Annotated in this window: 169 protein-coding genes and 1 tRNA gene; 108 read left to right on the forward strand and 62 right to left on the reverse strand. The window is 72.5% G+C overall.

Annotated features, from left to right (window positions below):
* Positions 1–478 precede the first annotated feature (478 nt).
* Together AC4H2S_RS18485 and AC4H2S_RS18490 are read right to left on the reverse strand one after the other, a co-directional pair.
* Positions 479–1,189 carry an FAD-binding oxidoreductase gene (locus AC4H2S_RS18485; protein WP_491498446.1) on the reverse strand — a complete coding sequence of 237 codons (711 nt, stop codon included), beginning with the start codon at positions 1,187–1,189 and terminating at the stop codon, positions 479–481.
* Position 1,190: 1 nt separating this feature from the next.
* On the reverse strand, positions 1,191–1,799 hold the full coding sequence (locus AC4H2S_RS18490) for a sulfite oxidase-like oxidoreductase (RefSeq protein ID WP_491498447.1): 609 nt from the start codon (positions 1,797–1,799) through the stop codon (positions 1,191–1,193).
* A gap of 83 nt (positions 1,800–1,882) precedes the next feature.
* Between AC4H2S_RS18490 and AC4H2S_RS18495 the strand changes: the two genes are divergently transcribed.
* Positions 1,883–2,494, forward strand: a complete 612-nt coding sequence (locus tag AC4H2S_RS18495; protein WP_491498448.1) for a hypothetical protein — start codon at positions 1,883–1,885, stop codon at positions 2,492–2,494.
* A 74-nt stretch (positions 2,495–2,568) separates the two neighbouring features.
* Here the strand turns inward: AC4H2S_RS18495 and AC4H2S_RS18500 are convergent, their stop codons facing one another.
* Positions 2,569–2,796: a hypothetical protein gene (locus AC4H2S_RS18500; protein WP_491498449.1), complete on the reverse strand. Its 228-nt coding sequence runs from the start codon at positions 2,794–2,796 to the stop codon at positions 2,569–2,571.
* Positions 2,797–2,947: 151 nt separating this feature from the next.
* Entirely contained in the window at positions 2,948–4,528 is a 1,581-nt protein-coding gene (locus tag AC4H2S_RS18505; RefSeq protein WP_491498450.1) for a dolichyl-phosphate-mannose--protein mannosyltransferase, read from the reverse strand.
* A 190-nt stretch (positions 4,529–4,718) separates the two neighbouring features.
* Between AC4H2S_RS18505 and rsmI the strand changes: the two genes are divergently transcribed.
* The 8 genes from rsmI to AC4H2S_RS18545 all read left to right on the forward strand — a co-directional run bounded on the left by rsmI (position 4,719) and on the right by AC4H2S_RS18545 (position 13,907).
* Complete coding sequence (gene rsmI / locus AC4H2S_RS18510; RefSeq protein WP_491498451.1) at positions 4,719–5,549, forward strand: 16S rRNA (cytidine(1402)-2'-O)-methyltransferase; 831 nt, start codon at positions 4,719–4,721, stop codon at positions 5,547–5,549.
* On the forward strand, positions 5,536–6,447 hold the full coding sequence (locus tag AC4H2S_RS18515) for a TatD family hydrolase (protein WP_491498452.1): 912 nt from the start codon (positions 5,536–5,538) through the stop codon (positions 6,445–6,447). Before rsmI ends, AC4H2S_RS18515 begins: the two co-directional genes overlap by 14 nt.
* Positions 6,448–6,740: 293 nt before the next feature.
* Entirely contained in the window at positions 6,741–7,880 is a 1,140-nt protein-coding gene (locus AC4H2S_RS18520) for a resuscitation-promoting factor (RefSeq protein WP_491498453.1), read from the forward strand.
* Positions 7,881–7,909: 29 nt separating this feature from the next.
* A complete protein-coding gene (gene rsmA, locus AC4H2S_RS18525; protein ID WP_491498454.1) occupies positions 7,910–8,794 on the forward strand; it encodes a 16S rRNA (adenine(1518)-N(6)/adenine(1519)-N(6))-dimethyltransferase RsmA in 885 nt (294 codons plus the stop codon).
* A complete protein-coding gene (locus AC4H2S_RS18530; protein WP_491498455.1) occupies positions 8,791–9,702 on the forward strand; it encodes a 4-(cytidine 5'-diphospho)-2-C-methyl-D-erythritol kinase in 912 nt (303 codons plus the stop codon). The genes rsmA and AC4H2S_RS18530 overlap by 4 nt, the downstream gene beginning before the upstream one ends.
* A gap of 113 nt (positions 9,703–9,815) precedes the next feature.
* Positions 9,816–10,313: an NfeD C-terminal domain-containing protein gene (locus tag AC4H2S_RS18535; RefSeq protein WP_491498456.1), complete on the forward strand. Its 498-nt coding sequence runs from the start codon at positions 9,816–9,818 to the stop codon at positions 10,311–10,313.
* A 37-nt stretch (positions 10,314–10,350) separates the two neighbouring features.
* Positions 10,351–11,892 carry a flotillin family protein gene (locus AC4H2S_RS18540; protein WP_491498457.1) on the forward strand — a complete coding sequence of 514 codons (1,542 nt, stop codon included), beginning with the start codon at positions 10,351–10,353 and terminating at the stop codon, positions 11,890–11,892.
* A gap of 107 nt (positions 11,893–11,999) precedes the next feature.
* Positions 12,000–13,907: an ABC-F family ATP-binding cassette domain-containing protein gene (locus tag AC4H2S_RS18545; protein WP_491498458.1), complete on the forward strand. Its 1,908-nt coding sequence runs from the start codon at positions 12,000–12,002 to the stop codon at positions 13,905–13,907.
* A gap of 3 nt (positions 13,908–13,910) precedes the next feature.
* On the opposite strand, the gene AC4H2S_RS18550 is transcribed toward AC4H2S_RS18545, so the two are convergent.
* Positions 13,911–14,396: a MarR family winged helix-turn-helix transcriptional regulator gene (locus AC4H2S_RS18550; RefSeq protein ID WP_491498459.1), complete on the reverse strand. Its 486-nt coding sequence runs from the start codon at positions 14,394–14,396 to the stop codon at positions 13,911–13,913.
* 180 nt (positions 14,397–14,576) lie between these two features.
* On the opposite strand from AC4H2S_RS18550, the gene AC4H2S_RS18555 reads away from it, so the two are divergent.
* From AC4H2S_RS18555 to AC4H2S_RS18570, 4 genes are all read left to right on the forward strand, one after another.
* Positions 14,577–15,377 (forward strand): trans-aconitate 2-methyltransferase, encoded by an 801-nt coding sequence (locus AC4H2S_RS18555; RefSeq protein ID WP_491498460.1) that lies wholly within the window; start codon positions 14,577–14,579, stop codon positions 15,375–15,377.
* The gene (locus tag AC4H2S_RS18560) at positions 15,377–15,754 is read left to right on the forward strand and encodes a VOC family protein (RefSeq protein ID WP_491498461.1); all 378 of its coding nucleotides are present in this window, start codon (positions 15,377–15,379) and stop codon (positions 15,752–15,754) included. Before AC4H2S_RS18555 ends, AC4H2S_RS18560 begins: the two co-directional genes overlap by 1 nt.
* Positions 15,755–15,829: 75 nt before the next feature.
* Positions 15,830–16,678 (forward strand): SGNH/GDSL hydrolase family protein, encoded by an 849-nt coding sequence (locus tag AC4H2S_RS18565; RefSeq protein WP_491498462.1) that lies wholly within the window; start codon positions 15,830–15,832, stop codon positions 16,676–16,678.
* Complete coding sequence (locus tag AC4H2S_RS18570) at positions 16,675–17,631, forward strand: N5-glutamine methyltransferase family protein (RefSeq protein WP_491498463.1); 957 nt, start codon at positions 16,675–16,677, stop codon at positions 17,629–17,631. The genes AC4H2S_RS18565 and AC4H2S_RS18570 overlap by 4 nt, the downstream gene beginning before the upstream one ends.
* A 50-nt stretch (positions 17,632–17,681) precedes the next feature.
* On the opposite strand, the gene AC4H2S_RS18575 is transcribed toward AC4H2S_RS18570, so the two are convergent.
* The 6 genes from AC4H2S_RS18575 to AC4H2S_RS18600 all read right to left on the reverse strand — a co-directional run bounded on the left by AC4H2S_RS18575 (position 17,682) and on the right by AC4H2S_RS18600 (position 24,821).
* Positions 17,682–18,548 carry an amino acid ABC transporter permease gene (locus AC4H2S_RS18575; RefSeq protein ID WP_491498464.1) on the reverse strand — a complete coding sequence of 289 codons (867 nt, stop codon included), beginning with the start codon at positions 18,546–18,548 and terminating at the stop codon, positions 17,682–17,684.
* Position 18,549: 1 nt separating this feature from the next.
* Complete coding sequence (locus tag AC4H2S_RS18580) at positions 18,550–19,239, reverse strand: amino acid ABC transporter permease (RefSeq protein WP_491498465.1); 690 nt, start codon at positions 19,237–19,239, stop codon at positions 18,550–18,552.
* A gap of 104 nt (positions 19,240–19,343) precedes the next feature.
* Positions 19,344–20,228, reverse strand: a complete 885-nt coding sequence (locus tag AC4H2S_RS18585; protein WP_491498466.1) for a glutamate ABC transporter substrate-binding protein — start codon at positions 20,226–20,228, stop codon at positions 19,344–19,346.
* A gap of 79 nt (positions 20,229–20,307) precedes the next feature.
* Entirely contained in the window at positions 20,308–21,084 is a 777-nt protein-coding gene (locus tag AC4H2S_RS18590) for an amino acid ABC transporter ATP-binding protein (RefSeq protein WP_491498467.1), read from the reverse strand.
* Between the two features lie 59 nt (positions 21,085–21,143).
* Positions 21,144–21,641, reverse strand: coding sequence for a 2'-5' RNA ligase family protein (locus AC4H2S_RS18595; RefSeq protein WP_491498468.1), 498 nt, complete (start codon positions 21,639–21,641; stop codon positions 21,144–21,146).
* Positions 21,642–21,704: 63 nt separating this feature from the next.
* On the reverse strand, positions 21,705–24,821 hold the full coding sequence (locus AC4H2S_RS18600) for a calcium-binding protein (protein ID WP_491498469.1): 3,117 nt from the start codon (positions 24,819–24,821) through the stop codon (positions 21,705–21,707).
* A gap of 228 nt (positions 24,822–25,049) precedes the next feature.
* Between AC4H2S_RS18600 and miaB the strand changes: the two genes are divergently transcribed.
* Complete coding sequence (gene miaB, locus AC4H2S_RS18605) at positions 25,050–26,552, forward strand: tRNA (N6-isopentenyl adenosine(37)-C2)-methylthiotransferase MiaB (RefSeq protein WP_491498470.1); 1,503 nt, start codon at positions 25,050–25,052, stop codon at positions 26,550–26,552.
* 149 nt (positions 26,553–26,701) lie between these two features.
* Positions 26,702–27,679 carry a type IV toxin-antitoxin system AbiEi family antitoxin domain-containing protein gene (locus tag AC4H2S_RS18610; protein WP_491498471.1) on the forward strand — a complete coding sequence of 326 codons (978 nt, stop codon included), beginning with the start codon at positions 26,702–26,704 and terminating at the stop codon, positions 27,677–27,679.
* Positions 27,680–27,770: 91 nt separating this feature from the next.
* Here the strand turns inward: AC4H2S_RS18610 and AC4H2S_RS18615 are convergent, their stop codons facing one another.
* Together AC4H2S_RS18615 and AC4H2S_RS18620 are read right to left on the reverse strand one after the other, a co-directional pair.
* Positions 27,771–28,076 (reverse strand): hypothetical protein, encoded by a 306-nt coding sequence (locus AC4H2S_RS18615; RefSeq protein WP_491498472.1) that lies wholly within the window; start codon positions 28,074–28,076, stop codon positions 27,771–27,773.
* A gap of 70 nt (positions 28,077–28,146) precedes the next feature.
* Positions 28,147–30,003 (reverse strand): ATP-binding protein, encoded by a 1,857-nt coding sequence (locus tag AC4H2S_RS18620; protein WP_491498473.1) that lies wholly within the window; start codon positions 30,001–30,003, stop codon positions 28,147–28,149.
* Positions 30,004–30,091: 88 nt separating this feature from the next.
* Here AC4H2S_RS18620 and AC4H2S_RS18625 point away from each other — a divergent pair, with 88 nt between their 5' ends.
* Complete coding sequence (locus AC4H2S_RS18625; protein WP_491498474.1) at positions 30,092–31,630, forward strand: hypothetical protein; 1,539 nt, start codon at positions 30,092–30,094, stop codon at positions 31,628–31,630.
* 7 nt (positions 31,631–31,637) lie between these two features.
* On the forward strand, positions 31,638–32,111 hold the full coding sequence (locus AC4H2S_RS18630; protein ID WP_491498475.1) for a hypothetical protein: 474 nt from the start codon (positions 31,638–31,640) through the stop codon (positions 32,109–32,111).
* Here AC4H2S_RS18630 and AC4H2S_RS18635 read toward each other — a convergent pair.
* Positions 32,108–32,584, reverse strand: a complete 477-nt coding sequence (locus tag AC4H2S_RS18635; RefSeq protein WP_491498476.1) for an NUDIX hydrolase — start codon at positions 32,582–32,584, stop codon at positions 32,108–32,110. The two genes, AC4H2S_RS18630 and AC4H2S_RS18635, sit on opposite strands and share 4 nt — an antisense overlap.
* Positions 32,585–32,618: 34 nt before the next feature.
* Here AC4H2S_RS18635 and miaA point away from each other — a divergent pair, with 34 nt between their 5' ends.
* The 7 genes from miaA (at position 32,619) to hflX (ending at position 40,241) form a co-directional block, all read left to right on the forward strand.
* Positions 32,619–33,533: a tRNA (adenosine(37)-N6)-dimethylallyltransferase MiaA gene (gene miaA, locus AC4H2S_RS18640; RefSeq protein ID WP_491498477.1), complete on the forward strand. Its 915-nt coding sequence runs from the start codon at positions 32,619–32,621 to the stop codon at positions 33,531–33,533.
* 42 nt (positions 33,534–33,575) lie between these two features.
* Entirely contained in the window at positions 33,576–34,094 is a 519-nt protein-coding gene (locus AC4H2S_RS18645; RefSeq protein ID WP_491498478.1) for a dihydrofolate reductase family protein, read from the forward strand.
* A gap of 79 nt (positions 34,095–34,173) precedes the next feature.
* Positions 34,174–36,042 carry a gamma-glutamyltransferase gene (gene ggt, locus AC4H2S_RS18650; protein WP_491498479.1) on the forward strand — a complete coding sequence of 623 codons (1,869 nt, stop codon included), beginning with the start codon at positions 34,174–34,176 and terminating at the stop codon, positions 36,040–36,042.
* A gap of 28 nt (positions 36,043–36,070) precedes the next feature.
* Entirely contained in the window at positions 36,071–36,868 is a 798-nt protein-coding gene (gene dapF, locus AC4H2S_RS18655; protein ID WP_491498480.1) for a diaminopimelate epimerase, read from the forward strand.
* Positions 36,869–36,956: 88 nt separating this feature from the next.
* Positions 36,957–37,733 (forward strand): SDR family oxidoreductase, encoded by a 777-nt coding sequence (locus tag AC4H2S_RS18660; RefSeq protein ID WP_491498481.1) that lies wholly within the window; start codon positions 36,957–36,959, stop codon positions 37,731–37,733.
* A 144-nt stretch (positions 37,734–37,877) separates the two neighbouring features.
* Positions 37,878–38,564, forward strand: coding sequence for an NYN domain-containing protein (locus AC4H2S_RS18665; protein WP_491498482.1), 687 nt, complete (start codon positions 37,878–37,880; stop codon positions 38,562–38,564).
* A 135-nt stretch (positions 38,565–38,699) separates the two neighbouring features.
* Positions 38,700–40,241 (forward strand): GTPase HflX, encoded by a 1,542-nt coding sequence (hflX, locus tag AC4H2S_RS18670; RefSeq protein WP_491498483.1) that lies wholly within the window; start codon positions 38,700–38,702, stop codon positions 40,239–40,241.
* A 33-nt stretch (positions 40,242–40,274) separates the two neighbouring features.
* On the opposite strand, the gene AC4H2S_RS18675 is transcribed toward hflX, so the two are convergent.
* The gene (locus AC4H2S_RS18675; RefSeq protein WP_491498484.1) at positions 40,275–42,434 is read right to left on the reverse strand and encodes a M14 family zinc carboxypeptidase; all 2,160 of its coding nucleotides are present in this window, start codon (positions 42,432–42,434) and stop codon (positions 40,275–40,277) included.
* Positions 42,435–42,598: 164 nt separating this feature from the next.
* Between AC4H2S_RS18675 and secD the strand changes: the two genes are divergently transcribed.
* From secD to AC4H2S_RS18690, 3 genes are all read left to right on the forward strand, one after another.
* Complete coding sequence (gene secD, locus AC4H2S_RS18680; protein WP_491498485.1) at positions 42,599–44,884, forward strand: protein translocase subunit SecD; 2,286 nt, start codon at positions 42,599–42,601, stop codon at positions 44,882–44,884.
* A gap of 142 nt (positions 44,885–45,026) precedes the next feature.
* A complete protein-coding gene (locus tag AC4H2S_RS18685) occupies positions 45,027–45,158 on the forward strand; it encodes a hypothetical protein (protein WP_491498486.1) in 132 nt (43 codons plus the stop codon).
* Between the two features lie 56 nt (positions 45,159–45,214).
* Complete coding sequence (locus AC4H2S_RS18690) at positions 45,215–47,218, forward strand: ATP-dependent DNA helicase (protein WP_491498487.1); 2,004 nt, start codon at positions 45,215–45,217, stop codon at positions 47,216–47,218.
* A 151-nt stretch (positions 47,219–47,369) separates the two neighbouring features.
* On the opposite strand, the gene AC4H2S_RS18695 is transcribed toward AC4H2S_RS18690, so the two are convergent.
* The 4 genes from AC4H2S_RS18695 to AC4H2S_RS18710 are packed head-to-tail and all read right to left on the reverse strand — an operon-like array spanning position 47,370 to position 50,574.
* A complete protein-coding gene (locus tag AC4H2S_RS18695) occupies positions 47,370–48,110 on the reverse strand; it encodes a sulfotransferase family 2 domain-containing protein (protein WP_491498488.1) in 741 nt (246 codons plus the stop codon).
* Positions 48,111–48,136: 26 nt separating this feature from the next.
* On the reverse strand, positions 48,137–49,354 hold the full coding sequence (locus tag AC4H2S_RS18700; RefSeq protein WP_491498489.1) for an NAD(P)/FAD-dependent oxidoreductase: 1,218 nt from the start codon (positions 49,352–49,354) through the stop codon (positions 48,137–48,139).
* A gap of 45 nt (positions 49,355–49,399) precedes the next feature.
* Positions 49,400–49,759 (reverse strand): nuclear transport factor 2 family protein, encoded by a 360-nt coding sequence (locus AC4H2S_RS18705; RefSeq protein WP_491498490.1) that lies wholly within the window; start codon positions 49,757–49,759, stop codon positions 49,400–49,402.
* Entirely contained in the window at positions 49,756–50,574 is an 819-nt protein-coding gene (locus AC4H2S_RS18710; RefSeq protein WP_491498491.1) for an NAD(P)-dependent oxidoreductase, read from the reverse strand. The genes AC4H2S_RS18705 and AC4H2S_RS18710 overlap by 4 nt, the downstream gene beginning before the upstream one ends.
* A gap of 81 nt (positions 50,575–50,655) precedes the next feature.
* Here AC4H2S_RS18710 and AC4H2S_RS18715 point away from each other — a divergent pair, with 81 nt between their 5' ends.
* Positions 50,656–51,543 (forward strand): LysR family transcriptional regulator, encoded by an 888-nt coding sequence (locus tag AC4H2S_RS18715; RefSeq protein ID WP_491498492.1) that lies wholly within the window; start codon positions 50,656–50,658, stop codon positions 51,541–51,543.
* 4 nt (positions 51,544–51,547) lie between these two features.
* On the opposite strand, the gene lexA is transcribed toward AC4H2S_RS18715, so the two are convergent.
* Positions 51,548–52,270, reverse strand: a complete 723-nt coding sequence (gene lexA / locus AC4H2S_RS18720) for a transcriptional repressor LexA (protein ID WP_491498493.1) — start codon at positions 52,268–52,270, stop codon at positions 51,548–51,550.
* Positions 52,271–52,396: 126 nt separating this feature from the next.
* On the opposite strand from lexA, the gene AC4H2S_RS18725 reads away from it, so the two are divergent.
* The 4 genes from AC4H2S_RS18725 (at position 52,397) to AC4H2S_RS18740 (ending at position 55,227) form a co-directional block, all read left to right on the forward strand.
* A complete protein-coding gene (locus tag AC4H2S_RS18725; protein ID WP_491498494.1) occupies positions 52,397–53,203 on the forward strand; it encodes an SDR family oxidoreductase in 807 nt (268 codons plus the stop codon).
* Positions 53,204–53,392: 189 nt separating this feature from the next.
* Positions 53,393–53,746: a LysM peptidoglycan-binding domain-containing protein gene (locus tag AC4H2S_RS18730; RefSeq protein WP_491498495.1), complete on the forward strand. Its 354-nt coding sequence runs from the start codon at positions 53,393–53,395 to the stop codon at positions 53,744–53,746.
* Positions 53,747–53,914: 168 nt separating this feature from the next.
* Positions 53,915–54,460 (forward strand): hypothetical protein, encoded by a 546-nt coding sequence (locus AC4H2S_RS18735; protein WP_491498496.1) that lies wholly within the window; start codon positions 53,915–53,917, stop codon positions 54,458–54,460.
* A 221-nt stretch (positions 54,461–54,681) separates the two neighbouring features.
* Positions 54,682–55,227, forward strand: coding sequence for a PKD domain-containing protein (locus AC4H2S_RS18740; RefSeq protein WP_491498497.1), 546 nt, complete (start codon positions 54,682–54,684; stop codon positions 55,225–55,227).
* 202 nt (positions 55,228–55,429) lie between these two features.
* On the opposite strand, the gene AC4H2S_RS18745 is transcribed toward AC4H2S_RS18740, so the two are convergent.
* Positions 55,430–55,768 (reverse strand): hypothetical protein, encoded by a 339-nt coding sequence (locus AC4H2S_RS18745; RefSeq protein ID WP_491498498.1) that lies wholly within the window; start codon positions 55,766–55,768, stop codon positions 55,430–55,432.
* 353 nt (positions 55,769–56,121) lie between these two features.
* On the opposite strand from AC4H2S_RS18745, the gene nrdR reads away from it, so the two are divergent.
* Complete coding sequence (gene nrdR, locus AC4H2S_RS18750) at positions 56,122–56,598, forward strand: transcriptional regulator NrdR (RefSeq protein WP_489975150.1); 477 nt, start codon at positions 56,122–56,124, stop codon at positions 56,596–56,598.
* 123 nt (positions 56,599–56,721) lie between these two features.
* Positions 56,722–59,619 carry a vitamin B12-dependent ribonucleotide reductase gene (locus AC4H2S_RS18755; protein ID WP_491498499.1) on the forward strand — a complete coding sequence of 966 codons (2,898 nt, stop codon included), beginning with the start codon at positions 56,722–56,724 and terminating at the stop codon, positions 59,617–59,619.
* A 143-nt stretch (positions 59,620–59,762) separates the two neighbouring features.
* Here the strand turns inward: AC4H2S_RS18755 and AC4H2S_RS18760 are convergent, their stop codons facing one another.
* Both AC4H2S_RS18760 and AC4H2S_RS18765 read right to left on the reverse strand, forming a co-directional pair.
* A complete protein-coding gene (locus AC4H2S_RS18760; protein ID WP_491498500.1) occupies positions 59,763–60,530 on the reverse strand; it encodes a DUF3427 domain-containing protein in 768 nt (255 codons plus the stop codon).
* Between the two features lie 62 nt (positions 60,531–60,592).
* Positions 60,593–61,711 (reverse strand): glycerate kinase, encoded by a 1,119-nt coding sequence (locus AC4H2S_RS18765; protein WP_491498501.1) that lies wholly within the window; start codon positions 61,709–61,711, stop codon positions 60,593–60,595.
* Positions 61,712–61,808: 97 nt separating this feature from the next.
* On the opposite strand from AC4H2S_RS18765, the gene AC4H2S_RS18770 reads away from it, so the two are divergent.
* Positions 61,809–62,540 carry a helix-hairpin-helix domain-containing protein gene (locus tag AC4H2S_RS18770; RefSeq protein ID WP_491498502.1) on the forward strand — a complete coding sequence of 244 codons (732 nt, stop codon included), beginning with the start codon at positions 61,809–61,811 and terminating at the stop codon, positions 62,538–62,540.
* Between the two features lie 34 nt (positions 62,541–62,574).
* On the opposite strand, the gene AC4H2S_RS18775 is transcribed toward AC4H2S_RS18770, so the two are convergent.
* Together AC4H2S_RS18775 and AC4H2S_RS18780 are read right to left on the reverse strand one after the other, a co-directional pair.
* Entirely contained in the window at positions 62,575–63,378 is an 804-nt protein-coding gene (locus AC4H2S_RS18775; RefSeq protein ID WP_491498503.1) for an alpha/beta hydrolase, read from the reverse strand.
* 34 nt (positions 63,379–63,412) lie between these two features.
* Positions 63,413–63,799, reverse strand: coding sequence for a DUF2237 family protein (locus AC4H2S_RS18780; RefSeq protein WP_491498504.1), 387 nt, complete (start codon positions 63,797–63,799; stop codon positions 63,413–63,415).
* 64 nt (positions 63,800–63,863) lie between these two features.
* Here AC4H2S_RS18780 and AC4H2S_RS18785 point away from each other — a divergent pair, with 64 nt between their 5' ends.
* Complete coding sequence (locus AC4H2S_RS18785; RefSeq protein ID WP_491498505.1) at positions 63,864–64,883, forward strand: DUF2804 domain-containing protein; 1,020 nt, start codon at positions 63,864–63,866, stop codon at positions 64,881–64,883.
* Positions 64,884–64,896: 13 nt separating this feature from the next.
* On the opposite strand, the gene AC4H2S_RS18790 is transcribed toward AC4H2S_RS18785, so the two are convergent.
* Entirely contained in the window at positions 64,897–65,829 is a 933-nt protein-coding gene (locus tag AC4H2S_RS18790) for an acyl-ACP desaturase (protein WP_491498506.1), read from the reverse strand.
* Positions 65,830–65,958: 129 nt separating this feature from the next.
* On the opposite strand from AC4H2S_RS18790, the gene AC4H2S_RS18795 reads away from it, so the two are divergent.
* The 9 genes from AC4H2S_RS18795 to AC4H2S_RS18835 all read left to right on the forward strand — a co-directional run bounded on the left by AC4H2S_RS18795 (position 65,959) and on the right by AC4H2S_RS18835 (position 73,889).
* A complete protein-coding gene (locus AC4H2S_RS18795; protein WP_491498507.1) occupies positions 65,959–66,549 on the forward strand; it encodes a TetR/AcrR family transcriptional regulator in 591 nt (196 codons plus the stop codon).
* Positions 66,546–67,172 (forward strand): VC0807 family protein, encoded by a 627-nt coding sequence (locus AC4H2S_RS18800; RefSeq protein WP_491498508.1) that lies wholly within the window; start codon positions 66,546–66,548, stop codon positions 67,170–67,172. The genes AC4H2S_RS18795 and AC4H2S_RS18800 overlap by 4 nt, the downstream gene beginning before the upstream one ends.
* Positions 67,173–67,303: 131 nt before the next feature.
* The gene (locus tag AC4H2S_RS18805) at positions 67,304–67,720 is read left to right on the forward strand and encodes a VOC family protein (protein WP_491498509.1); all 417 of its coding nucleotides are present in this window, start codon (positions 67,304–67,306) and stop codon (positions 67,718–67,720) included.
* Positions 67,721–67,861: 141 nt separating this feature from the next.
* Complete coding sequence (locus AC4H2S_RS18810; RefSeq protein WP_491498510.1) at positions 67,862–69,352, forward strand: GntP family permease; 1,491 nt, start codon at positions 67,862–67,864, stop codon at positions 69,350–69,352.
* A 1-nt stretch (position 69,353) separates the two neighbouring features.
* Positions 69,354–70,673, forward strand: coding sequence for a four-carbon acid sugar kinase family protein (locus AC4H2S_RS18815; RefSeq protein WP_491498511.1), 1,320 nt, complete (start codon positions 69,354–69,356; stop codon positions 70,671–70,673).
* Between the two features lie 54 nt (positions 70,674–70,727).
* Positions 70,728–71,765 (forward strand): 4-hydroxythreonine-4-phosphate dehydrogenase PdxA, encoded by a 1,038-nt coding sequence (gene pdxA / locus AC4H2S_RS18820; RefSeq protein ID WP_491498512.1) that lies wholly within the window; start codon positions 70,728–70,730, stop codon positions 71,763–71,765.
* 24 nt (positions 71,766–71,789) lie between these two features.
* Complete coding sequence (locus tag AC4H2S_RS18825; protein WP_491498513.1) at positions 71,790–72,566, forward strand: DeoR/GlpR family DNA-binding transcription regulator; 777 nt, start codon at positions 71,790–71,792, stop codon at positions 72,564–72,566.
* Positions 72,567–72,655: 89 nt separating this feature from the next.
* On the forward strand, positions 72,656–73,636 hold the full coding sequence (locus AC4H2S_RS18830; protein ID WP_491498514.1) for an SPFH domain-containing protein: 981 nt from the start codon (positions 72,656–72,658) through the stop codon (positions 73,634–73,636).
* 13 nt (positions 73,637–73,649) lie between these two features.
* Positions 73,650–73,889, forward strand: coding sequence for a type II toxin-antitoxin system antitoxin (locus AC4H2S_RS18835; RefSeq protein WP_491498515.1), 240 nt, complete (start codon positions 73,650–73,652; stop codon positions 73,887–73,889).
* A gap of 33 nt (positions 73,890–73,922) precedes the next feature.
* On the opposite strand, the gene AC4H2S_RS18840 is transcribed toward AC4H2S_RS18835, so the two are convergent.
* The 3 genes from AC4H2S_RS18840 to AC4H2S_RS18850 all read right to left on the reverse strand — a co-directional run bounded on the left by AC4H2S_RS18840 (position 73,923) and on the right by AC4H2S_RS18850 (position 75,836).
* Entirely contained in the window at positions 73,923–74,603 is a 681-nt protein-coding gene (locus AC4H2S_RS18840) for a nucleoside/nucleotide kinase family protein (RefSeq protein WP_491498516.1), read from the reverse strand.
* A gap of 50 nt (positions 74,604–74,653) precedes the next feature.
* On the reverse strand, positions 74,654–75,247 hold the full coding sequence (locus AC4H2S_RS18845; protein WP_491498517.1) for a tetratricopeptide repeat protein: 594 nt from the start codon (positions 75,245–75,247) through the stop codon (positions 74,654–74,656).
* A 220-nt stretch (positions 75,248–75,467) separates the two neighbouring features.
* Entirely contained in the window at positions 75,468–75,836 is a 369-nt protein-coding gene (locus AC4H2S_RS18850) for a hypothetical protein (protein ID WP_491498518.1), read from the reverse strand.
* A gap of 67 nt (positions 75,837–75,903) precedes the next feature.
* Here AC4H2S_RS18850 and AC4H2S_RS18855 point away from each other — a divergent pair, with 67 nt between their 5' ends.
* From AC4H2S_RS18855 to AC4H2S_RS18900, 10 genes are all read left to right on the forward strand, one after another.
* Positions 75,904–77,043, forward strand: a complete 1,140-nt coding sequence (locus tag AC4H2S_RS18855; protein ID WP_491498519.1) for a serine hydrolase domain-containing protein — start codon at positions 75,904–75,906, stop codon at positions 77,041–77,043.
* A gap of 61 nt (positions 77,044–77,104) precedes the next feature.
* Positions 77,105–78,049 carry an ABC transporter ATP-binding protein gene (locus tag AC4H2S_RS18860; protein WP_491498520.1) on the forward strand — a complete coding sequence of 315 codons (945 nt, stop codon included), beginning with the start codon at positions 77,105–77,107 and terminating at the stop codon, positions 78,047–78,049.
* 8 nt (positions 78,050–78,057) lie between these two features.
* Complete coding sequence (locus AC4H2S_RS18865; protein WP_491498521.1) at positions 78,058–79,233, forward strand: ABC transporter permease; 1,176 nt, start codon at positions 78,058–78,060, stop codon at positions 79,231–79,233.
* Entirely contained in the window at positions 79,230–80,393 is a 1,164-nt protein-coding gene (locus AC4H2S_RS18870; protein WP_491498522.1) for an ABC transporter permease, read from the forward strand. Before AC4H2S_RS18865 ends, AC4H2S_RS18870 begins: the two co-directional genes overlap by 4 nt.
* A 60-nt stretch (positions 80,394–80,453) precedes the next feature.
* The gene (locus AC4H2S_RS18875) at positions 80,454–80,693 is read left to right on the forward strand and encodes a hypothetical protein (RefSeq protein WP_491498523.1); all 240 of its coding nucleotides are present in this window, start codon (positions 80,454–80,456) and stop codon (positions 80,691–80,693) included.
* Between the two features lie 4 nt (positions 80,694–80,697).
* Positions 80,698–81,207: a mycothiol transferase gene (locus tag AC4H2S_RS18880; RefSeq protein ID WP_491498524.1), complete on the forward strand. Its 510-nt coding sequence runs from the start codon at positions 80,698–80,700 to the stop codon at positions 81,205–81,207.
* Positions 81,208–81,286: 79 nt separating this feature from the next.
* Positions 81,287–82,585, forward strand: a complete 1,299-nt coding sequence (locus AC4H2S_RS18885; RefSeq protein ID WP_491498525.1) for an ABC transporter substrate-binding protein — start codon at positions 81,287–81,289, stop codon at positions 82,583–82,585.
* Positions 82,582–83,478 carry a carbohydrate ABC transporter permease gene (locus AC4H2S_RS18890; protein WP_491498526.1) on the forward strand — a complete coding sequence of 299 codons (897 nt, stop codon included), beginning with the start codon at positions 82,582–82,584 and terminating at the stop codon, positions 83,476–83,478. Before AC4H2S_RS18885 ends, AC4H2S_RS18890 begins: the two co-directional genes overlap by 4 nt.
* 7 nt (positions 83,479–83,485) lie before the next feature.
* A complete protein-coding gene (locus AC4H2S_RS18895) occupies positions 83,486–84,301 on the forward strand; it encodes a carbohydrate ABC transporter permease (protein WP_491498527.1) in 816 nt (271 codons plus the stop codon).
* Between the two features lie 61 nt (positions 84,302–84,362).
* Positions 84,363–84,581, forward strand: coding sequence for a hypothetical protein (locus AC4H2S_RS18900; protein ID WP_491498528.1), 219 nt, complete (start codon positions 84,363–84,365; stop codon positions 84,579–84,581).
* A gap of 48 nt (positions 84,582–84,629) precedes the next feature.
* On the opposite strand, the gene AC4H2S_RS18905 is transcribed toward AC4H2S_RS18900, so the two are convergent.
* From AC4H2S_RS18905 to AC4H2S_RS18915, 3 genes are read right to left on the reverse strand one after another with little or no spacing between them, the layout of a single operon-like run.
* Complete coding sequence (locus AC4H2S_RS18905; RefSeq protein ID WP_491498529.1) at positions 84,630–85,361, reverse strand: matrixin family metalloprotease; 732 nt, start codon at positions 85,359–85,361, stop codon at positions 84,630–84,632.
* Positions 85,362–85,405: 44 nt separating this feature from the next.
* Positions 85,406–85,738 (reverse strand): hypothetical protein, encoded by a 333-nt coding sequence (locus AC4H2S_RS18910; RefSeq protein ID WP_491498530.1) that lies wholly within the window; start codon positions 85,736–85,738, stop codon positions 85,406–85,408.
* Positions 85,735–87,033 carry a hypothetical protein gene (locus AC4H2S_RS18915; protein WP_491498531.1) on the reverse strand — a complete coding sequence of 433 codons (1,299 nt, stop codon included), beginning with the start codon at positions 87,031–87,033 and terminating at the stop codon, positions 85,735–85,737. The genes AC4H2S_RS18910 and AC4H2S_RS18915 overlap by 4 nt, the downstream gene beginning before the upstream one ends.
* A 258-nt stretch (positions 87,034–87,291) precedes the next feature.
* Here AC4H2S_RS18915 and AC4H2S_RS18920 point away from each other — a divergent pair, with 258 nt between their 5' ends.
* Positions 87,292–88,047 (forward strand): MOSC domain-containing protein, encoded by a 756-nt coding sequence (locus AC4H2S_RS18920; RefSeq protein ID WP_491498532.1) that lies wholly within the window; start codon positions 87,292–87,294, stop codon positions 88,045–88,047.
* Here the strand turns inward: AC4H2S_RS18920 and AC4H2S_RS18925 are convergent.
* The 3 genes from AC4H2S_RS18925 to AC4H2S_RS18935 all read right to left on the reverse strand — a co-directional run bounded on the left by AC4H2S_RS18925 (position 88,037) and on the right by AC4H2S_RS18935 (position 89,047).
* Positions 88,037–88,336 carry a WXG100 family type VII secretion target gene (locus tag AC4H2S_RS18925; RefSeq protein ID WP_491498533.1) on the reverse strand — a complete coding sequence of 100 codons (300 nt, stop codon included), beginning with the start codon at positions 88,334–88,336 and terminating at the stop codon, positions 88,037–88,039. The genes AC4H2S_RS18920 and AC4H2S_RS18925 overlap by 11 nt on opposite strands.
* The gene (locus AC4H2S_RS18930; RefSeq protein WP_491498534.1) at positions 88,333–88,662 is read right to left on the reverse strand and encodes a WXG100 family type VII secretion target; all 330 of its coding nucleotides are present in this window, start codon (positions 88,660–88,662) and stop codon (positions 88,333–88,335) included. The genes AC4H2S_RS18925 and AC4H2S_RS18930 overlap by 4 nt, the downstream gene beginning before the upstream one ends.
* A 64-nt stretch (positions 88,663–88,726) precedes the next feature.
* Positions 88,727–89,047: a hypothetical protein gene (locus AC4H2S_RS18935; RefSeq protein WP_491498535.1), complete on the reverse strand. Its 321-nt coding sequence runs from the start codon at positions 89,045–89,047 to the stop codon at positions 88,727–88,729.
* Between the two features lie 163 nt (positions 89,048–89,210).
* Here AC4H2S_RS18935 and AC4H2S_RS18940 point away from each other — a divergent pair, with 163 nt between their 5' ends.
* Positions 89,211–90,578, forward strand: a complete 1,368-nt coding sequence (locus tag AC4H2S_RS18940) for a GntP family permease (RefSeq protein WP_491498612.1) — start codon at positions 89,211–89,213, stop codon at positions 90,576–90,578.
* A complete protein-coding gene (locus AC4H2S_RS18945) occupies positions 90,575–91,093 on the forward strand; it encodes a gluconokinase (protein WP_491498536.1) in 519 nt (172 codons plus the stop codon). The genes AC4H2S_RS18940 and AC4H2S_RS18945 overlap by 4 nt, the downstream gene beginning before the upstream one ends.
* Positions 91,094–91,107: 14 nt before the next feature.
* Here AC4H2S_RS18945 and AC4H2S_RS18950 read toward each other — a convergent pair whose 3' ends face one another.
* The gene (locus AC4H2S_RS18950) at positions 91,108–92,676 is read right to left on the reverse strand and encodes an FAD-dependent oxidoreductase (RefSeq protein ID WP_491498537.1); all 1,569 of its coding nucleotides are present in this window, start codon (positions 92,674–92,676) and stop codon (positions 91,108–91,110) included.
* 65 nt (positions 92,677–92,741) lie between these two features.
* Here AC4H2S_RS18950 and AC4H2S_RS18955 point away from each other — a divergent pair, with 65 nt between their 5' ends.
* The 8 genes from AC4H2S_RS18955 (at position 92,742) to AC4H2S_RS18990 (ending at position 100,251) form a co-directional block, all read left to right on the forward strand.
* On the forward strand, positions 92,742–93,302 hold the full coding sequence (locus AC4H2S_RS18955) for a helix-turn-helix domain-containing protein (protein ID WP_491498538.1): 561 nt from the start codon (positions 92,742–92,744) through the stop codon (positions 93,300–93,302).
* Between the two features lie 41 nt (positions 93,303–93,343).
* On the forward strand, positions 93,344–93,556 hold the full coding sequence (locus AC4H2S_RS18960; RefSeq protein ID WP_491498539.1) for a hypervirulence associated TUDOR domain-containing protein: 213 nt from the start codon (positions 93,344–93,346) through the stop codon (positions 93,554–93,556).
* A gap of 83 nt (positions 93,557–93,639) precedes the next feature.
* A complete protein-coding gene (locus AC4H2S_RS18965) occupies positions 93,640–94,323 on the forward strand; it encodes an AIM24 family protein (RefSeq protein ID WP_491498540.1) in 684 nt (227 codons plus the stop codon).
* Between the two features lie 349 nt (positions 94,324–94,672).
* Complete coding sequence (locus AC4H2S_RS18970) at positions 94,673–98,038, forward strand: sensor histidine kinase (protein WP_491498541.1); 3,366 nt, start codon at positions 94,673–94,675, stop codon at positions 98,036–98,038.
* On the forward strand, positions 98,035–98,472 hold the full coding sequence (locus tag AC4H2S_RS18975; protein WP_491498542.1) for a roadblock/LC7 domain-containing protein: 438 nt from the start codon (positions 98,035–98,037) through the stop codon (positions 98,470–98,472). The genes AC4H2S_RS18970 and AC4H2S_RS18975 overlap by 4 nt, the downstream gene beginning before the upstream one ends.
* A 13-nt stretch (positions 98,473–98,485) precedes the next feature.
* Positions 98,486–98,854 carry a DUF742 domain-containing protein gene (locus AC4H2S_RS18980; protein WP_491498543.1) on the forward strand — a complete coding sequence of 123 codons (369 nt, stop codon included), beginning with the start codon at positions 98,486–98,488 and terminating at the stop codon, positions 98,852–98,854.
* Positions 98,835–99,431: a GTP-binding protein gene (locus AC4H2S_RS18985; protein WP_307820992.1), complete on the forward strand. Its 597-nt coding sequence runs from the start codon at positions 98,835–98,837 to the stop codon at positions 99,429–99,431. Before AC4H2S_RS18980 ends, AC4H2S_RS18985 begins: the two co-directional genes overlap by 20 nt.
* A 4-nt stretch (positions 99,432–99,435) precedes the next feature.
* Positions 99,436–100,251, forward strand: a complete 816-nt coding sequence (locus tag AC4H2S_RS18990; protein ID WP_491498544.1) for an ABC transporter substrate-binding protein — start codon at positions 99,436–99,438, stop codon at positions 100,249–100,251.
* A gap of 52 nt (positions 100,252–100,303) precedes the next feature.
* Here the strand turns inward: AC4H2S_RS18990 and AC4H2S_RS18995 are convergent, their stop codons facing one another.
* Positions 100,304–101,302: a GTP pyrophosphokinase gene (locus tag AC4H2S_RS18995; protein WP_491498545.1), complete on the reverse strand. Its 999-nt coding sequence runs from the start codon at positions 101,300–101,302 to the stop codon at positions 100,304–100,306.
* A gap of 119 nt (positions 101,303–101,421) precedes the next feature.
* On the opposite strand from AC4H2S_RS18995, the gene AC4H2S_RS19000 reads away from it, so the two are divergent.
* A complete protein-coding gene (locus AC4H2S_RS19000; protein WP_491498546.1) occupies positions 101,422–102,024 on the forward strand; it encodes a hypothetical protein in 603 nt (200 codons plus the stop codon).
* 24 nt (positions 102,025–102,048) lie between these two features.
* On the opposite strand, the gene AC4H2S_RS19005 is transcribed toward AC4H2S_RS19000, so the two are convergent.
* Positions 102,049–103,461 (reverse strand): phosphodiester glycosidase family protein, encoded by a 1,413-nt coding sequence (locus AC4H2S_RS19005; RefSeq protein WP_491498547.1) that lies wholly within the window; start codon positions 103,459–103,461, stop codon positions 102,049–102,051.
* 101 nt (positions 103,462–103,562) lie between these two features.
* Between AC4H2S_RS19005 and AC4H2S_RS19010 the strand changes: the two genes are divergently transcribed.
* Positions 103,563–104,765: a site-specific DNA-methyltransferase gene (locus AC4H2S_RS19010; protein WP_491498548.1), complete on the forward strand. Its 1,203-nt coding sequence runs from the start codon at positions 103,563–103,565 to the stop codon at positions 104,763–104,765.
* Here the strand turns inward: AC4H2S_RS19010 and AC4H2S_RS19015 are convergent, their stop codons facing one another.
* Positions 104,766–106,172, reverse strand: a complete 1,407-nt coding sequence (locus AC4H2S_RS19015) for a WS/DGAT/MGAT family O-acyltransferase (protein ID WP_491498549.1) — start codon at positions 106,170–106,172, stop codon at positions 104,766–104,768.
* 113 nt (positions 106,173–106,285) lie between these two features.
* Positions 106,286–107,419 carry a glutamate--cysteine ligase gene (locus AC4H2S_RS19020; RefSeq protein WP_491498550.1) on the reverse strand — a complete coding sequence of 378 codons (1,134 nt, stop codon included), beginning with the start codon at positions 107,417–107,419 and terminating at the stop codon, positions 106,286–106,288.
* A gap of 79 nt (positions 107,420–107,498) precedes the next feature.
* On the opposite strand from AC4H2S_RS19020, the gene AC4H2S_RS19025 reads away from it, so the two are divergent.
* Positions 107,499–108,905 carry a threonine/serine exporter family protein gene (locus tag AC4H2S_RS19025; RefSeq protein ID WP_491498551.1) on the forward strand — a complete coding sequence of 469 codons (1,407 nt, stop codon included), beginning with the start codon at positions 107,499–107,501 and terminating at the stop codon, positions 108,903–108,905.
* Here AC4H2S_RS19025 and AC4H2S_RS19030 read toward each other — a convergent pair.
* From AC4H2S_RS19030 to AC4H2S_RS19055, 6 genes are all read right to left on the reverse strand, one after another.
* A complete protein-coding gene (locus AC4H2S_RS19030; protein ID WP_491498552.1) occupies positions 108,883–109,452 on the reverse strand; it encodes a DUF402 domain-containing protein in 570 nt (189 codons plus the stop codon). The genes AC4H2S_RS19025 and AC4H2S_RS19030 overlap by 23 nt on opposite strands.
* Positions 109,453–109,721: 269 nt before the next feature.
* Complete coding sequence (locus AC4H2S_RS19035) at positions 109,722–110,549, reverse strand: SDR family NAD(P)-dependent oxidoreductase (protein ID WP_491498553.1); 828 nt, start codon at positions 110,547–110,549, stop codon at positions 109,722–109,724.
* A gap of 20 nt (positions 110,550–110,569) precedes the next feature.
* Positions 110,570–112,006 carry a sensor histidine kinase gene (locus AC4H2S_RS19040; protein ID WP_491498554.1) on the reverse strand — a complete coding sequence of 479 codons (1,437 nt, stop codon included), beginning with the start codon at positions 112,004–112,006 and terminating at the stop codon, positions 110,570–110,572.
* Positions 112,003–112,719, reverse strand: coding sequence for a response regulator transcription factor (locus AC4H2S_RS19045; protein ID WP_491498555.1), 717 nt, complete (start codon positions 112,717–112,719; stop codon positions 112,003–112,005). The genes AC4H2S_RS19040 and AC4H2S_RS19045 overlap by 4 nt, the downstream gene beginning before the upstream one ends.
* A 47-nt stretch (positions 112,720–112,766) precedes the next feature.
* Positions 112,767–113,921 carry an RNA polymerase sigma factor gene (locus AC4H2S_RS19050; protein WP_491498556.1) on the reverse strand — a complete coding sequence of 385 codons (1,155 nt, stop codon included), beginning with the start codon at positions 113,919–113,921 and terminating at the stop codon, positions 112,767–112,769.
* Between the two features lie 7 nt (positions 113,922–113,928).
* Entirely contained in the window at positions 113,929–114,336 is a 408-nt protein-coding gene (locus AC4H2S_RS19055; RefSeq protein ID WP_491498557.1) for a YciI family protein, read from the reverse strand.
* 186 nt (positions 114,337–114,522) lie between these two features.
* On the opposite strand from AC4H2S_RS19055, the gene AC4H2S_RS19060 reads away from it, so the two are divergent.
* The 5 genes from AC4H2S_RS19060 to AC4H2S_RS19080 all read left to right on the forward strand — a co-directional run bounded on the left by AC4H2S_RS19060 (position 114,523) and on the right by AC4H2S_RS19080 (position 121,913).
* Entirely contained in the window at positions 114,523–115,305 is a 783-nt protein-coding gene (locus AC4H2S_RS19060) for a hypothetical protein (protein WP_491498558.1), read from the forward strand.
* 54 nt (positions 115,306–115,359) lie between these two features.
* Positions 115,360–119,226: an ATP-dependent RNA helicase HrpA gene (gene hrpA / locus AC4H2S_RS19065; RefSeq protein ID WP_491498559.1), complete on the forward strand. Its 3,867-nt coding sequence runs from the start codon at positions 115,360–115,362 to the stop codon at positions 119,224–119,226.
* 29 nt (positions 119,227–119,255) lie between these two features.
* A complete protein-coding gene (locus tag AC4H2S_RS19070) occupies positions 119,256–119,852 on the forward strand; it encodes a hypothetical protein (protein WP_491498560.1) in 597 nt (198 codons plus the stop codon).
* A gap of 138 nt (positions 119,853–119,990) precedes the next feature.
* Entirely contained in the window at positions 119,991–120,476 is a 486-nt protein-coding gene (locus AC4H2S_RS19075) for a type II toxin-antitoxin system PemK/MazF family toxin (protein WP_491498561.1), read from the forward strand.
* A gap of 9 nt (positions 120,477–120,485) precedes the next feature.
* Positions 120,486–121,913, forward strand: a complete 1,428-nt coding sequence (locus AC4H2S_RS19080; protein WP_491498562.1) for an ABC transporter substrate-binding protein — start codon at positions 120,486–120,488, stop codon at positions 121,911–121,913.
* Between the two features lie 22 nt (positions 121,914–121,935).
* On the opposite strand, the gene AC4H2S_RS19085 is transcribed toward AC4H2S_RS19080, so the two are convergent.
* Both AC4H2S_RS19085 and AC4H2S_RS19090 read right to left on the reverse strand, forming a co-directional pair.
* Positions 121,936–123,279 (reverse strand): HRDC domain-containing protein, encoded by a 1,344-nt coding sequence (locus AC4H2S_RS19085; protein ID WP_491498563.1) that lies wholly within the window; start codon positions 123,277–123,279, stop codon positions 121,936–121,938.
* Positions 123,269–123,889, reverse strand: coding sequence for a DUF3000 domain-containing protein (locus AC4H2S_RS19090; RefSeq protein WP_491498564.1), 621 nt, complete (start codon positions 123,887–123,889; stop codon positions 123,269–123,271). The genes AC4H2S_RS19085 and AC4H2S_RS19090 overlap by 11 nt, the downstream gene beginning before the upstream one ends.
* Positions 123,890–123,960: 71 nt before the next feature.
* Between AC4H2S_RS19090 and hemE the strand changes: the two genes are divergently transcribed.
* Positions 123,961–125,007 (forward strand): uroporphyrinogen decarboxylase, encoded by a 1,047-nt coding sequence (hemE, locus tag AC4H2S_RS19095; protein ID WP_491498565.1) that lies wholly within the window; start codon positions 123,961–123,963, stop codon positions 125,005–125,007.
* Here hemE and AC4H2S_RS19100 read toward each other — a convergent pair.
* Positions 124,968–125,951 (reverse strand): LysR family transcriptional regulator, encoded by a 984-nt coding sequence (locus AC4H2S_RS19100; protein ID WP_491498566.1) that lies wholly within the window; start codon positions 125,949–125,951, stop codon positions 124,968–124,970. The two genes, hemE and AC4H2S_RS19100, sit on opposite strands and share 40 nt — an antisense overlap.
* Positions 125,952–126,232: 281 nt before the next feature.
* Between AC4H2S_RS19100 and AC4H2S_RS19105 the strand changes: the two genes are divergently transcribed.
* The 6 genes from AC4H2S_RS19105 (at position 126,233) to AC4H2S_RS19130 (ending at position 130,504) form a co-directional block, all read left to right on the forward strand.
* Positions 126,233–127,375: an LLM class flavin-dependent oxidoreductase gene (locus AC4H2S_RS19105; protein WP_491498567.1), complete on the forward strand. Its 1,143-nt coding sequence runs from the start codon at positions 126,233–126,235 to the stop codon at positions 127,373–127,375.
* Positions 127,372–127,893: an NADPH-dependent FMN reductase gene (locus tag AC4H2S_RS19110; RefSeq protein WP_491498568.1), complete on the forward strand. Its 522-nt coding sequence runs from the start codon at positions 127,372–127,374 to the stop codon at positions 127,891–127,893. Before AC4H2S_RS19105 ends, AC4H2S_RS19110 begins: the two co-directional genes overlap by 4 nt.
* Positions 127,890–128,513: a flavin reductase family protein gene (locus AC4H2S_RS19115; protein WP_491498569.1), complete on the forward strand. Its 624-nt coding sequence runs from the start codon at positions 127,890–127,892 to the stop codon at positions 128,511–128,513. Before AC4H2S_RS19110 ends, AC4H2S_RS19115 begins: the two co-directional genes overlap by 4 nt.
* A gap of 208 nt (positions 128,514–128,721) precedes the next feature.
* Complete coding sequence (locus tag AC4H2S_RS19120) at positions 128,722–129,723, forward strand: AI-2E family transporter (protein WP_491498570.1); 1,002 nt, start codon at positions 128,722–128,724, stop codon at positions 129,721–129,723.
* A gap of 50 nt (positions 129,724–129,773) precedes the next feature.
* On the forward strand, positions 129,774–130,133 hold the full coding sequence (locus tag AC4H2S_RS19125; RefSeq protein ID WP_491498571.1) for a YidH family protein: 360 nt from the start codon (positions 129,774–129,776) through the stop codon (positions 130,131–130,133).
* 26 nt (positions 130,134–130,159) lie between these two features.
* On the forward strand, positions 130,160–130,504 hold the full coding sequence (locus AC4H2S_RS19130; RefSeq protein ID WP_491498572.1) for a DUF202 domain-containing protein: 345 nt from the start codon (positions 130,160–130,162) through the stop codon (positions 130,502–130,504).
* A 22-nt stretch (positions 130,505–130,526) separates the two neighbouring features.
* Here AC4H2S_RS19130 and AC4H2S_RS19135 read toward each other — a convergent pair whose 3' ends face one another.
* Positions 130,527–131,540: an NYN domain-containing protein gene (locus tag AC4H2S_RS19135; RefSeq protein WP_491498573.1), complete on the reverse strand. Its 1,014-nt coding sequence runs from the start codon at positions 131,538–131,540 to the stop codon at positions 130,527–130,529.
* Positions 131,541–131,594: 54 nt separating this feature from the next.
* On the opposite strand from AC4H2S_RS19135, the gene hemG reads away from it, so the two are divergent.
* Genes hemG through AC4H2S_RS19150 form a run of 3 tightly spaced genes read left to right on the forward strand, consistent with a single transcriptional unit; the run spans position 131,595 to position 134,561 of the window.
* Entirely contained in the window at positions 131,595–132,947 is a 1,353-nt protein-coding gene (hemG, locus tag AC4H2S_RS19140) for a protoporphyrinogen oxidase (RefSeq protein ID WP_491498574.1), read from the forward strand.
* A 4-nt stretch (positions 132,948–132,951) separates the two neighbouring features.
* A complete protein-coding gene (gene hemQ / locus AC4H2S_RS19145) occupies positions 132,952–133,674 on the forward strand; it encodes a hydrogen peroxide-dependent heme synthase (protein ID WP_491498575.1) in 723 nt (240 codons plus the stop codon).
* 38 nt (positions 133,675–133,712) lie between these two features.
* Positions 133,713–134,561 carry a hypothetical protein gene (locus tag AC4H2S_RS19150; RefSeq protein WP_491498576.1) on the forward strand — a complete coding sequence of 283 codons (849 nt, stop codon included), beginning with the start codon at positions 133,713–133,715 and terminating at the stop codon, positions 134,559–134,561.
* A 2-nt stretch (positions 134,562–134,563) separates the two neighbouring features.
* On the opposite strand, the gene msrB is transcribed toward AC4H2S_RS19150, so the two are convergent.
* On the reverse strand, positions 134,564–134,962 hold the full coding sequence (msrB, locus tag AC4H2S_RS19155) for a peptide-methionine (R)-S-oxide reductase MsrB (protein WP_491498577.1): 399 nt from the start codon (positions 134,960–134,962) through the stop codon (positions 134,564–134,566).
* A gap of 51 nt (positions 134,963–135,013) precedes the next feature.
* Between msrB and AC4H2S_RS19160 the strand changes: the two genes are divergently transcribed.
* Entirely contained in the window at positions 135,014–136,096 is a 1,083-nt protein-coding gene (locus AC4H2S_RS19160) for a DNA polymerase domain-containing protein (protein WP_491498578.1), read from the forward strand.
* Positions 136,097–136,102: 6 nt separating this feature from the next.
* Here the strand turns inward: AC4H2S_RS19160 and AC4H2S_RS19165 are convergent, their stop codons facing one another.
* Together AC4H2S_RS19165 and AC4H2S_RS19170 are read right to left on the reverse strand one after the other, a co-directional pair.
* Positions 136,103–136,486 carry an aromatic ring-opening dioxygenase LigA gene (locus AC4H2S_RS19165; RefSeq protein ID WP_491498579.1) on the reverse strand — a complete coding sequence of 128 codons (384 nt, stop codon included), beginning with the start codon at positions 136,484–136,486 and terminating at the stop codon, positions 136,103–136,105.
* Positions 136,487–136,630: 144 nt separating this feature from the next.
* Positions 136,631–139,387, reverse strand: coding sequence for a stealth conserved region 3 domain-containing protein (locus tag AC4H2S_RS19170; protein WP_491498580.1), 2,757 nt, complete (start codon positions 139,385–139,387; stop codon positions 136,631–136,633).
* 108 nt (positions 139,388–139,495) lie between these two features.
* On the opposite strand from AC4H2S_RS19170, the gene AC4H2S_RS19175 reads away from it, so the two are divergent.
* The gene (locus AC4H2S_RS19175) at positions 139,496–140,605 is read left to right on the forward strand and encodes a hypothetical protein (RefSeq protein ID WP_491498581.1); all 1,110 of its coding nucleotides are present in this window, start codon (positions 139,496–139,498) and stop codon (positions 140,603–140,605) included.
* A 192-nt stretch (positions 140,606–140,797) separates the two neighbouring features.
* On the opposite strand, the gene AC4H2S_RS19180 is transcribed toward AC4H2S_RS19175, so the two are convergent.
* Genes AC4H2S_RS19180 through AC4H2S_RS19205 form a run of 6 tightly spaced genes read right to left on the reverse strand, consistent with a single transcriptional unit; the run spans position 140,798 to position 146,034 of the window.
* Positions 140,798–141,406, reverse strand: a complete 609-nt coding sequence (locus tag AC4H2S_RS19180; RefSeq protein ID WP_491498582.1) for a hypothetical protein — start codon at positions 141,404–141,406, stop codon at positions 140,798–140,800.
* Entirely contained in the window at positions 141,403–142,524 is a 1,122-nt protein-coding gene (locus AC4H2S_RS19185) for an ATP-dependent DNA ligase (protein ID WP_491498583.1), read from the reverse strand. The genes AC4H2S_RS19180 and AC4H2S_RS19185 overlap by 4 nt, the downstream gene beginning before the upstream one ends.
* 37 nt (positions 142,525–142,561) lie before the next feature.
* A complete protein-coding gene (locus AC4H2S_RS19190; protein WP_491498584.1) occupies positions 142,562–143,263 on the reverse strand; it encodes an ABC transporter permease in 702 nt (233 codons plus the stop codon).
* Positions 143,260–144,171, reverse strand: coding sequence for an ABC transporter ATP-binding protein (locus tag AC4H2S_RS19195; RefSeq protein WP_491498585.1), 912 nt, complete (start codon positions 144,169–144,171; stop codon positions 143,260–143,262). The genes AC4H2S_RS19190 and AC4H2S_RS19195 overlap by 4 nt, the downstream gene beginning before the upstream one ends.
* A complete protein-coding gene (locus AC4H2S_RS19200) occupies positions 144,168–145,082 on the reverse strand; it encodes an ABC transporter permease (RefSeq protein ID WP_491498586.1) in 915 nt (304 codons plus the stop codon). Before AC4H2S_RS19200 ends, AC4H2S_RS19195 begins: the two co-directional genes overlap by 4 nt.
* Positions 145,075–146,034 carry an ABC transporter ATP-binding protein gene (locus AC4H2S_RS19205; protein ID WP_491498587.1) on the reverse strand — a complete coding sequence of 320 codons (960 nt, stop codon included), beginning with the start codon at positions 146,032–146,034 and terminating at the stop codon, positions 145,075–145,077. Before AC4H2S_RS19205 ends, AC4H2S_RS19200 begins: the two co-directional genes overlap by 8 nt.
* A gap of 202 nt (positions 146,035–146,236) precedes the next feature.
* On the opposite strand from AC4H2S_RS19205, the gene AC4H2S_RS19210 reads away from it, so the two are divergent.
* Both AC4H2S_RS19210 and AC4H2S_RS19215 read left to right on the forward strand, forming a co-directional pair.
* Positions 146,237–146,315: transfer RNA gene (locus AC4H2S_RS19210), tRNA-Gln, on the forward strand.
* Positions 146,316–146,361: 46 nt separating this feature from the next.
* Entirely contained in the window at positions 146,362–146,970 is a 609-nt protein-coding gene (locus AC4H2S_RS19215) for a uridine kinase family protein (protein ID WP_491498588.1), read from the forward strand.
* On the opposite strand, the gene AC4H2S_RS19220 is transcribed toward AC4H2S_RS19215, so the two are convergent.
* Positions 146,967–148,406 (reverse strand): DUF4389 domain-containing protein, encoded by a 1,440-nt coding sequence (locus tag AC4H2S_RS19220; protein WP_491498589.1) that lies wholly within the window; start codon positions 148,404–148,406, stop codon positions 146,967–146,969. The two genes, AC4H2S_RS19215 and AC4H2S_RS19220, sit on opposite strands and share 4 nt — an antisense overlap.
* A gap of 197 nt (positions 148,407–148,603) precedes the next feature.
* On the opposite strand from AC4H2S_RS19220, the gene AC4H2S_RS19225 reads away from it, so the two are divergent.
* The 4 genes from AC4H2S_RS19225 to AC4H2S_RS19240 all read left to right on the forward strand — a co-directional run bounded on the left by AC4H2S_RS19225 (position 148,604) and on the right by AC4H2S_RS19240 (position 152,811).
* Positions 148,604–148,888 carry a hypothetical protein gene (locus tag AC4H2S_RS19225; RefSeq protein WP_491498590.1) on the forward strand — a complete coding sequence of 95 codons (285 nt, stop codon included), beginning with the start codon at positions 148,604–148,606 and terminating at the stop codon, positions 148,886–148,888.
* Positions 148,885–150,246 carry a glycosyltransferase gene (locus AC4H2S_RS19230; RefSeq protein ID WP_491498591.1) on the forward strand — a complete coding sequence of 454 codons (1,362 nt, stop codon included), beginning with the start codon at positions 148,885–148,887 and terminating at the stop codon, positions 150,244–150,246. The genes AC4H2S_RS19225 and AC4H2S_RS19230 overlap by 4 nt, the downstream gene beginning before the upstream one ends.
* Before the next feature lie 47 nt (positions 150,247–150,293).
* Positions 150,294–151,730 (forward strand): bifunctional UDP-N-acetylglucosamine diphosphorylase/glucosamine-1-phosphate N-acetyltransferase GlmU, encoded by a 1,437-nt coding sequence (gene glmU, locus AC4H2S_RS19235; RefSeq protein ID WP_491498592.1) that lies wholly within the window; start codon positions 150,294–150,296, stop codon positions 151,728–151,730.
* Between the two features lie 109 nt (positions 151,731–151,839).
* Positions 151,840–152,811 carry a ribose-phosphate diphosphokinase gene (locus AC4H2S_RS19240; RefSeq protein ID WP_491498593.1) on the forward strand — a complete coding sequence of 324 codons (972 nt, stop codon included), beginning with the start codon at positions 151,840–151,842 and terminating at the stop codon, positions 152,809–152,811.
* 136 nt (positions 152,812–152,947) lie between these two features.
* Here AC4H2S_RS19240 and pepN read toward each other — a convergent pair whose 3' ends face one another.
* The gene (pepN, locus tag AC4H2S_RS19245) at positions 152,948–155,368 is read right to left on the reverse strand and encodes an aminopeptidase N (protein ID WP_491498594.1); all 2,421 of its coding nucleotides are present in this window, start codon (positions 155,366–155,368) and stop codon (positions 152,948–152,950) included.
* 242 nt (positions 155,369–155,610) lie between these two features.
* Between pepN and AC4H2S_RS19250 the strand changes: the two genes are divergently transcribed.
* The 15 genes from AC4H2S_RS19250 (at position 155,611) to AC4H2S_RS19320 (ending at position 175,662) form a co-directional block, all read left to right on the forward strand.
* A complete protein-coding gene (locus tag AC4H2S_RS19250; RefSeq protein WP_491498595.1) occupies positions 155,611–156,279 on the forward strand; it encodes a 50S ribosomal protein L25/general stress protein Ctc in 669 nt (222 codons plus the stop codon).
* 146 nt (positions 156,280–156,425) lie between these two features.
* Positions 156,426–157,025: an aminoacyl-tRNA hydrolase gene (gene pth, locus AC4H2S_RS19255; protein ID WP_491498596.1), complete on the forward strand. Its 600-nt coding sequence runs from the start codon at positions 156,426–156,428 to the stop codon at positions 157,023–157,025.
* 76 nt (positions 157,026–157,101) lie between these two features.
* Positions 157,102–157,812, forward strand: a complete 711-nt coding sequence (locus tag AC4H2S_RS19260; RefSeq protein WP_491498597.1) for a hypothetical protein — start codon at positions 157,102–157,104, stop codon at positions 157,810–157,812.
* A gap of 111 nt (positions 157,813–157,923) precedes the next feature.
* On the forward strand, positions 157,924–158,766 hold the full coding sequence (locus AC4H2S_RS19265) for a glycosyltransferase family 2 protein (protein ID WP_491498598.1): 843 nt from the start codon (positions 157,924–157,926) through the stop codon (positions 158,764–158,766).
* Complete coding sequence (locus AC4H2S_RS19270; protein WP_491498599.1) at positions 158,763–159,392, forward strand: acyltransferase; 630 nt, start codon at positions 158,763–158,765, stop codon at positions 159,390–159,392. The genes AC4H2S_RS19265 and AC4H2S_RS19270 overlap by 4 nt, the downstream gene beginning before the upstream one ends.
* Positions 159,389–160,489, forward strand: coding sequence for a Gfo/Idh/MocA family protein (locus AC4H2S_RS19275; protein WP_491498600.1), 1,101 nt, complete (start codon positions 159,389–159,391; stop codon positions 160,487–160,489). Before AC4H2S_RS19270 ends, AC4H2S_RS19275 begins: the two co-directional genes overlap by 4 nt.
* Entirely contained in the window at positions 160,486–161,493 is a 1,008-nt protein-coding gene (locus AC4H2S_RS19280; RefSeq protein ID WP_491498601.1) for an NAD-dependent epimerase/dehydratase family protein, read from the forward strand. The genes AC4H2S_RS19275 and AC4H2S_RS19280 overlap by 4 nt, the downstream gene beginning before the upstream one ends.
* Positions 161,490–162,641, forward strand: a complete 1,152-nt coding sequence (locus AC4H2S_RS19285; RefSeq protein WP_491498602.1) for a DegT/DnrJ/EryC1/StrS family aminotransferase — start codon at positions 161,490–161,492, stop codon at positions 162,639–162,641. Before AC4H2S_RS19280 ends, AC4H2S_RS19285 begins: the two co-directional genes overlap by 4 nt.
* Positions 162,638–163,282: a NeuD/PglB/VioB family sugar acetyltransferase gene (locus tag AC4H2S_RS19290; RefSeq protein ID WP_491498603.1), complete on the forward strand. Its 645-nt coding sequence runs from the start codon at positions 162,638–162,640 to the stop codon at positions 163,280–163,282. Before AC4H2S_RS19285 ends, AC4H2S_RS19290 begins: the two co-directional genes overlap by 4 nt.
* Positions 163,279–164,397, forward strand: a complete 1,119-nt coding sequence (locus AC4H2S_RS19295) for a DegT/DnrJ/EryC1/StrS family aminotransferase (RefSeq protein ID WP_491498604.1) — start codon at positions 163,279–163,281, stop codon at positions 164,395–164,397. The genes AC4H2S_RS19290 and AC4H2S_RS19295 overlap by 4 nt, the downstream gene beginning before the upstream one ends.
* Positions 164,394–165,359 (forward strand): glycosyltransferase, encoded by a 966-nt coding sequence (locus AC4H2S_RS19300; protein ID WP_491498605.1) that lies wholly within the window; start codon positions 164,394–164,396, stop codon positions 165,357–165,359. The genes AC4H2S_RS19295 and AC4H2S_RS19300 overlap by 4 nt, the downstream gene beginning before the upstream one ends.
* A gap of 108 nt (positions 165,360–165,467) precedes the next feature.
* Positions 165,468–170,234 carry a DUF4082 domain-containing protein gene (locus AC4H2S_RS19305; RefSeq protein ID WP_491498606.1) on the forward strand — a complete coding sequence of 1,589 codons (4,767 nt, stop codon included), beginning with the start codon at positions 165,468–165,470 and terminating at the stop codon, positions 170,232–170,234.
* A gap of 55 nt (positions 170,235–170,289) precedes the next feature.
* Positions 170,290–171,795, forward strand: coding sequence for an oligosaccharide flippase family protein (locus tag AC4H2S_RS19310; protein ID WP_491498607.1), 1,506 nt, complete (start codon positions 170,290–170,292; stop codon positions 171,793–171,795).
* Positions 171,792–173,348 (forward strand): glycosyltransferase family protein, encoded by a 1,557-nt coding sequence (locus AC4H2S_RS19315; RefSeq protein WP_491498608.1) that lies wholly within the window; start codon positions 171,792–171,794, stop codon positions 173,346–173,348. Before AC4H2S_RS19310 ends, AC4H2S_RS19315 begins: the two co-directional genes overlap by 4 nt.
* Before the next feature lie 472 nt (positions 173,349–173,820).
* On the forward strand, positions 173,821–175,662 hold the full coding sequence (locus tag AC4H2S_RS19320) for a hypothetical protein (RefSeq protein ID WP_491498609.1): 1,842 nt from the start codon (positions 173,821–173,823) through the stop codon (positions 175,660–175,662).
* A gap of 427 nt (positions 175,663–176,089) precedes the next feature.
* Here AC4H2S_RS19320 and AC4H2S_RS19325 read toward each other — a convergent pair whose 3' ends face one another.
* Positions 176,090–177,670, reverse strand: a complete 1,581-nt coding sequence (locus tag AC4H2S_RS19325) for a restriction system modified-DNA reader domain-containing protein (protein WP_491498610.1) — start codon at positions 177,668–177,670, stop codon at positions 176,090–176,092.
* 98 nt (positions 177,671–177,768) lie between these two features.
* Between AC4H2S_RS19325 and AC4H2S_RS19330 the strand changes: the two genes are divergently transcribed.
* Positions 177,769–178,620 (forward strand): hypothetical protein, encoded by an 852-nt coding sequence (locus tag AC4H2S_RS19330; RefSeq protein WP_491498611.1) that lies wholly within the window; start codon positions 177,769–177,771, stop codon positions 178,618–178,620.
* Positions 178,621–178,767 lie beyond the last annotated feature (147 nt).

Here is a 178,767-nt window from a genome sequence, read left to right on the forward strand (position 1 = left end):
CGAGGCGCCCGCCCCACCATCAGTGGGACGGGCGCCTCAACCTGCCCTTGACAGCAGGTGCCTACATATCAGCTGTGATGTCCAGGCACGTTGGTCGAGATCGTGTGACGACACGATCAGCACGAGCGTGGAGGCGAAGGCCACTGGGGGTGGAGTGGAACCTGTCCAAGGCACCGCTCCCCACCCAGGCGGTCTCCGCCTCCCACGCTGACGTGCGCCGACCCGTGGGGCCGCGGCGGCTAGGACACCCTCGTCCCCGCTGGGACACCCAGATCCGGGTGGTTGAGCGGGCATGTGACCGCTCGAGTCGGGACGCGGACCCCCGGAGGCCGGCCTGGGACAACTAGGACACCCTCGTCCCCGCTGGGACACACGGATCCGGGTGGTTGAGCGGGCATGTGACCGCTCGAGTCGGGACGCGGACGCCCCAGGAGGCAGCCCCGGAGGCAGGGTCGGGGCGGGCGTCGCGTCCCCCGGCTCAGGACGGGTCGTCGCCCGTGGGCCCGAAGCGCTCCACCCGGATCGCGCCGGGGGCGAGGCCGCACGCGACGAGCAGCTCCTCGGCGTACGCCGCGAACCGGGCCGAGCCGCACACGAAGCCGAGCTCGACCCCCTCCAGCAGGGGGGTGAGCTCCTCGACCGTGAACGGTCCGGCGGGCCGGCCGTCGACGTCGGCGCGGGTCCAGGCCATCGTGGCGCCGTGCCGCTCGAGCTCGGCGGCGTAGGGGAGCTCCTCACGGCTGCGGCCCACCGCGGCGATGCGCAGCAGGTCGGTGCGGCCCAGCCGTCGTGCCGTGCGCGCCATCGCGACGGCTGGCACCACCCCGGTGCCGCCGACGAGGCACAGGATGGGGGTCTCGGTGTCCCAGACGAACCAGCGACCGATCGGCCCGCGGAGCTCCAGCACGTCGCCCACCTCGGCGACGTCGGCGAGGAACTCCGAGACCTCGCCCCCCGGCTGCCGCTCGATGAGCAGCTCGAGGAGCGGGTCGTCGGTGTCGGAGGCCAGCGAGTACGACCGCTGGGCGGTGTAGCCGTCGGGGGCACGCAGCCGCACCAGGTAGTGCTGCCCGGGCAGGTGGCGGGGCCGCCCGTCGACGTGCATCCGCAGCCGCACCGTGCTCGGCGTGGGCATGTCCTTGTCGATGATGCGGCCGTCGGTCCAGGCCGCCAGCGGTGCCGGGACCACGTCAGTCGCCCTGGTAGCGCTGCTCGAGCCACGGGTCGCCGCGGTCGTGGTAGCCGTTCTGCTCCCAGAAGCCCGGCCGGTCCTCGGCCATCAGCTCGAGGCGGGAGAGCCACTTGGCCGACTTCCAGAAGTAGAGGTGCGGCACCAGCAGCCGCAACGGCCCGCCGTGCTGCCGGGGGAGCGGCTCGCCGTCGAAGCTCCACACCACCCACGCCTTGCCGCCGGTGACGTCGGCCAGCGGCAGGTTGGTGGTGTAGCCGGTGACCGAGTGCGCCATGACGTAGCCGGCCGAGTCCTCCGGCCTCGCGACCCCGAGGAGGTCGTCGACGCTGACGCCGCTGAAGGTGGTGTCGAACTTCGACCAGGTGGTGACACAGTGGATGTCGCCGAAGAACGTCGACCCGGGGAAGGCGTGCAGCTCCGACCAGGTCCACGTGCGCGGCGACTCGACCAGGCCGTCGACGCTCAGCGTCCACGTCTCCGCCGGCTGGTGCGGCGTGGCCTCGGCGCTCAGCACCGGCCACGACGACCCGGTGTCGTACTGCCCCGGTGGCAGCCGGCCGCGCTCCGGCTCGGGACGGCGGCGGTGGAAACCTCGGGTGACGGGCATGGTCTGCTCCAGAGGGATCGGGGACTCGGGGACAGTCTGCCGCCGCGACGCCGATCGTGGAACGGGCGGACTACCGTCTGAGCGTGACCGACTACCAGCGGATCCTCGTGGTCAGCACGCAGGCCGACGCCGACGAGCTCGCGCGCGTGCGGTCCGGTCTCGGTTCCTCCGCCACCGTCGTCACCGCCCCGACGATCGAGGGCAAGCGCGTCGTCCAGGCGCTCGGTCGCGCCGCCCGTCCCGAGGTGCTGCTCGCACCGGTGCGCTTCCCCGACGTGGACCGCGGGCACCGCCTCGACGAGGTCGTACGACGCCACGCGGTCGCCGACCGCTTCCGCGACGTGGTCGTGGTGACCGACCCGGCGACGATCACCCTGCTGCTGCGGGTGCTGGCCCCCGACCAGCTGCCGGCGTCGGGTCATGTCACCGAGGTCGGCCTGCCGCGCGGACCGCGACCGGTGCCGCTGGTCTGGGCGGTCGCCGTCGGCGTGGGGCTGGCGGTGCTGGCCGGGCTGTTCTCGCCCGTCCTGTCGTTCTGGGTGCTGCCGGCCGTCGTCGGGGTCGCCGGCCTGGTGCTGGTGGCGGTGCCCGGTCGGCGGTGGATGGGGGAAGCGGCGCTGATCGCCGTCGCCGTCTCGCTGGTGGTCTCGCTGTTCGCGATCGCCGGGTCGGCGCGGTTCCCCGGCGCCTGGTGACGGCAGCCCTGTGACGGGCGCCTGGAGACGGCAGCCCGAGCGGCCCCCGGGGGAGTGGTGTGACCCTGCGGGCGTCAGCCCTTGCGCGGGCCGAAGAGCAGTCCGCGACGCACCGACCGGCGCGGCTGCGGGATCGCGGGTGCGGGCCACCACTGGACGCAGCTGTGTCCGGCGCGGTTGAAGCCCTCGCGGTAGACGAAGTTGTCACTGCACGAGCACACCCAGCGTGCGCCGATCTCGTGACCGTCGCCCGTCGGCGCTCCCTCGGTCTCCAGGCACACGTGGATCATCGTGGAGTCCATCGCAGCGCACCCTCCCTCGCGTCGACATCCCGACAGCTCGGGACGCCCCATCGTCATCCGGCGCGAGCAGAAAGGAAATGGGCGCACGCCGAAGTGCGGGTCATCTTGAGAGAACCTCGACACTTCGTGCCGGGTTGCGAGCCGGCGTGGGTCAGATCCAGCGCAGGAACCAGATGCGGGCGTCCCACTCCGACTTCGTCAGCAGGACGTCGGTCCAGATCGGCCAGAACCACGCGAACGCGATGAGGGCGAGCACGGTGTAGCTGCCCGCCACCACCACGCCGAAGGTGCGTCGCGGCGTCGGGACGTCGGAGGTGCCGATGAGGTGGCCCATCGCGAGCACGATCGAGAGCACCAGGAAGGGCAGCGCGGTGATCGCGTAGAAGAAGAAGATGGGCCTGTCGTCGAAGGCGAACCACGGCAGCCAGGTGCCCGCGAGGCCGGCGACGGCGACACCGTGGCGCCAGTCGCGCGCGCCGATCCACAGCAGAAGCGAGGCGACCATGGCCAGGCAGCCGCCCCACCAGATCACCGGGTTGCCGATCAGCAGGACCTGGCGGATGCAGCTCGAGCCGGACGGCGCCTCGCACCCCTGCGACCCCGGCTGGATGTCGGTCTGGGCGTCGACGCCGACCGGGCGGCCCATCACCAGCCAGGTCGACGGCTTGGAGGCGTAGACGTGGGTGGAGTCGTCGAGGAAGTGGCTGTGGAACGTGTAGACGTCCTGGTGGTAGGACCACAGCGAGCGCAGCGACTGGGCCACCTCGCCCAGCCCCTCGGCGTCGGGCTCGCTCGCCGTCGGCCACGGCTCGCCGCCGCCGTAGGCCGTGTACTGCGTGTTGCTGAACGCCTCCTCGTAGGCGTCGGCGTGGATCAGCCAGCCCGTCCACGACGCGACGTACGTCGCCAGCGCGACGCCGACGAGGGCGACGAACGCTGGGATGCCGTCGAGGACGACCGAGCGCAGCAGCGGCCGGCGCTGGCCGAACGCCCGGCGCGCGCCGGCGCTCCACAGCCAGGCGAGCAGGCCGAAGACGGCGAGGCTATAGACGGCAGACCACTTGGTGCCGCAGGCGAGCCCGAACGCGACGCCCCCGGCGACCAGCCACGGACGCCACCAGAAGAGCCCGCGACGGCCGGCGCCGGACGCCAGCCGGTCGCGCCGCCACTGGCGGTCCGCGACCACGCAGTGCACGCCGCAGAGGGTGAAGAACGCCAGGAAGATGTCGAGCAGCGCCAGCCGTGACAGCACCAGCTGCAGGCCGTCGATCGAGAGCAGCAGCCCGCCGACCAGGCCCAGCACGGTGGAGCCGGTGACGCGACGGACGAACCGGCACATCAGCAGCACCATGAGCGCGCCCACGACCGCCGACGCCGTGCGCCAGCCGGTGGGGTCCATCCCGAAGACCTTGATCCCCGCGGCGATCAGCCACTTGCCGACCTCGGGGTGCACGATCATCGACGGGCCGTCCTCGAACAGCCCGGTGAGGCTGCCGTTGAGGATCGTCTTGTCGGCGTCCTCGACGTAGTCGCGCACGTAGCCGTGGTTGAGCAGCGACCACGCGTCCTTGGCGTAGTAGGTCTCGTCGAAGGCGAACGAGTGCGGCGTGCCGAGGTGCCAGCGCCGCAGGAAGAAGGCGAGGGCAGCCAGGCAGAGCGCGCCGGCCCACCCGAGCACCGGGTCCTCCGAGCGCCAGCGCGGGCGATTCCGCTCGGCGGCTGTCGGAGTCACGCGAGGCACTCTAGCCAGAGCCGGGAGAGGCCCCCGGCGTACGCACGGCCGGGCGCAGCCGCGTCGTGGCCGGCCGCGCCGGAGCCGGGAGGGGCACCCCGGCGGCGAGCATCTACGGTGAACCCATGAGCACCCCCCGACGTTCTTCTCCTCCGCTTCGCTCCTCCGAACAACGCCGCGGGGACCCCGCTTGACTGGCGTCCTGGTCCTCGCGGGCACCCCGATCGGGCAGGCCGGCGACGCACCGCCCCGGCTGGCGGCGGAGCTGTCCGGGGCCGACGTGGTCGCCGCCGAGGACACCCGGCGGCTCAAGCGGCTCTGTGCCGACCTGGGCATCACGCCGGGCGGACGGGTGGTGTCCTACTTCGAGGGCAACGAGCAGGCACGGACCCCCGTCCTGCTGGAGGCGCTGCTCGCCGGCGAGCGGGTCGTGCTGGTCACCGACGCAGGGATGCCGAGCGTCTCCGACCCCGGCTACCGGCTGGTCGCGGCCGCGGTCGAGCACGACATACGCGTCACGGCGGTGCCCGGACCCAGCGCGGTGCTCACGGCCCTCGCCGTCAGCGGCCTGCCGGTCGACCGGTTCTGCTTCGAGGGCTTCCTGCCCCGCAAGGCCGGGGAGCGCGGGCGCCGCCTGGCCGCCCTGGCCGCCGAGGAGCGGACGATGGTCTTCTTCGAGGCGCCGCACCGCACCGAGGCCGCGCTGGTCGCGATGGCCGACGCGCTGGGCGACGAGCGCCCCGCCGCGGTGTGCCGCGAGCTCACCAAGACGCACGAGGAGGTGCGCCGGGGTCCGCTGGCCGAGCTGGCCGCCTGGGCCACCGACGGCGTGCGCGGCGAGGTGACGATCGTGGTGCAGGGCTCCAGCGGCGCCCCCGCCGTCGACACCGACCCCGGCTCGCTCCGCGCGGCCGTGGCGGGCCTGGAGGCCTCCGGCTCGACCCGCAAGGAGGCGATCGCCGAGGTCGCCCGTCGGGCCGGGCTGCCCAAGCGGGAGGTGTACGACGTTGTCCACCGGTGAGCACGGGACCGAGCAGGGACCGACCCGCAGCCGGGCGGCCACCGAGGAGCGGTCGGGAGCCCGACGCGACCGCGAGCGCCCGCCCGCGCCGGAGCCGCTGCCGCACCCGGTCGTCGACAACCACTGCCACCTCGACATCGCCGACGGCGACTGGCTCGACACCGCCGACGCCATCTCGGCGGCTGCGGCCGTGGGGGTGCCGCGGATCGTGCAGATCGGCTGCGACCTCCCGGGCGCCCGCTGGGCCGTGGCGGCGGCGGCCGAGCACGACGCCCTGGTCGCCGGTGTCGCGCTGCACCCCAACGAGGCGCCCCGCCTCGCCGAGGCCGGGCGGCTGGAGGAGGCGCTGGCCGAGATCGAGCGGCTCGCCCAGTCGCACGCCAAGGTGCGCGCCGTCGGCGAGACCGGGCTCGACACCTTCCGCACGGGTGACGAGGGCCGCGCCGCGCAGGAGGAGAGCTTCCGCCGCCACATCGACCTCGCCAAGCGGCTCGACAAGACGCTGGTCATCCACGACCGCGACGCCCACGACGACGTGCTCCGCGTCCTCGACGACGAGGGTGCACCCGATCGCTGGGTGATGCACTGCTTCTCCGGCGACGCCTCCTTCGCGCGCCGGTGCCTCGACCGCGGTGCGTACCTCAGCTATGCGGGCACGGTGACGTTCAAGAACGCCGCCCCGCTGCGCGAGGCGCTGGCGATCACGCCGCTCGACCGGGTGCTGGTGGAGACCGACGCGCCCTACCTGACCCCGACGCCGTGGCGCGGACGACCCAACGCGTCCTACCTGGTCCCGCACACCGTGCGGGCGATGGCCGAGGTGCTGCAGGCCGACCTGGCGGACCTCTGCCGGGCGATCGACGCCACCACCGAGGCGGCCTTCGGGGGGCCCTGGTAGCGGGCTCCGACGACCGGCGAGCGGCCCCTTCCCACGGGTGGACGTGTGCAGGGTCTCCCCGGAAATCTCCCCTCAGGAGTTTGCGTCATCGTCCGTCGTCGTTATCGTCTTGTGATTGTTGGCCGGGATCGGGAGCGATGTTCGGCAGCACGAGGACCGGATCGGGCCGGTTCTGCGAGACCCCCGCTCGCACGTCGCACGTCTCCCCACGGTCATTTCCTCGTGGATGCCGCGCACGCTCGGACCGGGGGGTGCTGCCCCCGAGGCCCGGACAGAACGACGTTCGGAGAATCGTGCGCTCTCGTCTCGCGCAGCTCAGCAGGTCCAAGACCGTCCTGGCGACCCTCGGGGCGCTCGTCGTGGCAGCCGTCGGAGGAACGACGGTCGGCTACGCAGCCCTCACCAAGGACGTGACCCTCACCCTCGACGGGGAGACCCGGCAGGTCACCGCCATCGGCGGCACCGTCGGCGACGTCCTGGAGGCCGAGGGTGTCGAGCTCACCGACAAGGACCTGGTCGCTCCAGCGGTCGACGAGCCCGTGAGCGACGGCTCGGCCATCGCCGTGCAGTTCGGGCGCCCGCTCGAGCTCTCGGTCGACGGCACCGAGCACACCTACTGGGTGAACTCGACCAACGTCGCCAGCGCCCTCGGTGAGATCGGGCGCCGGTTCGCCGGCGCCGACCTGTCGGCCAGCCGCAGCTCCTCGATCGGTCGCGGCGGACTCGCCCTCGAGGTGGTCACCCCCAAGGTGGTGCACCTCAAGCTGGGCGCCAAGCAGCTGAGGAAGCACAAGATGGCCGCGATGACGGTCGCCGACGTGCTCGACACCGCCGGCTTCGAGATCGACAAGCACGACAAGGTGCGTCCCTCGCTGAGGACCGAGATCGCCGACGGCGACAAGATTGTCGTCACCGACATCCGCGTGGTCACCAAGAAGGTCGCCCGCGAGGTGGTCGACGCCCCGGTCGTCGAGCGCGAGGACTCCTCGATGCTCGAGGGCGAGCAGGAGGTCGTGCGCGCCGGTCGCGACGGCGTCCGCAACGTCACCTACCGCCTGCGCTTCGTCAACGGCGAGCTCCGGGCCCGCACGGTCGTCAAGGCCGACGTGAAGGTGAAGGCCCTGCCGCGGATCGTCCGGGTCGGCACCAAGGAGGAGCCCGAGGAGCTGGTCGCCAACTTCGCCGGCGGCAGCACCGTGTGGGACTCGCTCGCGCAGTGCGAGTCGGGCGGCAACTGGGCCATCAACACGGGCAACGGCTACTACGGGGGCCTGCAGTTCAACCTCGGTACGTGGCGCGCCTACGGCGGCACCGGCTACCCGCACCAGGCCTCCCGCGAGACCCAGATCGCGGTGGCCACGCGCCTGCGCGACGCCACCGGCGGCTACGGCTCGTGGCCGGGCTGCTCGGCCAAGCTGGGCCTGCCGCGCTGACCGGGGACACCCCACTAGGCTTCGCGATCATGACCACGAACCCGGCCGGCCCGAGGCTCCTCGGGCCGGCCGAGGTGCGTCAGCTGGCCGCGGAGCTCGACCTGCGCCCCACCAAGCAGCGGGGCCAGAACTTCGTCATCGACGCCAACACGGTGCGCCGCATCGTCCGCGAGTCCGCCATCACCGACGACGACGTCGTCGTCGAGGTCGGCCCGGGCCTGGGCTCGCTCACCCTGGCGCTGCTCGCGGTCGCCCGCCGGGTGATCGCCATCGAGGTCGACCCGCTGCTCGCCGAGCGGCTGCCCGCCACCATCGCGGCGTACGCCCCCGGCCAGGCCGACCGCTTCGAGGTCGTGCTGGCCGACGCGATGCGGGTGGAGTCGGTGCCCGGGCCGCCGCCGACGGCCCTGGTGGCCAACCTGCCGTACAACGTCTCGGTGCCGGTCCTGCTCCACCTCCTCACCCTGCTGCCCTCGCTGGAGCGGGGCCTGGTGATGGTGCAGGCCGAGGTCGCCGACCGCCTCGCCGCGCCGCCGGGGTCGAAGACCTACGGCGTGCCGAGCGTGAAGGCCGCCTGGTTCGCCGACGTGCGCCGTGCCGGCACGATCGGCCGCAACGTCTTCTGGCCTGCTCCGAACGTCGACTCCGGGCTCGTCGCGTGGACCCGGCAGGACCCGCCGCGCACGACCGCCACCCGCGAGCAGGTCTTCGCCGTCGTCGACGCCGCCTTCGCCCAGCGCCGCAAGCAGGTGCGCGCCGCGCTGCGCGGACTGGCCGGCTCGGCCGAGGCGGCGACCGCCGCGCTCGAGGCGGCCGGTGTCGATCCCACCGCGCGCGGCGAGGTGCTCGACGTGGGCGACTTCGCCCGGATCGCCGAAGGGCTGGCGGCCACCCGGGACCGGGCGGCGGAGTGAGCATCACCGTCCGGGCGGCCGCGAAGATCAACCTCCACCTCGGCGTCGGCGCGCCGCGCGAGGACGGCTTCCACCCGCTCGACACCGTCTACCAGGCGATCTCGCTCTACGACGACGTCACGGTCTCCGAGGCCCCCGAGGACTCGCTGTCCGTCGTCGGCTCGTCCTACGTCGACGTGGCCGGGGTGCCGACCGACGCCACCAACATCGCGCTGCGGGCGCTGGGCGAGGCACCGTGCGGGGGAGCCCACCTCGTGGAGATCGCCAAGCAGATCCCCGTCGCCGGCGGCATGGCCGGCGGCTCCGCCGACGCGGCGGCCGCGCTGCTCGCGCACGACCGGCTGCACGACCTGCGCCAGCCCGACGACGTGCTCCTCGCCCAGGCCGCCCGGCTCGGCAGCGACGTCCCCTTCTCGCTGGTGGGGGGAACGGCGCGTGGCCGCGACCGGGGCCAGGTGGTCGAGCCGATCGTCGACCACGGCACCTGGTGGTGGGTCGTCGTCCCGGCCGCCGTCGGCCTCTCCACCCCGGAGGTCTACCGGCACTTCGACCGGCTCCACCCCGACGCGCCCGCGCAGCCCGCCGAGCCGGCCGAGCTGCTCGCCGCCCTGGCCAGCGGCGAGCCCGTCCGGCTGGCGCGCGCACTGCACAACGACCTCCAGGAGCCGGCCGTCGACCTGCGCCCCGAGCTCGGCGACCTGATCGACCGCGGCGAGGCCGAGGGCGCCCTGCGCGGCATGGTCAGCGGCTCCGGCCCCACCTGCGTCTTCCTCTGCGACTCCCAGGAGGGCTCCATGGAGGTGCTCGCCGCGCTGTCCGCGTCGTACGACGTCGTGCTGAGCGCCGTCGGCCCCGTCGCGGGCGCGCACGCCGTCAGCACGCACGACGTCGGGTGGGACCAGCGGTAGGTCCACGAATGGGGTCCTGACCGGGTGGCATGAACCGCTGCGGGCGGGGAAGCATGTCGCTATGTTGTGCGCGGCGTCGACGACGTCGCACTGATCGCCTGGGGGGAGGCATCGTGAGCGTGTTCCTGGTGGTGGGCGCGGTCGGTGTGCTGCTGCTGCTCGTGGCGCTCGTCCTCGGCGACGTCCTCGACGGCGCGCTCGAGGGCCTCAGCGCGGGCCTCTTCTCGACCGAGGCCCTCGCCGGCTTCCTCGGCGCCCTCGGCTTCGGCGGCGCGATCGCGCTCGAGACGACCGGGTCGACGTCGCTCGCGGTCGTCATCGGCCTCGTGCTCGGCGTCCTGCTCGGCTGGCTTGCCGCGCGGGCGTCGCACTTCCTCCACGGCGACGGCGAGGGTGACTCGGTGCGCACCTCCGACATGCTCGAGCGGATCGGCCAGGTGGTCAGCGCGATCCCCGAGGGCGGCTTCGGTGTCGTGTCGCTGAGCGTCGGCGGCCACATCACCCGCCTCAACGCCCGCTCGAGCGTCGCCGTGCCAGCCGGCACCCAGGTCAGCGTCACCCAGGTCATCTCGCCCACGGCCGTCCAGGTCGAGCCGCTCTTCCTTCCCTGAACCCGCCCACCCCACGCCCCTCTTAGGAGCACTGCCCATGTTCGGACTGTCCCCGGTCGTCGCCGCGGCGATCGGCCTCGTCGTCCTCCTCGTGCTGCTGGCGCTGCTCGTCACCACGCGCTACAAGGTGGCCGGGCCCAACGAGTCGTTCATCGTCACCGGACGCAAGGGCAAGGGGGAGGTGCGCAACCCCGAGACGGGTGAGATCTCCACCGACCTGTCCGGCCAGAAGGTCGTCATGGGCGGGGGCGTGTTCGTCATCCCGTTCGTGCAGCGTCTCGCGACCCTCGACCTGTCCTCGCGCCGGATCTCGGTGCAGATCCGTGGCGCGGTGTCCGGTCAGGGCATCAAGCTCAACCTCGACGGCGTCGCGCTGGTCAAGGTCGGCGGCAACGAGGACTCGATCCGCGCCGCGGGTCAGCGCTTCCTCAGCCAGCAGGGCGAGATCGAGACCTTCACCCAGGAGGTCCTCGCCGGTGCGCTGCGCTCGATCGTCGGCTCGATGTCGGTCGAGCAGATCATCCGCGACCGCGCCGCCTTCGCCCAGCGCGTCGCCGAGGAGTCGGAGTCCTCGCTGACCGGCCAGGGCCTGGTGCTCGACACCTTCCAGATCCAGGACATCACCGACGACGGCTCCTACCTCGCCGACCTCGGGCGTCCCGAGGCCGCCAAGCTCAACCAGCTCGCCTCCATCGCCGAGGCCAACGCCCGCCAGGCCGCCGAGCAGGCGCGCATCGCCGCCGAGCAGGAGATCGCGGTCACCCAGCGCGCCCTGGCCCTCAAGAACGCCGAGATCAAGGCCGAGACCGACGCCGCCAACGCCCAGGCCGCGGCCGCCGGTCCGCTCGCCCAGGCCGACCGCGACCAGGCCGTGCTGCTCGAACAGGAGAAGGTCGCGGTCCACCAGGCGGCGCTCAAGGAGCGCCAGCTCGACACCGAGGTCCGCAAGCCCGCCGACGCCGAGCGCTACCGCGTCGAGACCGAGGCACAGGGTCGTCGCGCCTCCGCCATCCTCGAGGCCGAGGCCCGCAAGGCCTCGTCGATCGCCAACGCCGAGGCCGAGGCCGAGAAGGCCCGCCTGACCGGTGAGGGCGAGAAGTCGCGTCGTTCGGCGCTCGCCGAGGCCGAGGCCATCGAGGGCGCCAAGCGCGGTGAGGCCGAGAAGGCCCGCCGTGTCGCCGAGGCGGACGCGCTCCGTGCCGAGGGCGAGGCCCAGGCCGCCACCATCCTGGCCGCCGGCCAAGCCGAGGCCGAGGCGATGGACAAGAAGGCCGCCGCCTTCGCCGGCTACAACGAGGCCGCCGTGCTCCAGATGCTCATCGAGGTGATGCCCAAGGTGGCCGCCGAGCTGGCCCGCCCGATGGGCAACATCGACAAGCTCACCGTCATCTCGGCCGACGGCGCCGGCGAGCTGCCCAAGCAGGTGACCAACAACCTCGTGCAGACCATGGAGATGCTCAAGGCCACCACCGGCCTCGACGTCGAGTCGCTGATCCAGAAGTACTCCGGCGCCAACGGCACGTCCGCGCCGACCCTGGCTGAGGGATCCTCCGCGGACGGCGGTCACTCCGACTCGTGACGCCGACGGGCCGTCCCCCTCACGCAGCGCTCCCTCAGGCAGCGCTCGTGAGGGGGACGTGCGCCGATCCGTGCCGAGTGGGGTGCACCTGAGAGGATCGCCCGGACATGGCGAACCTGATCAACCTCGAGCGCGTCTCGAAGTCCTACGGCGTACGGCCCCTGCTCGACAACGTCTCGCTCGGCATCTCGGTGGGCGAGCGCGTCGGCGTCGTCGGCCGCAACGGCGACGGCAAGACGACCCTGCTCGAGGTGATGACCGGCCTCGAGGAGCCCGACTCCGGACGCGTCTCGCGCACCCGGGGCATCGAGATCGGCTACCTCCACCAGGGCGACGAGCTCGTCGACACCCACACCGTCCGCGAGGCGGTGCTCGGCGGCCGCCAGGACCACGAGTGGGCGGCCGACTCCACCACCCGCGAGGTCGTCGAGGAGCTGCTCGCCGGCGTCACCCTCGACCGCGCCGTGGTCGGCCTGTCCGGCGGCGAGCGCCGCCGGTGCGCCCTGGCCGCCCTGCTGCTCTCGCGCCACGACCTGATCGTCCTCGACGAGCCGACCAACCACCTCGACGTCGAGGCCGTCGCCTGGCTGGCCGGGCACCTCGTCCAGCTGCCGTCCGCGCTGATCGTCGTGACCCACGACCGGTGGTTCCTCGACGCGGTGTGCCAGACCACGTGGGAGGTCCACGACGGCGCGGTCGACGCCTACGAGGGCGGCTACGCGGCCTACGTGCTGGCCAAGGCCGAGCGCCAGCGGCAGGCGGCCGCCACCGAGACGCGGCGGCTCAACCTCGCCCGCAAGGAGCTCGCCTGGCTGCGCCGCGGCGCCCCCGCGCGTACGTCGAAGCCGAAGTTCCGCATCGAGGCGGCCAACGCCCTCATCGACGACGTGCCCCCGCCGCGCGACCGCATCGAGCTGCAGCGCTTCGCCAGCCAGCGGCTCGGCAAGGACGTCATCGACATCGAGGACGTCGACCTCTCCCGCGGCGAGCGGCGGCTGCTCGAGCACGCCACGTGGCGCATCGGCCCCGGCGACCGGGTGGGCATCGTGGGCGTCAACGGCGCGGGCAAGACCTCGCTGCTCTCGCTCATCTCGGGCACCCTCGCCCCCGACGTGGGCCGGGTCAAGCACGGCCGCACGGTGCAGATGCAGCACCTCACCCAGGCGCTCGACGAGATCGACCCCGAGGCGAGGGTGCTGCCGACCGTCGAGTCGATCCGCCGCGTCACCAAGACCCTCGACGGTCAGGAGGTCACCGCCACCTCGCTGCTCGAGCGCTTCGGCTTCACCGGCGACCGGCTGACCGCGCGGCTCGGCGACCTGTCGGGTGGGGAGCGGCGACGCTTCCAGCTGCTCAAGCTGCTGCTGAGCGAGCCCAACGTGCTGCTCCTCGACGAGCCGACCAACGACCTCGACATCGACACCCTCAACGTCCTCGAGGACTTTCTCGACTCCTGGCCCGGCACGCTCGTCGTGGTCTCCCACGACCGCTACTTCCTCGAGCGCGTCACCGACTCGATCTGGGCGCTGCTCGGCGACGGGCAGGTCTCGATGCTGCCCCGCGGGGTCGAGGAGTACCTCGAGCGCCGCGCGGCCCTCCCGGCCGCCCCGTCGGTCGGGCCCTCCTCCGCCTCCTCGTACGCCTCCGGTCCCGCTGCTGCGCCCGGTCCCGGCGCTGCGTCATCCGGACCGGCACCCATGGGTACGCCTTCGCATGACGCACCGGCCTCGGGAGCCGGGGCGCCGGCGTCGGGATCGGCGGGCTCGGCAGGCGCCGACGCCACCAAGGCCAGGCCCGGCTCCGCCGAGGACCGCGCCGCCCGCAAGGTGCTGGCCCGGGTGGAGAAGCAGCTCGAGCGCATCGCCGCTCGGGAGGCCGAGCTGCACGCCGAGATGGAGGCCAACCTCTCCGACTACGACCTGCTCGCCCGCGTCGGCGGGCAGCTCAGCGAGCTCGCCGCCGAGAAGGAGGAGCTGGAGCTGGAGTGGCTCGAGGCCTCCGAGGTCGTGGAGTAGGGCTCAGCTGAAGGGCGCGAGCAGCGAGCGCAGCAGCGCGGCGAGCTCGGTGCGGTCGCGGTCGGACAGGTCCGACATCAGGTCGGCCTCGGCCGCGAGCAACGCCTCGAACGCGCCGTCGACCGCGGCCTTGCCGTCGGCGGTCAGCCGCACCAGCACGCCCCGCCGGTCGTGCGGGTCGGGGAGCCGCTCCACCAGGCCGCGGGCGGCCAGCCGGTCGACCCGGTTGGTCATCGTGCCGCTGGTCACGAGCGTCTCGCGCAGCAGCCTGCCGGGGGAGAGCTCGTACGGCTGGCCGGCGCGGCGCAGCGCGGCCAGCACGTCGAACTCCCACGACTCGATGCCGTGGGCGGTGAACGCGTCGCGGCGGGCCAGGTCGAGGTGGCGCGCCAGCCGGCTGATGCGCGAGAAGACCTCGACGGGTGCGAGGTCGAGGTCGCCGCGCTCGCGGCCCCACGCCTCGACCAGGTCGTCCACCTCGTCACGCATGGAGACATCGTGCCAGATCGGTCGAGAATCTTGACATCGAGACTGTTTCTGGCCACAGTGCACTTATCTCGACATCAAGATATGTTAGCCGGGTGGTCCGGCGGGTATGAGGTCAGCGCACGCGTGTGGGCGACCCGCTCGCCACCGGACCACTCGGTGTTCGCGCGAGGAGGAGACGACATGAGCCACACCTGGGACCCCGACCGCTACCTGGCGTACGCCGACGAGCGCGGCAGGCCGTTCGTCGACCTGCTCGCCCGGGTGCCCGCGGAGAACCCCCGCGTCGTCGTCGACCTCGGCTGCGGCCCGGGCAACCTCACCGCCCTGCTGGCCGACCGGTGGCCCACCGCCCGCGTCACCGGCGTCGACAGCAGCCCGGAGATGATCGCGGCCGCCCGCTCCGTCGAGGGCATCGAGTGGGAGATCGGCGACCTCCGCGACTGGGCCGAGCCCGACCCGCTGGCGCTGCGCGAGCCGATCGACGTGCTCGTCTCCAACGCCACGCTCCAGTGGATCCCCGACCACCTCGAGCTGCTGCCCGGCCTGCTCGACCGCGTGCAGCCGGGCGGGTGGCTCGCCTTCCAGGTGCCCGGCAACTTCGACGAGCCCAGCCACACGATGCGCGCCGACCTCGCCGCGCGGGCGCCCTACGCCGAGCACGTGCGCGGCGTCCGGGTGCCGGCCAGCCACGACCCCGACGACTACGCCCGCGTGCTGCTCGACCTCGGCTGCGAGGTCGACGCGTGGGAGACGACCTACCTCCACGTCCTCACCGGCCCCGACCCGGTCTTCGACTGGGTGTCGGGCACCGGCGCCCGGCCGACGCTGCTCGCGCTGCCCGACGACCTGCGCCCGCACTTCGAGGACGAGTTCAAGGCGCTGCTGCGCGCCGCCTACCCCGCCGACGCCTCCGGTCGCGTCATCCTGCCGTTCCGGCGCATCTTCGTGGTCGCGCGCAAGTCGCCGGGAGTGCTGGTCTGATGCGCCTGCACCACGTGCAGGTCGCGTGCCCGCCCGGTGGGGAGGAGTCGGCGCGCCGGTTCTACGGCGACGCGCTCGGCATGACCGAGGTCGACAAGCCGGCCGACCTCGTCGCCCGGGGCGGGTGCTGGTTCCGGGCGTACGACGACGCGGGCGAGGTGGCGGCCGAGCTGCACGTCGGCGTCGAGGCCCCCTTCGCGCCGGCGCGCAAGGCTCACCCGGCCTTCGTCGTCGACGACCTGGCCGAGGTCGCCGCGCGGCTGCGCCGGCTCGGCTTCGTGGTCGACGAGCGCGAGCGCGACTCCTTCCCGGGCCACGTCCGCCTCCACACCCACGACGGCCACGGCAACCGCGTCGAGGTGCTCCAGCGCGGCTGAGGCGGTGTCCCCAGAATCGGGGCACCTCGACGCCGTGCGCCTCCCGCGGGTGCGTGCCGTCCCTACCGTGGGCGGGTGCTGAGGGAGCGCAGGAGGAGCGGGGCACGCGCCGCCGGGCGGGTGCTGCTCGCGGCTGCGCTCGTCGTCGCCGTCGGTGCGGTCGTGCTGGTCCGCTTCTGGGGGCCGCGCGAGCCCGAGCCGACGCCCGACACCGCGGCACCCACGGTCGCGCCCGCGGAGCTCGCCGACGCCGCGGACCAGCGCGTGTTCATCGCCCACATGTCGATCGGCTGGAACCTGCTCGGCGGCCTCGACCGGCTCTACGCCGCCGCGGGCGTCCCGGGGCCCGACGTCGTCCAGGTCTCGGTCGGCGACCCCGCCCCCGACCTCCCGCAGGGCCGTGGCGCGGTGGTCCACGCCGAGATCGGCACCAACGGCGACCCGCTCGGCAAGCTCGCCAACTTCGACGACGCCATGCGCGCCGGCCTCGCTGACGAGGTCGACGTCGCGCTGGTCAAGCTCTGCTACACCGACGTGACCGCGGACACCGACGTCGAGCAGCTGTTCGCGGCCTACCGCGACACGCTCGACGCCCTCCAGCGCGACTACCCCGACGTCCGGCTCGTCCACGCGACCGTGCCCCTCACCGCCGCGCCGTCCGGCATCCGGCAGCGCCTCGCGGTGCTCGTGCGGGGCGACGACAACGCCGCCCGCGAGCGTTTCAACGCCCTCGTCCGCGACGCGTACGCCGGCGACGACCTCTTCGACATCGCCGCCGTCGAGAGCACCGACGCAGACGGCACCCGGCTCACCTCCCTGGCCCTCGGGTGGGCCGACGCCGACCGGCAGCACCTCAACGCGACCGGCTCCGCCGTGCTCGCCGCCCGATTCCTCGACCTCCTGACGCAAGGGGACGCCGCATGACCAGCACCGCAACCGGCACCGCAACCAGCACCGCAACCAGCACCGCAACCGAGCCCGCCACCGGCGCCGGCGAGCGACCGGCGCTCTACGACCACCACCTCGCCCGGCTCGAGGCCGACGCCGCGATCCTCCCGGACCATCCGGAGGAGACCCCCGAGTCGACGCTGCGGGCCCTGTGGGCCGTGGCCGCCGGGACGCCGCTGTCGGTGACCGCAGCCGTCCGGCGTCCCCTGGCCCGCCTGGGCGACGAGGGCGAGCGCCTCCTGGCCGCGCTGGTGGAGAGGCGGGTCGCCGGCTCGCCGCTGGGCCACCTGACCGGACGGCAGGGCTTCATGGGGCTCGAGCTGCTCGCCGGCCCGGAGGCTCTGGTGCCCCGGGTCGAGACCGAGATCCTCGGCCGCACCGCGCTCGACCTCGTCCGCGCCACCGACGGGTCGCTCGTCATCGACCTCTGCACCGGCGCGGGCAACCTCGCCGCCGTGGTCGCGGTGGCGGCGCCGGGGGCCACGCTGCACGCCGCCGACCTCTCGACGGCCGCCGTCGGCCTGGCGCGGGCCAACATGGTCTTCGCGGGCGTCGCCGACCGGGTGTCCGTGCACGAGGGTGACCTCTTCGACGCGCTCCCGTCCGGGCTGCGGGGCCGGGTCGACGTGCTGGTGTGCAACCCGCCCTACATCTCCTCGGCGCGCGTCGGCGAGATGGCCGCCGAGATCTCCGAGCACGAGCCGCGGATGGCCTTCGACGGCGGGAGCCTCGGGATGTCGATCGTGAGCCGGCTGGTGCAGGAGGCGCCCGACTGGCTGCGCCCGGGCGGCTGGCTCTGCTTCGAGATCGGGCTCGGCCAGGGGCCCTACTGGAGCAAGCGGATCCCCCGCCTGCCCGGCTGGGACGCCGTCGAGCCCGTCGCTGACGACGACGGCAACGTCCGCGTGATCACCGCGCGCCGCGCCTGAGCCGACGGACAGCGTGGCGCAGGCGTGGCGCCGACCGGAGGAACGGGCCCTCAGGCGGGTGGCCTGGCGTCGGCCGTCGACTCGCCCACCATGCTCACCTCGAGGACCTTCTTCTCGCCGACGAACTTGCGCTGGAGCCAGGTGGCCAGCCACGTCAGCAGCAGGTTGACGATCACGTAGATCGCCGTGATGACGATGATCGTCGGCACGTGGTTGGCGAAGCTCTGGTAGATCGGCTTGGCGATGCGGGTGAGGCCGAGGCCGGCCACGGCGTAGCCGAGGCTGGTGTCCTTGAGGGCCACCACCATCTGGCTGATGATCGCCGGGATCATGATCTTGACCGCCTGCGGCAGCAGCACGATCGTCATGACCTGCGTCTTGCGCATGCCGATGGCGTACGCCGCCTCCGCCTGGCCCTTGGGCACGGCGTTGATGCCGGCGCGGAAGACCTCGGCGAGCACGGCGCCGTTGTAGAGCGTGAGCGCGAGCACGACCGACCAGTAGGTGCGGCGGCTGAGCTCGTCCATGCCGCCGAAGATCGCGTAGAAGCAGAAGATCATCAGCATGATGACCGGCACCGCGCGGAAGAACTCCACGACGACCCAGCACGGCCAGCGCACCCAGCCGTGGTCGGACAGCTTGCCGACGCCGAAGAGCACGCCGAAGACGACGGCGCCGATGACGGCGCTGAAGGCCATCTGGAGCGTGATCAGCAGGCCGTCGACCAGGATCGCCTCGATGTAGCGAGGGGTGAGGAACGGCTCCCACTTGTCGTACTCGAGCTGGCCGGTGACCTGCAGCCGGTAGACCACGAAGGCGAGCGCAGCCACGAGCGCGACGGCGGACGCGACGCTGTAGGCACGGTGGCGCTTGCGGGTCGCGGGCCCGGGGGCGTCGAAGAGGACCTCGGCACTCATGTCAGGCCACCTTCCAACGGCGCTCGAGCATCGTGGAGATGGCGGAGATGATCTCGACGAGGATGATGTAGCCGATCGCGAAGGCGATGAAGATGCCCCAGCGCTGGTCGGCGTAGTCGTTGGTGAAGCCCTTCATCCGGCCCACCGCCTCGATCACGCCGAAGACGCCGGCGACCGAGGTGTTCTTGAGCAGGGCGATGAGGGTGCTGGCCAGGGGCGGCACCGAGGCGCGGATCGCCTGGGGCAGCACCACCTGGCTCATCACGCCTGTGAAGGGCAGGCCGATCGCGCGGGCGGCCTCGGCCTGCCCGAGGGGCACCGCGTTGACGCCGGAGCGGATGGCCTCGCACACGAAGGCCGCGGTGTAGAGGCTGAGGGCGGCGACCGCGGCGCTGAAGAACGAGGTGAAGTCGAAGGGGCCGATGTGGATGTCGACCCAGGTGAAGCGGAGGGCGTCGAAGATCTTGCCGGCGCCGAGCTGGAAGAACAGGAAGATCATGACCAGCGGGGTGTTGCGCACGAGGGTGACGTAGGCCGTGCCGAAGATGCGCAGCACCGAGACCGGGCCCACGCGCATGGCGGCGAGCAGCGTGCCGAGCGCGAGCGAGAGCACGGCGGAGACCAGGAAGAGGAAGACCGTGTAGCCGAAGGCCCTCAGCACCAGGTCGAAGTTGTCCAGGACGGCGTTCACGCCACTCCTCTCTCGGTCGGGCCCGGCCCCTGCGCGGGTCCGGGTGGGGGACACGGCCCCGGGCCCGCCGAGGACGGCGGGCCCGGGATCCGGTCAGGTGGGTACTACTCGCAGGAGTCCATCTCCGGCAGCTCGGGCACCTCGACGCCCGAGGGGCCGAGGGTGGCGTTGAACGCCTCCTCGTACTTGCCGTCGTCGTAGGCCTCGGTGATCGTGTCGACGATCCACTGGCACATCTCGGGGTAGTCCTGGGAGTAGCCGACGCCGATGCGCTCCTCGGAGAACTCGTCGCCGACGACCTTGAGCTCGCCCTCGTTCTGCGCGGCGTAGCCGGCGAGGATGGTGCCGTCGGTCGTCATGGCCTCGACGGTGCCGTCGAGGACCTTCTCCACGCACTCGGAGTAGGTGTCGAAGCCGACCGGCTTGGCGCCCTCGGCCTCGATGTTGTCGAGCGAGGTGGACCCGGTGACCGAGCACACCTCCTTGCCCTTGACGTCGGCGACGTCGTCGATGTCGCTGTCGGCCTTCACGAGCAGCTGCTGGCCGGTGACGAGGTAGGGGCCGGCCTGGCCCACGACCTGGCGGCGCTCGTCGGTGATGGAGTACGACGCCAGCACGAGGTCGACGGTGTTGTCCTCGAGGAAGGGCTCGCGGTTGTCGGAGATCGTCTCGACCCACTCGACGTCCGTCTCCGGGTCGATGCCCAGGCTCGCGGCGAGCACCTTCGCCATCTCCACGTCGAACCCGGTGGGCACGTCGGAGGCGGCGTCCTTGAAGCCGAGGCCGGGCTGGTCGTACTTGACGCCGATCTTGATCTTGCCGTCCTCGGCAAGCTCCTTCATCCGGGTGCCGTCGTCGAAGTTGTCGGCCGCGTTCTCGGTCACCTCGACCTCGGCGCCCTCGGTGTCATCGCCGGCGTCGCCGCAGGCTGCCAGCGACAGGGCGAGTCCCGCCGTGGCGATGACCGCCTTCGTCCTGATGAATCTCATGCGTTGTTCTCCTTCGGTTCGCGGCCCGAGGCCGTCGGTGGGTTCCGGGTGTGGAGCTGCGGGGGGATGGAAGTGGGCCTCAGTGCTTGAGGATCTTGCCCAGGAAGTCCTTCGCGCGGTCCGAGCTCGGGTTGGTGAAGAACTCCTCGGGGGTGTTCTCCTCCACGATCGCGCCGTCGGCCATGAACACGACGCGGTCGGCGGCCGTGCGGGCGAAGCCCATCTCGTGGGTGACGACGATCATCGTCATGCCCTGCTCGGCGAGGTCGACCATGACGTCGAGGACCTCCTTGATCATCTCCGGGTCGAGCGCGGAGGTGGGCTCGTCGAAGAGCATCACCTTCGGCTCCATGGCCAGGGCGCGGGCGATGGCCACGCGCTGCTGCTGGCCGCCGGAGAGCTGCGCGGGGTACTTGTTGGCCTGGTGCTCGACGCCGACGCGCTCGAGCAGCTCGCGGGCCTTCTGCTCGGCCGCGGCCTTGCCCATGCCGCGCACCTTGGTCGGACCGAGGGTCACGTTCTCGAGGATCGTCTTGTGCGCGAAGAGGTTGAAGCTCTGGAAGACCATGCCGACCTCGGCGCGCAGCGCCGCGAGCGCCTTGCCCTCCTGGGGCAGGTCCTGGCCGTCGAGGGTGATCGTGCCCTCGTCGATGGTCTCGAGCCGGTTGATCGTGCGGCACAGCGTGGACTTGCCGGATCCGGACGGGCCGATCACGACGACCACCTCACCGCGCTTGACGGTGAGGTCGATGTCGCGGAGTGCGTGGAGCTGTCCGAAGTGCTTCTGGACGCCCTTCAGCACGACGAGGGGCTCACCCCGGCCGGCGCTGACGGTGGCCGTTTGCTGCGCGGTCATAGGCGCAACCTATCGGCAGGTGGACCGTCCGGGCCATCAGGCATGGCCCGTTCGGACCATCACAGAGTGGTGACGATTCCGGCGTCGGGGTCCCAGCGGCGAAGCGACGACAGCGTCAGCACCACGTCCTCGTGGCCCAGGACGCCGACCGCGCGGCCCGCGTCCGCGCGCGCGATGCGCCGCGCCAGCGTGAGGTGGGGGAGCCACCCGACGTGCTGGACGTCACGCACCTCCGAGCGGAGGTCGAGCACGGTCCGCACCAGGGCGTCCGGCACGTCGAGGACCCGGACGAGCGAGACCCGGGTGCCGCCGAGCAGGGCGAGGCCAGAGGCCCGCACCTCCACCGGCAGCAACGGCCCGAGGAGGTCCGCGGCCCGCTGCTCGTCGTCCGGGTGGAGGGCGGGCGCGGCCAGGACCGTGACGTGCGGGCTGTTGGTCACCCCGCGGTGGTCGAGCTGGGAGGGCAGCCCGGCGTCGCGCAGCGCCTGCCAGTCACGGCGTACGACGTCGCGCCCCACCTCGTCGGGCAGCAGCTCGAGCGCGTGCATGCGGGGCATGCTGCGAGCCTAGGCGGCCCCGGGCGCCGCCCGGCTGGGTCGGCCCTCGCGCCACTCGTCGCGTCACCCAGCCAGGCGCGGGTCCGGTCGCGCGGCGGGGCGGGCTGCGGTGAGGGCTGCGGTGAGGTGGTCGCGGCCGTCGCGCAGCCGGTCGTCGCCGGCCCCGCCTCGCAGGGTGTCGCGGCCGGGGCCGCCGCGCAGCCGGTCGTCGCCGCGCCCACCTCGCAGGGCGTCGTCGCCGCCGCCTCCGCGCAGCCGGTCGTCGCCGCGCCCGCCCCGGAGGGTGTCGTCGCCGCTGTCGCCGTGGATGCGGTCATTGCCACGGCCGACGAGGAGGGTGTCGTCGCCGGTGCCCCCGTGGATGGTGTCGTCGCCGGCGCCGCCGTGGATGCGGTCGTTGCCGCCGAGGCCGTGGATGCGGTCGTTGCCACCGAGGCCGCAGATGACGTCGTCGCCCGAGGTGCCGTGGAGGACATCGTCGCCGGGGGTGCCGGTGATGGTGCAGCGGCTCGCGGCCGGGGTGGTGCTCGGCGGCTCCGGCGTGGGCTCGGTCGTTGGCGCCGTCGTGGGGGTCGGGGGCGTCGTGGACGTGGCGACGGTGACGGCCAGCCCGGCCGCGGCGAGGTTGCCGTTCCCGGCGGCGTCAGTGGCGACGCCCGCGGGCAGGTCGATGGTGACCGTGCCCTCGGCGGTGGGGGTGACAGTGAGGTGGTAGGTGTCACCGGTGCCGGTCAAGGTGCCGGCGGTGCCGTTGTCGACGTCGAAGGCACCCGCCTGCAGCCCGGTGACGCTCTCGGAGAACGTCGCGGTCACGGTGAACTCCCCGGTCACGGGCCCGGCCGGGGCGGTGAGGGTCACCGTCGGTGGGACCTGGTCGACCTGGAGCGGGGCCGAGGTGCGAGCGGTCTCGGTGTTGCCGGCATGGTCGACGGCGGAGTAGCTGATCCGTTCGCCGTGGCTGAGCGTGGGCTTGTCGGCCGGGTCGTAGAGGGTGGTGGGGGTGCCGGGGTCGGTGCCGACGGCGTAGCGGATCTCCTTGACCCCCGATCCGGCGTCGGTGGCGGTCAGGGTGACCCGGACCGTGGCGGTGGTGACCGGGCCGGCCGGGACGTCGTCGGTGGTGACCGGCGGCGTGGTGTCGTGGAGGGGGCTGAAGACGGTGACGTCGTTCGAGCTCCGGTTCGCGACGACGATGTCGGGGGCACCGTCGGAGTCGAGGTCGCTGATCGCCGCTGCATGCGGGTAGGAACCCGCGTCCCGCCTGTGCGTGCTGTAGGTGCCGTCCGGGCCGCGGGTGAGGATGCTCACCGTGCCACTGGCGAGGTAGTGGCCGACGACGAGGTCGAGGTCGCCATCCCGGTCGAGGTCACCGATCGCCACCGCGACCGGTGTGGTGTTCACGGGGACGCTCTGGGCGGTGTAGTCACCGTCCGCGCGGGTCAGGATGGTGACGCTGCCGCTCTGGTCGGTGGCGACGAGGTCGAGGTCGCCGTCGTTGTCGACGTCACCGATCACCGTCGATCGCACGTACCTGCCCGCGGGGATGTCGCGGCGGGTGTAGGTGCCGTCGTCGCCGCGGGCCAGGACGGTGACGCCGTCGCTGTTGTAGTCGTAGCTGGATGTGGCGAGGTCCAGGTCCCCGTCGCCGTCGAGGTCGCCGATCGCCACCGAGGTCGGGCCGGTGCCGGTGGCGTGGGTGCTGGGGGTGTAGGTGCCGTCCGCGCTGCGGGTGAGGATGGTGAGGTTGTTCGAGGTGTAGTTGGCGGTGGCGAGGTCGAGGTCGCCGTCGCCGTCGAGGTCGCCGATCGCCACCGCGGCCGGGCCGGTGTTGGTGCCGGTGCTGTGGGTGCTGGAGGCATAGCTGCCGTCGGCGCTGCGGGTGAGGATGGTGACGGTGCTCGAGCCGTTGTCAGCGGTGGCGAGGTCGAGGTCGCCGTCGTTGTCGAGGTCGCCGATCGCCACCGACTCCGGAGTGCCGCCGACGCGGTGGGCGGTGGAGGCGTAGTCGTACGGACGCCGGTGCACCGACTCGTTCGTCACCACGGTGACGCTGTTCGAGAACTGGTTGGCGGTGGCGAGGTCGAGGTCCCCGTCGTTGTCGAGGTCGCCGATGACCACCGAGGTCGGGCCGGCGGGTGAGCTGTCGACCCGCTGCTGGGTGGACGTGTAGCCGCCGTCGGTGCCGCGGGTGAGGACGGAGACGGTGTGCGAGCCCCGGTTGGCGGTGACGAGGTCGAGGTCGCCGTCGTTGTCGAGGTCGCCGATCGCCACCGAGCGCGGAGCGCCGACACCGGCGCCGAGGGCGTGGGTGGTGGGGGCGTAGGTGCCGCCCGTGCCGCGGGTCAGGACGGTGAGGTCGTTCGAGTACTGGTTGGCGGTGGCGAGGTCGAGGTCGCCGTCGCCGTCGAGGTCGCCGATCGCCACCGAGACCGGGTAGGACGCGTCGGGGCCCAGAGCGTGGGCGGTGGGGGTGTACGTGCCCCCCGTGCCGCGGGCCAGGACGGTGACGGTGTTCGACCCCCGGTTGGCGGTGGCGAGGTCGAGGTCGCCGTCGCGGTCGAGGTCGCCGATCACCACCGAGCGCGGCCCGGCGGAGCTGACGCCGAGGTCGTGGCTGGTGGGGGTGTAGCTGCCGCCCGTGCCACGGGTGAGGACGGTGACGCTGTCCGAGCCCTCGTTGGCGGTGACGAGGTCGAGGTCGCCGTCGCGATCCAGGTCGCCGATGGCCACCGACGTCGGGAAACGGGCGCCGGGGCCGAGGGCGTGGGTCGTGGGCGCGTAGGTGCCGCCGGTGCCGCGGGTGAGGACGGTGACGTTGTGCGAGCCCTCGTTGGCGGTGACCAGGTCGAGGTCGCCATCGCGGTCGACGTCGCCGATCGCCACCGCGGCCGGGCTGACGACACCCGCGCCGAGGGCCTGCGTGGTGGCGGCGTACGTCCCGTCCGCGCCGCGGGTCAGGATGGTGATCGTGCCCGCGATCTGGTCGACGGTGACCAGGTCGAGGTCGCCGTCGCGGTCGAGGTCGCCGCTCGCGACGACCAACGGGGCGGTGCCGGTGGGACCGGCGATGCTCGTGCTGAACGGCGGAGCGGCCGCCGCCCCCACGCCGGGTAGGGCGGCCAGGAGGGTCGCCCCCATCCCGGTCACGACCAGCAACGACACACGACGAACAGCCGACATCAAGATCCTCACTCGCGAACGACCGCGCCCAGGGCCGGACGGGCCGCCCGAGGCTAGTGAAGTGCTCCCCGGCCGAGGTCGGTTTCCCGACAAACTTCACCTTTGGGATGACAGGCGCGCCGTGGGCGAGCGCCCCGGCGGCATGCTCGCCCGTGCCGTGGGTGGCGGGCTCGCGATCCTCGTCGCGATTGCCCGCGCCCCCGCGGCCCGCCGTACCCTTGAGCGGTCATGAGCACCGTCGCAGAGACCCCCGCACGCACCTACGAGGTCAAGACCCACGGGTGCCAGATGAACGTCCACGACTCCGAGCGGCTCAGCGGCCTGCTCGAGGACGCGGGCTACGTCCGCGCCCCGGCGGACGAGCAGGCCGACGTCGTCGTCTTCAACACCTGCGCCGTGCGTGAGAACGCCGACAACAAGCTCTACGGCAACCTCGGCCAGCTCGCCCCGGTCAAGGCGGGCAAGCCGGGCATGCAGATCGCCGTGGGCGGCTGCCTGGCGCAGAAGGACCGCGACACGATCACCACGCGGGCGCCGTGGGTCGACGTCGTCTTCGGCACCCACAACATCGGCTCGTTGCCGGTGCTGCTGGAGCGGGCCCGGGTCGCCGAGGAGGCGCAGGTCGAGATCCTCGAGTCGCTGTCGGTCTTCCCCTCGACGCTGCCGACCAAGCGCGAGTCGGCGTACGCCGCGTGGGTCTCGATCTCGGTCGGGTGCAACAACACCTGCACGTTCTGCATCGTCCCCGCCCTGCGCGGCAAGGAGAAGGACCGCCGGCCCGGCGAGATCCTCGCCGAGGTCGAGGCGCTGGTCGCCGAGGGCGTCACCGAGATCACCCTGCTGGGGCAGAACGTGAACGCCTACGGCGTGGAGTTCGGCGACCGCCAGGCCTTCTCCAAGCTGCTGCGCGCCTGTGGCTCGATCGAGGGCCTCGAGCGCGTGCGCTTCACCTCGCCGCACCCGGCCGAGTTCACCGACGACGTCATCGAGGCGATGGCCGAGACGCCCAACGTGATGCCGTCGCTGCACATGCCGCTGCAGTCGGGCTCGGACAAGGTGCTGCGCGACATGCGCCGCTCCTACCGCCAGTCGAAGTACCTCGGCATCATCGAGCGCGTCCGCGCCGCGATCCCCCACGCCGCCATCACCACCGACATCATCGTGGGCTTCCCCGGCGAGACCGAGGAGGACTTCCAGGCCACCCTCGACGTCGTCCGCGCCGCCCGCTTCTCCGCCGCGTTCACCTTCCAGTACTCCAAGCGCCCCGGCACCCCGGCCGCCGTGCTCGAGGACCAGGTGCCGCCGGAGGTCGTCAAGGACCGCTACCAGCGCCTGGTCGAGGTCGTCGAGGAGGTCGCCTGGGCGGAGAGCAAGACGCTCGTGGGCCGCACCGTCGAGCTGATGGTCTCCGAGGGCGAGGGTCGCAAGGACGTCGCGACCAAGCGCCTGTCCGGCCGCGCCCCCGACAACCGGCTCGTCCACTTCGCCGCCGACTTCTCGGCCGTGCCCGACGACTCCGTGCGCCCCGGCGACATGGTGGAGGTCGAGATCACCTACGCGGCCCCCCACCACCTCGTCGCCGACGGCGCGATCCGGTCGGTGCGCCGCACCCGGGCCGGCGACGCCTGGGAGCGGCGTACGTCCGCCCCGGCGGCTCCCACCTCCGTCGGGCTCGGGATGCCCGCGGTCGGCGTTCCCGCCCCCCTGCCTCCCGCTCCCGCCTGCGGCTGATCGGTTGCGGATTCCCCGGCTAGCCGGGGAATCCGCACGGATCGTGGAAGATCCGAGCCACCTGGTGACTCGGATCCTCCACGATCCCGTCATCCACAGATCCTCGTCACGGGGTCCCGCCGACGAGCGGGGTCGTCGACCGTGGTCGGGTGATCGATCTCGACTCCCTGCTCGCCTCCCAGGACGGCGTCGTCTCGCGCACGCAGGCGCTGAGCGTCGGCCTGCTGCCGCAGGACCTGCGCCGGATGGTGCGCCGCCGCGAGCTGGCGCCTCTGCACCCGGGCGTGTACGTCGCCCACACCGGCGACCCCGCGTGGGTCCAGCGGGCCTGGGGTGCGGTGCTCGCCTGCGCGAGCCCGCGCGGGGTCGCGGGCGTCGAGCTGGGCGCGGCTCTCGCGGGCGCCTCCGCGATGCGGGCGGCGGACGGCCCCGGGCGTCCGGGCGACGACGCCGGCCCGATCCACGTCGTGGTCCCGCGGAGCCGTCGGGTGGTCGCGCCGGAGGGGGTCCGCGTCACCCGCACGTTCCTGCTCCGCGACCGCGTCGGGTGGAACCTCGGCCCGCCCCGGCTGCGCTACGAGGAGGCGGCGCTCGACGTCGCGCTGGGCACGACCGAGGACCTCGCCGCCGTCGGAGCGGTCGCCCGGGCGGTGCAGGGCCGTCACACCACGGCCGTACGCATGCAGCAGGCCCTCGCCCATCGCGCCCGGGCGCCGCGTCGCGACTTCCTCGCCGCGGTGCTGCACGACGTGGCCGACGGGACGTGCTCGGTCCTGGAGCACGCCTTCCTCACCCGCGTCGAGAGTCCCCACGGGCTGCCGCGCGCCGAGCGGCAGCAGCGCGCCGGCACCGCGACCGGCGTCGTCTATCGCGACGCGTCCTACGGCGTACGCCTGCTCGAGCTCGACGGACGCCTGTGGCACGACACGGCCGAGCAGCGCGACCGCGACTTCGAGCGCGACCTGGACGCGGCCGTCGAGGGACGCGAGACCGTACGCCTCACGTGGGGCCAGGTCGTCGGCCGCCCGTGCTCGACCGCGGCCAAGGTCTCGGCGCTGCTGGAACGGGACGGCTGGCCGCCGGCCAGGTCCTGCGGGAGCGGGTGCGCGCTCGAGCGGGCGGCGTGAGGGGGGTCGCGGTTTCCCCGGTTGACCGGGGAAACCGCGAGGATCGGGGAGGATCCGAGCCACCAGGTGACTCGGATCCTCCACGATGTCGTCAGGCAGGGGGCTCGGGCGACCCGTCCTCGGCCTGCTGGCCGGCGGTGGGCTCCCCGGACGCGTCCTCGCGGGGCGTGTCGGACTCCTTGTCCTCCGCCTCGCCCTCGGGAGCCTGCGGCTTCTCGTCGGGCTCGGCGATCTCGTCGGGCAGCACGTCGTCCACCGCCGGGTTCTCGTCCGGGTCCAGGTCGCGCACGAGGCCCGCGTCTGCCGGGTCCTCCTGCAGGGCGTCGACCCCGCCGGGGGCCAGCTGCGGCTCCTCGGAGTACGGCTCGGGCATCGGGCTCAGATCCTCGTTGCTCATGCCCCGATCGTGCCGCGCCCGCACCAGGGTGGCTACCCCCGGGGGGCGGTCCCCGGCGCGCGGTCGGGACCTACCCCTGCACGCTCGCGGCGACGTCGTGGTACTCCCCGAACTTGTCCTTCGACACCATCCGCCCGACCTTCTGCAGCTCCCGGGCGGCGCCCTGGACGAGGTGCGCCATGCTGATCTCGGTGCCTTCGCCGGCGGCCATGAAGGCGGCGTCGACGACGATGTTGCGGATGCTGGCGCCGGAGATGTCGAAGCGCCGTACGAGCCACTCGACGTCGACGTCGGCGGAGACGGGCGCGCCCGTGGCGAGGTTGCGGCGCCACAGCTGCTCGCGCTCGGCCTCACCGGGCAGGGGGAAGTCGACGCGCACGTGGACGCGCCGCAGGAAGGCCTCGTCGATGTTCTTCTCGTAGTTGGTGGCGAGCACGACGATCCCGTCGTAGCGCTCGAGCCGTTGCAGGAGGTAGCTCGTCTCGACATTGGCGTGGCGGTCGTGGGCGTCGCTGACCTCGGTGCGCTTGCCGAACAGCGAGTCGGCCTCGTCGAAGAACAGCACGGTGTTGCCCATGTCGGCGGCGTCGAAGAGCTCGTCGAGGTTCTTCTCGGTCTCGCCGATGTACTTGCTCACGACCGACGACAGGTCGAGCCGGTAGAGGTCGAGCCCCAGCTCGCCCGCGACCACCTCTGCGGCGAGCGTCTTGCCGGTGCCCGACGGGCCGGAGAACAGCGCGACCAGGCCGCGCGACGGCGCCGCGTTGAAGCCCCACTCGTCATACACGATGTGGGCGTTGCGGTAGCGCAGGACGAGGTCCTGCAGCCGCCGCTTGCGGCCGGGGGAGAGGACGAGGTCGTCCCAGCCGGCCCGCGGGACGGTGTGGGTGGCGAGCGCCTCCAGGCGCGCGTCGGTGAGCCGTCGGTACGCCGCCGCGGCGTCGCCGCCGGTGAGCGCCATGGCGCGACGCATGCGGTCGAGCTGGTCGGGGGTGAGGTGGTGCAGCTGCTCGACGTCGTCACCCACCGCGTGGGCCCACTCCTCCGCAGTGGGCTCGTGCCGCGAAGCGGCGTACTCCCGCCACGGGCGGCGGGGCAGGTCGTCGAGCGCCAGCGGGTGCTCGATCGAGACGGCCCAGTCGACGTGCAGCGAGCGCTCGATCGTGCGGCGGCCGTAGGGGTCGAGCGGTCCGGTCGTCTCCAGGACGACGGCGGCGCCGCCGAGGGTGGCCTCGCGCACGAGCGCGTCCCAGCCCTCCGGGCTGGCCGGAGGTGGGGTGACCAGCGAGATGGCCGACCCGAGGGCGTGCACGGCACGCTGGCGGCGTCGTACGACGTCCTTGCCGACGACCAGGGCGGACGAGACGCCGTCCGTGTCCGCGTCGACGGCCGCCACGACCACCTGCAGGTCCACCGGCAGGTCGTGCTCGGCGCTGGAGTCGCCCCACAGGGCCCACAGCACCCTCGGCGGCACGGTGAGGATCGTCCGACCGAACGCACCTGCCGGCACCAGCTCGACCAGGCAGGAGCGTGAGAGCGCCGACCCCGGGCCGACGACGGAGGCGTCGACCCCGAGCAGTCCGCGCAGCATCCACAGCTCGACGCGGTGCCGGGCGGGATCCTTGGTCAGGGCGACCAGGCGGCGCTGGAGCCCCTCGTCCTGCTCGAGCGCCAGCAGGAGCGCCAGCACCTCGGTCTCCGCGGTGGGCAGGCCGGCGCGCCGGGCCACGATGCCGAGCGGGAGGTCGGCCAGGGTCGCCTCGCGCAGCGCGAGCCGTGCGGCCTCGAGTGCCGCGGCCGCGCGGTCGGCAGCGTCCGCGGGGGCATCGGCGCCGATGCCGCTCACGAGGGCGTCGACGGCAGCGAGGGCCAGCGACCGCAACGGGTCCACGGCGGCCGAGGGCTCGGTGAGGGCACGCGACGGCATGGGCGCAATCCAAGCAGAGCGGTCCGGCCCGGCGGCTGGATCGGGGGTTCTGCCACGACGCGCCTCACGGACCGCTAGCGTGCGCCCCATGCCGACGACCCGCTCGGGCAACCGCGACATCTCGCAGGTCACCACGATCACCAACATGCCGGCCAAGAGGCCGCCGCCGGTGCCGGGGGCCCCGCCCACGGTCACGACCGGCTACGACGGCGCCCAGCATGCCCGTGCCAACGACTACGGCGACCTCGTCACCACCGGCGGCGGCGGGATGGGCGAGATCGTGGGCGCCAACGACTACATGGAGAGCATGTCCGAGGCCCGCAACGCCCGGGCCCACGGCTCCCAGGTCGGCTCCGACACCCACCGCGACAACATGTCGTACGCCGGGGGCGCCTTCGCGACGTTCAACCTGGCTTTCGACATCAGCAAGACCGTCCAGATGTTCATGGACGCCGACACCACCGGCCAGGAGCGGGCGGGTGCGCTGATCGGCAACGTCGGCGGCGTCGGGGCGACGGCGGCCGCGTTCTCCAAGATCGCCGAGACCGCGCAGGGTGGGGACGCCGCGCCGGACGTGACCAAGGCGGCCAACGCGGTCCTGGGCGAGATCGCCGGGATCCTCGGGGTGATCAAGAGCGGCTACGAGCTGGTCAGGCAGATCGTCGAGCTGATCAACGACGCCGACGACCTCGAGGGCGACGAGACCGGCGGTCGGGTCGTCGATATCGTCCGGTCCGCGCTGGAGGCCGGCAAGGGCACGATCGAGACGATCAACGCCTTCATGGACCACCTCGGCACGGTCACCGGTCCGATGCTGCAGGCCGCTCCCGGCATCGGCATCGCGATGGGCGTCCTCGACGTGATCTCCCAGGGCATCAAGATCGCCTACGCGGCGGTCGCGTGGGGCGACATGCGCGACGACAAGCGCGCCACCAAGGAGAAGCTGATCGGCAAGCCGCCGAAGAAGACGTGGTACCAGTTCGGCAACCCGTCGGCCCAGCCCGAGGCAGACAAGATCATCAGGGACCGGGCTGCCCTCAAGGCCGAGCGCGCCGCCCTGCTGGCAGCGGGTCCGGGCGCGAGCGCCAGGTCCGCCGCGACGCACGGGACCAAGCTCGCGGACATCGACGCCAGGCTCACCGCGGGCAAGGACAAGAACCGCCAGGCCAAGGAGTACCTCCTGGCCAAGGACCTTCAGCGGGTGGCCGCCAAGCGGATCCGCCGGGCCGCGCTCAACATCGGAACGGCCCTACCGGGCATCGCGGGCGACATCGCCGTGCTGTCCGGTGTCGGCGCCGGCGTCGGTGGTGGCCTCAAGGCGGCCGGCTCCGGGGTCAAGCTGGGGGCGGTGGGCTTCCGGATGCTCAAGCAGGCCTACCACGACCGCGGGGACGGCACGAAGTCCACCAAGAGCACCCAGGCCAAGGAGCATCGCTACGACGAGATGATCCAGCGGATGACCAAGAACATGCTCCGGGTCAACGCGGGCACCGACCCGCTCGAGAAGCAGCAGGCCCTCAACCGGGTGCTGGCCTCCGGCATGACACCGGCCACGATGAACGAGCACCGCACCAACGGCCCCAAGCTCTACAAGGCATGGGTGGCCGCGCTCAAGAAGAGGGACTGAGGACCAGATGGACAACACGCAGCTCGGCGAGGCACTCACCTCGCTGGGGTACGACGTCACGCCGTACGACGACTTCCTCGAGATCGGCTTCACCGGCGACGACCCCGACGAGACCCGTGCGACGGCCATCTCGTTCCGCGGCCCGACAGCCGGCATGCAGATGCTGATGGTCAGCACGTCGTACCCCTACGGCGCGACCGCGGACAACCTCGACGACGTACGGCTCGCCGCCCACGAGTGCACCCAGTACCTCGTGCTCGGCCACTTCGAGGTCGACGACGACCGCTCGCTCCACCTGCGCTTCTCGACGTTGCTGCCCGACACCGACGAGGTGCCGGTCGACCAGGTCGGGCAGATCCTCGCCCTGCTCGACACCCAGCAGCAGCACTTCGGCGACTACCTCGAGATGCTGTGCAAGGGCGAGACGGAGCTCTCGCGCTTCGCGGAGCTCGTGGCGGCCGGCGAGCAGATCGACCTCTAGCTGCCCGTGCCGGGAGGGTCCTCCCATCCGAAGGTGAGGTATCCGACGCCGGAGAACAGGTGCGCCAGCGCGTGCGCCTCGTGCGGCACCATCGGCTCGGGCAGGTCGTCGAGGCGGCACCACCGCAGCTCCGCGCACTTGTCCGGCTCGACGATCCTCGGCTCGCCGGCCCACGAGCGCGACGTGAAGAACCAGTCCACCCGCTCCTCAACGGCGGGTCCGAACCGGCTGCGCTGCATGGTCAGGACGAAGTCGAGGTCGAGATCAGTGATGCCCAGCTCCTCGAGCGCCTCGCGCCGCGCGGCGTCGTACGCCGTCTCGCCGGGCTCGACGTGGCCCGCGGCGCCCGCCGCCCAGTGGTCGGGCATGTAGGGCACCGGACCGCGCCGCTGGAGCAGCACCTCGGTGCCGTCGGGGGTCTCGCGGAGCAGGTAGACGTAGGACGCCGGGACGAGGGCGAAGTGGTCGCTCACCCGCCCACCGTAGGGCCGCTGCGACAATCGGCTCATGCCCCGTCCCGTCGTCGCCGTCGTCGGAGCCACGGCGTCGGGCAAGACCGGGCTCAGCCTCGACCTCGCCGAGCGGCTCGGGGGAGAGGTGGTCAACACCGACGCGATGCAGGTCTACCGCGGGATGGACGTCGGCACCGCCAAGCTGCCCGCGTCGCAGCGGCGCGGCATCCCGCACCACCTGCTCGACCTCTACGAGGTCACCGAGCCGGCGACGGTCGCGCTGTTCCAGGGCTGGGCGCGCGAGGCGATCGCCGAGATCCGCGGTCGCGACGCCACCCCGGTGCTGGTGGGCGGGTCGGCGCTCTACACCCGCGCGATCCTCGACCGCTTCGAGTTCCCCGGCACCGACGACTCGCTGCGCCGCGAGCTCGAGGCCGAGCTCGAGCGCGTCGGCAGCCACGCGCTGCACCAGCGGCTGGCCGGGGTCGACCCGGAGGCGGCTGCGCAGATCCTGCCCGACAACGGGCGCCGCGTCGTGCGCGCGCTCGAGGTCGTCGCGCTCACCGGCCGCCCGTTCAGCGCCAGCCTCCCGCGGCTGGAGTACGTCGACCCGCTGACGGTGCAGGTGGGCGTCGACATCGATCGGCCGACGCTCGACGAGCGGATCGCTCACCGCGTCGAGGACATGTTCGCCGGAGGGTTCGTCGAGGAGGTCGAGGCGCTGCTCGAGCGCGGCCTCGCCGAGGCCCGCACCGCCTCACGGGCCATCGGCTACCGGGAGGTGATGGGCTACCTCGCCGGCGACCGCAGCCTCGACCGGGCGATCGAGCAGACGATCGTCGCGACCCGGCGCTTCGCCCGCCGCCAGGACGCCTGGTTCCGCAAGGACCCGCGCATCGTGTGGGTCGCGTACGACGATCCCGACCGCGTCGAGAAGGCGGTCGGGGCGGTCGAGGCGCTGCTGGGCTGAGCTCACCCGGTCGGTGTCGGTGGGTGGTGCCATGGTGGCTCGATGGCGACCATCTACTACACCGGCTGCACGCTCGACGGCTTCATCGCGGCCGACGACCACTCGCTCGACTGGCTCACCTCGCGCGACATCGACGAGGACGGGCCGATGGCCTACCCCGGCTTCCGCGAGCGCCTCGGCGCGTGCGTGATGGGGGCGTCGACCTGGCAGTGGATCCTCGACCACGACGACGACCCGTGGGGGCCCTTGCCGACGTGGGTGCTGACCCACCGCACCTTCCCGGAGGCGCCGCCGAGCGTCCGCTTCGACCGCGACGACGTGCGCCGCGTGCACGCCGAGATGACCGAGGCCGCCGCCGGCAAGGACCTCTGGGTGGTGGGCGGCGGCGACCTGGTCGGTCAGTTCCACGACGCCGGGCTGCTCGACGAGGTGTGGCTGCAGTACGCCCCGGTGACCCTCGGCAGCGGCGCGCCCGTCCTGCCCCGCCACGTCGAGCTGCGGCTCGAGGAGGTCGCCCGCAACCGCGACTTCCTGTGCGGGCGCTACACCGTCGTGCGCTGAGACCGGTGCCCGCAGGGGTGTTGGACAACCCGTGAGGGCGCGGGCAGGGTGGGGGCCAACGACTCTCGGGAGGAACCCCATGCCCCACCTCGCCCGCCGCGTCACCGCCACTGTCTCGGCCGCCAGCGGACTGGCGGTCGCCGCATCGCTCGTCGCATCGCCGGTGCCCGCCCAGCCGGTGACCCAGGCGCCCTCCGCCGCACCGGCGCCGACCTCCGAGCGACCCACGGTCAAGGACCCCACGGCCGTCGGCAAGGGCGGCGCGATCAGCACGGTCGACCCCGAGGCGAGTGCGGCCGGGCTCAAGGTGCTCAAGGCGGGCGGCAACGCCGTCGACGCCGCGGTGGCGGCCGCCGCGACTCTGGGCGTGACCGAGCCCTACAGCGCCGGCATCGGCGGTGGCGGCTACTTCGTGCTCTACAACGCCAGGTCGGGCAAGGTCCGCACGCTCGACGGCCGTGAGACGGCTCCGCGCAAGATGCCGCAGGACGCCTTCATCGACCCCGCCACGGGCAAGCCCTACACCTTCACCCCCGACCTCGTCACGAGCGGCGCGAGCGTCGGCACGCCCGGCACCCTGGCGACGTGGGACAAGGCCCTCGCCAACTGGGGCACCCTCTCCCTGGCCGAGGCGCTCGCGCCCGCCACCAAGGTCGCGCGGCGCGGCTTCGAGGTCGACGAGACCTTCCGCCAGCAGACGCTCGACAACGAGGTGCGCTTCGCGGCGTTCCCCGACACCAAGAAGCTCTTCCTGCCCAGGGGCGACGCGCCCAAGGTCGGCTCGGTGTTCCGCAACCCCGAGCTCGCCGACACCTACGACCTCATCGCCCAGCGCGGCCCCAAGGCGTTCTACCGCGGCCGCCTGGCCCGGCTGATGTCGGACGTGGTCCGCAAGCCGCGCACCGCCAAGGGCACCGCGCTCCCCGTGCCGGCCGGCTGGCTGACCGCCCGCGACCTGCGCGACTACACGGTCCGCTCGCAGCGCGCGAGCCGCACGACCTACCGCGGCCACGAGGTCTACGGCATGGCGCCGTCGTCCTCCGGCGGCACCACGGTCGGCGAGGCGCTCAACATCCTCGAGCGCTACGACCTCTCCGCGATGACCGCCGAGCAGGCGCTCCACCACTACCTCGAGGCCAGCGCGCTGGCCTTCGCCGACCGCGGCAAGTACGTCGGCGACCCCGCCTACGTCGACGTCCCGGTCAAGCGGCTGCTCGACGACCGGTTCGCCGCCGAGCGCGCCTGCGCCCTCGACCCGGCCAAGGCCGCCACCAAGCCGGTCGCCGCCGGCGACGTGACCTCGTACGACGGCGTGTGCTCGCCGACGTCGGCCAAGGGCACCACCGACGCCGACACGGAGAACATCTCCACCACCAACCTCACCGTCGCCGACCGGTGGGGCAACGTCGTGGAGTACACCCTCACCATCGAGCAGACCGGCGGCTCGGGCATGGTCGTGCCCGGACACGGCTTCCTGCTCAACAACGAGCTCACCGACTTCTCGACCGTCTACGACGCCGCCGACCCCAACCGCATCCAGCCCGGCAAGCGGCCGCGGAGCTCGATGTCGCCCACGATCGTGCTGAAGGACGGCAAGCCGTTCCTGGCGCTCGGCTCGCCCGGCGGCTCGACGATCATCACGACCGTCCTGCAGATGCTGGTCAACCGGATCGACCTCGGCATGACCATCGAGGAGGCCATCGCGGCGCCGCGCGCCACGCAGCGCAACACCGCCAGCGTGACGGCAGAGCCGGAGTTCATCGCGGCCTACGGCCCGGCGCTGACGGCCCTCGGCCACACCCTGGCGCCCGCCGGTGACGCGTTCACCAGTGCGGCCGAGATCGGGGCGGCGACGGCGATCGAGCTCGGACCCCGCAAGCGGATGACCGCGGTCGCCGAGCCCAGCCGTCGCGGCAAGGGGTCGGCCAAGGTGGTCGACCCGCGCTGAGGCTCGCCCCGCCTGCCACACTGGCGGCGTGAGCTACCCCTTCCTCAAGGGACACGGCACCGAGAACGACTTCGTGGTGCTGCCCGACCCCGACGGCACGGTCCACGGCGAGGCCGACGGCGAGATGGACGCCGAGCGGGTGCGCGCGCTCTGCGACCGCCGCGCAGGCATCGGCGGCGACGGGGTGCTGCGGGCGGTGCGCCGCGACGGCGGGTGGTTCATGGACTATCGCAACGCCGACGGGTCGGTCAGCGAGATGTGCGGCAACGGCGTGCGCGTCTTCGCCCGCTACCTCCACGACCTCGAGGGCGAGCCGTTCCCGATGCGGATCCTCACCCGCGCCGGGGTCAAGGTCGTCGACCGGTCCGGCGACGAGCTCACCGTCGACATGGGCGCCCCCGAGGTGCTGGGGGAGACGAGCGTGTCGGTGATGGGCCGGACGTGGCCCGCGCGCCACGTCTCGATGGGCAACCCCCACGCGGTGGCGTACGTCGACAACCTCGCCGAGCCGGGACCGCTCGTCGAGCCTCCCGAGCACGACGACGCCGTCTTCCCCGAGGGCGTCAACGTCGAGTTCGTGGTGCGCCGCGGGGAGCGCCACGTCACGATGCGCGTCCACGAGCGCGGATCGGGGGAGACCCGCTCGTGCGGCACCGGCGCCTGCGCGGTGGCGGTCGCCACGGCGCTGGCCGACGACGCCCCGCGCGGCACCACCTACCGCGTCGACGTGGCCGGCGGCACGCTGCACGTCGTGTGGACCGAGGACGACCGCGTGCTGATGACCGGCCCCGCGGTGCTCGTCGCCCGCGGCGAGACCGACCTCTGACGACCCGCCCCGCAGCTCCGGCAGGTGCCGATCCGGCCCCTCGGGGCGGTGGCCGCGGCGCAACGACCGGGCGCCTAGGATCCGACGCATGGACATCACCGGATCCTCCGCCATCGTCACCGGCGGCGCGAGCGGCATCGGTGCCGCCGTCGCCCGGGCCCTCGCCGCGCGGGGTGCCGTGGTCGTCGTCGCCGACCTCAACGCCGAGAAGGGCGAGGCGCTCGCCGCTGAGATCGGGGGCGTCTTCGCCGCGGTCGACGTGACCAGGACCGACCAGGTCGCCGCCGCCGTCGAGGCCGCCGCCGAGATCGCGCCGCTGCGCGCGTGCGTCAACTCCGCCGGCATCGGCTGGGCGCAGCGCACCATCGGCCGCGACGGGCTCCTCGAGCAGGCCCACGACCTCGACGCGTTCCGCCGGGTCGTGGAGATCAACCTGATCGGCACCTTCGACATGACCCGCCAGGCCGCGACGGTGATGAGCCGCAACGAGCCCGACGCCGACGGCCAGCGCGGGGCGATCGTCAACCTCGCCTCGGTCGCCGCCTTCGACGGCCAGATCGGCCAGGCCTCCTACTCCGCCTCGAAGGGCGGCGTGGTCGGCATGACGCTCCCGGTCGCGCGCGACCTCTCCGCGGCCGGCATCCGGCTCAACACCGTGGCGCCCGGCCTGATCGACACCCCGATCTACGACTCGTTCCCCGAGCCCGAGGAGTTCAAGGCCAACCTCGGACGCAACGTGCTGTTCCCCAAGCGCCTGGGCCGGGCCGAGGAGCTCGCCAGCATGGTCGTGGAGTGCCTGACCAACTCCTACATGAACGGCGAGACGATCCGCGTCGACGGCGGCATCCGGATGCCTCCCAAGTGATGCCTGCCCCCTGCGGGACGGGCTGACGCCCGGGCTCCACTGGTCCAGACCGACGGCCCGGATTCGCCCGATCGCCGCCGCCGCGGCCCGCGATGGAGGATCGTGCTGGGGGGAACATCCAGGACAGCCTGTGGGGGGCTCACGATGACCAACCTGATGGAGCCGCGCCCGGCGACAGCCGGCGCGGACAGCGACGACAGCGAGCTCGCCTCGCTCGTACGACGATGGGTGGGCGCGCGCCGTGGGGGCGCACCGCATCCCGTCCCACCGCCGGCCCGGGCACCGGGACCGGCGTCGCCGCGTCCCAGCGTCGCGACCCCGCCCGCGACGCGAGCCCTTCCGCGCCGGCCGGCCGGGCCCGACCCGGTGCAGGCGCGCCGGCTGGCCGTGCTGATCGACGCGCGTCGCATCCCCGAGGAGGTCGCTGCCGGGCTGCTCGAGCGCCTCGACGGCCGCGGGTCGATCACGGTGTGCCGCGCCTACGCCGACTGGAGCCGCTCCGACCTCGGCTCGTGGGTCGAGCACCTGCGCCGCCAGGGGCTGCACTCGTTCCACCAGTTCGCCGACGACGACGACCAGGCCCGGGTGGCCCTGGCCATCGACGCCGTCGACGTCGCCCGTGAGGCCGCCGTCGACGAGGTGGTCGTCGCCGGCGACATGACCTCGATGCTCCCCCTGCTCCACCGCCTGCACGCCGCGGGCGTCAGGGTCGTGGTGGTCGGACCGACGCACACGCCCCCCGACGTACGCGCCGCCTGCGACGAGTTCGTCGACGTGGGCACGCTCACCGGGCCGGCCGCCCCCGCCCCGGCGGGCCGGCACCGCGCCTGACGCAGCGCGTTCGTACGACGCAGCGCCGGGCAGGACGCGTACGACCCGCGCTGGCGGGTACCGGCGGACGTCGCCGTCAGCCCTGCGCGAAACCGTTCGCGCAGGCGAGGCGGCGCGACCTAGGCTGGGCGGCATATGACGAACGCACCTGACTTCAACCTGCGCGACGCGCTCGACGCCACCCGCGGCTGGGACGACGAGACGATCGAGCTCGACGACGAGCTGCTCGCGGACGACATCGAGGACGACATCGAGTCCGGCTACGCCGACGACGCCTCGACCGATGCCTGGGACGAGCCCGATCCCGAGGAGCTCACCGTCGGCGCGCAGGAGCTCGCCGAGCGGCACGCCCTGCGCCGCGTGGCGAGCCTGCGCACCGAGCTCCAGGACATCACCGAGGTCGAGTACCGCCAACTGCGCCTGGAGAAGGTCGTGCTCGTCGGCGTGTGGACCGAGGGCAGCGTGACCGACGCCGAGAACTCGATGGCCGAGCTCGCGGCGCTCGCCGAGACGGCCGGCTCCGAGGTGCTCGAGGCTGTCTTCCAGCGCCGCCAGAAGCCCGACCCGGCCACCTACATCGGCCGCGGCAAGGTCGAGGCGATCCGCGAGATCGTCCAGGCCACCGGCGCCGACACCGTGATCTGCGACGGCGAGCTCGCCCCGAGCCAGCTGCGCAACCTCGAGGACAAGATCAAGGTCAAGGTGGTCGACCGCACCGCCCTGATCCTCGACATCTTCGCCCAGCACGCCAAGAGCAAGGAGGGCCAGGCGCAGGTCGAGCTGGCCCAGCTGCAGTACATGAAGCAGCGCCTGCGCGGCTGGGGCGGCAACCTGTCCCGCCAGGCCGGAGGCCGGGCTGCCGGCGGTGACGGCATCGGCGGCCGCGGCCCGGGCGAGACCAAGATCGAGACCGACCGGCGCCGCATCAACACCAAGATCGCCAAGCTGCGCCGCGAGCTCAAGGAGATGCGCGGCACCCGCGAGGTCAAGCGCCAGTCCCGCCGCCGCAACCACGTGCCCAGCGTCGCGATCGCGGGCTACACCAACGCCGGCAAGTCCTCCCTGCTCAACCGGCTGACCGACGCCGGCGTGCTGGTGGAGGACGCGCTGTTCGCGACCCTCGACCCCACCACCCGTCGTACGACGACCTCCGACGGGCGCATCTACACGATGTCCGACACCGTCGGCTTCGTCCGCCACCTGCCCCACGGCCTGGTCGAGGCGTTCCGCTCGACGCTGGAGGAGGTCGCCGACGCCGACCTGCTGCTCCACGTGGTCGACGGCTCGCACCCCGACCCCGAGGGCCAGATCGCGGCGGTGCGCGAGGTGCTGGCCGAGATCGGGGCCACCAAGGTCCCCGAGATCATCGTGATCAACAAGGCAGACGCGGCCGACCCGCTGGTGATCAGCCGGCTGCGGGCGCGCGAGCCGCACAGCGTCGTGGTGAGCGCCAAGACCGGCGAGGGCATCGAGGACGCGCTGCGCGCCATCGAGTCCGAGCTGCCCCGCCCCCAGGTCGAGTTCGACGTGCTGCTGCCCTACGACCGCGGCGACCTGGTCAACCGGATCCACCAGGAGGCCGAGATCGGCTCGATGGAGCACACCGGCGACGGCACGCTCGTCGTGGGCCGGGCCAACGCCGACCTCGCCGGCGAGCTGGCCGCGTACGCCCGCTGAGCTCGTCGGCGGGCGCACGCGGCGTGGCGGACCTCAGTCCTTGAGCCGGCCGCGTCGGCAGACGTCGCCGACGCCGACGATCTCGCCCCGGTCGACGACGACCTCACGCGTGCCCAGCACGCGGTCGCGACGATCGGTGCAGGAGACTACCCACGCCTCCTTGACCCCGGTGTCGATCGGCGGGTCGGGGCTCTCGAACGTCACCTGGCCGGTCCAGTCGTGGGCGGCGTCGCCGCCCGCGTAGTTGTCGGCCACCAGGGTGTAGGTGCCCGGCTGCGGGTCGGGGACCCGGATCACCTCGGGGTTGCTGAGCGTCGCGCCCGAGCCCACCGGCGTACCGTCGGGGCCGATGAGGGTGAAGTCCCAGTCGTAGGCCTCGGCGTCGTCGGAGGGCCATCCCACCGTCACCACCGCATAGCCGTTGTCGGCCGCGGGCAGGCCCTGCACCTCGAACGTCGTCGTCTCGCTGCTGCCCACCGCCGGGACGCCGGCGGGGTTGACGAGCGTGACCGGCGCCTGGGGCGGCGCCTCGGGGTAGCGGCCGTAGCGGCCGGCGACGAGCGGGCGCGTCGACGGGTTGACGTCGAGGACGAACCGGCCGCCGCGGTCGGTGGCGTACTCGGTCACGAGCGTGTCCTCGTAGAGGATGGGCTCACCGACCGTGCCGTCGGTCTGGATCACCGGCGACGTCGGTGAGACGACGTGCTTGGACACCGTGATCGTGCGCCCGGCCGGCGCGGTGCCGCGGATGCGGGAGTGCAGCCCGTCGTCGGCCGCCGCCTCAGCGGCGAGCCAGTAGGCCTCCTGGTTGCCGCCGAGCCCGGCGCTGTCCGCGGGGGCCTGGCCCAGGTACTCCCCGACGACGGCCTCCTCGTAGGCGGGGTGGAAGCCCTCGTCGCCGATCTCGATCGTGTAGCCGAGTCCGCCGGTGATCCAGTAGCTCCAGTCCTCGGTGGAGCCGGAGGTGTCGTAGAGCTGGTACGACGCCTGGCTGGTGTACGCGTTCTGCGCCGCCATCGCGTCGCCGAGCGCCTTGAGCTCCGGCTCGTCGGGTGCGAGGCCGGTGGCCGCGATGGCCGGCGGGCGGAGCACCAGGTTGCTGTAGGTGTGGTTGGAGATCATCACCGTCACGGAGCGCTTGGAGATCAGCTTGCGCACGGCGTCCGACTCCGGCTCGCTGCCGGGGCCGTCGCCGCGGTAGGTGTCGCTGGACCAGATCGGGCTCGCGCCGCCCCCGCCCCAGAAGCCGGGGTAGTTGCGGTTGAGGTCGGTGCCCCGGAGCCGGCCGGCGGGGTTGTCCTCGCACGTCCCGGTCCGGTACTGGGCCGGGGTGGCCGCCGAGATCGAGCAGTTCTTGCGCTTCATCTCGTAGTCGAAGGTGCTGAAGTCGCCGAGCGGCGCCGCGCCTCGCGAGATCTTGAACCCGTCGACGTTGACGACCGGCACCACGATCACGCGCGAGTCCTCGAGCACCCGGCGGGCGCGGTTGCGGACGGCGCGGTCGCGGGCGTAGTAGGACTCCAGCAGGTCGAAGGCGAACTCCATCGTGTGCTCGGCGCTGGGCCACTCGCGGGCGTGGTGCGCGCCCATGAGCAGGAAGACCGGCTTGCCGTCGCGCACGTCGGGCGCGTCGACGCTGATCTCGAGGCCGCGGATGCGCTCGCCGAGCACCGTCGGGTTCTCGAGGGTGAGCGGCTTGGTCAGCGTGGGGTAGAGCCGGGCGAGCCGGGTCATGTCGCGCTGGTAGTCGTCGTAGGTGCGGTAGGACGTCCGGCCGCTGGGCAGGGCGGAGGTCTCGACGCGGGCGTCGTAGGCCCGGTCGGCCTGGCGGTTGGCGCGCGTGAGTGCCTCGAGGTCGTCGACGGTGACCGTCCAGGTGAAGCCCGCGTCGCGCAGGGCCTCGGCGTCCTTGTCGTCGTGCAGGACGACCTCGATGCCGCGCTCGGTGGCGTGCTCGGTGACGTCGAGACCGAGCGCGATCACCTCGTTGCGGTCCTCGACCTCCGGTGCCCGGACCATCACGATCTTGGTGGTGTCGTCGGACGCGGTGCGGGCGACCTCGCGACGCCCGTCGTCGCGGTCGGGTGCTCCCGCCCCGCTCGCGACCCCGGCCCCTGCGGCCAACCCTGCTGCCACCAGTGCGCCGACGGCCGCCAGCCGTACGCCACTGGTCGTTCTCCTGCGTGTGGACATGTGCCCTCCCGAGAGCGCGGCCGTGGATCGGCCGCAGTCTCACCACACAACACCCGGGCGGCGACCCCTGTCGAGGGGGTCCGGAACCTTCGCTCGGGGCCGCGCGTTGAGCCCTCGGTGCCCTGATTGGGGCGTTCGAAGACTCGTGGTGGAGGATGTCGCGCATGTCACGTGGTGTCTGGGTCCGCTTCATCCTCGTGCTCGGCCTGCTGGCCGGGTGCGCGGCGCTCGCCCTCAACGTCAAGCCCAACCTCGGTCTCGACCTCCGGGGCGGCGCGCAGTTCGTCTTCGAGGCGGAGGGCACCGAGCAGACTCCGGCCAACGCCGAGAACGTCGACAAGACGCTGCAGGTCCTCCGCGGGCGCGTCGACGCCCTCGGGGTCGCCGAGTCCACCCTGGTCCGCCAGGGCGACAACCGCATCCTCGTCGAGCTGCCGGGCGTCACCAGCGACGAGGAGGCGCAGGAGGCCGAGGAGCGCATCGGCACCACGGCCAAGCTGACGATCCACGAGGTCATCGCGACCGCCCAGCCCGACGCCGAGCCGAGCAAGAAGAAGAACCTCGTCCTGCCCTCCGACCAGGGCGACAGCCTCGAGGTCGGGCCCACCGTCATCCAGGGCGAGGAGATCAGCGGCGCGAGCGCCGTGCAGCGCGACCAGAGCGTCGAGTGGGTCGTCGCGATCGACTTCAACGGTCCGGGCGGTCGCACCTGGGCCGACATCACGGGCAAGGCCGCCTGCAATCCGACGGGCGACCCCAAGCGCCGCATCGCGATCGTCCTCGACGGCGAGATCATCTCCTCGCCCGAGGTCAACGAGGGCGTCGGCTGCGACGTCGGCATCCGCGGCGGTTCCACCGACATCACGGGCAACTTCACCTCCACCGAGGCCAAGGACCTCGCCGCGCTGATCGAGGGCGGCGCGCTGCCGCTCGAGCTGAAGGCGATCTCCGACCGCCTCGTCGGCCCGTCCCTGGGCGCGGCCGCGATCGACGCCTCGGTCGAGGCCGGCATCATCGGCATCGCGCTGACCGGCCTGTTCATCATCTTCGTCTACCGGCTCGTCGGCTTCGCCGCGACGCTCGCGCTGGCGTCGTACGCCCTGCTCGCCTACGCCATGCTCGTCGGCCTCGGCTCCACGCTGACCCTGCCCGGCCTCGCTGGATTCGTGCTCGCCATCGGCATGGCGATCGACGCCAACGTGCTCGTCTTCGAGAGAGCCCGGGAGGAGTACCAGGCCTACCCATCCGCCGGGTTGAGGCGGGCGCTCCAGGTCGGCTTCAACAAGGCGTGGAGCGCGATCATCGACTCCAACATCACCACCCTCCTCGCCGCGGGCCTGCTGTTCTTCCTCGGCTCGGGCCCGATCAAGGGCTTCGGTGTCACGCTCTCCATCGGTGTCATCGCCTCGATGATCTCGGCGCTGATCATCGCCCGGGTGCTGTGTGACGTCGCCGTCTCCAACAAGGCCGTCGGGCGTCACCCGGCCGTCAGCGGGCTCGGCTCGGTCGGCAAGGTCCGCGAGTGGCTGGACCGCAAGGAGCCCCAGCTGATGAGCCGTCGTCGCACGTGGCTCGGCATCTCCGCCGCCGCGCTGATCGTGGCGATCGCCGGCATCGCGACCCAGGGACTGCAGCTCGGCGTCGAGTTCACCGGCGGCCGCCAGCTCGACTACTCGGTCAGCAAGGACATCTCGGTCGACCAGGCGCGTGAGGCCGTCGCCGCCGCGGGCTTCCCCGAGGCCGTCGTCCAGTCCGCCGACACGGCCGACTTCACCGTCCGCACCGGGGAGATCTCCAACGACGAGGAGCAGCGCATCGAGGACGAGCTCGCTGCCGTCGGCGGCGAGGTCGACAAGGTCGACGACCAGCAGATCGGCGCCTCGCTGGGTGAGCAGCTGCGCAACAACGCGCTCATCGCCTTCGGCGTCGCCTTCCTCGCCCAGCTGCTCTACCTCGCCATCCGCTTCAAGTGGACCTTCGGCGTCGCCGCGGTGCTCGCGATGGCGCACGACGTGATCCTCGTGGTCGGGCTCTTCGCGTGGCTGCAGAAGCCCATCGACGGCATCTTCCTCGCGGCGGCGATGACCATCGTCGGCCTGTCGGTCAACGACACCGTGGTCGTCTTCGACCGCATCCGCGAACGGTGGTGGGGGTCCAAGCCCGACGACAAGTTCATCGACATCTCCAACAAGGCCGCCGTCGAGACCATCCCGCGCACGGTCAACACCGGCCTCGGTTCGATGTTCATCCTGGCCGCTCTCGTCTTCCTCGGCGGCGACTCGCTGCAGGACTTCGCGATCGCGCTGCTCGTCGGCCTGGTGGTCGGCACGTTCTCCTCCGTCGTGGTCGCCACACCGCTGCTGACCTACTTCAACGAGAAGTGGCCGATGAGCCGGGTGAAGAAGGAGAAGGTCGAGCGGGCCCGGGAGGACTCCGGCGCGGTCGTCTGACCCCCTCGCTGCTGCGGCGCTCGCCGTGGCGTCGGTGGTTTCCCCGGTCAACCGGGGAAACCCGGACTTCTCGGGGCATGCATGCCCCCGGAAGTCCGCAACTCGCGGGAGAGGTCTTGCCGCACGGCGTACGCTCAGCCCCATGTTGTGGATCCTGCTGATCGTCGTCCTGGGCGTGATCGCCTATCGCTACCGGGTCAAGATCCTGGCCAAGGTGCTGGGCCAGCCCGAGCGCCGCATCGAGCGCCAGATCGGTCGCAAGAAGAACTACTGAGCGCCGCTGTGGACGGCGTACGACGGAGCGTCGGCGCCGCCACGTAGGGTGCTCTGGTGCCTGAGACCGCCACCGCCTCTCCCTCCGTCGGCACTCCCGTCGCCGAGGTGCTGAGCACGGCGGTCGCCGCCCTCGGCGGGCAGCAGCGCGACGGCCAGGTGCAGATGGCCACCGAGGTCGCCGAGGCGATGGAGGAGGGTCGCCACCTCCTCGTGCAGGCCGGCACCGGCACCGGCAAGTCGCTGGGCTACCTCGTGCCGGCGATGCTCCACGACAAGCGTGTCGTGGTCGCCACCGCCACCCTCGCCCTGCAGCACCAGCTCGTCGAGCGCGACCTGCCCCGGCTGGTCGAGGCGGTCAAGCACGTGCCCGGCCTCGACACGTCCTACGCCGTGCTCAAGGGGCGGTCCAACTACGCCTGCCTCCACCGGGTCCGCGCCGGCGTCCCCGACGACCAGGGCACGCTGGTCGACGTGCCGCTGGGCGCCATGGCCGAGAAGGTCCTCGAGCTGCGCGCGTGGGCCGAGCAGGAGTCGGAGCAGAAGGGCAGCGGCGAGCGCGACAACGCCCCGCGCCACACCGACCGGGAGTGGCGCCAGGTCTCGGTCAACCACCGCGAGTGCCTCGGCGCGAGCAAGTGCCCGTTCGGGGCGGAGTGCTTCGCCGAGCTGGCCCGCGAGAAGGCGCACCGCAGCCACCTGATCGTCACCAATCACTCCCTCCTCGCGATCGACGCGATCGAGGACGTGCCGATGATCCCCGACTACGACACCGTCGTCATCGACGAGGCCCACGAGCTCACCGCACGGGTCACCCAGGCGGCCACCGACGAGCTCGGGGTGCCCGACATCGAGCGTGCCGCCCGTCGCGCCAGCCGGTGGACCGACGGCGACGGCGACCCGGCCGGTGACCTCGAGGACGCCGCGCAGCAGCTGGCCGAGGCGTTCGAGGCGACGCCGCCCGGCCGCATCGACCAGGTGTCGACCCAGCTCTCCGACGCGCTCGTGCTCGTCCGCGACGCCGCCCGCGCGTGCCTGTCGGCGTTCCCGCGCGAGTCCGGTGGCGAGGGGGAGGGCGACGCCGGCCGCACCCAGGCCAAGGGCATGGTGCAGGAGATCTTCGTCAACGCCGAGCGGATGGCCGCCGGCTCGCAGGCCGACGTGCTGTGGCTCGGCGAGGCGCGAGACCGGTTCCCGGCGCGGCTCCACGTCGCCCCCCTCCAGGTGTGGGGCCCGATGCGCGACAAGCTGCTGAGCGACAAGACGGTCGTCTTCACCAGCGCCACGCTGATGCTGGGCGGCGAGTTCGGCGCCGTCGCCACCTCCCTCGGCCTCAAGCCCACCGAGCGCATCGACTCGCAGGTCCCCCCGGCCGACCCCGACACGGCGCTGCCGTGGAAGGGCATCGACGTCGGCTCGCCCTTCGACTACGGCCAGCAGTCGATCCTCTACGTCGCCCGCCACCTGCCGCAGCCCGGACGCGACGGGCTCGGCCCGGCGCAGCTCGACGAGATCTGCGAGCTCGTCGACGCCCTCGACGGCCGCACGCTCGGCCTCTTCTCGTCCCGTCGCGCGGCGGAGACCGCCGCGGAGGCCGTACGCGCGCGGCTGCCCCACCTCACGACGCTCGCCCAGGGAGACGCCCAGCTGCCCGAGCTCGCCAAGCAGTTCGTCGAGGACCCCCACACGATCCTGTTCGGCACGCTGTCGTTGTGGCAGGGCCTCGACGTCCCGGGCGACACCTGCCAGCTGGTGATCATCGACCGCATCCCCTTCCCGCGGCCCGACGACCCGCTCATGTCGGCGCGCCAGCGTGCCGCCGACCAGGCCGGCGGCAACGGCTTCATGCAGGTCGCTGCCACCCATGCCGCGCTGCTCCTCGCCCAGGGCGCCGGGCGGCTGATCCGCACCACCACCGACCGCGGGGTCGTCGCCGTGCTCGACCCGCGCCTGGAGACCGCCCGCTACGGCCGCTTCCTCAAGGCCTCCCTGCCGCCGATGTGGTCGACCACCGATCCCGCCCTCGTCCGGCAGGCGCTGAAGCGGCTGGGTCAGGCGTAGGCCCCTGGTCGCGCTTGCTGTGCGTGGCCGTCAGTGCTGTCGGTCGGCCCACCGGGGGGCATCATGTCGGCAGTTCGGCCAGGGACAGGCCACGGTCACGCGCGGCACCAGGGTGCCGACACGCGAACTGCCTTCCGGGTGCCCAGGAGGCTCAGCCCTGTGGCTCGTAGCCGAACACCTGGTAGTCGCGGGCGTACATCCGCGCCACCAGCTCGCCCAGCTCGGCCGACGCCCGCCGGTCGCGACCGCCGGGCGCCGTCTGGTTCCTCGGCGCGGTCGGCACCGCCGGGGCGCCGATGCGCTCGCACACCTCGGCGAAGTCGCGGTCGAACGTCTCCAGCCGCCCGACGAAGTCGACGCGGTTGAGGTCGATCATCCGGCTCTGCAGGGTGAGGTGCTGGTCGGTGCCCGGCACGGCCGCCAGGTCGTGGCCCGCGGTCCAGCGGGCGAACTCCTCGACCGTCTGCATCCGCTCGTGGGTGGCCGGGTCGAAGCCGTAGTAGTTGTGGTCGACGACCTTGTCCTGCCACGCCGAGACGAAGCGGTCGAGCGGGTCGCGCACGAAGGCGAAGGCGAAGTAGTCGGCAAAGCTGGCCAGCGGGTAGCGCACCCGCATCGCGTGGTCGACGTCCATGCTCACGCCGTGCGTCTCGCAGTGGTGGCGGATCGTGCGGGTGGCGACTTTGGCCACGCGGTACCAGACGAACCGGTGGCTGTGGCTGATCGTGAGGTTGTACGCCAGCGGGCTGAGCCACGCGGACGCCTCACCCGAGGCGGCGAGGCGGTCCACCTCGGCCTGCGCGTCCGGGGTCAGCCGGCGCCGGTTGCCCGGGCGGGTGCGGAAGACCAGCGGGTCGGGTGCTACAGGTGTCTGGGGGCCGGTGGGTGACATCGGCGCGAGGCTACACCGGCCCACCGTCACCCAAGGGGGATGCGGCCTCGCAGCGACTCCGGGTCGCCCACCGGCTGCCTCGCCGTCTCGGCGATGAGCTCGCGCGCCCGGTCGACGCTGTCCCACACGTTCCACAGCAGCACGCCGCGCACCTGCCCCGACCCGAGGTAGTAGACGACGCCGGTGCCGATCTGCCCGTCCTTCCAGTCCTCCACCAGGTCGAGGTCGCTCCGCGTCTCGCCGACCGCCTCGTAGCCGGCGTCGAGGATGTCGGACCAGAAGAACGGCGTGTAGCGGTAGGCGTCGTCGGCGCCCGCCATCGCCCTGCCGGCGTGCTCGCCGGACTTCGCGGCCTGGTCGACGTGCTCGACGCGGCGCCGCCCCAGCAGCGCGTCGGGGTAGGACGCGACGTCGCCGGCCGCGTACACGTCGGGGTCGCTGGTGCGCAGGTGCTCGTCGACCACCACGCCGTCGTCCACGTCGAGCCCCGCGGCCTCGGCCAGGCCCGTGCGCGGCAGGACCCCGACGCCGATGACCGCGGCGTCGGCCGCGACGTCGGTGCCGTCGGCGAGGCGGATCCGTACGCCGCCGTCGTCCTCGGTGCCGCGCTCGACCGAGCCGTGCACGACGGTGACGCCGCGGTCGGCGAAGGCCGTGGTGAGGCTGGCGGCGAGCGCGCGCGGGAACATCTGCTCCTGCACGTCCTCGCGGTCGAGCACGAGCGTGACCTGCACGCCGTTCTGCACCAGCGCGGAGGTGATCTCCGAGCCGATGTAGCCGCCACCGACGACGACGACGTGGCTGCCCTCGGTCGCGATCGCCCGCAGCCGCTGGTAGTCGGCGGCGGTGCGGTAGTAGATGACCCGCGGGCCGGGGTCGATGGGGAGCTGGCGGGGCTCGGCGCCGGTGGCCAGCAGCAGCTTGCCGTAGCCGACGGTGCTGCCGCCGGCGAGGCGTACGGCGTGGGTGCCGGGGTCGATCTCGGTCACGGTCGTGTCGGTGACCAGGTCGACGGCGGGGTCGTCGTCGAGGTGGCCGGCCAGCGACGCACCCTCGAGCGTCTCGTCGTCCTTGAGCCAGAGATCCTTGGAGAGCACGGGCCGGTAGACGGGCTTGTCCGGCTCGGACCCGATGACGGCGACGCGGCCGCCCTGGTCACGCGAGCGGATGCCCTTCACGGCACTCGCCGCGGCGACCCCCGCGCCGACGATGACGTAGTCATAGGACTTCTCGACGTTGCTCATGCCGCCATCGTGTCCTGCGGACCCTGAGAGCCGCCCGGCGTCGCGTCAGGGCTCGTGCCGGTGGTAGACCTTGTTGGCGATCCGCCAGGCGCCGTCGACCCGCACCAGGACGAACATGTCGGTGAAGACGGCCTCTCCGTGGCGCAGCGTCATGGTCGCGGTGGCGACGATTCCGGAGACGGACACGTGGTCGAGAGTCCTGCTGCGGTCTGCCTCGTCGGGCGCCGGTGCGCCGTCGAACAACGCGCAGTAGTCCTCCAACGGCCATGACGTGAACGTGCCGTCGCGCAGCCCCTCGACGTGCGCGGTGGGCAGGAACGCGACGCGGAACCACGACGGGTCACCGGTGGCGTGCCCGCGGGCATAGGCGTGCAGGGGCGCCAGCACGTCGTCGATGCCCGTCACGGCGTCGCGCTCCGGACGGGACCGGACAGCGCCACCGCGGAGACGTCGTCGTCCCCGGTCACCTGGCCGGTCGCCACGAGGGTGCGCAGCCGGTCGAGCGGGCCCGGCGGTCCTCCGGCAGCAGCGAGGAGCCCGAGGTCCTTCGCGAGCGCGTCGACGGCGAAGTGGGCCTCCCCGTCGGGCTGCTCGAGGCGGCCGCGGACCGACCCCACGGTGTCGGCGAGCCGTCCGAGAGCCAGCACGTCGAGAGCCGCGCCGAGCGGTAGTCCCAGCTCCACGGCTCCGGCCAGACAGTCGCGCACGGCAAGCAGGGCGCCGGCGAGCGACGAGTTGGCGACCAGCTTGGCGGCCGCGGCCTCGCGCGGGGTGTCGAAGCGGCGTACGTCGCCGGCCACCGGCGCCAGCGTGGCGACCGCGTCCTCGACGTCGGCGGCCCGACCGCCCGCGAGCACGCGCAGGGTGCCCGCGCGGACCGCCGGCACGGAGCCGAGGACGGGTGCGTGGACGTAACGGCCGCCGGCCGAGACCACGACCGACGCCAGCTCGTCGGCGTCGTCCACCCCGACGGTGCTCGTGACGACGACGAGCCGTCCGGACAGGTGCTCGGCGACCTGCTCGAGCACCGCGCGACAGGCCGCACCGTCGAAGAGGGCGAGCACGACCGGCCCCGGTCGTGCCACCGCCTCCACGGCCGTGCCCGCCGTCCCGCCGCCGCTCCGGCTCCACGACGCGACGCTCGCACCGCCGGACGCGAACCTCTCCACCATCGCCCGGCCCATCCGACCCAGCCCCAGCACCACCACGTCATCGCTCATGGCACCGACTTTGGGGCCCGCGGTGGTGTGCCACAAGCGCAGATCGGGCATCCAGTCATGCGATCGGCGCATACTTCACCCATGGCACTGACGGCATGGCGGACGTTCGTGACGGTCTGCGACGCGGGCTCCTTCACGGCCGCGGCCGGGGAGCTCGGCTACACCCAGTCGGCGATCTCGCGGCAGGTGGCGAGCCTGGAGCAGGACCTCGGCGAGGTCCTGCTCGAGCGCCTGCCGCGCGGCGTCCGCCCGACGGCCGCGGGGCAGGCACTGCTGCCGCACGCCCGCTTGGTGGTGGGTGAGGTCGCCCGGGCGAGAGGCGCCGTACGTCGTGCCCGGGCCGGCGACGCGGTCCTGCTCACCCTCGGCGCCGTGCCGTCCGCCTCCGTCGACCTCGTGCCCCGCACGCTGCGGTCGCTGCCGGCCGACGGGCCACGGGTGACGCTGCGCTCGGGCGGATCCGCCGGGCTGCACGAGCGGGTGCGCACCGGCGACGTCGACGTCGCGGTCGTCACCGACTACCCGCCGGGGCTGCCCAGCGACCCCGAGGTGCGGCACACGAGACTGCTCGAGGACGAGATGTGCGTGGTGGTGCCCGCGCGGCACGCCCTGGCCGCGGGTCGCCGCCGCGTGCGGCTCACGTCGTTCGCCGACGAGGTCTGGGCCGAGGACCACCGCGGCTCGGGCAGCCTGCTCCAGCAGGCCGCGGGCCGGTGCGGGTTCGAGCCCAGGGTCGAGCTGGTCGCGGGCGACCTCCTCGGCAAGGTGGCGCTGGTCGCGGCCGGGCTCGCGGTCGCCCTGGTGCCGGGCATGCTGGTGCCGGGCCTGCCGGCGGGCGTCGTCGTACGACGTCTGGTCGCGCCGCCGACCCGCACGGTCTACGCGCTGAGCCGGGTGCGGCGCCCGCAGCCCGGCGTCGAGGAGCTCACCGCAGCGCTGGTGGCCGCCGCCGCGTCCGGCCCTGCGTGAGGGGTCAGAGGCTGCGCAGCACCGCGGTGACGACGCCGAGGATGGTGGCGTTGTCACCGGGGATGGGGTCGTAGGCGTCGTTGTGGGGGAGCAGCCACACGTGGCCGTCCTTGCGCTGGAAGGTCTTGACGGTCGCCTCGCCCTCGATCAGCGCGGCGACGATCTGGCCGTTGGTGGCCGTCTGCTCCTGGCGGATCACGACGTAGTCGCCGTTGCAGATCGCCGCGTCGACCATCGAGTCGCCCGAGACCTCGAGCAGGAACAGGGTGCCGTCGCCGACCAGCTGCTTGGGCAGCGGGAACACGTCGGTGACCTGCTCCTCGGCCAGGATCGGGCCACCCGCGGCGATGCGGCCGACGACCGGGATGTTGACCGCCGCCGGCATCGCGTCGCCGATGCCGGTCTCGTCGACCGACGTCTCCTCGGCGCTCGACATCGAGCGGCGTGCGGCCATCACCTCGGGGAGGAACACCTCGAGGGCACGGGGACGGTTGGGGTCGCGCTTGAGGAAGCCCTTGCCCTCGAGCACGCGGAGCTGGTGGGCGACGCTGGACGACGACGTGAGGCCCACGGCCTGGCCGATCTCGCGCATCGAGGGCGGGTAGCCCTTGGCCTCGATGGAGTCCTTGATCGTGGCGAGCACCCGCTGCTGGCGCGGGGTCAGGCCGGTGGCGTCCGGGGGGCCGTCGGGCATCTCGATGACGTTCTTGTCGTCCTGCTTGGCCATGCGTCCTCCACTACGGTTGCCCCCTCCGTCCGCCGCTTCAGGGAGGAGCTGGTGGGCCCACCGTAGTCCTCTCCGCACGTCAGGATCAAACACCTGTTCGAAGCCGCGTGTCGCTAGGGTCCGACCATGTCCACCACCTCGCCGGCCACCGCGTCCACCTCGTGCGTCGTGACGGGTGGTGCGCGTGGGATCGGGCGGGGCATCGCGGAGCTGATGGTCGCCCGCGGGCACCGCGTCGTGATCGGTGACATCGACGGCTGGGCGGCCGCCGCCACGGCGGCCGAGATCGGTGCCGTGGCCGGCCTGGCCCAGGACGTACGCGATCCCGCCTCGCACCGGCTCGTGGCCGAGGAGGCGGCGCGGCACGGTGTCCTGGCGGCGTGGTTCAACAACGCCGGCGTCGGTGACGACGGTGCGCTCGCCTCGCTGACGGAGGAGCAGGTGCGCCGGCTGGTCGAGGTCAACCTGCTCGGCACGACATGGGGCACCCGCGCGGCGCTCGCCGCCTTCGGCGGGGCGGGTGGGGACGTGGTCAACGTCGCCTCCCTCGCCGGCCTCGGGCCGGTGCCGGGCTACAGCATGTACGCCGCCACCAAGGCCGCGGTCGTCTCGCTGTCGATGTCGGTGAACGCCGAGGCGCCCCGCGGTGTGCGCGTGCACGCGCTGTGCCCGGACGGGGTCGACACCGCGATGCTCGCCGCCCAGGACCCTGACGGCCTGGGCTCCCAGCTGACCTACTCGGGCGGCCCGATCCTGTCCGTCGCGGCCGTCGCCGCGGCAGCCGTCGACCTGCTGGGGTCCGCTCGTGTGGTGCGCGCGGTGCCGGGGTGGCGCGGGGGAGTCGTGCGTGGCTCGGCGCTCGCTCCCGGCCTGATGCAGCACGCGGCCGGGCTCTTCGCCGCGCAGGGGCGACGGGCCATGAAGCGTCGCTGACGCTCCTTCGGGACGCGCCGAACATTTGTTCGACGAGGTGCTTGCGCCGTTCGAACACGTGCTCTACCGTCGTACACATGTTCGATCGAACGTCTGATCGACACCCGGTGGCCCAGGCCACTGTCGGTGGGTCCGACTAGACATTCGCTCGACAGAGACGACCGGCTGATTCTTCCCCAGGAGGCCACCATGAGCACCCTCAGCCTTTCCCCCGCTTTCGCCCCGGCTGCTGCCCGCACCCGCTCCACCGTGCGGCTGACCCGCCGAGGTCGGCTCGTGGTCTTCCTGACTGCGCTGTTCCTCGCCCTCGCCGTGGCGTTCATGCTCGCCGGCGGCGCGGTCGGCACCGACGAGGCCGGCCAGCCGGCCCCGACCGAGATCGTCCAGGTCGCGCCCGGCGACACCCTGTGGGGGATCGCCAGCGACATCGCCACCGACGGCGACGTCCGCTCGGTGATGACCGAGATCGAGCGGCTCAACGCCCTCGAGTCCGCCGGCCTCGCGGCCGGCCAGAAGCTCCGCGTCCCAGTCGTCTCCGACTGACGCAGAGGCCTCCATCAGCCGCTTCGACCCCGGCTGGTGGACCAGGGGAAGGCGAGGGGCGGGCCCACGGGCCCGCCCCTCGGCGCATTTCCGCACGCCTCTCGGGTCGTCGTCCACAGCTTTCGTCGCGGGGGTGGTTGCGCGGGCTGTCGAATGGGTAGTTTCAGCGTGCTGACGAAGTTCTCGGGAAGGCACTTCATGCACCCACGCCGCGCACTCGCGCTCACCCTCGCGGTCCCGCTCCTCCTCGCCGGGTGCTCCGACGGCCCCGAGCCCGAGCCGAAGATCCCCGAGACCACGAGCTCCTCGCCCACCCCCACGCCGACCGAGACCGAGACGGCGGAGGCCGAGAGTCCGGAGGACTTCATCCGGCGGTGGGTCGAGGTGGGAGACAGGATGCAGGTCACGGGTGATGCGGAGGAGTTCAAGCGCTTGTCCCGCAACTGCCAAGCCTGCGCCGGTGTTGCCAAGCAAGTGGAGTCGATCTATGGGTCCGGCGGCTCGATTGAGTTCTCCGGAACGAAGATTGGGCTGCTAAGGCGGATCGCGTCTCGCCCGCCGACATTTCATCTGAATCTCAACACCCCTGAGACCATCATTCGGTCCGAATCCGGTTCAGTCGACCAGCGGCTTCCTGCCGGTGTTGGTAAGTATCTGGTCACGCTTAATGGAGAGCCCGGCGACTGGTACGTCGCGGCGTACGGGCGCCGATGAGCAGGGTTCTGTGGGCGGTGGTTGTCATCGCAGGATCGGTCGTCGTTTGCTCCCAAGCGCCAGCCCATGCTGACGGCTGCTCTATGCAGGTCGGAATCCTTGGCGCGAACTCGTCATGTGCATGGAGCTATGCCGAATACACCGACACGGCTGGTTCCGGTGATGGTCACACCTGGGTCGTCTCGATCCAGTGCGGCAATGGCGGCATCTGCTCCGAGCACGTGGAGTGCAACGAGGGCGGAGCGGCCGGGTTCGTGCACGACGTCTACATGGACGGCACCGACGTGGGCGATGTGTGCGTCCCGGAGGAGGCGGTCCAGGAGATCGACCTGGCGAAGCTCATCCTTCGCGAGTTCAAACGGATCCAGTGGCCGGCGTCCCAGCTCGTCGTGCAGCCGCGCGGCGGCCGCACCCTGGTCAACTTCCAGACAAACTTCTACACGCCCGACCACACCGGGATCGACCAGTCCGTGACCATCGCCGGCCAACCAGTGGTGATCCGGGCGGTGCCGGTGTCCTACACCTACTACTTCGGCGACGGCACCAGCACGACCACCGCCAGCCCGGGAAGCCCGCACCCCGACCTCGAGATCACGCACGAGTACGCGAGCACCGGCGAGGTCGCCGTACGGGTGGACACGACCTACGCGGGGGAGCACCGGATCGGGGACGGCGGCTGGACGGCGATCGACGAGACGCTCACCGTCGCAGGCGCCAGCCAGGGCCTCGAGATCGTCGAGGCCCTCCCGCAGCTCGTGCTGCGATGACCTCACGCGTGGTCGCCGAGCCCGGATCGTGGAAGTTCCGAGCCACTAGGTGACTCGGATCTTCCACGATCAGCGAGCGGCGGGCTTTCCGCCTGCGCGGCCGAGGCCTGGGAGGGGCAGGTCCGTGCTCCACGATCAGCGAGCGGCGGGCGTTCCGCCGACACGGCCGAGGCCTGGCAGGGGTAGGTCCGCGCTCCGACGATCAGCGCGCGGCGCGCTTCCCGCCGACGGGGCGCGGGGGAGCGTCGTCCGGGGGTGGCGTCTGGGTGATCCCCAGGGCGCGCATCAGCCGGGCGACCAGCATCAACCCAGCGAAGAGGCAGGCGATCGCACCCAGGCAGGCCAGCGCCATGAACAGCCAGGCCGAGCCGCCCGACGCCCCGCGCGCCGCCGTACCGAAGTCGATGGCGGCGTAGACGAGGTAGCCCCACGCCACCACGCACAGGGTGATCGCGGCGCCGAGCGCGAGGGCGGCCCGGTTGAGGGTCCGCGGCGACCGAGCGCCTCTCCGCGCACCTGCTCGCTTCCCAGCCGTCGACACGCAGTCATTGTGGCGGACGGGGCCTCATGGGGCAGGAGTTCGCCCAGTTTGGGACGACCCGACACGCCGCCGCGACCGGCTCCGCGAGGGGCAGTGCCGCGCACTGACCTGCGGTTTTGTCGAGCCGACGAAATACATCCGGCGAGGATCCGCGTTCGCTTGCCATCGTTGTGGTCGGGGCGTACGGTTACCACTACATCTAGTAGTTACACCGCTGTAGTTATCCACATCTGGTGCACAGGCCAGAGGGCGAAGCACACAGCCTGAGGCTAGTTGTCCACAGGAACATCCACAGTCGACACCCCGTTATGTGGGTGTATGACGCGCGCCCACCGCTCGAGAGGAGGACCGCCATGCATTGTCCCAACTGCAAGAACGAGGACACCAAGGTCCTCGACTCCCGGGTGGCCGACGACGGCGCCTCGATCCGCCGGCGTCGTACCTGCGCCGCGTGCGACCGCCGCTTCACCACGGTCGAGAAGATGCAGCTCACGGTGCTCAAGCGCTCCGGCGCGACCGAGCCGTTCAACCGCGACAAGGCGATCGCCGGCGTCCGGAAGGCCTGCAAGGGCCGCCCGGTCACCGATGCCCAGCTCGCCTGCCTCGGCCAGGAGGTCGAGGACGCCCTGCGCCTGAGCGGGCAGGCCGAGTTCGACGCCAACGACGTCGGCCTCGCGATCCTGGCCCCGCTGCGGGCGCTCGACGAGGTGGCCTACCTGCGCTTCGCGAGCGTCTACCGCGCGTTCGAGTCGGTCGACGACTTCGACGCCGAGATCAAGATGCTGCGGCTCGAGCGAGCCGCCGACGATCAGCCCGTGCAGACCGGCTGACCCCCAGACGGGCCCGGCAGGTAGTGGGGAAGCTGCCTGCCGGGCCTCACCAGACCCCCGCGAGTCGACTCGCGCATGCACCACCCATCCGCACCATTCCATCCACGAGGGACAGAGGAACTCATGACCGAGACGGTGAGCACCCGCGCCAAGGCGAGGGGCAAGGGCCTCAAGCTGGAGCGCATCTTCAGCACCGAGGGCACGCACCCCTACGACGCCATCACGTGGGAGCGTCGCGACGTCGTCCAGCAGAACTGGAAGACCGGCGAGACCGTCTTCGAGCAGCGCGGCGTGGAGTTCCCCGACTTCTGGTCGGTCAACGCCTCGACGATCGTCACCACCAAGTACTTCCGCGGCGCCGTCGGCACCGACGTGCGCGAGTGGAGCCTCAAGCAGCTCATCGACCGGGTCGTGAAGACCTACACCAAGGCCGGCATCGACAACGGCTACTTCGCCACCGACGCCGACGCCGAGATCTTCGAGCACGAGCTGACCTGGCTGCTGGTCAACCAGTACTTCTCCTTCAACTCCCCGGTGTGGTTCAACGTCGGCACCCCGTCGCCGCAGCAGGTCTCGGCCTGCTTCATCCTCTCGGTCGACGACTCGATGGACTCGATCCTCAACTGGTACAAGGAGGAGGGCTTCATCTTCAAGGGCGGCTCCGGTGCCGGCCTCAACCTCTCGCGCATCCGCTCCTCCAAGGAGCTGCTCTCCTCCGGCGGTACGGCGTCCGGCCCCGTCTCCTTCATGCGCGGCGCCGACGCGTCCGCGGGCACCATCAAGTCGGGTGGCGCGACGCGTCGTGCGGCCAAGATGGTCGTCCTCGACGTCGACCACCCCGACATCGAGGAGTTCGTGATGACGAAGGCGCGCGAGGAGGACAAGATCCGCGCGCTGCGCGACGCCGGCTTCGACATGGACCTCGGCGGCGCCGACATCACCTCCGTGCAGTACCAGAACGCCAACAACTCCGTGCGCGTCAGCGACGAGTTCATGCGTGCGGTCGAGGACGGCACCGAGTTCGGCCTGCGCTCGCGCGGCACCGGCGAGGTCATCGAGACCGTCGACGCCCGCGACCTGTTCCGCAAGATCAGCCAGGCCGCGTGGGAGTGCGCCGACCCGGGCCTGCAGTACGACGACACGATCAACGACTGGCACACCAACCCCGAGACCGGACGCATCACCGCGTCCAACCCGTGCTCGGAGTACATGTCGCTCGACAACTCCTCGTGCAACCTCGCCTCGCTCAACCTGCTGAAGTTCCTCAAGGACGACGACACCTTCGACGCGGCGCTGTTCGCCAAGGCCGTCGAGTTCATCATCACCGCGATGGACATCTCGATCTGCTTCGCCGACTTCCCGACCGAGGCGATCGGCAAGACGACCGTCGACTACCGCCAGCTCGGCATCGGCTACGCCAACCTCGGCGCGCTGCTGATGGCGATGGGCCTGGGCTACGACTCCGAGGGCGGCCGCTCGATGGCCGCCGCGATCACCTCGCTCATGACCGGCACGTCCTACAAGCGCAGCGCCGAGCTCGCCGGCATCGTCGGTCCCTACGCTGGCTACGCCCGCAACGCCGAGGCCCACAAGCGCGTGATGCGCAAGCACCAGGCGGCCAACGACGTCGTACGCGTGCTGCACACCGAGGACGGCCGGGTGCACAAGCTGGCCACCAAGGCGTGGGCCGACGTGATCAAGACCGGTGAGAAGAACGGCTTCCGCAACGCGCAGGCGTCCGTCCTCGCGCCCACCGGCACCATCGGCTTCATGATGGACTGCGACACCACCGGCATCGAGCCCGACTTCTCGCTGGTGAAGTTCAAGAAGCTCGTCGGCGGCGGCTCCATGCAGATCGTCAACCAGACGATCCCGCGGGCCCTGAAGAAGATGGGCTACCAGGAGGAGCAGATCGAGGCGATCGTCGCCTACATCGCCGAGCACGGCCACGTCGTCGACGCCCCGGGCCTCAAGACCGAGCACTACGAGATCTTCGACACCGCGATGGGAGCCCGCTCGCTCAAGCCGATGGGCCACGTGCGGATGATGGCGGCCTGCCAGCCGTTCCTGTCCGGCGCGATCTCCAAGACGGTCAACCTGCCGGAGTCGGCGACGGTCGAGGAGATCGAGGACGTCTACCTGCAGTCCTGGAAGCTCGGCCTCAAGGCGACGGCGATCTACCGCGACAACTGCAAGGTCGGCCAGCCGCTGTCCGACGGTGGCGGCAAGGCCAAGAAGGACGCCGCCGACGCCAAGGACGCTGCCGACGCCGCCGCGACCAAGGTCGTGGAGAAGGTCGTCTACGCCCCGGTCCGCAAGCGCCTGCCCAAGTCGCGCGTCTCCCGCACGACGTCGTTCACCGTCGGCGGTGCCGAGGGCTACATGACCTCCGGTGCCCACGACGACGGCCAGCTCGGCGAGGTCTTCCTCAAGCTCGGCAAGCAGGGCTCGACCCTCGCCGGCGTCATGGATGCCTTCTCGATCGCGGTGTCGATCGGCCTGCAGTACGGCGTCCCGCTGGAGACCTACGTCTCGAAGTTCACCAACCTGCGCTTCGAGCCCGCCGGCCTCACCGACGACCCCGACGTGCGGATGTCGCAGTCGATCATGGACTACATCTTCCGCCGCCTCGCCCTGGACTACCTGTCCTTCGAGGAGCGCTCGATGCTCGGCATCTACTCCGCCGAGGAGCGCCAGCGCCACCTCGAGACCGGCTCCTACGAGCCGCTCGTCGAGGAGACCGGCTCGGCGTCCGAGCTCACCTCGCCCGCGTCCTCCTCGGCGTCCGCGGACGTCGTCGAGGTCGAGGACCTCGAGACCAAGGACACCCACGGCTCCGAGGCCCGCGAGGTCCCGGCCCGGGTCACCACGGGCGAGGCGAAGACCACGGCCGAGCTCTTCGAGAAGCTCACCGGCACCGCCGTCGACTCCCCGCTCTGCATGACCTGCGGGACGAAGATGCGCCCGGCCGGCTCGTGCTACGTGTGCGAGGGCTGCGGGTCCACCAGCGGCTGCAGCTGACCTGAGCGGCTAGCGAGCGAGGCCCCGGCGACCGATACGTCGCCGGGGCCTCGCTGTGTCTGGCACGAGCCGGGCCAGGCGGGTCATGAGGCTCGTGGTGGCTGGCACGCCAAGGTGCCCCTAGAACGGCCCCGGCCGGTGCATCAACGCGCGAGAGCGGACGCGTGATTGAAGAAGTCCGTCGGCATCGATGCGTCGAGACGCCAGGTGATCGCGATCGGGCGGTCGCCCGTGTGACTGACGTACGTGGCCGGGCCGAGGAACAGGTACGGCGACGTCCCGAACTCGTCCTTCTGCTCCTGGCGCACGAACAGCAGCACCGTGCTTGATCCGTTGAGGTAGCGCTGTCCACTCTTGGACGTCACGGACGTCGTTGACTGCGATTCCCAGTGGAACAGGTCCCTGGAGATGGGGTAGTCGGCGTACATCGTCGTGGGAGAGTAGTCGGCCTCGGACTTCTTCAGGGTGACGAAGAAGGCGTCGACGTTGAGGTGCTCAAGGTAGAGCACCCCCTCGCGGAAGCTGTTGGGGTTTCGCGGGAAGTCGAGCGCCGGGAGGATTTCTTCACGCTGGTACCTCGCGTGAACCTTGAGCGGAATACCTGTCAGCCCTGGCGGCAGGTCGGACGGGACGTGCCGTGCGGCCTCGTAACTCAGGTCGACAACCGTCGATATCTCGGCGCGTGTCGCCGGCTCTCGGCGCAACACCTCCAAGCCCTCTTCGACGGAGCGGTAACCACCCCCGTCAGACCACAGGGAGAAGTAGAGCATTCGCGCCAGCCGCTGCTCGGCATGCGACATCTCCGAGAAGGGGGCTGCGCCGTCGTCCCAGAGCGCTTTGAGCTGACATACGTCGTGGCGCCCGATCTGGGCCGCCGCGCTCGCGGGGTGCGCGTCGAGGAGTGAGGCCATCGGCAGGCGGCTGGCGACCGCCACAGGCGACGCCGGGCGACGACATCTGCGAGTGGTGTGAGTCAGAGGTGGCGCGGCAGCTCGTCGGCCGCCAACTGCTCGAGGTGCGTCGCCGCGTCCTGGATCGCTGCCTCGGTGCTCGGCGCGCGATCGACGACGGCGTAGGCCGCGTCGATGCCGGCCGCCGCGAGGGCGGGTGGGGTCAGGTGGTTGACCCCGCAGACGGCGACCACTCGCGCACCGGCGGCCCGGGCGAGCCGTGCCACGCCGATCGGGGCCTTGCCGCGCAGCGACTGCTCGTCGAGCGCGCCTTCGCCGACGACGACGAGGTCGGCTCCCGCCAGAGTCTGCTCGAAGCCGACCATCTCGAGGACGAGGTCGATCCCCGGCCGGAGCGTGGCGCCGAGCACAGCCATCGCGGCGAACCCGACGCCGCCCGCTGCTCCGGCGCCGGGCGAGTCGCGGACGTCGCGACCCGTCGCGTGCGCCACCAGGTCGGCGAGGCCGCCCAGGTGCGCATCGAGCTCGGCCACCTGCGCGTCGCTCGCGCCCTTCTGGGGTCCGTACGTCGCCGCTGCGCCCTGCGGGCCGGTGAGCGGGTTGTCGACGTCGCACGCCACCACCACCTCGACCTCCCGCAGCCGCGGGTGGAGCCCGCCCAGGTCGACGGCGGCCAGCGCGGCGAGGGCCCCGCCGCCGTCGCCGATCTCGGCACCCGACTGGTCGAGGAGTCGCACGCCGAGCGCCTGGAGCAGGCCGGCCCCGCCGTCGGTGCACGCGCTGCCGCCGACGCCGAGCACGACGCGTCGCACGCCCGCGTCGAGTGCCGCCGCAATGAGCTCGCCGGTGCCGCGGCTGGTGGCGGTCATCGGCTCCAACCTCCCGGCGGGAAGTCGCACCAGCCCAGACACGTCGGCCATCTCCACGATCGCCGTGCCCGCGAGGTGTGCCCACGCGGTGTCGACCGGCTCGCCGGTCGGCCCGCTCGCGCGGACGCCGACCCTCTCGTAGCCAGCCGCGACGGCGGCGTCGAGCGTCCCGTCGCCGCCGTCGGCGACCGGCGAGACGGCCACCTCGACGTCAACGGCCACGCCCGAGAGTCCGCGCTGGAGCGCGGCGGCGACCTCGGTCGCGGTGAGCGAGCCCTTGAACTTGTCGGGCGCAAGGAGGACGCGGGTCATGGCGCCCAACCTAGGGCGTGCATCGGCGCCCCGCACGCGGACCCCGCACCCGCCGGTTCGGCGGCGACGGGCGCACCGACGACATACGATCGCGCGCATGCAGCCCAGCCCACCCGCAGGTCACGACCGCGGCAAGCAGATGCAGCCCGGCCTGCCAGCAGTCCCCGACAGCCGCAGGCCGCTGAGGTGGCTGTGGGTGTTCCCCGCCTTCTCGATGGGCCTGTTGTCGGTGGTGCCGCTGATCGCCATCGCGGCGAGGGCGAGGACGCGGCAGGCATGGACGTGGGCTGCCGGGCTCGGAGTGGCATGGTTCCTGGGCTTCGTGCTCGTCGGCACCAACGAACAAGATGATCCGTCCTCCGACCTCGGCCTCGCGCTCTACCTCGTCGGGTGGATCGGCTCCGTCGTCTACGCCCTCGTCATGGGATTGAAGGTCGCGTGGCCTCCTCGGGGGAGCCACGTGCCGGTGGGTCCGCCCCTTCCGTCGTACGACCCCAACGCGGCCGCGGTGGCCCACGTGCAGGCCGAGCGCCTCAAGCGCGAGGACGCGCGGGCCATCGCGAGGCGCGATCCCGCCATGGCCAGGGACCTGCGGATCGGTCGACCCGACCTGCCCCGGCAGTACGACGACGGAGGACTGGTCGACGTCAACAGTGCACCCGCCGAGGTCCTGCGACACTCGCTCGGGCTCACTCCCGCGCAGGCCACGAGCATCGTCGAGACGCGTCAGCAGCTGACCAGGTTCGAGCATCCCGAGGACCTGATGAACCTCGCCGGCCTCGAGCCCCCCACCTTCGACAGCGTGAAGGACCGCATCATCCTGCTGTGACGAGGTGAGCAGCTGACGGTGGGTGGACCCGCGCTCAGCCCACCTCGCGCGCGAGCCGCGCGACTGCCTCGGCCACCCGCCGACCGAACATGACCGCGTCGTTGTGGTCGGCCCCCTCGAACACGACGCGCTCGACGAGGGCGGGCGTGCCGTCGGCGACCCGCGCGCTGAGCTCGGTCGGCACCACGCTGTCGCGGTCGCCGTAGATCACGGTGACGGGGACGTCGCTGGCGGCCAGCGGCTCGAGCACGGGGAACCGGTCGCGGAGCAGTGTGCGCACGGGCAGCCACGGGTAGTGGTGGCGACCGACGTCCGCGAGCTCGGTGAACGGAGACCGCAGCACGATGCCGGCCGGACGGTGCCGCTGCTGGAGGCCTGCGACCACGCCGGTGCCCAGCGACTCACCGAAGAAGATCGTGCGGTCGAGCGGATGGCCGAGGTCGTCCAGGGCGCGCACCGCGGCGTCGGCGTCTGCGGCCAGTCCCTTCTCGCTCGGACTGCCGGGGTTGGCGCCGTAGCCGCGGTAGTCGACCAGGAGCACGCTGAATCCACGATCGCTCAGCTGCCGCGCGAGACCGGCGCGTCCGGCGCGGTTGCCACCGTTGCCCGGCGCCACCAGCACTGCCATCCCGGTGTCGCTCGCGGCAGCGGCCGCGACGTACCACGCACCCAGCTCGAGCCCGTCGGACGTCTGGAGGGTGACGTCGCGGGCGCCGGGGAGCACCTCGTCCGCAGGCGGCACGTCACTCGCGTCGGGGAAGTAGATCAGCTGCCGCTGCAGTCCCCAGACGGCCGCCAGGGCCAGCCCGGCGACGAGCAGCACGACCACGAGCGCCATGAGGATCCTCCTGCCGAGACGACGGGTCATCGGGTCAGAGCCCGCTGAGGTCCGGCGGCACGTCGACCGAGTGGGCCTGCAGGACCTCGAGCGGTACGACGTCGAGCGCGCGCTCGGACGTCGCCGACAGCACGACGGGCGCTGCCACCCCCGCGTCGTACGCCTGGAGCCAGCGCACCGCGACGACGCACCAGCGGTCGCCCGGGACGAGGCCGGGGAAGTGCCACTCGGGATGCGGGGTGGACAGGTCGTTGCCGACGGAGGCCTGGTGGGCCAGGAACTCCTCGGTCATCACCGCGCACAAGGCGTGCAGGCCGACGTCCTGCTGGCCCACCGTGCAGGTGCCGTCGCGGTGGAAGCCGGTGAGGGGGTCGGTGCCACAGGATTCCAGGTCGCCGCCGAGGACGTTGCGCTCCGTCATGGGGAGATCATCGCGCTCGTGACCTGACGAGCGCCCGAGGCGGGCGCGGTGGTTGGGTTGCGCCATGAGTGGTGAGCAGCTGCGCGAGCGGGAGATCACGGCCGCGACGTCCCTGACGAACGCCGACGGGCGCCTCAACCGCGAGGCGGTCGGCTGGATCCGGACGCCGCTGATCGCCACCGACGGGATCGGGCGCGGTCGGTTCGGGCGTGGCCGCAACAAGCGCTGGGAGTACTGGGGCGTCACCACCCCGACCCACGTGGTCGCGCTCGTCCTCTCCGACATCGACTACGCCGCGGTGCACAGCATCTGGGTGCTCGACCGCCGCACCGGCGAGGAGGTCAGCCACGACGCCATCGGCGTGCTCGGGCGCAGCGCGACCCTGCCCGGCACCCTCGGCGGCGGCCCGGCCCGCGCGCGCACCAGGAAGGTGAGCATCGACCTCGACGAGGTCGACGGCGGCACCCGGCTCCGCGCCTCGGGCGCGCGGGTGCGCGTCGACATCACCGCCGAGCGCCCGCCCGGCCACGAGAGCCTGGGCGTCGTCGTGCCGTGGTCGGACCGGCTCTTCCAGTACACCGTCAAGGACGTCGCGCGTCCTGCCGTCGGCACGGTGTGGGTCGACGGCGAGCAGTACGACGTCCCCGCGGGCGAGTCGTGGGCGGTGCTCGACCACGGGCGCGGACGCTGGCCGTACTCGATGCACTGGAACTGGGGCGCCGGCTCGGGCCGCACCGACGGGCGCGTGGTCGGCCTCCAGGTCGGGGCGAAGTGGACCGCCGGCACGGGCATGTGTGAGAACGCGCTGGTCGTCGACGGCCGCCTGAGCAAGATCAGCGAGGAGCTCGACTGGCGCTACGACACCGACGACTGGATGGCGCCGTGGCGGGTGGTCGGCGAGGCCGCCGACCTCACCTTCACGCCGTTCCACCTCAAGCGCTCAGTGACCGACCTCAAGGTCTTCTCCTCGCGCACCCACCAGTGCTTCGGCCACTGGTCGGGGGACGTGCGCGACGAGGCGGGGGAGCGGATCCGCCTGGCCGACGTGGTGGGCTGGGCCGAGGACGTCCGCAACCGCTGGTGAGCCGCACCGCGGCTCAGCCGCGTCGCGCCGCCACCTTCGCGGCAGCCTCGTCGCGGCGCTCGACGAAGCGGGCGGCCTCGTCGTCGAGGGCGGCGACGGCCGCGGCCAGCTCGTCGCGGGCCGCCTCGCCGTCGGCGTCCAGGTCGGTCAGGTCCCACACCCCCCACTGCCGCAGCAGCGGGGTGACGATGTCGTCGTGGTGGATGCGCAGGTCGTAGATGCCGGCCTTGGCCATCTGCACGGCCTTGCGGGAGAAGCCCGGGATGACGCTGCCCGGCATCTCGAAGCCGACGACCTCCTCGGTGATCGCGCGCATCGTCTGGCTGGGCGTGAGCTCGAGGGCGGCGGTGACGAGGTTGCGGTAGAAGATCATGTGGAGGTTCTCGTCCTTGGCCACGCGGGCGAGCAGCCGGTCGGCGATCGGCTCCTCGGTGTAGCGGCCCGTGTTGCGGTGCGAGACCCGGGTGGCGAGCTCCTGGAAGGACACGTAGGCGCACACGTTGAGCAGCGGCTTGTCCATCGCCTCGTAGCCGGTCTCCATCGTCTCCATCCGCGCGCGCTCGAGCTCGACGGGGTCGACGCCACGAGTGACGAGCAGGTAGTCGCGGATGCAGAACGCGTGGCGGCCCTCCTCGGCCGTCCACCGGTTGACCCACGTGCCCCACGCGCTGTCGCGGCCGAACGCGCGGTCGATCTCGCGGTGGTAGCTCGGCAGGTTGTCCTCGGTGAGCAGGTTGACCTCGAGAGCCGTGCGGGCGACCGGGGAGAGCTGCGACTGCGCCACCTCCCACGGGTCGCCGCCGAGGTCGGCGAAGTCGCGGCCCAGGCTCCACGGGACGTACTCGTGGGGCATCCACTCGTCGGCCATCGACAGGTGGCGGTTGAGGTTGTCCTCGACCACCGGCTCGAGCTCGGTCAGCAGCTGGGTGCTCTCGAGTGCGGCCATGCCATCTCCCTCGTCGTGCGGGCGCGAGGACGGGCGGCCTCACCCTCCCTGCCTACACCCGCCGGCGGTCGCTGGACAGGGGGAAGGAACAGGGTGGCGCGAATTACTTGCGCGAGTTAGTTTTTATCCATGCAGGTAACCCACCGGTCGGTCACGTCGGAGGCCCGTCGCGCGCAGGTGCTGGAGGCGACGATCGCCGTCGTCGCCGAGGAGGGCTTCGCCCGCGCGTCGTTCGCGCGGATCGCCGCGCGCGCCGGCCTCTCCAGCACCCGGCTGATCAGCTATCACTTCGCGGGCAAGGACGAGCTGGTCGCCGCGCTGGTCGAGCACGTGGTCGCCGGGCTCGGCGCGTACGTCGGCCCACTGGTCATGCGGCAGGACACGGCCCGCGGCCGTCTGCGGGCCTACATCGAGGGCGTCGTCGGCTACGCCGACACCCACCGCGCACCGATGGCCGCGCTGCTCCAGGTGGTCGTGTCCGGCGCCTGGGGGCAGGGCACCCCGGCGCCGAGCGACGTCAGCCACCTCGAGCGGATCCTGCGAGACGGCCAGGAGCGGGGGGAGATGCGCAGCTTCGACCCGCACGTCGTCGCGAGCACGGTCCAGCGCGCGGTCGAGGGCGTCCCGTTCCAGCTGCAGGCCGACCCCGACCTCGACTGCACCGCGTACGCCGCCGAGCTGGTCGAGCTCTTCGACCGCGCCACCAGGGCCGACCCGTGACGCTCCTCCGGCCGCTCCTCGGCATCATCGGCTCCACCGCGCTCTACTACCTGATGCGCCAGGCCGGCGTCGGCGTCTACGCCGCCCTCGTGGTCGGCGCGGTGCTGTCGCTCGTGCCGGCCTGCCTCGCGCTGCTGCGCGGCCACCGGCCCAGCGGGCTCGAGGCGTTCTTCACCGTCCTGCTCTTCGCGAGCCTCGCGATCTCGTTGGTGCCCGGCGACGAGCGGTTCCTGCTCGCCAAGGACGCCCTCGTCACCGGTGGCGTCGGCTTCTGGTTCCTCGCCAGCCTGTGGTGGGCCGAGCGCCCGCTCGCCTACCAGTTCGCCAGACCGATGGCCGAGGGCCGCTTCGGCTGGCCGCGCGACTGGGAGGGACTGTGGGAGCGCGAGGCGTGGTTCCGGCGGATGTGGCGCACCTCGAGCACGCTGTGGGCGGCCGGCACGCTCCTCGACGCGGTCGCCCGGGTGGTGATGGCCTACACGCTCCCGGCCGACGCCGTGCCCGGGCTCAACCTCGCGATGTACGTCGCCACGGCGGTGGTGCTCAACGTCGCCACGACCGTGGTCTACGTGCGCGCCGGCGCCGTGGGACGCCGCTATCGGCACCGGACGACGGCGGGTTAGGAGCCCACCGAGTCCGGCAGGCGTCGCCGCACACGTACCGATCTGTCCACCCGGAGCGGTAGGAGGGCGAGCACCCTGCCGGGAGCATCGGCGCTGTGACGCCCCGCCGGGGCCCGACCAGAGGAGTGCGCATGTTCCGAGGCTTCGCCACCATCAGCTTCTTCGCCGACGACCTGGGTGCGGCGAGCGCCTGGTACGCCGAGCTGCTCGGCGTGCAGCCCTACTACTCGTTCCCGCCGGCTCCGGCAGAGCCGGCCTACGTGGAGTTCCGGGTGGGCGACGACGAGGACGAGCTGGGGATCATCGACCGCAGGTACGCCCCGGGCTCTGCCGGGGACGGGCCGGGCGGCGCGGTGATGTTCTGGCACGTCGACGACCTCCCCGGCACCCTCGCCACCCTCCTGCGCATGGGCGCCGCCGAGCACGAGCCGCTCACCGAGCGCGAGGCCGGCTTCGCGACCGCCTCGGTGGTCGACCCGTTCGGCAACGTGCTGGGCGTGATGCACAACCCGCACTACCTCGAGGTGCTGGCGCGACGCGACCCGTGACGGACCCGGGCGGGGCATGGGGCCGAACGACGTGCGCAGTGTGCGCAACTCAGTTGCGCAGACCTCTTGATTGTGACGGCCGTCACAGTCGAGGATGAGCCGCAGCCCCGACCGTTGGACCCCGGCCCCTGGAGGCTCTCGATGGACCTGCAACTGCTCCTCGCCCTCGTGCTCGGCATCGCGACGATCATCTTCCTGGTCCTGCGCACCAGGATCGACGCCTTCGTCGCGCTGCTGATCGCCGCGCTGGTGACCGGATTCGTGGCCGGCTCGCCGGCCCTCGACACGATCACCTCGATGACCACGGGCTTCGGCAACACCCTGGCCTCGATCGGCATCGTGATCGGCCTAGGGGTCGCGATCGGCAAGATCCTCGAGGTGTCCGGAGCCGCTGACACGCTGGCCAGGACCTTCGTCAAGGCGCTGGGACGCGGCCGCGAGCACTGGGCCATGGCGGGCACCGGGGCGGTCGTCTCGATCCCGGTGTTCTGCGACTCGGGCTACGTCATCATGAACCCGCTCGCGCGCTCGATCGCGCGCCGGATCAACGGGCGCTACGTCACCCTGGCGCTGGCGCTCGGGTGCGGCATGACCCTGACGCACCACCTCGTGCCGCCGACGCCCGGACCGCTGGGCGTGGCCGGCATCCTCGGGGCCGACCTCGGCGGGCTGATCCTGGCCGGCCTCGTCTTCACGATCCTCCTGCTGCCGATCGTCATCCTCTATGCCGCGTGGATGGGGCCCAAGCTCGAGAGCGAGCTCAACGAGGGGGTCCGTGAGGCGGTCTACGGCCGGGTCCCGGCCCACGCCTCGCCGCGCTCCGGCGGCACCTCGACGACCACCGTGGACGGGCCGGGGGACGGTGCCGAGAGCCCGATGGTGGACGAGGCTCCCGTGCACCAGCTCGGTGAGCCGCCGGAGGGCGGGAAGCCGCACACCATCTCGTTCGGTCTGGCCGCCCTCCCGCTGCTCGTGCCCCTGCTGCTGATCGTGCTCAACACGGTGGCCGCCGCCGTCGACCGCAACAGCCAGGGGGCGCTCGGCCCCGACGACGAGTACACGCCCTCGCAGTGGGCCGAGGTGCTGGCGTTCATCGGCAACCCCGTCGTCGCGCTGATCATCGGCATCGTGCTCGCCGTCTACGTCCTGCTCCCGCGCTGGACCCCGCGCAAGCAGGTCCACAGCTGGATGGCGGAGGCTGCGGCGTCCGCCGGCCTGATCATCCTGATCACCGGCGCCGGCGGCGCCCTCGGCCAGGTGCTCCGCGACTCCGGCGTGGGTGACGCGCTGGCGGAGGCGATCGCCGACCTCAGCCTGCCCGGCGTGCTCGTGCCCTACCTCATCGCAAGCCTGGTCCGGGTCGCCCAGGGCTCCGGCACGGTCGCGATGATCACCGCGGCGTCGGTGAGTGCCCCGCTCGTGGTGGGCCTGGACCTGTCCCCGCTCGCCGCCGCGCTGGCGTGCTGCGCCGGGTCGATGGTGTTCAGCTACTTCAACGACTCCTACTTCTGGGTCGTCACCCGGTTCACCGGTCTCGAGGGCACCGCGGCCCTGCGCGGCTGGTCCGGCATCACGACCGCCGTCTGGCTCGGCTCGCTGCCGCTGGTGCTCGTCGCGGGCGCGGTCCTGTGAGATGGCAGGAGTGCTCGTCGTCGCCGACGACCTGACCGGGGCGAACGCCTGCGCGGCCGGGTTCGCCCGGGCCGGGTTCCGCGCCGCCACCGCGAGCGCCGGCGAGCACGCGGACGTCGTCGCCGAGATGGTGTCGCGCTTCGACGCCGTCGTGGCCACCACCGACAGCCGCCACCTCGACCCGGCCAGGGCGCGCGAGCGCGTCGGCCGGGTGGTCCGCGCCGGCTGGCCGGCCCGGTTGGTCTGCAACCGCATCGACACCACCCTGCGCGGCCACGTCGGTGCGACCACGCGCGAGGTGCTCGAGCGCGTCCGCGAGCTGACCGGCGCGCAGGTCGCGGTGCTCTGCGCACCGGCCCATCCCGAAGCGTCCCGGCAGACGATCGGCGCGATGCAGCTGCTCGACGGGCGGCGGCTCGAGGACACCGAGGTGGCGCGCGACGCCCGCAGCCCCGTGCGTACGTCGAGCGTCGTCGCGCTGCTCACCGACCAGGCCGACCTCCGCGTGGTCGCGGTGCACCTCGAGGACGTCACCGGCGATCTCGACGCGCTCGCCCGCACGATCCGCCGGCACCTCGACGAGGGGGCGGAGGTGATCGTCGCCGACGCCACGACGACCGACCACCTCGACCGGGTCGCCACGGCGGCGGTCGCTGCGACCGCCGGCACGGACACGGTGTGGACGACCACCGACCCGGGGCCGGCGTCCGTGGCGCTCGCCCGGGCGATGGGGCTGGCCGACGACGTCCCCGGCGCGCCGCTGCTCTGCCTCTCCGGGTCCGCCACCGAGCTGACCCGGCTCCAGCTGCGCCAGCTCGTCACCGAGCGCGGCGCCCGCGCCCTGCGTACGCCCGGGGCGCACGCCGTTCCCGACGTCGACGCGACCGCCGAGCTGCTCGCCGACGCGCTGGCCGGGGCCGGCGCCGACGGCATCGTCGTGCTCGCCACCGTCCTCGACGAGTCGGACCTTTGGTCGCCGACACCGGAGGAGGCGACGCAGATCCCGCTCGCCCTGGCCCGCGCGGCCCGCCGGGCGCTGGAGTCGCACCGCGTGGACGGCGTCTTCGCCACCGGGGGCGACGTGACCGCCGCCCTCCTCGCCGAGCTGGGGTCGCACGGCCTCGAGGTGGCCGACGAGGTGGAGCCGCTGGCGGTCTCCGGCTCGTTGGTCGGCGGGCCGTGGGACGGTATGCAGGTGGTGACCAAGGGCGGCCTCATCGGCGACGCCGGCACCACGGTCGCCTGCCTCGACCACCTCCGCACGCAGGTCGACGCCCACCGCCGGCAGGTCACCGCGGCCGAGTCGCGCGAGCGCCGCTGACGCCACAGCACCCCCCGATCCCGCACAGCAGGCCTGCAGAGAAGGAGAGCCACCATGACCCGACACGTACTCGCCCTGACCCTCGGCGACCCGGTGGGCATCGGCCCGGAGATCACCGCGAAGACCCTCGTCGACCAGGCCGGTGCGAGCGACCACCACGGTGTGGCCGTGGGCGACCCCGCCGCGCTCCGTCGCGGCGCGGAGGCGATGGGGCTCGACGTCGAGGTGCGGGTCGTCGACGCCTTCGACGTCGAGCCCGTCGAGGGCGTCATCGACTGCTACGACACCGGCGTGCTGGGCGACGACGTGCCCGAGTGGGGCGTCGTCGACAAGCGCGCCGGCCTCGCGGCCGTGACGTCGATCGAGGTCGCCACCCAGGCCGCGATGGACCGCAAGGTCGCCGGCATCGTCACCGGCCCGATCAACAAGGAGGCGATCTGGGCGGCGGGCTCGGAGCACCTCGGGCACACCGAGATGCTCGGCGCGCTGACCGGCGTGACAAAGCAGGACACCATGTTCGTGGTGCGCAACGACGCAGCCGGCGGGCACCACCTGCGGATCTTCTTCACGACCCGGCACGTGTCGCTGCGCAAGGCGCTCGACCAGATCACCCGTGAGTCGGTGGGGGAGTCGATCGTCAAGGCCCACACTGCGCTGAAGGTCTTCGGCGTCGAGGAGCCGCGCCTGGCGATCGCGGCGATCAATCCGCACGGCGGCGAGAACGGGGCCTTCGGCGACGAGGAGATCGTCCACCTGGCGCCGGCCGTCGAGGATGCGCGGGCCAACGGGATCGAGGTGTCCGGCCCCGTCCCCGCCGACTCGGTCTTCCACCAGGGTCTCGTCGGCAGGTACGACGGCGTCCTGTCGCACTTCCACGACCAGGGCCACATCCCCGCCAAGACCTTTGACTTCGACGGCACGATCTCGGTGACGGTGGGGCTGCCGATCCTGCGGACCTCGGTCGACCACGGCACCGCCTTCGACATCGCCGGCACCGGCAAGGCCGGGCACGGCACGATGCTCTCGGCCTACCTGGCAGCGGTCGACTACGCGCCCTACGTCGACAACATCCGATCGACCTACGGCTCCTGAGCACAGGCGCCCGGCAGGAGGACCGTGGCTCGCGACACCCGAGTGCGACGCGCGACGCAGGAGCGCCACGACGCGGTGGTCGCCCTCGTCCGCGAGGGCGTGGACAGCGTCGAGGTGCTGGCCGAGCGGCTCGGCGTCTCCGCCTCGACGGTCCGCCGCGACCTCGCGACCCTGCAGCGCGACGGACGGCTCGCCCGGACGTACGGCGGTGCGCTGGCGCGCGACGTGTTCCACGAGCGGTCCTTCCTCGAGAGCGAGCGCCTCAACCTCGCCGCCAAGTCGGCCATCGCCGCGACGGCGGTCGACCTGGTGCCGGCCGGGGGAACGGTGTTCGTCGACGCCGGGACCACCTGCCTGGCGCTCGCGCAGCTGCTGGAGGACCGCGGCCCGATGACGGTCGTCACGCGCGGCCTCGAGGCCGCGCTGCTGCTGTCGCGGGCCGAGGACGTCGACGTGGTGGTTGTCGGCGGACGCGTGCAGCCGCTCAGCCACGGCGTTCTCGGCCCGCTGTCGGCGTTGGCGCTGGACCGCTACCAGTTCGACGTGGCCTTCCTGGGCGCCGATGCCGTCGACCCGCTGCGGGGGCTGGGGGAGCCGACCGTCGACGAGACGTGGATCAAGGAGCGTGCCGCGGCGGTCGCCGACCAGGTCGTGCTGCTGGCCGATGCGTCCAAGCTCGGGCAGCCGGCGCCGACCTGGCTGCCGGTCGAGCCGTCGTGGACCGTGGTGATCGACGCCTCCGCGTCGGACGCCGCGATCGCCCAGCTCCGCGAGCGGGGGGTGCGGGTGCTGATCGCGTGAGGTCCCGCGCCACGAGTCCTTCGAAAAGGCAGCGCGACCTCGGTAAAATGTGATATCACTTTGCCATCACATTCTGACGGAGGGTGCACATGAGCGGTGAGCAGCAGGTCAAGGACGCCGGACACGTCGACGAGTCGGAGGGCGGGGCTCCCGCCGGCCGGCCGGTCGGGCACGAGGGCACGCGGGTGGACGTCACGGAGCGCGTGGCGTGGTCGATCGACGGCTTCGCGGGCCTCGCGGTCTCGCTGGTGCTGATCGGGCTCGGCACCTGGCTCTTCGTGCTCGGCGTCATCGACGCCGACGCCGGGCGCGGCGGCATCGGCCAGATCCTCGGCGGATCGACCGTGGTGCTCCTCGGGCTGGTGCTCTCCGCGTCGCTGACGATCGTGGCGCCGGGGCAGACGCGGGTCGTGCAGTTCTTCGGCCGCTACGTCGGCACGGTGCGCAAGCCCGGCCTGCGGATGCTCGTGCCCCTCACCACGCGCCGCAACGTCTCGGTGCGCGTGCACAACTTCGAGACCCACGAGCTCAAGGTCAACGACGCCGACGGCAACCCGATCAACATCGCCGCGATCGTCGTGTGGCAGGTCGCCGACACGGCCCGGGCCACCTTCGCGGTCGAGGACTACGAGGACTTCGTGGCGGTGCAGGCCGAGTCCGCGCTGCGCCACGTGGCGATGAGCCACCCCTACGACCACGCCGCCAACGAGGTGACCCTCCGCGGCGACACCGAGATCATCTCCGGCGAGCTGGCCGCCGAGGTCGCCGCCCGCATCGCGCTGGCCGGCCTCGAGGTCATCGAGGTGCGCATCTCCGCCCTCGCCTACGCCCCCGAGATCGCCCAGGCGATGCTCCAGCGCCAGCAGGCGTCGGCCGTCATCGCCGCGCGCGAGAAGATCGTCGAGGGCGCGGTCGGCATGGTCGAGAGCGCCCTCGAGCAGCTCGAGAGGAAGGACATCGTCGACCTCGACGCCGAGCGCAAGGCGGCCATGGTGTCCAACCTGCTGGTGGTGCTCTGCTCCGAGCGGGGCACGACGCCCGTGGTCAACGCCGGGTCGCTCTACACCTGACCGGGCCGCGGCCATGGGCGAGGAGACGGAGCCGGAGGCTCCCCGACGAGGTCCCGAGCGCAAGCCGGTGCTGGTGCGCCTGGACCCCGCTGTGCACGCCGCCCTCCAGCGCTGGGCGGCCGACGAGCTGCGCAGCGTCAACGCCCAGGTCGAGATGGTGATCCGGGACGCGCTCCGGGCCGCCGGCCGTGCTCCCCGCGACGCCGGCCCGGTGCCCCGGCGCGGCCGCCCGCCCAAGGGCTCGCAGGACTGAGGCTCGCCGTGGGGACGCGCGACGTCCCCGCGGTCAGAGGTCGTCCGGATCGACGACGAGGTCCGCAGCGGGTCGGGTCGCGGCGACCAGGTCGGCGTTCGGCTCGTCCACCCGCTCGACCCAGGCGCGGGCGGCGTCGGGGCTCTTGCCGAACTGCTCGTGGCGCCGGACCAGCCGCTCACGTCGTACGAGCGGGTCCACGTCGACGTACCACGCCTCAGCGAGCAGCGGGCGTACGCGCTCCCACCCGCCGTCGGGCAGCAGGAGGTAGTTGCCCTCGGTGACCACCAGTCGCGCCGACGGCTCGATCGCGATCGCCGCCGCGACCGGCTGCTCGAGGTCTCGCTCGAAGCCCGGCACGAAGAGGGTGCGGTCGGGCTCGTCGTACAGCCGGCGCAGGGCGGTGACATAGCCGTCGGCGTCGAAGGTGTCCGGCGCCCCCTTGCGGTCGCGCCGGCCCAGCCGGTCGAGCTGGACGTCGGCGAGGTGGAAGCCGTCCATCGGCAGGTGCGCGACGGCCTCCGGGCCGAGCTCCGCACGCAGTCGCCCCACCAGCGTCTCGGCGAGCGTCGTCTTGCCGGCACCGGGCGGCCCCGCGATGCCCAGCAGGGCGCGGCCGGGCCGGTCGAGGAGGTGCGCGGCGCGCTCGACGAGGGCGGACAGCGAGGGGGTCTGCGGCGGCGTACGCCGGTCGTGGTCCGCCGCGTGGTCCATGCCGTGGAGCGTAGTGGGCGCAGATCCCACCCACCGCCCGACCGAGATCGTCAGTCGTCCATCCGGGCGCGGCGTGCGGCCAGCGTCGTCCGCGCGAGGATGTCGTAGTGGTCCGGTGGCAGCTGGAGTGCCTGTCGCACCCGCCATCGCCCGAGCAGCGCGTATTGCTCGCCGGGCTCGGGCAGGTGCTGGTGGGGGTCGAGGTCACGAAGCCCGATGGTGAACCAGCGCATCGCCTCGCGCAGACGCCCGTCCTCCTCGAGGGCGTCGGCGACGCGCTCGATTGCCTCGGCGGGCAGGACGGCACCGCGCCGACGGAGCTCCTGGAGAAGTGGGCCGGCCTCGTCGCCGCGACCGCCCTCGATGAGGAAGGCGACCCGCATGGCCTGCACGACGTGGCCATCGTCGTCGGAGACGGGGCCTGCCTGGTCGAGCGTCGCGAGTGCTGCGTCGACGTCTCCTCGCATGGCCTGGTGGTCCGCGATCACCTGCAGCACGTCGAGCCGGCCGGGGTCTCCGACGGCCATCTCGGACAACAGCTCGGTCGCAGGTCCGAGGGTCTCGACCCGGGGATCGAACTCCCACGAGTCGATCAGGTCGTGCACTACGTCCAGGGAGAGAGGAGAGCGGCCAGTGTCGCGCATGTGTGCAGTCTGCCGGTGACAACCGTGCGTGCGCCCGCGCGGCTCGCGGACCACTACCGGAGACCGACGACGTCGGCGGGCATCGGACGGATCGCGCCACGGGTGGCGAGGTGCACGACCTCGCACGGGGCGTGTCCACAGATCCGGGCGGACGTCTTGTGGCGCCTGCCGACGCAGGCCCTGGCTCGGAGGCATGTCCCACGAGGTGACGCTCGAGCGGTCAGTCGCGCTCCCACGGCGCCTCGTCGCCCAGCTTGTCGTAGTACTTGGCGAGGTGGCTCTTGACGCGGTCGACGTCCTTGGTCGGCAGGTCGACCCCGCCGCGGCCGCCCGACATCACGTTGCCGGCCGCCATCACACCGCGTGGCACGGCGCGCAGCCGGCCGTCGACCACGTCGGCGATCAGCAGCTTGTAGGCGGTGAAGTTGTCCTTCTTGTCCGCGTCGTACCAGACGTGGGCGTCGCGATACTTCTCGTTGGGCTCGTCCTCGGCGCCCGCCCACTCGCGCACCCGCTTCTCGGCGGCGTCACCGTCCCACTCGCGGTCGCGGTCGGCCAGCGGCAGGTCCTGGAAGCTCGACACAGCCATGCCTCCCACGGTGCTCCGTCGCTGTCGGGAGCAGCCACACCCCGAGGGACGGGCGTACGGTCTGGCCATGGCAGACCTCGAGACGACGCTGCGCCCCTTCGTGGACTCCGGCGCCGTTCCCGGCCTCGTCGCCGTCCTCGCGCGCGGCGACGACGTGGAGGTGGTCACCCTCGGCGTCCAGGGCGGGAGCGGTGCACCGATGGCCCGCGACTCGATCTTCCGGGGCGCCTCCATCATCAAGCCGTTGACCGCCGCGCTCACGATGACGCTGGTCGAGGACGGACGCGTCGACCTCGACGCCCCGGTCGCCGACCTGCTCCCCGAGCTCGCCGAGCCGCGGGTGCTGCGCACGCTCGAGAGCCGACTGGACGACACGGTCACGTGCGAGCGGCCCGTCACTGCCCGGCACCTGCTCACCGGGACGGCGGGCCACGGCTTCTGCACCTGGGAGTCGGCGGTCACGCCGCTGCTGATGGAGCGGTTGCACCAGGCGGCGGACGACATCCACGAGGTGCCGGCGCCCGACGAGTGGATGCGACGGCTCGCCGAGATCCCGCTCATGCACCAGCCGGGTGAGGGCTGGACCTACAACGCCTCCTACGACGTGCTCGGCGTCCTCCTCGCCCGAACTGCCGGCCAGGACCTCGCCGAGCTGATGGCGGAGCGCCTGTTCGAGCCGCTCGGCATGGTCGACACCGGCTTCCACGTGCCGCCCGACACGGTGGACAGGCTCACGACGCTGTACGGCGCCGACGCTCGCGGTGCCCTGGAGGTCCGCGACGAGCCGGACGGGGTCTTCACGCGCCCGCCGGCCTTCCCCTCCGGCTCGGGCGGTCTCGTGACGACGGCCGACGACTGGCTGGCGTTCGGCCGGATGCTGCGGGCCGGGGGAGGGGACGTGCTCAGCGCCGACTCGGTGCGGCAGATGACCACCGACCACACCACGCCCGCGCACCGCGAGCTGGGCGGGTTCTTCCTCGACGGCCAGGGCTGGGGCTTCGGCGGCGGCGTCGACATCGGCCTCGTCGACCCGTGGAGCGTCGTCGGCCGCTACGGCTGGGTCGGCGGCACCGGCACGTCGGCGTACGTGCATCCCGACGGCGTGGTGGCGATCCTCCTCACGCAGGTGGTGCTCGGCTCTCCCGGTGTCGAGGAGCTGCTCCAGGCGTTCTGGACGGCGAGCGCCGATCGGCGCTCGCACGCGTGACGTTCGGCCCTCCCCCCGCTCGCGTGCGTTCCCTAGCGTGGGGGTGACGGGAGGGACCCAGATGAGTGACGACGTGCTGGTGGTGGACTCGCTCGTGCGCCGCTTCGGGGACCTGACGGCGGTCGATGACGTGTCGTTCCGCATCGCGGCGGGCGAGACCTACGGCCTGCTCGGGCCCAACGGGGCGGGCAAGACCACGACGATCTCGATGGCGGCGGGCCTCATCGCGGCCGACGAGGGCACCGTGACCGTCGCCGGCGAGCGGATGACCCCGCGCACCACCGGTCCCAAGCGGCACCTCGGGCTGGTGCCGCAGGAGCTCGCGATCTACCCCGACCTGACCGGTCGCGAGAACCTCATGCTCTTCGGCCGCTTGCAGGGCCTGCGCGGCGCGGCGCTGAAGGCGCGCGTCGAGGAGGTGCTCGAGCTCATCGGCCTGGCCGACCGCGCCAAGGACCGCAGCAAGCACTACAGCGGTGGGATGAAGCGCCGGCTCAACATCGGCGTGGGCCTGCTCAACCGGCCGACCCTGCTGATCCTCGACGAGCCCACCGTGGGCGTCGACCCGCAGTCGCGCAACGCGATCCTGGAGTCGGTGGAGGCGCTGTCGGGCGAGGGGATGGCCGTGCTCTACACGACGCACTACATGGAGGAGGCCGAGCGGCTCTGCGACCGCATCGGCATCATCGACGCCGGCCGGCTGGAGGCCGAGGGCACGCGCGACGAGCTGGTCCGGCTCACCGGTGGCGTCGACACGATCCGGCTCGGCGGCAGCAGCGGTGACCTGGCGGACGCCGCCGAGGAGCTGCGCCGCATCCCCGGTGTCGAGCGCGTCGAGGCGGACCGGCGCTCGGCGTCGCTGACCGTCAAGGACGCCTCGACGCTCGTGGCGCAGGTCGTCGGCACGGCGGCGGCGCACGGCGTCACGCTGGCCGACGTGGAGATCTCGCGACCCGACCTCGAGTCGGTCTTCCTCCACCTCACCGGCAAGGGCCTGCGGGACTAGGGACGACGATGCGCCAGCTCCTCGTGCTCACCGGTGCCGACCTGCTCCAGCGGCTGCGCGACCGGTCGGTCCTGATCTTCGCGCTGGTCGTGCCGCTGGCGCTGATGACGGTCTTCAACCTGGTCTTCGGTGCGGCCGAGGACGTCGACATCGCCCCGGTCACCGTCGCGGTGAGCGCTCCCGCGGCCGACGAGGTCGCGCAGGCGCTGGTCGGGGCGATCCGCTCGCTCGACGACGCCGACGAGCTCGACGTCACCGTCGTCGAGACCGACGACGCGGCCGCCCGGCGACAGGTCGAGGACGGCGACGCCGGGCTGGCGCTGCTCGTCCCCGAGGGCTTCGGGCAGGCGGCCCAGGACGGGAGGCCCGTCACCGTCGACGCCGTGCGGGGCGACGACGCCGGGATCGAGGCCGACGTCGTGCTGTCGGTCGTCGACGGGGTGCTGGACCAGATGGCCGGCGGCGCGGCCACCACCCGCGCGGCCCTGGCCGAGGGCGTGCCGGAGGACGAGGTGGGCGCGCTGGTGGAGGAGGCCACGGCCGACGCCCCGGCGTACGACATCGTGCGCGGCGAGGCGTCCGACGAGCAGCTCGGCGCGGGTGCGGCGTTGGTCGCGGGGCAGGCCGGGCTCTTCCTCCTCTTCACCGTGAGCTTCGGCGTCAGCGGGCTGCTGGTCGACCGGGAGGCCGGAACGCTCGCCCGGCTGCGCTCGATGCCGATCCCGCGGTGGGTGGTGATCGCGTCCAAGGCGCTGGTCAGCTTCGTGCTCGGCGTGGTGTCGACGAGCATCCTGCTGGCGCTGGGCGGCTACCTCTTCGACGCCCACTTCGGCTCGGTCCCGGCCGTCGCGCTGCTCGTGCTCTGCGCGGCCGCGGCCGGGACGTCCGTGATGTTCCTGGTCGTCCGGGTCGCCCGCACCACCGAGCAGGCGGGCATCGCGACCTCGATCGTCGCGCTCGTGCTGGGCATCGGTGGTGGTGCCTTCTTCCCGGTGACCGCGACCGGGCCGCTCTCGCGGGTGCTCGACCTCAACCCGGTCTCGGCGCTGCTGCGCGGGCTCGGCGCCACCTCCGGCGGCGGCGGCATCGCCGACGTCGGGGTGCCGGTGGCGATCATGCTGGGCTTCGCCGTGGCGATGGTGGTCGTCTCCCGTCTCGTCCCCGACCGGGGGGCGTTGTCATGAGGAACGCGCTGACCGTGGCCGGCGCCGAGCTCCGGCTCTTCCTGCGTGACCGCTCCAACCTGTTCTTCGTCTTCGTCTTCCCGCTGCTGCTGGTGCTGATGATCGGCCTGCAGTTCGGCGAGGACGCGACCGCGGGTCGCGTGGCGGTGAGCGGGTCGGAGTCGTCGTTGCGGTCCGCGCTGGTCGGTCAGCTCGAGACCGAGGACGTCGTGGTCAGCGACCCCGGCTGGGACGACGCGCTGGCCCTGCTCGCACGCGGCCGGCTCGACGTGGCCGTGCGCGTCGACGGCGACGCGGTGACGGCGTACGACGCGGGCGGGCCCGTCACGCTGGAGGTCGTGCGCTCGTCGTCGGGCTCTGCCCAGGTCGTCGAGCAGGAGGTGCGCACCGCCGTCGAGGCGCTGCGCTCGCAACGGGCGGAGCAGCTCGCGCTGGAGGCCGCCGGCGTGCCACCCGAGCGGGCCGCGGCGGCGCTCGCGGCCGCCGAGCGCGAGGTCGCCGCCCCGCGTCTGGAGGTGACGAGCGTCGACCGGTTCAGCCAGGAGTTCGACGGGATGGGACAGTTCGAGCTCGGCGCCGCCGGCCAGCTGCTGCTCTTCGTCTTCCTGGCCTGCCTCGGCGGGTCCGCCACCCTCATCCAGGCCCGTCGGCTCGGCGTCGTGTCGCGGATGCTGGCCGGGCCCGTGACGGCCGGCGAGCTGATCGCCGGACAGGTGCTCGGCCGCTGGGCGATCGGCCTGTTCCAGGGTGGCTACCTGATGCTCGCGACCAGCCTGCTCTTCGGCGTCAGCTGGGGCAGCCTCCCGGTCGCGCTGCTCGTGCTGGTGCTCTTCAGCCTCGTTGCCGCGGGTGCCGCGATCCTGCTCGGCACCCTGCTGGAGAACGAGGGGGCGGCCAACGGCGGCGGCATCGGGATCGGGCTGGTCCTCGCGGCGCTGGGCGGGTCGATGTTCCCGCTCGAGCTCTTCCCCGACACGATGCGCACCATCTCCCGCTTCACCCCGCACGCGTGGGCCTACGAGGCGCTCGCCGACGTCCAGCGCCGCGGAGCGGGTCTGGCCGACGTGCTGCCGGAGCTCGGCGTGCTGGCGGGGATGGGGATCCTGCTGGGGGCCCTCGCTGCCTGGTCGCTGCGACGCAGCCTGGCGCGCGCGATGTGAGGATCGCGGCCCGCCGGCACACCCCGAGGGACGGTTGACCGCCTCACTACCGTGGTTCGCATGACTGACGAGGTGAAGCAGGCAGCCATCGAGGCCGCGCAGCGCGTGGTCGACGAGGTCTCCTCCTGGCAGTACAGCGCCGAGGACAGCACCATCGCCGAGCAGCTCGACGAGGGCCTCGCCAAGGCCCAGGTCTCGCTCAGCGCCGACGAGCGCACGCGCATCCTCGCCGAGATCGACGCCATGAAGGACGAGCAGTCCTCGGCGCCACAGGTCCGGTCCGCGGCCGCGGTGGAGTGAGACCATGGACGCGCGAGGAGTGCTGACCGAGGGCTTCGGCCGGATCACCGAGATCTACGACTCGATCGCCGACGGCCTCGACGACGAGACGCTGCACCACCGCCCGGACGGCGTCGGCAACCCCATCGGCTGGCTGCTGTGGCACCTGGCCCGCGTCCAGGACGACCACATCGCCGACCTGGCCGGCGAGCGGCAGCTCTGGGAGCGGTTCCAGGACCGCTTCGGCCTGCCCAACGGCACCGACGACGTCGGGTACGGCCACACCAGCGAGCAGGTCGACGCCCTGCGCATCGAGGACCCGGCCCTGCTCGTGGACTACCACCACGAGGTCACGCTCGCGACCGCGCGCTACCTGCAGACCGTCGACGAGGCGGAGCTCGAGCGGGAGGTCGACCAGAGCTGGGACCCGCCGGTCACCGCCGGCGTACGACTGATCAGCATCCAGGCCGACTGCCTCCAGCACCTGGGGCAGGCGGCCTACGTGAAGGGACTTCTCGGGTCGCGCACCTCCTGACACCCAGGAGATGTCGAGGCCAGCTCCTAACCCGACTAAGGTGGTCGAGTTAGTCGTCAAAGGCCGAAAGGACATCGTCATGCCCTCCTCCCACCGACCGATCAGCATCGACCGCCGGGCCTTCATGGGGCTGGTGGGTGCCGCGGGCATCGCGTACGCCGCGAGCTCCTGCGCCGGGCCCGGCTCGACGTCCGGCGGTGGCGGCACGGCTCCCTCGGGCGGCGCGGCCACCGACACCATCTCGTTCGCCCACTGGCGCGCCGAGGACCAGCAGGTCTTCGACAAGATCATCACCGGCTTCGTGCAGTCCAACGCCGATGCCGGGGTCACGCAGGACATCTCGCCGTCGCAGGACTACCAGTCCAGCGCGATCCAGCGGCTGCGCGGCGGCGAGGTCGGCGACGCGCTCACCGCCTTCCGCGGCGCGCAGTTCGAGGACATGGTCTCCGCCGGCCTCTTCGCCGAGCTCACCGACCAGGACTTCGTCTCCCGCTACAGCGACCGGTTCACCCCTGTGGGCCAGAAGGACGGCACCCAGTACGGCCTGCCCTACCAGGTCGTGTTCCTCATGCCGATCTACAACGTCGACCTCTTCGAGAAGGCCGGCGTGTCCGAGCTCCCGAAGGACTGGGACGGCTTCCTCGCCCTGTGCGAGCAGCTGCGCTCGGCCGACGTCACCCCGATCGCCTGGCCCGGCGGCGACGCCGGCAACGCCGCGCAGCTGTTCAACGCGATGACCATGAACAACGCCCCCTCTGACGACTTCGGCACGAAGATCGAGTCCGGCGACTACAAGTGCACCGACGACTGGTTCCTCAAGACGCTCGGGCAGTACGCCGAGCTCGCGCCCTACATGCAGAAGAACGCGACGGGCAGCGCGCCCGAGCCGCTGCAGCAGCTCTTCACCGAGCAGAAGGTCGGCATGCTGGCCACCGGGAGCTACCACATCGCCGCCACCCGGGCGCTCGGCGCGGAGTTCGCGATGGACCTCATCGCCCCGATCACCACCTCGGCCGACGAGGCGCGCTTCGAGGGGGTGCACAACGCGACGTTCATCCTCGGCGTCAACGGCAGCTCGGACAAGCAGGAGACCGCCGTCGCCTGGCTCGAGCACCTCTCCGACCCCGAGGTCGCCGGCGAGTACGCCAACGGCACCGCCCAGCACGTGGCGGTCGAGGGCGTCGACTACACCAACCCCGACCTCAAGCGGATCGAGCCCTGGCTGTCGAGGAACACCGCCCTCGCCCCGCGCTACCAGTTCCTCGACCTCGACGTGGAGGCCGCGGTCGAGGCGGCGTGCGTCGCCGTGGTGGGCGGCCAGTCGCCGGAGCAGGCCGCCGAGGAGGCTCAGAAGATCGTCGACGAGCAGATCGGATGAGGAAGCCCGACGGGCCGGGTCGCCCACACCCGGCGCTCTACCTCTTCCCCCTGCCCGCGATCGCCCTCTACGTCGTCTTCTTCGTCATCCCGACGGTGCAGGCGGTGCAGTACGCGACCACCGACTGGGACGGCTTCAGCCCCGACTTCGAGCGCGTCGGCGCCGACAACCTGGTCAAGCTCGCGACGGGCGGCGACTCGCTCTTCACCACCGCGCTGACCAACAACCTGAAGTTCCTGCTGGTCGTGGTCGTGCTGCAGACGCTGCTGTCGCTGGGCCTGGCGCTGATGCTGCTGCGCACCACCAAGGCGTCGGTCTTCCTGCGCTCGGTCTACTTCCTGCCCACCATCTTGTCCTCGGTGTCGGTCGCCTTCATCTGGCGCTTCGTCTACGACCCCAACGTCGGGCCGGTCAACCAGGCCCTCGGCGCCATGGGCCTCGAGCAGCTCCAGTCGGGCTTCCTGGGCAACCCCGACCAGGCGATCTACTGGGTGGCGATGACCCAGGTGTGGGCCCACGCGGGGCAGCTGATGGTCATCTTCATCGCCGGCCTGCAGCAGATCCCCGAGGACCTCTACGAGGCCGCCCGCCTCGACGGCGCCGGTCGCTGGCGCCAGTTCCGCCACGTCACCTGGCCGCTCGTCGCGCCGACCACGGCGATCGTCGTCGCCTACACCACCATCCAGTCGTTCAAGGCCTTCGACCTCATCCTGGGCCTCGGCGGCAACCCGCCGCGACGCTCGCTCGACATCCTGTCGACCCGCATCTACACGACGTTCACCAACGGCGAGTTCGGCTATGCCGCGGCCGAGTCGCTGCTCTTCATGGCGATCATCCTCGCCGTCACGTTCCTGCAGCGGCGCGCGCTCAAGCTCACCCAGAGGGGAGCGTGAGCACCCCGTGACCGTCACCCTGGGCCGCCGGGCGCTGCTCGGCTTCTACGCCCTGCTCATCCTGCTGCCGCTGTCGCTCGTCCTCACCGGCAGCTTCAAGACCACGCCCGAGCTCTTCGCCTCGCCGTTCGGCCTGCCCGGCTCGCTGAGCCTCGACAACTTCCGCACCGTGCTGGGCGAGCAGGCGATGTCCACCGCGCTGCGCAACAGCGCGCTCGTCACCGCGGGCGGCGTGGGCCTCACGCTGCTGCTCGCGATCCTGGCGGCGTACGGCATCGCCCGCATCCCGGGGTGGCGCGGGTGGGCGATCCACGGCTTCCTGGTGCTGGGGATGGCCGTGCCGGCGCAGGCCAACATGATCCCGCAGTACGTCCTGTTCGACCAGCTCGGCCTGCTCAACAGCCTGGTCGGCCTGGTGCTGATCGAGACGGTCGTGTGCCTGCCCGTCGCGGTCTTCATCCTCGCCGGCTTCATGCGCACCCTGCCGCCGGAGCTCTACGAGGCATCCGCCCTCGACGGTGCCGGTCCGTGGCGCACCCTGACCTCCGTCGTGCTGCCGCTGTCGCTGCCCTCGATCGCGGCCACCGCGATCTTCCTGGTGGTGATCCAGTGGAACGACCTGCTCTACCCCCTGCTGTTCATCCAGACGCCGGAGAAGCGCACCCTGCCGCTCGCCCTGCTCGACTTCCAGGGCGAGTTCCTCACCAACTACCCGCTGCTCTTCACCGGCGTCCTGGTCGCCTCGGCGCCGCTGGTGATCGCCTACGTGTTCCTCCAGCGCTACTTCGTCGCGGGGCTGACCGCCGGCTCGGTGCGCGGGTGACGGCGAGCGGTTTCGGCGCGGATGCCCGGGTCCCTTGCCTCGAGGAGCATACTTAAGGGTGATGAGCACTTCCGGCCGACGGCCCAAGCACCTCCCCAGCAGCCCCTTCAAGCCCGCTGTCGATCCTGTGGTCGAGGTGTTCGCGGTCGGTGACCGCGTCACCCACGACCTCTACGGCCTCGGCCAGGTGACCCACCTCGACAGCCACGCGGTGACCGTCGACTTCGGGTCGAAGTCCGTGCGGATCGCGCACCCCTACCCCAAGCTGCACCACCTCTGAGGCGCCGCCCGGGGTCGGCGACCGACGCGCGCTGACCTCGTGGAGGCGTCAGCGGCACGGCAGTGAGCCCAGGCGGGCGAGACCCTCGCGGTCGCCGGGACCGAGCTCCACCTGACCTGTGTTGTCGGCGTACATCAGCTCCATCGGCTCGTCGACGTGGCCGAGGCCGACCACGTGGGCCAGCTCGTGGAGCACGATCGCCTCCATGACGCGCGGCTGCTCGGCGACCGCGGCGGGCGTGAAGGCCTCGACGTCCAGCACGACGCTGCCGCTGACGAAGGTCAGGTGTCCGGCCGGCCCGCGCTCGGCGACGGCCCCGCCGACGCCCGCGACCTGGCCGGCGAGGTCGGCGTACTCGGCGTCGTCACCCCATCCGATGACGACCGGGTCCGGTCGGCCGAAGAGCCTCACGCCGCCGGGGAACGGACGCTCCTCGGTCTCGCCCTCGTCGGCGAACGCGAGTCCCGTCGCCGCGCTCACCCGCCTGATCGCCTCGTCGACCAGCCGTCGTCCGCCGGGAGGCTCGCCGGCCGGGTTGATCCGATAGCGGATCTCCGCGCACGGGTCCCAGCCGACCGGGTCGCCGCTCCCTCGCTGCGTCATCGCCCACGTGAACGCACCACCCTGCCCGTCGACGCGGGGAGCGGGCAGCGGCCGCTCGGCCTCCAGCCCGATCGCCCGGCGCACGGTCTCCATCTGCTCGGCCGGATGCCACGCCACCACGGCCGCGAGCATCGCCGCGGTCAGGAGCATTGTCAGCCAGGTCGAGGAGCGGGACACCTGCCCAGTGTGGCCGGTGGGTGGCGACGCGACACGAGATCAGGTCAGCCAGTCACGTGGTCCGGATGCACGAGTGCCTGCAGCCACGTCGAGGGCGGCGCGTCGGGGTCGAGGTCGAGACTCACGGCGGAGTCGGCCGCCACAGGCTTCGCACGGGCAACGTCGATGGGCCACGGCAGCTCGACGAGGCGCGCCTCGGGATGTTGGTCGACGAACTCTCGGTAGGCGTCGCGGCACAGTTGGGCGAAGTCGGACTCCGACCGGTCGTGTCCGAGGCCGGCGAGCGACCAGGCGAACATGAAGAGCGGCAGGACTCCGTTGAAGGTGTACTCCTCCTCAAGCTCCTCAAGCAGGTGCCCGACAGTCGTCGACGTCATAGCAGTGGATTGCCCTCCAGCGGAATCTTGGTCTTCGTGCCATTCTGCGACACGACCACGTACGGACCGTGCGTGACGGGGTCGGGTCGGTTGCCTGGATATCCGTCCATGACACGAATCTGACGGCCCACGTTGTCGGGGTCAAGGAACTTGGTGCCGACCCCCGAACCCGCCGGCTGCGCCTGCCACGACGACAGCAGCGTCCTGACGTCCTCCACGGAGAGTCCGCGTAGGACCTCCGGATCGAATCTCCGGGGGTCTGTGAGGTGGCGGCTGGCTCGCGTGATCCGGTCGGGGAACCAGGCTCCCGGGTGCTTGAGCGTGCCGGCCTCGTCGCGCGCCGGGACCCGGGCGAGGTCGTCGAGCCGCGCCCGGACCGCCGACAGCTCGTCGCGCGCCCGCTCGAGCCTCGCCGCGACCGTCGCCACCCCCGCCCGCAGTGCCGTCAGCAGTGCGTGGAAGCGGGGAGCCAGCGCCCGCACCCGCGCCGCCGCTGCCGCCGCCGCTGCTCCGCCTACCGTCCCGCCGGAGAGGCCGGCGACGAGCACGGAGACCACGGCTCCCTCGACGACCATCTGGGCGACCTCGGCGAGCAGTGCGCGGGTCCGGTCGTGCGTCGCCTCCACCGCAACTGCGTAGTCCTCGCACGCCGTGCCCAGGCTCGCGAGCTGCCACGCGGTGTCGCCGACGACTGCCCCGAGGTCGGCGAGCACGTCGACGGCGAGCGGCACCTCGGGGGAGCGTTGGAGCTCGAGCATGGCGTTCGCGGCATCGACGTGGTCAGCGAGTCCCGCGGTGGATGCGGCGGCGCGTCGCCAGGCCGCCGCGGCCTCGCGCAGCGCCGCCGCGTCGGCGCCCGGCCAGACGAACCCCTCGACCTGGTCGAGGATCCAGGTCTCGACGCGGCCGAGGGACGGATCCTGGGCGCCCAGGCTGGAGGGTGTCGTCGGGGCGTCGATCCGTGCGAACACCTCGTCGTCGAGCCTGCCGCTGCCGTCGTAGGGCACCCCCGCGGCCGCGCTCTCCGCGCGCTCGTGGTGGCCGCGGGTGGCCGCGAGCAGCCGCCCGGCGCCGGCGAAGGCGTGGGTGAGGTCCGCCAACGCCGCCGCGGCCTCGGCGGCGCCGGCGTCGTAGGCCGTCGCGAAGTCGGCGCTCGTCGCGTCGTCGCCCGCCATGCCCGCCGTACTGGCCAGGCGAGCGCCGAGCGCCAAGGTGAGCACCGCAGCGACCTGGTTGGCCGCCAGGCACGCCTCTGCGGCCCGGGTGAACCCGCCGCACTCGACACTGATCCGCACGCCCTCCACCCTCGCCGAGCCGGGCAGGCGGGTGACAGCCCCGACTGCCGATCTGTGGATGACCGCCGCTCCCCGACGGTCTCCCCCGATCCCCACAGAGGTCGGCCCGTGCGTGTCGCCGCGAGCCGGGTCGGGCACGGGAGCACCCACATCCCGGCGGCTGCTGCCTGGAGTGGCACCCCGACGCGGAGGACGCGAGGTGGATGGGTGGTCGAGATGCGTCCACGCCGGGCGTGTGCGGCGTGCCACCATGGCCGCATGCCGGCCGAGCTCGTCGTACGCCAGGCCGGGTTCGCGCCGGTCAAGGGCATGCGCCACCTGTCCCTGCCGGCGATCGACGTGGACGCGCACGGAGCCCTCGGTGACCGCTCGCTGTGTCTCGTCGACGTGGCCGGCGCGCGGGTCCTCAAGACCGTGCAGCACCCGTCGCTGATCGGTGTCGTGGCGCGCGTCGACGGCTGCGTCCTCGACGTCACGCTCCCCACCGGGGAGTCGGTCTCTGCTCCCGTCGTCCCGAGCGGCCGCCGTGTCACCTGTGACTACTGGGGCCGGCAGGTCGTCCTCGAGCTCACCAGCGGTCCCCACGCGGAGGTGCTGTCCGACTGGCTCGGTCTCCAGGTGGCGCTCGCTGCTGCCCCGCGCGGAGGAGTGGTGTTCGGCGAGCCGCTCACCCTCGTGGGCACCGCATCGCTCCACGACCTCGCCCGCCGGACCGGGCACGACGGGCTCGTCGACGAGGCGGCACGCTTCCGGGCGACGCTCGTCGTCGAGACCGACGAGCCCTACGTCGAGGACTCGTGGGCCGGGCGGGAGCTGGTCGTCGGGGGAGCGGCCGTGCGGATCGGCGGCCCGGTCCCACGGTGTGCCGTCGTCGACCGTCACCCGGTGACGGGGGAGCGCGACGTGCGGCTGCTGAGGGCACTGGCCCGCGAGCGCCCGGTCAACCGCGCGGGCGAGCCGATGCTCGGCGTCTACGCGAGGTGCGTGCGCCCGGGCCGGGTCGTCACCGGCTGACCTGCCGCCACAGGGCGACGGCGCCGTCGACCGCCGACGAGTAGTGGTCGTCCGCAGCGGCGAGGGCTCCGCGCATCGCCGCCAGCGCCGTGACCATGTCGGCGCACCCTTCGCGCCAGGCCCCGTAGGTCGTGGCCTGCGCATCGCCCGCCCGGCCCTGCCAGCCAGACTGAAGTCGCTCCTGCGCGTGGTCGATGTCGACGGCCAGGCCGAGGAGGTCGCGCTGGCAGGCCGCGAGCCCGGCCACGGCGCACCGGAGCTCGGCGAGGTCGACGTCGTAGGCGGTCATGGCAGCCGCCCGCCCAGTCGGGCCCTCAGACCGTCACCCGTGACGCCGGACAGGTCGTCGGCCGTGACGACGTCGGCGCGGGCGGGGGTCAGCGCGTCGACGGTCGCGCCGAGCTGGTCGACCACCTCCGACGCCGTGCGTCGCCAGGTCTCCCAGTGGTCGTGGAAGGCCGCGGCCGCGTCGCCGTGCCAGCTGGCGAGCAGGCGTTCGACGACGGACTCCGCCGTGCGCCGCCGCGCATCGAGGTCGGCCAGACGGTCACCGAGCGAGGCGGTGGCCGCGGCGTGCCCGGCCGGGTCGAGGTGGAGGGTTCCCGAGATGATCATGCTCGGATGGTCGCCCGGCGCGGGGCCGCGGCGACACCCCGTCGGGGCGATCTGTGGAGAGCCGTCAGCGATCGACACGCCGGTCGGCCTGGCGTGGCACCACCGGGGTGCGGTCGATGTCGGCGAGCTCCTTGCGAGCGAGGTCGAGGGCGCCGAGCAGGGCCGCGAGGACGTCGATGGTGTCGTGCGCGGCGGCCTCCCACCGGTCCCAGTGCGAGCCCCGGTGGAGGGCCGCGCCTCCCTGCCAGGCCACGACGAGCGCGTCGATGCTGAGCTCTGCGTCGCGTCGTCGCGCATCGATCTCCGCGACGCGCGCGGCCAGGCGCGAGGAGTCGGTCGAGGGCTTGGGGCGATGGTGGTGGTGCAGGTGGCCCGAGATGATCATGCCCGGGCCGTTACCCACTCGCCCCGCGCGGCTACACGCGCTTGATGAGACCTAGACAGAACCGAGACGGACCCTTGCCCGTCATCGAGTCTGCCCACGGCGCGCCGGAGGTCCTACGCTGGGCCCACCCACCGCCCACCTCGGAAGGCCCTCCGTGGACACCATGACCCCTGCCTACGGCTCGGGCACGCTGCTGACGATCGCCGCGCTCGCCGTCGCCGTGCTCCTGGTCCTGATCATCGTGCTGCGCATGCACGCCTTCGTGGCGCTCGTGCTCGTCAGCCTCGGCACCGCGGTCGCCGCCGGCGTTCCCCTGGCGGACGTGCCGGCGATATCGATCGCCGCCTTCGGCAGCACGCTCGGCAGCGTGGCCCTCCTGGTCGGCCTGGGCGTGATGATCGGGCGGATCCTGGAGGTGACGGGCGGCGCCCAGGTGCTGGCCGACACCCTCGTGAGCCGCTTCGGGGAGAAGCGGGCGCCGCTCGCCCTCGGCGTCGCCGCACTGCTGTTCGGCCTGCCGATCTTCTTCGACGCCGGGCTCGTGGTGTTCCTCCCGATCATCTTCTCGGTCGCGAAGCGGTTCGGCGGCTCGGTGCTGATGTACGCCCTCCCGGCCGCTGGCGCGTTCGCCGCGATGCACGCGATCGTGCCGCCGCACCCGGGCCCGGTCACCGCCGCCACCGAGATCGACGCCAGCATCGGGCTGACCCTGCTCGTCGGTGTCGTGGTGGCGGTCGTCGCCTGGTTCGTCGGCGTGTACGTCGTGACCACCGCTTGGCTCGGCAAGGTGGACGTCCCGATCGACGACTCGGTGCTCACCGGCGGGCGCGAGGCGGACACCGACAACCCGCCCGGCTTCGCGCACGTGCTCGGCATCCTGCTGCTCCCGGTCCTCCTCATCGCCGCCAACACGATCCTCACCACGCTGCGCACCAACGGCTCGATCGCGGACGACGGTGCGTTCGTCGACGCGCTGATCTTCATCGGGCAGACCCCGGTGGCGCTGCTCATCGCGCTCCTCGTCGCCACCTACACCCTGGCCGTGCGCCGCTACTCGCGCGGCGAGACCGAGCACCTGCTCAACGAGTCGCTCGGCCCGATCTGCGCGATCATCCTCATCACCGGCGCGGGCGGGATGTTCGGCGGCGTGCTGCGCTACAGCGGCATCGGCGAGGCGCTGTCGGACTCGCTCGCCGACATCGGGCTGCCGCTGATCGTGTCGGCGTTCGTGATCGCCACCATCCTGCGTGTCGCCCAGGGCTCGGCCACGGTCGCCCTGACCACGACCGCGGGGCTGATCTCGGCCGGCGTCGCCGACGCCGACCCGTCGTCGCTGCAGCTCGTGGCACTCGTCCTGGCGATCGCCGCGGGCGCCACCGTCCTGTCCCACGTCAACGACTCGGGCTTCTGGCTGGTCGGCCGCTTCTTCGGGATGGACGTGAAGACCACGCTGAAGACGTGGACGGTGCTCGAGACCACGCTCGGCGTGAGCATCTTCGTGCTCGCCCTCGGCATCTGGGCCGTCGGATGACGGCCGCCGACCAGGCGCCCGTCCACCTCGTCTTCATGGGCGTCTCCGGGTCGGGGAAGTCGACGATCGGCCGGGCGGTGCAGGAGCGGCTGGGCTGGGAGTTCGCCGAGGGCGACGACTTCCACCCGCCGGAGAACGTCGCCAAGATGCGCGAGGGGATCGCGCTGGCCGACGCCGACCGCTGGGGATGGCTGGAGTCGCTGGCCGCGTGGACCGCCGAGCGCGACGCCCGCGGCGAGCCGACGATCATCGCCTGCAGCGCACTGCGCCGGGCCTACCGCGACGTGCTGCGGCGCGGCGGCGAGGGCACCTTCTTCGTGCACTGCACCGGCAACAAGCACATGCTGCTCGAGCGGATGAACGCCCGCGACCACTTCATGCCGCCGAGCCTGCTGGAGTCGCAGCTCGACACCCTCGAGCCGCTGCAGCCCGACGAGCACGGGATGGACGTCGACCCCGCGCTGCCGGTCGACCGGCTCGCCGCGATGGTGCTGGCGAGGCTCGACCTGCCCTGACCCGAGGGGGCCGGTCAGCCGATCCGTCGCGCGCGGAGCACGGAGTCGCGCACCGTCATCTGCTCGCCCGACTCGGGGTGCGCCTGGGTGCGGGTGCGGGTCTCGCACGTCTCGACCACGAAGCCGTCCGGAAGGCCCGGCAGCAGCGACTCGGGGGTGAAGAGGAACGAGCGGTGCCCGTGCCTCATGCCGGTGGCCAGGTCGCCGGGGTGGTGCCCGACGACCAGCAGCGTGCCGCCCGGCGCGACGGCGCCGGCGAGGCGTCGTACGAGGTCCGGCATCGCGCCGTCCGGCAGGTGCATGAACTGCGAGGACACCAGGTCCCACGTCTCGCCGGCCGGGTCGAAGGTGCGTACGTCGGCGCGGCGGGTGCCGATCCGCTCGCCGACGCCGGCCTGCCGGGCGTGCTCGGAGGTGCGGGCCAGTGCGGCGTCTGCGAAGTCGACCGCCGTGACGTCCCACCCCTGCTCGGCCAGCCAGACGGCGTCGCCGCCCTCGCCGCACCCGACGTCGAGCGCCCGGCCCGGCGTCAGCGATGCCGCCTCGGTCGCCAGCTGGGCGTTGACCCGGCCGCTCCACACGCGCTCGCCCGAGTAGCGGCCCTCCCACGCCGGCCGCTCGAACATCTCGGCCCGCTGCGCCTCGACGGCGCGAGCCGCGTCGGCGGCCGCGAGCTCGCCGTTGATCCAGGCGCCGACCCGGGTGCCGTGGGCCGCCGAGGCCATCAGCGTCATCGAGACATCGGTGGCGTTGCCGGCGGCGAAGACGCCGGGAACCGTGGTGGCGCCGGTGGGCTCCACGGCGATCACGGACCCGATGACGGCACCGCCCATCTCGACGGGCTGCGGCTCGATGCCGAGCGGGGCGAGGTGGTCGGCGCGCACGTGCGGGCGCGCCGCCACCACGATCGCCGCCCGCTCGAGCACCGAGCCGTCGGCCAGGCGCAGCCCGACGAGCCGCTCGCCGTCGGTGACGACCTCCTGCGGCGTGCCGTGCTCGACCCGCACGCCGATCGCGCCCAGCCGCTCGAGCTCGTCGTCGGGCAGCTCGACGCCGTCGTGCACGACCACGACGACGTCGTCGGAGAGCTGGCGGAACAGCAGGGCCTGGTGGCCGGCCATCGGCGAGGTCGCGAGGATCGCCAGCGGCCGGTCGCGCACCTCCCAGCCGTGGCAGTAGGGGCAGTGCAGCACGTCGCGGCCCCACCGCTGCGCCAGTCCGGGCACGTCGGGGAGCTCGTCGACCGTCCCTCCGGTGACCAGCACCCGGCGGGCGCCGTAGCGGCGTCCCCCCTCGGTCGTCACGAGGAAGGCGTCGGTCTCCCCGGACAGCCCCACCACGCGGTCGGTGAGCACCTCGACGCCGTAGGCCGCGACCTCGGCGCGGCCGTCCTCGAGCAGCTCCAGTGGCGCGACGCCCTCACGCCCCAGGTAGTTGTGGGCGTGGGCGGCGGTGGCGTTGCGCGGCTCGCCCGCGTCGACGACCAGGACGGACCGCCTCGAACGGCCCAGCGCCATCGCGCCGCTCAGGCCGGCGGCGCCGCCACCGATGACCACCACGTCGTACGTCTCGTTCTTGCTCATGCTGCGAGCATGCGCCTGCCGTGACGGATTGACAAACATCCTTGCCGAAGTGGCAAACTGGGGTCGTGGACGACGAGGAGGTGCTGCGCGGCGTGGGCACCCGGCTGCGCCAGCTGCGGCTCGAGCGCGAGGCGACCCTGAGCGACCTCGCGGAGGAGACCGGCATCTCGGTGAGCACGCTGTCGCGGCTCGAGTCGGGCCAGCGCAAGCCCACCCTCGAGCTGCTGCTGCCGCTCGCGCGCGCCCACCGCGTCGCGCTCGACGAGCTCGTCGACGCGCCCGAGACCGGTGACCCGCGCATCCGCTCGAAGCCGGTCGTGCGCCACGGACGCACGTTCATCTCGCTCACCCGCAGACCCGGCGGGCTGCAGTCGTTCAAGATGGTGTTGCCGGTCGAGCGCGACCCCCGCCCGACCCTGCAGACCCACGAGGGCTACGAGTGGCTCTACGTCCTCAGCGGCCGGGTGCGCCTGGTGCTCGGCACCCGCGACCTGCTGCTCGAGCCCGGCGAGGTGGTGGAGTTCGACACCCGTACGCCCCACTGGATCGGCAATCCCGGTCCGACGCCGGCCGAGGTGCTGGCGATCTTCGGGCCGCAGGGCGAGCGGATGCACGTCCGCTCCTGAGGGGTGGGGCGATGGCGCGCCCCCGGTGGCAGCGTGGGCCCATGGCGATCCGCAGCGGCACGCGCGTGAGGTGGAGGTGGGGCTCGTCGTGGGCCGAGGGCACCGTCAAGGAGGTGCACCACGAGGAGATCTCCCGGACGACCAAGGGCCAGGACGTCACCCGCAGGGGCAGCGACGACGACCCGGCCTACGTCATCGAGCAGGACGACGGCACGACCGTGCTCAAGCTGCAGAGCGAGGTCGACCGTGCCTGAGCGTCGCCGCGCCTGTCGCTAGGCTGCCCTGCGAGGCGACCCGGGGCGGTCGCCGACCACCACGTCGAGCGCCGGGGGGAACGATGCGCAGCGAGCTCTTCGACCAGACCAACCAGGAGAACGCGACCACCGAGCGCTTCAGCCTGCACCACCGCAAGACGCTGCGAGCGGTGCTGGGCGAGCCGGTGCTGGCCGCCAAGGGCTCGATGGTCGCCTACCAGGGGCAGGTGTCCTTCGAGCACAAGTCGGCCGGCTCGCTCGGCAAGATGATGCGCCGGTTGGTGACGTCGGAGGACACGCCGCTGATGACGGTGTCGGGGCAGGGCGAGGTGTTCTTCGCCGACAGCGCCAAGGACATCTTCCTGGTCCACCTCGAGGGCGACGGGCTCTCGGTCAACGGCACCGCGCTGCTCGCCATGGACGCGACGCTCGACTACGACGTCCACCGGGTCAAGGGAGCCGGGATGATGAGCGGCGGGATGTTCAACACGCTGATCCAGGGTGCCGGCACCGTCGCGCTCACCAGCGACGGACAGCCGCTGATCCTGGACTGCACACAGTCCCCGACCTACGTCGACGTCAACGCCGCCGTGTGCTGGTCGGCGAGCCTGGTCCCGCAGGTCGTCAGCTCGATGAACGTGCGCTCGCTGGTGCGCGGCGGCACGGGCGAGGCGTTCCAGTACGCCTTCCAGGGTCCGGGCTTCGTCGTCGTCCAGCCCTCCGAGGGGCCGGTCGTCCCGCCTCACAACCACGGCTCCGGCGGCTGACCCGCCCGAGGCTGCCGACGCGGGCGTCGGCCCCGGATCGGGGCGCCGCTCCGGGGCGGTCGACGAATGGGTTGCGGTTGTCCTGCCGCTGGGCGAGGATGCGGCGGGTCGTTGCGGCGCATCTCGGGCGCGTCGACCGGGTCGGTGACGCTCCAGGCAGGAGCGTCCCGAGGTCCCGATCCCGGTCGTCGGTGGAAGGTCCGTGCACCTCTCGGCTCCCATACACCCCGCGACCCGAGTTCTGCGAAAACACCACGCGATGTCGCCGAACTCCTTAGGTTGAGCCTGCGTCGGTCCCGCTGACGCGTTCTCGACTTCGACGTAGGCGCTCACGACAGGCGAGGCACACATGACTCAGGACGCAGCCCGGACCCGGAAGGGTGTGGGTCTCTCGGTCGCCGGCTGGCCGCTGGGCCGGAAGATGGCACTGGCCCTCGCGATCCCGCTGCTGCTCGCGGCCCTGCTCGGCGGCCTGCGGGTCTCCGGCGACTACGGCGACTCGCGTCAGGCTGCCCGCAGCGCGCAGCAGGTGACGGTCATCCAGCCCGCGATCGACTACCTCACCGCGTCCGAGACGGCGATGGTGGCAGCGCAGTCCGACAGCGCCGCGAGCCAGGGCGACCTGATCGATGCGATCAGCGACATCTCCGACAACGCCGAGACGCTGGTGCAGGCCCGCGACGAGGCCGAGCTCGACGACCTGCAGGTCGCCCACGTCAACGCCCTCCTCGACCTCAGCCAGGCCATGCGCGGCGAGGGTGCCGAGACGCTCGGCCCGGCCACGTGGATCGCGCTCGTGCGACAGCTCGAGTCCAGCGTCTCGCAGCTCATCACCAGCGTGAACGCCGCGCAGGAGACCCCCGAGCCGCGCCTCGAGCAGCTCTCGCAGACGATGAGCGGACGGCTCTCCCTCGCGCTGCAGCAGGGCCTGCTCGCGACCACCCTGTCCCAGTCCAGCTCGCAGGAGCTCTTCTCCGAGATCGGCGTCGAGGCCGCGGCCATCGACCGTCTCGCCGGGTCGGTGGAGGGTGTGGAGGACCAGACCGCCCTCCTCCGCACGCAGAACACCCGCCACGCCGGCCAGATCCGCGACGACGCCGCCACCGACCTCGACGGCCGCGACGCGTACACGCCCTACGACGAGATCACCGAGAGCCTCGTCAGCGGCGTGACCGCGACCCTCGACAGCGCGGCCGGTGCCGCGCAGCGCAACGCCCTGATCGGCGCCGTGCTCACCCTCCTGGCCCTCGGCGCGGCGATCGCGCTGGCGTTCTTCATCGCCCACAGCCTCCTCGACCCGATGAGCAGGGTCCGCGACGGCGCCCTCGCCGTGGCCCGCCACCGTCTTCCCGACGCGGTCGCCCGGATCCGCGCCGGCCAGGAGCCCGAGCCGATCCGGCCCATCGACGTCGACACCGACGAGGAGATCGGTCAGGTCGCCCGGGCGGTCGACGACCTCCACCGGCAGGCCATCCACCTCGCGTCCGGCGAGGCCCAGCTCCGCCAGACCGTCAACGCCATGTTCGTCACGCTCTCGCGCCGCTCGACCTCCCTGGTCAACCAGCAGCTCGCGCAGATCGAGCGCCTCGAGCACGACGAGGAGGACCCCAAGCGACTCGAGTCGCTGTTCCGCCTCGACCACCTCGCCTCGCGGATGCGCCGCACGGCCGACTCGCTGCTGATCCTGGCCGACGCTCCCAACCGTGCCGCCGGCCAGTTCAGCCTGACCGTCGGCGAGGCGCTGCAGGCCGCGACCTCCGGCGTGCAGGACTACCAGCGCGTGCAGATCCTCTCCAACCTCAGCACCCGCGTCGGCGACGAGGCTGCTGCGGACGTCGTCCACCTCCTCACCGAGCTGGTCGACAACGCCCTGAGCTTCTCGCCCCCGGCCGAGCCCGTCCGGTTGGCCGCCAAGCAGGGCCCCGACGGGGTGAGCATCACGATCACGGACTCGGGCCTGGGCGTGCCGCCCGCCGAGCTCGAGCAGCTCAACAGCGACCTGCAGCACGGCGCCGAGGCCACCCCCGACACCGCCCGCCGCATGGGCCTGTTCGTGGTGTCGCGCCTCGCGGAGCGCCACGACATCGAGACCCGCCTGGCCCGCAACCCCGGTGGCGGCATGACGGCCACCGTCCACCTCCCGCTGTCGGTCCTCCCCGACCTGGCAGGGGCGAGCGCCCCGGCCCCGGCGGCCGACACGAGCAGCGCCGCCGCCTCGTCGAGCGTCGGCTCCGACCTCGTCGGCGCCGCGGCCGGCGACACCCAGGTCCTGTCCAAGCGCGAGGCGCGCAACCGTGCCCGCGCCGAGAAGGCCGAGGCCAAGGCCGCCGAGCGCGCCGCCGCCGCCGAGGCGAAGGCCGGAGCCAGGGCCGCCAAGGCCGAGGCCGAGCTGGAGCCCGCCGCGACAGCGCCCGACGCTGGGACCACCTCCGCGACCACCCCGGCAACCACCCCGGCGACCGCGCCGACGGCCCCGGCCGCGTCCGCCTCGTCCGAGCCGACCCCCGACCGGCCGCCGCTCGACACGCTGCTCCCGCGCCGTGATCCGGGCGCCAACATGCCGCGCACCGGTGCGGACGCGTTCACGCCGCCCGAGACCTCGGGCGCCACCGGCCCGCTCTTCGGCAAGCGGCCCGAGCCCTCCGGCGTGAAGCCCGACACGGCCCCCGCCGAGCGGGCTCCCGCCGAGCGCGCCGAGCGCGTCGCGCGGGTCGTCCCGATCACCGCCCTCGCCTCGCGCCAGCGGGCGCAGGCCGAGCAGCAGGCCGCGCACCCCGAGACCCCGGTCAAGACCCCGGCCGAGACGCAGGCAGAGACCCCGGCTGAGACCGTCGCCCAGGCCGACGTCCAGCCCGACGTCCAGCCCGAGGCACCGCTCGACGCACCCGCTGCCGAGCAGCCGGTCGCGCAGCCCGCCCGGGCGCACGACCCGCTGTCCGACCCGTTGTCGGACCCGCTCTCCGACCCGCTCCCGGCCGGCGCGCTGGACGACCCGTTCGCAGCCGACCGGTTCGACGCCGAGCCCGCGCCCGCCGAGCCGTTCACGGCCGAGCCGGCACGGCCCGACCCGTTCGTCGCCGACCCGTACGTCGCCGAGCCGGCACCCGCCGCCCGCAGCGAGCACGACCGCGAGGTGGAGGTAGACGCCGACGACCCGCTGGGCCTGGGCGCTCCCGTCCGGCAGCAGCCGGTCGCCCAGTCCGAGCCCGAGCCCGAGCCGGCCGCGGAGGCCCGCCCGGAGCCCGAGCCCGAGCCGGTGGCGTCCTACGACGCCGCTGCCCCCCTCCCCGACGGGCACGCGGCCGACGGCCACACCGCCAACGGCTACGCGGCCGAGGGCAGCCTCGGCCTGCCGAGCCGTCGCGCCGAGCCGGCCCGATCCGGTGGCGAGTCGCCGATCTTCAAGTCGATGCGCTCGGGCTGGCTGGCCGGTGACGGCGAGGGCGAGTGGCACCAGACCGAGGTCGATCGCGGCTGGGAGCTCGCCGAGCAGGTCACCGAGCCGGCCCCGGTCGTGGAGTCGACGCCCGTCGGACTTCCGCGACGCGCACCCGGCGAGCGCCTCGTTCCCGGTAGCGTGACGCCGCCCACCGCAGCCAAGACGCGCGACCCCGAAGCGATCCGCCGGCGCCTCCAGGCACACACCGCGGGTGTCTCCCGCGGGCGACGAGCAGCCCAAAGTTCCACTCAGCACACGGAAGCAGGCCCTTCATGACTCACGACACCTCCGCTGCCCCCGCCGCCAGCACGGCTGGTGACGACCGAGATCTCGACTGGGTGATGTCGCGATTCGTCGACGACGTGCCCGACGCGGCGCACGCGATCCTCGTGTCCGCCGACGGCCTCCTGATGGCCTCCAGCACCAGCATCCCGGGCGAGCGCGCCGAGCAGGTCGCGGCCGTCTCGTCGGGACTCGCCAGCCTCGCGGTGGGCGCGGCCCGCCTCTTCGAGGGCGGCTCGGTGATGCAGACCATCGTCGAGATGGAGATGGGCTTCCTGATGCTGATGAGCGTCGGCGACGGGTCCAACCTCACCGTGCTGACGACCGAGGAGGCCGACATCGGCCAGGTGGGCTACGAGATGGCCCTGCTGGTGGACCGCGTGGGACGTACCGTCGAGGCCCAGGCCCGCGTCGGTACGGGCGTCTGAGCGGACTCGAGCCGTGACGCCTCCAGACGATCCGGACGACGAGGGCTACCGCCCCCGGTTGATCCGGTCCTACACCCTCACCGCAGGCAGGACGGCTGCCAAGGTCGAGCTGGCCATGGAGGCCACGCTGCGCCTGCAGGCAGGGGTGGAGGCCCCGGTGCTCTCCCCGTCCGCTGCGCAGGTTCTCGAGGTCTGCGACCGGCGTTCCGTGGCCGAGGTGTCCGCCCTGACCAAGATGCCGATCGGCGTGACCCGGGTGCTGCTGGGCGACCTGATCGAGCAGGGCCTGGTCCGCATCCAGGCCACCATCACCGACAGCACGTCGACAGATGAGCGGCTCGAGCTCATCGAAAGGACCCTCCGTGGACTTCGAAACTACTAAGGCACAGCGGGCGGCCGCGTCGACGAAGATCGTCATCGCCGGCGGCTTCGGCGTCGGCAAGTCGACGCTCGTCGGCGCCGTCTCGGAGATCGACCCGCTGCGCACCGAGGCGCTCGTCACCAACGAGTCCGAGGGCGTCGACGACCTCGCTGCGGTGCCCACCAAGGCCACCACGACCGTCGCGATGGACTTCGGCCGGCTGACGCTGGCCGAGGACCTCGTCCTCTACCTATTCGGCACGCCCGGTCAGCGCCGCTTCTGGTTCATGTGGGACGACCTGTGCCGCGGCGCGATCGGCGCGATCGTGCTGGTCGACGTGGCTCGCCTCGACGAGTCGTTCTCCCCGCTCGACTACTTCGAGTCCAAGGGCATCCCGTTCATCGTCGCTGTCAACGAGTTCGACGGCGTCCCGCGCTACCCCGCCGAGGAGATCGCCGCCGCGCTGGCCCTGCCCGCCGACGTGCCGATCATCAGCCTCGACGCCCGCGACCGCGAGCAGGCCAAGGGTGCGCTCGTGAAGATCACCGAATACGCCCTCACGCGACTGCGTGAGTCGCTCACCGTGAATGCGAACTGACGCCATGACCCGCACCCCCCGACGCGCCGGCCCCGCCCGCACCGCGCTCGCCGCCCTGTCGTCGGTCGCCCTGATCGCCACCCTGAGCGCCTGCGGCGGCAACGCCAACGCCGACGAGGCCGACGCGCTGAGCGACGTGTCGCTGGTCTTCAGCGGCGCGCTCACCGTCTGCAGCGACATTCCCTACGCGCCGTTCGAGTTCGAGAAGGACGGCAAGCCGACCGGCTTCGACATCGACCTGGTGCGCGAGGTCGCCGACGAGCTCGACGCCGAGCTGGACGTGATCGACGTGTCGTTCGACGACATCACCTCGGGCACCTCGCTCAACAACGACGTGTGCGACCTCGCCATCTCGGCGATGACGATCACCGGCGAGCGCGCGCGCGTGCTCGACTTCTCCAGCCCCTACTTCGACGCCAAGCAGGCCCTGATCACGCCACGTGGCTCCGGCCTCGACACGCTGCCCGAGCTCGCCGGCATGCGGGTCGGCGCGCAGAAGGAGACCACCGGCGAGACCTACCTGAAGGACTTCGCCCCGAAGACCACCCAGATCGTCACCTTCGACGACGCGGCCGGCCTGGAGGCCGCGCTCGCGGCCGGTTCGCTCGACGCCGCGATGCTCGACAACACCGTGTCCGGGCAGTTCGTCTCCTCCAACCGCAGGCTCAAGCTCGCCCGCGAGTTCGAGACCGGTGAGCAGTACGGCATGGCGGTGAAGAAGGACGGCAACATCCCGCTGCTGCGCACCATCAACAGCACGCTCGCCGAGCTCCGCGAGAACGGCACCTACGACGAGATCTTCGCCACCTACTTCGGCTGACCGCTCCGGCCCAGCTCACCACCCCCGATGGCCGACCGGGCGCAGCGCCCGGTCAGCCCTCGGGGGTGGTGAGCTTCTCCAGCCGGGCGCGCAGCAACGGCACGCGGTGGCTGTTGCCCTCGAGGGTGACGTACTGCTCGCCGAAGATCGCGAGCAGCGCGTCGTCGAGGCGGCGCACCGCCCCGGCGGGGTAGCGGTAGCCCATCCGGCGGATCACCGCGTCGGCGTCGACGGAGGTGAGCAGGTCGGCGAGGTCGTCGACGCTGTCGATGCCGAGCTCGGCGAGCAGCCCGGCGATCCAGTCGTAGTGGTCGGTGTGCGACCAGCCGGCGTCGCTGTAGTGCCCGGCGAGGAACGTCGCGAGCTCCTGCCCGACGATGTGGTCGGCGTCGGCCTCGGCGTGGCTGCCCGGGGCGGCCGCCTGGATCCGCTCGCGGATCGTGGCGAACTCACGGTCGGCCAGCTCGATCAGGCCGGCGGCGAGGGTGAAGCGGCGGTCGAGGTCGGCGGCGGCGTCCTCGGGCACGTTGCCCTTGTAGCGGATGTCGTGCTCGAACTCCGCCCACGCGTGCTGGAGCACCGTGCGGACCTGGACGCTGGCGCGCTCGCCGACGAGCTCGGGGTGCTCCTCGGCCGCGTCGGTGCGCACGAGGAGGTGCCGGCTCGCGTAGCCGAAGCGGCCCGCGCGCGCGGTCTCCTCGCCGAGGTCGCGGTCGTCGAGGATGGTGAGCTCGTCGTCCAGCAGCTCGGCGACGGCCGCCACGTCGTTGTGGACGTAGGTGATGACCCGGACGCCGATCTGGTCGGTCACCTGCTCCAGCGGGTCGGAGTAGACCAGCCGGCCGTCCTGGGCCCGGTTGGCCTTGGCCGCGAACGACGCGACGCTCTTGGTGCGCCCGGTGACGCTCAGGTAGTCGATGCCCGCGTCGTCGAGCAACGTGCGGATCAGCGTCACCCACCCGGCGGTCGCCGCGACGAGCTGCGGCTGTCGTGCGGCGTAGGCGCGCACGGCCGCACGAACCGGCTCGGCCTGGGTCTCGGGGCCACTCATGGCGCCCAGCCTGCCAGTGCGGGCCGCACGCGTCGACGCGACGTCCCGCACCCGGGGTGACGGCCGCGCGTGCGAGCCTGCCGGGGGAGCCGGGCCGGCGTCGATATCGTCGGACCACCATGACAACCTCACCGCGTCGCTCGGGCGCCCGCACCCGGTCCGCCTCCGCACTCCTCGCCGCCCTGGCCCTCTCGGCGACGCTCGCCGCGTGCGGGTCCGACGACGAGACGGCGACCGACCCGGCCGGCTCCTCGAGCACCCCGAGCCCGTCCGACCCCGCGACCTCGTCGGAGTCGCCCTCCTCGACGCCGTCCGAGTCGCCCTCTGAGTCGCCGTCGGTGCCGGCCGGCGCCGAGCCCATCGACGTCGCGGGGTCCGCCGGGGTCACCGAGGCGGTCGTCGTCGGCGCGACGGAGGGCGGGGGGTCGCCCTCGACGATGGCGTTCGCGCTCGACACCGAGCAGGCCGTGGCCGACTTCGTCGCCGACCTCAACGCCGGCCTCCCGGACGCGGTCGCCGCCGCCGCGGCAGACCTGGGCGACCGCTCGCCCGACGCGACGCCCTATGCGGCGGTCGTGTCGACCGGGTGCGAGCCCCCGCGCAGCGTCACCATCGACGCGGGCGAGGCCGGCTTCCAGGTCGTGCCGGCCCTGCCGAAGAGCACCGTCCAATGCCTGGCCCCGGTGACGTACGTCGTGGTGTTCGCCGCCCCCAACGCCTGACCGCCCGCCCGGGCCCGCCCACCCTCAGGAGACGGGCGGCGGGGTGGTCGGCGGCGTGGTGGGGGTCGGCGTGACGGTGGGGGGCGGCAGGATCGGCACGACCGGGGGCAGCTCGCCGTGGTAGACCACGCCGAACCCGTTGGGCACGAGCCGCTCGGCGCCGTCGGAGGGCTCGTTGACGATGCCGAAGTCGCCGGCACCGGTGCGGCTGTACATCGCCGAGGAGCCGCCGCCGTCGAGGTTGATGGCGTTCTCCGCGCCGAGCGCGGTCATGATGTCGGCCAGCTCGACCATCGTGTAGCCGCGGCTCGCCGCCGAGCGCCCGTCGACCACGAGGATGAGCAGCCTGCGGCCGTCGGCGTCGATGCCGACCGCCGTGCGGGGGTGGGCGATGGTGTTGTTGACGACCGTGCGGACGCCGTTGACGAGCAGGGGACGGTCACCGCTGATGGCGACCGTCGGCCGGCCGCCGACGATGCGCTGCGACAGCGTGATCTTCTTGCCGCGCTTGAGGTTCTTCAGCTTGCCCGCGGCGCTGCCGGTGCCGATCAGCACGCGCTCCTTGCCCTTGATCTTGCGACCGCTGGAGAGCTTGGGCCGGTTGGAGATGACGCGGTTCTTGTGCAGGATCACCTCGCGCGCCCGCTTCTTGCCCGAGGTCACCTTGTAGCCCGCGGTGCGGTTGAAGGCGGAGGTGAACACGCCGATCTGGCCCGGGGGGATGCTCGGGTGGTTGATGCCGCTGACCGTCCAGGCCCGGCGCTGCCGGATCGTGTACTCCAGGCTCAGCGGGCTGACGTGCGGCCCGGAGTCGTCGAACCACAGGGACGAGTTGACCCCGGGGATCCAGCCCTCGCGCGAGCCGGTGAGGACGCCCTCCTCGCGGTTGATCGAGACGCCGAGCGGCGCGTCGGTGTTGCCGATGTCGAAGAAGTCGCCGTTGACCGCGGCGAGCGCGTCGTTCCACCCGCCGAGCTGGCTGACCTTCTTGCGGCTGGTGACGAACGTGGGGGAGAGCTCCTCGAAGGAGAGGTTGGGCGAGTCGAGGTTGACGGTGATCAGGTTCATCCGCACCTGCCCGATCGGCTGGCGCCCGTCGACCTGGTCCCACTCGCGCAGCACCACGCCGGGCGCGATCTCGTAGCTGAGGTCGTTCTTCACCTGGACCGCGCGCCCGCGGGCGTTGACCGGCGGGCCGACCACGATGCCGGGCTTGCCGTCGGAGGTCTGGTTGCGCCCCCGGTAGCCGGTGGCGTCGCCGTGGGTCAGCGCCCGGCCGTGGGCGCCGTCGCGGTCGTCGGCCACGGACGGTCCGGCGCCGACGTTGAGCGCGAGCCCGGCGACGAGCACGCCGGCCGTGGCGAGCGTCAGCGCCCGGGCGCGGGTGGGCACGGAGCGGCGGGAGGACGGCCGGGAGCGGCGCGAGGAGGCAGGCACGCGTTCCAGAGTAGAGGACGTCGTGGGACTGGTGGGACAATTGTGTTGTCGGGTCCGGTCGCGCGCCGCGAGGGACCGGCGTACGCCCTAGGCTGGCGCGCGTGTCCGTCGAGCCCGCGCCACGTCCCGGCGCCGCGTGCAACACGCTCCACGTCGGCGACAACCTCGACGTGCTGCCCCGGCTCCCGGCGGGCTCGGTCGACCTCGTCTACACCGACCCGCCCTACAACACGGGCAACGACTTCGCCTACGCCGACCGCTTCCGCGACGACTCCCACGCCGACCCGTACGCGGGACGCCACGCCGCCTGGACGGCGATGATGCGCCCGCGCCTCGTGGCCGTGCGCGAGGTGCTCGCCCCCCACGGGGCGGTGTTCGTCAGCATCGACGACAACGAGGTCGCCCACCTGCGGTTGCTGATGGACGAGGTCTTCGGCGAGGCCAACTTCCTCGCCCAGGTGGTGGTCAACCTCAACCCCAAGGGTCGCCAGCTCGGCCGCGGGTTCGCGACCAGCCACGAGTACGTCCTCGCCTACGCCCGCCACCTGCCCGACTGCCTGGTCGACGGCACCAGCGCCGAGGCCGTGGACGCGGACGACTTCCCGCTCACCGCGCCCGATGGGCGCCGGTTCCGCTACCTCCCGCTGCGCAACACCAACAAGAAGTTCAACCCGGTGAGCACGCCGACCCTCCACTACCCGCTCCACGGCGACCCCGTGACCGGGCGGGTGTCGGTGGCGGAGTTCGACGGGAGCATGGTGCTGACGCCCGTCTTCGGAGACGGCCGGCCGGCGGTGTGGCGGTGGTCGAGGCCGCGGGTCGAGGAGCGTCCCGACGACCTGGAGTGCCGGGTGATCCGCGGCCGCGCCGGCGAGCGCGCCGACATCTTCCAGCGCGACTGGCTGCACCGCGACGGCGGACGCCGCAAGAAGCTGCGCACCATCTGGCTCGCCGAGGAGATCGGCTCGACCGACAGCGCGGTCGCGGAGCTCAAGGCACTGGTCGGCCACGTCTTCGAATCGCCCAAGCCCACCGGCCTCGTGCGCCGGATCCTCTCCACCCTGCCCGACGACGTCGTCGTGCTGGACCCGTTCGCCGGCAGCGGCACCACCGGTCACGCGGTCGCCCTGGCCAACGCCGCCGACGGGGGCACCCGTCGGTGCATCAGCATCAACTCCGCCGAGCCGACCCGGGAGGGCTCCAACGCGCGGCTCGCCGGCCTGCGCACGGTCGCCGACATCACCCGCGCGCGGCTGGCCGCCGTCGCCGAGCAGCTCGGCGACGGCCTCGACGTCGTCGGCTAGCTAGACGACGCCCGCCGTGCGCTCCAGTGCCAGCAGCTCGTCGTCGAGGTGCTGCAGCAGCACCTGCAGGCGGGGGACCGTCCGTCGGCACCCGGTGAGCCCGAAGCACATCTTCCCGTCGTAGGAGGTGCAGGTGATGTTGAGCGCCATCCCGTTGATCGGGATCGAGAGCGGGTAGGTGCCGGTGAGCCGCGCGCCGTTCCAGTAGTGGGTGGTGCGCGGGCCGGGGACGTTGCTGACGATGAGGTTGTAGGGCGGGCGGACGACACCTTGCATCCGGAAGATCGGCCCGAGGATGGCCGGGGCCTGTCCGATCGCGCTCATCGCGAGGATCTGGGTCGGCGTCATCGCCGACAGGCTGGCCTTGCCGTTGGTCATCGAGCGGTGGATCGCCGCGAGGCGGTCCGCCGGGTCGGGGAGGTGGGTGCCGAGCTGCACCATCACCGAGCCGACCGCGTTGCCGCCGTCGCCCGACGCGAGCTGCGGCTGCTTGGCGTTGAGCGCGACCGGGACCATCGAGATCAGCGTCGTGTCGGGAAGGGCGTCGAGCTCGAGCAGGTAGGTCCGCATCGCGCCGCTGACCATCGCCAGCACGACGTCGTTGATCGTCGTGCCGGTGGCCCGGCCGACGCCGCGCAGCCGCTCCACGGGCCAGTCCTGGGCGGCGAAGCGGCGCGAGCCGGTGATGCCCTGGTTGAGGATGGTGCGCGGGGCGTAGAGCGAGAGCGCCGAGGTCTCGTTGCGCACGCTCCTGTTGAGGGTGCGGAGCAGCGCTCCCGGCATCCCGGCGGCCTCGGCGGCGATCGCGAGCGTCGTACGCACCGTGGCCGCGGTGAGGTCCGACAGCGTCGCCTCGGCGGTGCTGTCGGGCTTCTCGCGCGGCGGGCGTGGACGCACCGCCCACGGCGCGGGCATGTCGCGCTCGTCGGGGTCGGTCGACAGCACGCTCGCCATCAGCCGCATCGCGGAGAGGCCGTCGACGAGGGCGTGGTGGGTCTTGGTGTACATCGCGACCCGGCCGTCGCGCAGGCCCTCGATGACGTGCGCCTCCCACAGCGGCCGCTCCCACGCCAGGCGGGTGCCGTGCAGCCGCGAGCAGAGGTCGAGCAGCTCGCGGACGCGTCCCGGTTTGGGCAGCGCGCTGTGGCGGACGTGGTGCTCGATGTCGAACTGCTCGTCGGGCACCCACACGAGCTGCCCCGCCGTACGCGCGGAGCGGTGCGGGTGCTTGAGGAACAGCGGCGCGACCTGCTCGACGTCGCGCATCTGCTCGTACATCTCGCGGACGTAGCCGCGGCCGGCCCCGGCGGGCTTCTCGAAGAGCTGGAGGCCGCCGACGTGCATCGGCATGGTGCGGTTCTCGGCGAGCAGGAAGCCGGTCGCCGTCGGGTCGATCGGGTCCACCACCGGCTGCTCCTCCGTCTCGGCCACCGCCCTCGCGGGGCGAGGGGGTCCGCGCATCCTCTCGCCCCCCGCCGGGTGCCACAAGGGCAGCAGGGCCGGAGCGGGCCGGAGCGGGCTCAGGCCTCCAGCGAGTGGGCCAGCTCGGCGACGAGGGCGTCGACGACCGCGACGAGGTCGCCCCCGGACTCGTGCGCCACCGCCCGCTGGCGCTGGTAGGACGCGCCGCGGACCGGGATGTCGGCGACGCTGCGCAGCTCGGCCTCGCAGTCGAGTCGCCTCGCGACCGGGGTGAGGCGTTCGAGCAGGTCGAAGAGGTCCTCGGTGACCAGCCGCTCGCGGTTGCGGTCGTCGACGATGACGATGGCCTCGAGGCCGTAGCGCGCGGCGCGCCACTTGTTCTCCTGCACCTGCCACGGCGGCAGGGTCGGCAGCTCCTCGCCGGCGGCGAGGCGGGAGTCGAGGTCGACGACGAGGCAGTGCACCAGCGCGGTGAGCGCGCCGAGCTCCTGCAGGTCGGACATGCCGTCACAGACCCGGTGCTCGAGCGTGCCGAGGTGCGGGGCGGGACGCAGGTCCCACCGCACGTCGGCCATCGAGTCGATGATCCCGGTCGTCGTCTGGTCGGCGATGCACTTCTCGAACTCGGCCCAGGTCTCGAACGCGAAGGGCAGCCCGGCGGTCGGGAGCTGCTGGAACATCAGCGCCCGGTTGGACGCGTAGCCGGTGTCCTGGCCGGCCCAGATCGGCGAGCTCGCCGAGAGCGCCAGGAGGTGGGGGTAGGTGGTGAGCATCGACTCCAGCACCGGCATCACCCGGTCGCGCTCGGGCATCCCGACGTGCACGTGCACGCCCCAGATCAGCATCTGGCGACCCCACCACTGCGTGCGGTTGATCAGCTCGGCGTAGCGGTGGCCCTCGGTGAGCTGCTGGTGCGACCAGTCGGCGAAGGGGTGCGAGCCGGCGCCGAGGAGGTCGACCCCGAGCTCGGCCGCGGCGGGAGCGACGACCGACAGCGTCTCGCGGAGGTCGGCGACGGCCTCGCTCGCGCTGTCGCAGACGCCGGTGACGATCTCGACGGTGTTGCGCAGCAGCTCCTTGTGGAGCCGCTCGGGCCGGTCGAGCCGGCCGCCGGCGAGGTCGTGGACCTCGGAGGCGACGCTGACGAGGTCGCGGCTGGCCCGGTCGACGAGCGCGAGCTCCCACTCCACCCCGAGCGTCGGCTCCGGCGACGCGTGGAAGTCGATGCGCATGCGGCGAGTCTAGGTAGCCGCTCCGCGGTGGGGCTCACCCCTGTGACCGGTCCGGGCGGGCGTTTGCCACCATGGCTGGATGGATCCCGAGGACGGACGATCGCACGCACCGGAGGGCTCCGACCACCACGCCGCGTCGGCGGAGCAGCGGACCATCGACAACCTGACGATCGACCTGTGCCTGCGGATCGGCGAGATGCTGCTGTCCTCGGGCGCGGGCGCGGCCGACGTGACGGCGACGATGCGGTCGGTGGCCGACCACCTGGGACTCCGCGCGGCCGAGATCGACGTGACGTTCACCGCCCTCTCGATGAGCCACCAGCGCTCGGCCGACGACGTACCGACGCTGATGTTGCGCCACGTGCAGCGCCGCGGCATCGACTACGAGCACCTCACCGCCGTCGACCACCTGGTGCGCGACATCCTCTCCGACCGGGCCGACGTCTACCTCGCCCGCTCGCGGATGGCCACGATCGTCTCGCTCGGCCACGCCTTCCCGCGCTGGGCGGTGACGGTGGCGTGGATGGTGATGGCGGCCGCCGTCGGCGTCTTCCTCGGCGGCGGACCGGTGGTGGCCGCGGTGGCCGCAGTGGCCGCCGCGCTGATCGACCGGGTGCAGATCGTGCTCGCCCGGCGCCGGCTGCCGTTCTTCTACCAGCAGGTCGCCGGCGGCGCGATCGCGACGATCCTCGCCGCCGCGGTGGCGGCGAGCCCGATCGAGGTCGACCCGTCGGTGGTCGTGACGGCCAACATCATCCTGCTGCTGGCCGGGATCGGTCTGATGGGCGCCGTGCAGGACGCGCTCACCGGCTTCTACCTCACCTCGAGCGCCCGGCTGATCGAGGCGATGATGTCGACCGCCGGCATCATCGCCGGCGTCGGGCTCGGCATCTCGCTCGCCGATGGCGTGGGCCTCGAGCTCGGCCAGCTGGTGCCGGGCAAGGTGGAGGTGTCCGACCTGCCCGCCGTGCTCGGCGGCGCCGCCGTGTCCGCGGCGGCGTTCAGCATCGCGTCGTACGCGCCGCGCCGCGCCGCGTTGCCGATCGCGCTCATCACCGCGGGCGCGGCCGCTGTCTCGCAGGGCGTCACCGCGGCCGGGTTCGGTCGGGCGGCGGCGGCCGGCGCGTGCGCGTTCTTCATCGGCCTGGTCGCCTACGCCGTTGCGGGGCGGGTGCGGATCCCGCCGCTGGTGGTCGCGGTGCCGGCGATCGTGCCGTTCCTGCCGGGCCTGTCGATCTACCGCGGCCTGACGTTCCTCGCCGAGGGCGGGCTCTACATCTCGCAGGGCATCCTGGCGCTGATGACGGCGCTCTCGGTCGCGATCGCGCTCGCCGCCGGCGTGATCCTGGGCGAGTACGTCGCCCAGCCGCTCAAGCGGGAGGCACGCCGGCTGGAGAGCCGGCTGTCCGGGCCGCGGCTCGTCGGGCCGTTCCGGGCGCTGAGCCGCTCCGAGCGGCGCGCGCTCAGGCGGAGGTCTGGCGGCTGAGCTCGTCGAGCCACCGCCGGTGCGCGCCGTCGTACGGCGGGAGGCCGGCGCGGACGGCGGCGACCAGCGCGTCGCAGGAGGCCTGCGCGCGGGCGACCACCTCGGCGGGGTAGCCGAGGGCCACCTGGTGCTCGGCGAACTCGTCCTCGTCGTCGACGAAGACCTCGCCCGGGCCGGCCGGGGCGACGTCCCACGGCGCGTCCGCTGCGGGCGGCAGGGGGTCGGGGAGGCGGATGACGTCGAGGTCGAGGTCGACCGTGCGGAGCACGGTGCCGTCCCACGCTGCGGGGGTGGTGACGTCGATGTAGAGGTCGCACCAGATGCCGGGTGCCTGGAACGTCGCGAGGTGCCAGCTGTCGGGCTGCACGAGCGTCACGGAGTCGACGGCCGCGTGGAACTCGTGGCCCGGACGGTGGTTGTGGGTGCCGGCCGGGTAGCCGAGCCACTCCCCGTGCTCGTCGGCTCCGAGGTAGGTGCCCACCAGCTGCCAGTGCGGCCGATCGCCCCACTTGGTCATCTCGCAGCGGATCTGGGTCCCGGGCTCCATACGACCATCCCTATCAGGCCAGGCATGTCGAGGCGGCGCATCCTCGCGCGCAGGCGGGGTCGAGTGGGCGCGTTCTGACGCGCAGGCGGGCTCGAGTCGGCGCGTCCTGCCGGACGGTCGGCGATGTTGCGCCGACTCGACGGTGAATGACGGTCAGGACCCGCCGACTCGACGGCGATCTGCGGTCAGGACGCGCCGACTCGACGGTGAATGACGGTCAGGACCCGCCGACTCGACGGCGATCTGCGGTCAGGACGCGCCGACTCGGCTCAGGGGCGGCGGGAGGTCAGGCGGGCGACGACGTCCTGGTAGCGGGCGCCGAGAAGCCTGGCGGCGTGGTGGACGAGGTGGGCGTCGAGGCCGACGAGCACCCGCGGCTTCCCCGCGAGCGCGCCGGCGAGGATGATCTCGGCGGCGCGCTCGGGCGACATCCGCGCGAGCCTGTCGTCGAACAGCGCGTCGATGCGGGCGCCGTCGAGGCCGGCGGCCTTGCGGCCGTGGCGGCTGATGCCGGTGCGGATGCCGCCGGGGTGGACGCAGGTCACGGTGACGGGGTGCCCGGCGACGAGCATCTCCTCGCGGATCGCCTCGGTCAGCCCGCGCACGGCGTACTTGGTGGCGTTGTAGGCCGACTGCCCGGGGGCGGAGATGAGGCCGAAGAGCGAGGAGATGTTGACCAGGGCGCCGTTGCCGCTCGCGATGAGGTGGGGGAGGAACTCCTTGGAGCCGTGGACCACCCCGTAGAAGTTGACCCCGACGATCCAGTCGAGGTCCTCGTAGGTCAGGTCGGTGAAGTCGCCGGTCGCGGTCACGCCTGCGTTGTTGACCACGAGGTCGACCCGCCCCAGCCGCTCGACGACCGCGGACGCCCACGCCGCGACCGCAGCACGGTCGGAGACGTCGACGAGGTCGTGGCACACCGTGGTCGCCCCGGCCTGCTCGACGAGGCCGACGGTCTCGGCGAGCCGCCCGGCGTCCCAGTCGGCGAGCGCGAGGTGGGCGCCGGCCCGCGCGCTGCGCAGCGCGAGCGCACGGCCGATCCCGGATCCGGCGCCGGTGATGACGACGACCTTGTCGGCGAGGGTGGTGAGGCTCACCCGGCCACCGTAACCGGCGTTTACGCCGGGACGGTCGGGAGCGCCACGGTGATCGTGGTGTCGCCCGGCCGGCTGGCGAGCGCCACCGAGCCGCCGTGGGCGCGGACGATCGCCTCGACGAGCGAGAGGCCGAGACCGGCCCCGCCGCGGCTGCGGGCCGCGTCGCCGCGGGTGAAGCGCTCGAACGCGTGGGGCGCGAGGTCCGGCGCGAAGCCCGGGCCGTCGTCGTGGACGGTGAAGCCGCTCGCGCTGCCGGCGACCGTCACCGTGGTGCCGGGCGGGGTGTAGCGGCTGGCGTTGGTCAGCAGGTTGGTGATGACCTGGTGCAGGCGGGCGGCGTCGCCCTCCACGACGAGGGGCGCGTCGGGCAGCGACAACCGCCAGTGGTGCTCGGGGTCGACCACACGCGCGTCGTCGACGGCCTCGAGCAGCAGCCGCGAGAGGTCCACCGGCTCGCGCTGGAGCGGACGCCCCGCGTCGAGCCGGGCGAGCAGGAGCAGGTCCTCGACGAGGGCGGTCATCCGCGCCGACTCGTTCTCGACCTTGGTCAGCGCCGCGGGCATCGTCTCCGGGCGCTGACGGGCGAGCTCGGTGTAGCCGGCGATGGTCGCGAGCGGGGTGCGCAGCTCGTGCGAGGCGTCGGCCACGAACTGCCGCACCTGCTGCTCGCTGCGGTAGCGCCGGTCGAGCGAGTCCTCGACGTGGTCGAGCATCGCGTTGAGCGCCGAGCCGACCTGTCCGACCTCGGTGCGCTCATCGGTGAGCCGCGCCGGCACCCGCTCGGCCATCTCGATCTCCCCGGACGCCAGCGGCAGCTCGGCGACCCGGCGGGCGGTGGCCGAGACCTCGCGCAACGACGCGAGCTGGCGGCGTACGACGACCGTCCCCACCGCCGCGGCGGCCACCACGCCGATGAGGGTGGCGAGCAGCTCGAGGCGGACGAGGTCGCCGACCGTGTCGTCGACGTCGGCGAGGGGGAGCCCGGCGACCACCCGGCCGCCCGAGACCTCCCTGACGCCGACGCGGTAGCGGCCCAGGTCCGGGACGTAGACGGTGCGGAGCTCGGGGCCGTCGCCGTCGGCACGGACGTCGGCGAGCACGTCGAGCTGGTCGTCGCTGAGCGCGGTCGCGGCGCCCCAGCTGTCCTCGTCCTGCTCGGACAGCACCAGGCCCGACGCGGTGCCGTCGTCGGAGACGACGGCCTGGATGGAGCCGAACTGCTGGCCCGGGCCGAAGCCGTCCTCGCCGCGGCCCGGCCCGCGGCCGGGACCGTCCGAGCCGCGGATGGTCCGCTCGAGGGCCACTCGGACGTCGCCGTCGAGCTGGCTGTCGAGGTTGCGCTGCATCGCCAGGGTGGTCACGGTGCCGATGACGGCCGCGGTCAGCGCGACGAGGAGCACCACCACCGCGACCAGCCGCGCGGTGAGCGTGACGGGCCGGTGGAGCGGGCGCCTCACGACGCCGGCTTCAGGACGTAGCCGGCTCCGCGCATCGTGTGGATCATCGGGGGGCGTCCGGCGTCGATCTTCTTGCGCAGGTAGGAGATGTAGAGCTCGACGACGTTGGCCTGGCCGCCGAAGTCGTAGTGCCACACCCGGTCGAGGATCTGCGCCTTGCTCAGCACGCGTCGCGGGTTGCGCATGAGGAAGCGCAGCAGCTCGAACTCGGTGGCGGTCAGGTGGATCTCCTCGCCGCCGCGGTGCACCTCGTGGCTGTCCTCGTCGAGGGTGAGGTCGCCGACCACCAGCACGTTGCCGGCGACGGCCTGCGCCGCGGTGCCGCCGCGGCGGATCAGTCCGCGCAGCCGAGCCACGACCTCCTCCAGCGAGAACGGCTTGGTGACGTAGTCGTCGCCGCCGGCGGTGAGGCCGGCGACGCGGTCCTCCACGGCGTCCTTGGCGGTGAGGAAGAGCACGGGTACGTCGTTGCCGTCCGCGCGCAGGCGGCGCAGCACCTCGAGGCCGTCGAAGTCGGGGAGCATGATGTCGAGCACCACGGCGTCCGGGTGGAACTCGCGCGCGGCCGCCACGGCCTCGCTGCCGGTGTGCGCCATCCGCAGGTCCCAGCCCTCGTAGCGCAGCGCCATCGCGAGGAGCTCGGCGATGTTGACCTCGTCGTCGACGACGAGGACGCGCACGGGCGAGCCGTCGGGTCGGGTGAGCTGCTGCACGAGTCCATCCTGCCCCGGTTTCCTGTGGGGCCGCTGTGTCGTCGCTGTCAGCGCGCCGAGTTGAGCCGTGCCGCCTGCCGGGTGAGGTGGGTGCGCTCAGCGGCGTCCGTGGCCAGCCCGGCGGCCTCGGCGTAGAGCCGTGCGGCGGCCGCGAGGTCGCCGTCCTTCTCGTGGAGGTAGGCCGACACGGCGCGGTGGCGGGGCAGGGCGGGGTCGACCTCCGCGAGCGCTGCCAGCCCCGCGCGGGCGCCGTCGGCCTCCCCGACCGCGACGGCCCGGTTGAGCCGGACGACCGGGCTGCCGGTCAGCGCCAGCAGCTCGTCGTACCACTGCACGATCTGCACCCAGTCGGTCTCCGCCGCCGACCGGGCGTCGGCGTGCAGCGCGGCGACGGCCGCCTGCAGCTGGAACTCGCCGCGCTGCTGGCGCACCAGGGCGCCCTGCAGGAGGAGCACGCCCTCCTCGATGAGCGCGGTGTCCCACCGGGAGCGGTCCTGCTCGGCGAGGGGCACGAGCGTGCCGTCGGGGCGCACGCGCGCGGGGCGTCGCGCGTGGTGCAGCAGCATCAGCGCGAGCAGGCCGTCGGTCTCGGGGTCGCCGGGGCGCAGCCGCGCCAGCTCCCGGGTGAGCCGGATCGCCTCGGCGGCGAGGTCGACGTCGCCGGCGTAGCCCTCGTTGAAGACGAGGTAGAGCACCCGTCGCACCGTCGCCGGGTCGCCCGGCCGGTCGAACGCCGCGTCGGAGACCGTGCGCTTCGCCCGGCTGATGCGCTGCGCCATCGTCGCCTCCGGGACGAGGTAGGCCGCCGCGACCTGGCGGGTGGTGAGGCCGCCGACCGCGCGCAGGGTCAGTGCCACCGCCGACGCCGGGGACAGCGCGGGGTGGGCGCAGAGGAAGAGCAGCCACAGCGTGTCGTCGGCGGCCTCGACGGCCCCGGCGGCGGGCTCGAGGTCGACCGCGAGCTCGCGCCGCCGCCGCGCGTCCTCGGAGCGTACGACGTCGAGGAAGCGCCGCCAGGCAACCGTGACCAGCCAGCCCTTGGCGTCGCGCGGCGGGTCGCCGGGCCACGTGCGGACCGCCTCGACGAGGGCGTCCTGCACGGCGTCCTCGGCCGTCGCGAAATCGGCTCCGCGACGGACGAGGACCCCGATGACCGCAGGCACGAGCGGGCGCAGCGCCGCCTCGTCGAAGGGGTCGGGCACGGGGCGCTCAGTCGCCGGTCGAGGTGGGGGCGCCGTAGAAGGGGCGCACCTCGAGCCACTCGTGGATCGGCTTGCCGTCCTTGCCCGGCGCCAACGACAGCTCGCTCGCGAGCTCGACCGCGCGGTCCCAGCCATCGACGTCGATGACGTACCACCCGGCGATGAGGTCCTTGGTCTCGGCGAACGGCCCGTCGGTGACCGGCGGCCTGCCGGGGCCTTCGGCGCGCACCCACGCGCCGTCCATCGACAGGGCCTGGGCGTCGACGTACTCGCCGCTCTCCTCCAGGCGCCTGCCGAAGTCGTCCATGAACGCCATGTGGGCGTCGACCTCCTCGGGAGTCCACTGGTCCATCGGGACGTCGTTCACGGTCGCGGGCGCGCCGCGGTAGTGCTTGAGGAGCAGGTACTTCGGCATGGTCGGTCTCCTTGTCAGTGCGGCCATTGTCGCCGCGTCCACCCCGGGGACGGAGCCGCCACGGCGTGCTCGACATCGATGGCCAGATCGCCTCCGAGCTTTCTGGGCGGATCTCTGCGCGGATCTCTGGGCGCCCTCAGGGGCGCGCCACAGGCGCGCCACAGGCGAGCGGCGCACGCTGGTCACATGACGAACCAGACACCGGGCCGGCAGCCCGACGAGACGCAGCCGATGCGTCCTGCGGGCACCGCCCCCACGACCGGTCCCGAGGCCGGTCCCAGCCCAGACACACCCACCAACCCCACCACGGATGCGATGACCACTCCCCAGAACGACTCCATGACCAACGCACAGAACGACCCCACCACCGCTGCGCCGGCCGCGCCCGGCCCCGAGGGCAGGCGCGGGATGCGCGAGCGCCTGCGCGGGGTGCGGCCCTCCGGCAACGGCGGCGGCCGCCGCTTCGGCACGGCCGCGCTCGCCGGCACCGCCATCGCCGGCCTGATCGTCGGTGGCCTCGGCGGCGTCGCCGTCAGCGCCTCTGCCGACGACGACCTCGGCTCCGGCGACCCCGGCTGGAGCGAGCGCCAGGACCAGATGGACGAGCGCGGCGACCAGGGCGACCGCGGCTACCAGGGCGAGCACGGCTACCCGGGCGCGCCAGGCGACCAGAGCCAGCCCGGCCAGCCCGGCCAGCCCGGCCAGCCCGGCCAGCCCGGCCAGCCCGGCGAGCAGGGCGACGAGTTCGAGCGCGACTTCGGCGACCGCCAGTTCGGTGACCGCGAGTTCGGCGACCACGACCACGGCGACCACGACTTCGGTGACCACGACTTCGGCGACCACGACTTCGGGGACCGCCAGGACGGGCGCGGTGGACGGATGTTCGGCGGCCCCGGGGCGCCGGACCACGAGCACCCGGCCTCGCCGGACGACACCGCTCCGGACAGCAAGGACGGCTCGGAGTCCTGATCCACCCAGCAACGGGCGCCACCGCCGCCCCACCGGTTGCCACCGTGGGCGAGAATGGCGCCCGTTGTGAAGATCACCTACCCGGCCGAGCTCCCGGTCTCCGCGCGCCGCGACGACATCGCCGCCGCCATCCGCGACCACCAGGTCGTGATCGTCGCCGGCGAGACCGGCTCCGGCAAGACCACCCAGCTGCCCAAGATCTGCCTCGAGCTCGGCCGCGGGCTCGGGGCGGCGGACGGCGGCAAGCTGATCGGCCACACCCAGCCGCGGCGCATCGCGGCCCGCTCCGTCGCGGAGCGGATCGCCGAGGAGCTCGGCACCGAGCTCGGCGACGTCGTGGGCTACCAGGTGCGCTTCACCGACCGCACCAGCCGCGCCAGCCGGGTCAAGCTGATGACCGACGGCATCCTGCTCGCCGAGCTGCAGCGCGACCGCGACCTGCGCAAGTACGACACGATCATCATCGACGAGGCCCACGAGCGCAGCCTCAACATCGACTTCCTGCTCGGCTACCTCAAGCGGCTGCTGCCGCGCCGGCCCGACCTCAAGGTCATCATCACCAGCGCGACGATCGACGTCGACCGCTTCGCCGAGCACTTCCGCGCCCCGGTGGTCGAGGTGTCGGGGCGTACGTACCCGGTCGAGGTCCGCTACCGGCCGTTGCTGGAGCTGCCGGAGAACGACGAGGACGGCGAGCCGGTCCAGCGTGACCAGACCGAGGCGATCCTCGACGCCGTCCGCGAGCTGTCGGCCGAGGGGCCCGGCGACGTGCTCGTCTTCCTGCCCGGCGAGCGTGAGATCCGCGACACCGCCGACGCCTTCTCCGCCCTCGGCAGCGACCGGCTCGAGATCGTGCCGCTCTACTCCCGGCTCAGCGCCGCCGACCAGCACCGGGTCTTCTCCAGCCACCCCTCCACCGTGCGGCGCGTCGTGCTGGCCACCAACGTCGCCGAGACGTCGCTGACGGTGCCCGGCATCCGCTACGTCGTCGACACCGGCGTTGCGCGGATCAGCCGCTACTCGGTGCGCACCAAGGTGCAGCGCCTGCCCATCGAGCCGATCAGCCAGGCCTCGGCCAACCAGCGCTCGGGACGCTGCGGTCGCGTGTCCGAGGGCATCGCGATCCGGCTCTACTCCGAGGAGGACTTCGAGGCGCGCCCCGAGTTCACCGACCCGGAGATTCTGCGGACCAACCTCGCGAGCGTCATCCTCCAGATGGCCTCGCTGCGCCTGGGCGACATCGCGCGGTTCCCCTTCGTGGAGCCGCCCGACCGCCGCAACATCAAGGCCGGCACCGACCTGCTCGAGGAGCTCGGCGCGATCTCGACCGCCCCCGAGCCCGGACGTCATGAGGATCCCCGGTCCCGACCGCCGAAGGCCATGACGTCGCGGCCGGGGGTCCGCCTGACGCAGGTCGGGCGGCGCCTGGCCCGGCTCCCGATCGACCCCCGGCTGGGGCGGATGATCCTCGAGGCCGAGCGCCTCGGCTGCCTGCGCGACGTCCTGGTGATCGCCGCGGCGCTGTCCATCCAGGACCCCCGCGAGCGGCCCGAGGAGCAGCGGGCGCAGGCCGACCAGCTGCACGCCCGCTTCAGGCACGAGTCCAGCGACTTCCTCACCTGGCTCAATCTCTGGCGCCACCTCAAGCAGCAGCAGCGCGAGCTGTCCTCCAGCGCGTTCCGCCGGATGTGCAAGCGCGAGCACCTCAACTACCTGCGCATCCGCGAGTGGCAGGACTACGAGTCGCAGCTGCGCCAGGTGTGCAAGGAGATGAAGCTCGACCTCGGCCGCACCGGCAGCAGCGAGGGCGGGGCGGCCTACGACGAGGACGGCATCCACCAGGCCCTGCTCTCCGGCCTGCTGAGCCACGTCGGTGCGCTGGAGGAGCGGGAGAAGTCGCGGCCGGGGGAGCGGCGCCCGATGCGCGAGTACGTCGGCGCCCGCAACGCCCGCTTCGCGATCTTCCCCGGCAGCGTGCTGAAGGGGCGCAACCCCGACTTCCTGATGAGCGCCGAGCTGGTGGAGACCTCGCGCCTGTGGGCCCGGCAGAACGCCGCCATCAAGCCCGAGTGGGCCGAGACCCTCGGCGCGCACCTGGTCAAGCGCACCTACTCCGAGCCGCACTGGTCGCGCAAGCGCGCCGCCGTGATGGCCCGCGAGCGGGTCACGCTGTACGGCGTCCCGCTGGTGGCCGACCGCCTCGTGTCCTACGGCACGGTCGACCCGGCGCTCGCCCGCGAGCTCTTCATCCGCCACGCCCTCGTCCAGCGCGAGTGGGACTCCCGCCACCGGTTCCTCACCGAGAACACCCGCCTGCTCGAGGAGGCCGAGGAGCTCGAGCACCGGGCCCGGCGCCGCGACATCGTCGTCGACGAGGAGACGCTGTTCGACTTCTACGACGCGCGCGTCGGTGCCGACGTCGTCAGCGGCCAGCACTTCGACCAGTGGTGGAAGCGCGCGCGGCAGAAGCAGCCCGACCTGCTCACCTTCGATCCCGAGATGCTCACCCACGACACCGCCGGCGAGGTGCGCGCGCACGACTTCCCGACGCAGTGGCACGACAGCGACGAGGCGGGGCTGACCTTCCCGATCAGCTACCACTTCGAGCCCGGCGCCGCCGACGACGGGCTCACCATCGACGTCCCCGTCGCCACCCTCAACCGCATCGACGCCGACGACTTCTCGTGGCTGGTGCCGGGGCTGCGCGAGGAGCTGGTCACCGAGCTGATCCGCTCGCTGCCCAAGAGCCTCCGCGTCGCGATGGTGCCCGCCCCCAACACCGCCCGCGAGTTCCTCGCCGCGACGCCGCCGGGCGCCGAGCCGCTCCTCGACGCGCTCGAGCGGTTCGCCCGCAGCACCCGCAGCCTGGTCATCCCCCGCGAGGCGTGGGACTGGTCGAAGGTGCCGGCCCACCTCCGCCCGACGTACCGGGTGGTGACCGAGGAGGGTGCCGAGGCCGCCCGGGGCAAGGACCTCGACGCGCTCAAGGAGCCGCTGCGACCGACGTTCGAGCAGGCCATGGCCGACGTGGCCTCCGACTCCGGGGTCAGCGCCACCGGCCGCACGACGTGGACCTTCGGCACGGTCGAGGAGTCCTTCGTGCAGCGTCGCGCCGGCCACGAGGTGCGCGGCTTCCCCGCGCTCGTCGACGAGGGCTCGACGGTGGGCCTGCAGGTGCTGGCGACCGCCGACGTGGCCGCCGCGCACCACCGGCTCGGCGTACGCCGCCTGGTGCTCCTCGCGCTCGGCCCGGCCGAGCCCGTCGACGACGTGCTCGCCGCCGCCGGGCTCGACCAGCGCGCCAAGCTCGCGCTGGTCGGCTCGCCCTACCCGTCGGTGGCCGACCTGCTCGACGACGTGCGGGCCGGCATCGTCGGCGAGGTGGTCGACCGCCACCCGACGGTGCGCGACGAGGCGGCGTACGACGCCGTGGTGGCCGACGCCCGCGACGCCGTCGCCACCGGCCTCGGCCCGGCGGTGCACGAGGTGATGCGGGTGCTGGAGGCCTGGCGCACCACCGACCGGGCGATCTCCGGGCGCGCCGACCTGATGACCCTCCCCGCGCTCACCGACATGCGCGCGCAGGTCGAGGGGCTGATGGCGCCCGGCTTCATCGGGGAGGCGGGGGTGCGCCGGCTGCGCGACTACCCGCGCTACCTCGCCGCCGTGACCCACCGGCGCGAGCGCCTCGACGCCCAGGTCGCCCGCGACCGCCAGCTGATGGACCAGGTCTCCGGGCTGCAGGAGGCGTGGCTGCACGCCGTCGCGGCGCTGCCCGAGGGCCAGCCGATGCCCCAGCACCTCCGCGAGGCCCGCTGGCTGCTCGAGGAGTACCGGGTGTCGCTGTTCGCCCAGCAGCTCGGCACGGCCGCCAAGGTCAGCGACCAGCGCATCCGCAAGGTGATGGGAACGGCTGGCTGAGCCGTTCGGACCCGTTCTAGGCTGGCGGGATGACCGGTCGCCAGCACCACCGCCCGATGACCCCCGGCGGCGGCTTCTTCGCCGACATCGCCGGGGGCGCCGACCCCGCGCAGCTGCGCGAGGCGGGCGACCTCGCCGCGACCGTGCTGGTGCGCGGCGCGCGCCGCTCGGCCGACCCCGAGCTGGCCGAGCGGGTGGTCCACCTCGCCGACACGGAGGGCCTCGAGACGCTCGCCGAGGTGTGGTCGGGGGCGCCCGCCGACACCCTCGCCGGGAGCCTGTGGCGGCTGTTCCTGCTGCGCTCGTGGGTGCACGCCGACCCCGAGCGCGTGGCCGGCGACTACGAGGCCGGCCAGCGCCGCGTCGACGTCGCGCGGGTGGTCGCCGGCGTGGCCGACCCTCCCGGCCCCGACGAGCTGCGCCGGATGGTGGACGACGTGCTGCGCGGGATCACGCGCGGCGACTTCGCGGTGACCCTGTTCCGCGCCGCCGCCTTCGCGCGCATCGTCGCCGCCGGCCGCGCGGCCCTCGGCACCGCCTCGCACGAGGAGATCACCCGGATGCTCGCGCTGTCGGAGCAGCTCGAGGCCGCGGGTCAGGTGGAAATCCGCGGCAGCCTCACCTGACGCGTTAAAATGTCCATGAGTGCGTCGGGCTGTGGCAGCCCCGGGTCCCAAAATAAGCCGCTACGAGCGGCCACGCGCCGTGAGGCGCTCCCAGTCCGGCGCACTCACCTACGACGGCGGCAGGCCTAGGCTCGACCCATGAGCCTCCGCCGCCGCGTCGCCGGCCTGCTGTCCCGCGACGGGACGCCCACGATGCCCACGATGCCCCGGACGCCCACGGCATCCACGCCCCCGGGCGAGGGCACCTACGCGCCCGAGCGTGACGGCGAGCCCGACCCCGGTGAGGTCGTGTGGGCGTGGGTGCCCTACGAGGACGACCCGAGCCGGGGCAAGGACCGGCCGGTGCTGGTCATCGACACCGCGGGGGCGGGGGAGGACGACGGCTGGGTGGGGCTGATGCTGAGCAGCCAGGACCACGACCGCGACGCCGCCGACGAGACCAGGTGGGGGCGCCACTGGATGGATGTCGGCACGGGCGGGTGGGACGCGCGGGGCCGGCCCAGCGAGGTGCGCCTCGACCGGCTCATCCACCTCGAGCGTGGCGGCGTACGACGCGAGGGCGCGGCGCTCGACGAGACGATCTTCACTGCCGTCCTGGCCGCCCGACGTGGCCTGTCCCGATAGGGTTTCGCCGTGTCCCGGACCCCTTCCCTGCGTCGCTGTGCCCTGCTCGCCACGGCCCTCGCGGTCGCGCTGACGACGGCTGCCTGCACCGGGGAGGACGAGCCCGAGCCGCGTCCGACCCCCTCCGCGGGGCAGTCCGGCAAGCCCACGAAGACGGCCGAGAAGCCGCGGGAGGTCACCTTCGGCGCCTACGGCAGCGAGGAGGAGGTGGCGGCGTTCCAGAGCGTCGTCGACTCCTTCAACGCCTCCTCCACCGACCGCCGGGTCACGCTGGAGTCGTGGCCCGACCACGAGGCCGCCGTGGCAGACGTGCTGGCCGGCAACGCGCCCGACGCGTTCCTCACCTCCCGCATCGACCTCGACCAGCTCGTCGAGGCCGGTGCGCTCCAGCCGGTGAGCCTGCTGCTCGACGAGCGTGGCGTCGACTTCGGCGACCGCTTCTCGCGTGACGCGGTCGACGCCTTCGCGATGGACGACGAGCTGCAGTGCATGGCGTACTCGGTCTCGCCGATGGTCATCTACTACAACACCCGGCTCGTCGACTTCGACAAGATGGAGCGCCGCGGCCTCGACGTCCCGAGCACCAACGACGAGGGCGTGCGGGAGCGCTGGACGCTCGCCGAGTTCGGCGCGGCCGCGCAGTTCGCCAGCCGTCGCGGCGACCGTCGTGGGGTGTGGATCGACCCGACCCTCCAGGGTCTCGCGCCGTTCATCTACTCCGGCGACGGCAAGGTCTTCAACGACGACCGCGAGCCCACCTCGCTCGCCTTCGCCGACGACTCCACCCGCGAGGCGCTGAGCCAGACGCTGGCGATCCTGCGCGACCCCACGATCACGCCGACCAACGCCCAGCTGGCGCGCGCGACGCCGGTCAAGCTGTTCAAGCGCGGCGAGCTCGCCATGGTCGCCGGCTTCCGCAACCTGGTGCCGGAGATGCGGGAGGCCGAGGACCTCGACTTCGACGTGCTGCCGATGCCGGTCATCGACACCCGGGCGACCGTCGGCGACATCAGCGGCCTGTGCCTGTCCGCCGACTCCGACGTGACCGGCGACGCGGCGGACTTCATCGCCTACGCCGTGTCCGACGCGGCGATCGCCACGGTCGCGGCAACCGGCTACATCGTTCCGGCCAACACCTCGGTGGCCGCGTCGCCGGAGTTCCTGGCGCCCGGCGAGGAGCCGGCCAACGCGGAGGCCTACAACTCCAGCATCCGCTACATGGTCGTGCCGCCGTTCATCGACCGGCGCGAGGAGCTCGAGGAGGCGGTCACGCCCCTCCTCGACCGGCTCGTGACCGCGCCCGGTGTGCTCGACCTCGACACGACGACCGAGCAGATCGACCAGGTCTCGCAGACGGTGCTCGCGCCGGAGGAGGACGAGGAGTCGGAGTCGCCCGAGCCGACCGAGACCCCGACCGAGACCCCGACGGAGGAGTAGCCCGAGCGGGAGTGGGTCGTCCCTACTCCGATGCGGGCGCGGACTGCTGCTCGGGCTCCTGCTCGGCCCCGAGGATGGCGCCGACCAGTGCCCCGGTGACCAGCTCGGCCTGCCAGCGCCGGGCGCCGTAGGACGCCAGCTGGTCACGGACCGCCTCGGCCAGCTCGGCCGGCTCACGGGTCGCCGGCGGCGCCCACATCAGCCGGCGCAGGTAGTCGGGGGTCAGCAGGTTCTCCACCGGCAGGTGGTGCACCTCGGCCAGGTTGAGCATCGACTCGCGGGCGGCCTTGAAGCGCCGGTCGGCGACCGGGTCGCGCTCGGCCCACGTGCGGGGGTGCGGGGGTCCGTCGCCCCGCGGTGCGCGGGTGGGCAGCTCGTCCTCGTCCATCTCGCGGACCCGTCGCAGCGCGTCGACCCACGTCGCGGCGTAGCGGCTCGCGCCGCGGCCGTGGAAGCCGGGGGTGGCCAGCAGTGCCCGGCGGTCGGTCGGCATCGCGGTGGCGGCGGCCACGATCGCCGCGTCGGGCAGGATCCGCCCCGGCGTCACGTCGCGCTCGGCGGCGATGGCGTCGCGGGCCTCCCACAGGGCGCGGGCCGCACCGAGCGCGCGGCGCCCGCGCAGGCGATGCACCCCGGACGTACGCCGCCACGCGTCGACGCGCACGGTCGGCTCGAAGCCCAGCAGGTGGTCGAACTCCTGGCGCGCCCACTCGGCCTTGCCGGCGCGCTCGAGCTCCGTGGCCATGTGGTCGCGCAGCTCGACGAGCACCTCGACGTCGAGCGCGGCGTACTCCAGCCACGGCTCGGGCAGCGGTCGCGTCGACCAGTCGGCCGCGGAGTGCTCCTTGCGCATCCGCTGGCCCAGCACGGTCTCGACCAGCGTGGCGAGGCCGACGCGGGGGTAGCCGAGCAGCCGCCCGGCCAGCTCGGTGTCGAACAGGCTGGTCGGGGTGAGGCCGACCTCGCGCAGGCAGGGGAGGTCCTGGGTGGCGGCGTGGAGGATCCACTCGGTGCCCTCGAGCGCCTCCTGGAGCGGGGCGAGCGTGGTCATCCCGATCGGGTCGACGAGCCACGTGCCGGCGCCCTCGCGGCGCAGCTGGATGAGGTAGGCGCGGTTGGAGTAGCGGTAGCCCGAGGCCCGCTCGGCGTCGATGGCCACCGGGCCGGTCGCCGCGGCCAGCGCCGCGCACGCCTCCAGCAATCCGGCGTCGGTGTCGACCACCGCGGGCAGGCCGTCGCGCAGCTCGAGGAGCGGCGCGGGGGGCGCCTCGGGGGCCTCGGGGGCCTCGGGGGCCTCGGGCTCGTCGTCGGGCCGGGCGTCGGCGGGGGTGATCTGGGGCTCGTCGGCCATCGGGTCAGGTGCCACGCTGTCCGCGTCGGCTGGGGATGGCGGTGACGCCCTCGGGCACGGGCGGCAGGCCGACGGCGGTGCACATCAGCTCGCCCCATGCCTCGACGTGCGCCGTCATGTCGAGCTCGCCGTCGTCGTCGACGTCGGGCGTCCACGACGCGCGGATCTCGACCTGGGCGGTGCGCGCGTCCTCGGCCATCGCGCCGAAGCTCTCGCTGGTCACGCAGGTGACCGTGCCGGAGGCGGCGTGGTGGCCGGCGCCGTGGGCGTCGAGGGCCTCCTCGAGCCACGACCAGCCGACCGCCGCCAGCATCGGGTCGGCGCCGAGCTCGGGGTCGATGTCGGCGCGGGCGTAGGCCACGCAGCGGAAGGTGCCGTCCCAGGCGTCGTTGCCGGCCGGGTCGTGGAGCAGGATCAGCCGGCCGGTGCCGAGGTCCTCCTCGTCGACGGTGATGTCGGCGCTGAGCGCCGACGACCAGGGCGCGATGCGCTGGGGCGCCGGCATCTCCTCGCAGAAGACCTCGGGGCGCAGCGAAGCCCGACGCATCGACTCCACGGCCGAGCGGAACTCCGCGGGCCCAGCCGCGGCAGCATTGCCCGGGTGGGTCTCGTGACGGGCCACCATGTGGCCAGAGTAGGCCAGCGCCGGGCCTCGCCGATGTGCCGCCACGCCGCCTGACCTGCGAGAATTCAGGGGTGACCGACGCCCCCCGCACGCCCCATCCCGGACTGGCCCGGAGCCCTTTCCTCGCGGCTGCGCGCGGAGAGGTGCCGTCCCACACCCCGGTCTGGTACATGCGGCAGGCGGGTCGGTCGCTGCCGGAGTACCTCAAGGTGCGCGAGGGCATCGGGATGCTCGAGTCGTGCATGGACGCCGACCTCGTCACCGAGATCACCCTGCAGCCCGTGCGCCGCTACGGCGTCGACGCCGCGATCTTCTTCTCCGACATCGTGCTGCCGCTCAAGGCGGTCGGGGTCGACCTCGACATCGTGCCCGGTGTCGGTCCGGTCGTCGCCTCGCCGGTGCGCACGCTCGCCGACGTCGAGGCGATCCCCGACCTGACCGTCGAGCACGTCCCCTTCATCGTGCGCGCCGTGCGCCAGCTCGTCGCCGAGCTCGGCGCGACGCCGCTCATCGGCTTCGCGGGGGCGCCCTTCACGGTCGCCTCCTACCTGGTCGAGGGCGGTCCGTCGAAGGAGCACGCGAAGACCAAGGCGATGATGTTCGGCGCGCCCGACGTCTGGGACGCGCTGATGCGCAAGATCTCCGGGATCGCCGCGGCCTACCTCCGCATCCAGGTGCAGGCCGGTGCGTCGGCGGTCCAGCTCTTCGACTCGTGGGCGGGCGCCCTCACCCCGACCGACTACCGCGCCTCGGTGATGCCGCACTCCCGGCGGGTGCTCGCGGCCGCCGGCGAGCTCGGTGTGCCGCGCATCCACTTCGGCGTCGGCACGAGCAACCTGCTGGGGCTGATGGGGGAGGCCGGCGCCGACGTGGTCGGCGTGGACTGGCGTACGCCGCTGGAGCAGGCGATCCCCCTCGTCGGCGACCGGGCGGTGCAGGGCAACCTCGACCCGACGCTGGTCTTCGCCCCCACCGAGGTGATGACGGCACGGGCGGCGGAGATCGTCGAGGCGGGTCGCCGCGCCAAGGGCCACATCTTCAACCTCGGCCACGGGGTCATCCCGTCCACCGACCCCGGTCAGCTCACGGCGCTGACCGACTTCGTGCACGGCTGCTGAATCGGCGTCACCGGGGTCAGGTCCGCCGCCGGCGGCTCGAGCGACGCCAGGTAGGCCCGGGCCTGCCGCACCAGCGCCTGCTGCAGGTCGCGCAGCGGCTCGGGCACGCGCTCGGCCCGCCGACGCATCATCAGGAGCGTGACCGTCGTCTGGTCGGTCTCGATGGGCCGGGTGGTGAGCACGCCGGCCCTCACGAGCGGGTCGGCGACGATCGAGAAGTCGGGGAGCACCGAGATCCCGAGCCCGGCAGCCACCATCGCCTTGCCCATCTCGGCGCCGTCCGTGGCGTAGGTCGTGCGGGGCAGCGTGCCGGCGAACAGGCGGTGGGCATAGCGGTGCATGACGAAGCCGGGCCGCATCAGCACGTGCGGCTCGGCGCGCAGGTCGTCGACGGTGACACGATCCTGGGCGGCCAGCGGGTGGCCCACGGGCAGGCAGGCGACCGGGGTGCCCTCGAGGAGGCGGTCGGCGACGAGCGTGGGCGGCACCTCGTCGCCCGGAAGCACGTTGACGAGCCCGAGGTCGAGGGAGCCTTCGGCCAGGCCCTGGTGGATGTCGGCCTGGCGCCCGTTGACCACCTCGACGCCTCCGGAGCCGTGCCGCGCGTGGAGGTCGCGCAGGGCCGGGGCGAGCAGGCTAGACGAGGCGGTGTTGACCGTCCCGATGCGGAGGTCGCGCCGGCGTACGGACTGCTGGCCCGCGGCCTGGCGCAGGCGGTCGACGGCCTCGAGGACCTCCGCCATGTTCTGGAGCAGGTCGAGGCCCTGCCGGCTGATCCGCGAGCCGGTGCGGCGCCGGTCGAGCAGCGTCGTGCCCAGCTCCTTCTCGAGCTTGGTCACGGCCTCGCTCAGGGCCGGCTGGGAGATGTGCATGGCCTCGCTCGCGCGGCGCAGCGAACCGTGCTCGGTCACCGCGGCGAGGTACTCCAGCTGTTCGATCCGCACGCTCTGCTCCTACCGGTGGTTCCCGGTCGCCCCGGGGGTCTTCCCTAAAGTCTAGTGAATAACTATACAAAATGGTGGGACCGCCACTCGCGACCCGGCACATTCCGGACCGTGGGCACGATCCGTGCACGCAGCCGCCTGCCACCCCCTCGACATTGTCGAGCAGTGTGGGTCCGCCGGATCCCGGGGGCCGCTGCTACTTTGTCTACAAGATCGATAAAGATAGTCGGGAGATGGCGGTCCACTGCGACCGGCGCCGAGCCCCCTGCGAGAGGATCGACATGAAGTTCCACTGGTTCCTGCCCACCAACGGCGGCGACGGCCGGCAGGTCGTCAGCGGCGGCCACGGCGTCTCCCACGGCTCGGGCGGCCGCCCCGCGAGCGTCGCCTACCTCGGGCAGATCGCCCGCAGCGCCGAGCAGCTCGGGTTCGAGGCGGCGCTCACCCCGACCGGCGCCTGGTGCGAGGACGCCTGGCTGACCACCGCGATGCTCGCTCCGCTCTCGGAGCGGCTGAGGTTCCTCGTGGCGTTCCGTCCCGGCATGACCTCGCCCACCCTCGCCGCCCAGATGGCCGCCACCTTCCAGAGCCTCTCCGGCGGTCGGCTCATGCTCAACGTCGTCACCGGCGGCGAGTCGCGCGAGCAGCGCGCCTACGGCGACTTCCTCGACAAGGACGCCCGCTACGAGCGGTGCGAGGAGTTCCTCGAGATCGTCCGCCGACTGTGGACCGGCGAGCAGGTCACCTTCGCCGGGCGCCACCTCCGCGTGGAGCAGGCGCAGCTCCAGCAGCTCCCCGACCCCGTCCCCGAGGTCTACTTCGGCGGCTCCTCGCCCGCCGCCGGACTCGTCGCCGCGAAGCACGCGGACGTCTATCTCACGTGGGGCGAGCCGCCGGCCGCCGTGGCGAGGAAGATCGCCTGGATCCGCGAGCTCGCCGAGAAGCAGGGCCGCGAGCTGCGGTTCGGCATCCGGATGCACACCATCAACCGCGACACCTCCGAGGAGGCGTGGGCCGAGGCGGACCGGTTGCTCGAGGGCATCGACGACGCGGAGATCCGCCGGGTCCAGGAGGGCCTGAGGCAGTCGGAGTCGGTCGGGCAGCAGAACATGCTGGCCCTCAACAACGGCTCGCGCGAGGGGCTCGAGATCCACCCCAACGTGTGGGCAGGCATCGGCCTGGTCCGCGGCGGGGCGGGCACTGCGCTCGTCGGCAGCCACGAGGAGGTCGCGGACCGGATCGAGGAGTACGCCGCGCTGGGCATCGAGGAGTTCGTGCTCTCCGCCTACCCGCACCTCGAGGGCGCCTACCACTTCGGTGAAGGCGTGCTGCCCGTGCTGGAGCGGCGCGGCCTGTGGACCAACCCCGCGCCGGTGAGCTCCCCGGCGGCGGTGCCCTTCGGCGCGCAGCGGGCCGCCTCGTGAGCGCCCGGGTCGCCGTGGTCGTCGGCAACCCCACGCCTCGCTCGCGCACCCACGCGTCCGCGCTCGCCCTCGCCGACCGGCTCGGGGGCGCCGACCTGGTGGTGGACCTCGCCGACCACGCGTCCGAGCTCTTCGACCCGGCGGCGGCGCGTGTCGCCGACCTGGTCGAGGCCGTGGCAGGCAGCCTCGTGGTCGTCGTCGCCAGCCCCACCTACAAGGCGACCTACACCGGCCTCCTCAAGGCGTTCCTCGACCGCTTCCCCCACCAGGGTCTGGGGGGCGTGACCGCGATCCCCCTGATGCTCGGCGCCTCCCCGGCGCACTCGCTCGCGACCGAGCACTCCCTCCGCCCGCTCCTCGTCGAGCTCGGCGCGTCGGTGCCGACCCGCGGCCTCTACGTCCTCGACTCCGAGCACGACCGTGCCGAGACCTACGACGCCTGGTTCGCGACCGCGCAGCAGCTGCTGCCGACCCTCCCCGCCCCGACCGCCCACGCCCTGGAAGTGAGCCCCGCATGACCGCGTCCACCAGCTCCGGCCCCGCTCGGGTCCCCACCTTCGACCAGCGCACACTGCGCGACGCCTTCGGCGCCTTCCCCTCCGGGGTCGTCGCCGTGGCGGCGTCGGTGAAGGGCCACCTCGCCGGCATCGCCGCGTCCTCGTTCACCTCAGTGAGCATCGACCCCCCGCTCGTCTCGTTCTCCATCGCCGTGACGAGCTCCACCTGGCCGCAGCTGCGCGAGGCCGGGCGCCTGGGCATCAGCGTGCTGGCCGACCACCACGACGCCGTGTGCCGCCAGCTCGCCGGGCCCCGCGAGGAGCGCTTCGCCGGCCTGCCCTTCCGGGTCACCGGCAACGGCGCCGTGCTGCTCGACGAGGCGGTGGCGACCTACGACTGCTCCGTCCACGAGGAGGTCGTCGCCGGCGACCACGTCATCGTGCTCCTCGAGGTGCACGAGGTCGGCGGCGGCGACGGCGAGCACCCGCTCGTCTTCCACCGCTCCGCCTTCGCCAAGCTGCACCGCGACGACCTCGACCCGACCCGCCTCGACGGCCGGATCAACGGCGCCGAGGTGGACCGCGGTGCCGGGCCGGAGGCCGGCGACGCGCCGCACGGCGACGCGGAGGACGCGGCCTGAGCGCGGCGCGCCGCCTGACCCGGGGCAGGCGTATCGTCGATCGCGGTAGGGGGCCCGCCGCGACCGGCGTCGGTGGACCCGATTCTCGTGGAGCCGGACCAGTCCCGGGACGTCACGACGCCCCGACGGAGGAGTCCCCGTGCCGACGTCACCAGCCGCAGAGTCCCGCCCCGAACCACGATCGCGAGGACTGCCGCGAGGACTGATCGTGCTGCTGGGGCTGGCGGCGGCGTTCATGGTGATCTCCGGCATGCGCGCCTCGGCGAGCCTGATCGGGTCCGCCTTCCTCGCCCTGGTCCTCACGATCGCGGTGCATCCGCTGCGGGTGCGGCTCGAGCGCCACCTGTGGGGCTGGGTGAGCACCACGCTGTGTGTGCTGCTGGTCGCCGCCATCGTCGTCGGGCTGGCGCTGTCGATCGCGGTCGCCGTCGCCAGGTTCGCGACCCTGCTGCCGCGCTACAAGGACGACGCCAACGGCGTCGTCTCGGACGCGATGGGGGTCCTGGAGCGGGCTGGTGTCTCGACCGAGCAGATCAGGAACGTCCTCGACGGCCTCGACCTGGACAAGCTCGTGGGCGTGGCCACCGATGCCCTGGGCGACGCCTACGGGCTGGTCTCGGGACTGGTCCTCCTCCTCGCGCTGGTGATGTTCATGATCGTCGACGCCACGTCCTTCTCACGCCAGATCGGCGCCGTCGCCACGCAGCGTCCCGACCTGGTCGCCGCGCTCCGCAGCTTCGCCCGCGACACCCGCCGCTACCTCCTGGTCTCCACGGCGTTCGGCCTGATCGCGGCCGTCCTCGACACCATCGCCCTGGAGCTCCTCGACGTCCCGGCGCCGCTGGTGTGGGGGCTGCTGGCCTTCCTGACCAGCTACATCCCCCACATCGGGTTCGTCATCGGACTGGTGCCGCCGGCCGTGCTGGCCCTGCTCGAGGGGGGCCCGGGCCTGCTGCTGGCGGTGGTGGGGGTCTACCTGGCGGTCAACTTCGTCATCGGCTCGGTGATCCATCCACGCGTCGTCGGCAACTCCGTCGGGCTGACCTCCACGCTGACCTTCCTCTCCCTGATCTTCTGGGCGGGTGTGATCGGTCCCATCGGCGCCATCCTGGCCGTCCCGCTCTCGATCCTGGTGCGCTCGCTCCTCGTCGACGCCGACCCGGCCAACCGGTGGCTGACACCGCTGGTGGCCAACCGCGATCCCGGCTAGTGCCCCGCTGGGCGCGAGCAGCCGGCACGCGGATGGGCCACACTGGACGGATGCGCGACAGGAGCCAGCGCCCGCGGTGGGTCTACGGCGAGGGCGAGGACCCGGAGTACAGCGCCAGCCTGGCCAACGAGCGGACCTTCCTGGCCTGGATCCGCACGGCGCTGGCACTCCTCGCCGGCGGGGTCGCCCTCGACGTGGTGGACCTGTCCATCCCCTCGGGCGCCCAGCGCGCCATCGCTCTGTCGCTGATCGTCCTCGCCCTGGTCGCTGCGGCAGTGACGTGGTTGCGGTGGGCGATGGCGGAGCGGTCCATGCGCCGTGGCGAGTCCCTGCCGCCGTTCGGGTTCGGGGCGCTGCTCGGCCTGGTGATCGTCGCGGTGTGCGCCGTCCTCCTCGCCCTGTTGTGGTGATGAGTGGTGACGGTGAGGGCATCGCCATGACGAGCACGGCCCGCCCCGGCGACGGGACGCCTCGTCGCCTCGCGCGCAAGAAGGACGACATCAAGACCACGCTGGCGTGGGAGCGCACGGCGATGGCCCTGCTGGTGGTGGCCGTCGCGACCGCCCGCCACACGTGGTCGCTCCTGGGTGCCGCCGCGATGCTTCCGGTCGCCGGCCTGACCGTCATCGTGGTGTGGGTCCTGGCCGAGGGGTGGCGCCGCTACGACGACGACCGCCGGGACCGCCGCCACTACCGCGCCATCGGCGGGCCGACCTTCGTGCTCGCCGCGACGACCGCCCTGATCGCGGCCACCGAGCTGGTGCACCTGATCGCCCGGTGAGATCGCTCGGTGACCGGAGAGGTCAGGACCGCTTCGCCGCCGCCCGCCTCGCGGTCGTCTTCACCGTCGCCTTCACGGTCGGGGTCTCGGTCGCCTGCTGGGTGTCCTGCTGGGTGTCCTTCTGGGTGTCCTTCTGGGTGTCCTTGTCGGCGGGCGGCTGCGCGCTCGTCTTCGCCGCCGCCGACTTCTTCGCCGCCGACCTGCGCCCCGCCGGCTTCTGGGCACCCTTGTCGGCCGGCTTCTGGACTGTCTTCTGGACTGTCCTCTGGGCCGGCTTCTGGGCCGCGGGCTTGTGCCCCTTGAGCCGGACCAGCATGGCGTTCCCCGTGCCCGAGGTCTCGAGGTAGGGCTGGGCGGTGACCAGGGTGCTCAGCCGTGCTCCCGGTCCGGCGAAGTTGCGCGCGTCGAACGACGGGTGGGTCCGGATCAGCTGGTTGCCCAAGGCCGGCAGCAGCGCCCAGCCGTCGTCGTCGGAGACGGCGTTGACCGCCCGGGTCAGCGCGCTCTGCAGGTTGATCGAGGGGGTGGAGCTCTCGGCGGCGTCGTCGGACTCGTCGGCGACGGAGTCGGAGTCCTCGTCCTCCTCCTGCCGGTCGGCGATCACCGCCAGGTCGATGAACTTGTCGCAGGCGTTGCGCAGCGACTCCGGCGCCTTGCTCTCGCCGAGCACGTAGACCCTCTTGCCCGACTCGCGCAGCCGGTGCGCCAGGCTGGTGAAGTCGCTGTCGCTCGTGACCAGCGCGAACGCCTCGACATTGCCGTCGTAGAGCAGGTCCATCGCGTCGATGACCAGCGCGAGGTCGGTGGAGTTCTTGCCCGAGGTGTAGGCGTTCTGGTGCATCGCGCGCAGACCGAGACGGTTGAGCTTGCGCGACCACTGCGTGAGGTGGGGGTTGGTCCAGTCGCCGTAGACCCGCCGGATCGTCGGGTCGCCATACTTCGCGACCTCGCCCAGCACCTCGTCGGCGTAGGCGGGCCGGGTGTTGTCGGCGTCGATCATGACCGCGACCCGGTCGGCGGCTGAGTGGGAGTCCATGTGCGCAGCCTAGGTCCCCGGGAGGGCGCGGGGCGGCTCTGGCAGGCTGGGGGTGTGAGGCGCGACGCTGTGGTGGTGGGTGGCGGGATCGCCGGACTGGTGGCCGCGCGAGGCCTGGCCGCGACCGGTCGCGACGTGCTGCTCCTCGAGGGCTCGCCGCAGGTCGGCGGCAAGCTCCGCAGCGCCGAGGTCGCCGGGCTCACCGTCGACGTCGGCGCCGAGGCGATGCTCGCCCGGCGCCCGGAGGGGCTGGCGCTCGCCGAGGAGGTCGGCGCGCACGTGGTGCACCCGACCCCGGCCACGTCTGCGGTCTGGTCGCGCGGAGCCCTGCGCCCGATGCCGCGCTCGCTGATGGGCGTCCCCTTCGACCTCGACCAGCTCGCCGCCAGCGGTGTGCTCAGCCCGGAGGGCCTGGCCAGGGCGAGCGCCGAGACCGACACGCCCGTCACCGCCGCCGACGTCTCCGTCGGCGACCTCGTGGCCGCGCGTCTGGGCGACGAGCTCGTCGACCGGCTCGTCGAGCCGCTGCTCGGCGGGGTGTACGCCGGTCACGCGCGCGACCTGTCGGCGGCCGCCGCCGTGCCGCAGCTGCTCGCCATGGCGCGGCGCGGGAGCCTGCTCGAGCAGGCCGCCGCGGTGCCCGCCTCCGTCGCGCCGGTCTTCGCCGCGCTGCCCGGGGGGATGGGCCGGCTGCCCGCGCTCGTCGTCGCCGGCGGCGGATTCGAGGTGCGCACCTCGGCCACCGTCCGCGCCCTGCGGCGTACGCCGTCGGGCTGGGCGCTGACCGTCGGTCCGACCACGACCGCCGAGACCATCGAGGCCGACGCCGTCGTCGTCGCCACGCCGGCCACGCCCGCCGCCCGTCTGCTCGGCCAGGTGCTGCCCGACGCCGCCGCGGAGCTCGGCGCCGTCGAGGCCGCCAGTGTCGCCGTGGTGACCCTCGCCTTCCGCGCCCGGGACGTCCCGGACGCCCTGTTCGACCGCTCCGGCTTCCTCGTGCCGCCGGTCGAGCGGCGCGCCATCAAGGCCTCGACCTTCTCCTTCGCCAAGTGGGCGTGGGTGCGCGAGCTCGACCCGGACCTCGTGGTGCTCCGCACCTCGCTCGGTCGCCACCGGGAGGAGGCGACGCTGCAGGCCGGTGACGACGACCTGGTGCGGGTGTCCCTCGCCGACCTGGCCGCGATGACCGGCATCGCGGCCCGGCCCGTCGACACGCACGTGCAGCGGTGGGGCGGGGCGCTGCCGCAGTACGCCGTCGGTCACCTCGATCGCGTCGCCCGCATCCGCGCGGCGCTCGCCGGGCAGCCGGGGCTCGGCGTCTGCGGGGCGGCGTACGACGGCGTCGGCATCCCCGCCGTGATCGGGTCGGCCCGGCGGGCCGTGGCCTCGGTCACACGGGCAGAATGAGGCCATGAGCACCGAGTCGACCGAGCCGCAGACCAACGCCGCCCGCACGCGGGACCTCAACGACACGATCCGCTACACGATGTGGTCGGTCTTCAGGCTGCGCGACGTCCTCGGCGACGACGCCGACCGTGCCGCCGAGGCGACCGACGTGCAGGCCCTGTTCGAGGTGCTCGCCGAGCAGGACGTGGTCGTGCGCGGGCTCTACGACGTCAGCGGGCTGCGAGCCGACGCCGACCTGATGGTGTGGTGGCACGCCCCCGACTCCCAGCAGCTGCAGGGCGCCTACAACGCCTTCCGGCGCACCGCCTTCGGCAGCCGCCTGGAGCCGGTCTGGTCGCAGATGGCCCTGCACCGTCCCGCGGAGTTCAACAAGTCGCACATCCCGGCGTTCCTCGCCGACGAGGAGCCGCGGGCGCACGTGTGCGTCTACCCGTTCGTCCGCTCCTACGAGTGGTACCTCCTCGACGACTCCGAGCGTCGTCGCATGCTCTCCCAGCACGGCCAGCAGGCCCGCGGCTACGCCGACGTGCGCGCCAACACGGTCGCGTCCTTCGCGCTCGGCGACTACGAGTGGATGCTGGCCTTCGAGGCCGACGAGCTGCACCGGATCGTCGACCTGATGCGCGACCTGCGCGCCTCCGACGCGCGCCGCCACGTGCGCGAGGAGGTGCCGTTCTACACCGGCGCCCGCGTGACGCCGGCCGAGCTGCTCGACCGCCTGCCCTGAGCCCGGAACGGCTCCGGACGCAGTAGCGTCGGAGGATCATGAGGATCCTCGCCGCTGCCGCCGTGCTGACCGTCCTGGGCGTCGCCACCGCCTGCTCCACCGAGGCCGAGATGCGGGCCGTCGACTCCGCCGGGTCGGGCGACTCCCCGCCGGCATCGTCCGAGGGGCCGCCGACGCCGGTGCCCGACGGGGAGGTGCGCACCCGCGGGCTGGTGACCGTGCTCGACTCCGGTGGCGGACCCGAGCTCTGCCTGGGTGTGGTCGCCGAGTCCTACCCGCCGCAGTGCGGCGGCCCAACGCTGGAGGGTTTCGAGTGGGGTGACGTCGGCGCGGAGGAGGCCGGCGGCGTGACGTGGGGCCAGTACTCCCTCACCGGCACCTTCGACGGCACGACCTTCACCGTCACCGACGCGGTCCCGGCGGCGCTCTACGACCCGATGGGCGAGGTCGAGGCCGTCGCCGGCGGGCTCGAGCCGGCCTGCGACGACGCCACCACGACCGACCCGGCCAAGGCCACCCCGCAGGACATGGACGCCACCCTAGCCGCGGCCTCCGCGCTGCCGACGTACGCCAGCGCGTGGCTGAGCAACGGCACGATCAGCGTCGCGGTCACCGGCGACGCCGAGGCCGCCGAGGCCGAGCTGCGCACGACCTGGGGCGGGCTGCTCTGCGTGACCACCGTCGAGCGCACCGATGCCGACCTCAACACCATCAGCCAGGAGCTCCAGGCCGCGCTCGGCGAGCAGCTGCTCACCAGCGGGTCGACCGCGCCCGACTCGCTCGACGCGGACGTCGTCTTCGACGACGGCTCGATCCAGGCGTGGGCGGACGAGACCTACGGCGCGGGCCTGGTGAAGGTCACCTCGGCGCTGCAGCCGGCCGACTGAGGCTACTTCTTCTCGTTGAGCGAGATGCTGATCGAGTTGATGCAGTAGCGGTCACCGGTGGGCGTGCCGAAGCCGTCGGGGAAGACGTGGCCGAGGTGCGAGCCGCAGCTCGCGCAGCGGACCTCCACGCGCTTCATGCCGTGGGAGGTGTCCTCGATGTACTCGACCGTGTCGGTCATCGGCTGGTAGAAGCTCGGCCAGCCGCAGCCGGAGTGGAACTTGGTGTCGCTGGTGAACAGCTCCGACCCGCACGCCTTGCAGGAGTAGGTGCCCTCGGTCTCGGTGTCGGTGTACTCGCCGGTGAACGCGCGCTCGGTGCCGGCCTGTCGCAGCACGGCGTACTCCTCGGGGGTCAGCTCCTCGCGCCACTGCTCGTCGGTCTTCTGCACGTCATAGGCCATGGCTCGAGTCTACGGAGGCGATCCAGCGTCTCGGACCGCTAGGTTGGGGGGATGGCGAAGGCGTCGGAGGCGTACGTCCGGGCGGGGGAGCGCGAGGTCAGGATCTCCTCGCCGGACCGGGTCATCTACGAGGCGACCGACCGCACCCCGGCGGTCACCAAGCTGATGGTCGCCGAGTACGTCACGAGCGTCGAGGAGGGCCTGATGCGGGCCCTGCGGGACCGGCCGACGGCGCTCGAGCGGTGGACCTCAGGCGTCCGCCCCGGCATGAAGCTGGCCACCGGTCCGCAGGACCGCGACGCCGACGCGTTCTACCAGAAGCGGGTGCCGAAGGGTGCTCCCGACTATCTGGAGACGGTGGGCATCACCTTCCCCTCGGGGCGGACCGCCCAGGAGATCTGCCCGACGGAGATCGCGGTGCCCGTGTGGTGCGCGCAGATGGGTGCGCTGACCTTCCACCCCTGGCCGGTGCGGCGCGACGACGTCGACCACCCCGACGAGCTGCGGATCGACCTCGACCCCCAGCCCGGCACGTCGTTCGCCGACGCGGTGCGGGTCGCCGGTGTCGCCCGTGAGCTGCTCACCGACCTCGGGATGTCGGGCTTCGCGAAGACCTCGGGCAACCGCGGCGTCCACGTCTACGTCCGGATCGAGCCCCGGTGGGACTTCGCCGAGGTGCGGCACGCCGCCATCGCCTTCGGTCGCGAGCTGGAGAAGCGCGACGACGGCGTGACGACCGCGTGGTGGAAGGAGGAGCGCGGGGAGCGGATCTTCGTGGACTTCAACCAGAACACCCGCGACCGCACCATCGCCTCGGCCTACTCGCTGCGCCCGCTGCCCGGCGCCCCGGTCTCGACCCCGGTGGCGTGGGACGAGCTGGCCACGCTCACCTCGCCGTCCGAGCTCAACCTCTTCTCGGTGCCCTCACGCCTCGCCGTCGACGGCGACCCGTGGGCGTCGATCGACGACGTCCACCACTCCCTCCAGCCGCTGCTCGACCTGTGGGAGGAGCACCCGGTCGAGCTCAACTTCCCGCCCGACCACCCGAAGATGCCCGGTGAGCCGCCGCGGGTGCAGCCGTCGAAGAAGGTCGAGGCGCACTGGGACGCCGACGGCAACCGGATCGCCGACTGAGGGCGTTCACACCCTCTCCGCCGGGGCGCGGAGCGCGGCCCCGATGAGCGCCAGCACGATGCCGAGCACGAACGCCATGGCGGCGACCCCGAACGCGACGACCGACGTGAACAGCGAGGCCTGGAGGAACGCCGAGTCCATGGCGACGTCACGGTTGGGGTCCTCGCGGTCGAGCTCGGCATAGGTCTTGCCGCCGGTGATCTCCAGGGTGTGCTTGTCGATCACCCTGGCCTGGCAGTAGGCCGAGAACGGGCCGTTCACCCCGTCTCCCGCCGCACACGAGGCGTCGTCGGCGACGGTGATCTTCTGGTCGGCCAAGGTCGTGGACACCACGACCCAGACCACGACCCCGGCGATCGCCATCACGACCCCGACGATGATGGATGTCAACGCTGCAACCTTGCGCATGAGCCTGCTCCCCTCGAGCCGGGCCGGCGCTCGGCGCCGACGGCGCGTGCATCTGCACGCCCGACCAGCGTGGCCCTGGCAGCGACGAGGTGCAACCCCGGTGAGCGTCGGTGCGCCGTCGCCCTCCTAGGACCTCTCCCACGGTGCGGGGATCGGGAAGTACTGCTCCAGGAAGTCGTGCAGCAGCGCGTCGGCGCGCTCCTCGTCGAAGGCGGCGAGGAGGTTGTCGGCGATGCAGAAGAAGTCGCGGTCGCGCCTGAGCATCTGCGTGAGCTGCGCCGGCAGCTGCTGGTGGCCGAGGTCGACGTAGCCGTGGTGGGCACCGGCGCGGAACGCCTGCCCGGTGATCAGGCCGTAGCTCTGCGCGAAGGACGACAGCAGCGAGAGGTCGCTCGACGAGCGGAACGGCGCGTGCGTGGTGCGGTCCACCTCCTCGGGGAAGCGGGCGGCGATCTCCTCCAGCGTCGTACGCCGCTGCGGGTGCGGGCTGTGCATCATCGTGTGGGTCAGCGCCACGCCGAAGGCCTCGGCGAGCACGCGGCGGTTGTTGTGAGCGGCGGTGAGGTAGGGGCGGTCGTCGGTGCCGCTGAGCCCGACGGCGCGGTGCTCGGCGACGAAGGCGGCGTAGTGCCCGCCGGGGGAGAAGAAGTGTTCGCGGCGTCGCGGGCGGCCCAGGAAGACGTCGTCGTTGACGTAGACGAAGTGGTCGGCGAGGTCGGGCACGGCGTGGAGCCGGGTCTCGATCGCGTGCGAGCTGAACGTCGGCAGCGCCGAGGCGGGCAGGATCTCGCGGTGGTCGACGACCCGCACCCGTTCGTGGTCCGTGTCGAGCCACGACGGCACCTGCCCGGCGGTGACGAGGTGGATGCGTCGCACCCACGGCGCGAAGAGGTGGATGCTGCGCATGGAGTAGCGCAGCTCGTCGCGGCTGCGGTAGCGCGAGGCGCCGCCGGCGCGGTCGCTCGGGGTGCCGCCGAGCTCGCGGATCCGCGCGTCGCGGGCGCGGAGCCAGGCCTCGTCGTCGCCGTCGACCCACGTGTAGACGACGTCGACGTCGAAGCGGCAGTCGTCGACCGTCGGCAGCGCCATCACCTCGAGGGTCGGCACCTCGACGTCCTCGACCCTGGTCGTGGTGCGTGGGGTGCATGCCGGCACGCGGTCGCCGTAGCGGTTGGGCCCGGGCGCGAGCAGGTCGCCGTCGGGCGTCTCCTCCCAGAACTGCGCGCCCACCTCCACGCCCTCGGCGAGCAGGCCGTCGTGGCCGCCGCGCATCGGCCACGGCTCGAGGAGGAGCGTGGCCGTGCGGGTGCGGGCGAGCTCGTCGGTCATCGCCGCCACCGTGCCGCGCCGCTCGGGCCAGCCCCGCTCGGCGGGGTCACGCACCGACAGCCAGTCGGGCACCGACCCCGCGGCCAGGGCGGCGAGGAAGGCGCCGCGCCGCGAGGAGGGGACGACGACCACGGGATGGGGGTCGAGGCCGCGCGCGGGCACCACGAACCACCCGTCGCCGGTCGCCGCTGCTGCGGCGGTGAGCGCCCGCAGCGCCGTCGTACGCGCCTGGGCGGGGGTGACGCCGGCGGCGCCGGAGGTCTCGGGCAGGTCGCCCAGCGGCCCGGGGCGCAGGCCGTGCAGCACCCGGCGTGGGGCGAGCGGGTCGGCGCGGCGGGCGAGGGCGGTGCGGAACGTCTCGACCCAGCGGCGGGCGAGCACCTCGCCGTCCCAGCCGCGGGAGCGCTCGAGGGCGGCGGCACCGAGGCGGCTGCGCAGGGCGTCGTCGGCGGCGACCCGCAGCATCGCGGCGGCCAGCGCCGCCTTGGACGCCGGCGGCACCAGGAGCCCGTCGACGTCGTGGGTGATCATCTCGCGGGGGCCGGAGGGGCAGTCGTAGGTGACGGCCGGCACGCCGGCCGACATCGCCTCCTGGAGGACGAGGGGGTAGCCCTCGCCGCGCGAGGCCAGGACGGCCACGCTCGCGTGTGCCCACTCGGCGGCGAGGTCGTCGGTCGAGCCGGGCAGGCGCACCCGGTCCTCGAGGCCGAGCTTGCGCACCTGCGCGGCGAGGTTGTCGGCGCGGGGACCGTCGCCCCAGATCGTGAGGGTCCAGCCCGGCACCTGCTCGTGGATGCGCCAGAAGGCGTCGACGACGTGCTCGAACTGCTTCTCCGGCGCGAGGCGGCCGGCCGTGACGAAGGTCCGCTGGTCGAGCGCCGAGCGCGGCTGGGGGGCCGCGGGCAGCGGGTTGGGGATCACCTGGAGCTCGGGCGCGGCCCCGCCGAGCCGGCCGGCGAGCCAGCGCGACATCGACTCGGTGAGCGAGACCACCACGTCGGCCCGCGGGGCGAACTGCAGCAGCGCGCCGAGGTCGTTGACCCGGCTCGACGACGCCCGGTGCTCCTGGTGCACCAGCGCCACGTCGGCGGGCGCGAGCTGGGCGACGACGGCCAGCAGCTCGGGGGTCGTGGTGACCAGGACGTCGGCGTCGACGCCGCCGAGCGCCTCGCGCATCGTCGCGTCGGTCAGCCCGTTGTAGAGGGCGTCCCAGCTGCGGGGCACGATCGTCGACTCGCGCTGCGCCAGCTCGGCCGGGTGGTCGCCGGAGACGGCCACCGGCCGCTCACGGCGTACGTCGACGAGGTAGGTGACCTCGAGCCCGTCGGCCAGCGGGTAGTGGGTCGAGTCGCCGCTCCGCGTGACGCTGAGGATCCGGACCCGGTGGCCCTCGCCGAGGCGGTGGAGGGCGTTGGCCTGCTCGATGCCCGAGCGGGCGGTGCCGCCCATGCCGTCGGCGTTGAAGAGGACGTAGACGACGTCGAGCGGGCCGTCGCGGCGCACCCGGCGCATCGCCGAGCGCACCTTCCCGCCGAGCCTGTCGGTGAGTGCCACGTGTCGTCAGTCCCGTTCTCGAGGTGTGCGGCGGAGCGGTCGCGACGATCCTAGAGGCCGCCCCGGTCGGCGCGCGGGGAGCGTGCCCCCGGCCGATAGGGTGAGCGCATGCCGACGTCCCCCGCCCAGCCGGGCACCCCGCTGGTGCTGGTCTCCGGATCCGGTCGCAGCGGCACCAGCTCGCTCGCCGGCACGCTGAAGCGACTCGGCCTCCACGTGCCGCAGCCCGAGGTGGAGGCGTCGGAGACCAACCCGCGCGGGTTCTACGAGCCGCAGTGGGTCATCGACTTCCACAAGCGGCACCTCAGGGAGCTCGCGCTCTTCAACATCGACAGCCGCCCGGCGGCCGTCGACATCGTCGCCCGCTACGTCGAGACCGGCGTGCCCAGCAAGGAGCTCCACGAGTGGCTCTCGGGCCAGCTCGCCGAGCGCCGGCCGGGCGAGCAGATCGTGGTCAAGGACCCGCACGCGTTCTGGTTCGCGCAGGTGTGGGAGGTCGTCAGCGCCGAGCTCGGCACCGACCTGCGGTGGCTCACCGCGCTGCGGCACCCCGCCGAGGTCGTCGGCTCGCGCGACATCGCCTACCTGTCCAGCCAGTCCGACGACCTGCGGCTGACGAAGGAGACCTCCAACGTCGCCGGCTGGGTGCACGCCGCCCTGCTCACCGAGCAGGCCGGCCGCGGCTCCAAGCGGGCCTTCGTGAAGTACGTCGACCTGCTCGACGACTGGCGCGCGGCGCTCGAGCCGGTGCAGGAGCAGCTCCAGCTCACCTTCAACACCGACCTCTCGGCCCCGCCCGACGAGCGCGAGCACCACTCGGTCGACGACTTCATCGAGCCGTCGATGCGCAAGTCGCAGCTCACCTGGGACGACGTCCGCACGCCCGACTGGCTGCGCGACATGGCCGAGGAGGTCTGGCAGCTGCTCGGCGTGCTGACCACCAGCCCCCACGACGCCGACACGCTGGCGGCGCTCGACCGGATCCACGCCGACTACAACGCCCGCTACGCCGACGCCGTCGCGCTGACCTTCGACCACACCAAGGCCGAGTCGACCCTCGCCGGTCGGCAGGCGCGCGCGGCCCAGCGCGCCACCGTGCAGCAGCTGCGGCGCGACCTCGAGCAGGCCCGCCGCGGGCAGCACCCCACGGTCGGCGGCCGGGAGGCGGCCGCCATCCTGCGCCGCGCCGTCGTACGCCGCGTCACCCGCCGCGGCTGACGGTGGAAGGGCAGTCGAGTCGGCGCGTCCTGACACCGGTCGGCCGTCGAGTCGGCGCGTCCTGACAGGCGCAGGCTGTCGAGTCGGCGCGTCCTGACAGATAGTCGGTCAGGATGAACCGACTCGGCGCTCCTGGGGCGTCAGGATGCGCCGACTCGACCTTGTTTGGGCGTCAGGACGAGCCGACTCGGCTCAGACGCCGGTGACGCCCTCGCCGGCGCCGGAGGCCTGCTCGTCGAAGTTCTCGTGCTCGATGAGGTGGAGGACGGGGACGCCGAGCTTGCGGCGGGCGCGCGAGGTCCAGTCGACGTGGAAGAACTCCGCGACCACGTGCGGGCGGGTCAGGATGATGGCCTCGCGGGCGTCGACCGCCGCCGCGAGCGCGGCGAGCGCGTCGACGGGAGGCTCGGAGGTGACCTTGCCGGTCGCCTTGCCGCCGGCCTGGTGCAGCGCCGTGAGCGTCTTCTGCAGCTCCGAGGAGGACTGCTCCTCGCACTCGCGACGCAGCGCGTCGATGTCGACGTCGTTCATCGCCATGGCCGGGGCGGCCATCAGGTCGCCGGCGCCCAGGGTGCCGAGGGAGGCCTCGATGCGCGCCGCGGCGTCCTCCAGCGGCAGCAGCACGTGGTAGACGACGGTGTCCTCGATCTCGCTGTGCAGCGAGCGCACCTGCCGAGCGTCGCCCGGCGTGAGCGCCTGCTCGACGAGCAGCACGACGTCGTAGGTGCCCTGCCCGTCGTGGATCGAGTCGTGGGTGCGCTCGGCGGGGTCGTCGGTCGGGTGGTCGGTGTGGTCGGTCATGACTCGTCTCCGGGTTGGGTGCTGAGGATCCTGGTGAGGTCGTAGCCCGCGGGCTCCTCGAGCTGGGCATAGCCGCAGCTCTCCGGGTCGCGGTCGGGCCGCCACCGCTTGAAGTGGGCCGTGTGCCGGAAGCGCCGACCCTCCATGTGGTCGTACTTCACCTCCAGGACCCGCTCGGGGCGCAGCGCAGTGAAGCCGAGGTCCTTGCCGGCGCTCCACCGGCTCTGGGTGCCGGGCACGCGGTCGGGGTTGGCGGTGAGGAACTCGTTCCACCGGCCCCACGGGTGGTCGGCGACGTCGCACACGAGGGGCTGGAGCTCGTGCCAGAGCTCGGCGCGCCGCGCGGCGGTGAAGCTGGCCGAGACGCCGATGTGCTGCAGCTGGCCGTCGTCGTCGTGGAGCCCGAGCAGCAGCGAGCCGATCAGCGGCTCCTCGGGCGTGGACGTCTTGTGCTCGCGATAGCCGGCGAGCACGACGTCGGCGGTGCGCTCGTGCTTGATCTTGAGCATGGTGCGCTTGTGGGGCTCGTAGGGCGCGCCCAGCGGCTTGGCGACCACGCCGTCGAGCCCTGCGCCCTCGAACTCCTCGAACCATCGCTCGGCCACGGCGCGGTCCTCGGTGGTGCGGCTGAGGAAGCACGGCCCGGTCCCGTCGAGGTGGCCGAGCGCGTCGACGAGCGCGGCACGGCGCTCGGCGAACGGCCGGTCCAGCAGCGACTCGTCGCCCAGCGCGAGCAGGTCGAAGGCCACGAAGCCGGCGGGCGTCTCGACCGCGAGCCTGTCGACGCGGCTGGCGGCGGGGTGGATGCGCTCCTGCAGGATCTCGAACTCCAGGCGCCAGCCCTCGGGGCCCTGCAGGCCGACGAAGATCTCGCCGTCGAGCACGACGCGGTCGGGCAGCTGGCGGCGTACGGCCTCGACGACCTCGGGGAAGTAGCGGGTGAGGGGCTTGGTGTTGCGGCTGGCGAGCTCGACCTCGTCGCCGTCCTTGAAGACCAGGCAGCGGAAGCCGTCCCACTTCGGCTCGAAGCTCAGGCCGCCGTGCTTGGCGGGGTCCGGCACGCCGCTCACGCTCTTGGCGAGCATCGGCTGCACCGGAGGCATGACGGGGAGGTCCACACGGCGAGCCTAGTGGGACGCCGCGCGCCCGCGGCGGCTACTCGTCGCCGCGCAGCGAGAACGACCGCAGCCGGTCACCAGCGAACCACACGGCCACCACCGTCACGACGAGGCTGGCGATGATCGCGTAGGGCAGGTTGGCCGGGTCGGGCAGCTCGCTCGAGATCTCGTGCCCGACGCGAAGGCCCCACTGGCCGATGCTCAGCCAGGCGATGCCGCTGAAGAGGTTGCCGAGCAGGCTCTCCCAGATCAGCACGAACATCAACGACGCGATCACGGCGTGCCGGGTCACCGCCGAGATCGCGAGGAAGAGCGCGGAGTACGCCGTCCCGGCGACCACCGCGGCGGTGAACAGCGCGGTGGCGCGGGTGCTGTCACCGGTGAGGAGCGCCGCGACCAGGATCGGGAGCGCCCCCGCGACCAGCGTCGCGCCGAGCGCCACCAGCCACTTGCTGATCGCCACGCCGTAGCGGTTGACCGGCTTGGAGAGCAGGTAGACGATCGAGCCGTCGTCGACCTCGGGCCCGAGCACCGAGGACGCGGCGAGGATCGCGACGAGCGGCAGCACGAGCGGGTAGCCGAGGTTGGGCAGCACCCCGTAGGCCGCGTCGCCGTCGACCAGCACGGTCACGAGCGCGACGAGCCCGATCAGCAGGACCGGGAAGGCCAGCAGGAGGAAGAAGCGCCGGCGCCCCAGCAGTGCCTGCAAGGCGAGCTTGGCAATCGTCGTGTTGATCATCGGGCCACCAGGTAGGCGAAGACGCTCTCCAGCGACTCGTCGCTGGGGGAGAGCTCGAACAGGGTCACGTCGTGCTGCCGGGCCAGTCCGGGGAGCTCCACCGCGAAGCTGCCCAGGTCGCCGACCTGGACGTCGAGGTGGTCGTTGCGGAGGCTGACCGCGCGCACCGACTCCTGCGCCATCAGCACGGAGGCGAGGGTGCGGTTGTCGCTGGACTGCACGGCGTACTGCACCGGGCGGTCGGTCATCAGCCGGCGGATCGCGCCGAAGTCGCCCGAGGCGGCGTGCCGGCCGGACACGACGACCTCGATGTGGCGCGCCAGCCGCTCGACCTCCTCGAGGATGTGCGAGCTGAAGAGCACGGTGCGGCCCTCGTCGCCGAGGCGGCGCAGGAGGTCCATGAGGTGCATCCGCTGCCGCGGGTCGACGCCGTTGAACGGCTCGTCGAGGAGCAGCACGGCGGGGTCGTGGACGAGCGCGGCGGCGATCTTGACCCGCTGTCGCATGCCCTTGGAGTAGGTGTCGAGGCGGCGGCCGGCCGGCTCGACCATGTCGACGACCTCGAGGATCCGCTCGGTCGCGGCGGCCGCGTCGGGCAGCCGGTGCAGGTCGGCGTTGGCCCGGACGAACTGGCGTCCGGTGAGGTAGCCGAAGCTGAGCTCGCGCTCGGGCACCAGGCCGATGTGCCGGTAGGTCTCGGTGTTGCGCCACACCGGCCGGCCGTCGAGGGTGATGGTGCCGGCGGACGGGGCGAGGAACCCCGACATCATCGCCATCAGCGTGGTCTTGCCCGCGCCGTTGGGCCCGAGCAGGCCGGTCACGCCGGGGCCGATGGTGAGCGTGACGTCGTTGACCGCCACCACGTTGCCGAACCAGCGCGAGGTCGAGTCGAGGACCAGGGTGCTCATCGCGACCCCACCTTCCGGAAGCGTGCGACGAGCCCGAGCAGGCAGGCGGCGACGACGAGCAGCGCCACGATGGCGTACGCCGGGACCCACGCGCCGTCGACCGGCACGGGCGTGTCGACGCCGGCGTCCCAGGCGTTGGCGAGGCCGTTGACGAGGGACCAGGGCGAGAGCAGCCCGACGCCGACCGAGACCGACTCGCTGTCGCCCTCGTAGTAGGCGATGTTCTGCATGACGGTCACGATGCCGGTCAGGACGATGAGCGCCATGACCGAGCCGACCACGGCGAAGCCGCGGCGCAGGGAGACAGACGAGATCAGCCCGCTGACCCCGGCGATCATCATCGCCAGCAGGACCTGCAGCACGAGTGCCTTGAGCAGGGAGCTCGTCTGGTCGCTCGTGTCGAGCCCGGCGAGCAGCGCGCCGGCGAAGAGGACGAGGGTCGGGATCGCGGTGAAGAGCAGGACGGCCACGGTGAGCGAGAGCCAGCGCACCAGGGCGAACACCTGCGACGGCAGCGGGCGGGCGAGGTAGAGCACGATCGAGCGGTGGCGCAGGTCGCGGGAGAAGAGCACCGGCGCCTGGGAGGCCGCGAAGAGGCTGACCAGCAGCTGCGTCTGGTTGGTGTAGTCGGCGTAGGACACCGGGAGCTCGCCGAGGCCGGTGAGGACGACCACGCCGACCACGATCGTGGCCGGGAGCAGCGACATCGCGAGGAGCAGGAACGGCATCACCTTGGACTTGCCGGACCGGCCGAGACCGTACGCGTGCCGCAGGCCCGTGGCGAACAAGGTGCGGGCGATGGCGGGCGTGCCCTCGCGCGCGCCGTCGAGGTGGCGGTAGCCGAGGTCGTGGATGACCCCGCGGCTGCCCGGACCCGATGCGGGCTGGCCGGAGGCGGGCTGCTCAGACACGGGTGCCTCCTTCGAGGAAGACGTCCTCGAGGTGGCCGCGGTCGGGCTGGAGCCGCATCAGGCCCAGGCCCAGCTCGGCGGTCACGTCGCGGATCAGGTCGTGGACGGCCGTGCCCTCGGCGAGCTCGGGTGGCGGCGGGTCGACGGCGACCATCGAGCCGCGCGGACGGCAGCTGAGCCCGCGCTGGGCGAGCGCCTCCCCGAGCCGGTCGCGCTCGGTCTCGGTGCCGACGACCTCGACGAGCAGGCTTCCGGTCCGCTGCAGGAACTCGCCGGTGGCGCTGCTGCGGAGCAGGTGGCCACCGTCGAGGACGATGACGTGGTCGCTGACCTGCTCCAGCTCGCCGAGCAGGTGGGACGTGACGAGGACGGCGATGCCGAAGTCGCTGCCGATGCGCTCGACCAGCCGCAGCATGTCGGTGCGCGCGGCCGGGTCGAGGCCGTTGGTCGGCTCGTCGAGGAAGACCAGCCGCGGGTCGTGGGCCAGCGCCTGGGCGAGCTTGGCGCGCTGCTTCATGCCGGTCGAGTAGCCGCCCATCGGGCGGTAGCGCTCCTCGTCGAGACCCACGTGGCGCAGCACGTCGGCCGCGCGCTCGCGGGCCGCCGAGGCGCCCAGCCCGGACATCCGGGCCATGTGCACCACGAAGTCGCTCGCGCTGACGTCGGGCGGCAGGCAGTCGTGCTCGGGCATGTAGCCCACCAGGCGCCGGATCTCCTGGCTCTCCTGCTCGATGTCGTGACCCAGCACGTGGGCGTGCCCGCCCGTCGGCTCGAGCAGGCCGAGCAGGATCTTGATGAGCGTCGACTTGCCGGCGCCGTTGGCGCCGACCAGGCCCGTCACGCCCTCGCCGACGTCGACCGTGAGGTCGGTCAGGGCGTGGACCGACCCGTAGTGCTTGGTGAGGCCGGCGGTCGAGATGACCGTCGGGCGTCTGAGCATCTCCCCCGTCACGACGGTCACGCTATCGGTCCCGGCCCCCGCCCGGCACCAGGACCGGCCGGGATCGGCGTGGAGGTGTCGTGAAGATCGCCCGAGGTCTGCCGGGTCTCGGCGGTCCCGCCCGGGGCGGGCCCTAGGCTTGGCCTCCGATCCCCGGTTGGTCTGCCGGGTCTCGGCAGTCCCGCCCGAGGCGGGCCCTAGGCTTGGCCTCCGATCCCCGGTTGGTCTGCCGGCAGGGCCCGCCTGACTTTGAATCAGGACTAGCGACGTAGGTTCGACTCCTACCCGGGGAGCGAAACCGTTGGCGCCGCAGCCCGGCGCCGCGGCAGGCTGGGCGCGATGCCCACCGAGACGACGTACGACGACCTGCTGGCGCGGGTGCGCCGCCTGGTGCTGACCACCGACCGGATCCCGGTCGTCGGCATCAGCGGTCACGGCGGCGCGGGCAAGTCGACGCTGGCGCTCAGGCTGGCCGCCGACCTCGGGCTGCAGGGGGCGCAGGTGCTGGCGATGGACTGGGTGCGCACGAGCACGTGCGGCCCCGACGCCGGGATGTGGGAGCAGCACGACTGGGCGCAGGTCGAGTCGGTGGTGTGCGACGCGCGGCGGGGCCGGGAGCGGCTGAGGTTCGACTACCGCTGGTCGTCGGGGGAGACGGGCGTCGCGGACCATCCGATGCCGGCGGTGCTGCTGGTGGAGGGGATCCGGCTGTTCAGCGACCGCACGCGGGACTGGTTCGACCTGGCCGTGTGGATCGACCTCGATCCCGACACCGCCGGTGCGCGGGCGAAGGTGCGCAACGCCGCACAGGGCGACGGCCGCGACGAGCTCGACCTCTGGGACACGAAGTGGATCCCGGAGGGGCACGCCTACGAGCGGATGGAGCGGCCGGCGCAGCGGGTGGACGTGGTGCTTCCCGGGGCTGGGCCGGGCTCGGCCGGCTCCTAGGTCGTCCTGGCTCGCCGCGGTCTGGCGGTGAGGACGCCGATGGCGATGAGCACGATCCCGGCCAGCAGGAGCAGCCCGGCGAGCACGAGCACCACTGCCGCCGATTCGTCGAGGCCGGAGACCTCGACGCCGGTGGCCACCCGGGCCGACACGCCGGCCGAGCCGTCCTCGTTCATCAGGACGACGGTCCAGTCCCCGTCGGCGAGCTTCCACGTGAGGGTCGCGTCGGCGCCCGTCGACCTCGCCTCCCAGAAGTCCTCCTGGCCGGGAGGTGACGCCGGGGCGTCGCCGCGCGTGGTGCTGAGGTGGGCATCACGGTCGTGGACGTCGTCGAGCGTCGCGTGCTCCACCCCCGAGAGGTAGCGCCGCACGTCGGCCGTCGGGGCGACACCGACGAACAGCGGCGTGCCGGAGACCGATTCGGCGCTGATGCGCACGTCGCCGACCACCCCGTCAGGCAGGTCCGACGCCACGTCTCCCATGTCGAGGCGGGCGCCCGGGGAGATGACCGCGTGGGTGGCGCTGTCCACGTCGATGCGCGGACTGGTGAGGAAGCCGTCGTCCTCGGCCAGCCCGACGGCGGCCACGATCAACGCGCCGGCCGCGAGCATGAGGCTCATCAGGACCAGGAACGAGCCGACCACGACGGAGAGGACCTTGGCGACCGTCCACCGCGACGGCGTCGTGGACGACGGTCGTGAGACGTGCGCCGGGGCCGGATCGGTCGAGGCGCCATCGACGACGGTGCTCTCGTGGCCGCCCATGTCGAGCCGGAAGGGCGGGTACTGGTCGGTCATCAATGACGTGTAGGCCGACACCCGCATGACCCACCTGTTGAGACCGAGGAGCAGGTCGAAGATCGACCGCGGGTAGCGCCCGGTGAAGAGCAGGGCGACGGCGGCGATCAGCACGAGCGTGCTGATCAGGCCGAGGCCTGCCCAGACCGCATCGGTGGAGTCGTCCGCGCCGGCCACGGCGTAGGCCGCTGCACCCGTGAAGATGCCCACGACCAGGTAGTGCGGGAAGGCGAGCAGCCACCACTTCACGAGCACGAGTCCGCGCGAGAGCCGCTCGGGGTAGTCGATCTCGAGGTGCGCGGGGTAGTCGGGCACGTCGGCCAGCGTGAACGGCGGGTAGCGGTCGGTGCCCAGGACGTTGGTCGCGTAGTAGCCCACCCGCCAGTTCCAGCGCATGATGCCGACGTTGAGGTCGAAGATGGAGCGCGGGTAGCGGCCGGTGATGAGGATGGCGAAGAACGCGACGACGGTCAGCACCCCGAACGCGATCCACAAGAACGCCAGCACGACGTAGTGCGGGATGGCGAGCAGCCACTTGACCAGCCACAGGCCGCGGCTGAGCGTGGGGTCGAGGTCGGCATCGACGTGGACGGGATAGGGGTGGACGGGATGGCCGCCCTGGTCCGGCGAGGTGGTCATGGGATCTCCTGCTCCGCTGCGCGGTCCGGCGGACACCGGTGGCCCAGCTGGCCGTGCGTCCGCCCTCACCGTCTCGCCGCACCGGGGGCCAGCGGCAGGGTCGGACGGCCCGTGCCGTCGGCGACGGGGACCCGGGGCCCCTTCCGGGAACGCGCGCCCTGACACACACTCGGAGGCCCGACCTGAGGAGACCTGTCATGATCCACCCCCCGTCGGCCCGTCCGCCCGACCCCGTGCGCGTCGTCGTCGAGGACGTGCCGGAGCTCGTGGAGCGCGTCCGGGCGGCGGCCCGGCGGGCCTCCGAGACCGCTCGCGCCGTCGAGCTGGTGCACCCGGTCCTGACCGAGGGTGGCAGGCACGCCCGGGCCCGGGTGATGCGCCGGATGGACGAGGCCCTCGACGTCGTGCGGAGCGCCGCGCCGGGTGTCGAGGTCCGCGTCGGCGGCCCCGTCGAGCTGCCCGAGCCGCGGAGTGCGCCGTGACGGGCGTGCAGGAGGTGCGGGTCGCCCCCGTCCCGCTCGAGCGCCTGACCGGCCTGCTCGCCCCCGATCGCGTCGAGCAGCTGGGGCGCCACGTCGCCGTGGCCCGCCGCCTGCTCGGGGGCCGCACCGTGTGGAACATCAACTCGACGGCGCGCGGCGGCGGGGTGGCCGAGATGCTGCACGGGCTGGTGGCGTACGCCGCCGGGGCGGGGATCGCCGTCCGCTGGCTGGCGGTGGCAGGCGACCCCGACTTCTTCGCGGTCACCAAGCGCATCCACAACCGGCTGCACGGCGTCGCGGGCGACTCGGGCGCGCTCGACGACGCCGCGCGGGCGACCTACGACGCGACGCTCGCGCGTCAGCAGCAGCAGGTGCTCGACCTCGTGCGACCGGGCGACGTGGTCCTGCTCCACGACCCGCAGACCGTCGGCCTGGCCCGCGTGCTCCGCCAGCACGGTGCGTGGGTGGTCTGGCGCTGCCACGTCGGGGTCGAGGAGCACGACGAGTGGACCCGGGAGGCGTGGGCCTTCCTGCGGGAGCTCGTCGAGCCGGCGCACGCCTGCGTCTTCTCCCGCGAGCAGTTCGCGCCCGACTGGGTGGACCGCCGGTGGCTGCGCGTCATCCCGCCGTCGCTCGACCCGTTCAGCCCCAAGAACACACCTCTCGGCGCCGCGGAGGTCCGGGCGCTGGTGCAGCGCGACAGACTGGTGGTCGAGGGCTCGCCGGTGCCGGTCGACGACGCCCGGGTGGTTCTGCAGGTCAGCCGCTGGGACCGGCTCAAGGACATGTCCGGCGTGCTCGACGCCTTCGCCCGGCACCTCGACGCGCTCCCGCCCGACGTCCATCTCGTGCTCGCCGGACCCGAGACCACCGGGGTGGCGGACGACCCGGAGGCGACCGAGGTGCTGGCCGAGTGCCGCGCGCAGTGGCGGTCCCTCCCCGCGCCGGCGCGCGAGCGCAGCCACCTCCTCTCGGTGCCGATGGCCGACCTCGACGACAACGCGCGCATCGTCAACGCGTTGCAGCGGCGCTGCGACGTCGCGGTCCAGAAGAGCCTCGCCGAGGGATTCGGCCTCACCGTCACCGAGCCGATGTGGAAGAGCAGGCCGGTCGTGGCCTCGGCCGTCGGCGGGATCCTCGACCAGGTGGAGGACGGCGTGAGCGGGCTGCTGCTCGACGACCCCCGCGACGGTGCGGCGCTGGCGGACGCGCTGGCGTCGCTGCTCGCCGACCCCGCCCGGTGCGCGCGGATGGGGCGCGCCGCCCACCTGCGGGTGCGCGACCACTACCTCGCCGACCGGCACCTGATCCAGTACGTCGAGCTGTTCGGGGAGCTGCTCGAGGGGGGCGGGGCGTAGGCGTCGGCGGTTCCCGGAGCCCGGGCGGGCGATGACAGACTGCGACCATGGACAACCTCACCGTCATCGTCCTCGCCGCCGGCGGCGGCACCCGCATGAAGTCGAAGACCATGAAGGTGCTGCACCAGATCGGCGGGCGCTCCATGATCGGCCACGTGCTGCACGCCGTGCAGGCCGTGGAGCCGACCAGCGTCGTCGCGGTGGTGGGCAACCAGCGCGAGCAGGTCGGTCCGCACATCACCGAGCTGCTGCCGTCCGCGGTCCTGGCGGTGCAGGAGACGCAGGACGGCACCGGGCACGCCGTACGCGTGGCGATGGAGGCGGCCGGCACCACCTCCGGCACCGTCATCGTCGCCGCCGGCGACACCCCCCTGCTGGAGGGGGAGACGCTGCGCGCCTTCGCCGAGGAGCACCACGCCGCCCAGCGGGCGGTGAGCATCCTGAGCGGCCGGGTGGCCGACCCCTTCGGCTACGGCCGGATCGTGCGCAACCACGAGGGCGACGTGGAGGCGATCGTGGAGGAGAAGGACGCCACGCCCGAGCAGCGCGAGATCCACGAGATCAGCTCCGGGATCCTCGCCTTCGACGCCGAGTTCCTGGTCTCCGCGCTGCCGCGGATCACCAACGACAACGCCAAGGGCGAGTACTACCTCACCGACGCGGTCGGCCTCGCCCGCGAGGACGGGCTGACGGTCGGCGCCCACCTCATCGATGACGTCGCCCAGACCGCCGGCGCCAACGACCGCGCCCAGCTGGCCGAGCTCGGGCGCGAGCTCAACCGCCGCATCGTCACCCGCTGGATGCGGGAGGGCGTGAGCGTCATGGACCCGGCGACGACGTGGATCGAGACCGACGTGGTCCTCGAGCGCGACGTCACGCTCCTGCCCGGCACGCAGCTCCTCGGCGCGACCCTCGTGCGCGAGGACGCGGTGGTCGGCCCCGACACCACGCTGAAGGACTGCGAGGTGGGTGCCGGCGCCCGCGTCGTCCGCGCCCACGGCGAGCTCGCGGTCGTCGAGGACCGCGCCACGGTCGGGCCGTTCGCCTACCTGCGACCCGGCACCCGGCTCGGGATCGGCGGCAAGATCGGTGCGTTCGTGGAGGCCAAGAACGCCTCCATCGGCGACGGCGCGAAGGTGCCGCACCTGTCCTACGTCGGCGACGCCGAGATCGGCGAGGGGACCAACATCGGCGCCGGCACGATCTTCGCCAACTACGACGGTGTGGCCAAGCACCGCACCGTCATCGGCCGCCAGGCCCGGACCGGCTCCAACAACACCTTCGTCGCGCCGGTCGAGGTCGGCGACGGCGCGGGCACCGCGGGAGGCACGGTCGTACGACAGGACGTGCCACCGGGCGCGCTCGCGGTCAGCAGCGGTCCGCAGCGCAATCTCGAGGGCTGGACCGAGTCCAGGCGGGCCGGCACCGCCCAGGCCGAGGCCGCCCGGGCCGCTCGTGAGCGGCTGGAGCAGCCCGAGCAGTGACCCCGGGGTTGGTGGTGGACCGGATGTGGGTCAGACTTGTCCAGCACCTCCGAACGAGCCTTCCCCCGAGGCCGACCAGGACAACGAGGAGTCACGTCGCGTGACCGGAATGAAGCGGACCACCGAGAAGAACCTCATGGTCTTCAGCGGCCGGGCGCACCCCGAGCTCTCCCGCGAGGTCGCTGACCTCCTCGAGACCGGGCTCGTGCCCCAGAGCGCCTACGAGTTCGCCAACGGCGAGCTCTACGTGCGCTACGAGGAGTCCGTGCGGGGGTGCGACGCCTTCGTGATCCAGAGCCACACCGCTCCGATCAACGAGTGGATCATGGAGCACCTCATCATGGTCGACGCGCTCAAGCGCGCCTCGGCCAAGCGGATCACCGTGGTGATGCCGTTCTACGGCTACGCCCGGCAGGACAAGAAGCACCGCGGCCGTGAGCCGATCTCCGCGCGCCTGATGGCCGACCTGTTCAAGACCGCCGGCGCCGACCGGCTGATCACCGTCGACCTGCACGCCGACCAGATCCAGGGCTTCTTCGACGGCCCCGTCGACCACCTGATGGCGCTGCCGATCCTCACCGACTACGTCAAGGAGAAGTACGGCGACCAGCAGCTCGCCGTGGTCTCCCCGGACGCCGGCCGGATCAAGGTCGCCGAGCGGTGGTCGGCGCGCCTGGGCGGCGTGCCCCTGGCGTTCATCCACAAGAGCCGGCGCACCGACGTCGCCAACGAGGTCGTGGCCAACCGCGTCGTCGGCGACGTCAAGGGCAAGATCTGCATCCTGAGCGACGACATGGTCGACACCGGCGGCACCATCGTGAAGGCCACCGAGGCGTGCATGGCCGAGGGTGCGGCCGGCGTGATCATCGCCGCGACCCACCCGATCCTGTCCGACCCCGCGGTCGACCGGCTGAAGAACTGCTCCGCCCTGGAGGTCATCGTGACCGACACCCTCCCCATCCCGGCGGACAAGCAGTTCGACAAGCTCACCACGCTCTCGATCGCCCCGCTGATCGCCCGCGCGATCCGCGAGGTCTTCGAGGACGGGTCGGTCACCTCGATGTTCGACGGCCACGCCTGAGGGGCGGTCCCTTCCGGCGTGGGTCTTGGTGCCGTCGTGGTTTCCCCGGCTAGGCGGGGAAACCCAGACTTCTCGGGGCATGCACGCCCCTAGAAGTTCGCACTTCCCCGGCTAGCCGGGGAAACCAAAGCCGACCTCAGAGCGTCCGGTCGAGGTCGTCGAGCGCGTCGTTCCACGCCCGCGCGAGCACCGTCGGCACGTCGCCCTCGAGGGCGGTGGCGACCGCGGCGCGCAGCTCGTGGCGTACGTCGACGGGCAGCGGCAGCCGCGGGAACGCGTCGCCGATCACGTCGCCCATCGCCTGGCCCGAACGCCGGGCCAGCGCCAGGCCGTCGGTGACGTAGCGCGCGAGGTAGGGCCGCACGAGGTCGGCCTGCTCCCAGCCCCAGAACCCGGCGCCGACGGCGTCGAACTCGTGGCTGCCCAGCTCGCCGCCCATCAGCTGCGCCCAGGCGGCCTCCTTGGCCTCGGCCGTCGGGACGGCGGCGCGTGCGGTGAGGGCGGCGTGGTGGCCGGCGACCGACCTGTCGCGCTGCTCCTCCGGGCCGATCCACGAGTCGTCACCGAGCTCGGCGAGGTGCTGGACGGCCGCCCAGCGCACCGTGGGGTCGACGCCGTCGCGGCCCAGCCACGCGACGAGCAGGTCGCGGTCGGCGCTGAGCCGGGCCAGCACCCTCGAGGCGCCCGGGGCGAGCGCCGGGTCGTCGCCGTCGACGGCACCGCGGGCGATGTCGGCGACCACCGCCAGGTGGCCGGACACCTCGGCCGGCTCGGCGTAGCGGCGCACGACCGACTGGAGGGCGCGCATCACGCCCTCGAAGACGAGAGGGTGTCGCTCCGGGCGCAGGTGCCTCTCGGCCAGCTCGAGCAGCTCGCCGACGCCGATGACCTGCGACTCGCACAGGTCGACCGCGGTCCACCACAGCACCGCGCGGGTCAGCTGCGACTCGACGGACGACAGCCCGGCGGTGATCGCGGCCCAGGACTGCTCGTCGGGCCGGATCACCGCGAAGGTCTCGTCACCGGAGTTGGGCACGACGACCTTCCCGGCGAACTCCTCGAGGCGCACGGGCTCGGCCCCCAGGTGCACGTCGCGGGAGTCCACCAGCCGCATCGAGTCGTCGTACGCCGACACGGTGAGGCGGTGCGGTCGCGAGCCCTCCCGGGTGAGCACCGGAACGCCGGCGTCGTCGCGGGTCACCCGCAGGGTGTCGAAGCCCGTGGTGCGCAGCCAGGCCGCCGCCCACGCCCGCACGTCGAGCTCGCTGGCGGAGTCGAGGGAGTCGAGGAACGCGGCGAGGTCGGCGTTGCCGAAGGCGTGGGCGGTGAGGTGGCGGTTGACGCCGGCGAGGAAGTCCTTCTCGCCGAGCCAGTGGCCGAGCTGGGCGAGCGCGGCGTTGCCCTTGGCGTAGGTGATCATGTCGAAGTTGGCGAAGGCCGTGTCGACGTCGACGATCTTGTCGGTGTCCTCGGCGATCGGGTGCGTCGAGCGCCGCCGGTCGGCGCGGTAGCCGGCCGGCTTGCGGGTGATCGCGGCCGACGTCCACGCGTCGGAGTAGCCCGCCGCCACGCCCGCGACGTCGTAGCCCATGAAGTCGGCGAACGACTCGTTGAGCCACGAGTCCTCCCACCACCGCATCGTCACCAGGTCGCCGAACCACATGTGCGCCATCTCGTGGGCGATCGTGGAGGCCATCCACTCGCGCTCGAGCTCGGTGGGCGTGCCCTGGGTGAGCGCCTGGTCGCGGAAGACCACGCAGCCGGGGAACTCCATCGCGCCCCAGTTGAGCCCGGGGGCGAAGACCTGCTGGTAGTCGGCGTAGGGGTAGTCGGGCTCGAAGATCGTCGTGTAGTGCTGGAAGCACGCGCTGGTGATGCGGCGCAGCTCGTCGGCGTCGCGGCGCAGCTCACGCTCCTGCGAGGCCCGCGCGTGCCAGCCGAACGGCAGCGTCCCGCCCGGCGCCGGGGCGTAGGGCTCGTCCCACGTGACCGAGACCCACGGCCCGCCGACGAGGGTGAAGAGGTAGGAGGAGAACGGCGGCGTGGTGCCGAAGCGCCACGTGTCGGCGCCCTCGCCGGCCGAGCGGTCCTCGATCGGGCCGTTGGCCAGCACCGTCCAGTGCGACGGCGCCGTGACGCTCACGGTGAAGGTCGACTTGATGTCGGGCTGGTCGAAGCAGGGCACGACCTTCTGGGCGATGTCCATCGAGGTGTGCGCGCAGACGTAGCGCTCGCCGTCGGCGGGGTCGACGGTCACGGTCATGCCGTCGCCGTCGGTGACGTAGGGCATCCGCGCCGTGACCCGGACGGTGTTGGTCGCGGCGAGGTCGCCCAGCGCGATCCGCCCGTCGGCGTACGGCGCGGGGGAGCCGTCGAGCGTCACCGCGGTGGCGCCGTTGAGCTCGAGGAACGTCGACGCCCCGGGCTGGGTGCAGCCGAACGAGATGGTCGCCTCGACGCCGAAGTCCTCCGTGGAGGTCAGGTCGAGGTGGACCTCGGTGTGGACGTCGGTCAGCAGCAGGGCGCGCTCGCGCGCCTCGGGGAGCAGAAGGGGCACCGGCCCACCCTAGTGACTTTCGGTCTGGCGCCGGGCCGCCACGATTCGACCCGGCCGCGCGCCGGGGTCTAGAGTTGTGGGGTTGCCTCGGCGAGGGAGCCCGCACGACCCGGACTCCGTGATCGACTGGGCCGGACCACTGCGCCGCGCCCCCGATCCGGAGCGCGGCGTTCGTCGTCTCCGGCCCCGAGGCCCACCGACCACGCAGCAGCACGACCAGCCCACGACGTACGGAGAACACCATGTCTGCCCCCGAGAAGATCGCCGCCGAGGCGCGCACCGAGTTCGGCAAGGGCGCCGCCCGCCGCATCCGCCGCGAGGACAAGATCCCCGCCGTCATCTACGGTCACGGCAACGACCCGATCCACGTCATCCTGCCCGGCCACCAGACGATGATGGCCCTCAAGCACGGTGGCGCCAACGCCCTGCTCGCCCTCGACGTCGAGGGCTCCGAGCAGCTCGCGCTCACCAAGGACGTCCAGATCGACCCGATCCGTCGCGTCATCGAGCACGTCGACTTCGTGGCCGTGCGCCGCGGCGAGAAGGTCACCGTCGACGTCCCGATCCACGTGATCGGCGACGCCGCGCCCGACACCCTGGTCGTCAACGAGAACGCCGTGCTCTCCGTCGAGGCCGAGGCCACCCACATCCCCGAGTTCTTCGAGGTCTCCGTCGAGGGCGCTGCCATCGGCACGCAGATCCTCGCCAAGGACCTCGACCTGCCGGAGGGCACCACCCTGCTCGCCGACGACGACCTGCTGATCGTCAACGTGACCCAGCAGATCTCCGCCGAGGCCCTCGAGGCCGAGCTGGAGGAGGCCGAGGCTGACGCCGGCATCGAGCACGACGCCCCGGAGACCGACGACGCCGCTGCGTCCGGCGACGCCGCCGAGGGCTCCGACTCCGAGTGAGCCGCTGACGTCCCGTGGTGACGCTTCACCATGGGATGTCGCCGAACGGGCACTTCCCTCGATCAACTGACCGAGGGAAGTGCCCGTTCGTCTGCATACCTTGATGAACAGGCGGCGGCCCCGGTCGCCGATGGAAGGATGACGACGTGACCTCGGATCAGGACAGCCAGAGCGAGGTGTGGCTGGTCGTGGGTCTCGGCAACCCCGGTCCGGCCTACGCCGGGCACCGCCACAACATCGGCTACCTCGTCACCGACGAGCTCGCCTCCCGGATGGGCGCGAAGTTCCGCGCGCACAAGACGGGTCGTGCCGACGTCGTCGAGGGCCGCCTCGGGCTCGGCGGTCCGCGCGTCGTGCTCGCCCGCGGCCGCGGCTACATGAACGAGTCCGGCGGCCCGGTCAAGGCGCTCGCCACCTTCTACAAGGTCGCGCCCGACCACATCATCGCGATCCACGACGAGCTCGACATCGCCTTCGGCACCCTGCGGGTCAAGCTCGGCGGCGGCGACAACGGCCACAACGGGCTGAAGTCGATGCGCTCCTCGCTCGGCACCGGCGACTTCTACCGGGTGCGGGCGGGGATCGGCCGCCCGCCCGGGCGCCAGGACGTCGCCGACTTCGTCCTGTCCAACTACTCGACCGTCGAGCGCAAGGAGCTGCCGTTCCAGGTCTCCGACGCCGCCGACGCGGTCGAGTCGCTGATCACCGACGGCCTCGAGAAGACCCAGCAGCGCTTCAACTCCTGACCCCACGGTCCCCCGTTTGGGGCATGAGGTCGCGTCCTCGAGCGCCTAGCGTCGACGGGACGGACGGGGGACTGCGATGGCGCCTGGGCCGACCGGCCGGCCGGCGAGCCGGCGTACGCGACTGCGCCGCCCAGCGGCGGTGCTCGCGCTGCTCGTCGTGCTCGGGGTCGCGGCCGCGGCGTGCGTGAACCTCAGCCTCACCAGCCGGATGGGGCGCATCGACGGCGCCTTCGACGGACTGTCCGGGCGCCCGCCACCGGCGGCCGGCGACACGATCCTCATGGTCGGCACCCGCCCGGGCGGCACGCGGGACGTGACGTGGCTGCCGGGTGAGCAGTCCGTCGAGTCGGTGATGCTCGTCGAGGTGCCCGCCGACGGCCGCAGCGCGCTCGTCGCGTCGGTGCCCGTCCCCGCAGGCCCAGCGGCCACGGGGCAGCCGAGCGCGCTGGTCGCGGCGGTCGAGTCGTCGACGGGCCGTCGCGTCGACCACCTGGTGGCGATCGACTGGCAGACCTTCTCCGGGCTGGCGGCCGACAACGACGTCGACGCCACCTACCGCTACGGGTCGGCCCCGGCCGTGCAGCACGACTACCTCCGCCTCGTCCTGGAGGGGACCCTGCACGCCGAGCTGCGCAAGCAGCCCCACCGGCTCTACCGCACCCTGCGCACGACGGCGTCCGGGGTGGCTGTGGACGACGCCTGGTCGGTGCTCGAGCTCGACCTGCTGGTGCTCCACCTGCGCGACCTGCGCTCGGCCGACATCCGCTTCGCGGACACGACGCGGTAGGGCTCCCCAAAATGGGCGAAAGGCCCCGTGAGCGGTCCGCCGCGGCGACCGGCTTCCACAAGATCTGAGGGTGCCGGCGATCGGTCGGCACGCGACTTGGGGGAGTGGGGAATGGCCGTTGCCAGTGTCGTCATCCCGGCGCACAACGAGGCAGCCACGATCGGCCGCAACCTGACCGCCCTGCGCGGCGGGACGCGCGGCGACGACCTCGACGTGGTCGTGGTCTGCAACGGCTGCACCGACCGCACGGCCGAGGTGGCCCGGGCGGCCGACCCGCGGGCCCGCGTGATCGAGATCGCCCAGCCGTCCAAGGCCGAGGCGGTCCGGGTCGGAAACGCCGCCACCGACGTGTTCCCGCGCATCCACCTCGACGCCGACATCGAGCTCGACGGCGCCGCGGCGCTCCGGCTCCTCGAGCCGATCGCCCGCGCCGAGGTGCTGGCCACCGCGCCGCGCCGCGACGTGCCGCGCACGGGCTGCTCGCCCTGGGTGCGGTGGTACTACGACGTCTGGGAGGCGCTGCCGCAGGTGCAGGCCGGCCTGTTCGGTCGCGGCGTCGTGGTGCTCTCCGAGCAGGCGCAGGCGCGCGTCGCCGCGCTGCCGCGGATGATGGGCGACGACCTCGCCATGTCCGACTCGTTCGGCGACCACGAGCGCCGCGTCGTGCCCGGTGCCGTCGCCGTCGTCCACCCGCCCCGCACCGTGCGCGACCTCGTCCGCCGGCGGATCCGGGTCGCGACGGGCAACGCCCAGGCCGAGCAGCTCGGCGTACGACGTCCCACCTCCCGCACGAGCCCGCGCACCCTGCTCGGCCTGGCCGCCGAGCGGCCCGGGCTCGTCCTCCGGCTCCCGGTGTTCGTGGCCGTCCACGTCGCCGCCCGGCTCGGTGCCCGGAGGGCGCTGAGGACCGGGGACTTCACCACCTGGCAACGAGACGAAAGCTCCCGCACATGACCTCACTGTCCAGCGCGCGTGCCCGCTCCCGCGACCGCGCCCACGTCGCTCCCACGGCGACCGTCGAGGACGGCGCCCGCGTCGGTCCCGGCGCGCAGGTGTGGGACCAGACCGTCGTACGGGCGGGGGCGCAGGTCGGCGACGGCACGATCCTCGGGCGCGGCGTCTACGTCGGCCCGGGCGCCCGGATCGGCGAGCGCTGCAAGGTGCAGAACCAGGCCCTGGTCTACGAGCCGGCCGTGCTCGGCGACGGTGTGTTCATCGGCCCCGCGGTGGTGCTCACCAACGACACCTACCCCCGCGCCGTGACCACCGACGGCCGGCGCAAGGGCGCCGAGGACTGGGAGCCCGTCGGGGTCACCATCGGGGAGGGCGCGTCCGTCGGGGCCCGGGCCGTGTGCGTGGCTCCGGTGCGGATCGGCCGCTGGGCCAGCGTCGGCGCCGGCGCGGTCGTGACGCGCGACGTCCCCGACCACGCGCTCGTCGTGGGCATGCCCGCACGACGCATCGGATGGGTGGGCCGCAGCGGCGTCCCGCTCGTCTCCGACAACCGCGACCGGTGGATCTGCCCGGTCACCGGAGAGGTCTACGTGGAGGCCGACGGCCGACTGGAGGAAGCACGATGAGCATCCGAACGAACGGCCCCCTGGGCATCGCCGTCATCGGCGCCGGCTACTGGGGACCCAACCTGGTCCGCAACTTCGGGGCGTCCCCCGACTGGAGCCTGGAGGCGGTCTGCGACCTCGACCTCGAGCGGGCGCGCCGGGTCGCCGGCCCGCACGTCGAGGTCACCGACAGCCTGGAGCGGGTGCTCGACGACCCGCGCATCCACGCGGTCGCGATCGCCACCCCGGCGCGTACGCACCATGGGCTCGCGCTGCAGGCGCTCAGCGCGGGCAAGCACGTGCTCGTGGAGAAGCCGCTGGCGGACAGCGTCTCCCGCGGCCGCACCATGGTCGACCTGGCGGATGCTCAGGGCCTGACCCTGATGACCGACCACACCTACTGCTACACCCCGGCCGTGCAGCGGATGCGCGACCTCGTCGGCAGCGGCGAGCTCGGCCAGGTGCACTTCATCGACTCGGTGCGGATCAACCTGGGACTGGTGCAGCCCGACATCGACGTCCTGTGGGACCTGGCCCCGCACGACCTCGCCATCCTCGACTTCGTGCTGCCCGGAGGTCTGCCCACGACGGGCATCGGCGCGACCGGCGCCGACCCCATCGGCGCCGGCCGCGCCTGTGTCGGCCACCTGACGCTGCCGCTGCCCGACGACGGGCTCGCGCACGTGCACGTCAACTGGCTCAGCCCGACCAAGATCCGCCAGATGGTGATCGGCGGGTCGCGCCGCACCCTCGTCTGGGACGACCTCAACCCCCAGCAGCGGCTCAGCATCTACGACCGCGGTGTCGACCTCGCCCACACCTCCGTGGCCGGCGCCGACCGCACCGCCTCGACCGTGTCCTACCGGCTCGGTGACACCTGGTCGCCCGCGCTGCCCGAGCGCGAGGCACTCGGGGCGATGGTCACCGAGTTCGCCTCCGCGATCCGCGAGGGCCGCCCGGCGGTCACCGACGGTCGCTCCGGGCTGCGGGTGCTCGAGGTGCTCGAGCAGGCCTCGCACCGGCTGGCCGAGCGTGCCGGGACGACGTACGACCCCGGGCCGGCGGTCCCGCCGGGCCCGCCCGCGCCGCGCCTGAGCGTGATGGGGGCGGCGCGATGACCGCCCTGGCAGGAGCGACCGCGCTGGTGACCGGCGGTGCCGGCACCATCGGCTCGACGCTCGTCGACCAGCTCTTCGACGCCGGCGCCGCCCAGGTGAGGGTGCTCGACAACTTCGTCCGCGGCCGGGAGGCCAACCTCGAGGCCGCCCTCGGGCGCAGCGACGCCGACCTGGTGCTGGTGCGCGGCGACATCCGCGACCGCGACCTGGTGCATGACCTGACCCGCGGCTGCGACCTGGTCTTCCACCAGGCGGCCATCCGGATCACGCAGTGCGCCGAGGAGCCGCGGCTGGCGCTGGAGGTGCTGGTCGACGGCACCTTCAACGTCGTGGAGGCGGCGGCGACCGTGCCGGGCGTCGACAAGATCGTTGCGGCCTCGTCCGCGTCGGTCTACGGCCTCGCGGAGCGCTTCCCGACGCCGGAGGACCAGCACCCCTACGACAACGACACGTTCTACGGCGCCGCCAAGACCTTCAACGAGGGCATGCTGCGCAGCTTCCGGGCGATGAACGGGCTCGACTACGTCGGCCTGCGCTACTTCAACGTCTACGGCCCGCGCATGGACGTCCACGGCCTCTACACCGAGGTCCTGGTGCGGTGGATGGAGCGCATCGACGACGGCCTCCCGCCGCTCATCTTCGGCGACGGCCGCCAGACGATGGACTTCGTCTTCACCACCGACATCGCCCGGGCCAACGTGCTGGCGGCGTCCTCCGGTGTCGTCGAGGGCGTCTACAACGTCGCGCGCGGCGAGGAGACCAGCCTGCTGGGGCTCGCCGAGGCACTGCTGCGCGTGATGGGCTCGGAGCTGCCCGTCGAGCACGGTCCCGAGCGCGGCGTCAACGGCGTCGTCCGACGCCTCGCCGACACCTCGGCCGCCCGGCGCGACCTCGGCTTCACGGCCACCACCGGGCTCGAGGACGGCCTGCGGCAGCTCGTCGAGTGGTGGCGTCCCCAGCGCGAGCAGATCGCCGCCGGACGCTCCGTGGCGGTGGCCCGATGAGCCTCGAGCAGGAGCTCACGCGCATCAACGTGATGCAGCCGTGGCTCGGCGAGGAGGAGGTGGCCGCCGTCTCGGAGGTGCTGCGCTCCGGCTGGGTGGCCCAGGGCCCGCGCGTCGCGGCGTTCGAGGCGGCGTTCGCCGAGGCGCAGGGCGTCGCGCACGCCGTGGCGCTGAGCAACTGCACGACCGCCCTGCACCTGGCCCTCGTCGTCGCCGGCGTCGGTCCCGGCGACGAGGTCGTGGTGCCGTCGTTCTCCTTCGTCGCCACCGCCAACGCGCCGACCTACGTCGGCGCCACCCCGGTCTTCGCCGACGTCGACCCCGACACGGGCAACCTGACGCCCGCCACGATCGCCACGGTGGTCACCCCGCGTACGCGCGCGGTGATCGCCGTGGACCAGGGCGGGGTGCCGCTCGACCTGCAGGCCGTCCGCGCCTGGTGCGACCCGCTCGGGATCACGGTCGTCGAGGACTCCGCGTGCGCGGCCGGGTCCACGGCCCACGGTCGCCCCGTGGGCGCCGGCGCCGAGATCGCGACCTGGTCGTTCCACCCCCGCAAGCTGCTCACGACGGGGGAGGGCGGGATGCTCACCACCTCCCGCGCCGACTGGGCGGCCCGCGCCCGGCGCCTGCGCGAGCACGCCATGAGCGTCTCGGCCGCCGAGCGCCACGCGAGCGTGCTGGCGCCCCCGGAGAGCTTCGACGAGGTGGGCTTCAACTACCGGATGACCGACCTCCAGGCCGCCGTGGGGCTGGTCCAGCTGCGCCGGCTCCCCGAGATGGTGGCCCGCCGCCGCGAGCTGGCCGCGAGATACGCCGAGGCGGTCGCCGCGCTGCCCGGGCTGCGGCTCGTGGGCGACCCGGCATGGGGCACGACCAACTTCCAGTCCTGCTGGCTCGAGGTGCTGCCCGACCACCCGCTCGACCGCGAGCAGATGATGGAGCACCTCGCCGCGGCCGGCATCTCGGCGCGCCGCGGGATCATGGCGGCCCACCGCCAGCCCGCGCACGCCGACCTGTCGCACGTACCGCTGCCGGTCACCGAGCGGCTCACCGACCGCACGCTGGTGCTGCCGTTGTTCCACCAGATGAGCGACGCCGAGCACCAGCGGGTGTGCGACGCGCTCGGGTCGGCGTGGGGGCCGTGACCGGGCTGGTCCTGGTCGGCGCCAGCGGCCTGGCGCGCGAGGCCACCGCGGTCGCCGTCCTCCTGCACCACGACGGGCCCGTCCACGTCGTCGACGACGACCCGGTCAGGTGGGGCACCCTCCACGGCCTGGTGCCCGTGCTGGGCGGGGTCGACCTGGTCACCGAGCTCGTCGACCACGAGGTCGTCCTGGCGCTCGGCAAGGGCCGGCACCGTCGCCGGGTCGCGACCCGCCTGGCCATGGTCGGTCTCGACCCGGCGCGCTACGGCACCCTCCTCCACCCGCGCGTGGTGCTGCCCGGCGGCTGCCACGTCGGCACCGGCACGATCGCCCTCGACGGCGTGGTGCTGACCGCCGACGTCGAGGTCGGCGAGCACGTCGTCCTCATGCCGCACGCCACGCTGACCCACAACTGCACCGTGGCCGACTTCGCCACCCTCTGCGCCGGGGTGTCCCTCGGCGGTGGCGTCGAGGTCGGCGAGGCGGCCTACATCGGCATGAACGCCTCCGTGCGCGAAGGCGTCCGCATCGGAGCCGACGCGACGATCGGGATGGGGTCGGTGGTCCTCGACGACGTCCCGGCAGGACAGACCTGGGTGGGAGTGCCCGCCCGACCGATCCGTACAGGAGTACGCACATGAGCAACGTCCCCTTCGTCGACCTCGCCGCGCAGCACGCGGAGATCGCCGCCGAGGTGGAGGCGGGCATCGGGGCCGTCTTCGCCGCCACCGCCTTCGTCGACGGTCCGCCCGTCGCCGACTTCGAGCACCAGTACGCCGGGTTCGTCGGCGCCGACCACTGCGTCGGGGTCGCCAACGGCACCGACGCCCTCGAGCTCGCGCTCCGCGCCGCCGGGGTGCGCCCGGGCGGCGAGGTGGTCATCCCGGCCAACACGTTCATCGCCACTGCCGAGGCGGTCTCGCGGATCGGCGCGTCGCCCGTCCTGGTGGACTGCGACGACGCGCGGCTGCTCATCGACCCCGACCTGGTCGCGGACGCGATCACCGACCGCACCCAGGCCGTCGTGGCCGTCCACCTCTTCGGCCAGCTCGCGCCGATGCAGCGGCTGGCGGAGGTCTGCGACGCGGCGGGCATCCCCCTCGTCGAGGACGCCGCACAGTCGCAGGGCGCCCGGCTGGACGGGCGTGGCTCCGGCGCGCTCGGCACGGTCGCCGCCACCAGCTTCTACCCCGGCAAGAACCTCGGGGCCGCCGGCGACGCCGGCGCGGTCACCACCGACGACGCGACGATCGCGGCGGAGGTGCGCCGCCTGCGCAACCACGGCTCCTCGACGCGCTACGTCCACGACGTGATCGGCATGAACTCCCGCCTCGACACGGTGCAGGCGGTCTACCTGCGCGCCAAGCTCGACCGGCTGGAGAAGTGGAACGAGCTCCGGGTGCGCGCGGCCGCACGCTACGACGCGCTGCTCGCCGACGTGCCCGGCGTACGCCGCCCGCTGCCCGGCGCGGAGGGCCAGCACGTCTGGCACCTCTACGTCGTGCGCGTCGCGGAGCGCGACCGGGTGCTGGCCGAGCTCGGCCGGGCGGGCATCGGCGCGGGGGTCCACTACCCGTATCCCGTGCACCTGACCGGTGCCTACGCCCACCTCGGCCTCGGCCCGGGCACCGCGCCGGTGGCGGAGCGGGCGGCGGGAGAGATCCTGTCGCTGCCGATGCACCCGCACCTCAGCGAGGACCAGCAGGACCGGGTCGTCGCGGTGCTGGCCGACGCCGTCGCCGGGATCCGCGCGTGACCACCCTGCTCGTCGCCAACGACGGCGGGCACCTGATGCAGCTGCACACGCTGCGACCGCGCCTGGGCGTGGGCGACGACGTGGTGTGGGTGACGCCCCGCACCGCACAGACCGAGTCGCTGCTCGCGGGGGAGCGGGTCCACTGGGCGCTGCCGTGCCCGCCGCGCGACACCCGCGCGCTGGCCCGCAACACCGTCGCGTGCCGCCGGCTCTTCAGCGACCACGACGTGTCGCTGGTCGTGAGCACCGGTGCCGCGCTCGCGCTCGCGGTGCTGCCGCAGGCGCGGCTGCGCGGGATCGAGACGGTCTACATCGAGAGCGCCACCCGGCTCGACGCGCCGTCGCTGTCGGGTCGCGCCCTCGCGCTGGTGCCGGGCATCAGGACCTTCAGCCAGTCGACGTCGCTCACCCGGGGCCACTGGCAGTACCTCGCCTCGCCGTGGGAGCTCTACGAGACCATGCCCACCGAGGAGCGCGCGGTGCGCTCGATGGTGGTCAGCCTCGGCACGCAGGAGGGCTACGGCTTCCGGCGGCTGCTCGACCGGCTCGTGCCCCTGGTGCCGCCCGGCGCCGAGGTGCTTTGGCAGACCGGGGGCACCGACACCACCGGGCTGGGCATCGACGCGCGCGAGCGCGTGCCCTCGGCCGAGATGGCCGCCGCGATCCGCGCCGCCGACGTCGTGGTCGCCCACGCCGGCACCGGGATCGCGCTGATGGCGCTGGAGAACGGCCGGTGCCCGGTGCTGGTGCCCCGCCGCGCGATGCACGGCGAGCACGTCGACGACCACCAGCTGACCATCGCGCTCGAGCTGGCCCTGCGCGACCTGTGCATCTCGCGCGACGCCGACAGCCTCAAGGCGCGCGACCTCGTGGCCGCCGCCAGCCGCACGGTGACCAAGGTGCCCGACCCGCCGCCGCTGCGCATCAGCGGAACGCGGGTGCCGGCCGTGACCGGCCTCTGACGCGTATGTGAAATTGGGGATATCGCCCCCATCGCTGCCCGCTCGGGGTGCCGCGTGATGAAGATCTGACCGTGGCGCGCCGAGTCGCGACCGTGAAGGGTGGAGGAGATGGCCAGCACTGCTGGGAATCGCAAGTGGGGTCTCGGGCGTGCGTGGACGTTGAAGGTGGCAGTGCTCGCGCTGGTCGCGGCACTGAATGCGATGGTGGGACCGGCCCTGCTGGGCGGTCCGTCGGCGGCCAATGCCGCAGACCCGTGCGGCCCGTCGGGCAACAAGATCGCCTGTGAGAACTCCAAGCCGGGCACCGACCCGGAGATCTGGGACATCTACGGCGCGGGCGACTCCTCGATCCAGGGCTTCGCGACCGACATCTCGGTCAACGTCGGGCAGCGCGTCGACTTCAAGATCAAGACCGACGCCTCGGCCTACACGATCGACATCTACCGGACCGGGTGGTACCAGGGGCTCGGCGCCCGCTGGATCGACGCGGTGCCGGCGAACGCGGCGGTGTCCCGGACCCAGCCCAACTGCATCACCGACGCCACCACCGAGCTCTACGACTGCGGCAACTGGGGCGTGTCGGCCTCGTGGAACGTGCCCAGCAGCGCCGTCTCGGGCGTCTACATCGCGCTGCTGAAGCGCAGCAACGGCGACTCGAGCCACATCACGTTCATCGTCCGCGACGACGCGAGCACCTCCGACGTCGTCTTCCAGACCTCCGACCCGACCTGGCACGCCTACAACAGCTACGGCGGGTCGACGTTCTACCAGGGCGGCGCCCACGGACGCGCCTACAAGCTGAGCTACAACCGGCCGTTCAGCACGCGGGGCACCGCGGCGGGTCGTGACTTCTACTTCGGCGCCGAGTACGCCGCGGTGCGCTTCCTCGAGCGCAACGGCTACGACGTGTCCTACATCGCCGGTGTCGACACCGACCGGCGGGGCAACCTGCTGACCCGGCACAAGGTCTTCCTCTCCGTCGGGCACGACGAGTACTGGAGCGGTCAGCAGCGCGCCAACGTCGAGGCGGCGCGCGACGCCGGGGTCAACCTCCAGTTCCTCGCGGGCAACGAGGTCTACTGGCGCACCCGCTACGAGCCCTCGGCCGACTCCTCCCACACGCCCTACCGCACTCTCGTGTCCTACAAGGAGACGTGGGGCAACGCGAAGATCGACCCGAGCACGCAGTGGACCGGCACCTGGCGCGACCCCCGGTTCGCCTCGCCGGCCAACGGCGGCGGCTCGCCAGAGAACGCCCTGATCGGCACCGCCTACATGGTCAACTTCAGCGACCTCGCGCTCACCGTGCGTCAGGACGAGGGCAAGCTGCGGCTGTGGCGCAACACCGGGCTCGCCAGCATGACGGGCTCGTCCGCGACCCTCGCGCCACACACCGTGGGCTACGAGTCCAACGAGCCGCTCGACAACGGCTTCGGCCCACCCGGCCTGATCAAGCTGTCCACCACCGCCGGCGCGGTCCCCGAGTACCTCCGCGACTTCGGCACCACCGTCAGCGCGGGCACCACCAAGCACCACCTGACGCTCTACAAGGCGGCCAGCGGCGCCCTCGTGTTCAGCGCGGGCACCGTCCAGTGGAGCTACGGCCTCGACGCCGAGCACGACTCGGAGTACTCCGACAACGTCGCCGACCCCCGGATGCAGCAGGCCCAGGTCAACCTGCTGGCCGACATGGGTGCGCAGCCGACGACCCTGATGAGCGGTCTCAACCCGGCGACGAGGTCGACGGACACCACCGGTCCGACCGTCACCATCTCCACGCCGGCGGCCGGGGCGGCGCAGAAGAACGGCGACGTCGTCACCGTGACGGGCACCGCGTCCGACGTGGGTGGTCGCGTCGCCGGGGTCGAGGTGTCGTCCGACGGCGGCGCCACCTGGCGCTCCGCCAGCGGCACCACCTCGTGGTCCGCGACATTCGTGCAGAAGGGCCGCGGCAGCAGCCCGGTGCAGGTGCGTGCCATCGACGACAGCGCCAACATCGGCACGCCCGCGACCCGCAGCTTCTCGGTGACCTGCCCCTGCAGCATCCTGGGCAACGTCACCCCGCCCGTGGCCGACACCGACGACAACGTCGGCGTCGAGCTCGGCCTGCGGTTCACGCCGGTCGTCGACGGCTTCGCGACGGGCGTCCGCTTCTACAAGGGCGCGGGCAACACCGGCACGCACGTCGGGTCGCTGTGGGGCCCCAACGGCCAGCGCCTGGGCCAGGTGACCTTCTCCAACGAGACCGCCACCGGGTGGCAGTCGGCCACGTTCGCCCAGGCCGTCCCGCTGACGGCCGGGCAGAACTACACCGTCTCCTACACCGCCCCGCGCGGCCACTACGCCTCCGAGAACTGGGCGTTCGTCTACCGCGGCCTCGACACCGGCGCGATGCAGGTCGCGGGCGGCTGGGGTGCGCAACCTCCCGGCGTCTTCGGCAACGTCGGCACCATGCCGTCGTCGAGCTACCAGTGGGCCAACTACTTCGTCGACGTGTCGTTCTCCGCCACCGACGACTCGCCCCTCATCGGCATGAGCCAGACGCCCGCGCCCGGGTCGAGCGCCATCCCGGCGACCACGACCGTCACGGCCCGCTTCTCCAAGCCGATGGCGGCCGGCACGCCCGGCATCACGGTGGTCGACTCCAACGGCGCCACCGTGCCCGGCACGCGGTCCTACGACGCGACGACGCGCACGATCACGTTCACGCCGACCGACCCGCTGGCGTCGTACGTCCGCCACACCGTCACGCTCAGCGGCACCGACGCGCAGGGCAACGCGATCGCCTCGGGAGGCTCGTGGACGTTCACCACGGCCAAGCCGCCCAACGCGCCGGGCGTCTGCCCGTGCTCGCTGTTCAGCGACGAGACGACCCCGTCGGTGCTGGAGATCAACGACGGCGTGCCGCTGACGCTCGGCACCAGGTTCACCTCCGACGTCAAGGGCGTCGTCACCGGCGTGCGGTTCTACAAGTCGCCGGGCAACACCGGCGCCCACGTCGGGTCGCTGTGGAACCAGAACGGCGTGGAGATCGCCTCCGGCACGTTCACCAACGAGTCGGCCAGCGGCTGGCAGCAGCTCACCTTCGCCACCCCGGTGCCGATCGCGAAGAACACTCCGTACACCGTGTCCTACCGCTCGACGTCCGGTCGCTACTCGGCCACACCCAACGCCTTCTCCGACCGCGACCTGTCGTGGGCGCCGCTGCGGGTGACGCCGACCGCGGGCGCCTACACCTACGCACCCGGGTTCCCGGGCGCTCAGTCGAGCACCAACTACCTGGTCGACGTCGTCTTCGAGAAGACGCCGCCGAGCGTCGCGATCTCGTCGCAGTCGCCCGCGCCGGGCGGGCTGGACGTCCCGCGGGGCAGCAAGGTCGTGGTCGACCTCTCCGACCAGGTCGAGCCCGGCTGGTCGCTGACGGTCGGGGCCGGCGGCCAGCTCGCCGGGACGGCGGCGCTGTCCGCCGACCGGCAGCGGATCACCTGGACGCCGTCGGGCCTCCTGCCGGCCGGCGCCGACGTGACCGTCACCCTCGCCGGGGTCACCACCGGCGACGGCGCCGTCCTCGGCACCCGGACCTGGACGTTCCGCACCCGGGCACCCGAGACGCTCCAGGACCAGACGCTCCTCGGCGACGTCGTGCCTGAGACCACCGCGACCGACGACGGCGCGCCGGTGGAGCTCGGGATGGCGTTCACCCCCTCGCGCAACGGCACGATCAAGGCGATCCGCTTCTTCAAGGGGGTCGGCAACAACGGCACCCACACCGGCACGGTGTGGTCCGCGTCCGGGTCGCCGCTGGCCACCGTGGTCTTCACCAACGAGACGGCCACGGGGTGGCAGTCGGCGACGCTCACGCAGCCGCTCGAGGTGAGCGCCGGGACGACGTACGTGGTGTCCTACTTCGCGCCGCAGGGCCACTACTCGGTGACGCCCGGGTTCTTCAGCGGCCCGCTCGCCAAGGGTGACCTGACGGCGCCGGCCAGCAACAACGGCCGCTACGGCTATTCCTCGATCGGCGGCTTCCCGGGCTACACCTTCGGGGCGGCCAACTACTTCGTCGACGTGGTCTTCGGGCGGGCGGCTGCGTCGCTGACGGCCGAGGGACGGACGCCGCAGGCCGGCGCGAGCCAGGTGTCGGTGGGGGCGAAGCCGTCGCTCACCGTGTCCGCGCCGCTCGCCCCGGGCTGGTCGATGACCGTGTCCAGCGGGGGCACGACGGTGCCCGGCACGTCGGCGCTCTCGGGCGATGGACGCACCGTCACCTTCACCCCGGCCTCGCCGCTGGCGGCCGACACCGCCCACACCGTGACGGTCTCGGGACTGACGTCGACGGACGGGGCGAGCCTGGCGACGCAGACGTGGTCGTTCACCACCGGCTACGACGACGTCGGCACGGTCTCGCTGTTCGCCGACGTCACCCCGGCCACGGCCGCGGCCGACGACACGTCGCCGATCGAGCTCGGCACGAAGTTCGTTCCCTCCCAGGACGGCACGGTCACCGCCGTGCGGTTCTACAAGGGGCCCGGCAACACCGGCACGCACGTGGGCTCGCTGTGGGACGCGGACGGCAACCGGATCCGCCAGGTGACCTTCACCAACGAGTCGGCGACCGGCTGGCAGACGGGGGTCTTCGCGACGCCGGTCGCGGTGACCGCGGGCACGACCTACGTGGCGTCCTACTACGCGCCCGTGGGCCGCTACTCCGCCTCGCCGTTCTACTTCGACACGCCGCGGACCGTGGGACCACTCACGGCGCCGGCGGGCTCCAACGGCGTCTTCCGCTACGGCGCCGGCGGCGGCTTCCCGTCCGGGTCGGTCGCCTCGACCAACTACTTCGTCGACGTGGTCTTCCGCGCCGCGCCACCGTGACCCGCGGCCGCGACGGCTGACAGGGGCGGACATCGACGCAGCAGGGGGCTCGGGCATGGGAACGCAGCAGCATGACGCAGGGACCGACGGCGGGCTGGCCCGCACGGCGGCCGGCGCGTTCGGCTGGAGCTTCCTCAACGCGCTGATGTCGAGGCTGGGCACGCTGCTCGTCGGGGTGCTGATGGCCCGCATCCTCGGGCCCGGGGAGTTCGGCACCTTCGCCGTGGCGATGGTGGCGCTGCTCGCCGTGCTGGCCTTCAACGAGCTCGGCGTGAGCCTGGCCGTCGTGCGGTGGGAGCGCGACCCCGAGTCGGTCCTCGGCACGGTCAACGCGATCTCCACCGCCGGCAGCGTGCTGCTGTTCCTCGCGATGTACGCCACGGCCGGGCCCGTCGCGAGCCTGCTCGGGGCGCCCAGCGCGGCGGGCATCATCCGGCTGATGTCGGTCTCGGTGGTGTTCAGCGGGATGGTCGCCGGACCGGCCGCGCTGCTGCAGCGGCGCTTCCGGCAGCGACGCCGGCTGGTGATCGACCAGGTCGTCACGTGGTCGGGCACCACGCTGTCGCTCGTCCTCGCCCTGGGCGGGCTCGGCGCCTGGAGCCTGGCGTGGGGACGGGTCGCCGCGACGCTCGTGGGCGTCGTGCTCTTCGTCCACGCCACCCGCCCCTACCGCCTGCACATCGACCGCGACCTGGTCGCGCCCCTGCTGCGCTTCGGCCTGCCGCTCGCGGGCACCAGCATCGTCGTCTTCGCCGTCGGCTACGTCGAGCAGGTGGCTGTCGGCGCGACGCTCGGGGCCACCGCGCTGGGCTACTTCGTGCTGGCGTTCAACCTGGCGTCGTGGCCGCTCAACATGTTCTCCCAGCCGCTGCGCAGCGTGGCTCCCGCGGTCTTCTCCCGCCTCCAGGGCGACCCGCGACGGCTGGAGGACTCGTTCACCACGCTGCTGCGGGTGGTCGCCGTGGTCACGCTGCCGGTCTGCCTGGTCGGTGCGGCGGTGGCCGACGACGTCGTCCGGTTCGTCTACGGCACCGAGTGGGCGCCGGCCGGCGACGTCTTCGCCGTCCTGGTGCTCGTCACGGCGGCGCGGATCTTCGTCGAGCTGTCCTACGACCTGCTCGTGGTGCTGCGCCGCACCGGCCGGCTCCTGTCGGTGCAGCTGCTGTGGCTCGCGGTCCTCGCGCCCGTCGTCCTCGTCGCGGCGCGCGAGCGCGGCGTCGTCGGCGTGGCCGGGGCCGAGCTCGCGGTGATGGCGCTCGTCGTGGTGCCCTGCTACCTCGCCATGCTCCGCAGGGCGGGGCTGCGGGTCGCGCCCCTCGGTGTGGTGGTGGTCGGCCCGCTCGTCGTCGCGTCGGTCGCCGCTGGTGCGGCGGCGCTCGTCGCCCAGCGGGTGGACTCGCCGTTCCTCGCGTCCCTCGCGGGCGGGGTGATCTGCCTGGCGGCCATCGGGTGCATCGTCGCGCTGCGTCCCGACGACGTGCGCCGGCTGCGCGAGCTGCGCAGGCCCGCTCATCCCGCCGATCCCGCCGACGACGAGCCGGCCGAGGCGGTGCGGTCGTGAGCGCCGGCCGGCTCGACGCCAACTGGGCGACGTTCACCCGGCTCGTACGACGCACCGAGTCGCTGGCGCGTCGCGGGCGCGGCGAGCAGGCGGCGGTGGCCGCGATGACGGCGGCGACGTTCGCGTGGTGCAACCCGACCGGGGTGTTCGCCAGCGGCGCTCTCGAGGACGTCCTCACGGGGCTCGGCGGCGCGCTCCCGCGTCCGGTCGCGCCGTCGGCCCGCCCGGGGGGAGCACGGCCGCGCGTGCTGCACGTGGCGACCCAGCTCTACGGCACCGGGGGGCACACCCAGATGCTGGCCAGCTGGCTGCGGCTCGACGCCGCCCGCGACCACCACCTGTGCGTCACCGGTCAGCAGGGCCGCGAGGTGCCGGCGAAGATCACCGGGGCACTGCCCGGTCCGGACGCCCTGACCGTCCTCGACGACGCCACGACCGACCTGCTCGGCCGCGCGGCGCGGCTGCGCGAGCTGGCGCTGGAGCACGACCAGGTGGTGCTGCACGTGCACCCCAACGACGTGGTGCCCGCCATCGCGCTCGCGCTCCCGGCCGGGGAGCGCCCCGAGGTGCTGGTGGTCAACCACGCCGACCACGTCTTCTGGCTGGGGGTGCGCGTCGCCGACCGGGTGGTCAACCTGCGCACCAGCGGCGCCAGGCTCAACGTGAGCCGTCGCGGCGTCCCGGAGGCCCGCAACGCCCTGCTCGTCCGCCCGCTCGTCATGCGCGAGCGTCGGCTCTCGCGGGCCGAGGCCCGGGCCGAGCTCGGCGTACCGCCCGACGTGCTGGTCGTCGCGACCGCGGCCGACACCTACAAGTACGGCGCCGCTGGCGGCGAGTCACTGCTCGACGTGCTGCTGCCGGTGCTGCGCGCCCGCCCGGGCGCACGCCTCCATGCTGCCGGTCCCGAGCCCGACGGGGACTGGTCGGTGCTCGCCGACGAGGGCCTGGGCCGCGCGTGGGGCCTGCTGCCCGACGTCCACACGCTGCTGGAGGCCGCCGACGTCTACGTCGACTCCTACCCCTTCTCCTCGCTCACCTCGATGCTTGAGGCGGCGTGGCTGGCCACCCCCGTGCTGACCCTGCGCTCGCCCGACGAGCGCCTCGGGGTGCTGGGCGCGGACACCCCGGAGCTCGACGACGACCTGGTGGTCGCCGGGTCCAGCGCCGAGCTGGGCGCCCAGGTCGCGCGCCTGCTCACCGACGCCCCGGCGCGGGAGCGGCTCGGCGCGAGCACCGGCGCGGCGGTGCGGCGCTTCCACGCCGACGGGGCCTGGGCCGAGCAGGTCGGCAAGGTGCTCGACGCACCGGCGGTCTCCGGCCCGCCGTCGTCGCCCGGCGCCGCCGTCCGCGAGACCGGCCCCCTGGACCTCCGGCTGCTCGAGGTGATGGGCAACGGCGTCGGCCAGGGCCTCGCCGGCACGATGGACGTGATGGCGCCGCTGCTCGCCTGGCCCCGCCGGATCGAGACCGCGGGTCGGCTTCTGCGCCGGGGGCGGCTGCGGCCGGCGCTGGTGCTGCCCGCCGGGACGGTGCGGCGGCTCAGGGGTGGGTGAGTGCGGGTGGCTCGTGGTTGATCGTCAGTTCGCGGCGCTATGAGTTGCCGAAGGTAGCTTCTCGTGGGATCGCGTCGGTAGCACAGGCCGGGACTTCGAAGACGTTGCGCTCGTAGAATGTCGAGACTCGGCGAAGCCATCGGCTCTGCGGTGACGGCATCGGCTTGCACTCTCCCTCTTGCATGTTGGCGGGCGATTAAAGAGGGAGAAGGGGGAGTGCATTGCGTGCCATCGGGTTCCATCGGTCAGAACTGGAGCAGCACCGCGAGCTCGCGATTGTTGCCAAGCCATCGCCTCAGTCCTAGGGTCGAGATGAGTAGCGTCGTGGATGTCGCGTCTCGAATGAACGCGCGAAAGAACTATGAAGATCTGTCCCAAGTTGGCCAGCGTCTATCGGACGTTCACTGGTGCACCAGGAATCTTCGGCGCTGCTCCTCACCTCGCCAGAGGTGGCTATCCCGCAGGAGCAGCCGTGGCCCAACACGCCGATTACGCCGCCGCGATCACAGTCCGTGAACAGGTTCTCGCGACCGCACTCGAGGCGGCGTACGCAAACGGCTCCTTCCCGACCACCCTCGCCCGCGAACTGACCGGCGACGGCCCGCGCATCGTCGCCGACCTGTTCCTCGGCCAACCGGCCATCGAGTGCGAAGGGGCGACCGGCCTGCTGGTGCTGTCGCTGGGTGTCTGGGGGCGGCTGCGGGTCACCGAGGCCGACCTCACCCAGGACGTCGACATCATTGCTCAGATCGAGCTCACGACGACGCCGAGCTTCGCGCCGGGTAGTTCGGTCGAACTCGATCCGTTGCGCGAGGAAATCATCGTGCGTAGCTGGCAGGCGCAGGTGACGTCGCCGGGCACGACGCCGGCGATCGTTGCTTACCTCACCGGACCGGCCTTCCGGGAGCGGATCCAGACGATGCTGAGGGATGCGGTCGCGTTCCGGGTGATCAAGCTGCCGTCCATTGACGTCAGCTTCCTCGGCCCGCTCGGCCGGATGGCCACCAAGATCGACGGGGTGGTCCGCAACGGCACGCTGCTGCTCGGCTTCACAATTGACAACGACACGGAGACCATCGTCGGCAGTCCACCTGCCTTGCAAGACTTCGCCGGCAGCCACGACATCGCGGGCGTCGTCAACCCTGACGCCACACTGCTCTTCCTCGACGAACTGAACACTCGCATCACCGAGGAGGTCGACGACGAGGGCGCCACTCTCGACCGGCTTGAGGCCCGCCCGGAAGTCGGCCACTTCCGCATCAGCGGCGCGGTCAGCAAGTCCTCCGGGACGGTCAACTTCTCCTTTCACCTTGTCCCGCGGATGTTCCACACCCGGCCCGGCGCGTTCTTCCCCGCGCACCCCAGGACCCGCCGGGTCAAACCTCAAACCTGGGCCGCGCTCGAGTTCCGGATCGAGGCGGTCAGCACCGACGTCGACCGCTCCTGGTGGGTCGTTGTGCTCGAAGTCTTCACCGGCATCCTGACGGTGGGGTTCGCCGTGATGGTGATCGAGTCGTTCGTCTCCGCGGCTGCCGACAGTTTCAGCGGCAAGCTCAATGCCGCCAGGCCAGGGTCCGCAAGCAACCGGGTACGCCGGACGGTCCCGCCGCCGGGTGGCATCGGCGTGCGCATCGGAGTGGACCGCTTCGAAATCAACCGCGACGGTATCTTCGTCGGGATCTCCATCGCAGCGAAGCCCAGCCCGGACGCGGTCACCGGACCCATCCTGCTCCCCAGCACCTACGCAGGCCATCGGCTGCGCTATCACCTGCGGCTGCCGTCCGGGGCGTTCGCTCACGACCCTGCGCTGAGGGTGGCCTGGCGGGTCGAGGATCGCACGAATGCGCAGACTGTGGTCGACAGCGACCACGCAGCGGCCGATCGGCTGCAGGTGGAGTTCACTCCCGCGTCGTCGGCCGGCGCCACCGACTTCACCGTCACCGCCCGCGCCTATCGTCAGCTCGGCACGCAGATCTCCGAGGTGTCCGGCCGGTCGGTCAACCTTCACGTCCGCGGCCCGCTGCCACCGCAGACCTACGTCCGCTGGCGCAGCCAGGTGAAGAACCCCCAGATCGCGCTCGGGGCAGACGGTGAGACCTGGAACTACACCGGCGACGCCCAAGTCCGCCGCTGGTCGGAGTGGCACCGCACGGATCGGCCGTGTCTCGCGGTCAACGCCGAAAATCGCTACCGACACGACTTCGAGACTGCCGACGCGCTTCCGTTCCCGATGAGACTGCTGGAGAGCCACCGCAAAGGCCTCTGCCCATACTGCTTCTTCGGCGGCCCAGCTGGTCTTCACGCGTCCTTGTGAGCTGACAACCATCACGTCGGCGCACACCACAGGGGGTTGGTCGCCTGTCTACTGGCCACGATGAGGGGCGAGGGCGAACATCGGTGCAGGATGCAAAACCGGGCATTGAAACCCAGACAGCGCCCAACGCTCGCACGCTCCCTATTGGCAGGCTGTCCGGCGAGGCCTATACGCACACCTTGAGCGTGGAATGCACCTTCCCCATGTTCGTCCCGACGCCCTCACCGCGTCGAATCGGGCGCGGGGGAGGGGATGGAGGGACTTCATCCAGCGCGCCCGCCGACGCACTTCTCAGGATTGACGGGCAAAGGCGGCGGAAAGACTCACAGTCATCGAAGCGCGGCGACTTCACGCGCGGCAACCACCCAGCGATTGGGCCGCCGTCGTAACCCCGCCCAGCACGCCCGCCACCCACCAGATGACTCGCTCAGGTGGATGTGTACTTGCGCAGCACTTGAAGCATCTGCCGAATCCGGCCGACGATCTGATCAGGAATGGGGTCAGGATTGAAATGGACGAGATCGTTCCGGACCACCCGTAGTTCTGAAAGACGGGTTGAGAACGTCACGCGATCAAGTGGCCATCCAAGAGACTGCCAGTGCGCAGCGTTTTGCAGCAGTCGTTCGTAGTCGCCCATCGTCAGGTCATCGTAGGATTGCAGGTCTCTGTCTCCGGCCTCGTCGCACGTGGCGCAGACCTCCGTCATAGTGAAGTTGTCGCTGACTATCTGTCGCAGGAGCCGATCCAGCTCGCCAATCAAAAAGAAGGGCGTCGCCAACTCTCCGTAGGCACGCACAACGTCGGCGGTCGTTACGATCCCTGTGATGAGATTCGTGTTGTCCTTCACGAAGATGAAGTCATCCGATTCCAAGAGAGGAAGGACGTCAATCAACTCGGTGTCGAACGGCCTGGTCGACGCTTCAACGATCGCTCCCGACAGACTTCCGGTCGGATTTGCGTGGCGCTCTCGCGCGATGGACTGCCAGGTGACGGCGCGAGGAACTGATCTCGGACCCGTCATGACAGCCAGCTGGGAGTAGTCATTCAGGAGCATCCGCGTGATCGCTTCTTCGTACGAGGCTTGTGGCGTGATCCACTCAACCCCAAGGTTCGCTGATGGAATATTGCCGAGGGTGAGCCCCACGTCGCCGTCGGCGGGACTGGATTCGTTCGCGGTCTGACTGCCGGCCTGCGGATCACTCTCCTCGATCTGGCGTTCAATGATCGAGACTTCGGAGTCGATGCCCGTCTTCAGGAAGTTCGGCGCGGTGGTGAGCCCGTGATTCTCAAGATCAGCGGCCAATTCCTCGCTCGCTGTCAGAGTACGACTAGTGGCACCCCACTGAGCAAGAAGTTCCCTGACACGTACGACAAGGGGCGTTCCCTCACTTGCTTGCAAGCGCGCCCGGCGAAGGAACTCATGATGAGACTGCGCATTCCGTTGCTCGTCGTCAGTACGAAACTGAGCCATTTCACGATCTGCAACGTGATCGAGTAGGCGTTGCCGGAGGACGTCTAGGAACTCTCCATCTGGAGCAACCTGCCAGGCGTGCCACCCGTCCAGGGATCCGCCTGCTGCCGCACTGGCCGCCCTGGAGGGCGACGCGAATGCTCGACCATCAGGAAGGAGCAACTTGCCGTCGTCGGTGACAGTTGCCGTGTAGGTCGCACCCAGGCGGGGTCGGTAGAAGACAAGACCTGTCCCGGCGTCAATCAGTGACGCCTTCATCAGATCCAGGATGAGGACGCGACGACCGCGTAGTAAGTATGCGTCACGGCCAGTTGGTTCTGCCACGAACACGCACCCCCAGTGAACTTCGGCCTTGGCTGCTTCGCGCAGCCTTACCAGTGGCTCGACACTAGTCGCTTGATTCATGCCCACCTGCCTCCAGTCTGACCCGAATTCCTGCGCCGCTGGGTCGGCATGTAGTGCCATGCGTGGCCCGAGAGGCCGTTCGATCGGTCCACCACGAAGTCTGGTCGCGGTATCTCGAACTGCAGAGTGCATCCCCGCAGGCGGCGGAATGGGTCACCTTCGCGAGTGCTCGGAAAGCGGCAGATGCGGATGCCGCTGGACCTGTCAGTGCCTTTGGCTAACATCGCCCGGTGCGTGCCCTGAACATTGACGTCCCCGACACCCTCGTCGAGCGCTGGATCGAATGGTTCAGCCCAGCGGTGCAGCCCTTCCTCGCAGATGCCGTCCTGGCGGACGCCATTGGCGTCCACGCGGGCGAGGTATCCCTCTCAGACGAGGTTCGGGACACCTACTGCCTCTATGAGCTCCCGAGCGGGGTGCAGTACGTGTGGCTGACTGAGCCGCAGTTCATGGCCTTGCCCAGACGGAGCAGGGCGACGCTGGTGCGTGCCCAGCGAACGCTTGACCGCGAACTCGTTCCTTCTGTCAGGTCATGGGTCGCGGTGGTCGGGGACCGGGCCCGCGAGCAAGCCGACGGTCACAGATTCGTGTGGTGGCCGTCGCTGTTGAACGGCTGCGAAGAACAGGTGCTGACGGACTACATCGAGGAGGGACGCCGGGCCAGCCGCCACGACCAGGTCCCCGAGGAGGTCTGGGACTCGGTAGCCCGCACGCTTCCCGACGCTCGAAGGATCGCCGGGTCGTTCGCAACGACAAGCGGGCCGAACTGCTTCGGCACGGTCATGGCCGCAGCCGGGGTCGTCGACGCCGATACGGTCTGGATGCAGCGGGAGCCTTTCGAGCGCTGGCTCTCGGAGAAGACCCGGCCACACGGGGACGACGCCGCACCCGGCACCGTCCTGGTGTGGCGGTCTCCTGACGGCCTGGTGCAGCACGCTGCCGTCACCCTCGGCGACGGCTGGGTCCTACACAAGCCATCGCAAGGGTGGATGAGTCCAAACAAGGTCCTGACTACCCACGAATGCAAGGCGAGTTCGCGAGCATCCGGCCGCCGTCTGGAGCGGTACGCGATCACGGCCTAACGCCTTGCGCTACGAGTGGAGCAACACCCGCTCATCGGCAGATCCGGTAACTCACGGGCGGCGCCATCAAGCGGCTACTAGACACTCGACTGCAGGATCGGTGTCTGGCCAGACTCGGTCCAGGTGCCCGGCGGGAGGCTCTTCAAG

The sequence above is a fragment of the Nocardioides sp. Z13_37 genome (assembly GCF_058355585.1).

Coding starts and splice junctions, on each gene's coding strand:
- AC4H2S_RS18490 (WP_491498447.1), bottom strand. CDS start 1,799: ATGCCCGTCACCCGAGGTTTCCACCGCCGCCGTCCCGAGCCGGAGCGC.
- AC4H2S_RS18500 (WP_491498449.1), bottom strand. CDS start 2,796: ATGGACTCCACGATGATCCACGTGTGCCTGGAGACCGAGGGAGCGCCG.
- rsmA (WP_491498454.1), top strand. CDS start 7,910: ATGACCACGAACCCGGCCGGCCCGAGGCTCCTCGGGCCGGCCGAGGTG.
- AC4H2S_RS18540 (WP_491498457.1), top strand. CDS start 10,351: ATGTTCGGACTGTCCCCGGTCGTCGCCGCGGCGATCGGCCTCGTCGTC.
- AC4H2S_RS18545 (WP_491498458.1), top strand. CDS start 12,000: ATGGCGAACCTGATCAACCTCGAGCGCGTCTCGAAGTCCTACGGCGTA.
- AC4H2S_RS18550 (WP_491498459.1), bottom strand. CDS start 14,396: ATGCGTGACGAGGTGGACGACCTGGTCGAGGCGTGGGGCCGCGAGCGC.
- AC4H2S_RS18555 (WP_491498460.1), top strand. CDS start 14,577: ATGAGCCACACCTGGGACCCCGACCGCTACCTGGCGTACGCCGACGAG.
- AC4H2S_RS18560 (WP_491498461.1), top strand. CDS start 15,377: ATGCGCCTGCACCACGTGCAGGTCGCGTGCCCGCCCGGTGGGGAGGAG.
- AC4H2S_RS18570 (WP_491498463.1), top strand. CDS start 16,675: ATGACCAGCACCGCAACCGGCACCGCAACCAGCACCGCAACCAGCACC.
- AC4H2S_RS18575 (WP_491498464.1), bottom strand. CDS start 18,548: ATGAGTGCCGAGGTCCTCTTCGACGCCCCCGGGCCCGCGACCCGCAAG.
- AC4H2S_RS18585 (WP_491498466.1), bottom strand. CDS start 20,228: ATGAGATTCATCAGGACGAAGGCGGTCATCGCCACGGCGGGACTCGCC.
- AC4H2S_RS18590 (WP_491498467.1), bottom strand. CDS start 21,084: ATGACCGCGCAGCAAACGGCCACCGTCAGCGCCGGCCGGGGTGAGCCC.
- AC4H2S_RS18595 (WP_491498468.1), bottom strand. CDS start 21,641: ATGCCCCGCATGCACGCGCTCGAGCTGCTGCCCGACGAGGTGGGGCGC.
- AC4H2S_RS18600 (WP_491498469.1), bottom strand. CDS start 24,821: ATGTCGGCTGTTCGTCGTGTGTCGTTGCTGGTCGTGACCGGGATGGGG.
- miaB (WP_491498470.1), top strand. CDS start 25,050: ATGAGCACCGTCGCAGAGACCCCCGCACGCACCTACGAGGTCAAGACC.
- AC4H2S_RS18615 (WP_491498472.1), bottom strand. CDS start 28,076: ATGAGCAACGAGGATCTGAGCCCGATGCCCGAGCCGTACTCCGAGGAG.
- AC4H2S_RS18620 (WP_491498473.1), bottom strand. CDS start 30,003: ATGCCGTCGCGTGCCCTCACCGAGCCCTCGGCCGCCGTGGACCCGTTG.
- AC4H2S_RS18625 (WP_491498474.1), top strand. CDS start 30,092: ATGCCGACGACCCGCTCGGGCAACCGCGACATCTCGCAGGTCACCACG.
- AC4H2S_RS18630 (WP_491498475.1), top strand. CDS start 31,638: ATGGACAACACGCAGCTCGGCGAGGCACTCACCTCGCTGGGGTACGAC.
- miaA (WP_491498477.1), top strand. CDS start 32,619: ATGCCCCGTCCCGTCGTCGCCGTCGTCGGAGCCACGGCGTCGGGCAAG.
- AC4H2S_RS18645 (WP_491498478.1), top strand. CDS start 33,576: ATGGCGACCATCTACTACACCGGCTGCACGCTCGACGGCTTCATCGCG.
- ggt (WP_491498479.1), top strand. CDS start 34,174: ATGCCCCACCTCGCCCGCCGCGTCACCGCCACTGTCTCGGCCGCCAGC.
- AC4H2S_RS18660 (WP_491498481.1), top strand. CDS start 36,957: ATGGACATCACCGGATCCTCCGCCATCGTCACCGGCGGCGCGAGCGGC.
- AC4H2S_RS18665 (WP_491498482.1), top strand. CDS start 37,878: ATGACCAACCTGATGGAGCCGCGCCCGGCGACAGCCGGCGCGGACAGC.
- hflX (WP_491498483.1), top strand. CDS start 38,700: ATGACGAACGCACCTGACTTCAACCTGCGCGACGCGCTCGACGCCACC.
- AC4H2S_RS18675 (WP_491498484.1), bottom strand. CDS start 42,434: ATGTCCACACGCAGGAGAACGACCAGTGGCGTACGGCTGGCGGCCGTC.
- secD (WP_491498485.1), top strand. CDS start 42,599: ATGTCACGTGGTGTCTGGGTCCGCTTCATCCTCGTGCTCGGCCTGCTG.
- AC4H2S_RS18685 (WP_491498486.1), top strand. CDS start 45,027: ATGTTGTGGATCCTGCTGATCGTCGTCCTGGGCGTGATCGCCTATCGC.
- AC4H2S_RS18695 (WP_491498488.1), bottom strand. CDS start 48,110: ATGTCACCCACCGGCCCCCAGACACCTGTAGCACCCGACCCGCTGGTC.
- AC4H2S_RS18700 (WP_491498489.1), bottom strand. CDS start 49,354: ATGAGCAACGTCGAGAAGTCCTATGACTACGTCATCGTCGGCGCGGGG.
- AC4H2S_RS18710 (WP_491498491.1), bottom strand. CDS start 50,574: ATGAGCGATGACGTGGTGGTGCTGGGGCTGGGTCGGATGGGCCGGGCG.
- AC4H2S_RS18715 (WP_491498492.1), top strand. CDS start 50,656: ATGGCACTGACGGCATGGCGGACGTTCGTGACGGTCTGCGACGCGGGC.
- lexA (WP_491498493.1), bottom strand. CDS start 52,270: ATGGCCAAGCAGGACGACAAGAACGTCATCGAGATGCCCGACGGCCCC.
- AC4H2S_RS18725 (WP_491498494.1), top strand. CDS start 52,397: ATGTCCACCACCTCGCCGGCCACCGCGTCCACCTCGTGCGTCGTGACG.
- AC4H2S_RS18730 (WP_491498495.1), top strand. CDS start 53,393: ATGAGCACCCTCAGCCTTTCCCCCGCTTTCGCCCCGGCTGCTGCCCGC.
- nrdR (WP_489975150.1), top strand. CDS start 56,122: ATGCATTGTCCCAACTGCAAGAACGAGGACACCAAGGTCCTCGACTCC.
- AC4H2S_RS18755 (WP_491498499.1), top strand. CDS start 56,722: ATGACCGAGACGGTGAGCACCCGCGCCAAGGCGAGGGGCAAGGGCCTC.
- AC4H2S_RS18760 (WP_491498500.1), bottom strand. CDS start 60,530: ATGGCCTCACTCCTCGACGCGCACCCCGCGAGCGCGGCGGCCCAGATC.
- AC4H2S_RS18765 (WP_491498501.1), bottom strand. CDS start 61,711: ATGACCCGCGTCCTCCTTGCGCCCGACAAGTTCAAGGGCTCGCTCACC.
- AC4H2S_RS18770 (WP_491498502.1), top strand. CDS start 61,809: ATGCAGCCCAGCCCACCCGCAGGTCACGACCGCGGCAAGCAGATGCAG.
- AC4H2S_RS18775 (WP_491498503.1), bottom strand. CDS start 63,378: ATGGCGCTCGTGGTCGTGCTGCTCGTCGCCGGGCTGGCCCTGGCGGCC.
- AC4H2S_RS18780 (WP_491498504.1), bottom strand. CDS start 63,799: ATGACGGAGCGCAACGTCCTCGGCGGCGACCTGGAATCCTGTGGCACC.
- AC4H2S_RS18785 (WP_491498505.1), top strand. CDS start 63,864: ATGAGTGGTGAGCAGCTGCGCGAGCGGGAGATCACGGCCGCGACGTCC.
- AC4H2S_RS18790 (WP_491498506.1), bottom strand. CDS start 65,829: ATGGCCGCACTCGAGAGCACCCAGCTGCTGACCGAGCTCGAGCCGGTG.
- AC4H2S_RS18795 (WP_491498507.1), top strand. CDS start 65,959: ATGCAGGTAACCCACCGGTCGGTCACGTCGGAGGCCCGTCGCGCGCAG.
- AC4H2S_RS18805 (WP_491498509.1), top strand. CDS start 67,304: ATGTTCCGAGGCTTCGCCACCATCAGCTTCTTCGCCGACGACCTGGGT.
- AC4H2S_RS18810 (WP_491498510.1), top strand. CDS start 67,862: ATGGACCTGCAACTGCTCCTCGCCCTCGTGCTCGGCATCGCGACGATC.
- AC4H2S_RS18815 (WP_491498511.1), top strand. CDS start 69,354: ATGGCAGGAGTGCTCGTCGTCGCCGACGACCTGACCGGGGCGAACGCC.
- pdxA (WP_491498512.1), top strand. CDS start 70,728: ATGACCCGACACGTACTCGCCCTGACCCTCGGCGACCCGGTGGGCATC.
- AC4H2S_RS18830 (WP_491498514.1), top strand. CDS start 72,656: ATGAGCGGTGAGCAGCAGGTCAAGGACGCCGGACACGTCGACGAGTCG.
- AC4H2S_RS18835 (WP_491498515.1), top strand. CDS start 73,650: ATGGGCGAGGAGACGGAGCCGGAGGCTCCCCGACGAGGTCCCGAGCGC.
- AC4H2S_RS18840 (WP_491498516.1), bottom strand. CDS start 74,603: ATGGACCACGCGGCGGACCACGACCGGCGTACGCCGCCGCAGACCCCC.
- AC4H2S_RS18845 (WP_491498517.1), bottom strand. CDS start 75,247: ATGCGCGACACTGGCCGCTCTCCTCTCTCCCTGGACGTAGTGCACGAC.
- AC4H2S_RS18850 (WP_491498518.1), bottom strand. CDS start 75,836: ATGGCTGTGTCGAGCTTCCAGGACCTGCCGCTGGCCGACCGCGACCGC.
- AC4H2S_RS18855 (WP_491498519.1), top strand. CDS start 75,904: ATGGCAGACCTCGAGACGACGCTGCGCCCCTTCGTGGACTCCGGCGCC.
- AC4H2S_RS18860 (WP_491498520.1), top strand. CDS start 77,105: ATGAGTGACGACGTGCTGGTGGTGGACTCGCTCGTGCGCCGCTTCGGG.
- AC4H2S_RS18865 (WP_491498521.1), top strand. CDS start 78,058: ATGCGCCAGCTCCTCGTGCTCACCGGTGCCGACCTGCTCCAGCGGCTG.
- AC4H2S_RS18870 (WP_491498522.1), top strand. CDS start 79,230: ATGAGGAACGCGCTGACCGTGGCCGGCGCCGAGCTCCGGCTCTTCCTG.
- AC4H2S_RS18875 (WP_491498523.1), top strand. CDS start 80,454: ATGACTGACGAGGTGAAGCAGGCAGCCATCGAGGCCGCGCAGCGCGTG.
- AC4H2S_RS18880 (WP_491498524.1), top strand. CDS start 80,698: ATGGACGCGCGAGGAGTGCTGACCGAGGGCTTCGGCCGGATCACCGAG.
- AC4H2S_RS18885 (WP_491498525.1), top strand. CDS start 81,287: ATGCCCTCCTCCCACCGACCGATCAGCATCGACCGCCGGGCCTTCATG.
- AC4H2S_RS18890 (WP_491498526.1), top strand. CDS start 82,582: ATGAGGAAGCCCGACGGGCCGGGTCGCCCACACCCGGCGCTCTACCTC.
- AC4H2S_RS18900 (WP_491498528.1), top strand. CDS start 84,363: ATGAGCACTTCCGGCCGACGGCCCAAGCACCTCCCCAGCAGCCCCTTC.
- AC4H2S_RS18910 (WP_491498530.1), bottom strand. CDS start 85,738: ATGACGTCGACGACTGTCGGGCACCTGCTTGAGGAGCTTGAGGAGGAG.
- AC4H2S_RS18920 (WP_491498532.1), top strand. CDS start 87,292: ATGCCGGCCGAGCTCGTCGTACGCCAGGCCGGGTTCGCGCCGGTCAAG.
- AC4H2S_RS18925 (WP_491498533.1), bottom strand. CDS start 88,336: ATGACCGCCTACGACGTCGACCTCGCCGAGCTCCGGTGCGCCGTGGCC.
- AC4H2S_RS18930 (WP_491498534.1), bottom strand. CDS start 88,662: ATGATCATCTCGGGAACCCTCCACCTCGACCCGGCCGGGCACGCCGCG.
- AC4H2S_RS18935 (WP_491498535.1), bottom strand. CDS start 89,047: ATGATCATCTCGGGCCACCTGCACCACCACCATCGCCCCAAGCCCTCG.
- AC4H2S_RS18940 (WP_491498612.1), top strand. CDS start 89,211: ATGACCCCTGCCTACGGCTCGGGCACGCTGCTGACGATCGCCGCGCTC.
- AC4H2S_RS18945 (WP_491498536.1), top strand. CDS start 90,575: ATGACGGCCGCCGACCAGGCGCCCGTCCACCTCGTCTTCATGGGCGTC.
- AC4H2S_RS18950 (WP_491498537.1), bottom strand. CDS start 92,676: ATGAGCAAGAACGAGACGTACGACGTGGTGGTCATCGGTGGCGGCGCC.
- AC4H2S_RS18960 (WP_491498539.1), top strand. CDS start 93,344: ATGGCGATCCGCAGCGGCACGCGCGTGAGGTGGAGGTGGGGCTCGTCG.
- AC4H2S_RS18965 (WP_491498540.1), top strand. CDS start 93,640: ATGCGCAGCGAGCTCTTCGACCAGACCAACCAGGAGAACGCGACCACC.
- AC4H2S_RS18970 (WP_491498541.1), top strand. CDS start 94,673: ATGACTCAGGACGCAGCCCGGACCCGGAAGGGTGTGGGTCTCTCGGTC.
- AC4H2S_RS18975 (WP_491498542.1), top strand. CDS start 98,035: ATGACTCACGACACCTCCGCTGCCCCCGCCGCCAGCACGGCTGGTGAC.
- AC4H2S_RS18990 (WP_491498544.1), top strand. CDS start 99,436: ATGACCCGCACCCCCCGACGCGCCGGCCCCGCCCGCACCGCGCTCGCC.
- AC4H2S_RS18995 (WP_491498545.1), bottom strand. CDS start 101,302: ATGAGTGGCCCCGAGACCCAGGCCGAGCCGGTTCGTGCGGCCGTGCGC.
- AC4H2S_RS19000 (WP_491498546.1), top strand. CDS start 101,422: ATGACAACCTCACCGCGTCGCTCGGGCGCCCGCACCCGGTCCGCCTCC.
- AC4H2S_RS19020 (WP_491498550.1), bottom strand. CDS start 107,419: ATGCGCATCGACTTCCACGCGTCGCCGGAGCCGACGCTCGGGGTGGAG.
- AC4H2S_RS19025 (WP_491498551.1), top strand. CDS start 107,499: ATGGATCCCGAGGACGGACGATCGCACGCACCGGAGGGCTCCGACCAC.
- AC4H2S_RS19030 (WP_491498552.1), bottom strand. CDS start 109,452: ATGGAGCCCGGGACCCAGATCCGCTGCGAGATGACCAAGTGGGGCGAT.
- AC4H2S_RS19055 (WP_491498557.1), bottom strand. CDS start 114,336: ATGCCGAAGTACCTGCTCCTCAAGCACTACCGCGGCGCGCCCGCGACC.
- AC4H2S_RS19060 (WP_491498558.1), top strand. CDS start 114,523: ATGACGAACCAGACACCGGGCCGGCAGCCCGACGAGACGCAGCCGATG.
- hrpA (WP_491498559.1), top strand. CDS start 115,360: ATGGCGCCCGTTGTGAAGATCACCTACCCGGCCGAGCTCCCGGTCTCC.
- AC4H2S_RS19070 (WP_491498560.1), top strand. CDS start 119,256: ATGACCGGTCGCCAGCACCACCGCCCGATGACCCCCGGCGGCGGCTTC.
- AC4H2S_RS19075 (WP_491498561.1), top strand. CDS start 119,991: ATGAGCCTCCGCCGCCGCGTCGCCGGCCTGCTGTCCCGCGACGGGACG.
- AC4H2S_RS19090 (WP_491498564.1), bottom strand. CDS start 123,889: ATGGTGGCCCGTCACGAGACCCACCCGGGCAATGCTGCCGCGGCTGGG.
- AC4H2S_RS19105 (WP_491498567.1), top strand. CDS start 126,233: ATGAAGTTCCACTGGTTCCTGCCCACCAACGGCGGCGACGGCCGGCAG.
- AC4H2S_RS19115 (WP_491498569.1), top strand. CDS start 127,890: ATGACCGCGTCCACCAGCTCCGGCCCCGCTCGGGTCCCCACCTTCGAC.
- AC4H2S_RS19125 (WP_491498571.1), top strand. CDS start 129,774: ATGCGCGACAGGAGCCAGCGCCCGCGGTGGGTCTACGGCGAGGGCGAG.
- AC4H2S_RS19130 (WP_491498572.1), top strand. CDS start 130,160: ATGACGAGCACGGCCCGCCCCGGCGACGGGACGCCTCGTCGCCTCGCG.
- AC4H2S_RS19135 (WP_491498573.1), bottom strand. CDS start 131,540: ATGGACTCCCACTCAGCCGCCGACCGGGTCGCGGTCATGATCGACGCC.
- hemQ (WP_491498575.1), top strand. CDS start 132,952: ATGAGCACCGAGTCGACCGAGCCGCAGACCAACGCCGCCCGCACGCGG.
- AC4H2S_RS19150 (WP_491498576.1), top strand. CDS start 133,713: ATGAGGATCCTCGCCGCTGCCGCCGTGCTGACCGTCCTGGGCGTCGCC.
- msrB (WP_491498577.1), bottom strand. CDS start 134,962: ATGGCCTATGACGTGCAGAAGACCGACGAGCAGTGGCGCGAGGAGCTG.
- AC4H2S_RS19160 (WP_491498578.1), top strand. CDS start 135,014: ATGGCGAAGGCGTCGGAGGCGTACGTCCGGGCGGGGGAGCGCGAGGTC.
- AC4H2S_RS19175 (WP_491498581.1), top strand. CDS start 139,496: ATGCCGACGTCCCCCGCCCAGCCGGGCACCCCGCTGGTGCTGGTCTCC.
- AC4H2S_RS19180 (WP_491498582.1), bottom strand. CDS start 141,406: ATGACCGACCACACCGACCACCCGACCGACGACCCCGCCGAGCGCACC.
- AC4H2S_RS19190 (WP_491498584.1), bottom strand. CDS start 143,263: ATGATCAACACGACGATTGCCAAGCTCGCCTTGCAGGCACTGCTGGGG.
- AC4H2S_RS19195 (WP_491498585.1), bottom strand. CDS start 144,171: ATGAGCACCCTGGTCCTCGACTCGACCTCGCGCTGGTTCGGCAACGTG.
- AC4H2S_RS19215 (WP_491498588.1), top strand. CDS start 146,362: ATGCCCACCGAGACGACGTACGACGACCTGCTGGCGCGGGTGCGCCGC.
- AC4H2S_RS19220 (WP_491498589.1), bottom strand. CDS start 148,406: ATGACCACCTCGCCGGACCAGGGCGGCCATCCCGTCCACCCCTATCCC.
- AC4H2S_RS19225 (WP_491498590.1), top strand. CDS start 148,604: ATGATCCACCCCCCGTCGGCCCGTCCGCCCGACCCCGTGCGCGTCGTC.
- glmU (WP_491498592.1), top strand. CDS start 150,294: ATGGACAACCTCACCGTCATCGTCCTCGCCGCCGGCGGCGGCACCCGC.
- AC4H2S_RS19240 (WP_491498593.1), top strand. CDS start 151,840: ATGAAGCGGACCACCGAGAAGAACCTCATGGTCTTCAGCGGCCGGGCG.
- AC4H2S_RS19250 (WP_491498595.1), top strand. CDS start 155,611: ATGTCTGCCCCCGAGAAGATCGCCGCCGAGGCGCGCACCGAGTTCGGC.
- AC4H2S_RS19260 (WP_491498597.1), top strand. CDS start 157,102: ATGGCGCCTGGGCCGACCGGCCGGCCGGCGAGCCGGCGTACGCGACTG.
- AC4H2S_RS19265 (WP_491498598.1), top strand. CDS start 157,924: ATGGCCGTTGCCAGTGTCGTCATCCCGGCGCACAACGAGGCAGCCACG.
- AC4H2S_RS19270 (WP_491498599.1), top strand. CDS start 158,763: ATGACCTCACTGTCCAGCGCGCGTGCCCGCTCCCGCGACCGCGCCCAC.
- AC4H2S_RS19275 (WP_491498600.1), top strand. CDS start 159,389: ATGAGCATCCGAACGAACGGCCCCCTGGGCATCGCCGTCATCGGCGCC.
- AC4H2S_RS19280 (WP_491498601.1), top strand. CDS start 160,486: ATGACCGCCCTGGCAGGAGCGACCGCGCTGGTGACCGGCGGTGCCGGC.
- AC4H2S_RS19285 (WP_491498602.1), top strand. CDS start 161,490: ATGAGCCTCGAGCAGGAGCTCACGCGCATCAACGTGATGCAGCCGTGG.
- AC4H2S_RS19295 (WP_491498604.1), top strand. CDS start 163,279: ATGAGCAACGTCCCCTTCGTCGACCTCGCCGCGCAGCACGCGGAGATC.
- AC4H2S_RS19305 (WP_491498606.1), top strand. CDS start 165,468: ATGGCCAGCACTGCTGGGAATCGCAAGTGGGGTCTCGGGCGTGCGTGG.
- AC4H2S_RS19310 (WP_491498607.1), top strand. CDS start 170,290: ATGGGAACGCAGCAGCATGACGCAGGGACCGACGGCGGGCTGGCCCGC.
- AC4H2S_RS19325 (WP_491498610.1), bottom strand. CDS start 177,670: ATGCACTCTGCAGTTCGAGATACCGCGACCAGACTTCGTGGTGGACCG.